The organism is Paenibacillus sp. Y5S-9, from assembly GCF_036894235.1.
Taxonomy (GTDB): domain Bacteria; phylum Bacillota; class Bacilli; order Paenibacillales; family Paenibacillaceae; genus Paenibacillus.
Window position 1 is genome coordinate 6,747,558 of sequence record NZ_CP145887.1, and the last position, 176,973, is coordinate 6,924,530.

General features: G+C 45.4%; 145 protein-coding genes and 1 tRNA gene (1 of these 146 cut by a window edge). 33 read left to right on the top strand and 113 right to left on the bottom strand.

Translation table 11 applies throughout. The annotated features are described in order from the left end of the window. Window positions 1-100, bottom strand: partial view of an endo-1,4-beta-xylanase gene (locus tag V6669_RS29625; protein ID WP_100526707.1) — the beginning only. The gene continues 863 nt to the left of window position 1, outside the view; 100 of the gene's 963 nt are visible here — the first part of the coding sequence; its start codon is at window positions 98-100; the stop codon falls past the left edge of the window. A gap of 260 nt (window positions 101-360) precedes the next feature. Here V6669_RS29625 and V6669_RS29630 point away from each other — a divergent pair, with 260 nt between their 5' ends. Next, the gene (locus V6669_RS29630) at window positions 361-2,643 is read left to right on the top strand and encodes a 5'-nucleotidase C-terminal domain-containing protein (RefSeq protein ID WP_338589436.1); all 2,283 of its coding nucleotides are present in this window, start codon (window positions 361-363) and stop codon (window positions 2,641-2,643) included. 170 nt (window positions 2,644-2,813) lie between these two features. Here V6669_RS29630 and V6669_RS29635 read toward each other — a convergent pair whose 3' ends face one another. Continuing rightward, window positions 2,814-3,752, bottom strand: coding sequence for a macrolide 2'-phosphotransferase (locus V6669_RS29635; protein ID WP_338589438.1), 939 nt, complete (start codon window positions 3,750-3,752; stop codon window positions 2,814-2,816). A gap of 432 nt (window positions 3,753-4,184) precedes the next feature. On the opposite strand from V6669_RS29635, the gene V6669_RS29640 reads away from it, so the two are divergent. Then, window positions 4,185-4,541, top strand: a complete 357-nt coding sequence (locus tag V6669_RS29640) for a hypothetical protein (protein WP_338589440.1) — start codon at window positions 4,185-4,187, stop codon at window positions 4,539-4,541. A gap of 223 nt (window positions 4,542-4,764) precedes the next feature. Further along, entirely contained in the window at window positions 4,765-6,210 is a 1,446-nt protein-coding gene (locus V6669_RS29645) for a DEAD/DEAH box helicase (RefSeq protein WP_338589442.1), read from the top strand. A 267-nt stretch (window positions 6,211-6,477) separates the two neighbouring features. Here V6669_RS29645 and V6669_RS29650 read toward each other — a convergent pair whose 3' ends face one another. Both V6669_RS29650 and V6669_RS29655 read right to left on the bottom strand, forming a co-directional pair. Continuing rightward, on the bottom strand, window positions 6,478-6,717 hold the full coding sequence (locus tag V6669_RS29650; RefSeq protein WP_062836614.1) for a hypothetical protein: 240 nt from the start codon (window positions 6,715-6,717) through the stop codon (window positions 6,478-6,480). A gap of 454 nt (window positions 6,718-7,171) precedes the next feature. Beyond that, window positions 7,172-8,584 (bottom strand): DKNYY domain-containing protein, encoded by a 1,413-nt coding sequence (locus tag V6669_RS29655; RefSeq protein ID WP_338589445.1) that lies wholly within the window; start codon window positions 8,582-8,584, stop codon window positions 7,172-7,174. 245 nt (window positions 8,585-8,829) lie between these two features. Between V6669_RS29655 and V6669_RS29660 the strand changes: the two genes are divergently transcribed. Then, entirely contained in the window at window positions 8,830-10,698 is a 1,869-nt protein-coding gene (locus V6669_RS29660) for an AbfB domain-containing protein (protein WP_338589447.1), read from the top strand. Window positions 10,699-10,839: 141 nt separating this feature from the next. Here V6669_RS29660 and V6669_RS29665 read toward each other — a convergent pair whose 3' ends face one another. Then, the gene (locus tag V6669_RS29665) at window positions 10,840-11,448 is read right to left on the bottom strand and encodes a flavin reductase family protein (protein WP_338589448.1); all 609 of its coding nucleotides are present in this window, start codon (window positions 11,446-11,448) and stop codon (window positions 10,840-10,842) included. Between the two features lie 153 nt (window positions 11,449-11,601). On the opposite strand from V6669_RS29665, the gene V6669_RS29670 reads away from it, so the two are divergent. Then, a complete protein-coding gene (locus tag V6669_RS29670; RefSeq protein WP_338595088.1) occupies window positions 11,602-11,958 on the top strand; it encodes a helix-turn-helix domain-containing protein in 357 nt (118 codons plus the stop codon). Between the two features lie 70 nt (window positions 11,959-12,028). Here V6669_RS29670 and V6669_RS29675 read toward each other — a convergent pair whose 3' ends face one another. The 5 genes from V6669_RS29675 to V6669_RS29695 all read right to left on the bottom strand — a co-directional run bounded on the left by V6669_RS29675 (window position 12,029) and on the right by V6669_RS29695 (window position 24,641). Beyond that, window positions 12,029-19,135, bottom strand: a complete 7,107-nt coding sequence (locus V6669_RS29675; RefSeq protein ID WP_338589450.1) for an InlB B-repeat-containing protein — start codon at window positions 19,133-19,135, stop codon at window positions 12,029-12,031. 601 nt (window positions 19,136-19,736) lie between these two features. Then, a complete protein-coding gene (gene minD / locus V6669_RS29680; protein WP_338589452.1) occupies window positions 19,737-20,525 on the bottom strand; it encodes a septum site-determining protein MinD in 789 nt (262 codons plus the stop codon). A 418-nt stretch (window positions 20,526-20,943) separates the two neighbouring features. After that, on the bottom strand, window positions 20,944-21,627 hold the full coding sequence (locus V6669_RS29685; protein WP_338589454.1) for a response regulator transcription factor: 684 nt from the start codon (window positions 21,625-21,627) through the stop codon (window positions 20,944-20,946). Between the two features lie 4 nt (window positions 21,628-21,631). Continuing rightward, window positions 21,632-23,782, bottom strand: coding sequence for an ATP-binding protein (locus V6669_RS29690; RefSeq protein WP_338589456.1), 2,151 nt, complete (start codon window positions 23,780-23,782; stop codon window positions 21,632-21,634). 265 nt (window positions 23,783-24,047) lie between these two features. Then, on the bottom strand, window positions 24,048-24,641 hold the full coding sequence (locus tag V6669_RS29695; protein WP_338589457.1) for a hypothetical protein: 594 nt from the start codon (window positions 24,639-24,641) through the stop codon (window positions 24,048-24,050). 268 nt (window positions 24,642-24,909) lie between these two features. Here V6669_RS29695 and V6669_RS29700 point away from each other — a divergent pair, with 268 nt between their 5' ends. After that, window positions 24,910-25,770: a GNAT family N-acetyltransferase gene (locus V6669_RS29700; protein ID WP_338589459.1), complete on the top strand. Its 861-nt coding sequence runs from the start codon at window positions 24,910-24,912 to the stop codon at window positions 25,768-25,770. 80 nt (window positions 25,771-25,850) lie between these two features. Here V6669_RS29700 and V6669_RS29705 read toward each other — a convergent pair whose 3' ends face one another. The 4 genes from V6669_RS29705 to V6669_RS29720 all read right to left on the bottom strand — a co-directional run bounded on the left by V6669_RS29705 (window position 25,851) and on the right by V6669_RS29720 (window position 29,021). Further along, window positions 25,851-26,399: a hypothetical protein gene (locus V6669_RS29705; protein ID WP_338589461.1), complete on the bottom strand. Its 549-nt coding sequence runs from the start codon at window positions 26,397-26,399 to the stop codon at window positions 25,851-25,853. A gap of 185 nt (window positions 26,400-26,584) precedes the next feature. Further along, complete coding sequence (locus V6669_RS29710; protein WP_338589463.1) at window positions 26,585-26,854, bottom strand: CD3324 family protein; 270 nt, start codon at window positions 26,852-26,854, stop codon at window positions 26,585-26,587. 271 nt (window positions 26,855-27,125) lie between these two features. Beyond that, window positions 27,126-28,052, bottom strand: a complete 927-nt coding sequence (locus V6669_RS29715) for an oxidoreductase (RefSeq protein ID WP_338589464.1) — start codon at window positions 28,050-28,052, stop codon at window positions 27,126-27,128. Window positions 28,053-28,112: 60 nt separating this feature from the next. Beyond that, window positions 28,113-29,021, bottom strand: a complete 909-nt coding sequence (locus V6669_RS29720) for a YafY family protein (RefSeq protein WP_338589466.1) — start codon at window positions 29,019-29,021, stop codon at window positions 28,113-28,115. Between the two features lie 69 nt (window positions 29,022-29,090). On the opposite strand from V6669_RS29720, the gene V6669_RS29725 reads away from it, so the two are divergent. After that, a complete protein-coding gene (locus V6669_RS29725; protein ID WP_338589468.1) occupies window positions 29,091-29,657 on the top strand; it encodes a dihydrofolate reductase family protein in 567 nt (188 codons plus the stop codon). 314 nt (window positions 29,658-29,971) lie between these two features. Here V6669_RS29725 and V6669_RS29730 read toward each other — a convergent pair whose 3' ends face one another. The 8 genes from V6669_RS29730 to V6669_RS29765 all read right to left on the bottom strand — a co-directional run bounded on the left by V6669_RS29730 (window position 29,972) and on the right by V6669_RS29765 (window position 40,505). After that, window positions 29,972-31,102, bottom strand: coding sequence for an SGNH/GDSL hydrolase family protein (locus V6669_RS29730; protein ID WP_338589470.1), 1,131 nt, complete (start codon window positions 31,100-31,102; stop codon window positions 29,972-29,974). A 216-nt stretch (window positions 31,103-31,318) separates the two neighbouring features. After that, entirely contained in the window at window positions 31,319-32,041 is a 723-nt protein-coding gene (locus tag V6669_RS29735) for an amino acid ABC transporter ATP-binding protein (protein ID WP_338589472.1), read from the bottom strand. Continuing rightward, window positions 32,038-32,694 (bottom strand): amino acid ABC transporter permease, encoded by a 657-nt coding sequence (locus V6669_RS29740; protein WP_074092820.1) that lies wholly within the window; start codon window positions 32,692-32,694, stop codon window positions 32,038-32,040. Before V6669_RS29740 ends, V6669_RS29735 begins: the two co-directional genes overlap by 4 nt. Before the next feature lie 17 nt (window positions 32,695-32,711). Beyond that, window positions 32,712-33,509, bottom strand: a complete 798-nt coding sequence (locus V6669_RS29745) for a transporter substrate-binding domain-containing protein (RefSeq protein WP_338589475.1) — start codon at window positions 33,507-33,509, stop codon at window positions 32,712-32,714. A 343-nt stretch (window positions 33,510-33,852) separates the two neighbouring features. After that, window positions 33,853-34,746 (bottom strand): response regulator, encoded by an 894-nt coding sequence (locus V6669_RS29750; protein WP_338589477.1) that lies wholly within the window; start codon window positions 34,744-34,746, stop codon window positions 33,853-33,855. Beyond that, on the bottom strand, window positions 34,718-36,037 hold the full coding sequence (locus tag V6669_RS29755; protein ID WP_338589479.1) for an ATP-binding protein: 1,320 nt from the start codon (window positions 36,035-36,037) through the stop codon (window positions 34,718-34,720). Before V6669_RS29755 ends, V6669_RS29750 begins: the two co-directional genes overlap by 29 nt. A 167-nt stretch (window positions 36,038-36,204) precedes the next feature. Then, window positions 36,205-39,345 (bottom strand): ATP-binding protein, encoded by a 3,141-nt coding sequence (locus tag V6669_RS29760; RefSeq protein WP_338589481.1) that lies wholly within the window; start codon window positions 39,343-39,345, stop codon window positions 36,205-36,207. After that, window positions 39,342-40,505: a response regulator gene (locus tag V6669_RS29765; protein WP_338589483.1), complete on the bottom strand. Its 1,164-nt coding sequence runs from the start codon at window positions 40,503-40,505 to the stop codon at window positions 39,342-39,344. Before V6669_RS29765 ends, V6669_RS29760 begins: the two co-directional genes overlap by 4 nt. Before the next feature lie 175 nt (window positions 40,506-40,680). Here V6669_RS29765 and V6669_RS29770 point away from each other — a divergent pair, with 175 nt between their 5' ends. Together V6669_RS29770 and V6669_RS29775 are read left to right on the top strand one after the other, a co-directional pair. After that, window positions 40,681-41,178 (top strand): DinB family protein, encoded by a 498-nt coding sequence (locus tag V6669_RS29770; RefSeq protein ID WP_338589485.1) that lies wholly within the window; start codon window positions 40,681-40,683, stop codon window positions 41,176-41,178. A 247-nt stretch (window positions 41,179-41,425) separates the two neighbouring features. Beyond that, window positions 41,426-42,496 carry an SDR family oxidoreductase gene (locus V6669_RS29775; RefSeq protein WP_338589487.1) on the top strand — a complete coding sequence of 357 codons (1,071 nt, stop codon included), beginning with the start codon at window positions 41,426-41,428 and terminating at the stop codon, window positions 42,494-42,496. 56 nt (window positions 42,497-42,552) lie between these two features. Here the strand turns inward: V6669_RS29775 and V6669_RS29780 are convergent, their stop codons facing one another. The 6 genes from V6669_RS29780 to V6669_RS29805 all read right to left on the bottom strand — a co-directional run bounded on the left by V6669_RS29780 (window position 42,553) and on the right by V6669_RS29805 (window position 50,131). Further along, window positions 42,553-42,930 carry a helix-turn-helix domain-containing protein gene (locus V6669_RS29780; protein WP_338589489.1) on the bottom strand — a complete coding sequence of 126 codons (378 nt, stop codon included), beginning with the start codon at window positions 42,928-42,930 and terminating at the stop codon, window positions 42,553-42,555. A 54-nt stretch (window positions 42,931-42,984) separates the two neighbouring features. Next, the gene (locus V6669_RS29785; protein WP_338589491.1) at window positions 42,985-43,929 is read right to left on the bottom strand and encodes an SMI1/KNR4 family protein; all 945 of its coding nucleotides are present in this window, start codon (window positions 43,927-43,929) and stop codon (window positions 42,985-42,987) included. Between the two features lie 214 nt (window positions 43,930-44,143). Further along, window positions 44,144-45,769 (bottom strand): rhamnogalacturonan lyase B N-terminal domain-containing protein, encoded by a 1,626-nt coding sequence (locus V6669_RS29790; RefSeq protein ID WP_338589493.1) that lies wholly within the window; start codon window positions 45,767-45,769, stop codon window positions 44,144-44,146. A 350-nt stretch (window positions 45,770-46,119) separates the two neighbouring features. After that, a complete protein-coding gene (locus tag V6669_RS29795; RefSeq protein WP_338589495.1) occupies window positions 46,120-46,992 on the bottom strand; it encodes an AraC family transcriptional regulator in 873 nt (290 codons plus the stop codon). A gap of 167 nt (window positions 46,993-47,159) precedes the next feature. Beyond that, on the bottom strand, window positions 47,160-49,268 hold the full coding sequence (locus tag V6669_RS29800) for a cytoplasmic protein (RefSeq protein WP_338589497.1): 2,109 nt from the start codon (window positions 49,266-49,268) through the stop codon (window positions 47,160-47,162). A 269-nt stretch (window positions 49,269-49,537) separates the two neighbouring features. Next, window positions 49,538-50,131: a cysteine hydrolase gene (locus tag V6669_RS29805; RefSeq protein ID WP_338589499.1), complete on the bottom strand. Its 594-nt coding sequence runs from the start codon at window positions 50,129-50,131 to the stop codon at window positions 49,538-49,540. Between the two features lie 166 nt (window positions 50,132-50,297). On the opposite strand from V6669_RS29805, the gene V6669_RS29810 reads away from it, so the two are divergent. Continuing rightward, entirely contained in the window at window positions 50,298-50,912 is a 615-nt protein-coding gene (locus V6669_RS29810; RefSeq protein ID WP_338589501.1) for a TetR/AcrR family transcriptional regulator, read from the top strand. Between the two features lie 107 nt (window positions 50,913-51,019). Here V6669_RS29810 and V6669_RS29815 read toward each other — a convergent pair whose 3' ends face one another. Then, on the bottom strand, window positions 51,020-55,228 hold the full coding sequence (locus V6669_RS29815) for an S-layer homology domain-containing protein (RefSeq protein WP_338589503.1): 4,209 nt from the start codon (window positions 55,226-55,228) through the stop codon (window positions 51,020-51,022). Between the two features lie 154 nt (window positions 55,229-55,382). After that, entirely contained in the window at window positions 55,383-56,519 is a 1,137-nt protein-coding gene (locus tag V6669_RS29820) for a response regulator (RefSeq protein ID WP_338589505.1), read from the bottom strand. 136 nt (window positions 56,520-56,655) lie between these two features. On the opposite strand from V6669_RS29820, the gene V6669_RS29825 reads away from it, so the two are divergent. Beyond that, window positions 56,656-59,787, top strand: a complete 3,132-nt coding sequence (locus V6669_RS29825) for an ATP-binding protein (RefSeq protein WP_338589507.1) — start codon at window positions 56,656-56,658, stop codon at window positions 59,785-59,787. Window positions 59,788-60,027: 240 nt separating this feature from the next. Here the strand turns inward: V6669_RS29825 and V6669_RS29830 are convergent, their stop codons facing one another. The 6 genes from V6669_RS29830 to nikA all read right to left on the bottom strand — a co-directional run bounded on the left by V6669_RS29830 (window position 60,028) and on the right by nikA (window position 67,031). Continuing rightward, on the bottom strand, window positions 60,028-61,533 hold the full coding sequence (locus V6669_RS29830; protein ID WP_338589509.1) for a malate:quinone oxidoreductase: 1,506 nt from the start codon (window positions 61,531-61,533) through the stop codon (window positions 60,028-60,030). Between the two features lie 378 nt (window positions 61,534-61,911). After that, window positions 61,912-62,889: a dipeptide/oligopeptide/nickel ABC transporter ATP-binding protein gene (locus tag V6669_RS29835; RefSeq protein WP_338589511.1), complete on the bottom strand. Its 978-nt coding sequence runs from the start codon at window positions 62,887-62,889 to the stop codon at window positions 61,912-61,914. Further along, a complete protein-coding gene (locus V6669_RS29840; protein ID WP_036671813.1) occupies window positions 62,886-63,686 on the bottom strand; it encodes an ABC transporter ATP-binding protein in 801 nt (266 codons plus the stop codon). The genes V6669_RS29835 and V6669_RS29840 overlap by 4 nt, the downstream gene beginning before the upstream one ends. Next, complete coding sequence (nikC, locus tag V6669_RS29845) at window positions 63,683-64,537, bottom strand: nickel transporter permease (protein WP_307541075.1); 855 nt, start codon at window positions 64,535-64,537, stop codon at window positions 63,683-63,685. Before nikC ends, V6669_RS29840 begins: the two co-directional genes overlap by 4 nt. Then, window positions 64,534-65,481 (bottom strand): nickel ABC transporter permease, encoded by a 948-nt coding sequence (nikB, locus tag V6669_RS29850; protein ID WP_338589518.1) that lies wholly within the window; start codon window positions 65,479-65,481, stop codon window positions 64,534-64,536. The genes nikC and nikB overlap by 4 nt, the downstream gene beginning before the upstream one ends. After that, complete coding sequence (nikA, locus tag V6669_RS29855) at window positions 65,481-67,031, bottom strand: nickel ABC transporter substrate-binding protein (RefSeq protein WP_338589520.1); 1,551 nt, start codon at window positions 67,029-67,031, stop codon at window positions 65,481-65,483. The genes nikB and nikA overlap by 1 nt, the downstream gene beginning before the upstream one ends. 369 nt (window positions 67,032-67,400) lie before the next feature. Between nikA and V6669_RS29860 the strand changes: the two genes are divergently transcribed. Beyond that, window positions 67,401-67,826 carry a hypothetical protein gene (locus V6669_RS29860; RefSeq protein ID WP_338589522.1) on the top strand — a complete coding sequence of 142 codons (426 nt, stop codon included), beginning with the start codon at window positions 67,401-67,403 and terminating at the stop codon, window positions 67,824-67,826. 95 nt (window positions 67,827-67,921) lie between these two features. Here V6669_RS29860 and V6669_RS29865 read toward each other — a convergent pair whose 3' ends face one another. After that, window positions 67,922-68,467: a hypothetical protein gene (locus V6669_RS29865; protein WP_338589524.1), complete on the bottom strand. Its 546-nt coding sequence runs from the start codon at window positions 68,465-68,467 to the stop codon at window positions 67,922-67,924. A 192-nt stretch (window positions 68,468-68,659) separates the two neighbouring features. On the opposite strand from V6669_RS29865, the gene V6669_RS29870 reads away from it, so the two are divergent. Together V6669_RS29870 and V6669_RS29875 are read left to right on the top strand one after the other, a co-directional pair. Then, window positions 68,660-69,817 (top strand): WXG100 family type VII secretion target, encoded by a 1,158-nt coding sequence (locus tag V6669_RS29870; protein WP_338589525.1) that lies wholly within the window; start codon window positions 68,660-68,662, stop codon window positions 69,815-69,817. A gap of 15 nt (window positions 69,818-69,832) precedes the next feature. After that, on the top strand, window positions 69,833-70,291 hold the full coding sequence (locus tag V6669_RS29875) for a hypothetical protein (RefSeq protein ID WP_338589527.1): 459 nt from the start codon (window positions 69,833-69,835) through the stop codon (window positions 70,289-70,291). Between the two features lie 82 nt (window positions 70,292-70,373). On the opposite strand, the gene V6669_RS29880 is transcribed toward V6669_RS29875, so the two are convergent. Further along, complete coding sequence (locus V6669_RS29880) at window positions 70,374-71,099, bottom strand: NPCBM/NEW2 domain-containing protein (RefSeq protein ID WP_338589529.1); 726 nt, start codon at window positions 71,097-71,099, stop codon at window positions 70,374-70,376. Between the two features lie 116 nt (window positions 71,100-71,215). Next, window positions 71,216-72,019, bottom strand: a complete 804-nt coding sequence (locus tag V6669_RS29885) for a DNA-binding protein (RefSeq protein ID WP_338589531.1) — start codon at window positions 72,017-72,019, stop codon at window positions 71,216-71,218. Between the two features lie 219 nt (window positions 72,020-72,238). Between V6669_RS29885 and V6669_RS29890 the strand changes: the two genes are divergently transcribed. The 3 genes from V6669_RS29890 to V6669_RS29900 all read left to right on the top strand — a co-directional run bounded on the left by V6669_RS29890 (window position 72,239) and on the right by V6669_RS29900 (window position 74,918). Further along, on the top strand, window positions 72,239-72,583 hold the full coding sequence (locus V6669_RS29890; RefSeq protein WP_338589533.1) for a helix-turn-helix transcriptional regulator: 345 nt from the start codon (window positions 72,239-72,241) through the stop codon (window positions 72,581-72,583). Window positions 72,584-72,783: 200 nt separating this feature from the next. Next, entirely contained in the window at window positions 72,784-74,220 is a 1,437-nt protein-coding gene (dgt, locus tag V6669_RS29895; protein WP_338589535.1) for a dGTP triphosphohydrolase, read from the top strand. A gap of 11 nt (window positions 74,221-74,231) precedes the next feature. After that, entirely contained in the window at window positions 74,232-74,918 is a 687-nt protein-coding gene (locus tag V6669_RS29900; protein ID WP_338589537.1) for a hypothetical protein, read from the top strand. Between the two features lie 131 nt (window positions 74,919-75,049). Here V6669_RS29900 and V6669_RS29905 read toward each other — a convergent pair whose 3' ends face one another. The 8 genes from V6669_RS29905 to V6669_RS29940 form a co-directional block, all read right to left on the bottom strand. Continuing rightward, entirely contained in the window at window positions 75,050-75,781 is a 732-nt protein-coding gene (locus V6669_RS29905) for a TatD family hydrolase (protein WP_338589540.1), read from the bottom strand. Beyond that, window positions 75,768-76,979: a hypothetical protein gene (locus V6669_RS29910; RefSeq protein ID WP_338589542.1), complete on the bottom strand. Its 1,212-nt coding sequence runs from the start codon at window positions 76,977-76,979 to the stop codon at window positions 75,768-75,770. The genes V6669_RS29905 and V6669_RS29910 overlap by 14 nt, the downstream gene beginning before the upstream one ends. Beyond that, entirely contained in the window at window positions 76,979-77,614 is a 636-nt protein-coding gene (locus V6669_RS29915) for a hypothetical protein (RefSeq protein WP_338589544.1), read from the bottom strand. The genes V6669_RS29910 and V6669_RS29915 overlap by 1 nt, the downstream gene beginning before the upstream one ends. Window positions 77,615-78,158: 544 nt before the next feature. Continuing rightward, window positions 78,159-79,853, bottom strand: coding sequence for a diguanylate cyclase (locus V6669_RS29920; protein WP_338589546.1), 1,695 nt, complete (start codon window positions 79,851-79,853; stop codon window positions 78,159-78,161). A gap of 335 nt (window positions 79,854-80,188) precedes the next feature. After that, window positions 80,189-80,959: an AAC(3) family N-acetyltransferase gene (locus V6669_RS29925; RefSeq protein ID WP_338589548.1), complete on the bottom strand. Its 771-nt coding sequence runs from the start codon at window positions 80,957-80,959 to the stop codon at window positions 80,189-80,191. Window positions 80,960-81,107: 148 nt separating this feature from the next. After that, window positions 81,108-82,526, bottom strand: coding sequence for an L-arabinose isomerase (araA, locus tag V6669_RS29930; RefSeq protein WP_133386379.1), 1,419 nt, complete (start codon window positions 82,524-82,526; stop codon window positions 81,108-81,110). Window positions 82,527-82,801: 275 nt separating this feature from the next. Then, window positions 82,802-83,497: an L-ribulose-5-phosphate 4-epimerase gene (locus V6669_RS29935; RefSeq protein WP_047840995.1), complete on the bottom strand. Its 696-nt coding sequence runs from the start codon at window positions 83,495-83,497 to the stop codon at window positions 82,802-82,804. A gap of 213 nt (window positions 83,498-83,710) precedes the next feature. After that, on the bottom strand, window positions 83,711-85,336 hold the full coding sequence (locus V6669_RS29940) for an FGGY-family carbohydrate kinase (protein ID WP_338589554.1): 1,626 nt from the start codon (window positions 85,334-85,336) through the stop codon (window positions 83,711-83,713). Between the two features lie 434 nt (window positions 85,337-85,770). On the opposite strand from V6669_RS29940, the gene V6669_RS29945 reads away from it, so the two are divergent. Then, window positions 85,771-86,862 carry a GntR family transcriptional regulator gene (locus tag V6669_RS29945; RefSeq protein WP_338595090.1) on the top strand — a complete coding sequence of 364 codons (1,092 nt, stop codon included), beginning with the start codon at window positions 85,771-85,773 and terminating at the stop codon, window positions 86,860-86,862. Between the two features lie 149 nt (window positions 86,863-87,011). Here V6669_RS29945 and V6669_RS29950 read toward each other — a convergent pair whose 3' ends face one another. The 5 genes from V6669_RS29950 to V6669_RS29970 form a co-directional block, all read right to left on the bottom strand. Next, entirely contained in the window at window positions 87,012-87,776 is a 765-nt protein-coding gene (locus V6669_RS29950; RefSeq protein ID WP_338589556.1) for a leucine-rich repeat domain-containing protein, read from the bottom strand. Between the two features lie 419 nt (window positions 87,777-88,195). Continuing rightward, window positions 88,196-89,335, bottom strand: a complete 1,140-nt coding sequence (locus tag V6669_RS29955; protein ID WP_338589558.1) for a 5-methyltetrahydropteroyltriglutamate--homocysteine S-methyltransferase — start codon at window positions 89,333-89,335, stop codon at window positions 88,196-88,198. Window positions 89,336-89,527: 192 nt separating this feature from the next. Then, window positions 89,528-91,381: a hypothetical protein gene (locus V6669_RS29960; RefSeq protein ID WP_338589560.1), complete on the bottom strand. Its 1,854-nt coding sequence runs from the start codon at window positions 91,379-91,381 to the stop codon at window positions 89,528-89,530. A gap of 11 nt (window positions 91,382-91,392) precedes the next feature. After that, entirely contained in the window at window positions 91,393-93,684 is a 2,292-nt protein-coding gene (locus tag V6669_RS29965) for a glycosyltransferase family 2 protein (RefSeq protein ID WP_338589562.1), read from the bottom strand. Next, window positions 93,684-94,778, bottom strand: coding sequence for a bifunctional glycosyltransferase family 2/GtrA family protein (locus V6669_RS29970; RefSeq protein WP_338589564.1), 1,095 nt, complete (start codon window positions 94,776-94,778; stop codon window positions 93,684-93,686). The genes V6669_RS29965 and V6669_RS29970 overlap by 1 nt, the downstream gene beginning before the upstream one ends. Before the next feature lie 453 nt (window positions 94,779-95,231). Here V6669_RS29970 and V6669_RS29975 point away from each other — a divergent pair, with 453 nt between their 5' ends. Beyond that, window positions 95,232-95,954 (top strand): YheC/YheD family protein, encoded by a 723-nt coding sequence (locus V6669_RS29975; protein ID WP_338589566.1) that lies wholly within the window; start codon window positions 95,232-95,234, stop codon window positions 95,952-95,954. 84 nt (window positions 95,955-96,038) lie between these two features. Here V6669_RS29975 and V6669_RS29980 read toward each other — a convergent pair whose 3' ends face one another. From V6669_RS29980 to V6669_RS30015, 8 genes are all read right to left on the bottom strand, one after another. Further along, entirely contained in the window at window positions 96,039-96,380 is a 342-nt protein-coding gene (locus V6669_RS29980) for a hypothetical protein (protein WP_338589568.1), read from the bottom strand. Window positions 96,381-96,623: 243 nt separating this feature from the next. Continuing rightward, window positions 96,624-97,184: a DUF4303 domain-containing protein gene (locus V6669_RS29985; protein ID WP_338589570.1), complete on the bottom strand. Its 561-nt coding sequence runs from the start codon at window positions 97,182-97,184 to the stop codon at window positions 96,624-96,626. Between the two features lie 28 nt (window positions 97,185-97,212). Further along, window positions 97,213-97,491, bottom strand: a complete 279-nt coding sequence (locus V6669_RS29990; RefSeq protein ID WP_338589572.1) for a hypothetical protein — start codon at window positions 97,489-97,491, stop codon at window positions 97,213-97,215. 12 nt (window positions 97,492-97,503) lie between these two features. Further along, a complete protein-coding gene (locus tag V6669_RS29995) occupies window positions 97,504-98,121 on the bottom strand; it encodes a hypothetical protein (RefSeq protein ID WP_074092861.1) in 618 nt (205 codons plus the stop codon). 410 nt (window positions 98,122-98,531) lie between these two features. Further along, a complete protein-coding gene (locus V6669_RS30000) occupies window positions 98,532-99,077 on the bottom strand; it encodes a 50S ribosomal protein L25 (protein WP_074092862.1) in 546 nt (181 codons plus the stop codon). 365 nt (window positions 99,078-99,442) lie between these two features. Continuing rightward, complete coding sequence (locus V6669_RS30005; RefSeq protein ID WP_338589577.1) at window positions 99,443-100,561, bottom strand: GNAT family N-acetyltransferase; 1,119 nt, start codon at window positions 100,559-100,561, stop codon at window positions 99,443-99,445. 201 nt (window positions 100,562-100,762) lie between these two features. Further along, on the bottom strand, window positions 100,763-102,886 hold the full coding sequence (locus V6669_RS30010) for a 5'-nucleotidase C-terminal domain-containing protein (RefSeq protein ID WP_338589579.1): 2,124 nt from the start codon (window positions 102,884-102,886) through the stop codon (window positions 100,763-100,765). A gap of 262 nt (window positions 102,887-103,148) precedes the next feature. Beyond that, complete coding sequence (locus V6669_RS30015; protein ID WP_338589581.1) at window positions 103,149-105,524, bottom strand: Ig-like domain-containing protein; 2,376 nt, start codon at window positions 105,522-105,524, stop codon at window positions 103,149-103,151. 582 nt (window positions 105,525-106,106) lie between these two features. Between V6669_RS30015 and V6669_RS30020 the strand changes: the two genes are divergently transcribed. From V6669_RS30020 to V6669_RS30040, 5 genes are all read left to right on the top strand, one after another. Next, a complete protein-coding gene (locus V6669_RS30020) occupies window positions 106,107-106,733 on the top strand; it encodes a hypothetical protein (RefSeq protein WP_338589583.1) in 627 nt (208 codons plus the stop codon). Between the two features lie 156 nt (window positions 106,734-106,889). Continuing rightward, entirely contained in the window at window positions 106,890-107,435 is a 546-nt protein-coding gene (locus V6669_RS30025) for a DUF6199 family natural product biosynthesis protein (RefSeq protein WP_338589585.1), read from the top strand. 301 nt (window positions 107,436-107,736) lie between these two features. Beyond that, complete coding sequence (locus V6669_RS30030) at window positions 107,737-108,780, top strand: fibronectin type III domain-containing protein (RefSeq protein ID WP_338589587.1); 1,044 nt, start codon at window positions 107,737-107,739, stop codon at window positions 108,778-108,780. Window positions 108,781-109,263: 483 nt separating this feature from the next. Continuing rightward, window positions 109,264-110,214: a YndJ family transporter gene (locus V6669_RS30035; RefSeq protein WP_338589589.1), complete on the top strand. Its 951-nt coding sequence runs from the start codon at window positions 109,264-109,266 to the stop codon at window positions 110,212-110,214. Between the two features lie 102 nt (window positions 110,215-110,316). Beyond that, complete coding sequence (locus V6669_RS30040) at window positions 110,317-110,769, top strand: HEAT repeat domain-containing protein (protein ID WP_091035293.1); 453 nt, start codon at window positions 110,317-110,319, stop codon at window positions 110,767-110,769. A 180-nt stretch (window positions 110,770-110,949) separates the two neighbouring features. Here V6669_RS30040 and V6669_RS30045 read toward each other — a convergent pair whose 3' ends face one another. Beyond that, window positions 110,950-112,440: an aldehyde dehydrogenase family protein gene (locus V6669_RS30045; RefSeq protein WP_338589593.1), complete on the bottom strand. Its 1,491-nt coding sequence runs from the start codon at window positions 112,438-112,440 to the stop codon at window positions 110,950-110,952. 28 nt (window positions 112,441-112,468) lie between these two features. Beyond that, a complete protein-coding gene (locus V6669_RS30050) occupies window positions 112,469-113,554 on the bottom strand; it encodes a 5-methyltetrahydropteroyltriglutamate--homocysteine S-methyltransferase (RefSeq protein ID WP_338589594.1) in 1,086 nt (361 codons plus the stop codon). Between the two features lie 273 nt (window positions 113,555-113,827). On the opposite strand from V6669_RS30050, the gene V6669_RS30055 reads away from it, so the two are divergent. From V6669_RS30055 to V6669_RS30065, 3 genes are all read left to right on the top strand, one after another. Further along, window positions 113,828-115,852, top strand: coding sequence for a right-handed parallel beta-helix repeat-containing protein (locus V6669_RS30055; protein ID WP_338589597.1), 2,025 nt, complete (start codon window positions 113,828-113,830; stop codon window positions 115,850-115,852). 556 nt (window positions 115,853-116,408) lie between these two features. After that, complete coding sequence (locus tag V6669_RS30060; protein WP_338589599.1) at window positions 116,409-116,612, top strand: CPBP family intramembrane glutamic endopeptidase; 204 nt, start codon at window positions 116,409-116,411, stop codon at window positions 116,610-116,612. Between the two features lie 15 nt (window positions 116,613-116,627). Continuing rightward, window positions 116,628-116,804, top strand: coding sequence for a hypothetical protein (locus V6669_RS30065; protein WP_338589601.1), 177 nt, complete (start codon window positions 116,628-116,630; stop codon window positions 116,802-116,804). A 129-nt stretch (window positions 116,805-116,933) separates the two neighbouring features. Here V6669_RS30065 and V6669_RS30070 read toward each other — a convergent pair whose 3' ends face one another. The 8 genes from V6669_RS30070 to V6669_RS30105 form a co-directional block, all read right to left on the bottom strand. Next, window positions 116,934-117,560: a DUF2306 domain-containing protein gene (locus tag V6669_RS30070; protein WP_338589603.1), complete on the bottom strand. Its 627-nt coding sequence runs from the start codon at window positions 117,558-117,560 to the stop codon at window positions 116,934-116,936. 195 nt (window positions 117,561-117,755) lie between these two features. Further along, a complete protein-coding gene (locus V6669_RS30075) occupies window positions 117,756-118,715 on the bottom strand; it encodes an SDR family oxidoreductase (RefSeq protein ID WP_338589605.1) in 960 nt (319 codons plus the stop codon). A gap of 181 nt (window positions 118,716-118,896) precedes the next feature. Beyond that, entirely contained in the window at window positions 118,897-119,865 is a 969-nt protein-coding gene (locus V6669_RS30080; protein WP_338595092.1) for an AraC family transcriptional regulator, read from the bottom strand. Between the two features lie 190 nt (window positions 119,866-120,055). Further along, window positions 120,056-120,535 carry a 23S rRNA (pseudouridine(1915)-N(3))-methyltransferase RlmH gene (rlmH, locus tag V6669_RS30085; protein ID WP_017691463.1) on the bottom strand — a complete coding sequence of 160 codons (480 nt, stop codon included), beginning with the start codon at window positions 120,533-120,535 and terminating at the stop codon, window positions 120,056-120,058. Between the two features lie 675 nt (window positions 120,536-121,210). After that, window positions 121,211-121,378 (bottom strand): CxxH/CxxC protein, encoded by a 168-nt coding sequence (locus tag V6669_RS30090; protein ID WP_017691462.1) that lies wholly within the window; start codon window positions 121,376-121,378, stop codon window positions 121,211-121,213. Between the two features lie 206 nt (window positions 121,379-121,584). Further along, on the bottom strand, window positions 121,585-122,550 hold the full coding sequence (locus V6669_RS30095; protein ID WP_338589609.1) for an MBL fold metallo-hydrolase: 966 nt from the start codon (window positions 122,548-122,550) through the stop codon (window positions 121,585-121,587). Between the two features lie 372 nt (window positions 122,551-122,922). Beyond that, entirely contained in the window at window positions 122,923-123,444 is a 522-nt protein-coding gene (locus V6669_RS30100; RefSeq protein WP_338589611.1) for a hypothetical protein, read from the bottom strand. Between the two features lie 299 nt (window positions 123,445-123,743). After that, window positions 123,744-125,021, bottom strand: a complete 1,278-nt coding sequence (locus V6669_RS30105) for a trypsin-like peptidase domain-containing protein (RefSeq protein ID WP_338589613.1) — start codon at window positions 125,019-125,021, stop codon at window positions 123,744-123,746. A gap of 715 nt (window positions 125,022-125,736) precedes the next feature. On the opposite strand from V6669_RS30105, the gene V6669_RS30110 reads away from it, so the two are divergent. Continuing rightward, window positions 125,737-125,949: a hypothetical protein gene (locus V6669_RS30110; RefSeq protein WP_036611899.1), complete on the top strand. Its 213-nt coding sequence runs from the start codon at window positions 125,737-125,739 to the stop codon at window positions 125,947-125,949. Here V6669_RS30110 and V6669_RS30115 read toward each other — a convergent pair. The 27 genes from V6669_RS30115 to rpsF all read right to left on the bottom strand — a co-directional run bounded on the left by V6669_RS30115 (window position 125,918) and on the right by rpsF (window position 156,500). After that, a complete protein-coding gene (locus tag V6669_RS30115) occupies window positions 125,918-126,724 on the bottom strand; it encodes an MBL fold metallo-hydrolase (protein ID WP_036671861.1) in 807 nt (268 codons plus the stop codon). The two genes, V6669_RS30110 and V6669_RS30115, sit on opposite strands and share 32 nt — an antisense overlap. Window positions 126,725-126,730: 6 nt before the next feature. Continuing rightward, the gene (gene yycI / locus V6669_RS30120; RefSeq protein WP_036612041.1) at window positions 126,731-127,474 is read right to left on the bottom strand and encodes a two-component system regulatory protein YycI; all 744 of its coding nucleotides are present in this window, start codon (window positions 127,472-127,474) and stop codon (window positions 126,731-126,733) included. A 273-nt stretch (window positions 127,475-127,747) separates the two neighbouring features. Beyond that, a complete protein-coding gene (yycH, locus tag V6669_RS30125) occupies window positions 127,748-129,028 on the bottom strand; it encodes a two-component system activity regulator YycH (RefSeq protein WP_338589617.1) in 1,281 nt (426 codons plus the stop codon). Beyond that, window positions 129,012-130,862 carry a cell wall metabolism sensor histidine kinase WalK gene (gene walK / locus V6669_RS30130; RefSeq protein ID WP_036671863.1) on the bottom strand — a complete coding sequence of 617 codons (1,851 nt, stop codon included), beginning with the start codon at window positions 130,860-130,862 and terminating at the stop codon, window positions 129,012-129,014. Before walK ends, yycH begins: the two co-directional genes overlap by 17 nt. Further along, window positions 130,862-131,584, bottom strand: a complete 723-nt coding sequence (gene yycF / locus V6669_RS30135; protein ID WP_017691453.1) for a response regulator YycF — start codon at window positions 131,582-131,584, stop codon at window positions 130,862-130,864. Before yycF ends, walK begins: the two co-directional genes overlap by 1 nt. A gap of 438 nt (window positions 131,585-132,022) precedes the next feature. Continuing rightward, the gene (locus tag V6669_RS30140; protein WP_338589622.1) at window positions 132,023-133,555 is read right to left on the bottom strand and encodes a peptidoglycan DD-metalloendopeptidase family protein; all 1,533 of its coding nucleotides are present in this window, start codon (window positions 133,553-133,555) and stop codon (window positions 132,023-132,025) included. Between the two features lie 486 nt (window positions 133,556-134,041). Then, on the bottom strand, window positions 134,042-134,851 hold the full coding sequence (locus V6669_RS30145; protein ID WP_338595093.1) for a class I SAM-dependent methyltransferase: 810 nt from the start codon (window positions 134,849-134,851) through the stop codon (window positions 134,042-134,044). A gap of 290 nt (window positions 134,852-135,141) precedes the next feature. Next, window positions 135,142-135,909: a hypothetical protein gene (locus V6669_RS30150; protein WP_338589624.1), complete on the bottom strand. Its 768-nt coding sequence runs from the start codon at window positions 135,907-135,909 to the stop codon at window positions 135,142-135,144. A gap of 222 nt (window positions 135,910-136,131) precedes the next feature. Further along, window positions 136,132-137,418, bottom strand: a complete 1,287-nt coding sequence (locus V6669_RS30155) for an adenylosuccinate synthase (protein WP_036671866.1) — start codon at window positions 137,416-137,418, stop codon at window positions 136,132-136,134. A gap of 444 nt (window positions 137,419-137,862) precedes the next feature. After that, window positions 137,863-139,224, bottom strand: a complete 1,362-nt coding sequence (gene dnaB, locus V6669_RS30160; protein WP_036611922.1) for a replicative DNA helicase — start codon at window positions 139,222-139,224, stop codon at window positions 137,863-137,865. 1 nt (window position 139,225) lies between these two features. Further along, window positions 139,226-139,669: a 50S ribosomal protein L9 gene (gene rplI, locus V6669_RS30165; RefSeq protein ID WP_133386402.1), complete on the bottom strand. Its 444-nt coding sequence runs from the start codon at window positions 139,667-139,669 to the stop codon at window positions 139,226-139,228. Continuing rightward, entirely contained in the window at window positions 139,666-141,657 is a 1,992-nt protein-coding gene (locus V6669_RS30170) for a DHH family phosphoesterase (protein WP_036611927.1), read from the bottom strand. Before V6669_RS30170 ends, rplI begins: the two co-directional genes overlap by 4 nt. An 11-nt stretch (window positions 141,658-141,668) precedes the next feature. Continuing rightward, a complete protein-coding gene (locus V6669_RS30175) occupies window positions 141,669-142,580 on the bottom strand; it encodes a DUF2232 domain-containing protein (protein ID WP_036612044.1) in 912 nt (303 codons plus the stop codon). Between the two features lie 5 nt (window positions 142,581-142,585). Further along, window positions 142,586-142,888 (bottom strand): MazG-like family protein, encoded by a 303-nt coding sequence (locus tag V6669_RS30180; protein ID WP_036611930.1) that lies wholly within the window; start codon window positions 142,886-142,888, stop codon window positions 142,586-142,588. Between the two features lie 264 nt (window positions 142,889-143,152). Further along, window positions 143,153-143,578: a CBS domain-containing protein gene (locus V6669_RS30185; RefSeq protein WP_017691444.1), complete on the bottom strand. Its 426-nt coding sequence runs from the start codon at window positions 143,576-143,578 to the stop codon at window positions 143,153-143,155. 184 nt (window positions 143,579-143,762) lie between these two features. Continuing rightward, window positions 143,763-144,797: an LCP family protein gene (locus V6669_RS30190; RefSeq protein ID WP_091035261.1), complete on the bottom strand. Its 1,035-nt coding sequence runs from the start codon at window positions 144,795-144,797 to the stop codon at window positions 143,763-143,765. A 240-nt stretch (window positions 144,798-145,037) separates the two neighbouring features. Further along, window positions 145,038-146,627: an MFS transporter gene (locus V6669_RS30195; protein WP_338589634.1), complete on the bottom strand. Its 1,590-nt coding sequence runs from the start codon at window positions 146,625-146,627 to the stop codon at window positions 145,038-145,040. A 338-nt stretch (window positions 146,628-146,965) separates the two neighbouring features. Next, on the bottom strand, window positions 146,966-147,856 hold the full coding sequence (locus tag V6669_RS30200) for a D-alanyl-D-alanine carboxypeptidase family protein (protein WP_091035257.1): 891 nt from the start codon (window positions 147,854-147,856) through the stop codon (window positions 146,966-146,968). Window positions 147,857-148,107: 251 nt separating this feature from the next. Continuing rightward, window positions 148,108-149,934: an oligopeptide ABC transporter substrate-binding protein gene (locus V6669_RS30205; RefSeq protein ID WP_338589637.1), complete on the bottom strand. Its 1,827-nt coding sequence runs from the start codon at window positions 149,932-149,934 to the stop codon at window positions 148,108-148,110. A gap of 19 nt (window positions 149,935-149,953) precedes the next feature. Next, on the bottom strand, window positions 149,954-150,859 hold the full coding sequence (locus V6669_RS30210) for an ABC transporter permease (protein WP_036611941.1): 906 nt from the start codon (window positions 150,857-150,859) through the stop codon (window positions 149,954-149,956). A 29-nt stretch (window positions 150,860-150,888) separates the two neighbouring features. Then, entirely contained in the window at window positions 150,889-151,851 is a 963-nt protein-coding gene (opp4B, locus tag V6669_RS30215) for an oligopeptide ABC transporter permease (RefSeq protein ID WP_017691437.1), read from the bottom strand. A gap of 7 nt (window positions 151,852-151,858) precedes the next feature. Then, window positions 151,859-152,791 carry an ATP-binding cassette domain-containing protein gene (locus V6669_RS30220; protein ID WP_338589641.1) on the bottom strand — a complete coding sequence of 311 codons (933 nt, stop codon included), beginning with the start codon at window positions 152,789-152,791 and terminating at the stop codon, window positions 151,859-151,861. A gap of 14 nt (window positions 152,792-152,805) precedes the next feature. Then, a complete protein-coding gene (locus V6669_RS30225; RefSeq protein ID WP_026081379.1) occupies window positions 152,806-153,795 on the bottom strand; it encodes an ABC transporter ATP-binding protein in 990 nt (329 codons plus the stop codon). A gap of 726 nt (window positions 153,796-154,521) precedes the next feature. Next, window positions 154,522-155,115: a M15 family metallopeptidase gene (locus tag V6669_RS30230; RefSeq protein WP_338589645.1), complete on the bottom strand. Its 594-nt coding sequence runs from the start codon at window positions 155,113-155,115 to the stop codon at window positions 154,522-154,524. Window positions 155,116-155,343: 228 nt separating this feature from the next. Continuing rightward, a complete protein-coding gene (gene rpsR, locus V6669_RS30235) occupies window positions 155,344-155,616 on the bottom strand; it encodes a 30S ribosomal protein S18 (RefSeq protein WP_017691433.1) in 273 nt (90 codons plus the stop codon). Between the two features lie 56 nt (window positions 155,617-155,672). Further along, entirely contained in the window at window positions 155,673-156,158 is a 486-nt protein-coding gene (gene ssb, locus V6669_RS30240) for a single-stranded DNA-binding protein (RefSeq protein ID WP_017691432.1), read from the bottom strand. Window positions 156,159-156,206: 48 nt separating this feature from the next. After that, on the bottom strand, window positions 156,207-156,500 hold the full coding sequence (gene rpsF / locus V6669_RS30245; protein ID WP_036611944.1) for a 30S ribosomal protein S6: 294 nt from the start codon (window positions 156,498-156,500) through the stop codon (window positions 156,207-156,209). Between the two features lie 202 nt (window positions 156,501-156,702). On the opposite strand from rpsF, the gene V6669_RS30250 reads away from it, so the two are divergent. Then, window positions 156,703-156,897 (top strand): YjzC family protein, encoded by a 195-nt coding sequence (locus tag V6669_RS30250; RefSeq protein ID WP_036671877.1) that lies wholly within the window; start codon window positions 156,703-156,705, stop codon window positions 156,895-156,897. A gap of 429 nt (window positions 156,898-157,326) precedes the next feature. Here V6669_RS30250 and V6669_RS30255 read toward each other — a convergent pair. From V6669_RS30255 to V6669_RS30270, 4 genes are all read right to left on the bottom strand, one after another. After that, window positions 157,327-157,417: transfer RNA gene (locus V6669_RS30255), tRNA-Ser, on the bottom strand. 103 nt (window positions 157,418-157,520) lie between these two features. Further along, complete coding sequence (locus tag V6669_RS30260; RefSeq protein ID WP_036611950.1) at window positions 157,521-157,730, bottom strand: DUF951 domain-containing protein; 210 nt, start codon at window positions 157,728-157,730, stop codon at window positions 157,521-157,523. Beyond that, window positions 157,720-158,550, bottom strand: a complete 831-nt coding sequence (locus tag V6669_RS30265) for a mechanosensitive ion channel family protein (RefSeq protein ID WP_338595095.1) — start codon at window positions 158,548-158,550, stop codon at window positions 157,720-157,722. Before V6669_RS30265 ends, V6669_RS30260 begins: the two co-directional genes overlap by 11 nt. Window positions 158,551-158,675: 125 nt before the next feature. Next, window positions 158,676-158,939, bottom strand: a complete 264-nt coding sequence (locus V6669_RS30270) for a DUF3343 domain-containing protein (protein ID WP_017691427.1) — start codon at window positions 158,937-158,939, stop codon at window positions 158,676-158,678. Window positions 158,940-159,056: 117 nt separating this feature from the next. On the opposite strand from V6669_RS30270, the gene yyaC reads away from it, so the two are divergent. Beyond that, a complete protein-coding gene (gene yyaC / locus V6669_RS30275; RefSeq protein ID WP_036611957.1) occupies window positions 159,057-159,662 on the top strand; it encodes a spore protease YyaC in 606 nt (201 codons plus the stop codon). Here yyaC and V6669_RS30280 read toward each other — a convergent pair. From V6669_RS30280 to rpmH, 12 genes are all read right to left on the bottom strand, one after another. After that, window positions 159,637-160,137 carry a DUF4446 family protein gene (locus V6669_RS30280; protein WP_036671879.1) on the bottom strand — a complete coding sequence of 167 codons (501 nt, stop codon included), beginning with the start codon at window positions 160,135-160,137 and terminating at the stop codon, window positions 159,637-159,639. The two genes, yyaC and V6669_RS30280, sit on opposite strands and share 26 nt — an antisense overlap. Before the next feature lie 140 nt (window positions 160,138-160,277). Then, the gene (locus V6669_RS30285) at window positions 160,278-161,432 is read right to left on the bottom strand and encodes an aminotransferase class V-fold PLP-dependent enzyme (protein WP_338589653.1); all 1,155 of its coding nucleotides are present in this window, start codon (window positions 161,430-161,432) and stop codon (window positions 160,278-160,280) included. Between the two features lie 161 nt (window positions 161,433-161,593). Then, on the bottom strand, window positions 161,594-162,439 hold the full coding sequence (locus V6669_RS30290) for a ParB/RepB/Spo0J family partition protein (RefSeq protein WP_062836525.1): 846 nt from the start codon (window positions 162,437-162,439) through the stop codon (window positions 161,594-161,596). Further along, window positions 162,432-163,193 (bottom strand): AAA family ATPase, encoded by a 762-nt coding sequence (locus V6669_RS30295; RefSeq protein ID WP_024629525.1) that lies wholly within the window; start codon window positions 163,191-163,193, stop codon window positions 162,432-162,434. The genes V6669_RS30290 and V6669_RS30295 overlap by 8 nt, the downstream gene beginning before the upstream one ends. A gap of 190 nt (window positions 163,194-163,383) precedes the next feature. Further along, entirely contained in the window at window positions 163,384-164,202 is an 819-nt protein-coding gene (gene noc, locus V6669_RS30300; protein ID WP_091012196.1) for a nucleoid occlusion protein, read from the bottom strand. Between the two features lie 515 nt (window positions 164,203-164,717). Beyond that, window positions 164,718-165,440 (bottom strand): 16S rRNA (guanine(527)-N(7))-methyltransferase RsmG, encoded by a 723-nt coding sequence (rsmG, locus tag V6669_RS30305; protein ID WP_036611970.1) that lies wholly within the window; start codon window positions 165,438-165,440, stop codon window positions 164,718-164,720. Further along, window positions 165,440-167,329: a tRNA uridine-5-carboxymethylaminomethyl(34) synthesis enzyme MnmG gene (mnmG, locus tag V6669_RS30310; protein WP_091035227.1), complete on the bottom strand. Its 1,890-nt coding sequence runs from the start codon at window positions 167,327-167,329 to the stop codon at window positions 165,440-165,442. The genes rsmG and mnmG overlap by 1 nt, the downstream gene beginning before the upstream one ends. Window positions 167,330-167,551: 222 nt before the next feature. After that, window positions 167,552-168,928 carry a tRNA uridine-5-carboxymethylaminomethyl(34) synthesis GTPase MnmE gene (gene mnmE, locus V6669_RS30315; RefSeq protein WP_124118699.1) on the bottom strand — a complete coding sequence of 459 codons (1,377 nt, stop codon included), beginning with the start codon at window positions 168,926-168,928 and terminating at the stop codon, window positions 167,552-167,554. A gap of 211 nt (window positions 168,929-169,139) precedes the next feature. Further along, entirely contained in the window at window positions 169,140-169,841 is a 702-nt protein-coding gene (gene jag / locus V6669_RS30320; RefSeq protein ID WP_338589662.1) for an RNA-binding cell elongation regulator Jag/EloR, read from the bottom strand. After that, window positions 169,838-170,716 (bottom strand): YidC/Oxa1 family membrane protein insertase, encoded by an 879-nt coding sequence (locus V6669_RS30325; RefSeq protein WP_338589664.1) that lies wholly within the window; start codon window positions 170,714-170,716, stop codon window positions 169,838-169,840. Before V6669_RS30325 ends, jag begins: the two co-directional genes overlap by 4 nt. Window positions 170,717-170,790: 74 nt before the next feature. Continuing rightward, a complete protein-coding gene (rnpA, locus tag V6669_RS30330) occupies window positions 170,791-171,141 on the bottom strand; it encodes a ribonuclease P protein component (RefSeq protein ID WP_036611981.1) in 351 nt (116 codons plus the stop codon). 356 nt (window positions 171,142-171,497) lie between these two features. Then, window positions 171,498-171,632, bottom strand: coding sequence for a 50S ribosomal protein L34 (gene rpmH / locus V6669_RS30335; RefSeq protein WP_017691413.1), 135 nt, complete (start codon window positions 171,630-171,632; stop codon window positions 171,498-171,500). 612 nt (window positions 171,633-172,244) lie between these two features. Here rpmH and V6669_RS30340 point away from each other — a divergent pair. The 3 genes from V6669_RS30340 (at window position 172,245) to gntK (ending at window position 176,106) form a co-directional block, all read left to right on the top strand. After that, complete coding sequence (locus V6669_RS30340; RefSeq protein ID WP_338589669.1) at window positions 172,245-172,919, top strand: GntR family transcriptional regulator; 675 nt, start codon at window positions 172,245-172,247, stop codon at window positions 172,917-172,919. A 212-nt stretch (window positions 172,920-173,131) separates the two neighbouring features. Further along, window positions 173,132-174,493, top strand: a complete 1,362-nt coding sequence (locus V6669_RS30345; protein ID WP_338589671.1) for a gluconate:H+ symporter — start codon at window positions 173,132-173,134, stop codon at window positions 174,491-174,493. Window positions 174,494-174,558: 65 nt separating this feature from the next. Further along, entirely contained in the window at window positions 174,559-176,106 is a 1,548-nt protein-coding gene (gene gntK, locus V6669_RS30350; protein ID WP_338589673.1) for a gluconokinase, read from the top strand. The last annotated feature ends 867 nt before the right edge of the window (window positions 176,107-176,973 follow it).

Here is a 176,973-nt window from a genome sequence, read left to right on the forward strand (position 1 = left end):
TCGCCAGACCAGCGCTCACACTACCAACCGCAACAGAAGCAGCGAGAATCCCTACCAATGCCAGTGAGCCGACTGTTTTAAACCACTTAGACTTAATCAATGATTTTCCTCCTTAGTATTCATTTTTTGTTAAGCGCTTACAAAAATCATTTTACTGGATAATTTTGGTTTTTAACACCTGTCAAATTATAGTATTTTATTGTAAAAAAGTAGAATTAAGTTATTTTTCTGAATCTATTCATAGATTCACTCTCTTAAATCGAACAACCTCTTACATTGGAGTTTACATTCACCACATGTTTATCTAGTATGAAATGATACATATCTTTACATACACTAGATAACAAGGGAGATTACAACATGCGCAAAATTTCAACGAAACGTTTCGCCGGATGGCCTTTATCTTTCCTCTTATGTGCCTCCATTTTGTTCGCCCCTTTTGCTTCCACTCCGGTTCAGGCTGCTGAGGCAGACAAGGAGACCAAGATCACGTTGCTGGGTACATCGGATATACATGGTCGGTTTATGCCGTGGGACTATGCTCTGGACGGTCCAAACCCAACCGGTAGCATGACACAGCTCTACACCATTGTGAAAAAAGTCCGTGCTGAGAATCCCAACACGATTCTGCTCGATGCAGGCGACATGATTCAGGATAACTCGGCTGAGTTGTTCAATGATCAACCTCAATCTCCCATGATGGTTGCAATGAACGAGATGAAATATGACGCATGGGTTATGGGTAACCATGAGTTTAACTTTGGACTGGACGTACTGGAGAAAATCTCTTCCCAATTCAATGGACAGCCTCTCGTGGGTAACATTTTCAAAGAAAACGGCGACCGCTACATGCCTGCCTATACGATTATCGAGAGAGACGGAATCAAAGTGGGTGTTATCGGAATGAACACACCTATGATTACCGAGTTTGAGAAAGGTACAGATCACCTGGACGGCATCATCGTCAAAGATCCTGTGGAAGAGACCAAGAAGGCCATTGCTGAGCTGAAAGGCAAAGTTGATGTCATGGTTGGACTCATGCATATGGGATTGGATAACGAGAACGGAAACCCAGGCACCGGAGTGACAGATATCGCCAACGCCAACCCGGAGCTGGCTGCCATTTTTGCCGGACACATGCATACCTTGATTGAATCCCAAACGGTTAACGGTGTATTGATCTCCGAACCGAATAAATATGGCTCACATATTTCACGAATCGATCTGACATTTGAAAAAGACGGCGACAAAGTTGTGCTGAAAAGCAAGGAAGCTCAAGCTCTCGCTGTAAAAGCAGCAGACGGAACATATGAAGTCTCCGATCCTGCGCTGGAAGAGACTTTGCACCCATTCCACGAGTTCGCTCGTGCCGATGCCAATATTGAAGTGGCTGAACTGAAAGGAACGAATCTGGTCCCTGCTGATGAGATTAAGGGTATCCCTGCGGTGCAGATCCAGGAAACAGCTTTGTCTGACTTTTTCACCGAAGTGATGTTGCATTACAGTGATGCCGATGTGGTCGCGCACCAGATTGATAACGACAAGGCCAAGCTGGATGTAGGCCCGATCAAGAAAAAGGATATTGCGTTCAACTACCAATACACCTTCGGTGAAGTAACTGTATATGAAGTGACCGGACGCGATCTGATGGATTATATGGAGTGGTCTGCGGGGTACTTCAACTCCACACGCCGGGGTGATGTGACCGTCAGCTTTGATCCGAAACGACGTGCTTCCAAATACAGCACCGATGATTTCTTCGGCGGCGTAACGTATGAGATTGACCTGACCAAGCCATATGGCAGTCGGATTACGAATCTTAAGTACAGCAATGGATCCGTTGTCAAAGAAGACGATACGCTGAAGCTCGGTATGAATGCCTACCGGATGGAAGCCCTGATTGCCAAAGGCGGCGCGATGGAAGGACGTAAGTTCAAGCAGCTATGGTCCTCCAAGGATGCTTCGGCATTTGGTGAGATTCAGGGTACGATTCGCAACCTGTCCATCGCCTATCTGAAAGATGTCATGAAAGGTGTCTACGAACCGAAGATTCAGCACAACTGGAAAATCACTGGCGTAGACCTGACTGCACCAGAGCGTGCAGATGTGGTCGAGTTAATTAACGATGGCATTATGTCTGTGCCAACAACAGAAGATGGCAAGTACACCAACATTGCCTCCATTAACATTTTGGATACGGTGACTCAAGAAGAGATTGATGCTTTATCTGCCAAAGCAGGTGTGAGTGCAGCGCAATTCGCAGGCGTGAAAACCAAGGGAGCGTTCTATCAACAGCTGAACAAAACTCGCAAAACAGTAGGTAATGGTGAGGAAGAAACTACACCTGAGAAACCTACGACACCAACTGTACCAAAACCAACTCCAGGCACGTCGAAACCTGGCAAACCATCAACACCAAGCACGGGTAAACCGGGAACTATCACCAAAGGCAAGCAAGCCAAGGTTACTGCGGCTTACCTGAACGTACGCGCTGGCGCTTCATCCAAAGCCAAGGTCATTGCTTCCGTACCGAAAGGCACCCTGCTTGAGTTGATCAGCACAGACAAGTATGGCTGGGTAAAAGTGAAGCTGGATGGACGTGTAGCATTTGTATACGGGAAATACGTGAGTTTTTTGAAATAAATACAATCGTTACGCATCACGCTTAACGAAAAAGAAAAAGGGTGATTCTCCCATGAATATCATGGTGGAGATCGCCCTTTTCTAGGTTAACGAAGCGTTATGAGTATTGCTTCAACTGCTCTGTGGGAGTACGTACCATACCGGGTGAACGAATTATATACCTTCGATACTCAACCTCTCTTCACATCCCAGTTCGCAAGCATGCCTCTCGCCATCTCCATGTCCGACTCTTTTCCTGTAGTCATTGCAAACTTGGCAACAATTGCAGGATAGGCTGCCCACTGCTCCCGAATATGCTCCAGCATCTGGGGCCATGTTCTTCCCCCTGCCTTCTCATAACGACTCAAAAGCTCACGTAGCCCATCCTCCTGAAAGAGTGCATAGTAGATGACAAAATCCTTACCCGGATCTGCAATCTCCGCTTCCGTCCAATCAATAAGTCCAGCTACTCGCTGGGCATCATCGACAATAATATGCGGCGGATGCAGATCACCATGGATGAACGCCGAGTGCTGTGGCCAATAGCTATTTATAGAAAGCCATACCGTCCACCGTTCAACTAGCCTGGTTGGTACCGTAAAGTTCTGCTTAATCTCCTCTATATTGGCTGCAAATTCTTTGCGAGCTTCCATAGGTGTCTTGATCCGCACTCCACCTTTCTTCGCCTTGTCGGGATCGATGTTATGCAACGTGGCGAGAGTCGTAGCCAGTGAATCCAGGAATGTATCCGATAAGCTCTCCTGAGGGAATCGCCATACATACCCTCCCCCTGCGGGATCCACAACTGCGATCGGATCACCATCAAGTAAAGGATAAGCTATCAACTCTGGCGTGCAGATCCGCCAATCTGGTACTTGTGCGGGTATACTGCCTCGGACCACATCCAGAACCTTACGCTCATTCTCGGCTCGCTCCCATACGTCTCCACGCCGCGGCTGGCGCAGAACCCATCTGCGGCCTTCTTCATCCGTGGCAAATGCTACACGAAAATCCATACCCGACTCGTTGATCTCCAAGGATTCCTCAACGATAAGAAGTCCATTCTGTTCTGCTAAAGATAATAGTTCCTTTTCAATTGCCAAATTTTCATTCAAGTTCGGTTTTATCATATTAGGTACTCCCCTTTTCCTGGATAAAATAAAAAACACAGACATGTTCGCCTGTGCAGTTCATTTTGGATATTGGCATACCTGAATGCTCACAAAAAAAATAGTAGTACATCAAAGAACCACTTCACAGAGTGATTCTTTCACGACTAGCGGCATACGTGTAAAATGGCAAACCAATCCCGATGAGCTGCACACAGGCAGAAACAGCAAGCGTAAACAGACGTTTTTCGCCACACTATCTCAATCGGGAAAAATTTTGCACACGTATCCCTCCGTTCAGTAAGTTACCCATATGCTAACATATTCCAAATTCCAGTTCCAGACTGAATCGAATGATTTCAGTTCTTTTTTATTGATATACAGGAACTTCGTCACCTCAGGTAACGTCCATAGTTATAGATGCATTAAAATGGATGAGAGGTGAGTAACCCGATGTCCATTGTACGAAGATTATTCGTATTTCCGTTTATCTTGCTTCTGCTAACGCTCGGATGCGCAGATAAATCCGAGGAACAAGGGAAAGAGAAGCCACATGTGCGAGGAATTATTACGGATTTTGAGGAAGAAAGAGGTCAGGTACTCATCGAGAATAAAGAAGATGGCGGTGTTGATTCAGGACCGATTTGGATCTCGCTCAACAAGGACTCCGAACTCATCATCGAAGGAGAGACTGTCACCGTCTCTTTGGATGAGACACTCGTTGGTCGAAGTGCAGAGGTGTGGATCAATGGAGTTATTGCTCAATCTTACCCTCCCCAAACCAAGGCTGTAAAAATGGTCATTCATTAACACCAAGCAAAATACGCCGATACATTTCGTTTCACGTGGAACGTTATGATACAGATACGAACAGCAACGGGTGGTTGCTACTAAAATCGGAAATGATGAAAACAATTTACACACTTGAAGCATTTACTCCGTTAGCCTGCCTGCATATAGAGTATAATGAAGAGGTATACGATAAATGTACGGTGCAATAATTGTACAAAAACTAACGCAAAAGAGGTAAACGATGAGCGAGCAACAATTTAAAGATTATGGACTTGGTGAAGAGATCGTAAAAGCACTGGACAGTCTGGGCTATGAGACACCAACCGAGGTTCAAACCAAAGTTATTCCGGTAGCACTAGAGAATCAGGATCTTGTGGTCAAATCACAGACAGGTAGTGGTAAAACAGCTGCTTACGGCATTCCACTTTGCGAGCTGGTGGATTGGAATGAGAATAAGCCACAGGCTTTGATTCTTACACCAACCCGGGAACTGGCTTTGCAGGTTAACGAAGATATTACGAATATCGGCCGCTTTAAGCGTATTAAAGCAACCGCACTATACGGACAGTCCCCTTTTCATATCCAAAAAGCAGAGTTAAAACAAAGAACCCACGTGGCTGTTGGTACACCAGGTCGGGTACTGGATCATATCGAACGAGGCACGCTGCCACTCGAACGGATCGCGTATCTCGTCATTGACGAAGCCGATGAGATGCTGAACATGGGCTTTATTGAGACGGTACAGTCCATCATTCAGAAACTGCCGCAGGAGCGAGTAACGATGTTGTTCTCCGCGACATTCCCTGAAGATGTAGCCAAGCTGTCACGCAAATACATGAACAAACCGGTGGAGATCGAGATCAAGGCAAGTGGACTAACAACAGCCACGATTGAACATGCTGTGATTAACGTACCCGAGGTGAACAAAACCGCACTGCTTCAAGACTTGTTTATTGTGGAAAATCCGGATAGCTGCATTGTGTTCTGCCGTACGCAGGAGAATGTGGACAAACTGTTCCGGGTCATGGCTGACCTTGACTATCCAGCAGATCGAATCCATGGTGGCATGGAGCAGGATGAGCGGATTGAAGTAATGAACGCATTCCGACGGGGACAATTCCGTTATCTGATCGCGACCGATGTAGCCGCACGTGGTATCGATATCACAAATATTACTCATGTCATCAACTACGATATTCCTTTGGAAAAAGAGGGATATGTTCACCGCACAGGCCGTACGGGTCGCGCAGGCAAAACAGGTAAAGCCATTACGTTGATTACACCGAAAGATGGCAGACGTCTCGCCGAGATTGAATCCTATATTGGATTCGAAATCCCTGTCGTGAAGGCACCTTCCGAAGATGCTGTAGATCGCCGCAGAGAAGATTTTGAGAAGCGATTGAAGATTGTACCTGAACGCAAAAAGGACAAGCGCGAACAGTTGAACCAACAGATCATGAAGCTGAACTTTAACGGAGGCAAGAAGAAGAAACTTCGTGCCGTTGACTTTGTAGGTACCATCGCCAAGCTTGAAGGGGTAACCGCAGACGACATCGGGATCATTACGATTCTGGATAATGTGACGGATGTAGAAATCCTGAACGGCAAAGGCCCACTCGTACTAGAGCTCATGCAGAATACAACGATTAAAAAGATGCAGCTCAAGGTTCGTAAAGGCCATAAATAGATTGAGAACTAGCGTAGAATCATAGGGGTAGATTCGATTTAATTTCCTATATCTATCGCTATGGCCGCCTATACGCTTTAAAAAAAAGACAAGCAGACCTGATAACATGATGTTATGACAGGTCTGCTTGTTAGGCATGCCAACATCGCCCCTCTCTTCATTCCACCTTCCTCTGGAACCCGTTTGTTCATCTTCTAACCTCCAGAGAATATCCATTGCGTTCCACGTAGGTCTTAACACCAAATCTCCACCTGTCTGCTATGAGGGTTATCCTACACCATCACTTTCTAACAAGGAGTAAAAATTATCGCGGTCTTCATCATCGAATTTGCCAAGCGCCCGTACCCTAATAAATTCATGTCCACCAAACATGTCGATTTCCTCGCCGCAATTATTGTAGAGTGCGATCATATGTCCATCCCGATTCAGCTCCATATACCCGTAACAAGTTGCCTCTGGTGCTTCGCCGTTTAAGAGTAAAAATCTGATTTTATCCACGCTGTTCATGCAGATCTCCTTTCCTTATTTCTTATTAATGTTAAGAATATTTTACGTAACACCAGATAAATTGGAAAAAGCGATTTCACCCTGCATACCGGGATATACATTCCTATTGAGCAAGCATGAGGGGGGAACACTCGCTAAATCGTTCATTCTCACATTATCTCTTGACGTGATGCGATTTTGGGATTATTATAACGTGCCGGTTTATCAACAAGATAAATCAAATAAAAGGCTGACTTTTCGAGTGTGTTGGCACCGAATCATCAGCCTGTTGTGCAGATCATGAAAGATAAAGAATAATTTTATGTTATTGGTGATAAGAAATGGATGACTATAACAACGATAAAGTATGACATGATGCTAGACTAAGATCTCCGAGTAGGAGAGCTTGTTCGTTTCACCTTCGAGATGGTACTAGTGGCTGTACCACAAGTAAAAGCATTTCTATAAGGGTTTTTTACCTCTTCTTTTTCCGCACTGTGCCGCCTTCCACCGTATACCGGAATAGCGCATCTTCCGCGCCCCCGATATCATCCGTAACCTGAAACATCGCTGCATCTCCCGACTTATAGACACTTCCCGTCAGAAAGCTGAACACAACATGGTCATCTTTGCCCCAATATTGATTCAGCATGACAAATGTACTGCCGCTCACGCCCTTTACCGTGCGTTTGCCATTGGCATTATAGAGACCATTCTGATCCATTGCCCAACTCTGGGGATCGGCATCGAAGAGATGTGTAAAGCTGGCACGATCGATATGTTTATTTGGTTTACCCCATAGATATACATGATCGGCATCCACTGCCCAGCTCCCGGAAGGTGTTATTAACTCAAATGTCGATGCATCCGCCCCCTTAATCATTTGAAGCACATCGTCTGGATGACCAAAAGGCTGACTTGTCCGAACAACCTCGGCACGATACACATAATGCTGATCCTTGGAAAGTCCGAGATGCTCCGTCCCGGCAAACACTTCAAACTGCCGAGCATCTGCTTCGTCGACACGGTATCCGTTGTAATACACATGATTGCGGTCACGTCCAAAAGTTCCACCTAGTGGCTGAAACGTATTCGGGTCTGCTCCTTTTACAGTACGCCACTGAAAATAAACCCGTTCCCGGTCCCGTGCAAACTGCTCATCCAGCGGTTCAAAGGTAGATCTGTCCGCTCCACGGACAAGGTTAAATACCGCTTTTGCTTCTCGACGATACGTACCGCCCCATTCTGTTTTATAAAAAATAGACGATGCAGTCTCAACCCAATTACCTGTGATCTGTGTAGCGCCCTCTGCACTGTGGGCATAATGCGCATGCCACCAGCCATGTACGTCGGGATGATGTTCTTGCAGCCATGCCCTCACCTCATCCTTTTCCCCATTCGCATAACGAAGAGAGCTGGACAGATGGAACAGATGCTCCTTGTCGGTGCAATAGTCGTGATGAGCAATCACAGTATTCGTATCAATATCCTCAAAAAGATGAAAGTGCGTGCTACTCTTCACATATAAATAACGTTGGTCCTGAGCAAAGTAGGGCGTATCCGGCAACAGCCGGAAGCTGTTCGGATCGGAGTCAGGCACGGCCTGATCTTCCAGGTAGACGTACTGAGAGTCGCAGCAGTAATCTTCATCGATCACACGAAAACCTTCCGTATCCCGACTGAACAAACTCGCCTTGTTCTTGCGGGCATTGAACCACCATATCCCCTGACAATCTCGTAGGTAGGCGAAGGTCAGCCACCCCTTTGTATACGTAGAGATGACTTCAAAATCCTTAGCAGTAATGCCTCCCTTAATCGGAGTGTTCGTTCCATCCTCATCATTATGCAATTTCACCTGAAGGTCTTCATCTACAATAAACTTGTTCATGACGGTTCACCCTCCAACCATGATGTGAATTCAGTCTATCCTTATTTTAACGTGTGTTCCTGATCCTCTCTACATCATCGCACTTGATATTTAGGAACATTTCCTCCGCTCTCACCGCTCAGCCACGATGAAATGAAGGTTTGTTCAGCAATGGATGGATTGTTCACTTGAAAAAGAGTCTAGTCTAACTAAAATATAAATGAGAGCGCTATATTTAATGCGATATCTTACGGGAGGTGTATGTAATGGGTAACAGGAAAGCGGTCTGGTTTCTGGTCTTTGCACTCACGTTCACCCTATTTGGACTTCATCCTGAACGAACAAGCGCAGCAAGTGTCACGATAACCAATGGCACCGATTGGCTCGACACCGCAGGCAACCCCATCCATGCGAACAGTGGCAACATCCTGCAGGTAGGCTCGACGTATTATCTGTACGGTGAACATGCGGTGGGCGGCAGGTTCGACAGCGTGAACGTCTACACCTCCACCGATCTGAAGAACTGGACTTTCAGCAACGCCATCCTGACGAAAGATTCTGCAACCGAGCTGGCCTCCAGCAAAATTGAACGCCCCAAAGTCATCTATAACGCCTTCACTAACCAGTATGTGCTCTGGGCACACTATGAGAACGGTACGGACTACAACCTCGGGCGTGTAGCGGTCGCAACAAGCAATACCCCGAATGGCAAATTCACGTATGAAGGCAGCTTCCGCCCAATGAATTATGAATCCCGTGACATGACAGTCTTTGTTGATACAGATGGATCAGGTTATCTGGTTACTGCTTCACGCAAAAATGGCGGAGCCAATGATACGATGGCTATTTTCAAAATGAATGCAAGTTATACCGGAATACAATCCTTCGAGGGCTGGCTGTTCGAGAACGCCTATCGTGAAGCACCTGCTGTTGTGAAAAAAGGAAACCGCTACTACCTCTTCACCTCCCAAGCCGCTGGCTGGTATCCGAATCAGGGTGCTTATGCTACAGCAACTTCCATGACGGGCCCATGGACTGCGCTTACGCCATATGGCAATCCATCTGCCTTCGGTTCGCAGATTCATGATATTGCCACGATTACAGGTAGCAACACCACATCTTACATCTACATGGGGGATCGCTGGAATCCGATGAACCTAGGAGAGCACAAACATATCTGGCTGCCGCTAACCTTGAATGATTCGAACGGAACAGCATCACTGGAGTGGTATACAACATGGAATATCGATGCAGTAACGGGTGCAGTAACACCACCTGCTCTTGTCAACCATGCCCAAGGCAAAACAGCTACCGCTATCTCCACAGCCTCCGGATCGTCTGCATCCAACGTTAATGATGGCAACTACCAGACTTCATGGGTGGCTTCCTCCAATAGCTGGCCTGCATGGTGGCAGGTGGACTTCGGCACACCAAAGACGATCACCGAGATCGACACCTCCTGGTTTATGTATAAAGGTTCTGAAGGGTACTACAAATACAAAATTGAGATTAGCAACGATGGTGTTAATTACTCCACCTTGGATCGCACCAACAATCTGACCTATGGTTTCACCACGGATGCCGTGCATTTCACCGCCCGTTATGTACGGATCAATATGGTGAACGCCGTCTTGTGGAATAATCCGGGGAACTGGTACACCCCAACTCTGCACGAGGTCAAAATGTTGGGTCCTGCAACACCGGAAGCCACAGGTTACAGCCGGTTCAGTTCACACAATTATCCGGATCGATACATCCGTCATGCCAATTACACGGCTCGCGTGGATGCCAACGTCTCTCCTGCCCAGGACTCACAATTCCGCGTCGTACCGGGTCTTGCCAGCTCCACGGGAATATCACTGGAGTCCATCAACTTCCCGGGTTACTTTCTGAAGCGTAATGCCAGCAACAAAATTGTACTTGAAGCTTATGCCGACACCTCCGCCTATAAGGGAGATGCTACGTTCCTGAGCAGCCCTGGTTGGGCTGACAGCACCAAAGTATCCCTTCAATCGTACAGTCAGCCCGGATATTACATCCGGCATTATGATTACGTATTACAACTCGATGCCATCAATGCATCCAGCAGCTCAACGGTGAAGAGTGATGCCACGTTTGGGCGAACCAATTTCTAAGCCAATGAATTGGAAATGAGGATTAGACACCTACATCTACAATTCATATCTTGGGGGAGAACCGTTTTTTCAGGATTCAAAACTGAAAAAGCGGTTCTTTCTCTGCTGCACCATTCCAGATATAGATTACGTAACCCTATCTCAGACTGAGAATGGAGGTTTCATTAGAGCGTAATCGCCAGCCAAACTGGCTAGTGGCTGCCAGCTCTCGATCGCTATTTTATAATGACCGGCATATGCCTCTGCATTCACCCGTACATGCTCTACTTTTCCAAGAACCAGATGATCTGTACCCACTTCAATAATACGATCCAGTGTAAGTTCAAAAGCAATCGGAGATTCGAGCACGGAAGGTACATCCACATGTATACCCGGTTTGGGTGTAACGCCTGCCAGCTCAAACTCATTTTCGTCCGATGCCACATCCGCAGACGATCGCTGCATCGACTCCACCAGTGAAGCCGGAACCATATTGATGACGAATTCCCCCGTCTCTCGAATATTGAGAAGTGTATCCTTCACGGTACCTTGCCTCTCACCTACACCGGGTCCAATGGATAAGAGCAGCGTCGCCGGATTGCGTGAAGCAACGGTAAAAAAACTGAATGGAGCGAGGTTAAGCACACCCTCCTTACTTCGCGTAGAGACCCAAGCAATGGGCCGCGGCACCACGGAACCCGTCATTAATTTGTACATTTCGTTCACGGTGATATCACCTGTTGCAAACTCAAATACATTGTTTTTTGCCAATGACACTCGCTCCTTTTCCCCCTCCCAACAGAAGCTCCTTCGGTTTACAAAGCCCCATGGGAAACATATAGTTGGTATAAGAATATACACTTGTTCACCACAAAAAAAGTACGCACTTTGAAGTGCGTACCTGCATAAAGGAGCTTATTCGTGATGGATAATCCGGGTACAATCCCAGTGGAAACACTAACTCCCTTCAACTACACCCTGTCCATTATCGGTGGGAAGTGGAAGATGAAGATCATGTATCAACTTGCCTTTCATGGGGTCACACGTTACGGCGAACTCAAAAGACGTGTCCCCGGGATCACGTACAAGGTATTAACCTCTCAACTGAACGATTTGGAACATGAAGGTGTGATAAAACGAGTGGAGTATGATCAGACTCCGCCCAAAGTGGAGTATTCCTTAACCCCCCGAGGCAAGAGTCTAATGCCCATTCTGGAGGAAATCTGCAAGTGGGGTGTGCATAACGTGCCGGAGGCACAACCGTTGCATGAAATACAGTAAATCATATAATATATGCAGAAGAGCCTACTCCGATGGGAGTAGGCTCTTCTGCCAGTCTAATCTATCAAATTTATTTGAAATTTGGATCATACTTCATAATATTCATTTTACCTTGTTGCTTATAACTCACATAAATGTGGTCGGTACTGTCTATGAAAATATCTAGCTCAAGAGCGTCATCATTGGAGAATCCGGCAGACCCTACCGGTCTCCAATCCATGTTCTCGTATTTCATCACAGTCACCCTGTTGCCATTTGCAGCATCTCGATAAGCAACGTAAGGCGTGCCTTCGCTATCAAAAGCCATATCCATGCTTCCTTCTAAAGACGAACCTACCGAGAATCTGGGAGTGCTTACCTTCTCCCATTTCGCATCGTCTGACGGAATGGAGTGCGGATATTTCCACATTTCAACAACGTTGGAGCTGCTAAGATAGATCATATAAGGTACGCCAGACGGATCAAGCGCAGATGCAGCATCCATATTCGCAGATGATGGATATGAATATTGTTTCGGATCTAATAATTTCCAAAATTTATCCTGTCCAGATGAGCTATTTGGTAAGCTATATCCTAATGCCCCATGACCACTGGATAAACGAGATGGAGCAAACAAATACATGCCATTGTTTGGTAACGGTGCGAGGAATGCTCTTAGACCTGCGAATGCCTGTACCCTCGCTTCTTGTTTCCAATCACTACCTTTATAATACCTCCATGACATAAGCATTGATGGTTCTGAAACATTCCCCATCAAAACACCTCTAAACATCAGGAAAGGATTATCATCCTTATCAAAGGTAATGAAGAAGCTATCTTTAACTGTATCCACTTCTCTCCAGCTCTTTCCGTCATCCCAATAAAAATCAGGGTAAGCAGTTAATGGTCTCCACCACTTATGTTCATCATTGTAATTCTTAAAGCTTACTTTACCTGAGCTGTTCTTATAACCAACATAAATCTTGTCCTTACTGTCTATTCCGAGCGATATAGCTGAGCTCCCCAATCCTCCCGCTTTTTCAAGATCGCTTTGATTGCCGACGGGCTGCCACGTGCCTCCCTTATATTTCACCACAGATACTTCGTTATTGTCCTTTATATAAGCCATGTAAGGCGTCCCTTGACTGTCGAAGACGATATTGGACTTGCTATTCAATTCCAGCTCGTCACCCACTTGCAGCCACGATGTCCTCGTCCACTTGGCGAACAAGGTGATGTCTGCCGTCACCGGCGTCCTGAAGTCGTAGACGTTCTCCAGATCACGATCGCTGTACCAACCATCGAATCGGTAGCCCGCCCATTTCAGTGCAGCAGGCGCCACAGCTTTGTCGCCAGTAACCACCGTCTGACTACCTACTGCTGCCCCACCGTTACTTTCGAAGCTCACCGTGCGGCTATTAAATGTCCACTTCGCGTAAAGTGTGAGGTTACCCGTCACCGATGTCATGAAGCTATAGGCTTCATTCAGTCCAGCGTCGCTGTACCAACCGTTGAACGTATAACCGTCCCTCGTCGGTACGGCAGGCTCCATAGCATTGCCACCGTATTCCATATTCTGGCTATTAACCGATGATCCGCCGTTACTGTTGAAGGTGACCGTGTAGATCGCCGTCCATTTCGCATACAACGTGAGGTTAGCCATCACCGGTGTCGTAAAGTTGTAGGCTTCACTCAGTCCGGCGTTGCTGTACCAACCTTCAAATACATGCCCTGCACGCGTCGGCGGGTCAGGAACTATTGCTGTGTCACCTTCACTTACGGACTGACTGATCACCGAAGATCCGCTGTTACTGTTAAAGCTCACTGTGTAGCTGTTCTTGGTCCACTTCGCGTACAGCATCACATTCGCCATTACACCTTCCGTGAAACCATAAGGGATCGTCAATTCGCTATCGCTATACCAGCCAGAGAACGTATATCCTTCCAGCATCGGAGCGCCAGGAGCAGTAGCCACGGCACCTTCATTCACTGTCTGTTCTGTGACCGCCGATCCGCCGTTACTCTCGAAAGTTACAGTGTAAGTATTCGGTACATATAACGTCCACTTCGCGTACAATGTCAGGTCTCCCGTCACCACCATAGAAGTGAAATCATAGGCGTTCATTAGCTCTCTGTCGCTGTACCAGCCGCTAAACACATATCCTTCCCGCTCTGGGGTGACAGGGGCCATAGCCTTGGTTCCTTCATGCACTGTTTTGGCATCTACTACCGACCCTTCATTACTCTCGAAGCTTACCGTGTAAGGGATCAGCCACTTCGCATACAGTGTGATGTCCGCCGTCACCAGCGCATCGAAGCTGTAAGCGTTCGTCAACGTGCTATCGCTATACCAACCGCCGAATACATAACCAGCTTTCGTTGGTTCAATCGGCATATTAATTGTAGCACCATACCCTACAGTCTGGGCCGCTTCTTCGGACCCACCGTAAGTGTCGAAAGTTACGGTGTAGTTGTTAATTGCCCACTGCGCGGTAAACTGGACATCTTCCGCAGGCATCGTGGTTGGAGGCGTTGGCGACCATCCCATAAAGCTATATCCCTGCCTTGTCGGAGTGCCTAGACGGAGCAGTGTCGTCGCTCCAAATGGAATCTTATCCGTTGTATTTACTGCTCCAGAACCATTGTAATCAACCGTCATTTGGTATACATCTCGCTTATAATACACCTTCAGCGCCGTTTTGCCGTTGCTCGCAATTATATCCGTCAGTACCGAAATGCTGTCGTCTCGCACGAAGCCATCATAGGTTCTTGGCTTGACGTCCGTTAAATTCGCCTCGGTACCCGTAACTCCACGATACGATTCCGTATCTGCAACCGTATAGGTGTCACTTCCGATATTTTGCAGCAAGTATACGACCTGATAAGGCGTACCCTCTCTCCCCGTCCACTTCGCTGTATACGTAGTGTCCTCAATCGGCATCGCACTCGGAACTTCTGGCGACCAACCGGCAAACGTATATCCCTGCCTTGTCGGTACAGGTATACGAGTAGCGATGTTCTTGCCAACGGCTTCTGTTAGCGAGATTTGGGGCGCACCGGCATAACCCCCAGCGAAAGTCATCTTTCGATTCTCCGGATAGTAATTAACTCTTACGACTGTAGAGCCGTCGCCCTTGATTAATACGCCGCTCACCGTTCCGGTCGCATAGCCTTGCTCCTTAAACCTGTCGGAGCTGATTCGAATCTCCGTGTCCGTTGTTCCAGTCATATTTTCCGTATCCACAGGCGGAGCCTGTATCCTGCTGTTCGGGTCTAGCACATAATACTCAACGGTATACGGCGTATTCTTGTTCGCAATCCAGTGCGCGTACAGTTTCCGATCCTCCGCAGCCATTCGGCTTGGAATCGTTACCTTCGTGCCACCGGAAGCAGCCGTGTACCAGCCGTCAAAAGTATATCCCGGATATACCGGGGTGGTCACGCTGATCGCCGCGTTATACGGGGCAGCGACAATCTGGGTTACTCCCCCGTTCTGTGGATCCAGTTGTAGGACATAGTCACCCAATCTAGCGAGCCAGTTCAACGGAATCGTACGCTTGAGCGGTTCGGATGTGAACGACAGCGGTGCCCCCTTCCAGGTGATGACCAGATTGCCCTCACTCACCTGAATGTTCTTGTCCACCACTTCGATCTTCCCGTCAGCTTCGTTATATTTGAAATTCGCATTGTCCACTTGAATATCGAACTTCGAGGCATCATACGCTTGGGTATCGGTATCGCCTGTTGTCAAATCAAACGTATTCATCGTAAGCCATAACTCCGGTACAGGGATTGATGACGCAGAACCCGCCATGCTCACTTTGAGTGACTTATCCTGTGGATAGGCGAAGTCGTAGACGTTCTGTTCTTCTCCAATCGTATACAGCGGCCACTCTTCATTGACCAGCTCCACGCCGCCTGAGAGCGCTCCATCTCCTAATTGGGCGCCGAGTTCGACCTCCAAATAGATGCCGATCTCGACGAAGAGGGCCCCTAAAGACTTGGTGGTCTTCACCCCGCTAATATTTTTCAATTGATAATAGAAGTAGCCCCACAGATTCACATACACGCCGGGTTCTACGGCAAGTCCAACACTATTTAACTTGACGCTTCCAATCCCCGCTTTGACCTCCATATGAATACCGGCTCGCAACCCGATCGTCCCCATCACATAGAAGGTAAACTGGTAATCGCCGTCTCCCGGCAAGCTGACCGTATTGCTCGTACCACTGAAACTCAAAACACGTAAGGTCACAGAGTAGCGTTTGGCCATCTTATAGTAGAAATCTGCCCCGATCGTCAGGTTCACTTGAGCACTGACCACAAACTCCGCTTCAAATTTGACTTCCACAATACCTAAAGCCACGCGTACGCTGTTTTCAAAAAGCTCTTTCTTGATTAACGGAACCCACTCCGTGTCTTGCTCCAACATCTCTTGATACTTTTCCTTCAACGATTCCGCATCTACGGCAGTATCCTGCACACCCGCCATTACCGCTTTAATCTGTGTCGCAATGTCCTGAACCTTGCCCAATCTGCCAGCGTTCTTCTCGCCCACCCAGTCATTCAGTGCATCATTTAACTTATCGTGTTCAACGAGAGCTATCTCTGCCGTGATGTTCATCCCGGTATAGCTATAAGCATCCAGATTCGCCGTGATTACATAATCATCAATGACTGGGAAAATAGGAACATCGCCAAAAAAAGTCGATATTTTGTACCAATGCCATTTCGTATCCGAATTAACGCCAAGATTCAAGCTTATCTCTTGAACGAATGTACCGGTCATATGGATGACAAGATCGCTGTCTTCATTGATATTGACAACAATATCGGCACCCACTTGTAATGTAGCGCTTACGCCTGAGGTTCGGCCGTCAATATTCTTCAGCCTCGTGCCGAGTGAGGCAACAACGGTCAGATTCTCCACACTTACCCGGCTCCCTTTACCGGACGCTAGGGAGGACTGAGCCTTGATCTCCTGAATTTCCTTCGTCTCCATGGCGATGTCAGACAGATAATCCGCCGCTTCATTGACGAATCCGCTGTCTCTCGCTTGCTGCTCAATTTGCTCTTCGAGCTGCGCGATCTGCTCTTTTGACAATAACTCTTCCCCGTCAATCGCTTGCTTCTGATAGATGTTGAACGCACTCGTGACGTCCTCTACCGTAGCATCGGTATACGTAATGATATCCATCTCTGCCGCATGCGTAATCGACGTAATTCGCCCATAACCGACGGACTTAAAATCTTCTTTGGCGAATACACCTTCATAGAATCCGATAAAGTCGCCTACATCCACCGTAGTCAGCTCATCCAAGCCGAGTGGCTCATACAGGCTGTCGCTATAGTTCATCACGGTATGCTTAACCGTGATGGATTTGTTATTGGGTTCTCCATCCGTATCTGCTTCAACGCTCACCGGTAGCACATCTGGCTTGAGTAACACTTGTTTGGCATCTGCGTGATCATAGGTGTAGACACTTCCATCTATCGCCGTGATCTGGACATAGGCCACATCACCATCGTCTTCACCAGTCGTTTCGACTGTGCGCAGTTCGGGACTAACTCCCTCATAGATGGCTACGGTATCACCGACTTGAATCACCGTGCCAGTGCTTCCGGTGTACGTGAACGTTCCACTACTCGCATTCACTTCGGCGAGTGCATTCTCGCCGCCTACCGTCGTAGTAACGACTGAAATCGCGGGCGAATCGACATCTGCTCCATTTATCACCATATCCGTGACATCCGTGAACGGAATGTAGATCATGTTCGGATTGAGTGGAACATTCATGACTTCTTTTTTAGCAACGCTAAATACATAAATACTTGTCGTCGCGTCTTGGCCTTGGAAGGACAAACTGTCATCCGTCAACGTAAGTTGATATGTGTTACCTTCAACGAACTTGCCGTTTTCGGCTGCTGACGATACCGTGAAAACTCCGTTCCCGCCAGAGACGGTAACCCCTTCGAATTCGGGATTTGCCGTATCCACGAAGGTCATCCCCTCTTTGACCTGGGATTCCGTTAGACTGCCCGATGAATCCTGCACCTTAATGGTGAAGTTCGGCGCGACATCCAATACCGAATAGCTTGGTACGCTCTGTACGGCACGATCTATGCTATCGGTATACTTCGCATACAACTTTGTATCCGCGTTCAGGGTGCTGCCGCTTGCGAAGATGAGTGAAAGATCACTATCCGCAAACCACCCTTGGAATATATATCCTTCTTTTGTTGGAGCCGGCAGGTTATTTAGCGCTTGGCCTTTCCGCACTTTCTGCGCGTCAACTGGCGTACCTCCGTTGCTCTCAAACGTGAGCGTATACGCAGTGGAACCGGCGCCAGGGCTGCTTCCGTTGTCTCCAGGCGTTCCGCCACCGCTATTCCCGCCGGATGACGGCGTTGGTGTTGGCGTCGGTGTCACCGTTGGTGTTGGTGTTGGTGTTGGAGTAGGCGTCACTGGCGTTGGATTCTGATTTTTCCACGCCTCCACAACCGCGTTGTTGCGCATGAAGAGAACCGCTGCTTCCGCGCGAGTCGCTTGCGCACGCGGATTGAAGTTGCCCTTGGCGTCTCCGGTGAACACACCGGCTTGCCACAGCTTGACGACTGCATCAGCCGCCCAAGGCGATACATCCCCGAGATCGCCCGGCTCTGTCGTGACCGGATTCTCGGTCTGATAAGGGATCTGTTCGCTTTCGAAATACCGCAACGTCATCGTCGCCATTTGCTCCCGAGATACAGTGGCATTCGGCGAGTATTTTCCTCCGCCCGTACCGTCGGTAATTCCTTCCTTAACTGCCCATTCGACATATGGCGCATACCAGCTGCCCGCCTGCACATCAGCAAAGCTTGAAGTGGAGTACCCCCCCGCATCGACTCCGGCCATCCGTCCGAGTGCCGTCACATACATGGCACGTGTCATGGTCCCCTTAGGAGAGAAGCTACTCGCGTTCGTTCCGCTGAATATGCCCTTCTCCTGCACATGGACGACTGCATCGTGGAACCAGTCCGTCGGACTCACATCCTGGAACCCACTGGATGTGGTTACTTTGGTCTGCTGCATCGGCAGTTCAGCCGCTGCCGCCGATTGTGCTGGTAATATGGGCACGGCAGACACTATTAAGCTGATCACCAGCATCCACATCAGGACCTGCCGGCTCACCTTCCATCCCTGTCTTACTTTCTTCACGTTCATTCATCCCTTCTATGTATAGATCAAACTAAAAAAGACCGTCCAAAACCTGTTTCTAACCTAGCTAATCAACAAAGCCAGACTAATAGCGGAAACCATTGACCCAGATGGGGATCATTGGTTTCCTGCGAGTCAGTTCGCTCGGCACGTGGAGATCAAGCGGGGATAAAACTTTACATACAGAAATGGCATTGTCCTAGCTACGGCGTTCAGCACGTTCGGAACATCAACGTCAGCTCGAATATCCGACTGAAGAGATCCGACTGCTTTAAGGTACGATACTGCCAACTTACAAGTCGTTCATCGACCTTTCTTATCAGTCGAATTGTGACACCGACACTGGCAAATCATGTCGATTTTTCTCCTCGAATTCTATCATGCTAAATGAGCTGATTGTGAATTATAAAGAAAACTTTAAGTAAGCAACAACTCACAAGCGAGAGCATGATAGACACAAAAAAATAGCGGTGTAGGGAAGGTAACTCCTACACCGCTATTTTTTCAGGAATTCTTTAGCTAGTCTGTAATCCATTCCAGATGATTCGCGTCTAAACGATCTCTCATATACCAGAATCGACTACATTGAACTACTTTCCCCCTAGCTCAGTCTTTGAGGAAGCGAAAAAATACTTCTGTGCTTCTTGGATTTTAATGAAATAAAAGGCTCCTGCTGATTCTTCGCCACATTGTGGGCGATATGCCGGAAGCGCTGCCCGCTTTCGAACTCGGGATCAAGCGCAATCGGGATTCCTTTATGTACGGAACGTATAACTTCTACATCGGCATGAATCACGCCAATCACACCAATATTGAGAATACCGATGATATCCTCCATCTTTACCGTTGCCGAACGGGCTTCCTGTTCGTCGGCCATATTAATGATGAGCTGTGGAGAAGTCGGTATCCTATTTTCTAATAATCCGATTACGCGATCCGCGTCTTGAAGCGACGTACGATGCGGCGTAGTTACGACAATAGCTTCATCTGCTGCTAAAGCTGCATTCCAGAATCCATTTTCAATGCCTGCTGGCGAATCGATCAGCACATAATCATAACCCCGGGCTACTTGCTGCACGGCCTCGCCAAAAACTCGCGGATCATCGTGATGCACCGCGTCGTTACTACAGGAGATAAAGGACAAGGTACTGATTCGCTTATCTTTCACGATCACTTGATGTAAAGCACAACGGTCGGTCAGGAAATCGGAAATATGATAGATCACCCTATTGCTCAAACCAAGCGGAATATCCAGATTTCTCAATCCAAAATCAGCGTCGATCAGGCAAACGCTGCTCCCCGATAATGCAAGGGCAGTCCCGAGATTAGCCGTGACCGTTGTCTTGCCAACTCCACCTTTCCCTGATGTGATACATATAACTCGTGCCATCGGAGCCACTTCCTTCTTCAAGTACTAATGCGGGACAGCAACCATTTCTTCACGTATTATCGTTTAATCCGGCTTGAATGTAACGTCCTCGTAGCTAATAATCAGTTACAATTTGTTGAAATATGTCGTTATATCGACCACTGTGATTTTATCATGATGGATTATCCTACTTGAGAAACCTAAAGAAAACTTTAAATCCGTGCGTATTGGATCGTTTAATTCTTCGGAGAGATGGCACATCATTTTGACGAGGATGGAAAAGCGCAGATGGGTGTTGAAAAAATCAATACCCTGAGTCGAATACGAAGCTAGTGGAACGAACAAAAAATGGGAAAATAGCGTCAGGTACTGCTCCAACGCCATTTTCCCATTTATAATAGATTACCACCCTTACTGCTATATTCATGCTTGTGAAGTACTATTTAGAAACCAGCATATATCCGCTCCCCCGAACCGTAATGATTCGCTCGGGGTCGGCAGGGTCATACTCGATTTTTTTGCGTAAATTACTGATGTGTACAGCCACTGTTCTCGTATCCTCCAGACTTTCCATTCCCCATATGATTTGAAACAACGTATCGACACTGACGACACGATTCACGTTTTGTGCCATATAGGACAGCAGACTGAACTCTTTTTTCGATAAATAGATAGGTTTACTCCCCGTGTTGACGGACTGACTATAGAAATCCAGTGTCAGACCCGGTAACTCCAGCAATTGTTCCCTTTTGCCCGTCGACACTCTGCGAAGGTGAGCCTTAATCTTGGCCATGAGCACTCCAGGACTGAATGGCTTGGTCACATAATCGTCGCCACCATAGGATAATGCGCTAATTTTCACTTCATCTTCCTCCTGGCTGCTCAGAAACATAATCGGCGCACTGGTGAAATTACGCGCATTCCTGCACCAATCAATGCCGTTTTCATTAGCCAGCAATATATCCAGTACAATCAAATCTGGCTCGAACGATGCAAGCAGCTTCATGGCTTCTGTCCCGCTATGGCTGTAAGTGGAGATAAACCCCTCACGTTCGCAATACACCTGAACAATCTCGCATATATGAGGATCATCATCAACGATCATTATTTTGTGAGTGTCCATCCCATCATCCCCTTCCTTCATTGCCGATACAAGGAAGCGTTACATAGAAAGTTGCCCCCATCTTACCGTCGCTCTCCGCTCGAACTGTCCCTCCTTGTGCGAGTACGATTTCCCTGCAAATCGCTAGCCCTAGCCCACTGCCTTCTATTCCATTCCCCAAGCCCGGCCGATCGTATCTGTAATTACGTTCGAAGATTTGCTCAAGCTGATCCGGAGGAATACCCATGCCAGAATCCTGTATGCTAATGATCGCATGGGGAGTATGATTTACCTCTTCCACAGCTAGCGCAATACGCACCAGCCCTCCGCTGGAGGTGAACTTCATAGCGTTCGACACTAGGTTAAATAAAGCCTGCTCTACTCTTTTGGCATCCATCTCGACAACAGGCAAGTTCGATCGTTGATCCTCCGTATCTCCGATATCCAGTGTGAAATCTAATCCTCCGTCACGTACAACCAACTCATATTGTTCAAAAAAATCACGCAAGAAGGGAATGATCTTAACCAGCTCCTTTCGGTACGAGACTTGTCCGGTCTCCAAATGCGATAAGAAGGACAACTCCTCGATCATGCGGTTAATCCTTATCGTGTTCTCCCGGATATACTTCAGATATTGTTCATTGCGTTCCGGCTTGACCCTGTCCTGTATAGCTTCTACATACCCAAGCATGCTGGACAGCGGCATACGCAGATCATGCGTAATGTAGGCAAGAAGCTTCTTCCTCCCTTGCTCGGAGTGAAGCAACCGGTTATATGAAGTGCGGAGATCATCATGGGCTGTAGATAAGGCCCGTGTGCGCTCATCCACGGTCCGTTCCAAGCTAATATTCATTTCGATCAGCTTGTCGTTAGCATCCTGCAACTCACGTGAGATTCTCTCCTCATTGGATGCCGTCCTCGTAAATCTCGAAGAAAGCAGAATCATTTGTGCGATCGTAAATATCAATAAACCAAGCGGGGATGTATTTCCAATCAGCGACCATCCGTTATAATATAAAAAATCGTTGATCACCGTAATCAAAGTAACCACCGAAACCAGCAGGAAGATCAATGCTCCCTCCATACGTCGCAAAGCTACTTGAACCAGCCCGAACATCAGATAAACCATATGTAGAACAACCATCACACCGATGATCAGCAAAAAATGAGTATATATAAGTGCAGGGGTTACCATAACAAAGATACACGATGCCCCCGTTGCGACCCGGGTAGCAAATCGAAACCATCGCGACACATAATTCGGAAAAATACAATCAAAATACATGGTGATGATATATCCGCTGACGCAAAGAATCAGATACTCGATCTTGAACTGCAATTCCCAAGGGAAATGAGGTAGCCATTGTGTAAGGACAAGCTCGCCGTTGAGTGAGGATCGGATACTAAGTAGTACAGTGAACAGGCCAAAATAAAACGGGGCTCTGTCCTTGCGTCGCAGCATGAACAACAGCAGATTATACAAACCAATCACCAGTAAACTTGCCGTGATGAACATGTCGGCGGCAAGATTCAAATTGGTCTTGGTCGTCAGTACATCACTGCCACCCAGTTCGATGTATTTGGTAATACCACCCCGATTATGTTGGAAGTTGGCTACTTGTAGCACCAGCTCTAACGTATCATTTTCAGGCCGAACAAATAACAGCCTCGTTGCCAGATGTGGGGTCATGCTGTTCTTGTCCTGACCAACCGTACCAACTTGTGCTAGGAGCTCGCCATTCACCCATAATTTATACGCATGAAAAATGCTGGGCAGACGTAGAGCAAGACGCTCTTTTTGATCCTGCTCGCTTAATTGAATAACCAGTCGATAAGTCGCATAACCTGTCCCACCCAGCGTCTCTCCCTCTAACCGGTAGCCAGACCAAGAGCTCGGGATATTGATCCAGTAGTCCTGATTTCCTTCCCTTGCCGAACGAACCCTTATGTCCTCAGGCGACAGTAGCTCTTGCCAGTAGAACGCCCACTCCCCTGTTAACTGTTGCGGATTCGTACTGACCTGAACCTGCGTTAAATCCAGAATACCTTTTTCACTTTGGAACTTAGGAGAGTCCTGCTCAGAGAGGACGACATAGCCTGCAACCAAGCCAACAACAACAGCAGCAACGATATAAAGCCAGACCTTACGAGAACCGACTCGGAGAATCTCCCTCATGATGAACCCAACCCCATTCTACAAGAGCGCAATAAGTAAGTTGATCATCCAAATAATATCATCATTACAGGAAATTTACCCTGCAAATTTCTAGCAGGAGTTGATAGTTAACATCACGATGAGACCCTTTTGGCACGCACTTAGCTGGGCATGCCACCACAAAAAAAGTACGCATTTTAAAGTGCGTACTTATATGAAGGAGCTTATTCATAATGGATAATTCGAGCACAACCCCCATGTGCCGGAATCACAAACACTTCATGAACTATAAAGAACTATTAATGATCTCTGCGAATGCATCCCTGTTATACGTATCATCCTGAATGCGCCATTCTCCCTGATCTTGCAAAAAGGTGATATCGCCCGATAGCGGAATAGACTTGAACTCCTTGCCGTTCTCGTCTGTAAACTTCAGATCGAGCGTGTATTCCACAAGAATCCAGTCACTCTTGTTATCTTTGATCTTGGTTTGTATATTTTCAGGATGCAGCTTCGCTTGTTCGATGTGTGCAACCTGAAGAGGTAACACAATATATCGATTAGCCATGTAAGCCTCATAATTCCTGGAGGTCAGGAACGGCTTCATGGTCTCTCCTTTGGCCAATAACCCTTCCATCTCTAATGTATCCTCATAGTTCTTACCATCCACGGTGAGTTCTATTGTCTTATACTCCAGCGACATTTCGAGCGCTTGTTGCTGCTCCTCCGAAGTCGCCTTCTGGTCCCCCGTATGACTTGGCTGTTCCGTTGCTGGTGGAGTGACGGGTTCCGTGCTTTCCGCTGGTTCAGATGATGTACATCCCATTAACATGGCGGCGGAAAGAAATAATATCCCCATCACAGATGCCAACTTGCGCATGGTTAATCCCTCCCTTTCTCGTCAGTATTACTCTCAATTATCCCTTCAATAGGATATAATGTCCAGTTATTGGGCGCATCTGAACAGACACCCAGTGAATTACATCCATTGGGTGTCATCTTCATCATAGATTGTGTTATAGTCGTCGGGAAGTGATTTGGAGGAGATAATGATGATGATCAAAATTGCAACTGGACCAACTCTCGAAGGATAGCGCCTGCGGGTCCAATAACTGCGTGTTTCCTTCAACAATGAAGGTGTGAAAGCTATGTCAACTTATCAAGTCGTTCCCATGGTCTATAACTCCAAGGAACAGATTGAAGCAATTATTTTACTCGAACAACAATGTAAACAGCTCGATTCCATTCATCTGAAAGCAGACCTTGACCATATCAGTAAAAAAGACGGAGACCATGCACTCCTCTGTTATCGCGACGGTGAATTGGCAGGACTCCTCAGTTGGTATGCTTCTGACGTCGTAACCGGAAATATTAACGCCATCGTACATCCGCATTATCGTCGCCAAGGTGTGTTCAGCAGCCTACTGAAACGGGCCATCTTGGACATGAAACCACAGGGAATCAACCAACTCAGTTATCGCGTTCCTCAGGGTTTATCTCCGGGTGTTCTTACTGCCCAATCCCTTGGAGCCATTTATGATCGTGCCGAGTACTCGATGCAACTTGTGAATGAGGTCCTTTCGGTTGTGGAGCCACCTGAACTAACGTTGGCCGTGGCAGAAACCGAGGATATGGAGTTTATGGTCACTTGCTCCTCCCAAGCCTTTGGAGATTCGGAGGACTGGACACGCGAGTATTTTATGCAAACAAATGAACCCAGCCGAGTCACCTATATTGCGTGGCAGAATCAACTGCCTGTTGGGCTGGTACGGGTCAACTCCATTAATGCAACAACCGCATTTATTCATAACTTCTGTATCTTACCCGCTTATCAGGGACGGAAAATAGGACGCACTGTGCTTCATATTCTGGTGAATCTCCTAAAGAAACAAAGCTATACAGATATTCGCCTATCTGTTGTTACCGAGAACAAACGTGCTTTGAATCTGTACCGCAGTGTTGGTTTTGAAGTGAATTCCGAGTATCACTATTTCAACGGCAATCTATAAAAGGCAATGGAGAGAGAGCGTTTTCCGCAGAAGGAGACTCTCTCTCTTTTTTTATTAGATACAGGTCCGCACTTAATTTTTCAGAGTTGATTCGAGAATTGGAAAATCAATTTATAGCCATCGAACGTTTGCCCGTACATTTCCCGATAGTTACCTTCGGTATAATTAGCTACTGTTTTCCGCCAGAAAGATTGGCCAATCTTATTGTTCTCCGATGGATTGGTGAACAACTCCCAGTTTCCTCTAAACATTGCGAAGATACTCGATGCCGCGTGTTCAGCAACGCCTACACCTCGAAATGGCTGCATCAGAAAGAAGTCATGTACAAAAAAATCCGTGCCTTGTGAACAATATGGCGGAGTAGCCACAAACGCAAAACCTGCCGGTGTACCCTCCACAGTAATCAGGAACGGATAAAGACACTCCGGTTTTTCCCACCAGATGTTCTGTACATCATACTGATCCTGTAACGTTTTATAATCAGGACTTGGTTCGAAAATGCCATGTTCGTTCGGGGTATGCTCTCCACCCAGACCATAATGTCCGGACAGATCATGAAGGTATAGCGGGTACATATTTTTAATCACATACGCCTCGTCTTTATTCGTTAATTTCACTTCTATATTCATATTCACCAACCTTACCAGATGATTTAAGGAGTTAATTCATGAACTCTCACCGCATAACCTTGTACCGTCAAATGAATTGTACGCGTAATTAACAACCTCGAATATGTAAAAAAGCTTTAATAACCATTCTTTATTCTTACAGTAAAAAAGCCACATTCGATTGCTCGAACATGGCTTCTATCGTTTCATCCCTTTTTGCAATATACAATTTTCTTGATGCTATCGATGGATAAACAGTATTGGTCCACAAGCTGATCGATGGTTGTTCCCGCAGCAAAAAGCTGGCGGATCTCGTCGTTCCGCTCCCGGACAACTCTTCTGATGCCCGAGTTCTCGCCCCACTTCTTGTGGGCATCCTTGGGCCTCGGAATATAGACCAGGCCTCCGGGGATATGACGCTGTATTTCTTTGAGTAATTCTTCCGGAAAGATTGTATCCGCATTAATATATTTCACGTTGCTCCACTCCTTAAAAGTTAAAATCTTTAAGGCAGCAGAGTCGTACGATGAACGCATTGGATATGCACTATAATGATATGACGGAAGTGGATTTCAGGCTCTATGCAAACAACCGCCGTTGTTCATCACATGGACTCTGCATAGAGCGGGTCGTGAAACCTTTTATGAATCGAATCATGGTAGCCCCCCATTCAGTTAATCTTTTTCGTGCTGAAGAACTTTTAACTGTCCATTCCATAATAAGGTTTACTTTCCCTAATGGCAAAATCTACACGTCGAATCTGTAATATACCCCTGTTAATTCTTCTGATACGCTCCATAGCTTGTTTGAAATGTTAGCATCATATAATTTTTCGATGATCTTAGCGCTCTTGGGATAGCCCTTAGTTCCGCCCATACCACTGGGAGCAATATACTCCCCTCCCGTGATCGTCGGATCTGCTGCAGCATATAAGGTAGGTAATGCCCCCATATGTGCCGGTTGACTAATGATTTTCAAAAGACTGCGCATGAATATATTGGTCTGTTTCCCCGAACCGAAGGAAAATAGATTGGTATGCGAAATTCCTGGATGAGCGGCGATACTCATGGAATCAATATGGGCGGAATTAAATTTATTCTGCAGCTCTTTCGCAAACATCAGATTGGCTAGCTTACTTTGACTGTAGAACTTCATGGGATTATATCCTTTGGAGCCATCTAAATTATTAAAATCAATTGCACCATTATGAGCTGCCATACTACTTACAGTGACAACTCTCGATTTTGGAGTAGAGATCAATCGAGGCAATAGTAGACCCGTAAGCGCAAAATGGCCTAGATGATTACTACCAAACTGCAATTCAAAGCCATCCTTCGTCAACTGGAATGGAGGGTTCATAATTCCTGCATTATTAACCAGAATGGACAAAGAATCGTATTGCTCAAGAAAAGCGGCTGCGAACTTACGGATACTAGCTAAATCGCTAAGGTCGAGCTGCATAACGATCACCTCTCCAGCTACATGCACAGACGACTTTATTTTATTAGCTGCCTTTTCACCTTTTTCCAGATTACGAACTGCAAGGATAACTTTTGCGCCTTTTTCAGCTAACGCTAATGCCGTTTCATACCCTAACCCTCCGTTCGAACCTGTCACAATCACTACTTTATCGGATACAGTCGGGATGATGTCTTTAGTCCAAACTTCGCTCATTTGTCTACACACCTTTCTTATCTCTTCCTTGATACCCTAATATCCAGCGTTTGAAATCTTTTATCCCCCACCATACTGACTTAAACTCCGTTCCAGCATCCCTCTAACCTGCTGTTGCAGTTCGAGCGGAGACACCACCTTCACTTCCGGCCCATAGGAGAGTAACTTTCGCGCTGTAAAAGAGAACTCCTCGGGTGGAACAAGTCCGCGCCACTCATGGCCTTCAACCGACTTGAACAACACATCTGACGCAGCAATCCTTGCTCCAAATTCCGTGAAATGCAGCACCACTTCTACGCTTGCTCTATCTTCTTTGGCAGCTAGCCATGCCTTCAGACTGGGAACAGATTCATCCACCGATTCCATAACAGCCAACTGCTGCATGCGATCCACCCGATACAACAATACGCGATCCTTATTCCGGGCTGGCATGTACCAATGTCCCTGCTCATAGTAAATACCATATGGGAAGACCTGGACTTTTTTATGCCCATTGCGGGCATGATACATAAATTCAATTTCTCTCTTTTCTACCGCTGCACCCAATATCTCGGTTGTTAAAAGCTCGGAATGCCCACCGGGGTGCTGGACAAAGGTGATATGCTCCCTCATTCGCATAATCAGATCCTGTACATCCTCAGGCAAAGTAGAGAAATACTGTTCAGCCAGATGTCCACGCATTGATCCATATGGAAAATCCGGGACTTGCTGTAGATATTCCAGCATCATAAATAGTCCTAATGCCTCCTGCTGTGTCAGTTGAAGAGGTGGCAAAATCCGATTGGGCAACACCCGGTATCCGCCGTTCACGCCAACTTCTGTGTACAAGGGAAAACCCAGCGCCTGCAATGCATCCAGATCACGCTGGATCGTACGAACCGATACGTCAAACCGTTCTGCCAGTTCCCGGGCAGTGAACTTCTTTCTGGAATCCATCAGGCGCATGATCGCCAGTTTCCGATGATTCATTTATTCAACATCCTAACTACGTCAACTTTTGTCATAGTTAAAGTGTATCATACATTGTAGAAGGGAGCGATGAACATGTCTGATAACAAAACAATTTTGTACATTGCTATGAGTTTGGATGGATATATCGCAAGACTGGACGGTTCGGTAGATTGGTTATTTGATGTGGAGGGTGACGGAGGAGATAACGGATATGCTGCCTTTTATGAAACGATAGGTAGCGTTGTTATGGGACGTTATACGTATGAAGAGGTGCTCACACTTTCCGAAGATTTCCCCTATGCGGATCGGCCAACATATGTGCTTTCTCGCTCGGAACAGCCGTCCGCTCCGAATGTACAGTTTACAACCGAGACGGTAGATACCCTCATTCCTCGGTTAAAGCAGGATTCTGATGGAGACGTGTGGATTGTGGGTGGCGGCATATTGGTTCAAGCTGTGTTAGCCAAAAAATTACTGGATGAGATTGAAGTCGCCATCATTCCCAAAATTCTTGGTGAAGGCATCCCCTTATTCCCGATAGGTACTGTACCAAGTCAATTCAAAATGGTCCGAACTCAGACGCTCGGACAGATCATCTCGATTCGTTATGAGGTACAGAACAGCGGCACAGCGGACACACCACCAAATGTCTAGATAATGTATATAAGTTGAACTAATCATTTACATGATAACGGAGAGGACAGAAATAACCTGAAAAAGCGAAGCGTTCGCCTTTATCCCCGGATTTTCCCCTTTAAAAAAGGGAATGAAAAAAATCTGGGGATAACAGCGATTGGAAGGTTGTTCTGTCATCGTAGTGTCAGTGTAAATAATCTTTGTTCAACTTATATAGAAAAAGAGAAAGACCATTCTTGTGATAAAGGGACTCATACAGTGAGACACATCTAACCATTGGGGTACCGTTCATGAAAGAGTGGTCTTTCCATCACCATGTATCAAGTATCAAGTTATCCTATCAGTCCTCGTACATATTCCGCTAACACCTCTGCCGTCCTACGGTGAGATAACTCGCCAGGATGGGTACGCGCTCCTACCGTCTCTTCGGTTGTATCAGGAAGCTGGATGATTGAGACCTTGCGGTCTCCTGTCCCCTCCGTATACGCATCAACCGCACGGTAGATGGCAGGCATCATGGGAAAACCAAGCATGCCATAAGCCCATACGAGATGTGCCGCCGGATTGTTTTTCCGAAGTTTGAACAGGAACTGTTCCACCGCTTTCTCAAAAACAGCCAGATCCTCTTCATGATACGTACCGTCTTCGTTCAGCCGCTGCTTGTACACCTTGCCCGTGTCGGGGTCTTTCCACTCAGGTGACTGAAATGCACCCCCATCATTGCTGCCCAGATTCACGACCACCACGTCCGGCTGCCACGAACCAAAATCATGCTGATCTCCTGCGCCTAGCGCATCGTTACGTTCACCAGTAAGCAAGCCACAGACCTGTTCGTAATACTCGGGGATGTTCCCTTTTGGATTGTTATCCCAGCTTGTCAGCACACCCCAGCCACTTTGCGAGATGACCCGGTATTCTGCATTCAATGCCTCTGCTGTCATAAACGTATAATTATGTATGGCGCTGAACCACATCGGAATCCAATCTTCCTCCGCTTTTGCCCCAATCGCACCTTCGCCAGATGTAATGCTGTCACCGATAAACTCGATCTTGTACGGTTTTTCCTGCACAGGCAGGAACGCTCCATCCGATTTCACCGCATGAATCTGCAAGGCACAACCCGGGTCACCACTCATCGCTTGAACATCCTTAACGATCCGAACATTCTTCACCACATCCGCGTTCATACCCCGGAATACACAGACCCAGTACCTTCCCGCCGTTAACATCTGTCTAATCACCGGAACACCGTTGATCAAAATGCTGATCCATGACTCATACATATCATACTGCGACTCTACTTCAACCCATAGTTCGGAGCCCCGTACATTGAGTTCAACTGCACTCCCCGTCCAAAATAACGTCAACGGAGCCAACTCTCCAGTTGTTCTGCCATGCACTTTGAGATAAGGCAGTTCCGTTAACTCATAGATCTTTAACCCGGTATTCGCTTGTACACTCATCCTTTATTCCCCCTCAACGATTCATAAAAGTAGTTATTAAGCGCTTTCCTATGTATCGATAACATGTTCGTCGTGATCAATCCATCTTATTATGTATTACGCACAGCACCAAAAATCCCCTGCAAGCAAGCCATGTTCAAGTCCATCATATCAGATGTTCTGGAACGATCGTTCGCCCATAGGGGATTTTTTCAGTTCTTTTTTGTTCAAGTATCGTTATAAAACCTTACCCAGAAACGCCTTGGTCCGCTCATGCCGGGTATTCTGAAAGAGCTCTTCAGGCGTGCCTTCTTCTACAATATATCCGCCATCCATAAAGATCACCCGATCTGCCACCTCACGGGCAAAGCCCATCTCGTGTGTAACAACAATCATCGTAATTCCCTCATGAGCGAGGTCTTTCATGACTTGCAGCACTTCTCCAACCATCTCCGGGTCCAGTGCAGATGTAGGTTCATCGAACAACATCACACTTGGGTTCATGGCAAGTGCACGCGCAATGGCTACGCGCTGTTGTTGTCCACCTGACAACTGCTCGGGATAAGCATCCCTCTTCTGAGACAGCCCCACCTTGCCGAGCAGTTCCATTGATTTCTTCTCATTCTCGGCCTTATTTAGTTTCTTGATATGCTTCGGCGCGAGCATGATATTCTCCAGCACGGTCAGATGCGGGAAAAGGTTGAACTGTTGGAACACCATGCCCACATTGGTTCGTAACTGATCGATATCCGTCTTGGGTGAAGTGACCTCAATACCACCAATCGTCACCTTTCCAGACGTCACACCCTCTAGCAGATTGAGACAACGCAAGAAGGTACTTTTACCAGACCCGGAAGGCCCGATGACGCATACAACTTCTTTCTCCCGAATCGTTGTGGAGATATCCTTCAACACCTCATTGGCACCAAACTGCTTTTTCAGGTTCTGTACGGTAATCATCGGATCGCATACCTCCTCTCAATGAACCGGGAAGCCCGGGACAATAGAACAATAATGATCAGATAGAATATGCCCACCACACCCCAGATTTCGAATGCCCGGAAGTTGGAGGAAATAATAATCTCCCCGCTCTGCGTTAATTCTGCGATACCAATTGCAGACAGCAGCGATGTATCCTTAATTGTAATAATGAACTGGTTCACAAAGGTAGGAATCATGCGCCGGGTTGCTTGGGGTAACACAACCAGCCTCATCGTCTGGAAACGCGTTAAGCCCAGGGATCGTGCCGCCTCATGCTGCCCGTTGCTAATGGAATTAATCCCTGCCCGGAAGATCTCCGAGATGTAGGCTCCGGCATTCAGACTAATCGCAATAATCCCTGCGGTCATCGCCGGAATGCGCATATCCAGGAACACAGGCAGCCCGAAGTAGATGAAATATACCTGCACCAGAAGGGGTGTACCACGGATGATATCCACGTAAAGTGTAGCTACCAGCCGCAGCAATCGATTCAAAGAAGTACTCATCAGACCTGAGATCAAACCGATCACCATCGCAATGATTAGTGAGATCACGACTAGTTTTAACGTAACGACTGTACCCTCTAACAGAAGAGGCAGTGCGTCTATTATGACTTGTAAGGAGGAGTCCATCCGTACCACATTCCCTTCTATTTAGCCGTTGTTCCCAGATACTTGCCAACAATCTCGTCGTACTTTCCACTTTCCTGCAATTTTTTCAGTCCATCATTAATCTTCTTCTGCAACTCCGCATCACCTTTGGCAACAGCAATACCATAGAAGTCACCATTCAATCGGTCTCCAACGATTTTGAGTTTGGCGTTTGGATCGATGGCAATCTTATAGGAGATGACCGGGAAATCCTCCAGCGTAGCATCTGCGTTTTTGTTCGCGACTTCCTGATACATCGATGGGCTGTCATCAAAATATTTCACGGTTGCCCCATAGGTTTTCGCATATTCATCTGCGAGATTGGCACCTGAGGTTCCTTTTTTAATCGCAATAATTTTTCCTTTTAAATCTTCAGGACTTTGGATGTCCGCGTTATCTTCATGTACGATTAGGGACAGACCGGCCTGATAATACGGGTCCGAGAAGTCCACGACTTTTTTACGTTCGTCCGTAATGCTAATGCCTGCAATGGCTCCGTCCAACTGATTCGCCGTAATAGCCGGAATGATGCCTTTGAAGTCCATCGGTTTGATCTCTACTTCAAAGCCCTCTTCTTCCGCAATTGCGTTCATGAGGTCAATATCGATCCCTACATATTTGCCGTCCTTCTGGAACTCAAAAGGGGGATACGTTGCATCGGTACCAAATGTGTATTTCTCAACAGCTGAACCATTTGCCGATTGTGCATTGCTCTCTTCACCGGACTTTGCTGCACCGCAGGCACTAAGTGTTAGAGCAAGAACGGACGCCATTACAATGGATGCTACCTTTTTCATAGAAAAACCCCTTTTCCGAATTAGATTGGGATCGACCGAATCGACCGTTTGTATTTATACACGTATTGTAGTTCGCTCCCTACGCCAACTTACATGATCCTACATAAAATAATTACAACTCATGAAAATTAAATTAACATGTAATGTTTTATAATAGATAAACGCGCACAAATCGCTAATAAAAGATCCGATTTTAATTATTTATGTAAGGTTATATGACAATTAAGAAAGTGATAAACAAAAAAAACCGAGAATCCGTGAAGGTGTTACCTTCGGGAATCCGGCTTTTGGATAAGAGAAAGAATATCTCAGTTACTATTTAGTTATTTAGTTATTCAGTTGTTTAATTATTCATTTTTTCAATCGTCTCCATGTAGAACACATGCAGGAACTTTTTGATATTAACCTTGCCTTTGTCGCCTGCCTGATCTTCTTCCATCGCTCTCATCTTCATTCGAACATCCTGGAAGTCGAAGTAGAGGGGAGCATAATGTTCGAACTTGTGGTTGCTATAATCGGTGAGTCCAATCGAGGCCATGTTGGTTAGTGCGGCAATTACCGTTCTGCGAATGCGTTGTTCCATCGCTTTGCTCTCTTTTTCCACGTCTTTTGGCGTAAACTTGTACGTCTTGGCCACCGCTTCATACGACTCCTTCAGCGGCGGCCACTCCGCGACCTGCTTCTGGTCAATTGCATACTCCATAAGGGCCACAATATCCTTGCTTCCACTTTCTCCGATGATCCCGAGATCCATCAGAATGCTTCGTGCCGCATCTCGCACCGTACGACCTTGGGCAGGGGCCGGCGCTTCCACCAGATTCAATCGGGCCATCGACTGCTTGATCTCCAGTACGTAACGTTCATACTTCCACTGTTCATTCACTTTGCTGAGCACATGCTCCACTTCCACCCGATTAATCGGTTTATGAATGAAGAATTCAATGCCGTTCTGGTAGGCCGCTCCTACCATCTCCTTGTTCTCCACCTGAGAGATCATGATAAATTTCCCGGTATATCCGCTCTGCTTCAGCTTCGCCACCGTCTCAATTCCGTCCTGATCCGGCATCAGCAGATCAATCAGAACCACGTCGGGACGCTGATCCATGATCATGCGCGCCCCTTCTATACCGCCCTCTGCCATGCCTGCAAGCTCGCCGATTCCACAGGATTCAATGATATCATGCAGCATACTCCGGCTCACCACATCATCATCCACGATCATGATAGAAAGTGTCATCGACATCGGCCCCCTTGATTAGATTCATTTTGGGAATAGTTATAGCGAATGTTGTCCCTGTCTCTCCTTGAGGCGCCGACTCTACCTTAATTTGTCCCGCCAACGACTGAACGATATCACGTACATGGGACAGGCCAATGCCCGTCGCGGCAATGCCGACTTCATTGAACTTTGTTGTATAGCCCGGTTCGAAGATAACATCCCGTTTGGCTTCAGGTATACCTTTTCCAGTATCCATCACAACCAAATGCACGTCATCGTCCTGCTCATACACACGAATTCGGATCGTCCCGTCACGCTCAATCGCCTCTACCGCATTGGCAATCAGGTTATTCATTACCGTTAGAAGAGGAATGTAGTACGGAGACTCACAATCATACTGTTGCTCGATGTCGATCTCGACCTGCTTATGCAGCATTTCACTATATTTTCGATTTGCTTTACTGGCAAAGTTCAACACTTCGGATAAGCTCATGTTAACCGCTTTTTCGTTATCATACAGCTTCAGCAGACCCGCGAGAATGCGTTGTGAATCCTTCTTCACTTCATGAATCTGCTGAGCGATGCCCAGCGTGCGCTGACTGTATTGATTCATGTCGTGCTCTCGGAGATCGCGATATAGATCATAGCTGTCTGCCGTAATGCCTTCGATCGTATTCATCGCTTTCTTGAGGTAAAAAACCTCGCCATACAGACCCGAGTTCACACTCAGCATCTGCTCCATCCGCTTCTCCTGCTCTGCATGTAAAAGCCGCATCTGCCTCACCGCAAAGCTGTTATAGAGCCCAATCACAAAGTAACTTCGCAGACCGCCTACCACAAGCAGATACAACCATTCCTTCATATAAAAGATATTGGTCCCGCTTAACATTCCGCGAAGAAGAAGCTCAACAAGATTAGAGGAGAAATCGATACATGTGATTAACCCGCCGAGCAGAAGAGGCTGCATCTCATGGAATCGATGCTTGAACTTGCTAAGCCCATAGGCAAAGACCACATAATACACGCCTGCCCCCAGGTTGTCCCGCATGCTTTCCAGAATGGACACGGTCTGTACATGATTGATGAGATCTGCCGACTGAAACAGGAAACTTGCGATGCCTGTCAGGATTCCTGTCTTCACATAAGACAAGTGTGGCATGATCATCAGCAGAAATAAAAGGATGCTAACCCCCAGCCCGATTCGGAAGTAATCTTCCCGGAACGGATTTATCTTGAATTGCGCCCCTACCGCAGTGGCAAAGGCAATGGCCGTCATCTGTACATTCTCATTTTTGACCCAATTGCGCATCGATCTTTTCACCCACTATAACAACGTTTAGCGCGCAATGCGGAACCCGCGCTTCTAATGTTAAATATACTAACATATGAAAGATGCATTAGAAATAATTAAAATTAGGGAATGAACACGCAAGCAACACAAAAAGGCCGGAAGTCTTCACTTCTGCGGCCTTTTCCTTATATCTCGTCCGGAATATCAAATGATACCATCGTACCCTCACCCGGCTCACTTACGATTGATAATCCCTGCCCATACCGTTGCAACAATCTGCGGTTTGTATTCACAATGCCTATTCCGCCTTTTCCACCTGGCGTAGCATGTAACAGCTCTGCAACCTTCTCCGGTTCCATGCCTTTGCCATTATCCTTCACTTCAATACGGGTATAACCTTCATGGCGAGTGATGGACAAACATACTGTCCCACCCACATTTCGGCTTAATAACCCGTGTCTGACGGCATTTTCGATCAAGGGTTGAATCGATAACGGCGGGAGAAGTAACGGAAGGTCCGGCTCTACGTTTAATACCACCGACAATCGATCTTCAAATCGTGTTTTTTCAATAAAAAGATAAGCTTCCACGAGCTCCAGCTCGTATGATAATTTCACCAGTTCCCCTGTATTGAGATAGTTGAAGCTGATCCGTAAATAGGATGAAAAAGCTTCCCCAAGCTTCCGCATATGCTCTGTATCAATATCACTTAAAACCATAAGTGAATTCAGCGTATTGAACAGGAAGTGGGGCTGGATCTGAGCCTGCAAATAAGCAGCTTCCATGCGTAAGCGCTCCTGGATGGACTGATTTAACATGGTCAATGCACGTATTCGATATTTCAGCTCCAACGCATCTACAGGCTTCGTGACATAATCATTCGCCCCCGATGCAAAACCGGTATATATATCCGGTGGCTGGCTTCGCGCAGTCAACAATAACACCGGAAGCTCAGACATCGAGAATTGTTCCCTCACCTTCTGGGTTAACTCATATCCGGACATATTGGGCATCATCACATCCGTAATGAGCAGATCCCACTGGCGTGTGCCGAGCAGTTCCATCGCTTCCTGACCCGAACCTGCTGTAGTTATATCATATGGTTCCGTCGAAAGAATGCTGACCAGCACATCCAGATTCACCGGATCATCATCGACAGCCAGAATGGTGGCTTTCCCCTCTTTTAACAACGGAGCCATCTCTGCTGTCGCCAAGGCTTCCGCGTCCCCCATATCTGGGCGGGGTAACAGGAATCCGTTAGGTGCATCTTCCATCATCTCCGCGGCCTGTTCCCATATCAGGGGAAGTTGTGACTGAGCCTGATGGGTGGATTCATTCGCGAGCGGCAGATTGAAACTGAATACCGAACCCTTTCCGAGTTCCGAGTGAACCGTAAGTGTCCCGCCGTGCAATTCTACGAGCTCTTTGCAGATGTTCAATCCAAGTCCAATGCCTTGTCCATCGCTGATGCCATACGACCCTTGTTCATACGGAAGGAAAATGCGCATCCGCGTGTCCTCATCCATGCCAATACCCGTATCCGTCACATGAATCAGAGCATGTCCTTCACGAATGTCGGCACTTACGGAGATCGTTCCTTCCTCTGTATGTTTAAGCGCGTTATGCAGCAGGTTATACAAAATCTGAACGAGCCTTTCTTCATCAGCCATGACCAGTGGGAACGATTCCGGAATCTCCATATGAAGGCGGACTGGTTTTCGTTCTGCCATGAATTGCAGCATGGCGATAATGCCAGGAACAACCGACTGTATGGAAAGAGGCCCCTGACGTAACACAATGCGGTGCTCCTTCAGCCGGACTACATCCAGTAGATCACCAAGGAGATGCGACATCCGGCGACCGATCGTAATCAGCAACTCCATATCCTCCAGGCTCCGTTCATCCAGCCTGTTCTTCTCTCGGGTGACCACGTTGTGAGCGATGTTAATGATCCCGTGCAGTGGAGTCCGCAGTTCATGTGATGTATTCGCCAAGAACTGATCTTTAATTTTGTCGCCCTTCTGCAGCTCTGTATTCAGCTTCATATTCTCCTTGGCATTCCTGAAGTATTTCTTGAACCAATAGGCGGAGAAGCCGGTAATGGCAAAGATGATATCAATGGGATAATAGACGGTTGTCACATCTTTCGATGTCTCACTTGTACTCCACAACATGTTGGATATAATGCCTCCAGCGGTCAGGAGTAGGAAAACCATATCTCGATCAGCCTGTTTCCTAAAGAGCATGACACCTACAATGTACAGGAACCAGAGAGAAGAGACGAGAAAGAACACGTCGATAAAAGAGTAATAAACCATGGCATAGACAACGTGAATTGGCGCCGCCAGAATAACAGCAATATAAGCTATTGTCGTGACAATGCCTAATTGAAGGATCTTTGTTCGTGTATGTATCAAGGTCAATCTCTGGAACAACAGCAGAATACAAGCATTTTGCAGCAGCAGACAGATCAGACGAAGCTTGATCCCCCATGTATAGTTAATAGGGAGCCATAACATCAGAATGTTATCATGACCTACCATAACCACAATGCCCACAGATAGGGTTAATATAGCTGCGACGAGCAAGGCCCGCTCCTGGGGGTTGAACACAAACAGAATACAGGCATACATGCCATGAAGTAATAAAACGAGAAAAATGGCCATTTGAAAACCGATGGAATACCAACGTGCGTAATCAACCGCCGCCTGGGAACCGAAGCGAACGGGTTTGCCAATCCCGCCGATATACGGGCTATCATAATTGGCTACATGAATGAGTAATTCAATCTCTGTTGCGCCTTCATCTTCATAGGATGCCGTATAAGAGGTACTTCTTGGTTCATAGGTATCCGCATCCTCCGACACCTTCCCCATTCCGCCCACGACATTCCCATTGATTTCAATTTCAGATGAACTTCGGATGTTCCTGAACCAAAAGGTGACAGGGACCTGGAGCGGATCAGTCAGCACACGCAATCGATATGTGGCATATCCAAGTGAACTCTCCTGATCTGGGTTCTCAGCCTTCCAATCTCCCGGAACCTGGACCACATCCGCCGCATGTGCTCGTCCCTCATCCACAATATCCTTCCTGGTCAGTAATTCATTCGAATATAGTTCCCATTCTCCGTTCAGATACATTACTGGCACTTGTTCCAGATCAACACCTCGCAAATCAACTACACCATTCACAGCTTGATGATTGTCCAAGGCAGGGAAGAACTGCGACCAGACCCAGCGCATGCCGACCAATGCCACTAAAATGATCGACAGGATCAGAACATATTTGAAACGTCTTACGGGATTTGTATGTCGTACATTCATTGGTTACGTTGCCCTGACTTGATCAAACCGAGCTTCCAGTCCCTGTACCATTCGCGAACCTCTTCACTAATCGGTATCTCCAAATCTTGCTCCATTCTGGTGGTTAAGAGACGATACTGCTCCTCCACACCGAGATCGTTGTGCATTTCATCATATAACTTCATTAGAATAAAATAACTTTCTTCCTCATCCGGAAGCATATGCTGAATACGTCGTGTACTCTCAATTACTTTTTCCGCCAGCCCATGCTGCTGGTAATACAGACTTAGTTGTCTCATATGATACAGCCACAGATAGCGTAATCTTTCCCGCTCAGGTTCAGCCCACATGTATTCATAATTGCCAAGATAGGTACCCTTATATAGATGAAGCGCTTGCTCATAGGCATGAACGGTACTTGCGTTTACGACTTTCCATTGCCTGATTTCCCGTTCCCACTGCTCACTATCCAACTGAGCCTCACCCAGTTCGAGTCGATAGCCTGCCTCCAGGTGTCCACTCTGAATCGTGATCATATCCATGTTGCAAGTTTTCAGGGTTTGGCGGACATGATACATCGCAGTGTAAAGTTGGTGTGCCGTCTTCTCCTCTTCCATTCCCGGCCACAGAAGCTCCAGCAGAACACTGCGATGGATAACCTGGTTCCGGTGGTGAAGCAAGTATGCAAACAGCTCCTGCGCCTTGCTTGTACGCCATTTGGCAACCTGAATATCCTTTCCTGGAAGCTTAAACTGAATCTGATTAAAACATAAAATTAAAGGTACATTTGTATCCTTTGACCGCTGCTCCCGTTTTACGCTCAGTTTCTCCCGGACTCGGCTCACTGTCTGCTTCAATCGATCCTTTTGGATGGGCTTCATCACATAGTCCAAAGCCTGTAGTTCGAAAGCATGCACCGCATATTGATCGTAACTGGTCACAAATATAATTTCGATACCCGGTGTTGCCGCCTGAATCTGTCTTCCCAGATCCATACCATCCATCTCCGGCATATGAATATCCAGAAATACAACATCAGGACGGTGTTCCACAATACCTGCCACAGCCTCTGTTGGATTCATATATGTAGCGATAATTTCAATGCCGCTTACTTCTTTTTCTAGTGATTTTTGAAGGCCTATCAACGCTAGACGTTCGTCGTCAACCAATATCACTTTCACAGGAGCTTCCTCCTCGACCCTGAGGTCTTGAGATTTATTTTCACTATTATATCATAGGCATTTTAAGTATTTAGGGTTCTTGGTTATCCATTTTTAATTTTTAGCAATTTAATTGTATAATACTAAATAGAAGACGGGTTATCAGATCCAGTCTTGGAAGAGAGGAAGGTTCCATATGTCAGATGTTAATCAAAGCTTTGGGCAAGCCCTTGTCAAATCATTAGTGGGGGAACGCGGTCATATCCGTATCGCTCGTGCTCTGCCCGATATCGATGTCACACTTGCTGCTCGTACGCACGATGCCATGCCATATACGATCTATCAGTTGGTGAAGCATATGCATTATTGGCAGCAATTCATGCTCGAACACTTGGAAGGACACAAACCACAGCTCCCTGCTAACGTGAGTGAGAGCTGGCCTGAGGAGAAGGGTCCACAGGACGAAGCCACGTGGAAGGCAGATATTCAGGCATTCTTGGATGGGGTTGATCAAGCCGTAGCCATTGCAGAAAATGCACAATTAGATGATCCACTGCTCTATTTCCCGGGTGAAACTAAAGCAGGACTTCTGCGCAATATCGCATCCCATAACTCGTACCATCTGGGTGAGATTGTTCTGCTGCGTCGCTTCTACGGCGCATGGCCGCCTCCAGGTGGCGGATACCCGGCGTAAACCATATTTACAACAGATCTATTGAACGAATATACAGACACATCTAAGCTGTGAAAGGACGGTTGTTCCTTTTACAGCTTCTTGTGGTTATAGGCAAGTAACATCCATTGAAGTGCAATTATAACGCTCATATCCTGTACCAGGCTCATATATTACTTCAAAGTACGTATATGACTTTGAAGTGCGTACTTCTCATCCTTCTTTTTCTGACCCACAATATGAACAGAAGAAGAGAGGAGCATGTCCATTGAAAACCGAACAATTGGTTACCCGTTACACCGCGCTTGTCATCGGTGCTGGAGGTGTCATTGGAAGAAACCTTATTGATTATCTCATGACACTTCCCGAGTGGAATGTGATTGGTGTATCTCGCCGCGGAGGGGAGGATGCCCCTGGATTACGTTATATATCAGCTGATTTACTGAACGAAGCAGACACACAAGACAAACTAAGTCATTTAACGACGGTTACACATATTTTCTACGCCGCGTATCAGGATCGCCCAACTTGGGCCGAATTGGTACAGCCCAACCTGGCCATGCTCGTCAATGTGGTGAATACCATCGAACCGATCGCTCCAAATCTCCAACATATTAGCCTAATGCAAGGTTATAAAGTGTACGGCGCACATCTGGGGCCATTCAAAACACCTGCCAAAGAAACAGACGCATATCATATGCCCCCTGAATTCAATGTCAATCAGCAACAGTTTCTCGAGGATCGGCAACCCGGAAGCAGCTGGACCTGGTCAGCCCTGCGCCCTTCTGTTGTATGTGGATTTGCCCTGGGTAATCCAATGAACCTTGCCATGGTTATTGGCGTGTATGCGTCCATCTCCAAGGAGCTTGGCTTGCCATTACGATTTCCCGGGAAACCAGGAGCGTATCAATCGCTTCTTGAAATGACTGATGCGACATTACTGGCTCATGCAACCGTATGGGCAGCAACCGAACCTCGCTGTGCCAATCAGGCATTTAATATCACCAATGGCGATCTGTTTCGCTGGAATGAGCTATGGCCCAGAATCGCTGCATTTTTCGAATTGGAAACCGCACCTCCGCTCCCCCTCTCACTTGCAACAGTGATGGCAGATAAAGAAAATCTTTGGAATTCCATGATTGAAAAGTATGGTTTGGTAAACACCCCTTATGATGATGTCTCTTCCTGGGCATTTGGTGACTTTGTCTTCTCGTGGGATTACGATTTCTTCGCAGATGGTTCCAAAGCTCGCCGCTTCGGATTTCATGAATTCATTGACACGGAGGCCATGTTTATGGATATTTTCAGAAATCTACGTGATCGCAAGATCCTTCCGTAAAGCAAATAAAATGCATAATAAGCCGATTCCTGAATTCCAGAATCGGCTTATATAATTCACTCAACGTCAGTAGTAGTTGGCGGCTTAAACAGAATTTTTCCTCGATCACCATAAACATTCTCCACATGTATATCGCCCCACCTACACATCAGATGAAGAATCTCTTTAAGACTCCATCCATACTCTGTTAACTCATACTCCACTTTAGGAGGAACCTGGTGATGTGAAATACGGGCAATAACCCCGGCCTCCGTTAGTTCACCAAGTTGCTGAGTCAACACTTTCTGGGTGATCGCGGGGATCAGTTTCATCAGCTCACCATTACGTTTCTTACCAAAGGTAAGATGGAATAGAATAACAGGCTTCCACTTTCCCCCAATTACTTCAAGAAAAGCTTCAACTGCGGTGTTATATACTTTGAGCGGTTCCTCCATATCACCTTCTGTCTCCCTTCCACACAACAGTTTAAAGAGTCGCTGTCGAGTTTTTTAGACTTCTGGTGTCATCAGTCCTTGGATAAACGTCTCAAAGTTCGGTGCCAGCGGAATGATATCTTTGGGATTCTCCCTCTTCACATAAACGACCTCAGGTTCTCCATCATTACCGAATGAACGATAATCGAGCATGACAACCCCCGACTCCGAAGGAGATACCGCGATGACCACGCCAATCTCCGGATAACCTTCACGTTCAATCAAAGTCCAGCTGCCTTGTATACCCGCTAGCGTGCGAGGCTTCTCACGGCCAATACCCAGTATTCCTTCAATTTCAACATAATCCGTAGCTCCCGTATCTGTGTTCGCCACAGGGAAATAACGATTGTACGGAATACCACCATTATGTAGCTTCATCATCTCAATGTAGGAAGCCGGGAGTCGGAACACCAATTGCTCCTCCACAGAGTCAATGAGACCCTCACTTGGAGGATTGGACACATAGTGCTCCAGTGCCTGCTCACTATCGTTCCAGAATTCGCCGGATTCCGGTCTGGGAACCGCTTCAAAGGTCGCTACAACGTCAACGGGTACGCGGAATTCTTCAACAGTCTCTGAATCCGTTTCAACTTCAGGTTCAGACGGCTCCTCCATTTTGCTTCGAATCCATCCCAGAAACTCCAGCGTATCTTCATCCTCGGGGTCCAATTCATCCGCTCTTTCAAATGCCTGCAGCGCATGCGCATATTGCTCCAGATAATAATAAGCCAGTCCAATCCGATAATGCCAAAGCGGGTCGCCTGTGCCCTCTTTGGCAACCGTCAGGAATTGTTCAACCGCTTCTTCATACCGTTCCAGGTTATTTAGCGCTCGTCCCAAATGGTTAACCAGCTCATAATCCCTTTCTTCCACAGGAATTGCTTGAATTGCATCTACAATTTCCTGAAATTCATCTTCTTCATGCCACTCTTGCAATTGAACCAACAGATCGTCTCTCATTCTCTTTTCCTCCCCGTTCATTCACTCATGATTACGTATTGAAAATTATACCACTATCCGGATCACCATCTCCAGCAAAGCAAGATCCTTAGGGATATCATGAATCGATATCTTTCCATTTCGGATGACAAAGCTAAAAGAGGTAACCTGAACCCGGTTAAGAAAACCAGGCAGGCTACCTCCTTTATTCCTTCCACTATATTGAATTCTTAAATCAATTCAGCAACTCAACACAATCGTAGACCCAACCTGCACTTAACCAGTTCCCCAAGTCACTGGAACCACTGATCGGCGTAATTGTGATGGTATTGGAACCATTCACGAAGTAGGATGCTGGAACATTCCAGCTAAAGGTTGTGTTGTTGCCACGATACGTACCAATGGTGAAACTACGAGAATTGGGCTGTGAAGATGCGGCAGGATTAGTTAATGCATGTCCATTAACCGTTACACTAGGTCTGCCATTATTGTAGGCTGCGGTAATACCGATGTTGAGCGTATGAGAGGATGCCGCTTGAGATGCATTCAAATTAAACGTTATTGTGGTTGGAGAATTCTGACCACGGAACTGGATTGCCGGGAATCGATTGGTCGCGCTACCGGTAGCATAGGTGACAGGTCCCCAGCTTGGATTCCGACTATCGGATGGGTGACGAATCGGAATTGTCTGTCCATTCAGGAACTCCCGTGGCGTACCATCCCAGTTACCGATTCGCCAGATGTTAGAGGCTTTACTCGGGTCATTGTTGATCGTACGCGTATTCAGTGTCGTCGTTTGGCCTGCCGTGATATTAACCGTTTCCGTATATACCGCCAGTTCCCCTTTATAGGCTGTCATGGTGTATGTCCCCGGGATCATGCTGTATTTGGCAGCTGCCCCACTAGAAGAGGTACCCACCCAATACTGGGCGTTGCTATTGGCGAACCCAATTGTATATGCATAACCCGTATCCATCCCGGAGAGGCCATTAAGCACCACGTTCCCCCGACTGGATACCCAACCCTGCAGATTCAGACCAGACATCCAACTGAAGTCGGGTACACTTGGCGTACCTCCCGTTGTGAAGATCAAAGCGTACGGCCCATGCAGACCCAGGCGCCAATTCTCCGTCTGTGCATGTCCCGAGTTCATATAATTGTATACTTCTGTCTCTGTTCCACTTTGGAACTGGATGTCGCGGAAGAATGGACCACCAGAGCTTTTTTCCCGATTGCCGTAGGCCATAAATACACCGACGCCATTACCCGTAACTCCACGAACCGATAAATCTTTGGCCTGATCATTACCATAATATTTAGAGGCACTCTGACCGTTTGCGAAACCAAATACATCCTGACTCTCGATTGCGCCTGAGTTACCTCGATTATTGGAATTCGCCGGAACACCTGTCAACACACTACCATTACCGCGGAAAATGTATCGCAGCTCCCCGATCGAAGGTTGAGCCGTGATATGCGTTGCCATGTATATGATATTCTCGCCACCACGCGAAGCATAATAGTGAGTCAGTGTGCTTGTGGATACCGTGATTAACACGGTTGATCCTGAAGGAGAGGTATTCCACGTCACATTGGCGGAGGAACCCAAACCTGAACCGATGTGTGATCCTCTATTGCTGTTCAGTTCCGTACCATTCATTTTGGCTGAGATAATATCCCCATTGGTTTTGTTCACCACATAGACTAACCCTGAACCAGTGTTCACTTCAATTCTGGAGCCGTTATCGGTAACATTAATGGTTGCCGCGTGTCCGGTAGATGCAGGGTACACAGCAGCTGTTGCGATCATAACGACAATTAAAAACAAACCAAGCGCCTTTCTCCCTATACTTTTGGTCATGAGTAAATCCCTCCTTGGAATTCATTTAATAAAGCGCTTACATTACAATGTATAATAACTGACACTTCCGTCTCATATCGATATGTCTGCTATGTGAGCCTGTCCATAATCAATGGAATGTTATGTCTTCGTGCGTATAGAATAGAGTCAACACTTCATGTAAACCTGATCTCCACCCCCTTCTTAAATCACTCTCCTACATACAAGTATTCTTACAATTCCAATAAAATAATACCATTATATTACATATGTTTGCAATGAAAACGGCTCGTATATCCGATAGCAAATTCTGAAAACAAAAAACGCAGCTTCAAAAAGCTGCGCCCGCAGATACCAAGCTAGAGACATTATCATCTCTTCCGAATAGGTATCCATATCTCACTTCTATATTGCTCTACAGTAACATCCTTGTGCTCATTCCATAACATTTCCGGACCCTCACTCAGCTCATAGTCCGATGAAGGAAACCACTCTGCGTAGATCCGGCCCCACACCTCCTGAAGCGTACCAGGAAACGGACCGACGACAGTAAATACAGCCCACGTCGAAGCAGGGACCTCGAGCTGTTCCAGTCCTTCAGGCGTCTCTTTTGTCGTAGCTGCACCAATGTAATGATCCAGTTCTCCCTGTTCCGCCATCCGCCCCTCACTGAAATGGGCCGAAGCACTGATTAAGCCCAGAGGTTGGACGTTCGATGCCCCCTTGATCGTATCAATCAATTCCGTTGTAAGACTCTGGTACATCGCAGCGATATCCGGATTTACCCCTTGGAATACAATCGGCACCCTTTTACGAATACCCACGATTCGAAAATCCTCTTTGTCTTCAATGCGGTAGTTCATTTCGCTTCCTCCTTGAATGGTCAGTTGAAATGTCATCCGCGGGAAGGCTTTAAGGGACGGACCATGATTTCGCGCTTCGGAGGGTGTAGTGCCATGCATGCTTTGAAACGCCCTAGCGAAAGAATCCGGCGATGTATACCCGTATTTTAGTGCAATATCAATGATTTTGCTGTCACTGTGACTTAACTCCATAGCTGCAAGTGTCAAGCGGCGACGTCGAATATATTCCGAGAGCGTTACACCACTAAGAAAAGAGAACATACGTGTAAAATGATACTCCGAGCAGCAGGCAATCCGGGAAATCTCCTTCATGTCCACGACATCCATCAGATGCTCCTCAATATGATTCAAGGCTTCATTTAACCGCCTGAGCGTATCCATATCATCCCTCCCACGTTAATTCAAGCTTAGCAAAGTCACTCTCTTTGCATCCGACATTATCTGCACCATTCTGTAGGCCCTGTGCACCTAAACAGAGAAAAGAGTAGCATCAGCTACTCTTTTCTAACCTTGATACTCACATATCACCAGTATTCAAGTCAAACAGGTCAAACCAGATACTCCGCCATAATCTGCTCGATATCATAGGGTGTAACACCCCGATCGACCGAATAGATTGTATCCGCCTGATCTATTGTATCTACCAGTTCTCCTCTAGCTTTGGCATGGAGCATGAACAAGTCATGCAGATCGGGTTTGCGTAAATTCGTTAGCGCTTTACCCATCAGGACCATGCCTTTTTGATTACCTTCCACATTATTGTAGTAATCCGGATGGCTTGTCAGCGCCAGGTCTGTCCAGATGACGGTACGTTCAACCAGGTCCATAATGACAGGGATCGCAATCTGCGTATCCGCGGTAATATCGATTTTGTTCGCTACGGTGGACGGTTCGAAAATCTCGCCAGACCCCGGCTTCTTCCTCATCATCCAGCCTACAAAGCATTCGGGCAGATCACAATACGGATGACTGGTAAACGAAAGCAGTGTCGCCACCACATATCGTCCACCATAGGCCACGATGGATGGAAGATGCAGATCAATGAACTCACTTGCTCCGTTAGGTGCAGTCACGATATCTCCGCTATGGACTGCCTTATAGTTAGAGGATCGCAGATTCGTATAGGAAATATGCTCCACATAGTTCCAGTCCTTATCGTACATCACCGCAGACAAGTCAATGTCCACACGCCCTGTAGATTTGCCATCCACGTCCCCTTCTTTCCACCAGTTGAAGAAACGAATGGTATCACCCTCTGCCATCGGCACACGGCTTCCACGAACGATGGTATGCAGAGCCTTGCTCGCCGATCTCTGGGAAAAGGGGACCAGATAATCATGAAGCTGCGGATCTACATAGGTCTTCCCAAGCGGGGAAAGGGCAGCGAAGCGCTCTACCAGCACCCGCTCGCATAATTGCACGACATCCTGACACGTGGCTTCATCGATGTCTGGCAGCTCATTCGGAACAGCAAAGGCTTTGGCTACATTGCCTTTCGGGAAAAAGACACGCAGATCCTGCGGTTCATTACGCTGTGCAAAATACTGTCTCACCTGTAATAACACCGGAGTGGATACCTGTGCAGCCACATCACTAAATGCCAGCAATACATACGCTTCATCTTCGGTCATCCGCAGCAAGTGATCCAGTCTTCTCGCGAATTCACCTGGACGCTGTGACAACAGATCGATCAGACTCCAGACATTTCGATATTGGAAGGCAAGCTCCACACTTCCGTTGAAGGTCGAATACGGCTTATTATTACGCAAAATATCAAAGGCTTCTTCGCATCGCGGATACCGAAGCTTATATTCCGAAGGATGCAGAATTTCGCTGAGACGAATCCAGCGATCTTTATAACGCAGCATATCCTCCGTGATGGTGCCACATTGCTCCAATAATCCGAGCAGAAGGCGTCTCTCGCGGCGTTTGAATTTCCGGAAGGGAGAGGCCGCAGCAAGGCTGACATCACCATCCGACCAGGCAACCGCCAGACGCAGAACATCACTTGCCGTTTTGAAATATGGACCGATCTTGTCGATGTTCGCTTTTTCATGCTTCAACAGCGAAGCAACCACAAAGCCCACATTTTCTTTGAAGGGAATCTCAGCGGGTAATAGCGCATCCACGTCTTCCGGGTCTGCATGCTCCAATACCGTGTCGATATCCGCCTTGTCTGTTTCCGAGATGGAACCTTTTGCTTCAATGATCTGACGAATGAGCTTCTGGAATGCTTGCTGGTTTCCCAAACCAATGACTTTCAAGTCCGTCTTCTCCAGCAAAGGCATTCTTTCCACAGATGATTGATCCGGATAGACCACAGTCAGGTTGGTCAGATAATGAATAATCGCATTAAGATATAACTCGGCCTCATCCGCTTGCATCACCTGCATTGGGAATCCTGCATACATCGGTGTGTACTTCACATGTGCGCCAACCATCACTCTCAAATCAGCCACAAGTTGAATATATACTGTTTCAAACTGTTCCTTGGACAGCTGCCGCATCGCCTGCATTAACTCATCCGAGAAGGTGTATCCGAGTGCTTCAATATTTTTGAGGGCAGTCGCCAGATGTGTCTTCGGTAACTGTTGTTTCCCTTCGTTTAATTCGATAATGAGTTTGTTCGCTCTGCGCAAATAGATTGTATTGTTCATGATAAAAGAGTCCAGGAAAGCCACATCCCTATATAACGTGAAAGGTTAGGGTTAGAAGGAAGGAATGTGATAGCCTGGACGCCTCCTCTCTGAAATGAAGTCTTCAGGAGAGCTGCGACCCTATTTTCGCCAATGAAGTTAGAAGGAAGGATCGCAATAGCCTGAAGGCCAGCGGTTCGAAGTTTGTCACCCGAACCTCTGGTGAACCCATCATCTCAGATTCCACGATCTGCCAACAGGGCGAAAGTATTACGACATGGTAAGATGACCTAATTTGTACCGGATAACGAGTCCGCCCACTCGTCTACAGATCTAACCTCTGCTTGAAGAGGGAACACTTTTTCGGTCAGCACACGATGTACCTCAGGGTCGGCATCGATGCAGGCATCCGAGAGCACGGTGAGCGCATAGTCTTTATCCGCCGCCTCCCTCAGAGTCGATAGAACAACCCCACTTGTGGCAATTCCACTAAGAATGAGTGTGTCTATCTGGTGAGACCGAAGAATAACCTCCAGATCACTTCCGGCAAATGCGCTGACCCGAACTTTGGTCACAATAGGCTCGTCCGGCTGGGGTTGTACAGATTCATCAATCTGCACCGCAGCTTCCATGGCTGCTACCGCATCTGCTCCAGCTCCAGCCCGATCAGGAATTCCGCCGAACATTTTGTTGCGTGAACTAATCTCCGGATAACCTGGGCGGAATGCTACTCTTATGTAAATCACAGGAATTGCGTGACTGCGTGCAGTCTCAATCGCTTTTTGAAATGGCAGCAGGGCCTCTCGGTCCTTAACAAATTGGGACACGACACTCTTTTGCATATCCATGATCAGTAACGCACTGTTGTTTATTAAATGTGGCATGTTATCCTTCTCCTTTGGAATTGAGTTAAGAAATTCAGGATAGATACTATATTATTCTCCTGTAATAAACGGAGGAATGGTTCCGTTTAAAATTATACGGAGGTCATCCTCCGTTTGTCAACTAATCAACAGTGGGTTATATTTATGAAAGAGGTGTGATCCCATAATGTCCATAAAAAATAATCCTACTCCTGACGGTGAGGTTAAGGATACTGATTCCATCGTCACTCAGGTTCCAGAGAAGACACTGCGTGCAGATGCCAAGAAAAATCGGGACAAACTGCTCCGTGTTGCGCATGAAATTTTTAAAACGGAAGGCATTTCTGTCTCAATGGATGAGATTGCAAGGCGTGCCGGTGTTGGTATAGGCACGGTCTATCGCCATTTTCCAACGAAGGAAGATCTGTTCGAGGCCGTGATTGCTAGTCACAAGATGCGTCTCATGGAAGAGGCCGATCAATTGCTTCATCACGACGATCCAGGCGAAGCATTTTTTCAATATTTCACAACAATTATCAGTGAGGGAATTGCCAACAAAGCGATTACCGATGCTCTTGTTAGCAGTCTGACTATAGACACTGGCCGCTCAGAGATAGCGAACGAGTTCTGGCGTGGCATTACCCGACTGCTAGAGCGAGCGCAGCAACATGGCTCTGTCCGAGCGGATGCCAGCATTGAGGATATTAAAATCATGCTGATCGGTGTGCTTCAGGCCATCGGAGATCGAGGGATTTTCCCGGAACGCGTTGTGTCGATCCTATGTGATGGTCTGCGTAGATAATTGATTTGAGAACAGATCGGTGAGATTCCTTTTATACTTAAATTAAAATATGAAAAAGCCTTTGCCGACCCCCAATGTCAGCAAAGGCTTTTCATTTTAGATTGTGTTTATTGATCAATCAAGTTTGTTACTTTCAACATTCTTGCAATCAATGCAGTGACCTCAGCACGGGTCATCGTTGTCTTCGGACTCAGAACTTCTGGCCCGTTACCTTGGATGATCCCCGCTGCAATCAACTGGGCTACATCTTCCTTCGCCCAATTCGATACATCCGCTGCATCACTGTAACGTTCCAGTTCAGAGTTCATCTGATCCGGGCTGATTACCGCTTCCGGTTCGATCAGACGATACGCACGAGCAACCATGGCAAATCCCTGCTCGCGTGTAATTTCCTGATTACCGTAGAAGTTGCCATTATCGTAACCGCGAACGATACCAAATTCATTCGCAAGGGCTACCGCAGAGCGGAACCATGCCGAATCGTTAACATCAGGGAATAGATTCTGTGGTGCATCCTGACGCATTAAGCCAAGTCCAAGTACAACAATTTCGGCAAACTCAGAGCGGGTTACCTGACGGTTAGGTGAGAACGTATTATCTCCGTTACCTTTCAGATCTAATCTCGCAGCGATGTTGTTCACATCAGTTTTACCCCAATGGGATCTGGCATCTTCGAAATCCTGCGGGTTCCAGATGACCGAGTAACTTCCGCTGCTACGCAAGTCATTAATGAGCGCGTAGTAACGACTATCGACTTTGGTAACAACCGTTGGTACATGGAATATGCTACCGTCCGGGTTGATAATCACGCCTGTTGTAATTCGGTTCGGGTCGATGCCTTCTGGAAGCGCGATGTATTTCGGCGCGTATCCGTTCAGTTGCCCGGATCGAACCGTTTGTCCATCTTTCGTAAAGGTGAGGTCCAGATCGACCGGATTCACTAACAGCTCGTACCCTTCGATTGCAGCCTTGCTTTTGGCACTGTTGATCAAAGCGTCCGATGAGCGAGCAATGTCGACTTGTACAGCAACATCTTTCATGGCTACATTGCCCAGCTGTTTGGAGACACCATTCAGATCCATTTTACCGCCAGGTACTGGATAGATCGCCAGCGGATTGCTAATGTTCAGTTTGGAACCTTGATCTACTAATTGTTTTAGTGTTTCGAGGGTTAAACCGTCCACCTTCATATCACCATCATTCGGCGAATGAATCGCGAACTGTTGTCCTGTCCCTTGAGACATGATCACATTCAGCTTAGCTGGATCAACTTCAACCAACGTTTCTTTGTTGTCAGATGGCTTGGACGTAGCGAACGGCTGATGACTGCCATCCCGGGTGGTTTTCAAATTATCCTTCACGGGTGCCGGAGTTGGTGTCGGTACGGGCGCTGGTGTAGGTGCTGGTGTACTTCCACTGTTACCTCCCGTATTTCCGCCGCCATTGTTGCCTCCACCATTGTTACCATTGTCACTGGATGCTCTGTTCACGTTAATTTTATATTCCGTAACATGACCAAAGGAGTCTGTGACTTTAACAAGAATCGTATTTCCACCCACTTGGAGCGGTAGATTTTCACTTACACTACCACTTGTAACCTCATTCCATTCTCCATCTCCAACAGCTATTTCAATCTTGGCAAGTGGATCAAGTGCCGTTGGCGTGAGCTGGAATTGATATACGCTATTCGGAACAGAAATGGTGTAGGTATCTTTAGCCGGATCAAAGGCCGGAGACAAGCTTCCCACGGAAGGGATCAACGTTTGCAACGTAGATGCATCTGTACCAATTACCTTGGTAAGTCCCGTTCTAGCGTTAGTCAGATCCAAAAGTGCCTTGTCTACCTGCACTTGGGTAGCTGTCGGATCATTCAACACTCGCTCTGCTTCGTTCATCGCATCATCGAGAGTTTCCCAGCTCGCTGGTGTGTACGCTGACTCTTCCAGGCTTTCACCTGTAATTTCAGTTACTTTCGCTTGCAAAGCTGATTTATCTACAACGGGTACAGATGTTGTAGGGATTAGGCCCGTTCTTGCATCAGTCAGATCCTGAAGTGCCTTATCTACCTGCGCTTGAGTCGCAGTCAGATCATTCAACACTCGCTCTGCTTCGTTCATTGCATCATCCAGTGCTGTCCAGCTCGCTGGCGTATACGCTGACTCTTCTAGGCTTTCACCTGTAATTTCAGTTACTTTCGCTTGCAAAGCTGATTTATCTACAACGGGTACAGATGTTGTAGGGATTAGGCCCGTTCTTGCATCAGTCAGATCCTGAAGTGCCTTATCTACCTGCGCTTGAGTCGCAGTCAGATCATTCAACACTCGCTCTGCTTCGTTCATTGCATCATCGAGAGTTTCCCAGCTCGCTGGTGTGTACGCTGACTCTTCCAGGCTTTCACCTGTAATTTCAGTTACTTTCGCTTGCAGAGCTGATTTATCTACAACGGGTACAGATGTTGTAGGGATTAGGCCCGTTCTTGCATCAGTCAGATCCTGAAGTGCCTTATCTACCTGCGCTTGAGTCGCAGTCAGATCATTCAACACTCGCTCTGCTTCATTCATCGCATCATCGAGAGTTTCCCAGCTTGCTGGCGTATACTCAGATTCCTCTAGATCCTCGCCTGTAACTTCAGTTACTTTGGCTTGCAGCAAGGACTTGTCTACCTTTGTCACAGCATTTTCGCTAAAACTTTGAGCTGGGGCGCCGTTAGTCCCTTTTAGATTACCATCTTCAATATCGTAAGAAACGATCACTGATGCATTGGAAGGGATAATCTGACTCGTTTTTAACTTCAATGTCTTGCTGTTCGCCCCTTTTTCGAAACTGTCAATCGTGATTGATTGCCCATTGATCTCCAGCTTGAAGCCAGTTAAATTTGCTACATTCGAAAAATCCAGTTCCTTATCGAACGTTACAATAACCTCATCTTCTGTCACAGACACATTACTTACATTGGCGCTTGTGAATTTTGGTGCCCACGCACTGAACGTGAAATACTCTCCATCTTTCAATGCCGCCTTGGCTGTATAATGTGGAACTCCATTTACATCTTTGAGACTCAAATCATAGCCAGATGCTTCTGTAAAATCCTCATTGTCACTTACCAGTAATTGATAACCTGCTGGAACTGACACTGCCGGGATACCAATCTCCACTTCACCCACGTTATTCGTATTCTGCACTTTCCAAACTCTCTGCGCATGATACTGTCCCGGTTTATTAATAGGCTGATCATACGTCAATGACAGACCGTTATCCGCCCATACGAAATATTGCTGATCCGTCAAAATGCTGGAATTATCTGCATTTGTAGCAGTCAGCGTGTTAACACCTACGGCGACTTGTGGCACTCCAGCATTGATGCTTAGGCTTTGTTTTTGATTCAAGCCCTGTGCTTCATCTTTGCCGATTCCTGCAATATTGTGCTTATACTTGGAATCGACAGTCCACACTTCACTTCCGTTAGTTGAAAGATAAGGACTTGCTCCGTTGTTGAGCGTAATGCCATATTTAATGGCTAGATAAGACTCAATTTTTGAAGCATCCATAGCTGTCTGATTGTCATACAAAATAATCTCAGCAACATCAGCTACAAGACCACCCCAGTTATACGTCGCATTACCTCCGTTAGTAGCACCTATAACAGGAGTAAAGTTAATCTCTCCAAAGACCCCGTTCCGACTGAAGCTAGCTTCAACACCATCTACTCGTGCTGTATGATTATTATTACTTACGATATCAAAGTTCACGATCTGAGCTCTACTTCTATCCACCAGATTGAAATAGTCATAAACACCATCGACGCCATTACCTGAGGCAAAATTGTTTCCATATCCACCCATTATAATGACGCCATTGGTTCCTGTAGGAGTAGTCGCTCCGACAAGAGCTCCCCCGTTGTTATTCTTATAAACAGCGTAGCCAGATTGGAATTTAATTGGTTTGTCACCTACCAGCTTTACGGAGCTACTATAGTGGCCCCCACTTGTCGGGTTGTTAAATTTTACGCTGGGGTTAAAGTTAATTCCTCCCGGATTATAACTTGGTGCTGTCTTGCCAACAGGAATAACCAGGTCAAACCCTACATCGTTAGCTGATTGGTCCTTCCAATCGGTCAGTAAACCTTCCACCGTATCGGCATCCGAGTCTGCTTTCAGCCATAACACAGGTTCAAGACCCGTTCCTCCTGGAACAGGGCCGCTAGCTGCGCTTACTCTCTCTGAACCAATTGAAGAGATGAATGTGCTTAATAACAACATGCTAACTACGGACACTTTAAATCCTTTTTTCCACTTCTTACTGTACAAAAACGACATACTTATCCTCCCTCTTTTACATTTCGCGTAATATCGACCCTCATCGTGCTTATTCTACACAAAGCCTCTTACCAAACTCTTACCAAACCTTTCGCTAACAAATACAACAAAAAAACAGCCCTGCAAATGAAGCTGCAAGGCTGTGTATCTTCAATTAAATATTCGAATTTTTCCATTGTTGGTACCATAACTCAACTTCCAGGCCAGGACGTATGCCTGCCTCTTGTTCTAAAGCGATAACCAGCTGGTTATATTGAGCAACCACAGGATCTTTATTGCCTAATCGATCGTAGGTCTTCATTAAGGCCAGTCCGACTTCCTCCAATGATGGTTCGAATTGCTGTACCCGGTGATATACCGTGAGTGCTTCCGTATTCTGTTCCAGTTCAATGTAATATTGTGCGAGTTGCATGGCGTGGTTACGCCAGAGTGCATGCAATCGCTCGCGCTCCAACTCAGCCCATACATAATCGTCTTCACTATAATATTTGCCCTCATATTGATCTGAGGTCTGCCGATGTTCAGCTATTGTAGACGAAGATAACAGAGGCAATCGGGTAAGACGACTCTCCCATTCTTCAGCATCAATCCTGAATTCACCCGTTTCCAATAGATAACCAAACTGTTGATAGCGAATGACCATCTTGTCCTCGCCCATGAATTCGTTCATCATGCTACGTAAACGATGGATGCCACTATGCAGATTGGATATACCTCTCCGTTCATCCAACTCTGGCCACAACAGTTCAAGTAGCGTATCCCGCTTAATCGGTTTGTTCCGATGGTGGAGCAAATAGGCGAATAACTCTCTAATCTTGGTTGTTCTGAACTTCATATGTTTTGGCGGCTCATTTGGGTGCACTTGGACTTGGAGCATCCCCAGACAACGGATCAACATGGATGGCCCTTCTGCTATATTGAGACTTGCTGACACCGTTCGGCGTTGATACATTTTCATCGTTTTTTCCAAACGGTCACGCGTTACAGGCTTCATAATATAGTCCAGCACTTCAAGCCCATAGGCCGTCAGTGCATGTTCGTTATATGCAGTTGTGAAAATAACTTCTGTTCCAGGAGAAACCTCATGGATACGTTCGGTCGCCTCAATCCCGTTCATCCCCGGCATTTGAACGTCCATGAAGACGATTTCCGGCAGATGAAGTTTGATCTGATCTATGGCTTCCTGTGCCGTCAGAAAAGAGCCGATAACTTCGCAATCCTCTCTCTCTTGCAACAGTTTGTTCAACCTGCTCAGAGCGAGATATTCATCATCTACCAAAATCACTCTCATATGCACAACTCCTCTGGCTCACTGATCACCCTTTAATCTATAATTTTACCATAAATCCTGACGTGGGACCGCTATCATTTAAATATAGAATCTATGTTCCGGTATTCAAAAAAATGTTCATCTTTGGCAGGAGGGCATGCAGGGATTTGAAGTAAACTGTCGAAAACTAAAGTCTGCCATGAAACCAATAACCTATAAAAAGATACCCCGATATGTAGTGCTGTCGATTCTATTTCTAACTATTCTACTTGGCTTTCGCTGGATATGGTCCGAGACTTTCACTATACCCGCACATCCTGAACCCATTGAAGGCGTGTTGGACCTTCGAGGCTGGGACCTCGCCAACACTTCACCCACATCCCTGGACGGAGAATGGGAGTTTTATCCCCAAGCGTTAATCTCTAATCGTGACGCGAAAATAGCGGATAACCTATCCACACGGATTCAAGTTCCCGGTGACTGGCGTAATGCATTACCACAATCCTCATCGTCGTTCGGATACGGAACGTACCGTCTTCGTATACTTTTAGATCCATCTGTGGAGGAAGTCTCTCTCTGGGGCCAGAAAATCCAGACATCATCGATCATCGAGATGAACGGTACCATTGTTGCCGAATTCGGCCAACCTGCCACTCATGCCGAAGCCTATCGACCAGAAAGGACTGCATTTACGACTTCCTATGTGCTTGAGGGTTCTACCGAACTCAATCTTTTGGTGCAGACAGCCAATTTTGACGATCCTTATAGCGGAGGGATCACGCGCTCTCTCTATTTTGGTTCTCCAGAAGCCATTGGAAGTGAACGAGGACTATCCATTGACTTGCAAAAGATTACATTCGCCATACTGCTTTTGCACAGCCTATACGCTTTTGTGATGTTTCTGTTTATCCGAAAGGAACGAGCTCTGCTGACGTTCTCGATGCTGACACTGGTAGCTGCCCTAACGGTCGCTTCCGATCATGACAATCTGTTATTGAGTTGGATTCCACTCAACTTCACTTGGATCGTTAAGGCCAAAGCGTTGTCCTATCCGTTGTTCGCATTCTTTCTTTTACAGATGGCTAGAAGCTTCTCCTATAGTCTACAAGGGCGTAAACTGTTCCGTATCTATGCCAGCGTGCTTGGCGTTTACTGTTTATTTCTGCTCGTCGCACCAGTGACCCTGATCTATCATGTACTTGAGATTGGGCTCTCTGATTTCCTTTATCTGTTTGCCATCGGCTGGTCTGTCTACCTATTCTTCCGAATGGCAGCCGAGAAACGAAGCGACGCAAGCTTTTTGCTCTTTGCGGCTACTAGTAGCCTATCAAGCGTGTTATGGGGAATTGTGAACTCACATAGCGAAATTACCAACGTGTATTATCCGATCGATGTGATCGCGGCCATGTTTGGCTTCTCCGCCTATTGGTTTAGAAAATACTTCCGCAATTCAAGTGAGATCGAGAAGTTGTACGAACAACTCAAAGAAGAGGATCGCCAGAAGGATCAGTTTCTTGTGAATACGGCTCATGAATTGCGTACACCGCTGCACGGAATCATCAATATCGCCGAGAGTATCGCGGTTCGTGAACGTCGTAAATCAGGTGGGCAGCAGGCAGAAGACATGAAGCTGTTAGTTACCATCGGCCGACGCATGTCCCAACTGGTTGATGACCTCCTGGATGTCATTCGTTTGAAGGAAAAACGCATTACGCTCCAGAAGAAGCCTTTATCTCTTGCATCTGTCATTCCAGGCGTGATCGGTATGTTCCGATTCATGGCAGAGGGCAAGCCCATCCTTATGCAGGTGGATATTCCAGAATCACTGCCGTTGATTCAGGCCGATGAGAGAAGACTTGTTCAGGTGCTCTACAACCTGTTGCATAATGCACTGAAATTTACCGATGAGGGTAAGATTACCGTATCTGTCCGGGAACATGGAGAGAGCATTATAATTCAAGTCTCAGATACAGGTGTTGGTATAAGTGAAGAGATACAACAGCGAATATTCGAGGCGTATGAACAGGGAACCCAAGAGGCTCGTTTAAGCGGAGGAATCGGCCTCGGTCTCAATATTAGCAGGCAGCTCACCGAACTCCATGGCGGTCAGCTCAGCGTGCAATCCGTACCTGGGCAAGGATCCACCTTCCAGATCTCGCTTCCACGGGAAGACACCGCATCGCTATCGGACCAGACTGAGCAGCAATGGGACGCTCACAGCTTCGATGAAATTGCGATTGCAGAGCCACAGCAGCAGACCATATCTCAGGATAAGACTGCCGCCCGTATTCTTGCCGTCGATGATGATCCTGTAAACCTGCGAGTACTGATCTCCATGCTTGCGAATGAACCTTACCATATTCAACCTGCAGCCTCGGCGCTTGAAGCACTTGAATTGCTGGATAAGGAGCCTTGGGACTTACTAATTGCCGATGTCATGATGCCTCATATGTCCGGTTATGAACTGACCGAGAACGTACGCAAGCGTTATTCGGTATCGGAGCTTCCCATCCTGTTGTTGACGGCTCGTAACGAACCAGCTGATGTGTACGCCGGATTCATGGCCGGTGCAACGGACTATGTCACCAAGCCCGTGGATGCCGTTGAATTAAGGCATCGCATCGGGTCTCTGATCGTACTGAAACAATCTATTGATGAGCGACTGCGCATGGAGGCTGCTTACTTACAAGCACAGATTCAGCCCCATTTTCTTTTTAATACGCTCAATTCAATCATGGTTCTTAGTGAGATGGACACGGAGCGAATGCAGAAACTGGGCGATGCTTTTATCGAGTATCTTCAGACCAGCTTTCATTTTGTCAATTCGGAGAAAATGGTTGAGGTCACTCATGAGTTGGATCTCTCCCGCGCCTATCTCTACATTGAGAAAGAACGATTCATGCATCGGTTGAATGTCATCTGGGATATTCCCGATGATCTTGATCTATCCCTGCCGCCACTCACCATTCAACCGCTCATTGAGAATGCTGTTCGACATGGTATTCTCAGCAAAGTTGAGGGTGGAACCGTGCATATCCGAATCATCAACCAAACCAACGGTACCTTGATCGAAATCGAGGATGACGGTGTTGGGATGCAGCCCGAGCAGATCGAACGGGCACTGGCGTGGCCCAAGAAAGGTTCCGGCGGAACGGGAGGTATTGGATTAACCAATACACATCGCCGGTTAACCCAGATGTACGGACAAGGTTTGACCATCGTCAGCTCGCCGGGTCAAGGCACGAAAGTTTCCTTTGTCATCCCTTTGGACCGCAGCACAAGATTCTGAGCGATAAGATCGCTCTATGACTCTACAGCGGCATATTGTACGATCCGTATCCAGATGCTTAGGTGTAAGGTCTAGAGGAACGCGATGGTAGCGGACATGTTCATGTTCAATTCCAAATTCAAGCTCACGATCAAGTTCTGATATACGAAATAAACCTAAAAAAGAGAGCTAGGCACGGGTGTCGCCCCGGCTTAGCTCTCTTCTTTGGCTTGATTATTATCTAACACGATAAGCTAATGGTTATACGTGCATGACATGTTTTTCATCCGATAACCCCAGCGCCTTGGCTGTTGAAGAATGAACCTCTTTGAGAAGATCCAGGTTCTCCACAAGTGATATGCCATAGGATGGAATCATTTCCTTGATCTTAGGCTCCCATGCCTCCATATGCTGCGGGAAGCAACGCTGAAGAATCTCAAGCATGACCTGAACTGCCGTGGATGCACCCGGTGATGCACCTAGCAAAGCCGCAATTGTTCCATCTGCAGACGTGACCACTTCTGTACCGAATTGGAGCGTTCCTTTGCCACCTTGGACAGTATCCTTGATCACCTGCACACGCTGCCCCGCCAGAACCATATCCCAATCCTCACTCTTCGCACCCGGAACAAAGTCGCGCAATTCTGCCATACGTTGTTCTTTGGATAACATCAGTTGTTGGATCAAGTACTTGGTCAAAGAGATTTCTTTGACACCTGCTGCGAGCATCGTAAGCAGATTATGCATCTTAACAGACGTGATTAAGTCGGCATTGGAACCCGTCTTCAGGAACTTCGGCGAGAAGCCGGCAAACGGTCCGAATAACAGCGACTTCTTATTGTCGATAAATCGGGTATCCAGATGCGGAACGGACATGGGCGGAGCCCCTACCGAAGCCTTGCCGTATACCTTGGCATGATGCTGTTCCACGACTTTTTGATTTTTGCACACCATAAAGATCCCACTGACCGGGAATCCGCCGATATGTTTACCTTCCGGAATGCCCGTCTTCTGGAGTAAATGCAGACTTCCACCGCCCGCGCCGATAAAGACGAATTTTGCCTTATGGCGTTCGACTGTACCGCTCTTCAGGTTTTTCACGGTTAATTCCCATTGTCCATCGCTGGTACGTTTCATATTCTTCACGCTATGTTCGTAGTGGATACCCACGTGTTGTTCCTTCAAATGTTTGATCAGCATACGCGTTAAAGCACCAAAGTTAACGTCCGTACCGGTGTCAATTTTGGTCGCTGCAACAGGTTCATTACTTGTGCGATCTTTCATCATCAGCGGCATCCATTTCGCCAGCTCTTTCTTGTCATCCGAGAATTCCATGCCTGCGAACAACGGGTGATTCGACAAGGAGTCATAACGTCTTTTCAAAAACTGGACATTACTCTCTCCGTGCACATAACTCAAATGAGGAATCGGCATAATGAAGTCCCGCGGATTACGAATCAGACGGCTATTGACGAGATAGGACCAAAATTGCTTTGAGATCTGAAATTGTTCATTCACTTTAATCGCTTTGCTAATATCTACGGTTCCGTCTGGTCGTTCAACGGTATAGTTAAGTTCGCACAATGCAGCATGCCCGGTTCCGGCATTATTCCATTCGTTGGAGCTTTCCTCTCCTGCAGTGGCTAGCTTTTCGAAAACCTTAATATTCCAGTCTGGTGCCAATTCTTTTAGCAAAGTTCCCAAAGTTGCACTCATAATTCCGGCACCAATCAAGATAACATCTGTACTCGTTTGTCCCTGGCTCATGTCTACCGTCCTTATATCCTATATTTGCCAAAAGGATGTAAGCGTTATCGATTTGGCATTTGCAGCAAGCCCATTCTTGAACGGGGTCGCACCTTCTCTGAATGATTATAACCTTGATCTAGTGTATCAATAATATAGAGCAATTTAAATATGCAATTTCAAGATATTTGCTATTCCATCAGTATACGCTAGTTTACATCGGAACGTTAGCCCGGTTATAGGCCTGAAAGATATATTTGTTCAAAACAAAGAAAGGAACCCGGTTTTAGGGGGACTTGGGTGATCAAATGGATGCACTAAAAGCCGCTTTCGAATCTCTTCGTAAGGCGGCTTCATATATAAATTAACAATTACCACCCCCGGCGTCTCCGGGAGTACTCAGAAAATTGAAATTAGTTCCTTTGTATACGGATGGCGTTCTTCGGCGAACAACGCATCTGCACCAAAGCGGTCAACGATCTGACCTTCCCGCATAACGATGATGCGCTGGCTCATACGATGTACCGCGGCCAAGTCATGCGAGATGAACACGTATGAAAGACCAAGTGATGTCCGCAGATCGGTAAGCAATTGCAGAACTGCACCTTGCGAGATCACGTCCAGGCTGGCCGTAGGTTCATCCAGAACGACAACGTCCGGTTCAATGCCAATAGCACGTGCAATCGTGACGCGCTGACGCTGTCCACCACTTAGCTCATGGGGGTAACGTCCAGCCAAATCGCTTGGAAGCTCGACCGCTTCAAGCAGCTTTTGGACGTAAGCCTCCTTCGATGTGTAGGTAAAGTGGGATAGCTCGGCGTTCCGTCCAAGTTGTTCGTACGGGTCGATTAGCGAATCGACAATCTTGAGCTTTGGATTCAGTGCAGCCATCGGGTTCTGGAAAACAATCTGAATCTTCCGGCGATGAGGTCGCAACCGTCGGCCGCTCAGCCGCGCGATATCCTGTCCGTCCAGTGTAATCGAGCCCGTATCTGCATCTTCGATCCTCAGCAGACAGCGGGCAAGCGTACTCTTGCCACAGCCGCTCTCGCCAACCAGGCCAAGGCATTCACCGTGGTTCAGAGTGAAGGAAATATCGTTCACCGCCGGTCGGTCTGCACCTGCATACGTTCGGCTGAGATGTTCCACGTGAAGCACGGGGTTGCCGGAGAGGCTGGACGATGAAGCAGTCTTTGCAGCAGCGGTATCTAAATCAGCATCTATACCTCTATCCGTAGTATCTGTATCCGCAGGATCTATGACTGCATTGTCTATGTCTACATGGTTTACGTCTTTTGCAAAATCGTGGCTTCGCACACCAGATTCTTCTTCGGACTGCACGAGTCCACGACGTTCATCATTTGCAGTTGTCTTCATTCGGTTCCTGCCTCCTTCAATCCCGACTTCAGCGATCGGCTCAGGACGGGAGCCGCATCAATCAACTGGCGCGTATATTCATGCTGGGGATGGTCAAGTATGCGATGCTTCCCACCAGATTCGACGATCTGCCCTTCCTTCATGACAGCCAAACGGTTGGCATAGCGGCGTACATGGCGCCAGTCGTGTGTTATAAACAGAATGGCACATCCCGTCTCCGCTTGTTTGCGTGCCAGCAGTTCCAACACGCGATGCCCAGACACACTGTCCAGTGCCGTTGTCGCTTCGTCAGCGATCAGCAGACGAGGTGAGAGCATCAGTGACGTAGCAATTGAAGCCCGCTGAAGCTGTCCACCGCTCAATTGGAAAGGATAGCGGCGCAGCAATTCAGCACCAAGGCCAACCGATTCCAGCGCTTCCTCCGCTCGTTTCTTGCGGATGGCAGAAGACTTTTCCCCATGAACCTTCTGGTATTCATCAAAGTGCCCACCAATGCTGCGAAATGGCGTAAATGCTCCCTGATAGTCTTGAAAAATATACGAGATGCGGCTTCCCCGCAGGGCGCGCATCTCCTTTGGTTTCCGTTCGAGCAGGTTGCTGCCTTCGAACATGACTCGTCCCGACGCATGCAGGTTGGGCGGCAGCAGACGACCAATCGCTTGCGAGAGCAAGCTTTTGCCGCTACCGCTCTGTCCAACGAGTGCCATGAATTCACCTTCGCGAACAGCCAGAGAGACTTGATCTACAATCGTACGATCCCGACTGGAGATGCTCAGTTCCTCAATGGAGAGAATCATGGCTGCACCTCCTTCTTCACGTCAAACCGGTCTCGCAGATAGTCGCCCAGCATGTTGGCAAGCAATACTACAGAGACAATGGCGAGACCAGGGTAGATCATCAGCTCTGGCCGAGATTGGAAGTAAGGCCGGGAATCATTCAACATCGCCCCCCATTCAGGTGTTGGCGGCTGTGCGCCAAGGCCGATGTAGGACAATGATGAGATGAGTAGAATGATTTTGCCCAGATCAAGACTGGCTAACACGAGCACATGGCCTGCGATATGCGGAAGTAGATGCTTTCTCATAATGCGACCATCCGAAAGTCCGTTGGTCCGGGCGATGCGAATGTAATCCTTTTGGGACTCCGATAAAACCGTACTCCGAACAAGACGGGCATAGCTAACCCACTTTACAATTACAATCGCCAATACCAGATTGCCGATTCCCGCGCCGAGCAAGCCACTGAGCACAATTGCGACGATTGTATCAGGGAAAGCGAGAAAAGCATCAGCAATCCGCATGAACAGCTTATCGACCCAGCCACGTTTGTAACCCGCGATCAGTCCAAACGGAATACCGATAAGCAATGCAGCACCGAGTGCCAGCAAGCTATAACCCAGTGTTTGGCCGCCGCCAAGCAGCAGACGTGTCAGTACATCGCGGCCCAGGTGGTCGGTGCCGAACGGATGGAGAGCACTTGCGCCCTGCAATCGTCCGCGCAGATCGGTTAAGGTATGATCATGCTTCAAGTATAAAAAGGCATATAAGGAGGCCGCGATGACCAGCAGGGCAAACAGCAGACCAATGATCGCCTGCCAGCTATGTTTTTTAGATTTTGTAGGTGGAATGGGCAGGGGTATGGTTTTCATCGGTGGGCCTCCTTTTCCTTGAGTTTCATTTCAGGATTCAAATAACGGTACGACAGATCAACCGCCGTATTCACGAGAAATACCACGATAGCCATGATCAGAATGTAGCCCTGAATCAGTGGATAATCACGCTGGCGGATGGCGTCAACGACAAGCTTGCCAATACCCGGATAAGCGAACAACACTTCAATCACAACAACTCCGCCAATCAGGCTACCGAGACTGACACCGAATACCGTAATGACAGGCGGCAGACTGTGCCGAAACGCGTGAAGCATGAAGATCCGGCCTTCGGATAACCCTCTTGCCCGGGCGGAGCGAACGAACTCCTGGCTAAGAGAATCCAATAGGCTGGAACGCAAAAGACGCACATAAACGCTGGAGATGGCAAGTCCCAGCGTCAGAGATGGCAGAATAAGTGAAGCGAATCCATCCCGGCCCATGGTCGGCAGATTGCCAAAGCGTACGCCGAACATGTCGATCAGGATCAGACCCAGCCAGAAGCTCGGCACCGCCGCACCCACAATGGAGAGCATCCGGCTGCTGCGGTCAATCCAACTGCCACGATGGAGTGCTGATAGCGAGCCGAGCGGGATAGCTATAACAAGCATGACCAGCAGTGCGCCAATCGTCAGTTCAGCCGTAGCAGGCAGCGCACGCATCAGGGTCTGCATAACTGGCTGGCCTGTTGAATACGATACACCGAAGTCGAGACGAACAAAATCGAGCAACCAGTTGCCGAACTGGACAGGAAGCGAATCATTGAATCCCATCTCCTCGCGTATAGCTTCGACCTGCTCCTGACTAACAGACAGTTCGTCCACATTCAGGATCGTCAGCACGGGATCACCCGGAGCCAGACGAATGAACAGGAAGCTCACAAACATAATGAACAACAGAAAGATAAATACTTCAAGGAACTTCCGAAGCAAAATGCGAAACATTACATCACATCCAGCTTATTGGTAATCATGTAATATTCACTGCGAGTGGTAACCCAGTTCTTGATCTTCTTGCCGTTGTAGGCAACGATCGTACCTGGATGCAGCACGAATGAATTCAGCACGTTGTCATGCACATAGTTGGCTGCCTTCTCGGCAAGCTCTGCGCGCTTCTCCGGTGCAACTGTGAGATTCAGTTCGTCGATGAACTTGGTCAGCTCTGGATCTTCCGATCCGCTGAAGTTAAGAGCACCCTTCGGATGGTACGTTGCATTCAGGTAATATCCAGCATCGCCACGCGGGGCCGTCAAATTACTGTACGTCGCAATATCCCAGTCGCGGTTGGATGCCATATAATCTTCCGGCGTGTCAATCTGACGGATCTGCACGTCGATACCGATCTTCTTCGCGTCAGATTGGAACACTTGAGCAATCAGTGGCAGATCAGCACGGGCTGAATATGTCAGTAGGGTCAGCTGCAATGGTTTGCCATCCTTGGTCATCACGCCGTTTTGCTGCGTGTACCCTGCTTCGCCCAGATATTTTACAGCGACATCAGCTCCGGATTCCGTTGCTGTATCCGTATAGGTTGGTGCGAATGGCAGCGATGGCAGGAACGGTCCAATGGCCGGTTCCCCATAGCCGAGCAGGATCGTGTCCACGATACCCTGACGGTCAATCAGCGCGTCCAGCGCACGACGAACATTGAGGTCCTTCATACTCTCCCGCTGCATGTTCATCGTTAGTTGATGCACGCGGAATGTCGATGTGGACTCAACCTTCATGCCGTCCATCGCTTTGAGCGATTCGAGGCTTTCAACTTCAGGACGGTATACGATATCTACCTGCCCAGATTTGAGTGCTAGTGTACGGGCATTGGCATCTTCATTGAATGAGAACGTGATGGAATCTAGAGGCGATGCTCCGTCCCAATATTCATCATAGCGATCCAGTTGCAGCTTGCTGCCTGGGGTAAAAGAGGTCAACTTGAACGGGCCCGTACCAATAGGCTTGTTCACAATGTCCGGCTCACTCACGTCGATAATCGCCGTGTTGGGGTTCACCAGCTCGGAAGCGAACTCCGGGAACGGCTGAGTTGTGGTAATCTCTAATTTGTCGCCCTCGGCTTCAATCGTATCAATCTTCAGTGCGTTCTGGATCGCTACATTCTCTTCCAGCGCCCGCTCAAGGGATGCCTTAACGGATTCGCCTGTCATTGGCTTGCCGTTCTGGAAGGTCACATCATCCCGCAGGTCGATCGTCCAATGCTGCCCGTCTTCGCTCTCCCAGCTCTCAGCGAGCCATGGAGCAACCGTCAAGTTCTCTTCATCGAGACGCACCAAAGTCTCTGTAATGCCCGCGCGTAGCGGCACATAGCTGGAATCCACATGTGGATCTAGCGAACTGGTGGAGAAGTTATATAGGAAGTGAACATTTTTATTATCAGTGGATGGTTGCGCAGCGGGACTGGACTCAGATGATCCGCAGGCGCTCAACAGTCCAGCACTTAAGGCCAAGGAGACCAGCGCTAGCAGTGGCGTCTTTTTATTCAAGGTAATGCCCCTCTCTCTTAATCGTAATCATTATGATCTAAACAATGAGTATTATCATATCGTAATGATTACGTTTTGACAAGAGTTATATTGGTGTTGGAACGAGAAAAAATCCGACTCTCGGATGAGAGCGGATTCTTCATGTTTTTTGTTACATATGATGGCTTGATTAGTAGGTATTTTCTTTACGATCCGGGATTGTTTAGATGTAGAACCATGCAAGATTTTTCGAGTACTTACAACCCAGTTTTATAGTCTTCCAGCAAATGTGACCAGTAACCTCGATGTACTTTAAGGATTAAACAAAATAGAGTTTATGCGGAACATTTCAAATGCAAAATTCGTTTAGGGACTAAGAGGGGGAGTACGATGAGAAGATATTCACTTATCGCCTTAATGTTTGCTACAGTTATGGTCCTGATTCTTAGCGGCTGCCAAAGTTCTAATCAGCCCGATCAAGTCGGAGTAAGTAAAGTACCGAAGGAATTACACACCTTCTATCCTGGCGATATTACACAGGTTGATTCTATTGAAATGATGAGTGGCAGTGATGGTACTAAAAGAACAACTACAGATCAAGTGCTGATTCAGGAATGGATTGAAAAGGTAAGCGATTTAGAAATCGTACTTGATCCAGATCAAGAAGATTCAACAGGGGTTTTGTTCCATGTCACAATGTTTGAGCAGGGAAAAGAAGTGCTGTACATGACACCTACCAATATGAATCATCAGCGAATACAGCCACAGTTAGAATTGGCTGACCGAATGTCGGAACTTTATGATGCCATAGAATAAGAGTGTCATATAGCCTGTATTCAGAATGATTACATGCTGAAAAGTTTGATATAAATTTATCCTTCGTAATCAACATTTTTAGCAAAGTAGGTTCTCTATGAGGTCAGTCGCTTTACATCGGTTAACTTTTCCTGAAGTAGTTGAATACTCGTACTCTGCAGTATGTCAGGATTCAATTCAGTAACAAAATCCAGAAACTGATGCGCATTTTTCATAATTTCATCTGTAAAGGAAGCCACACTTACATTAACATCATTCCAAGTTGAGTATCTAAATTCCTCAAGTCGTTCAGTAATAAATAAGTCCAGAATAACTTCCCGATCAACATCTTCTACTAAACTAACTTGTAGTTCCACTCCCTGCTGTTTAAACTCCAGCCACAAATTAGCGCTATCAGGAATTCGATAAGCAACATATTGATGTATTCTAATCTTCTGGACTATAGTCAGTAAGTCCACAAACCATCTAATAAGTCTCTCATTACCAAATGGACAATCGTCAAAGAACATACCGTACTTACTTCCGTTAAAGTCCAATTCAATAATTCCCTCGATATCTTGTTTCGTTAGATCAAACTGCTTTGCAGACATTTGTTTAATTTCATCAAAGTTATCAATTGCTTTAAATGAAATATTGAACATATTTGAACACCCTAATCTATTAAAATAATAATTTTATATATATGTGTACTATACTGACTTGGGCACAAACAATATACCTACGTTTAAGGATTTCAGGAGAATGGGTACAAACAAATAGAACTATAGGTCCTCACAAACAGCATCTAACATGGATTAAAATATAGTACAGATCAAGAACTGAGGATTGAGACGATGACAAAGATACAGATCCCTGTGGATCAAATGACACACACGATTGGCGTGTTTAAGATAGGACACGGGCACTTGCAACAAACACTGACTAGATTAAACGGCCAACTCACTCCCCTACTCGGCGGTTTTGAAGGCGAGACAGCCGAACGCTTTGCCCACTTATACCGTTATGCAGAGAAAAACCTGAATACCACGCTGGAGTTGCTGCATACAATATCTCTTCGTTTGGAACAGATTCGGGAACGTTTTGTCGATACCGATTCTACTATGGTTAACATCTCTGCGTTACTACAGTATCAGGCCAATCCGGGCACACCTCGTACCAATGATCTTGTTTGCGGCCCTAACGATCCCCCTCCTAAACGTAGCGTTGAGGAACATGTGGATGCCTTTTTCAATCAGGCCGGAGAAAACATATTAGCGATTGGGGACTCTGCCCTGCAACTAGGTAAAGACCTTATCGAACATCCATTAGATACTGCGGGTAACTTCTTGTATGATAATACCATTGGTACCGTTACCGACATAGGGAGTGGAATCGCCTTTAGTTGGAACTATGCGTGGGATAACGGAGATACCCGAGAACAGGCAGAAAAGCATATTGCAGCTGAGTTCGATAAAATGAAGCAAGAAGGCGGAGCAGAGTACGCAGCAAATATCACAACTTCTATGCTCCTCGGAATCTTCGGTAGAAAAGTCGGGATCAAGTCCATTGATGGCAAACAGCATCACTCGCCCCATACCGATTCTGGTGGGGGAGATAATAGAAATAAAGAACTTGAGCGTGAGGCATCCAATGATAATTCAGCCTCTTATACAGGAACGCCTGCTGTACACCAAGAAATGTTGGATAAGTCTGCAAAGTACCGCGATGACCTTAACTATGACTGCTCAGAGATAGCGGAAGACTTAGCCAATGCAGCTAAGGGCAAAGGAGAGATAATCACACTACGTTCTTCAGAGAAGTATGGAAGTATAGAAGTCTACGAATATGGAGTGAAGGAAAAGTTTGACTACCATACCGTATATTCTGATGGAAAATATGTTTATGATCCCAGATATAGCGATAACCCTATACCTAAAGATGTTTATTTAAAAAATATAGGAACACAAAATGATGGTAACCTAAAGGTTTCAATTAAGAGTCTCGATGAATGAGGAGAGAGTTACGTAATGAACATTTACACTATGGATAAAAAAGATGTTGATTTGTCTAATTTAGTAGCATACAGTCTATCCAAACTATCTACTTACGAATGGGTAAGATACAATATGTATGCTGAAGAGGATATCTATAATAGAGTCCCTGGATTTCACTTCAGATTTCATAATGCAGGGGATTTGTATAACGAATTAACAGATTGTATAGATGCTTTTCAGGGAGAGTTACAATGGAAGTTGTATCTTGGCCTTGAGACTCGAAACCAAAATTACAGTTTGGAACCATTAGAAGCATATCAGGCAAGATTAACAGATGAATATAAGGAAAATCATAACCTAAAGGAGATATTAGACGAAAAATATAACGAAATATGCGAAAAAGGTATCCGTGATATACCATCTTTAAGTGATCATGTTGAAAACTGGTTTAATTTAGAGAATAAAAAGCCCATTCTCCCTGATCGTGACTAAGTATAGATCCGGATTAAAGCAAGGGCCTGTCTACGATCCTATATGATCACAGGCAGGCCTCTTCGCATTATTATAACAAATGTTACTTAATCAACTTAGCCTCACCAAGAACAATATTGATTTGCTCTCCATTGTTTAAAGAAGCTTCAAAGAAAACTTGGAGTTTTAGTACTCCCGTAACATCAATACTAATGTTTTCTGGCATGTCTCCACCTTTCATATCATCTTTTCTGAATATCTCTACACCGTCGCCCTTAACAATTAACGAACCAGAATTAATAGAATTACGTGTGTAGTCATCAATTCCGATATATCCCGTTAATTTTTTATAAGCACCATTTAGATTATAATCTATAGAAACCTTATCATCACTAGAACCACCCCAAGGTATATCTAGAATGGTGCCCACACCATGAAGATATTTTTGATTCGCTATAGTGAATTTCAAACCTTTAGGGTTTTCCCAATTCTTAAAATAAATTCTATCAACAATACCATCTATTCTAGCATAGGAAACTTCTTCTAAATACTTAAATGTACCAGCTTTTGCACCGAAAGAGGCTGTCTTACTTTTCCCGTCATACGTGAAGGATTCCCCCATAGTTTGGGCTGCCGTTTTGGCAGGTACGTACAAATTACCGTTATACACGATTGATTGGGTCGTGCTCTTATGTACTCCGTTGAACATCATCTTAACGTTCTCCATAACTACACTAATCTTAGTATTAGTTCCTGCAAAAGCTGTTGCTCCTGTTAATAATGAACCTATTAATACACCTATAACTAAACCTTTCACTTTGTCTTTCATGTCTTCTCTCCTTTTTGGGTATTCTTGAATTTTGATAAGCATTCCAATAATACCCAAAAAGGAAGCTGATGTATATAGTAATGTTGTTAGATGAGACAATAGCTTTATTCGTTCTTCTATACCATCCCCTCCAGCATAATCCGATAACGCCCAATCTGCTCCGCTGTCGCCTCTTCCCGCAATACTTCCAACAATGCCGTACACCTTATAACATACCGATCCATCCCTAGCTTATGCGCTAACCTGATTGCCTGCAAAATGAACTCCACGGCCTCCTGTGGTCTTCCCATCCACTGTTCATACAAAGCCCGCTGATAACAGTAATGATACATATCATCGTTGTTTGAAGAATCCTCCTCTCTGCTAACGCCCTGTATCAAATCCTCAAACACATGTAAAACCCGATCAATCCGCCATCTATGCCGTACCGCTGCTTCCGCAATCACTTTCAGACCCACCAACCATTCCTCCGGATGCTCAAGCAAAAAGTTCACAAACTCCTCCAGCAGCTGCACCTGCCCGGCTTCAATCTCAAGAGCATACCGATTCACCTGTGCCTTATGCCTGAATTCCTGCACCACCTGCATACCTACCTCATCCAGATCCTCCATCCATCCCAGTTCTGCATACTGTTCAATACATGCCCTCGCCTGATCTACCTGTCCCATCTTCTGATGAGCCATACCCCGCATGAGGTGACTGACCCCGTAATAGTAGACCAAGGGCCGAGCAATGTGTATATGTGGTGAAGGCATTCCCTTTGACTGATACTCCTGCCGCTCTTCATGGATGGACTCCACACATTGATATAACATGTCCGCCCTCTCGATTACCTTGTTCCAATTTTCAAAAGCCATAGCCATCTCCAACATTTCAACAATGATGTCCGGTTTGAGTGATTTTAGGATAGATTTTCGCAAAGGTGGTTCCTCCCTCTATATAGGTTACGTTAGGCTTTTAAACCAAGTCAGTTATGCCTTGCATAAAGTATCCTATTTATTTTCTTTTAGAAACTACAAAGAAGTAGTACAATAATTCTAATATAGTACTTAAACGCAGTTTTTTCAATATGTTTTACTGCCTTTATAACCCTGCTAATTACTTCAATACTCTCCTAACCTTTAGGAGAGGTGGTTAATATGACAACATTACGAAATTCGGTAGGAGAACGGATTAGAGCAATTCGTAAGGCGAAGGGTTTAACACAACAGCAACTTGCAGAACTCTCAGGATTGGATGATGCATATGTTGGTTCATTGGAAAGAGGAGAGCGCAATTTTTCAATTGATACGCTGGAGAAAATTGTTGTAGCTTTGAATGTACCTGCACAAGATTTAATAATGGATATTGATGATAACAAGGAAAGTATGCTCCGTCGTAATGCTTTAGATGAATATTCTGAAATAATTAACAATCTTAAAGCAACCGAGATCGTAATTGTTAAAAACATCCTAAAAGAATTGAGACGAGCTTTTGAGCACTAAAATTGTAATATTAAATTAAAAAAACGCTACCGAAGAAAACTCGATAGCATTTTTTTATTATTACCATCATTTTTTTCATGAATCTACAGGAAATAATTCTAAATAGATTTATTTTTACGAGAAAAAGGTTTTTTTACTATTTTCGAGAAGTTATATAGTGAATCTACAGACAATAAAGAACTAGAAAAGGAGTTATAGTTATGAGCAAAACAAAAATGAATTGGGATCAACTTCTTAGTGGAATAAGACTAAGGGATGGTAAAGTAAAAGATAGAACCTTACATAATGAATATGACTTAAGAAATGATTTTGATGATGACTACTCAAGACTTATCCATAGTTCCGCCGTTAGACGACTTCAAGATAAGGCGCAGGTTTTCCCACTAGATAATAGCGATTTTGTAAGAACAAGATTGACACATTCACACGAAGTATCAACCATAGGAAGATCGCTAGGGATAAGTATTGAAAGTTTACTTATTGCTGAGGAAAAATTAAGTATAGATCATAAAGGAAAACTCAGCTCTTTATTAGCTGTTGCTGGTCTTTTGCATGACTTAGGAAATCCACCTTATGGACACTTTGGAGAAGCTGCAATTCAAAAATTCTTTAAATTGTGGTTTGAAAACGAAGGAGCGAAGTTTAAAGAAAATTTAGGAGAGGAAAAATATGCTGATTTTGTAAATTTTGAAGGTAATGCACAAACCTTTAGATTAGCTTCTAAATTAAATAATCTTTTTGATGAATACGGCTTCAATTTATCAGTTGCTTCACTGGCAAGTATTTTAAAATACCCCCGCTCCTCAACTGAAGGAAATAAATCTGACAGTGATAGAAGAGATGATCAATTGGGAATTAGTTATAAGAAATTCGGTTATTTACAAGCTGAGGCAGAAAGATTTGATGCAGTAAAACTTCATACAAATATAGGTGAATCAAGACACCCTATTACATTCTTATTAGAAGCCGCAGATGATATTGCATATGCAGCTGCAGATATAGAGGATGGATGTAAAAAAAGAGTTCTTGATTACGAAATAATTAAGAAGACTCTTCAAGAATATCTTTCAGATGGAACAGAGGAAGAACAAGATTTGCTTTGTTCATTTGTTACCACTTACGAATATAATCTGAAGGAAGAACGTTCAGATAGATTAGATAACGCAGTACAAAATCTTAGAATTAAAGCTCAGGGTTTCATGATTAAGTCTGTTATTAAAGAATTTATATTAAAACATGATGATATTTTGAATGGTATCTATGACAAAGATATCATCATGGCTTCTGAAGCTCAAAATGTTCGTAAAGCAATGAAGAAACTCTCCTACATTATATTTGATAGTAAGGAAATAGTACTTCGAGAGTATGCTGGGGGAAAGGTAATTCAAGGACTTCTTGAAATGTTTGTAGAAGCTGTCCTCTCCGATAATCGAGATGACACAAGAACGGAGGAAGGAAAACTCTATTTATTGATCTCAGATAATTATAAAGATATAATGAAAAAATATTGTTTTGAGAGGGTAGGGGATCAACCAAGTATATATGACCGGTTGCTCCTGGTAACTGATTTTGTTTGTGGAATGACAGATTCTTATGCTCTCGAACTGTACAGGAGACTAAAAGGTATTACATTATAGGAGGAGTTCTTGTGATAAAGAACGAACTCATTTTTAATAATTCATTACAAAGAATTGATAAATTAAAGTGTGAGTCTAAAGAAATAGAGGATTTATTTGATTCTTTAAGTGAAATTGGAGACATTATTATTGTTGGTGGGGCCTTGCGAGACTTTGCTTTGGATGATGTTCCTCGTGATATTGATATTATTATTGATAGTGATTCACCCGAAGAATTCAATGATGCTTTAAAAGAATTTGATTGTTACAGAAATAGATTCGGAGGATATAAAGTTATTATTTCCAGTATTGAATTTGATATTTGGTCAATTAATGACAATTGGGCCTTCAAGGAAGGAATACACAATTCTAAATTTTCAAATATCTCAAAAGGTACTTTTTACAATTTTGATGCTATAGCCCTTAACCTCACTACACTTCAGTTAGATGCTGATATTTTTATTCAGACTCTTAATAATAAAATGCTGGACATTACTCTGGAAGAAGACTTTATTCCCTTGAACCCAACCCCAGAAGTCAATATAGTTCGAGCATTTAATATTCGAGAAGAGTGGGGTCTAAATTTCTCTAATAGAGTATCCAGGTATATATCAGAATGGTTTGAAACTACAACCAGTCCGTATGAGGTATTACAAAAAGCAGAACTAAAGCATTATGGAAGAACCACTGACCAAAATAAATACCGTTTAAGCTTATAATTTTTACAACCACAAATATGACAACAGAAAGCAGCTCTAACACATGTGTTAGAGCTGCTTTCTGTTGAGAGAAATTATCTAACAGATAATAAAATACATAGCCCTTAAAAGACATTTCTCTCTGATTAATATTATTGATACAAATCTTTTTCTATCAACAGACGTTTGAAATTTTTATATACTGTTTCTTCAAATGCAGGAACAACATCTTCGAAATCAGAGTAGATTGTTGGCAACATAGAAGGAATAATGATTTGTTTATTATACTTAGCAAATGGACCATCTGTTTCAAAAAGTAATCGGTTTAATGGCAATTTCTCAATTATCTTTTTTCCTCCTTTACTTACTAACATTCTAGGATTTAAAGAAAAATAATATCCCCTCTCATATATCTTTTCTAGAGTCGATAACTTACCACTATACCAGTGAAAAATTGCATGCTTAACCTTGTTTTTCTCAAGTATATCAAGTACCATATCTTCACTAAGTCTCGAATGGATCGTATATACTCTTCCTTTATTAAATTTTGGTGAAGTAATGTATTCAAAGGCATCGATCTGTCTATTTTTAATTTCAAGATGTTCGCCATTGTAATCTAAACCAACTTCCCCAATGTATTTAGTTTTATTAACCCATTTGTTGAATAAAACTTCATTAAAACTATATTTACTAGCAACCTGGGGATGATAGCCTATGCATAACCTCACATATTTAAAGTTTTGAAATGATTTATAATGCTTCTCGAAGAGTTCGGGTAAATTCGTTACAAACATTGTATAAATTTTCATAGACTCATACTGTTGTGCAACTAATTGAGGTTCCGGATAAAAATCAATATGAACATGTGTATCAATAAGGGTCATATTTCTCCATAAACCTTTCATATTCCTGAGCAAATGTGCCAAACATCATTTCATTGCTCATTCTAAAATTAGAATTTTCTTCATAATATTTTTTTCTTATTAGCACTTCTGTGAAAATTTTTTTACTCCTAATCAACTCATAATAATTTTTAAAATAGTTTAAATTACTCTCATAGTCTTTCCTATAAGCATCTTCTTTAATCATTTTGACCTTTAAGTTGTATGGGTGTTGGTAATTGACATCATATTTTTCATTATCATAAGCAGCAAGTGAAATCTTCCTTAAAAGACATGGAATACATATACCACACTGTCCGGAATGAGTCCTTTCAGGATGTGATCTTCCTTGACCACAAGTAAATGTATCCTTTATGACATTTTTAAATTCCCCATTCATATTGTCAACAATCTGACCCTTTGTATAAAACAAGAATGGGTGGTTGATATTTATTGCTATGTTCAATTCACCTAATAAAGACCTATACATATATATTGTTTTAGGATGTGTGGTCTTCGTTGTATACCTATTATTCAATTCGGGATTAAGCGAGAGTATTCCATTCTCGAATAAATATACATCACTTGCGGTATTAAAATAGGCTTTTGCTATAGCTAATGCCAAATATAATAAGGATCTCGTAGATTGAATATAAGTTCTTTTCTTAACAATTGGTTTTTCAACAAATACTATCTCAGTGGCACTATCAAAAATATGTCTATAAAATTTTGAAACTTCTACTTGTTTCGTTCTCTCCTCACTTTTGTTGATAAAACCTAAATAATCGCTTTTCACATTATTCTTATAATTAAAAAATGCACCAGCGAAAGAGTCTAGTCCACCAGAGAATAGGGTTACACTATTCATCGAAGTTCCAATTCCATTGATGAAAAAAGGATCAGCATGAGTACTATTATGCTCAAAATTTATTTTATATTGATCTTCTGAAACCCAATTGGCTATTTTCTCAACAAGCTCAGTAATGTTGGTTTGAGACCAAAGATTGTAATTGAAAACTGGGATATTTATCTTGATTGACCTCGGTTTATCATTATTTTTATGAGTCTCCACATCTTTAATATAAATAGATCCCATAACAGTCACAAGATCTATAATTAACGTTCCTTGATGTGAATAATTATAATTCACATCTTTAAGTAGGAATTCATAAATTTTAGATAAGGATATTTCTGGTTTCATTAAAATTCACCGAAACTTGCGTTAGTGGTTTGGATAGATATCTCATTTAAAACTTTCCTCAATGAGATTTTACGATCAATAAACTCATTAACTTTATCATAAACATTATTATTCATAATCCGGTCAGTCATATTTTTAACCATTTTTTGAATTAATTCATAATTAAGTTCATCATAAATATCTTTGATATTATCATTAAGTTCACCAAGTAGAATCTGATAAACTATTTCATAAAATAAAACTTGAGCAAACTCATATATCTCAAATTCATCAATCTCAAAAAACTTACACATAACTATTTTAAGAGATTTCTCTAATATTTTAGAATTTATTGTAGTGTCATTTTCGATCAAATCTAAAATCATTTCGAGAAACTCTTGTTGAGTTATGGAGTCTAGTAACAAATCTTCTTTTGATTTCCCCTTGAAACCCGAAGACTGTAATGACAAGAATTGTCTATGTATTATTCTTATAGAATTATCGATTATATCACTCTTATCAAATTTTTCATTAAGGATTTTTTCACTTAGAATTTTTTTACTAATCTCAGGTGCAGTTTCGTTTAAATTGGTCAAACTCTTATTTTTTAACATTTTTTTGATTTCACTTGACAACTTTCTTTTTGAAGTTCCCATACATAAATCCCCCATATATTATTCTTTCTTAATTTAAAAAAATATTTATTATCTCATTTTTAAAAAATACCTTTCATTAAAAAACACTATAATATATTGTTAAATGACGCGTAAGTATAGAATAGTCAGTGTTTCATCAGATTTAAAGTTGTAGGAATGAAATACTAGCGTGTTAACGTTAAGCATTTGTAATAGTCACTATTTTTAGACTGATGCAACACTAGTACAAATATTGCAATTTCAGGTTCGTAGAGCAATGCCTATGCCAAACTAGCTAACGTTGTTGCACAAACGTGACCAGTTTGTCTGGAATTTTCAATAATACAAAAGAAGGAAAAGAATATAATACTATCTCTATATTAACAATATCGCCTTATACTTTCCAGTTATTTTTAGTCCGATTGTAATTTATTTCACTTACATTTTAAACTATTTTTTTGTAATACTTTCATATAGGTAGGAGCATAAATAGATTTCTTAATGAAATCTATTTTATGCTCCTACGAGATACTTTAGTAATAAATACACACATTTTTTTCCCTTTTCAAACAACTCCCCGCTCAAACTCCGCAAACTCCACTCTGTTACGCCCATTCTGCTTCGCCTGATACAAGGCCTTATCCACCGCAGCGAATAACTGAGTCAAATACCCCTCCGGATTGTCGGGCACATGCACCACATCAAAATCCTCAAAGGACAGAATTCCAATACTAATCGTAATGGACACCTGCATAATCTCGTGATCCACCATGATGTGGTTGGACTCCACAGCTGTTCTTACGCGCTCCGCGATTTGATTTGCCAGATCATGCTCCGTATGCGGAAGGTAGATCATGAACTCTTCCCCGCCATAACGCGTCAGAATATCGGTACTGCGAATCGATTGTTTGACCGCCTCCGCCGTGCGGACGAGCACCTCATCCCCGATGACATGCCCATAGCGATCATTGATCGCTTTGAAGTAGTCGATATCGAGAAGCAGGAGAGAGAATGGTGTTTTGTATTGAATATTGGTAATGACCTCGTGATTCAGATGTTGGGTCAGATAACGACGGTTGTAACAGTTGGTTAAACTGTCCGTCAGCGCGAGTTCCTCCAGTTTACGATTGGCCTCGGATAACTCCTGACGGATCAAGTCTAGCGCCTGATTTCGCTCCTGTAGCGTTACGTTCTGGCGATTCATCTCTTTCACGTAGAAACGCTCCTGCGAGACATCCTGGAACGTGAGAATATGACCGATCGGCACAAGAGCCGAATCCACAATCGGAGACGATTGCAGGATAAAGTGCCGGATATTGTTGTCCCGCTCCACGATCACTTCAATCTGAGAGAGGGTATTTTCTTTTTTCTTATAATGATTCACGAACTCCCGACAGCTGCCCACAACTTGAACAGACTCCAGAAAGGCTTCCATATCAAAAGAATCCCCCACATGCAGATCCATAAAGGATCGAGAGGCTTTGTTCGCTTCAACAATGACTTCATTCTCATCCAGTACCAGGATCCCATATGGAATGGTATTGATCACGTCCTCATGCGCGATGGAGACCAGATCGAACACATTGTATCTTTTGATCACATAGACAAAGAACAGGTCCGACAGAAAGATCCCCAGCGAAGTCATGCCAGGAATGATCGGCAACCAGCGGGCTAGAACGACATTTAGGATCGCATCGATCGTTGCAAAAACAGCCAAGACAAAGATACCCCACAGGGTGATTCTCACCTGTTTTTTGATCATGGCAGACGTCTGCGAAGAATACACCGCCCGGAACAGGACGACGAGGGACGCCAAGAAATAGCTCACCAGAATACCCATTACAACCCAGAACCAAGGCCCGTAAGCCCGCTCGATGTATCCACCCTCCAGTGGGATGACGAACTCATTCCATGGATTTGCGACCACACCTATAGCCCCGATCACCGCAGGGACAAATAGTAGGAACGTTCCTTTTGCACTCAAACGCTCTGAATAGCCGGTAATAAAAATCGTCAGTAGAAGCCATCCGCTCCCAAGCAGGGAGACCGCGACGAATGATAACGTAACATAGAACAACTGCAGACCGGAATCGTCCGTGAGCGTACTCGCAAATTGGCAGAAAGGCCAGAGCATCATCAACCCGTGAAACAAAAAGTACACCTTATGTAAGTTCGTAATTCTAACCGTAGCAAACACATATACACCTACACCGAACAATAGGACAAATAAAAAGAGATCATACCATACTAATGGATTCACGAATCTTCTCCTTCTTAGATGCTACAATGACAACGTGGTTGTTCATGATTCTAAGTGATACGTATTTAAAACTTCAATAAACACCTATACAATATTGCTGCGCCAAACTTATTGGTTAATTTAACCATATCTTATCACACCACCATAAGGGTGAGTAGCCCATACACTGGAAGTCCGACCAACCTCTGATCGAAATGCTGATCTATTTCTGATGATTTATGAATGCTTTTGAAGGTTTGGAGTGCAAACAGGAGAGGAGATCATCTGCTCGGGAGATATTCAGATATCATCAAGTGATCGATATTGAGCCTTCCGGCTACCGGACGGCCCTTGTATCATTCGGTTACTGCATCCAGAGGGAGATTGTCCGTGAATAGGTCGGGGTTATCCTTCAGCATCTCCGTAATTACCTCTGCTGTCTTAGCCGCATCACACACTCTTACAACCGCATCACCGAGCTTTCCTTTACGCATCGCACCTTCGCGAACCAGTACCTCATCTACTTTCCAGAAATGCTCCGACCATGGCAACCCACAATGTCTGCGAGACGGTACTGAAATCTGGCTTCCATCTGGTAGAACCGTATAAAGCATCTCATGCTCGTCCGTCATTCTGCCAGGGATGTCGACCCACTCTTCGACCCCATGAATAAATGTATTCCGCTTCAAGTCAACGCCTACTAACAAGATCGTCGCTTTCCGATCAAGCAGTTTCCCCCATGCCGAACCTCTCGCACATGGCGTATCGAAGAGATGATCGTCCTTCGTAAACGCCTCTGCGTCCCGTCCCAGTGCCGCTACCGAGTGCGTCGGGTGCCACGAACGAACTACGCCCGGACGTTGACGAAACAGTTCAGGAAGAATGCCTACACAACAGGAAGAAGTTTCCACGTGGAACAATGGATTATCCGCATTAATGGTAGACCAGGTATGCGTGGGAAGCACCAACAATCCGTCTTTCATATAGTCGCTAAAGGCATCCAACACCGTGTCTGCTCCACCTTCAACCTCGCCAATACTTTTCATTGAAGAGTGAATGAGCAATGTGCCTTGCCTATCCATACCAAGCTGCTCAAGTTGCTGCATCAAGCTTTCTTTTGTATACATGTCTTTCCTCCTTCATTTCTTATCCCTTTTCGATGAAAAAGCAAATCCTTGCTCAGCTTCTCAGCATAACAAACAAAGGGCCGAGGGTTAACCCCCGGCCACAGAGAAAGAATTTGTATGAGTTCAGGCAGTAGCTACCACTCAACTTTTACTTAATAATAACGTACTCCAGATTCACCAGCTTCGCATACGTCACGATCTGATCTGTCGTCAGGTTTAAGGATACAACCGTATGGTGACCACCACCATTTTCGATCCATGCTTTTACCCCGTCCTGGAAGTTTGGCTTCACGCTCCACAGAACACGTGCTACCGGCAGGTTAGGCGCTGGAACAGTTGGCTCAAATGCGGATACTTCGTTGATTAACAGTTTGTAATGTGTACCGAAGTCTGCCATGGATACCACGACACCTTCGCCTGCTTTACCATCGAATACAAGACGAGCTGGATCTTCGCGATCGCCAATGCCCAGTGGGGACACGATGATTCTCGGTTTGGTGCTGGCAAGTGTCGGATCTACTTCAAGCATGTGAGATTGCAGGATCGCTTCCTGTCCAGTAGCCATCTCATATGTGTAGTCTTCCATGAAGCCTGTGTTCTCATTATGGGCCATGATTTTCAACAAGCGATCCAGCGCAGCCGTTTTCCAGTCACCTTCACCGGCAAATCCGTACCCTTGTGCCATCAGGCGTTGTACAGCCAGACCCGGAAGTTGTTTCATACCATGCAGATCTTCGAAGTTTGTAGTGAAGGCACTGTAACCACCTTCGTCCAGGAAACGTTTAATCGCAATTTCATAACTCGCTTGCACACGTACACTGGCTTCCCAAGCTTCCTTGCTGTTCGTGCCATAATCGAATTCGTAGAGGTCTCCATACTGAGCGATCAAATCATCGATTTCCTGCTCTGTTACAGCGTTCACGTATTGCACGAGGTCGCCAATGCCGAAGTAATCAACCGTCCATCCGAATTGGATCTGTGCTTCAACTTTATCACCTTCGGTTACGCCCACGTTGCGCATGTTATCGCCAAAACGAGCAACCTTAATGTTAAAGCTTTCATTATAAGCTACCGCTACGTCCATCCAGTCAGCAACCTGTTGTTGCACTTCTGGGCGCTCCCAGTAGCCAACAACGATTTTATTTTGTTTTCTCAGACGGGCATTAATGAAGCCATATTCGCGGTCACCGTGTGCCGCTTGGTTCAGGTTCATGAAGTCCATATCGATGGTTGCCCAAGGAATGCTTTCATTGAATTGGGTCGCCAAGTGCAGCAAAGGTTTTTGCAACAACTTCGTACCACGAATCCACATTTTCGCTGGGGAAAATGTATGCATCCATGTGATCACACCTGCTACTTCGTCACGATAGTTGACTTCCTTCATTGTGCTTGTAATTTTATCTGCGCTTACCGCCAGATCCTGCAATACGAGTGGGTACGGCAGTACTCCGCTTGCATTAAGAGCATCCGTGATTTTCTGTGCGTTGGCTTTTACTTCGCCCAGTGCTTCTTCTCCGTACAAGTGCTGTGAACCGACCACAAACCAGAATTCTTTTGCTGCTGACATATAATCATCCTCATTTCATTATTTTATAGTTGAACATTTGGATTTACACTAGAACACTGCGATTGCAGTACCATCTTCCGATCGCTGGTTATCCCCGGATTTTTTGATTCCCTTTTTGCAAAGGGAAAATCCTGTGATAAACGCGAGCGCTTCGCTTCTTCAGATTGGTTCTGCACTCTCCGTTATCGTGTAAAAGTTTTATACAACTTTGTTGGCAGTAGTAGCACAAGACCTATTCGATTGGATTAGTGTCATCCTATTGATACACAACCTAATTACTTCTGTCCGTAATACGCGTCTTTTCCGTGTTTTCGCAGATAGTGTTTATCCAAAATGCCTTGTGGTAGTTCTTTCGCGAAGTTATTTAACTGCCGCGCGTACAGGTTCATTTTGCACACTTCCTCCAGCACGACACTGTTCACCACCGCAGACTTGGCATCTTTCCCCCACGTAAACGGTGCATGCCCATGGAGCAACACTGCCGGAACCGCCATAACATCAATCCCACGCTGTTCAAACGTTTCAATAATGACGCGTCCTGTCTCTGCTTCGTATCCACGATCCACCTCGTCCTGGTTCAAGAACCGTGCACAAGGCACCGCACCATAGAACGTGTCCGCATGTGTGGTTCCCATAACAGGTACGTCCAGTCCGGCTTGCGCCCAGATGGTCGCCCACGTGGAATGTGTGTGCACAATGCCACCAATCTCCGAGTAATGCTTATATAGTACGGCATGTGTTGCGGTGTCCGAGGAAGGTCTCATCTCACCCTCCACCACATTACCGTCCAGATCAACCACAACCATATCGCTTGCTTTCATCACATCGTAGCTGACGCCACTTGGTTTGATAACGAACAGACCGCTTTCCCGATCGATTGCGCTGACGTTACCCCATGTGAATTTCACAAGTCCGTGCTTGGGCAGTTCCAGATTCGCCTGGAATACCTCTTCTTTCAGTTGTTCTAACATGTTATTCCCTCCCGTTCTCTAATAGTGCGTGTTCAAAAAGTCGGTTTTCAGTGCCGAGAAGATGGGATGAAGCTAGAAATGGAGTAGTGGAGCGTAGATAGAGCTACGTGAGCAACCGCAATGTTTCCGAAGGAAACATACTTCGTAAGCCCCTACTTATTTCGGCTGAATTCCATATTCGATGTTGATGATGCCACTAGGCATCCTTCGTAATCAAAAGCGGTCTTTTTGAACATCCTCTACCAGATGATCTACAGCTGATTGCTCAATTGTGAGTCCATTCCGGTAGCGTTCGATAAATGCTTCAAACCCTTTCACATCCGATGCATCCGGTGCCACTTCAACTCCCTCAACATCGCTAAAGACCTTCTGCTCCAGGAACACATCCAGGCTTTCCTCTTGATCCTTGTTAATCATGTACGAAGCCAGAAGTGCCATGCCCCATGCGCCGCCTTCACCAGCGGTAGACATTACCGATACCGGTACGTTCATCGCAGCAGCTACAATCCGTTGTCCGACGACAGGGGTCTTGAATAGGCCACCGTGAGCCAAAATACTATCAATGGCTACATTCTCTTCCTCCGTCAAAATATCCATACCCAGCTTGAGTGCACCAAAGGCACTGAACAGATGTGTCCGCATGAAGTTCGCCAGATTGAAGTTGCTTTCCGGGGAGCGGACGAACAAAGGACGGCCTTTCTCAAGTCCTGTAATGTTCTCACCTGAGTAGTAACCGTAGCTGAGCAAGCCACCACCATCAGGGTCTGCCTCCAAAGCCTTGTTAAACAACACGCTAAACAACTTGCCGTTATCCACTTCATATCCCATCGCTTGAGAGAATTCGCGGAACAATCCCACCCATGCGTTGATATCACTGGAACAGTTGTTGGCATGCACCATCCCTACTGGGCTACCATCTGGCGTGGTGACCATATCAATCTCGGGATACACTTTGGATAATTCCTTCTCCAGTACAATCATCGCAAATACGGATGTGCCCACGGAGATGTTCCCCGTACGTTTTCGCACGCTATTCGTTGCCACCATACCTGTTCCGGCATCGCCTTCTGGCGGACAGAGCGGAATGCCTGCTTGCAGATATTGCGAAGGGTCGAGCAACTTGGCTCCCGCTTCCGTCAATACACCTGCATTCTCACCAGCGAGATATACCTTGGGCAGAAGGTCCTCGACTTTCCACGGATAACCTTTGCCTGCGATCTGTTCGTCGAACTGTTGGATCATGGATGGGTGATAGTTATGTGTAGACTCGTCAATTGGGAAAATGCCTGAAGCATCGCCGATCCCAATCGCCTTATTGCCCGTCAGCAACCAGTGGATGTATCCAGCCAGGGTTGTCAGGTGATCGATCTGTGGCACATGCGCCTCTTCATTTAAGATTGCTTGGTACAAGTGAGCGATGCTCCAGCGTTCCGGAATATTGAATTGCAGAAGTTCCGTTAGCTCTCTTGCGGCTGCTCCCGTCGTAGCATTACGCCAGGTGCGGAACGGTACCAACAGTTCACCCGCGCTATCCAATGCGATATATCCGTGCATCATGGCCGAGAATCCGATAGAACCGACCGTTCGCAGCGTAATTCCGTATTTCTGTTCCACATCTTGCTTCATCTCACGATAAGCCGTTTGCAGGCCTGTGATGATATCCTCCTGGTTGTACGTCCAATATCCGTCTTTCAGAAGGTTCTCCCATTCATAACTGCCTGACGCGATGGTTTCAAAACGCTCGTCAATCAACACCGCCTTAATCCGCGTTGATCCAAATTCAATACCGAGCGAAGTAGAGCCCTTGGTAATGGCTTCTTTCAAGTCCAGTTGACTCATAATCACGTGTATCCCCTCTCCGGTCGCGATTTCACATCCCAAAGGATGCATATATAAGGTGAAGCTCTTACTTATGACAGTAGCTAATAATGAATTTTGTATAGGTGCGTTCCGTTGTGTTTTCAAAGAATGCGCTTTCCTTTTCTGACAGCCTTAGTATATTTTTTGTACGTACATTTGTCAATAATATATAATAGTTATACTTACAAAGGACACAAAATGTACTCTATTTGACCATTAAAAGGTCTTATATGGCTATAAAATGGCTATGTTGTAAGGTACACCTCCATCCATAAAGGCTGGATATGTACGGTTTATTTCGAAAAATGTTCGGTTTTATTTTCATCCCATCTGAATCATGCTAGAATATGTACGTACAACTATTTGAACAACAACATTGATATAGATGAGTAACGATGAAAGAAGTGGACTACGTGAAGCCAAAATACCAGGTCATCATTGATGATATTAAGAGTCATATCCTTTCGGGGACATATAGCATAGGCGAACAGATCCCAACCGAGTTGGCATTACAGGAAAGCTACACCGTAAGTCGCCAGACGGTGCGGAAGGCTATTTTGGAGTTATCTAATGAAGGGTTTTTACGAAGCGAAAAGGGGTCAGGCACTTACGTTAGCAATCAATATCGATCGCGGTCAGGCGGCAATACGTCGAAGAAAACGATCGGTGTGATCACGACATACATCTCGGATTATATCTTTCCGTCCATTATCCGCGGCATTGAGAGTCGTCTGAATGAGGACAACTACTCGTTACTGCTAGCCAGCACCAATAATGATGTGGCACAGGAGAAAAAAGCCCTCGAAATGATGCTCTCCTACGGCGTGGATGGCCTGATTGTCGAACCGACCAAAAGTAATCTGTATAATCCCAATATTGCGTACTACCTGTCATTCAAGGAGCAGGATGTGCCGTTTACGATGATTAATGCGTTCTATGAGGAGCTGGAGGTTCCGTTCTTCTGCCTGGATGATGTGCAATCCAGCTATCTTGCCACTCGGGAATTGATCGCCAAAGGCCATACCCAGATCGGCATTATTGCCAAAATGGATGATCTACAAGGCAAGTACCGGATGAAAGGGTACATCAAGGCGCTGGGTGAAGCGAAGTTACGGTTCCATCCTGAGCAAGTGCTTTCCTTTGATACCGCATCGAAACCAGAGTTATCCTCTAATGTAGCAACGTATCTGGACGAAAACAGGGATTCGCTCACCGCAATCGTCTGTTATAACGACGAGGTGGGACTGGAGGTCGTGCACGCCTGTAGGCAACTCGGCATCTCGATTCCGGATGAGTTATCCATCATTGGACAGGACAATTCGTACATCGCCAAGAACGCCAACATCAGGCTGACAACGCTAACCCACCCCCAAGAACAAATGGGCCGCGATGCTGCCGACTGGGTGATCAAGAATCTGCAAGGCAAAAAGGATCTGCCAACTAACACATACTATCAGCCGGTGCTGGTTGAGGGGGAGACGGTGAAGGAGATCGTAGTGGAATAATATTGTTGTGGGACGGGCGTTAAGTTGTTACCGAGCGTTTCTGTCCAACATACTTAAAGAAGGCCGTCAGAGTATCTGCGGCCTTCTTTGTTTTTGTTCAATATAATGAGGGATTAACCTTTTCGTACATATACATCTTCAAATAGAATTTACTTCGCCTGATCCGCTTCATCGCTTACCAAACTTACAATGACGCCTTTTTTCTTCAGATTCTCTACTACCTGGTCAGCACGCTCATTCAACGGATTGTTAGCCAAATATACCTCTGTCAGATGTGGGATGGTCTCGAGCACTGCAATATCCTCAATGAGGTTATCTTCTACATAAAGGTACTCCAAGGTCGGATGATTTTTTAAAGGAGTTAGATCCTGAATTTTATTATCATTCATAAGGACCCATTCCAACTTTAATTTCTGAAGAGGACTCAGATCGGTCACCTGATTACCGCTGGCGAATAGACTTTTCAGCTTATGCATATTTTTCAATGGAGTCAGACTTTTGATGTTGTTATCTTCCATAAATAAAGTTTGCAGATTTTTTAATCCTGAAAGTGGAGACAGATCTGTAATCTGGTTTCCATCCAAAGCTAAAAACTCTAATTTTTTTAATTTGGTGAGCGGTGTAATATTTTTCACGTTATGACCGGGTAGAACTAAATCCGTCAGATTCACGGCATGTTCAAGGCCTTGCAAGTTAGAAATCTTACTTTTTGTTTCCATAGCATATAGGGATTTTAATTTTTTCAAATCGGCAACCTTTATATCCTTCTTAGCCGACATCTTCAAATCTGTCCGAACAACTTTGGCCAAGACCGGGTCCTTAATAAGCGACGACGCAGCCAAAACGCTTGTTGCTGGTAGTAATACAAAAACCAAACAAAGTACGATTAACTTTTTTATGAATTGATTATGCATGTAGAATCTCCTTAATCATTTAATACTAGAAATATACCATGATTTGGAATGAAATACATGGATATTATCTTCATCCAAATTTAATAGAACCCCTATCGGTCTCATGGTAAGTGCCCTCATACTTTCCCACGATATTCTAGCAGATCATTAATCCCAGCCCTGTCCCATTTGTTTTCAATGAATAAAACGGAGTCCCCAGTGACTTTACCTCTTCCTCAGTCATGCCGCTTCCTGATCCGTTAATCTCATCTCTATCCCATTGCTTCACTCTCTTGGCTGTTATGGGCTCTGATCAAACATCCACTCAAAAGTGAGGACTACACCAAAAAGCCATACGGATGATGGTCCGTACGGCTCATTTAGCAGTTTTATTTATGCACAACACATGTGTGAATGATGAATGACACTGCGAACGAAGGTTACTTCCAGAGCTCTTCAGCAATTTCCTTAATGAAGGCAAGCTTGCGCCATTGCTGTTCCTCGGTCAGATGGTTGCCTTCTTCCGTGGAAGCGAAGCCGCATTGTGGGCTCAGGCAGATTCGATCCAGATCAACATATTGTGTAGCTTCCTCAATCCGTTTCAGGATATCTTCCTTGTTCTCCAACTCTCCGAATTTGGAAGAGAAGAGGCCAAGTACAACCTGCTGATTGTCCTTCAGGAAACGAAGTGGCTTGAAGTCACCAGCCCGTTCCGTATCAAACTCCAGATAGAATCCAGAGTAGTTATCGATGCTCAGTAGTGTCTGCGCAATCGGCTCATAACCGCCACCAACTCCTGCAAATGTCGAAACATAATTACCGCGGCAGACATGAGTGGTTACCACGAGGTCTTCCGGCAGGCCAGATACCACATCTTCGTTCAGTTTTGCGAGTTCGTTTGCGTACTCTTCCACATTAACGCCAATCTGCTCCATCACTGTGATGAACTGTTGGTCACATAATGCGCCCCACGTGCAATCATCAATCTGGATGCTGCGGCAGCCGGCTTCATAGAGAGCCAAGATGGACGCTTTGTACGCCCCGGCAATGTCCGAAAGAAGCTCTTGACGGTTCGGATAGATGGCCTGTGTGCTTTCCTTATTATCTGCCCGGTCCAATTCGAATAGGAACTGGGCTGCTGCTGGAATGGATTGACGGGCAACAACGTCTTCCCCAGCCGCTTCTTTTAAGAAGGCATAGTGCGCTACAAATGGATGACTAGTGTAGCTGATTTTGCCGCTCAGACGAGCTGTTTCCGGTCTGGATGTCGCACCGTTGAAACGATAGCCTTCCTCAATGATTGTCCGCTCTACACCATCCAGTCCCCAGAAGAAGTCCAGATGCCACCAAGAGCGGCGGAATTCGCCGTCCGTTACAGCCTGAAGGCCAACCTCTTTTTGTTTCTGTACAAGTTTCACAATCTCGGCATTCTCCACTTCATTCAACTGTTCCGTGGTAATTTCGCCGTTCTGGTATTTTAATCGGGCATCCTTCAACGCACTCGGGCGCAGGAAACTGCCCACAATATCATATCGAAATGGAGTGACTGTTCGTTGTTTAGGTTCTGTTTGTACGCTCATAGTTTAATCTCCCCGTTTATCATTATAGAATTAAATATAACATATCCGATCGGAATAACTGTTCTACGAAAGAGTTATAGCCCGCTATAGTTATTAGCTATAACGGGCTATATTTAAGCGGACTCTATATACAATCATGTATTCCATCTTACCTGAACGGATAACCTGAACAGGATCTCAACATCTATGATCTCAAGTCAATGTAAGAACGATCTGATCCCCGGCACGGGTGATTTTGTAGATCCCCTCTTGCATGTCGATGCCATAATGCTTTTTCAGCAACCACTTGGCATTGAGATCCGTCTCCACAACCACCAGATAGTCGTAACCACTCAGAAGGTTATCCATATTATCCTCATAGAACAACACAATCCCGTCCACATGAGGAGCATACAAGAAATACTTCCCTACATATTGCATGTAATAGTTCGTGACCTGTTGGTCCCTGTCTGAGGCGTAGAAGAGATATCTGTTATTATCCTCTTGTCCACCTGAGTACCACCGATCACCAGTAACCGCATTAATCTTGTAAGGGAGCGTTGTATCATAACTTTGGGCGATAGAGACAATACCATTGTATTCGGACAAAAGGATGGTGGCGGCAACCGCCATACACCCGATAATGCCTTTCTGATAATGACCTTTTGTCTCAACCGTCTTAAAGGATTGATAATCAGGCACTTCACCAATCCGATAGTGAAATGATCGCTCCAAGTCGATTGCAGCACACAATACCAGCCCACCGGCGAACAGCACCACGATACTCGATGCATAACGCTCAAAGCCCGCCAGGACAATGGCTTCATCCAGTGGCATGGAAAAGAGATACAACGCCAGAATACCTGCATAATACAGTAACAGTACAACGTCCAAAGCAATTAATGCTTTCCATAAGTTCCACTTCTTCTTGAGCACAACGATGGCAAATACAGATGCTGCGATTGCGATAAGCTGGAAAATAACAATGCCGATCACTGGCCGGGTCGTCAGATCCGTACTGGCCTTCAGGAAAGTCCACAGAATCTCCTGCATCTGCTCCGGCGTTTTGCCGGCCTGAATTCCCGAAGTAGCCACATCAAACTTGTTATCGATGCCTTGGAACACCGTTGCCATTCGCCAGCTCCAGCCGAAGTAGGGAATCAGCGTACCGCAGATCGTACCCACGACAGCGAGTGCTGTTTTCCAATCGAACTTTTGCTTATGTTTTAGCCATGTATACACTAAGAAAATCAGACCGATCGCAGCGAAAATAATACCCGTGCTTTTGATGATGGTCAGTAATCCCGCAAGCGGAAGAACAACAATACATGCCTTTTTGATCTCATTACGATATTGGTAGATCACCGCCAAGATCGCGAGCGCGTAGATCGGAAGCAAGAAGTCCACAAGCAGATTGGTGATCCGAATCGTAAGATTGAAAAAAGAAAGTGTAGATAACCCAAGTCCGAGAAAGGCGTACAGAAGAAAGCGTTTCCTCTCCGAAACAATGCCAAACATGGCATAAAAACAGGAAAAGATAAGCAACCCTTGTGCCAAGAGCATCACGGACTGGGAATGCCCCATGAAGCGACAGACATAATAAATAAATGACGAAGTCCCCAGCGGATAGTTTTTAAAATCAATCAGGTTGGAGGCTGGCGTCGGAAAGGCATCTGTACTCAGCATCTGCTTCAATACGATAGCCCAGTGGGAGAAATTATCGTAATGTGTTAACTGGTTCTGAAAGAGCAACAGCAAGAAAACAAAAGTCCCTGCCAGGAATGAAAATTGAAATATGGAAAAGGACATCCGTAATGAGGCCCCTCGGCGCAGCCTGAGAAACAACATTCCCCCATACAAAAGCAAACCTGCAATCAGGATGACAAGGCTGCCCGTAAAGAGCTGCCCTGCCAAACCACTCAGAAATACAAAGCAGGCAATCGATGAAAACACGAATACAGGGATGAATTCCCAACGTAGTGAAAGTGCCTTCCGTACAAATTGCATATAACCAAGAAAGGAGAATATCAATAAAACTCCCATCACAAAATGAAGCACAATGAGCATCTTTATCTCTCCTAACCCTCTCTGGTGGAACGATCGGAATGTGGCTGAATCAGATCTGTCAGCAATTGGTCGATCAGGCCCTTCTCCACAATATCATCGATATTCTCCACCGAGAGAAGCACTTCGCGCTCACGGGCTGTCGTTTTTCCCGTATGTTGCAAAATGACTTCAATATTACTCTTCGTATAAAAAGTAACGACCGCTTCTGCCGCAATATCACCATGGAAACCCGTCGCGGAAAAGAAACGATAATTGAAGCTGCGCAGCGTACAGCTAGCATCATTGGTGAAATGAACTGGAAGCTGAAGGGAAAGCCGCGGCATTTTTCGCTGATCCGATCTGGGTTGAACAATCCGTTTTTTCACATTGCGAAGCATATCGTCATAAGCCGTATCCCACAGATTCATCTGCTCTGGCAATGAGTGTTTACGGTCGTAGATGATTTGCATGTATTGGCGGTTATCATTCTCATCGACCGGCTGAACCGTTGCAGAATAACGCCAGCCCTCCCCATCCTGTTTCACATAAACGATGACTGCATCGAGGTTCGCCTCATATCGCTCGGTTTTGACGACCAGAGAGATGATCTTCTGCTCAGCCAAATAAATGGGATAAGGGACATAAAAGGCAATCCCTTGTTCGGATACATCCACCGTTTTCGCCTGATATCGCAGATTGTTGGCTTGGTCATGAATCGTGACATCCTCCTGCGCCCGAATCCGTTCCGTCTCCCGATACGCACGGCGGCCAATCATGAAGAACAGGGCGTAACACAGCGCAATCATGTTATGAATCAACCAGAAAATAATGATACTGCTGAAGAACAGCGCAATGCCGTACTTGCCATTGACATACCGAATCACGGCTGCAATGGAAAGCAACAGCAAGAAGATATGCGGAAGGGCATATATTAGAGCAGACATCCATTGTCGACCGCTTGCTCTGCTTTTGTTGGTAACCTTGAATTTTTTCTCACGAATACCCAGCGTCTCCAGGAGAACAGGCCAGATCAGATAAGGCATAAATATGGTATCGATAACCTGACTCCATCGCTGATTCCGAATATTACTGGACAGATATCGCATGGATACACTGTAGAAGAAATAAGAAGGAAGCCAGAATATTAAGATCTGCCAGAAGGTTGTGTTCACAATCTGGAAGTCGAATAACGCAAACAAAATAGGTGCCAAAATGAAAATCAACCGGTTAAAGAAAGACCACCAGTATAAGAAACTGCTTAAGTAGGTCACTCTCGTCCAGAAAGGAAGCTTCCCAGATATGGGTGCACGCGTATTCTGCAGGCTCTGAATAATCCCCCTTGCCCAGCGAATCCGCTGCTTAATCATGCTCTTCACTGTTGTTGTCGTCTGACCGGCAGCTTGAACCTCTTGAGTCGCATAGGTAATATAACCTTCCTGCTGCAAGCGGATGCTTGTCTCGAAGTCCTCGGTAATGGTATTCAGCGGAAAACCTCCGATGTCTTCCATGCCTTGCCGGGAAATGATCGTATTGCTTCCTGTATAGGCTACCGCATTGGAGGCATTACGCAGGATGTTCACTTCTCTGGAGAAGAAATCCTGTTCATTCGGAATGCCTTGCTCTGCATACAGGTTAAACTGGAATAGATCGGGATTGTAGAAACTCTGCGGGGTCTGTACCAGCCCAAGCTTGAACTTAGGGTCCATCTCGTCCTGCCTACGAGGACGCCATACCTCATTCTCCTTAATAAACGTGGAGAGCATGAAATAGGGTACCGTTTTCATCAAAAAGGTGTGCTGTGGAATCATATCCGCATCAAACGTTGCAATGAGCGGCGAAGAGCTTTTGCTCAGTGCATTGTTCAGATTACCAGACTTGGCATCCTTGTTTCCGGGGAACCCCAGATATCCCACGCCAAACTGTCTGGCAAGCTCCTCTACCTCTGGTCTTGCTCCATCGTCACAGAGATAGATATGAACCTTCTGCTTGTCCGGGTAATCCATGAACGTACAGGCATTAACGGTTTTATATAACAGATCAACAGGCTCATTATGCGTAGCAATAAATACATCCACATCCGGATAGTACTCCGGCGGAACGATTGGAAAGTCGAGCTGTGTACGTTCTTTTTGCATCTTTTGAAAGAATAATTCAAAGGTTGTCAGTACGGTGACCGTTTCAGCCACAATCAGTAGCATCCCAAAAATGACGTTCAATACGCCTTCACCCCATGGCAACGTAAAGAACGTACGCCATACCAAATAAATCGACATCAGGATCATCGTGATGACAAAAAAGATATTCTGCCTTTTTTCGTTTTGCACTACAGCTGCTTCCTCCTTGCTGCAAATACCCATCTTCGCTGCAATTGGAAACTGAGCAGGAACAGCAAGGCATCACAGACGAATTTCGCCAATTTCTCATCTACGAAGAGAACGGTATGGAATATATATACACCGGTACTGGAAAGCAAGATCACCACTCCGCATAACGTCAGATAGCGCCATAGACTTCCCTGGCTATCCTCTTTGCGAAATACAAAGTGTCTGTTCAGTACATAGTTGACCACAATGGAAATCACTCTCGCAATCACAGTTGCAAGCAGAATTCTTAGATAGTGTTGCTCACCCAACATGGGCCGCAACGCGTCGATCAAAAACCAGGCAATACCCAAATCAACAACAGAACTGGCCACCGATGATGAAATGAACCGCAGAAAATTGGAGAACAACACACCCATTACTCGGGTACTATCCTGGATTGCTTTAAAATGAGTGCCCGCATTGCCATTTTCATAAATGACTTGGATTGGCATGGTATGAATCGGTATGCCAGACTGAATGCACGAGATGAGCATCTGAAGCTCATATTCAAACCGAATACCGCGTACATCCTGCATAAACGCAAGTAACCCGGGACCGAATGCACGAAGCCCAGTCTGGGTATCTGACAGCTTTTTACCATACAGCATGGCAAAAATAAAGGAGGTCATCCGATTGCCTAACAGGGACTTTGGCGGTATGTTCCCCTCACTGAAGTTCCTTACCCCGAGCACCAACGAATCTGGATGAAGCCTTGCTTCTTGGGCTATACGGTAGACATCCTCAGCCGCGTGCTGTCCGTCTGAATCAGCAGTTACAACGAAGGAAGATGCATCGAATTGCTGAGCAATATACTGAAATCCGGTCTTGAGTGCTGCACCCTTCCCCTGATTTTCCGCATGTGTTAGCAGAGCACAACCATTCTCACGAAGCTCCTCAAAAATCGACTGGTAGGCCTCACCCGATCCGTCGTCCACAATAACAATATTGGTCAAGCCATACTCTCGCAATTGCCGTACATAGGTTGGAAGTCTCTCATCCGGTTCAAGTGATGGAATGAGGATGATCGCTTCGCCGTTTTGTTTACCTATAATCATCCTGATAAGCCTCGATTCGACATATTTCAACAATTTTTTTGAATATTGTGAGTATAACATCGAAAAGGCATACAGTAAACGAATAATCTGTATATATATTGGTAATAAAGTCGCACTTTTTTATAAGCTATTTAATAGGCAAAAAGTACTATAAGAGGGTTAGTCTAGTACTCCTCAAACCATTTCACATTTGGCTCTTGTTTCAGGACATGTACCAGCATGGCATGCCGTTATCCACGGTGGTAATAGAAGTGAGCCTGCGTATCCAGAAGCCACTCAAAGCATGAATGAACGCCTTCCCAGAATGCAGTCATTTTTCGCAAAAGTTCATCTTCTGTCTCCATCGACCGATTAGACATGCATCGACTTACAAATCTGGACGAATGGCCACTTATGCGGATCACGAATTTGAATTAGAATTACCGTAGACGATTGAAAAAGGCTGTGATTCCAATGTTATTCGAAAGAGACAAATGGTTGCAGTATGGCATTCTGCGCGATGAGCCCTCTCTCGCTGAACGTTTGCCAGAAACACAGTTGCTTGAGAAGGATACGCTAACGAAGATGCTTCTTCAGTATCCCAGCGTTGTACTGAAACCTCGTAATGGCAGTTACGGAAGGGGTATCCTGTTCATTAAACGAAGCGGTGTAAATGCTTATCGTATTCAAAATGAAAACAACACAGTCACCATGAGAGACAACGAGCAGTTACTGGAATGGTTCGAACAAACAATCAAAAGTGATGAATATATTGTCCAAAAGCGTCTGCAGCTTGCTCAAATTAAACACAGGCCGTTCGACATTCGGATCATGGTTCAGCGCAAAAAGGGTTCCTCGTCCACTTGGAACGTGACAGGTTCCTATGCTAAAGTCGCTGCACAAGGATACCAAGTCACCAATGTGAATAACCGCCCCATTCCAGTTCTTAAAGCACTGAGACTAGCTCGAATTGGAGATCGGCGCTTACTTGTCAGAGCGGAACAAGTTGCACGATTAGCTGCCAAACGATTGGGAGAGCATTACCCTATGCTTAGACAAGTTGGATTCGATATAGCCATCGACAAGAAACGGCGAATTTGGATTATCGAAGGCAATTATCAACCAGCCTTACGGCCTTTCCGACTTTTGAAAGATTCCTCGATGCACCGCAGAATATTATGGTACAAAGAACATTAAAGCAAAAGAAGACGACCAGCATGTTACTCATAGCCAGTCGTCTCTTCCTGTTTAGTACCTGTTTTTGATATTAACCCTCTTCGGTTATTTCCGGCATTTTCTAGTCGCACTTGTAACACGTGTCACTCGGAACTGATTTACCCCTACCTGTATAATGGCGAACTGGCTGTATGAAGTACCAGAAGAGGTATACGGTTCAGCCTCAATATTTCCACTCGGTGTTCTAACCGTCGCAGTGATTCTAGTTACCAGGCACACACCACGGCCGGAAGATCTCCAAGTCTCATCACGCTGAACACTATATCTATCGTTGCTACAAAAGATGGATGCATACTCCACTACTCCACTCGCATTAAACGAAGTCGAGTTATAGATCTGAACAGGGTCATAACCACCTCTAGGTGCTCCAGGTCTTCTATTTCCCATTCTCAAAACCTCCTTTTTTATTGATAATCTATTAGATGCAATTAAATAGTTTTGGTGAGGTATAAATGTGGACAAGGCAGAAAAAGTGTGTTTGTACAGTGGTCGCAAACAACAAAAAGAACCACCCTTTACTGTACAAAGGTGGTTCGAGAATTATAGAACTACTGTCACTATCATCTTATTGAGCCAATTGAGTCGAAACGGTACATCATAGACGGTCAAAACTCCCCATTGCAGATGCTTCTATTCTGCCGCCTCCGCCAACCATGCTTGCAACACCGGAGATTCCGCCCGATTCAAACGTAAAGCAATTTCGGTATTGATCTTATCCGGCGGCATGACTTCAACAAGGACACATACCGATTCTCGCAGTTGATTTAAGGCAAATATGCCTTCATCATCGAGCATTTTCATCGCCAGCTCCATAGCGCTCAACCTCACATCCAACTCCCGATTCCAATCATCATACTCCAGATCCGCAATGAAAGGACGCTCGTTATATCGTTGTTTGACATCGTCAAAGTGATCATCCTGAAAACAACAATAGGGCGAATCCGCATACGACCATTTGATGAGATCCGCAATCGTGGAGACCGGCGTATCACTTTCCTCTGCTTGCCTAGCCGACTCCAACGCCAAAGCTTCCCACGACCAGGCAGAGATGCTTGGCGCATGTCCTTCTCCAGTAGTGTATAACGTACAATAATAGTAACGTTCACCATTTTCAAAAAGAGTGCAAAAAGACGTTCTGGCGGCAGCAGCGATCTCTATGGCCAGTGTCTCTATTTCTTGCATTGGCTTCATGATTGGAGTTCCCCTTTCCATTCGTTGATCATTTGCCCCTTCGATATGAATTGGCTACTTGGACTAGATACCAGACACCCGCACCCACAAGGATAGCAAACACCAGATTGATGCAGCCGAACACGATGAGTGACTTTGCTTGGCCTGGACCGATCCGGAAAGCGGTAGCGAGCTGGAAGACAGCCGGTAGCAGAAATGCCAGCCATGAGATGGTTATAAGCTTCTCTGTTCTAAAGCTCCACCACACTGCGCAACATGAGGCAACTAGCAGTACCCAGGTACAGATAAGCTTTAGGGCGAACATCATTTCGTCCCCCTCCTATTTGCCATGAATCACAAGTCCATATTTACTGAATATCCACGATTGGCTCAAGTCGTGCATTGCATCATGGCTTATACGCACAGAGGGCTTTTGCTCCTTCATCGCATCTGCATCATGGGCTGAGAAGCGAAGGGGTTTGGTCATTTTTTTGATCGAGTCTCTTATTTCATCGAAAAGCGCATAGGTTAGCGGCTTATGGTCCCGGATATCCTCATATATATAGTACTTTCCTTTTTCATCTTCCAAATTAACTTGAAAACCTTTCGGAAATGAAAGCAAGATACACGGCAGTTCATCCTCTGCCCATTGTCCGTGATATGGAAAAGAAACCCCTTCATTTCTCACAAAAAATCCTGAACTTTCTTGATCCGATGCAATAGAAATAGAGTAAACAAAGAAGGGATGGATGTCATCTCTCTTTTCTCCTGCCACAAAATACTGATAGAACGTCTGATACTCCTCGTACACCTGATTATAATCATGCTCTGTTCGGGCAGCATTGGTACGATAGAATTGCGCTTGCCGATGCTCCAAAAGCTGCAAAAGGCTTTTAAACTCTTCAGGAGTGATGAAGAATCTCAGTTTATAGAATCCGCTATTCTTTAATTTGTCCATTTTTTTTCGCTCACCGCCCTGTTTAGAAATGTTATGCCATTGACCTTAGCAGTTCAGGTTTACCCACCGATCTTCCTCATCTCTATCTCTATCTCTATATTGAGCGTTAATTCATCCACATCTGTTCTTATATATCAACTTATATGTATCTTATTTCCATTATAGTGATTACCTTTCCTGAGTCTACCTACTTTACACCTGAATTTTGCGAATGAACTTTGAAAGGGTAGCGAAATATCAGGATCATTGCGCCTGTACGCGAGCAAAAGACATACGTAAGGTGAATTTTAGATTACCCGCTTTGTGAGGATGGGGGCACGCCAACATATCGTGATCAGCACAAATTAGCCGTACGGATGATCACCCGTACGGCTAATTTTGACTTATTCAGCTCTGCGAATTTGGAATTGTTAAGGTTTAACTACAGAGAGAAGAGACTCATTCCCCTCAGAGATCACCGTCACATCTGGAGCAAAGGTTGCATCACTTACATGTAGCGTTTCTCCAAGTTCCATAGTACTAATGTCAAATTCAATCGACGTTGGCAAGTGTCTCGGCAATGCCTCCACTTCAATAGAAGCTAATTGAACTTGCACGACACCGCCCTGTTTTGTGCCAATCGGTGTGCCGTTGAACTTGACAGGGATTTTCGTGCGCATGATCTCATTCGTCTGCACCTGTTGAAAATCCACATGAATCAAATCTCGTGTAACCGAATCACGTTGGAGGTCTTCCAACAATACGGTCAATGGGCCTTTCTCTTCAAACTGCAATTCGATAAAACCAGACGCTCCTTGCTTCAACCACTTTTGAAATTCTATTGTTGGAATATGAATCATCTCATTCTCCGTATTTCTGCCAAAAACAATACCTGGCAAACGCCCGGATTTACGTAGATCCTTAAGTCGAGAAGAATTTAATGGAATGCGGGTCTCCGCCTGAAAACTAGTAGTCATGCTATGTTCGCTCCTCTTTATTAAATGATATTTTCACATTTTTAATACTCATCCAACCATCCCCTGTTGGGGCTAAAGAGAGAAACATAGCATCACCACCTCCATATACGATCCAATTGATTTTAAAATACATTTAATGTAAGCTCCCATAATATACATGAAGGCACTCTACTCCGAAGAGTAGAATGCCTATGGGATGCCTCCACCCTATCATAGAAACATCCTTTTGTCGATATAACCCCATAATATGATCAAAAGTGTCTCTATCCTGTCCGCATCGTTGATCAGCATAGAAACCACCCGACGTGGAGTGGCCTTCATGTCCTCATCTCTAATTTATATATCCTTAATACTCGTTGGATTCGTCAGAATTTATCGATCTTGTACCAGAATATCGGGAGTGGAAACCACCCAATGGGCGCAGCAACTGCCATATAACGGCCATGTTGTGTAAGTAGAAGCGCCTGAGCCTGCTGCTTATCAAGGACAACGGCATCGGTCTTAGCAGATCGCTCGACAGTCACACCACTCGCATCCACTCGCGCAGTAATCGGCTGACCGTCCATAACTGCTGAGAATTCTCCCTCCACTATCCCTGTGGTTTTGAATTTGAGTGTCAGATATGCCTCCAATACATTGGCAAAGTCCAGAATATGATACATATCCGATGTCTCAATAACATAGTCTTCCGCAATGTTGCCAAGTGTCGTATTCAGCGGAATGTCATATTCCGGCGTAAATATAGATATACGATCCGATCTGCTATGTACCATATAAGCCTTAATCGTCCGCGAAATATCTGCCTCATTTTCCAACGCAAATTCAGATATTTCATCGCCTGTTTCATTTACAATTAGATACCCGATCAGTTTACCTTGATCCAGAACGCCCAGCGCCTTTTGATGGAGGCTGCTGAAAATAAGCGGCAATTGCTGCACTGTACGTTCAACATAAGCAAGCCGCGAGGTGTTGATGCTAAGTGCAAAGGACTCTGCTCCTTCAATCTCGAAGAACGGCCCGAAGGATATTCCTGTGTCGTTCACATGTTTTAAGCCATGGCGCACATTGGCCTCTCCCACAATATACTTGAGCTTTACACCACCAAGCGTGAAGCCAAAATACTCATATCTCTGCCGCTGACCATATAATACAACCATATCACACGTATTGCGCAGTTCCTCAAGCCACATGTCCATGAGCACCTTCATATGTCCTTCGCCACGCGCCCGTGGATGGACCGATACAGTACCCAAATAGCCGGTTCGCAGGGTATAGCCACATACCGTCAGAGGCTCTGGAAAAACAGCTACCTGCGCGCGCAGCCTACCTTCCTCATCTACAGCAACCTTATGCATGGCAGAAGAATCTACGTTCTTCCCATACCCTTTGGGTATCAGGGTTTCAAAATCCAAGTGAAAAGCATAGTTGGCTAAATCGATACATTCTTCACGCTCATCTGGAGTTGCCATTCTGTATTCAGTCATTTGCCCTATCCTTTCAACATCAATATTGATAAACAGCCTTCCAAAACATAATTCTAGGAGCATATTCAATATCCTGCCCAGCAACGTAGAAGAGGTCGACCACATGTAAGCATGAAAAAAACACATCCTTAATTGGGATATAGACTTCTCCCAATCGGATGTGTTTTCCTGTTCTCATATAAAGTTTGAATAAGTTCTAAATTATGAAGCTTTTGCTGCAACAGCTTTTTCAATCAATGCTTTTGCATCGTTAGTAGTAAGACCTTGTTTAGGTTGAAGTGATTTTTTATCTGTTCCAGCAAAAATACCTTTGTCAATCAATTTTGCCATAGGTTTAATTGCATAGGCAGACACCGATTTACCATCTTCGAAACTAGCAATAATCGTAGCAGCGTCTTTATCAGTCGCTTGATCTTTTACCAATTTAGCAAGAATGGTAGCAGCTTCTTCACGCGTGATATCCCGATCAGGATAGAAGTTTCCACCATAACCTTGGATGAATCCAGCATGCGTAGCTTCAGCAATCGCATCTGCATATGCAGCATTAGCCGCAACATCCTTGAATGCAGGTGCTGTCGCTACTTCGTTAAGTTTCAACATGTCGACCAGAGCACTTACAAATTCAGCACGAGAAATGACTTCTGTTGTTACAGGTGTTTCTGTTGGCTCGGTAGATGCAGCCAGGTTTGTGATACGTCCTTCATTTTTAGCTTCGATGCTACCGCCTTTATACGTATCTACGATGTACTGGTAGAATACATCCAGATCGATAGGACCTGCCAGGGATGATTTAGCATCCAGCAGCACTTTATAGTTATCTCCACCTGCAGCCATAAAGTTGTTAACTACAGCCGTATATGTTTTTGCAGGATCAATAGGTGTACCATCTTCAAGACTAAGACCAGTAACACGTTCTGCGACCGGCTTATTGAAATCTGCAGTGTATTTCAAACCAGAGATTTGAAGTGTTTTGGTATTAGGTGTACCGTCAGCGTTGGTACCCCATTGTTGTTGCAACAAAGTTTTAATTTGTTCGCCAGTCAGTTCCAGCTTCACTAGAGTGTTACCGAACGGTTGGATTTTGGCAAGATCAGCAAAGGTCACATCGCCTTGTGGCAGATCCGCACGAATACCGCCTGGATTCATAAATGCAAAGTCAGCAGCACTTGCCTTATCCCCAAAGTCTGCTTCACGCATTGAATCTGCAATGAGGTTTCCTAGAGGGGCTTCGTTATTATAAGCATCTGTACGGGTAACAGAACCATCCGTTGTACCTACTGGCTTCGTCAGCTCAGGATGCTTGTCCAATGATTTTTTAATAATAGCTAAAGATTCAGGGTCTTCTTTTACACCCTCTTGGAAAGTCGTTGTAACAGTCGCTGATTTTTCAGTTACATCCCCGGTAGCAGGGTCAATCATCAACTTGATATCTTCAAACGCCGTACCATAGGAATAAGCTTGAACGATCAACTTTCCATTCACTTCACCGTTAGCCAAAGCATGATTGTCACCTGCAACGATAACGTCAACAGGGGAATCCGCCGGTAAAGCTTTTGCCAGATCAGCTGCTTCTCCAGTAGTTACGCCTTCTTTGGTTGTTGCTGGATCATGTGCCAAAACAATGATCGTTTCTACACCTTGGTCTTGCAACTCTTTGGAATATTTATTAACGGCTTCCACTTCTTCTTCTGGGCTTAAGAAACGTACGCCAGCTGTCCCAGATGGAGATACTTTGGCAGGTGTGGATTTCGTGACTAGTCCGATAAATCCAATTTTGACTCCGCCCACTTCTTTAATCACATACGGCTTAATCAATGTTTTTCCTGTGGCAGTTTCAATCACGTTTGCATTGACGTAATCAAATTTTGCACCGGCATGCGTTACTTTTCCTTCTTTTGGATCAAGGCCACCAAAGATTTGTGCTTTCAAAGCAGCGACACCTTGGTCAAATTCATGATTCCCTAAGGACCCTACATCAAAGCCCATCATATTCATCCATTCCATGGTAGGCTCGTCACGATCCAAAGATGAGGCTGGAGCAGATGCACCAACAGAGTCTCCATTATGGAAGAGTAGGGAGTGTTCATATTTGGCTTGCGCTTCTTTGAGATAGGTTGCTAGAATTGGAGCCGTTCCTGCCTTCTTATCACCCACGATTGATGTGGTATCTAACTGGCCGTGGAAATCATTGATTCCAATCAAGTGTACTTCTACATCGTTACCTGCGGCAGAGACAGAACCCGCTGCGCCCAATAGTTGCGTGAGTAATAGTGCAGCAGTAGCTACACGCAGTGTGCTTTTACCCAAAACTTTTTTCCAAAACATGAATGAAAAAACCCCTCTCCAATTTTAGATCCTGAGATATTTTACCATAGTTCAATTCATGAAAATCATAAAATATATAAAATGTATGTAAAAAAGTTGGGAGATTGATAGAGGAGATGCATAGTTTCTACTAGCTAAAAATAAAGACACCCTACAGGGTGCCTTTATTTCCTTCATATAGTTGCTCAGAACACTCAACCGCAAGAGTATCTTTCACCCCAATTTCCTCTCTATAGAGGTAGAGATGTTTCTCTGTTAATTACTATTCTGCTTTGGTTTTATCTAACATGTTCATCAATATAACAACAGCCTCTGCTCTAGTGGTCGGTGATTTAGGTTTAAAATAATTGTTATCCATACCTTCGACAAGGCCATGTTCCTTCAGAGCTGCCACAGAGGTTTTTGCCCAAACAGGAATAGATTTCTCATCTGAAAAAGACGTTGCATCATTTCCTATAGTAGATACCTTGAGCGCATTCGCAACCATCACTACCATCTCGGCACGTGTTATATTGGCGTTTGGCCGGAACGTGTCATCCGGATAACCGCTAAGAATGCCTTCTTGCACGGCTTGCGAGACTGCCATTTTGGCCCAAGCTCCAATTTCGGTTTTATCTGAGAATGCCAGTTCCACTCCTGCTTTTTGTGAATTCAACGCACTCATCAGCATGACTGAGAACTCGGCACGTGTGACGTTTTTCCCCGGATTGAACGTTCCATCCGGATAACCGGTAATCATACCGCTGCTTAAGGCTTGTTTAATTCTTGCTTCTGCCCAGTGTCCCGAGATATCGCTAAAGCCAGATTCTGTCGTCGGTTCAGCTGGCTTATTCAAGATGGGCTTTCCGCTGGTTTTATCTACAACAAGGACAGCATACTTCGTAAAGTGATTGACCTCGACTATGATTTGGTTCCCTTTTATAATACCTCCGTCCACTTTCTCCCATGCCTTATTCACTTCATCATAATAAAATACAGCTGCCGAATGGTGACTCTCAAGACCTGATGAATCAAATGTAAATGTCATTTTTACCGGCTTGAGAAAGTTCTCTGTGAAATTCTTCAGAAGCTCAAATACCGGGCTGGCCAGAATCTCTTTATTTCTTAGCAGAGTTTCGGTATCAGATACTTTATCAATCGACAAAGTCAGTTCTTGAGGTGATCCTCCGGCTGGAATTGAGATTTGAATCTCCTTGCCCAAGCTAACAACGCCTGACTTACCCATCGGAATGGTTATTTTACCCGTTGTTGAAGTGACTGTATTGTCTATCGGAGCCATTGGTGCAGAAGGACTGCTCGGACTTGTTGTTTGTACAGGCTGTATAGTGAAAACGGAATACGGATTGGACTCCGTTATACCCTGTCCTGCATTACCGGCACCATTAGACACTCCATTATTCTGAAGGGTGATAACATTGAACGATTTGCTCACGTTCGCTTGAGGTGTTAACGTTGCTGTCCACGTCACACCCCCATCGGATGATTGAACAGCACTCAGTGTACCATTCGCAACCGTCAGATCCGCATTATCAAAACCCGACACAGCCTCTGAGAATGTGATCGTTACCACGGATGTTTTGCCACTGGTCAGCGTTGTATCAGCTACAACAATCGTTGCCGTTGGTTGGACAGTATAGACCGCATAATTATTCGAATCTGTCGTACCCGTGCCGGCATTGCCTGCAACATCATTGATGCCTGTATTATTAAGTGTAATGTTATTCGTTCCATTCGTGATACCGACAGTCGGCGTCAATATCGCGGTCCATGTAATGCCTCCATGGGAAGAACTAACGGCACCTAGCGTACCGTTTGCAACGGTCAGATCATCACTGGTAAAGCCTGTTACTGCTTCGGAAAACGTGAAGGTGACCTCTGATGTCTTCCCGACGGTAAGTGCAGCATCGGCTACGACAATCATTGCTGTGGGCCTTACTGTATCGATTGCGAAGTTATTTGAGTCTGTTGTTCCTATGCCTTCATTGCCGCCTTGATTCATCACACCCATATTGTCGAGTGTAATCTTGTTGATTGCAGCAGTCATGCCGACAGTTGGGGTTAGTTCTGCTGTATACGTAATATTGTCATCTGTAGCCAGATTGTGAATTGTTCCATTCGTCACCGCAAGGTCTGCGAGGGTAAAACCTGTCACGGCCTCAGAGAATGTGATCGTTACCTGTGATGTCTTACCAATGGTCAGTGTTGTATCGGCTACAACAATCGTTGCCTTTGGCCGGGCGGTATAGACCTCATAATTATTCGAGGTGGTTATACCTGCACCTACAGTACGGTCTTGATTCATCACACCCCCATTGTTGAGAGTAATGACGTTGGTTGCATCTGTAATGTCGAGGTCAGGTGTGAGAGTTGCGGTCCACGTAATGCCTCCATCCGAAGATGAAGGTGCAGTCAGTGTAGCGTTTGGAACCGTTAAGTCTCCATAATCCAACCCTTGTACCGCTTCCGAGAACGTAAAGGTTACCTTTGATGTGCTACCAATTTTCAGCAGCGTATTATCTATCGTGATTGTTGACGTTGGAGCCGCTGCATACACCTTATCCGATGGTTTTAAATACAACAGTCCTGTAATGAGAGACAAGACCAGAATGAAGCTCCCTATCCTTTTGCCAAAATTCATATGACCCTCCTCGTATCTTTCCTCTGGATGAAAAAATCATCTAAAACTCTTTTGAAATACTTCAAATTCAATCTAATCAATCATTCGACACATTCGTCCAAATTCCTATATCCACAAATAAAAATAAATCGTTTGCCACAACTGAACTACTAACTGTAAGTCGAGAGTGAGACTAGTTAAAAGTATTCATTTATGCCTTCCACTATCGAACAGATAGATGTTAATAGAAAATTATGTATTTTATCTTTTTAGTTGATATAATGGTATAAAAAGTCATATTCTTATTTTGGTCAAATGTATGGGCAGTTATAATAGCAACCTTCCGTGGACCTCCAGCTCCCTCAACTCTCGTTAACACATATCCATTTACATACGATGTATTCAGCAACTTATTGTCTATTAAAGGAGGTGACCCCGGAGAGCATTGTATGTCGATTTTCCCTATAACTACCACTGGGGGATGTGTTGATTGCTCTTTCACCACTCCTAACCGAACGCTGCGCAGAAATACGAAATAATTATAAGGACTTGTAGTTCTATGCATTTAGCTTCAACCATTAAAAAAACATAGGAGCGTGTCCAATGAACAGACAACTTTTCCCCAGATCTTTTCGAATTCTTATGGCTTGCTTGTTGATTCTTGCATTTGCCTTACCAACGACGGCTTCTGCTGGCTATCTCGGAGATAAGCTCACGATTGGCCAAAACATGGCAAAGGGTGACTATTTAACCTCCCAAGATGGTAGATTTTCAGCCATTTGGCAAAATGACGGGAACTTCGTTATCTATCAAAACGGTTCTTCTCTCTGGAGTAGCGGAACTAGTAACAGCGGTGCTCTCTCGTTCAAGTTTGAACCACAATACGGGAAACCTGTCATGTATAAATATGGCATGAAATATCAAGATGTTTACCAATATGGTTATCGTTTTGGTTTTAATCCGGCTACAGGTAAATTCGAATATTACACCGGTTGGGGATGGGATAAAGTTTTGGTGATCGATACTTCTGTACAGGTAGCTGCTTGGTCTCCCAATACCACCTCATGGATTCCGGGTCATCACGGAAGCAGCTTACCAAGTAACACAACAGGTGATACACTGATCATGCAAAGTGATGGGAATTTAGTTCTCTATAACACAACCCTGACCAATGATTATTATCCGAACAGTTGGATTCCTGTCTGGGCTTCCAATACGGGTGGGCGCTAAAATTAGAGGGAGAGCCGCGTGATTCGCGGCTCTTTTTTGTTTTTCAAGGAATTTGATAGATTGCTGATGTGTAGCAATGGATATCTACATACAAGAAACTTTAACAAGTATTTATCGTAGTAAATAGAATAATTAACATATACAGGATGTGATTGTTTGACAGGAATTATAGGTGTTGTAGTCTTAATCATAGGAATAATTACGGCGATTTGGCCTTACTTTGCTTGGTATGTTCGACTGGGATGGAAGTTTAAAGATGCGGAGCCAAGTGATTTAGCATTAAATGCTGGACGGATCTCAGGTATTGTCTTAGTGATAGTCGGTTTTATACTGATCGTTTCAAGTTGCTCCACAGGAAGCGGAGCGGACAGCAAATGGGCGGAACAATTTAAAGAGAAACTGAATGCAGGGCAAGTAAAAGAAATCAGTATTGGCATGATTAATCCCGAAATATTAAGCGAAGAAGAAAAAAATAAGGTTATCCAAATGATACAAGATGCAGAACTTAGACCTTTTGATGCAGGTGATGCTTTTGGATCGAACAATGCTGGAAAAATTACATTTATAGATGAAACGAGCCTAGACATCGTTATTTTCGGACCATCTGGAGGAATCGAATTGCATCCGAAGTTTACCGAGACGGAATTTGAGATAATGAGCGAAGAGTTAAAAAATTGGTTTCACACCAATTATAGTGATTAGTAGTGTCATTATAATATTCAAGAACCTCACCTATGTGAGGTTCTTTTTTTGTCATATACAGATGTGAATCGCAAATTGAGTAGTACTGTGGCATATCAAGGCAGCAAAATAACTATAGAAAACTTTCGTTAACGGTTCTCTTTCAGTCTATCGTAGCTAGCGGAGTTGCTTTATTTATAAATATGTTTTTAATCACAATCATCAAAATTTACATAATATCCCATGTTATGTTTAGACAATATTTTTTACGCAATATATTATACATCTATTAATAAAAAACACTAGTTTTGGAGGTATATCAATGTTTAAGGAAATAAAGGTTACATTAAGTTTCATAGCCCTATTTATTTTAGTTTCATCATTTTTCGGTTCAAGTGTATCGGCCGCAACAGTTGGTCAGCAATTATCGGTTGCTGAGTCGGGATGGCAAAGAATTGATGATGCTGACAAGAAAATATCGTATAATGGCGCTCAGTGGAAAGAAGAAACTGGTCCTAACTTTTTTGGTAATACGTTGCATCTCATCCCAAATAACCCTACGGATTCTTCTCAATCTGTAACATTCACATTTTATGGTACGCAATTAAGAATTATTGGTACAATGTATCAGGACTACACAACGAAATTAATTGTTACAATTGATGGAGTCGATTATTCTCCAGCTAATTCTTCTGGAACAGCGACACCAGTTAATAAAGCCCTCGTGTTCGGTGTGGAAAATTTAAAATCCGGTAAACATACTGTTCAAATAAAATCTACTGATACAAAACGTTGGGTTCTAGATGCTATTGATATTGATCAAACTGGTTATTTGATTAATCAAGGTATTGCTTCACCAACTCTGAGTGCACAGGCTCAGGTCGCTAAGGTTGATCTAAACTGGACTTCAGTCAGTAATGCAGATACGTATAACGTCAAACGCGCATTCACTTCTGGTGGCCCATTTGAAACGATTGCAACTGTAACTTCAACTACCTATACAGATATCGATGTTATCAATGGAACTACATACTATTACGAGATTACAGCCGTTAATGAAAATGGGGATAGCGCACCTTCTAACCAAGTTTCTGCTACGCCACAAGCTCCAATAGCGATAGAAAGAGCAATCTTTAAAATCACCTTTAATACAGGTCTAGAAAAAGAGTACGATCTCTCTATGACGGATGTAAATGCCTTCATTAAGTGGTATGAAGAAAAGGCATCCGGTACCGGACCTATCATGTTTGCAATCAATAAACTTCAAAATAACATTGGACAATTCAATAGTAGAAAAGACTATATCCTCTTTGATAAAATCATTACATTTGAAGTGAATGAATACACTCCAGTAACAAATAAATAATCATTCGAAAAAGCAGTGAGACTAATTATAGTCTCCTGCTTTTTTTGTTTTATGCGAAAGTGTACCAAGCACATATTTACTGAAAGGTAAGCTTTTTGACGTTACTTGTGATATGGTTCACCGTATCATTTTAGAGACAAAAGTCTTTAAAATGTCTGCAGACGGTGTTTTTCCAGTCCATCTCAAACGGGCTTGATAATACCAGAAGGCTCGCCTTTAAAAGCGGAAGGGCTATTTTTAAGATTTTTCTTGTACGAGCGATTCGGTGAACATAGCTTTCGTTTTCTTGGGGAAAATCATAGTACAGATCTGACTGATATCCCCCCATATCGATCCTTCTCGCAGTAAGATAAGCTTATTTTCATATATTGACAAATAAATATGTTAGACTACTAAAAGAAGAATTGCCGATCTATACTAAAGAACGCTACACAACTGGATGCAGGCAAGTATTACGATAAACGTAGGTTAGAAGGGAAAACCATGAATAGTTCCTTGAAGCAACTCATGAAATCACCCGTGTTTCCCGGTGGAATCATAACCATTCTGATATTTTATCTAGATTACTTTCAATTCGAACTTGTTGAAAAATTTCTGCTGTTTGCGGCTTTCGTTATTGTGCCTCTTGTAATTTTACTTTTGGACCATGACGCGAAGAATACATATCAACGAATGATGTATGCCGCTATGAAATGGCTTCAATTTCCCGCCGCGCTTCTTACCCTGGCCTCGGTAATGAGTAGTAAGATGTGGGGGTTAGAAAGTACGGAAATTCCAGGGATTCTGTCTCTTGGATGGCTACTGTTCACACTGCTGCTCGGCATCTATGGCTTGACCACTATTGTGATCGCTAAAGGAAAAGCAGCGGAAATAGCAATTGGTGCGGGGCTCGTTTATTTTTTCATCGGAGGCATTTGGTTTACCTTATATCAATATCAATTGAACCTCTTTCAAGCTAATCCTGCAACGCACGCGTTAAGCTCGGTTCACTTTCATTTCTCATCTGCAATCGTTCCAATTTTCATTGGTGAACTGGGACGCATCATGATGAAGAAAAGCTGGTATCCCTGGGTTGTTGCCATCGATATCATCGGACCCATCTTGATTGCGATTGGTATGATTTTCTCCAAGCCGATTGAATACATTGGTGTCGCTTTGTTCGCCTGTAATATTGTGGTTTACACCGCTTATCTCCTTACTTACTTGAGGAAAAACGCTTTGGATATTAAGGCAACCATCTTTTTAGGCCTTTCTTGCCTAGCCTTTTACACGGTGGTTGTCATTTCCATCTTCTATCCGTTACTGAAAAATATGTACTCATTAACCATACGCGATTTCATTCCCATTTACGGAGCTCTGCATGCGTTTGGTTTTGTCTTGTGTGGACTGATTGGTTGGGTGTTCATGGTAGACTTCGTTAAAGGAAAAGGCTAACCAATCGGCTTCATAGGAGTAGTTTAGTCAGGTTCGTGCTATAATAGTGTTTAATAACATTCATCATTCTGCCGAGATGGCGATGATTAAGGAGATTGAATTTTGACGAACAACCATGAAGTTGGAGCAGTGAACGAACTACCGGAGAACTTTGAAGAGCTCAAACGAGCGGCTAACCGGACGTCAAGCTGGAGAGACAGACTGAATGCGGTGAACGAATTGGGAAACTGGGATACAGCCCCTACCATTAAGTTACTTCAGCATGTTTTGAAAAATGATCAAGTGTTCCAGGTGCGTGAAGCCGCATATCACAAGCTGAAACAGTTGGATGAAGATGTACAAATGCCTGCCAAAAACAAAGGCGAGCTGTTTAAAGGTACTAACAAAATTTTGCTGCGGATCAAAAAAAGCCTTCCTGAAGGTCATACATTTGAGGAATTTAAGGAAAAACTGCAAAAGACACGTCTTGATCTCTATGATACTTACGAGGGCGACAAAGATGCTGAGTTCGACGCCTGGCTCCATGGAATTTGGGAGACACTAGGTAGAAGATAGCCGCCGTTCACCGTAAAATAGCTGAATACAAAGCCACTCCAAAAAATGGAGTGGCTTCTTTATTTCTTATTATTTTGATTGTCACCAGATTTCATCTCACTCTTTAGCACTTTGAAATAGCCTACATTTAATTTCACATGTACATTCCTCGTACGATGTCAAAGTTGTGTGCTATAAGATTTATTCTGGTATATAAGGAAGATCCAGTGTCTTCGGAACGTTGATGACATGTTTTTCTGTATAAGTGCGGATACCTTCGGCGCCGTATTCACGGCCAATACCAGATTGCTTAAAGCCACCGAAAGGGAACCGAACGTCAAGACCTTGAACAGCAGCTGTATTAATCATGGTCGTTCCCGCTTCGAGTTGGCGTGCGACGGAGATGGCATCCTCTTCTTTGCCCCACACAGAACTCGTCAATCCATATATGCTTTCATTGTGTAGATGAATAACCTGCTCTTCATCGTCAAATGGCAGAATCGGAACCGTAGGGCCAAACTGTTCCTCTACTACAATCGGATCATGAACATCGCAACCCAAAACCAGCGTAGGTTGTAGGTAGTAACCTTGGTCAAACAGCTTCTGATCCAGAATTTGCCCGAGAGGGATGACCTTAGCCCCGCGCTTTTGCGCATCTTCAACCAAACCAAGCACGTAATCTTTCTGCTTCAGGTTATTAACCGGACCTATCGTTGTATTTGAATCAAATGGATCACCAATTCGAATCCAGCGATTAGCCGCCTCTATATATTTTTCCACAAACTCATCATAAATAGAACGGTGTACATACACGCGTTTGGCGATCATACAGATCTGTCCTGTTGTCAAAAAATTAGAAATGACAATCCGGCGCATGGCTCGCTCATCATGTACATCAAAGCTTTCCAAGAAGATCGCCGCATCATTGCCGCCAAGCTCAAGTGTCATATCCTTAATCGTTTCCGAAGCTGCTTTGATAATATGCTTAGCTGTTGCGGTTCCACCTGTAAAGGCGATTTTAGTAACCAAAGGATTACTAGTCAGTTCAACGCCCACATCCGCATCACCATGAACCACATTGATAACACCAGCCGGGAACTCACTCGCAATAATCTCTGCTACCTTCGCTGCCGCCAGTGGTGCAAATGGGCTTGGTTTAAGCACAATCGTGTTGCCTGCAAGTAAGGCAGGAGCAATCTTAATGGTAGATAAAGCAATGGGATAGTTCCATGGACTAATCGCTGCCACCACACCAATTGGATCATAAGTAAGAATTGTTTTACCATTCTCATGCTCTTTGATCTCTTCCTGTAGAGCCGATCTGGCTTCATTACAAGCAAACTCCATCCACATTAACGAAACATAAATTTCACCGTGTGCATCATACAGGGGCTTGCCATGTTCTCTAGACAGCAAATGCACAATTTCATTCTCAGTAGCTCTAATCTTCTCTATTGCCTTGCGCATCCGAGTAATGCGTTCATCAATGGAGGTCTGCTTCCATGTTTTAAAAGCTACTGCCGCTGCTTCAATCGCTTCAACGGCTTGTTCTTTCGTAGTGACAGGGAAATAGCCTACGATCTCAGCGGGGTTTGTCGGGTTCTCTTTTGCTAACTGCGAAAGGGATTTTACATTTTGACCATTAATCAACGCTTCAACGATAATTGTCTCTTGGTCTGCTTGCGTCGTCATTTTGCATCCCCTCCGTTATTTAGATGGATTAATTCCAAACTTCTTCTGCAATTTCCTTCACATAACGAAGTTTACGCCATTGTTGTTCTTCCGTTAAAATATTGCCTTCTTCCGTGGAAGAAAAGCCGCATTGTGGGCTCAAACAAAGTTGCTCAAGTGGTACATAGGTTGCCGCCTCTGCAATCCGAGCTTTAATCTGTTCTTTATCCTCTAACTCGCCTGTTTTCGAAGTAAGTAAACCAAGCACGATTTTCAAATCTTTTCGATTCACATATTGTAAAGGCTCGAAGCCACCTGAGCGCTCATCATCAAATTCCAGGAATAATCCATCTACGTTTAAGCCACCAAAGATAACTTCAGAAGCGTACTCGTAACCACCCGTTGAGAAATAATTTGATTTATAGTTACCACGACAAATATGCATCGTCACAACTAAATCCGCCGGTTTATGAGCCAAAGTTTCGTTAATCATTCGCTGCATCGTTTTCAACTCTTCTGCCGGTTCCAGACCTTTAGCACGTAGCTTATCGTGACCAGCTTCTGAGAATAGGTCTGCCCAAGCTGTATCATCTAATTGCAGGTATCGACATCCTGCATCATAGAAGGCTTGAATGGCTTTTTGATACGCCGCAATCGTATCCTGAAGGAATTGCTCCCGGTCCGTATAGATATTGGCGCCATTTTCCAACCGATATAGAAGCATGTTGGGACTTGGAATGGTCTGTTTCGCCACTGCGTCACCTGCATGCTTTTTCAAAAACTCAAAATCCTCAACAAAGGGATGACTCGAGAAATCAACTTTACCCACAACACGAATCCCGCCCTTGCGAGTCTGCATGTTATGGAATTGAGGTCCATCGATTTCCTCATACAGCTCTACGCCATCCAAGCCGCCCAGAAAATCAAAATGCCACCAGCTTCTACGGAATTCACCATCCGTAACGGCAGACACACCATTCTCCTTCTGCTTTTCAATAATTCGAATAATCTCTTGATCTTCCACAGCTCTTAATTCTTCATATGTGATGTTGCCTGATTTATATTGTTCACGTGACTGACTTAAATCTGCAGGGCGTAGAAAGCTGCCTACATGATCATTACGAAATGGTATCATAACTATTTCTCCTTCTAACTTTTTAGTCTAATGAGTATAGCATGATGAAAAGGAATGCTTGTTATATGAAAAAAGCATGGCTGGTTATAGCTTTTAACAATATCTAAAGTTTCGAAAAACAAAAAAACCACAACCTCATAGGGTAATGATGTGGCTTACCTTATATCAGTATATCTTTAGCCCGACACTTGACTTCCTATCTCTCCCAATACATTTATTTTCTAGTATAATAACGAGATACAACAAACATTTTTAAATAGAAGGAGAGTTGTTATGGAATATCATGTATCCAACCATGGGAATGATCAAGGAAAAGGAACAGCAGATCAACCCCTTCGTACCATATCACGCGCTGCGGCTCATGCCATGGCTGGTGATACCGTTATTGTTCATGCGGGAGTATACAGGGAATGGGTTAACCCGGCGAATGGAGGAACAGCGGAGCATCGAATCGTATATCGATCCGCAGGAGACGGGGAAGTTGTGATTACAGGAGCTGAGCGGATTACCAACTGGAAGTCTGAAGGAGACCATGTTTGGAGCACAGAAGTGCTCAACTCTATCTTTTCCGTTCGTAATCCCTTTGAGGTGGAGCTCAGTGGAGACTGGTTGTTTGACGGGCCTTTCCCGGTTCATCTCGGCGATGTCTATTTGGATGGCAAATCATTATATGAGTGCAATAGTGTTGAAAGCGTTCACAATCCTGAAGTTTGGCCCGAAGCCAAATATCCCAAGGATTCATTGTTAAAATGGTATGCCGAGGTTGGTTCTACGACAACCAAAATCTGGGCCAATTTTGGAGAAAAAGATCCTCGTAAGGAAAATGTAGAAATTAATGTACGTCCTTATTGCTTCTGGCCTGAGAAACCGGGACTCAATTATATCACCGTAAGTGGCTTCACACTTAGTCAAGCCTCTCCTCAATGGGCACCGCCTACCGACTACCAGGAAGGTTTGATTGGACCTCACTGGAGCAAGGGCTGGATTATTGAAAACAATATAATCAGTGAATCCAAATGCGTTGGTATTAGCCTGGGTACCGAGATCGGCACAGGGCACACCAAGTCTTTGGAGAAGCATAGTAAAGGTGGTACTCAACGCGAGCAGGAGGTTATTTTACAAGCATTACGCTCCGGCTGGCATAAAGATAACATCGGCAGTCACACAGTTCGAGGTAATGTGATTCATGATTGTGAACAGGCTGGTATTGTGGGTCATATGGGAGCAGCCTTCAGCCGCATTTATCAAAACCGTATTTATAATATTCACCACAAACGACTCAGACACGGTGCCGAAGTTGCGGGAATTAAACTGCATGCTTCACTGGATACTCAAATTAGCGAAAATATAATGTATAGCTGTTACCGTGCGCTTTGGCTTGACTGGCAGGCACAGGGCACTCGCATCAGCCGTAATGTATTTTTTGACAATCTTTCGGAAGACCTTTTCGTTGAGGTTTGCCATGGTCCGTATATGGTCGATCACAATCTATTTCTCTCTCCGATGAATTTCAGAAATATGGCTCAGGGCGGGGCATTCACTCATAATTTATTTGCAGGCCGATTTGTAGTTCGTTCCGAGATTACCCGTATTACGCCATATCACTTCCCACACGAGACGGCCTTGGCGGGATACTCCAATATCACTGGGGGCGATGACAGGTACTACAACAATATCTTCTTGGGTGATAACGATCCTAATAAGGAGCCTGTGCCCATCACCTTTTTTGAGCATCTTCCACTTAAACCAAGGGATGAAGTTGGAGAGGATGGGAAGACGGTCATGGATGGTGTTCCGGACAATTCCATATGTTATCTGCATGCTGTGGGACTTGGCGGCTACGATCAACATCCTGATGTGAAAGATAAGAGATGGTGGGAATACACCAAAGAGGAGCTTCTTGAGCTTGGCGATGCCGCGAAGGATATCTTTATAGGCAATGCCGTTCTTCCAGTAGCTATGGGTGGCAATGTATTTCTTAACGATGCGGTTCCAAGTCGTCACGAATCGGATGGGAAGATCTATTCACAGAAGGGTATAAACGTTGAAATTGATCCTGCACTAGGCAAAGTGCACATTCAGATTCATGATCCCGAATTGCTTCGGGGAACCTCTGCAATGTTAGTTTCCACGGATCTGCTTGGAAAGACTTATCACGCCAACATGAAATTTGAGGAGCCGGACAGCACTCCATATCATTTTGACTCTGATTTCTTCGGAACAAAGAGACCCGATGCAGATGTTACACCTGGTCCGTTTGAGTTAAGCGAACAGGGTAAGATTGATTTTGAAATTTAAGTTTATGATTGAGGGTCCAGTCATTTCAGGTGATTGGATCTTTTTTGTGTGTAGAGCCTCTATTCTGCTATCGGGATAGAGGCTTTTAATTGGTGAACGATACTCTGTTTTCTTTCGGGTAATCTCTATTTTTATCAAGAGTATTCCGCTGTTACTTGTGGTACGGTTTAGCTTAACGGGGTTATCGGCGAAAAAAAACGAGAGGAACTGCTACACAGCGATCTGCTGATTCCGTTCAGCTATCGTACCTATAGTTGCTCACGCCAAATTTAATTGAATGTCGAACTTGAAGGTAAATACAGCAGAAAACCCCATAGTGGTAAAATATAGATATGAAGTATTGGGGGTGAGGTTATGTATGGCTACGTACAAAGATAACAGGAATTTTAACTTTCTATTACAACAGCTAGAATATCAGACACCTACAAAAAGACGTTCAATAATGAGGAAGAAGAAAGGAAGAAACTCATCCATTTTATAATTGATCGTCCCGGTCGCGTCGCAGAGAATCCCCCTCCGCTGCTCAGGGTACGATTATCTTCGGTTTCGTAGATTGATGCTTCAACCTATACAGAAATTATGGGGCAGCTGGATTGCACTTGCGGTAACCTCGCTTACCTTCGGGGCCTTCCATCTTGGCAATCCAGGAGCAACACTATGGAGCGCACTTGCCATCACTCTGGAAGCAGGGGTTCTGCTCGGAGCTGCATTCTTGTGGCGGCGTAATTTGTGGTTCGCCATGGGGCTGCATCTTGCTTAGAATGCACTTGAAGGTGTGCTTGGCATTCCTGTGTCCGGACTCCCTACGGCCGGGTTGTTTACGGTAAAGGCTGACAGCGCAGCATGGCTTACGGGGGGAGATTTTGACCTGGAGGGCTCTATTGTTACGGTGATCCTGGGAATTGTGATTGCCATTCCGATGCTGATCGGTGCTGCACAGAAACGGCCATGATTTGTTTCCCGCTATTTGGATGGAAAGTTGGAGCTTGAAAAGATTGTCCAGCTCATGAACTGATTCGATTAATTCTCATTGTACAGAAGGAGCGCATTTAGCGTTCCTTCTGTAGCTGGCAGTTGTGAATCATTGTTGCTGCCGCAACCTCATTCTGAAAATCACGGCTTCTATGACGAGCAGATTAGGTATCCAACAAACCCAAGCGACAACCCGAAACGCCGCCTCGAAATCGCCAAGCAGAAGATTCAGCGGCGCTAACCAGATTCGAAGCGTGACCGCTGCAAAAGTAAGTGCATAACTGCGAAGCATCCATACTTTATGAGCTTCGATGTCTTTCGCCATGATTTTTCTCGTTGCAATAAGCGTCGTCGCAACCCACAATACATCGAGCGACATGAACCCAAGCCCTGCAATCCAACCTCCCGTGGCAAAAAGGGATAAATACACACTCACGATTCCACTAACTGTAATCGAAAGAACATATCCATACCCCAATAGGCGATGCCAACGTTTCCTATCATTCGTTGGCTTCATAAATAGTTGAAAGGGTCCTATGATCAAGGCAAATATCGCGGTAACAATATGGATGTATAGTACATATATCCATGGTTTGAGTTCAAAATTCGGCTTTTGCAATTTGAAAGAGACAAGTCCTGCATCACTAGCTTTAAGCACGCCATACTGAACAATTGCGTATCCGGCAATCGAAAATGCAAGAATGAAAACGAGTGACCGAATCATCTTATTTCCCATTAGAATTATCCTCCTCCGTTGATGCACCGTGAAGCTGTTGTCCCTTTAAACTCTATAGTGGCTATAGAGTCAATACCGATCTTCTCGATTAAGGCATCGGCCAGAAAGGGACATACAAATTCAACGCTTGTCGTGGTCAAGTTTCCTGCCGTACTTTTGGTGCAAACGGATCTTCGCTTCCTCCCAGCTTTACAGTTAGAAATAATACCCCTTCCGAATATCATCTAAAAGGGTAGGATGTACTGGTTTCCATCCTACACGCTCCTGCGTCAACGCACTGGACGCCGGATTATCCGTTTTCGTGAAGGGTGCAAGCCATCCGAAATGTTGACCTGCTTCTTCAACCCCAATACCTTGGACCGGCAAGTTCAAATGGAGGCCCAAAGCCGTGGCGATCTCTTGAAATGGAATGCCCTCTTCGCTCACTGCATGAAACCGGGACCCTGCCGGAGCTTGTTCTAAGGCGAGTCTAAAAAGGCGCGCCGCATCCAGTAGATGCACGGATGGCCAACGGTTGTTACCGGAGCCTGTATAGGCGGAGAACCCCTTCTTGCGAGCGATGTTCACCAGATTTGGGAACAAGCCCGTCTTATCGCCTTCACCGTGTACGATCGGTGGGAGGCGTACAATCGAGGAACGTATCCCACGATTCGCCAAGTCTAGGGTGGTATGTTCTGAAATGATGCGTAATCCACCTTGCGATTGAGGATCCCCAGCGCTGGCCTCCGTTCCGAGACGGCCGGGAGTAAGCGTCATCGTAGGCATCGCGACGACAAGCGCCCGGTCACCGGCGGGTAAGGAGGTGCCAAGTGTCTCGATGGCTCGCCTATCGGTCTCAATTGCAGCCTTCATAAATCGCATCACTACATGACGAGGATTCCCTCCGAATAAAACCCTAAGCCGAGTTGGAAGGCCCGCATGCGAGAACTTGTGGAAGAAGGCCAAATGAATGACCCCGTCTACTGCAGCAGCCACTTTGCGCAAGCCTGCTAAATCCTCAATCGAACCGACTTGAACCTGGGCACCCAGTGCCGTAAGCCGTTTGCCGGCTTTTTCAGAACGGGCAAGACCAACCACTTGATGACCGGCATCCAGCAGTTCGCGAACGACCGCCCCTCCGATGAAGCCTGTCGCCCCTGTAACCAATACACGCATTTTCAGAAATCCCCTTTCCTATCGATAGGATGTTTACTCTTAGTATAGGGGATTGACTACTGCGGTCTTTGCCTTTTCCGTCCGAGTTTTTGCCTGATTCAACAGATTCCGCCGCTCAAAAATAAAAAATCCGCTAGGCTCTATGCCCGCGGAAATTTGAAAAGCCGTTTACATGTGCGTTTCACTTCAACTTTTGCTGGTCCTGACGCCACCTTGTGATATCTCTAGTTGGAGGACACCCAAAAAATCGGCTGTAATCGCGGCTAAATTGGGAATCGCTCAAATAGCCTACACGCCGGCTCGCCGTAGTTGCGTCAATGGAGCTGGATAACATTAGACGCCTCGCCTCTTGCAGGCGCAGCACCTTTTGATATTGCAGAGGGCTCATCGCAGTAGCCGATCTGAAATACTCGCGAAACGACGATTCGCTCATATGGACCAGCTCCGCCAAATCCGCTACTTTCCACGGCTGAGAAAAGTTATTTTGGAGCCAATCAATCGCTTTTGCAACCTGCTGCATGCCCGATTCCGCCAGAACAGTCTCGGCAACATAAACACCGATTGGGCTACGGAGGATGCGGATATAAATCTCGTCTTTCACCAATGGAGCCAGCATTTGAGCATCATCGGGAGAGGACAGGCAGGCCATCAATCTTGCAGCGGCGTTCATCATAGCCAAGTCTGCTTCGATGACATAGCACGCACTGCGATTGCGAACCTCCGGTAAACCATTAGGAAATACCATCGGCAGCAACGAAGCAATCCTTTGCGGATCGAGGTATAGACCTATCCCCAAGAACGGTATTTGGGGGCTGGCCTGCATGATTTTCATCGAAACAGGCAAGGCAACGGGGGCAATATACATTCGCGAAGCACTATACTCATAAGCATCCTTGCCTGCGGTAATTCGCTTTTTCCCTTGCGCTGCAATGCAGATTGCCGGCGAGAACATAGTGTGAACATCATCCGCCGCTTCTACTTGCGAATATCGGTTCACATAGAGACCATGGATCGGTGAAGCATAGGTCCCATCCTGCGAAGTATGCGTGTAAATCAAACTTGCCAACCGAGCTGCTTCACTATCTAGCGCTGAATTGGCATCATCTAATACAGATACATCCTCATATTTATAGTAATTGTCCATGTTCACAAGCAACTTCTTCCCCCTCAGATGTAACAGGATGATAGGCATGTTCATGATACCACAGGCGCATCCAGAAAGCTTAAGCATTAAAGTTAAATTAGCATGGATATCTCAAGTCTACCCTTCTGCAAGTCCGAGGGGATTCCCCGCTAGCACGAAGCGGACAGCATTTCTCGCTATCGCCTCCCAATGTGCTTTACTTATGATACGGTTCCCCCCGATTTATCTTCACCGCGCGATAAATCTGCTCCACCAACACCAGCCGCATAAGCTGATGCGGCAGGGTCATGCGCCCGAAGCTTAAGCGCTGCTTCGCGCGGCGCAACACCTCATCGGAGAGCCCGTGGCTTCCTCCGATGACAAACACGACATGGCTCGTCCCATACGTGCCGAGCTTGTCGATCTCCAATGCCAGCTCTTCGGAACTCCAGAGCTGGCCATCCAATGCGAGCGCGACAACATGCGCCTCGCTCTTCACATGTGCGAGGATGCGTTCGCCCTCGCGCTCTTTTACCGCCCGAACCTCAGCTTCGCTCAGGGTATCGGGCGCCTTTTCGTCTGCGACCTCGATCATCTGAAACTTGATGTACGGGGCGAGCCGCTTGGCATATTCCTGAATGCCCAGCGTTAAATACTTTTCCTTCAATTTGCCTACGCCAATAATCTGAATAAACATGAAATTCATTCCTCCTAAATTGTCTTGCCAGATATTCTATAAGTAAGATGCTTCATCGCATCGTTCGTTCCAACTGTATTATACCTATACTAAACATTTCTCCAAATTCTAACGAATTCCACACACCTTAATCAGCCCCATTTCGGCTCTTTTAAAATCTAACGAATCTGAAACACGCTATTTCGCATCAAACGAGCACTCCCCACCACTTTCGAGGCCATTTCAGCAATATAACGTGTCTACGATTCGTTAGATTTCAACCAGGCGGTGTTTGCCTCATATAAGGCGTCTCGAGTTCGTTAGAGCTACTCGGCCAGTCTACACCCACGTCACTACCCACATCGCTGTTACCCAACGGCACTTTCCCCCATGCCTCAGCGGCTTCCATTTCTATTACCTACAACTTGCACCTTTACTACAACCTAGCCCACTCCCAACTCGGAACTCGGCACCAACACCTACCTCAATCTTCCCTTACTCTCGCCTACTCCCACGTTAACCCCACAACCCTCGCCAACGCCACGCTGCCTAACAACCACTCATTCCCCCACAAAGACAAAAAGAGCGCTCATCACGCTCTCCTTGGTTTCTTGCTGTGATGTTCATACCGGATGGAAAGTCAGCCCGAAGCGCCACCTTAAGTCACGCCTCCAGCCGTCTAAGTCCTACAGTACGCTAAACGACGAGGAATTCCGCGTGCTGTTCGCACTCGGCGCATTTCGCAGGCGGGTCCCAGTCGGCAAATTCCGTCTCCTTCAGATCAACGATATCTGGAGCGTCCTCATACTCATCGACAAACATGTCGATGGCAATGTCCACGTGTTCTTTGCATACAACGTACATCCGTTAAGCATCCTTTCTGTAACCAGCTATGTTCCCGATTCACAACCGCGTATCCCATTACAGGATAGCCACTTCTCAGTTCTATCACACCTGCCGCCGAAAAGAAACCCCTACACGCCTAATGACAGCAAAAACATCCCTCCCACTTAACAGGATAAGGATGTTTGCCTTTTACTTATACCGTTTCTAGAAGTCCATCGTTCTACTTAAGGCCAAGAAATTTCGCCTTTAATTACCTGAGCGCTCGTCTCCAGATCGCCTGTATTCGTAAAGTCCGGATATGCTTTTTCCATGGCTGCAATCAGTTCTTTAGAATCTTTGGCTGTCTCTGCCTCTGCTTCAAATTTAGCAATATAATCACGAGTGAATGTAACACTCGATATATCCCCGGCACTGGTACCCAGGTAATGACCCGGAATCACTCGCTCTGGATTCAATGCAATAATTTGGTCCAGCAATTGGCGCCAGTAGTCACGGCTCTCTGGCGTTTGGTTATCTGCAATCCAGACGTGCGAATTTTCGTAGACAGGAACGCCACCCAGAACAGTTTTAATGGAAGGAATCCACAGGAATGTATGGGACGGATCGGAACCATCTAGACCGATAATCTCTACGGTTTCCCCATCTACGGTCAATTGAGCACCGTCAAGTACGTTCGGAACAATCTGTGCAGTTGGTGCATTTTCTTTTAGAATCGGATTCCAATATTCATTCTTCACTTGAATTGTTTCCTTGATTCCTTCCACCGTTGCTGGAGTCGCAACGATTTTTGCATCAGGGAACGCCTCACGGATTACCGATAGACCGAAGTAATAGTCCGGGTCCTTGTGGCTGATATATACGGTGGTCAGTTTTTTACCCGTATCTTTAATCATTTTGACCAATTGCTCGGCATCATTTTTTTGGAACTGCGCATCAACAAGCACGACTTCAGTTGGACCTTCAATCAGGTTTGATGAAACGCCAAAAATGCTGTTTTCCCCAGGATTATAGGTGATCACTTTCAGCTCCACCGCTGGTGTGTTTGTTTCCTCGCTCTTTGTATTTCCAGCACTAGCAGCATTTGAGTGTTCTGCATTTTCGGTTTTACTTGCTGTACCCGCACAAGCACTCAGAATTAACATGAAACATAGAGCGAGCATAACGCCCATTGATGATTTTTTAGTAAACATTGAATTGATCTCCTTCTCTTTAAGTCGCCGCCGTTCATCCATAACAATGCATCTAGCAGCCAATTCGTTGATTATTTATTCCGTCCTATAGTCTGGTTGTACAATTGCTTCGACTTAACCCCCCTTCAAATCATTATATGTAACTACTACAGTTACAACTTATATAATGTAATCATTATAGTTACAACTAACTGCGAATGTCAAGTTATTTATTCAAAAAATCTACTTCTAATAACTTTTCCGTTACTCACAAACTTTATAAAAACAACAAAAAAACCAACCAGAATTTTCTGATTGGCCCCATTTAACTTCCCTTAACCCTGCAGTACGCTTTATTCCAAAGATTCAGACTCTTCATGTCCAATACTAATTTCACTTCAATCCCGACTGCGCCTTCGTCAACAGTTTCCCGCCTTGAAAAGCAATAACAGCATTGGCACCATTGCCGGCTGTGCCTTTATAGTTGTACACCACCATATTCTCCGCTTCACTCAGCGCTTCACCTTCACCGCCAAGGATCTCGATGACATCTTCTACCGACATGCCAACCTCAAGCTTCTCATACTGGGCAAACGTAATCAGGACCCCATCGCCTTTCCCGGCCGATCCATTGTTTCCCGATGCTACAGGTGTTTGACCACCAGCCCCACCTGCAATCACATTTGTACTCAGTTCATTCAACTTGGTCTCCAGTGCTGCGATCTTTTGCTCCTGCTCAACGCTCTTGGCTCCCTGCTCCACCAGTTTCTTCTCAAGCCCTGCAATCTTCTCTTGCAGAGCACTTGTATCCACAGATGCTCCTGTTGTAGCTACCTCAGATCCACAGGCGGACAGCACAAACAGTGACAGCGCCAAGCTCGTTCCCCCAAGCATCGTTTTCCTCAAATGTTTCATCAAAAATACCCCTTCCATTCTGAAATAAAAATATGATCGACAAACAGATGTTATTGCATCAGCGACCGTCTCCAACATATTGACAACAGTTTACCACAGCCCTAGTCTTATGTATCTGCTCCTTTGGCTCCGGGTCTAACTGATCATGAGAATATAAAATGGTTGATCTACTCATTTACTGTCGAACGAGCACGTCCACCCATAACAACTAAAAAAGAGTGGTCAGTTGATCTGATCACTCTTCTAGCATTCCCTATTTCAATCCACGCAACAGTATAGGCTCGCTCGCTGAACTTCCCTTACTCCGGTTTATCCGTCAGCTTCACGGATACTTTCTCAGCTTTGCCATCCCGGTAGAAGGTCACTTCAATCGTATCCCCAATCTTCTTCTGATCGTACAGATACTTCCGCAGATCCAGCGTGGAGGTAATTTTTTGCCCATCAAATTCCGTAATGACATCATTCAGCTTCATGCCCGCATCAGATGCCGGACCGGATGCTTCCAGCACAACCACACCGCTGTCCACGTGAGATGGCAGCTTCAGATCTTTACGCTGCTCGTCATCCAGTGGTGCATAAGGGTTGCTCAGATCAACCGTGTACACGCCCAGGTATGGACGAGATACTTTGCCGTTCAGTAGCAGGGAATCTACCGTTTTCATCACTTCGTTCATCGGAATCGCGAAGCCGAGACCTTCAACACCCGTATCCGAGATCTTCATCGTGTTGATGCCAACCACTTTGCCGTTCAAGTCGACCAAAGCACCGCCGCTATTACCTTCATTAATCGCCGCATCCGTCTGAATTACGTTTTGTTCCCAGTCGTACACCCCGTCCTGATTAATCGATACAGGCAGAATACGATCCGTGTAACTGACAATACCGGATGTCAGCGTACCGCCCAGACCGAGCGGGTTCCCGATCGCCAGCACCGTTTGACCGCGCTGAAGTTTGCTGGAATCACCGATCTCCGCCACTGCACCCAGCCCTTTGTCTTCTGCGGATAGTACAGCAATGTCGCTCACACGGTCCTTACCGACCAGCTTCGCTTTATGTGTCTCCCCATCTACGGTCACAATCTCCAGATCACTCGCACCCTCCACTACGTGGTGGTTGGTCATGATGTAGGCCTTGCCATCTTCCTTCTTGAAAATGACCCCTGAGCCCAGCGCCGAATCTTCCATCGACAGACTGCTACCCGTTTTATGGTTCACAATGCTTACCACGGAAGGACGAACATGGGCTGCTGCTTGGATAATCCGGTCGTATGGATCAGCTGCCTGCGCTGTCTGTGCACCGCCTCCACCACCATTACCCGTAGCATTAGCCAACGGTAACGAAGCGGGCTGTGTAATGAAGCTAAACAGCATGACGGTCACGATGGAGCTGATCACCGAGCTAATCACAGCTACCTTCACTGTGGAACTGATTCCCGTACGCGATCTGCGCGGATTGCTCCAGCGGTCACGTCCACGTGCTCTGCCTCCAGGGCGGATGATCTGAAGTTTGCCTTTCTGTTCAGGTTCGGCGCGTCTTGATACTTTGGTTGAATAAAAATCGTCTCCAAACAATCCCATCGTGATCCTCTCCCCTTCGTTGTCACGCATCAAGACCCTGACTGCCGCCTAAGTTGTCGCATGTTCAACGATGGAGTTCTCACATACACCACTCCGCCAACAGACGAACCTTCCGATCGCTGTTACTCACAAATTTTTTTGATCCCCTCTTCCAAGGTGAAAATTTGTTCCTAAAGGCGAACACTCTGTTTCTTCAGGTTTCTTCTGTCGTCTTCGTTACGTGAAGACTCCAACGGTTTCCCATGCTTTTTTGCATTTTTATAAAATGGTCTTGCATATCGCCGCATCCCGGCATCAAATCAAGATACAGCGTCTATGTACAACAGAACGGACACGCCATTCTGTCAGTGACTCTATCAATCATGCTCTCGCATTCTATGACATGCCATTTCACACGCAAAACAGCCAAAATCACAATGCTCCTCATATACTAAACACGTCAAATCACAAAAAGTTGCATATTTACGAAAATTAAAGCAAATTTCCGCTATAACGCGCTTAACAATAAAGGTCCATAGTATCTATCACCACAAAATCCGGTCCGCTAAGCGCCATTTTGGCAAATTTGAAGAACTTTTTCACCCCTGCATAGTCACAGGTTCAGCATACACGTCTCATCACACAAATGTTAGCGGCAAAAAGAGGAATGTTTTCCATCAAGCCTGACTACAATAATAGTAAAAGACAATTCGAAGCTTCATAGAGGAGGATATATATGGATCGCACACGTACACTCACAGCCATGGATGAAGTTCATATGGCGGCCAAGCTGGCCGATCTCAAAGAAGAACACTATCGCAACACGCTTGCACTCAGTACCATCATCGAACTGCTTATTGATAAAGGCATTCTGACCCGCGAGGAAGTCGAGCGCAAAGCCGCCGAACTCGACAGCTTTATGGCTCACCCACCCTATCCCATGGCGTAGGACGGTCATAATACGTATCACAGAGTTTGAACTCATGATCCCGATAAAAACATCCACGGCTCTCCATCGCGTCGCGCACCGACATTTTTGCCAAGTCCATCATATTATGATCTCGGCTAAGATGTGCCAGATACGTGCGCTTGATGCGTCCGTTCATCAGTTCACTAAGCGCTGCCCCTGCCGCTTCGTTCGACAAATGCCCAATGTCGCTCAAAATCCGGCGCTTGGTGTTCCATGGATAACGCCCCATACGCAGCAATTCGACATCATGATTCGCCTCCAGCACCAGCACGTCAGAATCGGAGATCGCATCGCGAACCTTGTCGCTCATGTACCCGAGATCCGTTGCAACAGACAGCTTCTCCGTACCATCATCAAATGTGTACCCTACCGGCTCAGCTGCATCATGCGAGATCCCGAAGGATTCCACGCGCAGTGACCCAAAATCATGCTTTTCACCTGTCTCAAATACCCTCCGGTTTTCCTCTGGAATCGCCCCAACCGACTTCTCCAGTGCCGCCCACGTATTCAGATTCGCGTAGATTGGTAAATTATATTTCCGAGACATCGCGCCTAGTCCTTTAATGTGATCGGAATGTTCATGTGTAACCAGAATCCCGTCCAATTCTGCCCCAGAAATCTCCCTTTCCTGAAACAGTGCATCCAATCGCTTTGCACTAAGACCCGCGTCAATCATGAGAGATGTGCCCCCATGTTGTATGACTGTGGCATTACCTGTCGAACCGCTGGATAACACGGTAAAATATATCCCCATAACGCATTACTCCCCTGGTTTGTCTGTCTTGGGACTGAATACATCCCCACTGATGCCCTGCACGTACAACACTTCGCCACTTTCCAGCACGAACCGCCATGCCGGCATCGCTACCTGTATATCTGAATTGAACAACTGGCCGTAATAGCCCAGCTGAATATCTTTGACAATTGCATCATTTGGCAAAAAGTTCTCGATCAGCGTTCCCAGCGCCTTCGACGCCGGAAGCACCTGCTGATCGCTCTCCTCTGCGGTCGTAATCCGCACTGGAGTTTGACGGTAACCCGTTATTTTCTGGTCGCTGTAGAATAGCTCCAGACTCACATTAAAGAGCGGCCATTTGCCATCCACCAGTGGGTGAAGCACAAAAGCCCCATCCTCGGCCATCAGCTGATCCAGCCGGTATGTCCCGATCTGTGGAATCTCACGCTCTAATGCATCTTCCAGCTCACTCTGCGAGAAGATCAACTTGCTATCTACAGGCTGTTCCAGTTCCATATCCACGCCAGCCTTGTCCTCTTCAATGAACTCATAGGACAACTTCGGCAGCTTTGGCGTTTCATTTGGAATCGGAGCCAGCACCTGAATGCCCTTCTCTTCCATCGCCTGCTGTGTATTATCTGCCAGTGAGGTGAAGTCCAGATTGGCTCCGGCCGTCTCTCGCGCATCCATCCAGATCTGGTATCCCAGCACCAGATTGAGCAGCAGAAAGGCATAGATCAACACATTTTTCGCCCGTCCCCAATCCAAAACATTCCCCCCCTAACTTAGCTGCTTGCAATACTTTCTCAAGTTGCCTACACCTTCCACCGTAACTGGCCGTTTATAGCCTTTGAACTTAAAGCTATACGATAACGGAGAGGGCAGAAATAACCTGAAGAAGCGGAGCGTTCGCCTTTACCACCAGATTTCTCCCGTGTTAAAAGGGAATTCAAGAAATCTGGGGGTAACAGCGATCGGAAGGTTATTCTGCACGCGTAGTGATAAAGTACAGCTACTCTTTGGTTCAAAGACTATAACCTATCAAGATACGGTAGTTTCCTCACCATTTCCGAATCGAATCACCCAGACCGGGATCAGCTTCAGTCCATCCTCGATCGAAGAAGGACGATAAGCCGGATATACATCCACGACCTGACGATTCTCACCTGCGACCTTTTTAATAAGAGCCTTCAGCTTGTCTCCGCCAGGCAACTTGACCGATTTCTTCGTCTCTGCACCTTCGTTCAGGTATTCCAGCGATCGTTCATAGCTGGATACCGTCTCCTGCTGCATCTCCATGCTGATTGTGCCAAAGCGGAACTGCATGGAATCCATAATCGGGTAGCTGCCGTAATACTGCTGGAATTCAAGCCGTGTCTTGCTGTCGGCGGTCCCCAGCATCATGCGTGACCGGCCTTTCCAGCCGCCATGCTGATTCACAAAATCAACCGCAGACAGTGCATCCTTCGCGGGATCAATCTGTCCCGCAGGTGGTGCCGCCGGGTCGGTGTAACTGATCCAGCGTTGTTCCTGTTTCACCTGCAGACTACGTTTACTGTCCGTGTAGATCTCCGATCCATCTTTTTCCCGGATGTTCCGGGTCATGCTTGGATCGAAGAACAGACTGCGTTGCATCTGCTCAACCGTGAACTGACCTGTCGGCACATCGGCTTCAATCGTCTCCAAAGCTTCCGCCGGGATATAATACCCGCCATCCATCAGTGTATATGGCGTCCAGTTCGTACCAAAGTCAACATGCTGCTGCACGTCTTGTACTGTCAGGTCCGCCTGCGTTGCTTCGTACACCACGTCTCCCTTGGCGCTGAAGAACAGCGCATGGGCCTTCGTTTCATTTTTGGACGTATAGATCGAAATGCGGTTAATCGTCTCCCCTTGGAATAAGGAATCCGTCCCAAGCCTCATCACCCGCTGCAACAATGCGACGGGAATACCTTCTTTGAACGATAACTCAAACCCGGGGTTCTCCTTGCGAATCTGATCCCAGTTCACCGATTGTACACTCCGGCGCTGAAAATCATCGAACGCCCGCCCCTGTAACCTTGAATAGATCAACTGATAGAACGTATTGCCAGGGTAAAACACCGTATGTTTATCCTCGCCCAAATGAATAATCATCTGATCGGGGAAGATCAATTCTTCAATATTGCGTTCCTGACCCATATTTTCCGTCTTCACATAGTTCGTCTCTGACGTCACAATGGAATCCCCGCCTCCGGGCAAACGGTAGATCAGAAAATAACTCTGAACGAGACTGGCTACAACAAGGGCAGCAAGCACCAAGGATTTAATCCGTTCCTTCACGGTGCTCCCCCCCTTTCTCACGCATCGGCAACGTGAACGTTACTGTCGTGCCCACGTCTACCTCAGACTCCAGAGAGATGCTGCCATCATGTGCCTTCACAATTTCCCGGGCAATGGACAGTCCTAGCCCTGTGCCTCCCATACTGCGGGAACGAGCTTTGTCCACCCGATAAAACCGCTCAAAAATACGATCCAGATCACGCTGTGGGATACCCATTCCGGTATCCGATACCGAGATGGCAAGTGCATGTTCATCACTGCGTCTAGCAGCAATCGTAATGGTTCCACCTTCCAATGTATATTTCAGCGCATTGGACACGACATTATCCAGCACCTGATCAATCTGATCGCGATCCAGCGGGACAGCCGGAATATCATTCTCCACAGATAATACAGGCTGAATATCCTTCTGATGCATCTGGAACGAGAATCGATCCGTCACTTCCTCCAGCATTTCCAGGATGTCTGTTGGCTGTTTCCGTAGCAAAGCCTCTTTGGAATCAAGCCGCGATAAATGCAGCAGATCCGTAACCAGTCGTATCATTCGCTCCGTCTCGTTCTGAATAACACCCACGAAACGACCGGCAAGCTGCGGGTCTTCCAGTGCACCGTCATCCAGTGCTTCCGCGTAACTCTTGATCGTGGTCAGTGGTGTACGCAGTTCATGGGATACATTGGCTACGAATTCACGCCGGGATGCTTCAAGTTCTTCCTGCTCGGTAACATCCTGAAGTACGGCAATGGTACCCGTGATTCCCCGTTCACGCCGATGAACAGGTGTGAACGTCATCCGAATGACCACAGGTTCTTCTTGTCCTGCCGGTGCAATCTGCAGCAACGTTGAACCTGTGAAACCACTCGCGAGGGCTTCCGCATCCTCCGGATCAATGCCGAGTAATATGGCGAAGTGTCTTCCTTCAATATCCGCAGGATGCATACCCAGAATGCTGCTGGCACGACGGTTTACGAGAATGACTTTACCATACTCATCCGTAGCTACCACACCATCACTCATATTCGTCAGAATGGAAGTCAACTTCTCCTTCTCCTCTTCATTCAGTGAAAGTGCATCCCGAAGCCTGCTGGTCATATAGTTAAAAGCCCGACTGAGCTGACCAATCTCATCCGTGCCAAATACAGGTGTCTGCTGATCGAAGTTACCTTCTGCGACCGCTGTCGCTCTCCGAGTCACTTCCTTAATCGGCTGCGTTATCGTATGGGACAAGATCACGCCAAGTACCGCCGTTAACACCAAGGCAATCAGAATGCCGGAGATAAAGATTTTGTTGATTCCCTCCATCGTGGAATACAGCTCGTTCATGGATGCCGCGATGTAGACCGCGCCAATGATCTTGCCGCCGGACAGCACCGGCTTGGCGACGACTTTTTTGCGAACATTATCCTCGTCCACGATATATTCCTCATTGTCCCGAATGCCTTGCAGCGCACGGCTGACAACGGTTTGGGTATTTTTGCGCCCGACATAGTCCGAATGTGAACTTAGCGAGGTCGTCAGTACTTTGCCGCTGGCATCCAGCACCTGAATCTCGGCACCGTTAATGTTGAACAGGTTGTTCACCAGCACACGCAGATTTTCCGTTTTGTCCTCGCCGGCCTCTGCTTCTCCACCCGCCATCGTCTCCCCCACGAGAACCGACAGCATTTCCGCACGCGCCTGCAAGTCTTCCGTAAAGTTGCTCGTTAGTGAGTTCTTCATCGCGCTCACAAAATAAACCCCGATCAATTGCATCGCAATCAGAATCAGCAGTACATAGATAATGATCAATTTCGCCTGAATCGTTCGGAAGAACGAGAATCGCGCGAATCGTCCCATTATATCCCCACGCTTTTGGCACTGCGCACGAGATAACCGAGCCCGCGGCGTGTCAGAATCGTTTCCGGTTTGCTCGGATTCTCCTCAATCTTCTCACGCAGACGACGAATCGTTACATCCACGGTACGTACATCACCAAAATATTCATATCCCCACACCGCTTGCAGCAGATGTTCCCGTGTCATAACCTTGCCGGAATGCTTCGCCATATAATAGAGAAGTTCGTACTCACGGTGGGTCAGATCGAGCGGTTCCCCGCCTTTGTAAGCCGTATACATGTCCATATCAAAAGCCAGATCAAACAGCCGCATGACCTGCTTCTCTTCGTCTTCGTGCGCTTCTGCCGTAATCGCAAGTTTTTGCCGTCTGCGCATCTGTGCCTTCACCCGTGCAAGCAGCTCACGCGTACTAAATGGCTTCGTCACGTAATCATCCGCACCCAATTCGAGCCCGAGCACCTTGTCGATCTCGCCATCTTTGGCGGTAAGCATAATGATTGGCATCTCCAGATGAGCGCGCACCTCACGACAGACATCCATACCATCCTTGCCCGGGAGCATCAGATCCAGCAGCATCAGATCCGGTTTCTCGGATAACGCCAGTTCAACCGCACGAATGCCATCAAATGCACAGATGACCTCGTACCCCTCTTTTTCCAAATTAAACTTCAAAATGTCTGCGATGGGCTGTTCATCGTCCACCACCAAAATCTTCCCCTGCATCGGCTAAGTTCACCCCTATATCCTGCTTAATCCGCGTTAGCGTTTATATCTCTCTTCTATGTTTAGCTTGTACCAAGCCTGCTTGATTGGTTTCTCTAATATAAGTTGAACTAAAGAATATTTACTCTCATACTACGATGACAGAACAACCTTCCAATCGCTGTTATCCCCAGATTTTTTCGATTCCCTTTTCTCAAGGGAAAATCCGGGGATAAAGGCGAACGCTTCGCTTTTTCAGGTTTTTTCTGTCCTCTCCGTTATCGTAAAAATAATTAGTTCAACTTATATAGCTTGTTGTTTATATTCTCTAGTTTAACATACCTGAAGCACCGTCACATCCCGATCCGAGGGTTGGAAGGTCTTTCATCTGAAAATTTTTTACAGCAGCAAAAAACAAGGCCAGCATTATAGCCAACCTTGCTCTATTTAAGCTCTATATTAGTTCAGATACGTTAACGGATTTTCTACCGTTCCATTCTTAATAATCTCAAAATGCAGATGTGTTCCAGTCGAACGACCTGTGTTGCCCATAACGCCGATACTCTCGCCTTTTTCAACCACTTGTCCAACCTTAACGCCAATGCTGTTCAAATGCCCATACAGTGTTTCGTATCCGTTACGGTGGTTAATAATGATGACATTACCATAACCGCTTTTCTGTCCTGCAAACGTAATTACACCCTCATCAGACGCTTTCACATCGCGGTTACCTACCAGATCGACACCTTTGTGCTGGCGACCCCAGCGTTGTCCAAAGCTGCTGCTCATCGTTGCATTTGATACCGGCCAAGCAAATTCACCTGTGCCCTCACCAACAACTTTTGTTCCGCTAAGGACTACTTCAGTTACAGCTGCTTTAATCACTTCCTGACCAAGCCACTCTTCCTGAACCACTTCACCATTTTCTTTCGTTATACGGTACTGCATGCTTTTTAAGCCACTTTGTCCTGGGCGCACGACTTTAGTGGTACCAGCTTTCAACTCGGCACTTTTGCGCACTTCCACTTGCGGTTTGATCTCAATCTGCTCAACAACCTGCTCAACCGATTTAACGGTTACCGCCGGTTTCGGAACGGTCAAGGTCAGTTCGTCTCCGATTTGAAGCGACGTTTCCTTGATGCCCGGATTATGCTGGCGAATCTCGCTTTGTGTAATTTCATACTTGGCAGCGATCGAAGAGATCGTATCTCCTTCACGAACCACATAAGTTACAGGCGCGTCTTTACCAACGGTTAAAGCTTTAACCGCCTCGGACACATCCCATATTTTGTTTGGATCAGCCTTCACCACATCTGTCGCTACATCTTCCTTGATGCCTACCGACTTCAGGGTTGTGCTAGGTCCCTCATCTTTCTTCGAGGAGTTAGCCGATACCGACTTCGTCTTAAGCGAACTTCGCACAGCCGATGCCGATATGTATTTGCTCTGCACTTGTTCCAGGATTGCATCCGCTGTTGCCTGATCCTTCACAATACCAATGACTTCACCGTCTACCTTGAGCTCCACACCTTTGGCGTAGGCTGTCAGCATGTCACCCAGTTTGTCCAGCGTTTCGTCACTGTTCACTTCAGGCTTGTACGCTCTTACCGTTTCGGTTGTGATGCCATCCGTGTTCAGCACCATCTCTGCATCCGGATATTTATGTTGATATTCCTCAGTTTTGTCTGTAAATAGTTGTTGTAATTGTGCCTCATCTGCAATGGTACCAATCTCGCTACCTTTAACCATGACTTTATAGTACGGTACGGTGTTTGCAGTAACATATTGTTTGCCTGCGAACCCGAGCGATGCTGCGATGAATACACCACATACTGCTGTAATGATCCATTTGCGCGAGGCCAGAACGCGCTTCTTATTCACACTGAAGGTGGACATGCTCATGTTGTTTTTGTCTTCGGCCGTCCGGTGTTCCCCGGATTGTTCGTGTACCCGGTCTTTGCCCGGTTGGCGTATGCCTCTGAAACCTTTCATGATTCTCTCCTTTTCAGCACTTCTCAGTTCGCATTTCTGTCAAGACATCACCCATCGTGTCTGTCCCATGCTCGTTGATACTTGTATTGGGTGTCCGCAAAATCAGGACTTTAGCTGCGCTCGTAAAAGTGTCAAAATTTTAACCTTTTATCACACCCGTATACTTTAACACAGGTTTTACACTCATTTCAACTCTATACGTCACACCGCAAAGCCACGCCACGCTTGGTTTCCCTGAATTATCCATAAGATAGTACGGCTGGTCCATCACCCATTATGCCTCAACATCCGCTGTACTATGTACTTTTGTTCGCAAATTAAGACTAGGTTCTAAGACCCAGTGAAATATGCTTTATTTTTCATAAAAATACAAATAAAATCCCTCACCAGATCAACTCTGATAAGGGATTACGTAAACAACCTGATTGTGGTTTATCTTAAACTGGATTTCATCCCATGCCACAATAGAAATTAACTTTTATGTCTCTATTCTTTGACTGCAAGAATTACAAATCGCTTCTGCTGTACTTCCCAGAATCCATTGTGCTCCATCTCTATATGAATATCCATTAACGGCTCACGGAACTGTTCTACCTTGAAATCAGGTACTTGCCACGGGATGGTCTTTAGATAATAGACCAGTGCCCCTATATCATAGAAACGCTGCGCGGGAGTTGCTTCCCGTTGCTCCAGAATACGGAATCCACACTGTTCCAGCTGAAGAACAGCACGATCCAGCTCCCATCCAGCGTAATCCACGGGCATAGGAATGCCGAGCCGATCATTGATCTCCCTGCAATCTGACCAACCTACCTGTTGAGTTAGAAACAGTCCCCCTACCGATAGAATCCGCCTAACTTCCTGTTCATCATACGACTCATGGCGATTAAGAATCAGATCGAATTCCCCGTCTGCAAAAGGAAGTTGCGAATCATCCGTCACCGGAAGCACCTTCACACCTAACGGCTGTAAACGTTCCTCTGCAATCGGTATATTCGGAAGATAACCTTCCGTCGCACATGTGTATGGAGGAAGTGGAAGGAGTCTGGACAGCATTTCTCCTCCACCAGTCCCCATGTCGAGCATTCGTTCTGTCTGATTCATCAATCGGCGCGCCATCGTTCCATAGGACCAAGGCAACATTCCGCTCTGAAGTCGCTCACTCCCTGTTACATAGCTAAAATCCCAGCCACTAAACGGTTGATCCGCCTCTTGCAACCCTTGCTCGTATCGCTCATTCGTCGCCTCGGTGTACTTTTTTACGGACAGTTCTGAATTAGAATGATATAAGTTCATGTTCATGTTCAATAAAACCTCCAATTAGTGTATTCATATACACAAGTCCATCGGATCTCTTGAATGCACCCATGAACGGAGGTCCACGAATTGGACTGGAGGTTTCTGCAATGTTGCCTGAACGTTTTTATATGTTGTGTTCTTTCCCTTTATATTTCATACACTGTTCCCTCCTACAGGCATTTCCATTATTTATTTAAATAAATTATATTCAATCATCCTCGACAAGTCCATTACATTATGAATCAGGCGATACTCATCTAGGAGCACGCCCGCTTTCTCTGCCTATCTTATTCTGTTTGCAGTACTTCCATCAGGTTGTCGTACTCTTCACTAGTCAGGTACTTCGAGATCACCTGTTCAATCTCACGTAGTTCCTGTTCCGTTAGGCCACCTTCCATGGCGCCTGAGATCTGCTGCATTTCTTTCTGTGGCAGCTTGTTCATGAGCAGACTGAAGATTTTTTCTTTCTCCTCTGCTGGCAGCTTGTCCTTCGCTCCTGTAATGTCATCCGGTGATACAACAATGGCGTCATTACCTGAAGAAGCACCGCCGCTGGCCGCTCCGGTTCCATTGCCTGAAGCTGAACCACTACTCTGATCTGTTCCTGAGTCATTACCCGTGGCCGTATCCGTCCCATTGCCTGCACTTGTGCCTGAGTTTGACCCTACAGTCGTATCTGTACCTGAACCTTCCCCTGTGCCCTCGTTTGAGCCACTCCCTTGGGACGCATTGTTGCCTGCATCTACGCCAGATTGACCGCTCTCTGTCCCATTCCCCATAACTGAAACAGCATCTTCCGGAACCTGCTCTTCGTCCGCTCCTGTCGGCTGATCTGTCGTCTCATTTCCTGATCTGTTCCCCTCGCTGGTTTTACCACCCAAGGCACCTTGGAACATGGCGGTTAACCCCATAGGTTGACCTTCCCACTGAATATTGAAACTCGCAAGTAGCGACTTCGCATATGACTGTACAATTAATCCGGTCGTGAGCAGTGTCAGTGAACTGACCAGCACCACGGTTAGCAAGATTTTAACAAACCACACAAGCAACTTCATTCCGTTCTCTCCCTCCGATTATCCCACCCGTCTAACATGCGCATGTCGGGGTCTGTGACTCTACTGTTAACCAGTATTGACGGAAATCTCGGGATTATATCCGAAAAAAACACAAAAAACCTCCAGTCATCGCTATACAAGCAACAACTGGAGGCTTAACATGCCTAAGTCTGCAGACAATTTTACTTTATAATTCAAGAAACAATCTCTCTATTTCTTCGATTACTCGTAGATTGGAAGAACTTGATTTGTTTGCTCACGGTTACGACCAACGGAGAAGATGGCAATTGGAATGCCTGTCAGTTCGGAAACACGTTTTACATAATTCTGTGTGTTCACTGGCAGGTCTTCGAGTTTCTTCGCTCCAGTGATATCTTCGCTCCAGCCTGGCATCTCTTCGTATACTGCTTCACATTCTGCCAGCATTTTGAGGCTTGCCGGATAGTGTGTGATGACCTCGCCGCGGAATTTGTATCCTGTGCAGATTTTTACGGTTTCCAGACCTGTCATTACGTCCAGAGAGTTCAGGGACAGACCTGTAATTCCGCTGACACGACGCGCGTGGCGAACAACAACACTATCGAACCAACCTACACGACGTGGACGTCCAGTTACCGTACCGTACTCATGTCCAGTCTCACGGATTTGGTCGCCGATTGCATCATGCAATTCCGTAGGGAATGGGCCATCTCCTACACGGGTTGTGTAAGCTTTCGCTACCCCAATGACTTGCTGAATACGAGCCGGGCCTACGCCAGAACCGATACATACGCCACCTGCGGACGGATTGGATGATGTAACAAATGGATAAGTTCCTTGATCAAGGTCCAACATAACGCCTTGTGCACCTTCAAACAATACTTTTTTGTCCTCATCAATATATTCGTTCAGAACAACAGATGTATCACGTACATATGGACGCAGAATTTCAGCATATCCGAGGTAATCTTGCAGAATCTCTTCCACATCAACAGGCTGGCCGCCGTAGACTTGCTCGATGACACGATTCTTTTCTTTGACCAGATGACGCAGTTTCAGTTCGAAATCTTCAGCATCCAACAGGTCAACCATCCGAATACCAATACGAGCTGATTTGTCCATGTAACATGGGCCAATCCCTTTGCCAGTCGTACCGATTTTGTTCGGACCTTTGCTCTCTTCTTCCAGTGCATCCAATACCATGTGATATGGCAGGATGATATGTGCACGCTCACTGATGGACAGGTTCTTCGTTGTGAAATCATTGTCATGAATATAGTTAATTTCTTCGATGAGTGCCTTCGGGTTGATAACCATTCCGTTACCAATAACACACGCTTTATCCGTGTAGAAAATCCCTGATGGAATCATCGTCAGTTTATATTTTTTGTTATCAATCAGAATTGTATGACCCGCATTGTTACCACCTTGATAACGAGCCACCACATCAGCGCTCTCCGCCAAATAATCCGTGATTTTGCCTTTTCCTTCGTCTCCCCATTGCGTTCCCACTACAACTACCGTTGACATAGTTAACATTCCTCCGTGGGTGCCTTGCGCACCTTTGTATTGGTCTGTCCGTCCTCTATCCCGGCAGGCATGTTACGCAATAAACCGACTGAGAAGCGTGCTAACGGACAGTAAAAATGTCCTTCCGTTACATTCAAGGGAAGGTTTGCGCTGCTTTAACGCAGCAGTATTAGTGTACCAGTACCCTTTTTCAAAGTCAAATCAAATGGCGAACAATTAGATATAGTACAACTGTAATGTTCGGGATTTACCCACTATTTCAACATAAAAAACCGGAGACTACAGTCCAAGCTTGCTTGACTGCTATCACCGGTTCAAGGATACCCATTTCAATGTGAATCTATATCTGGTATTTATAAGAGATGTTTGAGTTCAGTTACTCTAATGGTTGATCTTCGGGACAGACGATTTTGCTTCTTGATCGAAGCTGTCAGCACCTGCCCGTTACATCGCGAAGGCGTCATTGTGCGCCCTCTCGTAATTGACGAATTTATTAAAGTTTTTCAGGAAGACCAGTTCTACCGTACCTACCGGACCGTTACGCTGTTTGGCGATAATGATCTCAATAATATTTTTCTTCTCGGTCTCCTGGTTGTAGTAGTCATCCCGGTACAGGAACGCTACGATGTCGGCATCTTGCTCGATCGAACCCGATTCCCGCAAGTCACTCATCATCGGACGTTTATCCTGACGTTGCTCTACACCCCGGCTCAGCTGGGACAAGGCAATAACCGGAACTTCCAGTTCCCGGCCAATCTGTTTCAGTGTACGTGAAATCTCGGATACCTCTTGTTGACGGTTCTCCCCTGCTTTACCACGTCCACTAATCAGTTGAAGATAGTCGATCAGGATCATGCCAAGGCCTTTCTCTTTCTTCAGGCGACGGCATTTGGCACGAATATCGGCTACGGTAATCCCTGGCGTATCATCTATAAAGATGTTGGCTTCTGACAAAGCTGCAATACCCATCGTCAGCTTCTGCCAGTCTTCATCACCCTTGAAATCACCCATACGCATCACGCTGGCATCCAGGTTGGCTTCCGCACAGATCATACGTTGCACCAGCTGGGCGGCTGACATCTCCAGACTGAAGATGGCTACCGTCTCCTGGGCCCGAATGGCTACGTTCTGAGCGATATTCAGGGCGAAGGCCGTCTTACCTACGGAAGGACGGGCTGCTACAATGATCAAGTCACTGCGCTGGAATCCGGCAGTCATCTTGTCCAGATCGATAAACCCGGACGGAATACCTGTCGTTGTACCCTTATTCTGATGAAGTGTTTCCACACGATCGAATACTTCCATCAGTACGTCCTGTATGGCTATAAAACCACTACTGGAGCGACGGTTGGAGATCTCCAGAATGCGACGTTCAGCTTCTCCGAGCATCGCTGCAACATCTTCGCCGCCTGTATATCCTTCGCTCACGATCTGTGTTGCCGTACGAATCAGGCGACGCAGCATCGATTTCTCTTCGATAATCTGAGCGTAATAGTCTACGTTCGCGGCTGTAGGTACACCATGGGCTAGCTTAGCCAGATAACTAACGCCGCCGATGTCCTCCAGCTCACCTTTATCCTTCAGAAGCGAAGTCAGTGTCACGAGGTCAATCGGTTGATTTCCCTCGCCAAGCTGGATCATCGCTTCAAAGATTAATTGATGGGGTTTATCATAGAAATCCTCGGTTTGCACCCGTTCCATCGCTGTAATCAGGGCCTCGCCCTGCAACAGGATTGCACCCAGCACGGCCTGTTCGGCTTCCAGGTTCTGCGGGGGAATCCGGTCGAATAACATTTCTCCGCCCATCTTACTCTTCCGTTACCTGTACCTTCAAGGTTGCCTTCACTTCAGGGTGAACCTTGACAGTTACTTGTGTTACGCCGAGTGTACGAATAGGCTCGTCCAGCTCAATTTTGCGTTTGTCTACTTTCAGACCCTTTTTAGACAAAGCTTCTGCGATCTGTTTGCTGGTAATGGCGCCGAACAGACGACCACCTTCGCCGGACTTGGCTTTCAGTTCAGTCACTTCTGCTTCCAGCTTTTTCGCAAGTGCCTCCGCTTCCGTTTTCTCTTCCTGCTTGATTCTTTCTTCAGCTGCCTTCTGGTTATCCAGTGTCTTCATGTTGCCGTCCGTTGCCAGACGTGCGATTCCCCGTGGCAATAGGAAGTTCTGTGCGTAGCCCTCAGATACTTCTTTCACTTGCCCTTTCTTGCCTTGACCCTTCATATCTTTTATAAAAATGACTTTCATTCGAACAGCCCCTCTTCCTTTTCGATTTCAGCCAGTACGTTCGTCAGCCGTTTTTCTGCCTCTCCAAGCGTTCCTTCAAGCTGCACGGCAGCATTCGTCAAATGTCCGCCACCGCCCAGTCGTTCCATGACAACCTGAACATTCATGCGCCCCAGCGATCTCGCGCTGATGCCAATCAGTCCATCCGGACGCTCACTAATCACAAATGAAGCGACCACGTCAGTCATGTTCAGCAATGTGTCCGCCACCTGGGCGATCATCATCTGTGAAATCTTGCTGCCAGGGTCTGTGACCGCCAGCGCAATGTTTCCATATACCATTTTAGCATGCTTTATGATTTCTGCCTTAGCAATATATTCTGACAGATCCTCTTTCATCAACCGCTGGATCATAATGGTGTCCGCACCGCTACGGCGCAAGAAGCCTGCCGCTTCGAACGTTCTGGACCCCGTGTGCAGTGCAAAATGCTTCGTATCCACCGTAATCCCGGCAAGTAGAGCCGTGGCTTCTAGCGGAGTGAATTGTACCTTGTCATGAATGTATTGCAAGAGTTCGGTTACCAATTCGGCAGCAGAAGACGCATAAGGTTCCAGATAGATCAACACTGCGTCATTGATGAACTCTTCGCCACGGCGATGGTGATCCACAACTACGACACGGGTAGCAGACTGTACCAGTTTCGGTTCCATGGTCATGGAGGCCTTATGGGTATCCACTACAACCAGCAACGTGTGCTCGGTCATCATCTGGGTTGCCTGTTCCGGTGATACAAATGCTTTGGACAACTTCTCATCCTTGTTCACTTGCTCCATCATGCGTTCAATCGATGGATTAATTCCATCCAGAACAATCCGTGCTTCCACATTGTACAGACTGGCCGCTTTCCACACTCCGATGGATGCGCCGATCGCGTCCATATCCGGAATTTTGTGCCCCATGATGAGCACCCGATCGCTCTCCTGCATGAGATCACGCAGCGCGTGTGCAATAACGCGGGCTCTTACCCGTGTCCGTTTCTCCACTGCGTTAGACTTACCGCCATAGAAAGACAGGCGTTGTCCGGACTTCACGGCAGCCTGATCACCACCACGTCCAAGCGCCATGTCCAGACTGGACTGTGCCAGTTCTCCCATCTCGCTGATGCTATCCGATCCAAACGCCAGTCCGACACTGAGTGTCATTGGCACTTTAAGATCAGCAGTCATCTCCCGAACTTCATCCAAAATGACAAATCGGCTCTGCTCCAGTTCCTGCAAAGACTTATGATTCAGCATTAATAGATAACGATCAGAGGACAGACGGCGCAGGTACACTTCGTACCGCTTGGCCCAAGACGTAATTTCGCTGGTCACTCGGGCAATCAGTGCTGTACGCTGCTGATCGTCCATACCTTGGGCAGCCTCGTCCAGATTATCCAGAACGAGAATTCCCAATGCAAGGCGTTCATTTTCATATTTATCACGAAGAATGGCTAACTCCGTAATCTCGTATACATATACATACCGCTCCTGCGGGTTATGAATAACTCCATAATGCCGATCATCCAACTGGAATTCGTCATGGAACTCCTTGGATGAATGTTCCTTTGTCCCATCCTTCTTCTCTTTAGGCTGAGGAAGTTTGGGAAACAAATTAAGTAGCGGATTACCCACCATTGTCTTCTCCTGGAACATCTCCGCGACAAAGCGGTTATGCCACTCTACCGTACGATCTTCGCTGTACAGCACAATTCCGAATGGAAGCATGCTGACCGCTTCCCCCTCCATCCGTTTGATCCGAATGGATAGGCCATTAATGTAGTCGTTAAGCTCACGGCGGAACGCGAGCTCCGCCTTAATCATGACGATTCCCAGCGCCGAAGCCAGTATCAGACTAATCAAACCAAGCGTCCAGTTATAAATGGTAACGAACATAACGAGCAACAGCAGCAGTATGAACGCCCATACGGTATAGTAGCCGTGCCAGCGTTTCTTCAGAAATTTAGGCATGACTCATCACCCTATCGTTTTGATTTCGATATTGCCTCACGAAGCGGGAACGCCAGATCGATAATTCCGATAATCCGAAGCGGACCAATGAAGAAGACCGCAGCCGCCAGGAAATATGGTATAACCGGATTCCATTTCTTTGTATGTGAGAGAAAGAAGAAGAAACCGATCGCTTGAATCATGAAGCCCAGATTGATTAACGGCGACAGATTCATGGCAATCATGGTCCAGTATGTTCCATCACTTTGTCTGGAGATCACTTCGATCAACAATGCGAGGAAATAATACCAGATTAACGCCCGCGGCATACGCCATTCTCTCGCTGGTGGAAGCTTCGATACCACCACACCCATCACATTCAGAATCGGACGAGCAATGGCGTGTGTAATGAAGGCCATTACCATCGACGTGACAACGAGAGCAAACGGAATCATAAGCTGCGTTTGTTTGGCAACATCCTCGGTCATCTCAGGTGTCCATGCAAACCCGTTGATCATCTGATTTGATGTATTGGTTAACGGTTCAATGGTCAATTTGACCACATCTTCAATATAACTGGACAGGTCGAATTGGAAAATGACACTGCCGACCAAGAGCAACAACAAGTATTCTGCCAACATCATGCCACTTCCCGCCATCAGGGCGAACAGGGCTGATTTGCGTGTTTTATACGCGTGACCCATAACGATCGCAGGCAGGGTAAAGATGAGCAGTAATAACAGATAGATGGGGTGGAACACGACCAAAATAACGGCTACGGGCACAAGATGCCATATAAATGATTTTAAAGATAATGAAGCATACAAAATAACTCCCGGAATCATCATAAAAAATATGGCAAGTACCGATAAAGGAGTTAACAGCGAAAGTAGCAAGAGCAGATAAACTGCGCTCCAAACAGCTGATTTAAAGCTAAATTTCAACAAATTCACCTCTTACGCATATGATCTTCTAGCGAGGAAATATCCTGGTACCAGTCTTCAAGCTGGTGACCTTCCTGTTTATGCTTTTTCAACTTCTCAACTAGCAGTGCATCCAGATCCTTGAAAGGAATACCGAGCCTGCGGCCCAATATGTAACTACTCATAATCAAACTGGCAAGACTGTCCCCGATTCGAGTTGTACTGCCTTCCCATAACGCCTTGAATAATCGGGATACCTGATCAAGCACTTCGGTTTTCAGCCATTCAATCACTTTAGCGCGTTTGGCTACATCCAGTTCTTTAGGCATTTGGCGAAAGTCACTCTCCCCCGAAAAAGCTTTATTCTCGATTATAGCATAAAAAGAGGGCCCGCAAAATTACCCCAAAAAGCGGAGAAGTTCTCCGAAACTGATGTCAGGTACTTATGCGGAGTCCTCCGTACATCCTATCGACCTATATATTTGTAAAAAACTTCGAATGCGCCCTTGGTTCAGGACTTCTTAAGTTTAACATGATACCGGACGGCTGTGATTATCCCTCATGACACAATAATGTTTAAATTCGTAACAGCCTTACTTAGCCTTGATCGATTCTTTGGCTACAATGCCCTCGCAGTACTCAATAATCTGACTCCGTCTGACAATACCAATGAACCGATCCATATCATCGACTACAGGGACAAAGTTCTGAACTTTAGCCAGATTAATCAGGTCCTCCATGTTGGCGTTAATGGATACAGGTTTAATATCCAAGCGAAGGGGAACATCCTTGAGCAAGAACTTTGAAGCGTTTTCAAATGAAATCTTTCCCTCGGCATTCTTCATATACCACAGTAAGTCGCCTTCGGTAACCGTACCAATATATTTGCCCTCTTTATTCAAAATGGGTACCGCCGTAAAACGATGATATTCCATCCGTTCCAACGTTTGCCGCAGCGTAGAATCCGACGTCACACACGTAACCTCTTGTTTGGGTAGCAAAAAAAATGCGATGTTCATACCCTTGTGTATCCTCCTTGTGAATTTCTTCGTTCAACTTATCTCGCTCAACTTATATTATACGGATCAGAACGCAGGATGTTCCAAAAGGATAATAGTTCTCACTACAAAGAAAAAAAACAGCAGCCCGCGAATAAACGTACTGCTGATTGTGGTCTACAACACATCATTGATATGGAATTGGTTATTCAATCTTTTGCCGGTCAGGGATCATTACTTCACCGGCTGGGGTCGATTGATCCATCCAGTTGTTAATCAGCTCTTTGGCATATTGGACATCTTTCTCGTCAGCCTGACCATAATAGATACCGTCTTTTTTCATCCCCTCACCCAGAATGGTGAAGCTTGAAATCTGCGGTTTCTCCTGAGTAAGCACCTGTTTAGCCAGATCAATAATGAAAGAAGCACGCATATCCGTCTGGAAGCTGTCTCCCATAATCTGAATCAATTCCGGAATTTTGGCGATTTGATTCAAATTCAGCATCTCATTCGCCATCGCGTTCAGGAAAATCTGCTGCCGCTTGGTACGATTAAAATCACTATCCTCACGGTATCTTACATAATACAATGCTTCCTGCCCGTCATAGATCGGCTTACCGCCTTCAATTGTGAATTGTACATGATCCGGATTCTTGTTCACAATGTCCTCATCGATTGGCAGTTTTACACCACCAAGCGCATCAACCACTTTTTTGATTCCGTCGAAGTTGATCGTTGCATAGTAACCCACATCAGCATCAAGAAATTTCTCCACGGTATTGATGGACATATTCTCCCCACCAAAAGCATAGGCATGCGCCAGCTTATCATAATCATCTACGCCGTCCTTGTTAGCATCCCGTCCCACAATCTGCACATACGTATCACGTGGAATGGATACCAGAAGCACGCGGGATTCCTTGGGACGTACTACAGCATAGATGACGGTATCGGAACGTCCACGCGTTTTCTCATAGGCGCGTTTATCCGAACCGAGCAGTAACACGGAGAATGGTTCCTTACGGTATACCGTTGGATCAGGTGTATTATTGCCTTCTTGCGGTACATAAGAACGGGATAACTGATCTTCTACCGAACCGGCGAGAAACAGATCAAATGCCGCTACAGCCAGTTGCTGACGGAACAAATAACCTCCGATTAACAAAACAACAAGCGAAACGAGCGTTATATATAGGCCTTTTCTTCTTTTCTTCTTCTTATCTTTAGTTCTGCTTTTCATCCATTGATTCCTTCTTCACTATCAAAATGATAATCCATAATACCAATTAAACGTCTGGGATGCCTTGTGACTCGGTGTTCACTGAAGTTTTCTCTCTCTGGAATCAAGACACCGCTTACGCTCGTTCTATTGTAATCATTGCGAGAGCAAGAAAAGTTACAATCCGGTTAAATTGAAAAGAACAGCGACTCCTTTTTAGTTTCAAAAGGTGCACTGTTCTCTTCATTTTCACACGCAATCCTATCCGTTTGTGGATACACTTTCCACATGATGGCTCTTCTCTTTTTGACGCAGACGTCCCGTTATAAGCGCAGCTACCAGCGTAAGCACACTGAATACCACCGCAGACCAGAAAAGGCCATTGTAACCCTGCCCTGTCGTTTGATGCACTGCCTGGAGCAACACATCACGGATACCTTCATCAGGAATCTGGGACAGGCCCTCTGTCAGACTGGAGACATCACTCCCTGATGCCCCTCCCGAGGCATATTGTTGTAGCATCTCGGGCGGCACCTGAATTCCTTTGTCAGCGAACCCTGCCTGAATGTTGGACCCCAGATTAATGAAAGAACGTGCCAGGAATCCGGCAAAAATGGTAGGTGCAATAGCCATCGCCATCTGGCGGAATAACGAGCTGGTCGCTACCGCGATGCCTTTGTTGTTCTCCCCCGCCTGTTCTGTGACAAGTACGTTAACTGGCGCACCCAGCATCATGCCGAAACCGATACCTACGAGTGTACTCGCGATGACAAATTGCCAGATATGCTCCACCCATAGCGGGAACAGCAGGAATCCAATCGCAGATAGCAGCCCCGCAACCGATAACGTCCAGATTGGCCCTTTGCGGTCAACGAGGTATCCACCTCCACCTGCCCCGATGCCGGATGCCAGCGCGAGCGGAGTGAACCAGTACCCGGAAGCCGTATTGGATACGCCAAGATATTGTTCAACAAAACCTGGAATAAAGATCACCGAGGCCAGAATGGCTCCGGAGAAAAAGGCAATCAACAGCGTCCAGCGAAAGGACGCAATGCCCAGAAGCTGTGTCGATACAACAGGTTCACGTTCAGATCCTTCCAGCCTTTTTTCCATGAAGTAAAAGAGCACCAGAATGATTACACCTGCCAAGAAAAAGCCGTAGAACATCGGTGATCCCAGGCTTTGAAGCATGTTCACACCGTCCAGATTGCTGAAGCTATACATTAAACTGAGTACACCCAACGTTAGGACAGCAATACCGCTCCAGTCCACTGCTGCACGATTCAGTTCCTGCTCTTCCTGAATGAATCGAATACCTGCTATGAATAGCAGAATAGCGATAGGTACATTGATCAGGAATAACCAATGCCAGTTGCCAGTAAGATCCAGTATAAAAGCACCGACATTGGGTCCCAAAATAGCGGCAACACCATTCATGCCTCCGAGCAGACCCAAAGCTGTACCCTGACGCTCCGCCGGGAACTTGCTTAATACGTATGAGCTGGCAATGATAAATATCCCCCCGCCGCCCAAGGCTTGAATGACACGAGCAATTAGAAAAAAGGTAAACGATGTGCTCAGCGCGACGAGCAGGGACCCGATCCCAAACAACGCCACTTCAATCAAAAATAGTTTCTTGCGACCATAACGGTCCGACAGTTTGCCGGCAATAGGAACACTCACTGCAAGCCCCAGCGTGTAGAGCGTAATCGTCCATGCCCCCCACGTTGGCGACACACCAAATGATGCATTTAAGGTGGTCAGTGAAGAGGTGATGATCCCGTTATCCAGCGCCGCCATAAATACCCCTATGGCAAACAGGATTAGCGGCCATTTCATTTGTTTTTGCATCACATGTTACCTCCCGATCAGATCGTAAATTCAGTATCGTACAGTTGGTTTGTTACATATATATTAAACCGAATCGAATAATAATGACTCACTGGTCATTTTAAAACAAAAGAAAACCATATGTCAATTTAATAATATGGTTGTAAGGATCAAATTTTTCCTCTTATTCGATAAAATAGAGCTGCCATAGGTTCAGTCGAACCTGCGGACAGCCCTCATATCTTATCTGACGTACTATGCTTACGTAATGCTTCAATAATCTGGTCTGACTCGGTTTGTTTGACACGTTGATCAATGGCGCCCTGAAGGTCTCTTTGATGATGCCTATGTACGCCCTTTCATTTCGAGCCTGAAAATCCATAGTTGAACAACTTCCGAGTCTCCACAAAACGCCCTTCACGAGTATCTGTTCCAAATACAACTGATATCAGTCTTTTGCCATCACGTTCAGCTGTCCCCACAAAATGATATCCGGAATCTTCATCATACCCGGTCTTTAATCCGTCATTCCCATCGTAAGCATACGGCCCACCAATAGAGGACAACATCCAGTTCGTGTTACTCATGTACATCCCTTTTTGGTGCATTGATACTTGCATTTGACTGGAGATTCTTAAAATCTCGGGATGGTTATTCAGCAGATATCGCGCAAGCTTGCATGCATCTATAGCCGTCATTAAGGTCTGCCCTTGTATATCCATCGGACGGTTAGGACCAAGCAGCTTTTCACTGAGGCCCGTTGAGTTCGTGAATTGTGTATCCTCAGAAAGTCCAATCTGAGTTGCCTTCTGATTCATCTGTTGAACGAACTTCTGCTCTGTACCACTGATATGTTCAGCCAAAGCAACAGTTGCATCATTGGCTGAATAGACAGCTACGATCTCAAACAACTCCTGAACGGTGAATTGCTCTCCCTGTTTCAGGGTCAATTGACTGCCCCCAACGGAGCTAGCATATAGACTCACATTCACAAGATCATTCCAGCTTATATCACCATTGATCACAGCCTCCATCACAAGTAATTCTGTCATCAACTTACTGACGCCTGCCGGAGCGATCTCCTCGGAGCCGTTAAAGTCCATTAAGATCTGTTCAGAGTTCATATCCATTAATACCGCAGATTCAGCTTTAATTCCCGGTTTGCCTACCAGCATGTCCGGTTTCACACCCAAATATATAATGAGCAGCAGAGCCAGCAGCATTCCTGCCCGTTTCCACCATTTTTTCATAAGATGATCACCTCTTACCTATATAGACGAAGTAAAGAGGCATTTTGTCTGCACTTTTTTGAAAAAAAGTTAAATTTTTTTTATTTTTTGGTTACAAAAAAAACATGAACCCCATACACCCATGCCAGAGTGTACAGAATCCATGTTTTTAAAGACACTTTTTTCAATTTCCCAGGAGAATTCTTCATTATAATCTAGCAACCGACTTCTTAAAGGACCCCAATCCTTACAGCTGCTAATTTAAGAATGTGTTACTCAGCTACAACTGCTTTGTCTGCATTAACTTGCAGGTCGCTCAGGTAAACGCCTGTTCCATCACCAATCGCATAGTTCATTACACGTTTGTTAACTGGTGCTACAACTGCACGATACAGTGTAGGGAATACAGGCACTTCATCTACCATGTATTGCTGCCATTGATTGTAGATCTCTTTACGCTTGTCTACATCGAATGCTTCAGCAGAGATACCTTGTGCGAGCAATTTGTCATTCTCTTCGCTGGAGAATCTGGAGAAGTTGTAGAGTGCATCACGACCATACAGACCAGATGGATCTACGTCAATACCAACGCCCCATGCTGCTTGATACACATCAATGTTTGGATCATCTTTACCTGTGTTACCTACTCGGTCATAGAAGCTGTTGAACTCAACCATTTCCAGGTTTACTTTCAAACCAATAGCTGCCCATGATTGAACATAATAACGAGCCAATGGTTCAGCTGTGTCGCCACCAGTCATGGATACAAAGTTGATTTCGAGTGGTGTTCCATCCGGATTCGTACGGAATTCACCATCCAGTTTGTAACCAGCTTCGTCGAGCAATGCTTTCGCTGCTTCTGGATCATATGCTACACCCGGATTGTTGGAATCATGGAATTCTGGGTGAGATGGTGGAATCAGGGTTGTTGCATTCCAACGCAGGCCATTATAGAAACGTTTACCTACTTGATCGTTATCTACAGCCATCCACATTGCTTTACGCAAGTTTTTGTCGCCCATTTTTGCTTCTGCATTGCTTACAACTTTTCCGTTCTCTTCATCCCACGTACCCAGTTTGAAACCGATGTACGTATAAGCACGATCGATTGCGCCCAGGAATTCTACGTTGGACAGGTTAGCATTGTCTTTATATTGATCTGTCGGGAATGCATCCACGAGGTCTACCCCGCCAGATTTCAGTTCTTGAACAACCGTAGTCGGGTTGATAACTTTCAGAGTCACTTTGTCCAGTTTCGGAGCTCCACGCCAGTAGTCTTCGTTCTTAACATAAGTTACAGACTCACCCGGAGTGATGACATCCACTTTAAATGGACCAAAACCAATTGGTTTTTCACGTACTTCTTTGGAAGAAGACATTTTTGCTACATCCATATCTCCGAAGATATGTTTAGCCAGTGGATACGTCCATACGCCACCTGTCAGCAGGGACGGAGTGGATTCTTTATACGTAATGCTGATTTGTTTGTCGCTCAGCACTTTAATACCAGAGATTGTTTTTGCTTTTCCAGCATGATACTCGTCCATACCTACTACACTAGTGAAGTTGGAGTCGTAACGAGGACCATCATAGCCTTTACTACCGATTACTTCATAAGCAAATTGCAGATCTTCAGCCGTTACCGGCTTGCCATCATGCCAGTTCACATTGTCACGAATGGTCAGTGTGAACGTTTTGCCATCTTCAGATGTCTCATACGTTGCCGCACCATCGTTGGTATACACATAGTCTTTATCCCAAGTCAGCAAGCCTTCATCGAACCATTGAAGAACCTGTACATCCGGGTTACCCGAATAGAAATTGTAGTTCAGTGTACCTTCAAAAGCAGTATCCGATACAAGTCCGAATGTAATCGATCCACCCTCGATCGCAGTACCCTCATTCGTTTTGACATTGTTGAAGTCTTCAATGGAGTAAACGCCCTCTTCATTAGCAGGTTTTTCCTCCGTTTTTCCCTCTTCTGTGTTGGAAGCTGGAGCTGGAGTAGCTGCTTCTTTCTCAGAGCACGCTGCGAGCACCAATACAAAGACCAACATCATCGTGAAAAATAGTCCCCGTGAAAATAATCCCTTTTTCATGAACCTTTCCTCCCTTTTTTTAACCTCTTCTTTGTCTTGCATCAGTCGCACGCTTTAGGGCTTGACCGACATTATTTATACTCAACATCAATACCAGAATCAGTACCGATGCGGGTAGCCATATCCACCATCTGGATTCCAGGGTTTGCGGATTACGTGCATAACTTACGAGTGTTCCAAGACTAGGCGTACTTTCCGGAAAACCAAATCCAAGGAAAGATAACCCTGATTCGAGGCCAATGTTGGCAGCGAGATTCAATGTCATCGTTACGATGATAATGGAGCTCAGATTTGGAAGAACCTGTGAGAGCATAATCTTCAGATGAGAAGAGCCCAATGTTTTTGAAGCTTTTACATAATCCAGTTCCCGTTCCTGTAATGCTTTGGAGCGAATCAATCTGGCGATACCCATCCAGAGAAATGCCGTCATGATTAGAGAGAACGAGATGATATTGTATTTCGGTACTGCGGTAACAAACGCGATAACAATCATCAACATCGGAAGGATCATGAAGAAATCAACAACACGCATAAACAGGTTGTCTATCATTCCACCGAAATAACCGGATAAAAGGCCAATTAAGATACCTATGAAGCCAGTCATTAACGTTACGATAATTCCAATGGTCAGGGAGTTACGTGTACCGATGACCAGCTGGCCAAATACATCGCGACCTCCATAGTCCGTTCCTAACCAATATTTCGCGGATGGTGGTTCATATAAGGCAAACAGATCCACGCGTACGATATCATCCTGATTCAGAATGAGAGACGTGCCATATACTAGCAACATGACCAAGCCCAAGAAAATGAGCGAGATTAGTGCCACCTTATCTCTGACAAGCTCCCTCCATAAAATACTCAAGCTGGAGGGGCTTTTATCAACCTTTTGTGAAGTTACAACTACCTCGTTGGCCTTGCTCATCTTGTTTTCACCCCGAAATCTTCAAGTTCTTACTTGATCCGTATACGTGGATCTACAATTCCTAGAATTATGTCAGACAGCAATGCCCCGAGAATGGAAGCTACGCCATACAACAATACGAGTGCAGTCACAACGCTGAAGTCACGCAATGAGATGGAACTCAGGAACAACTGCCCCATACCTGGATAACTGAATATACTTTCGATAAATACCGTACCTCCGATAAGCCCTGTAATCTCATATCCGAAGAATGCGGCGATAGGTAATAACGAGTTTCTCAAAATATGTCTGTTATAGATCCGGGACTCTGAAGCGCCTTTGGCTCTGGCAGTAATAACAAATTCCTTATGCTTGATATCAATGATTTCACTACGCAAATATTGAACCGTTGATACCGTAGTAATCAGTGCCATGGATAGTGCCGGCAATAATAGATGATAGAACTTACTCATTATGTAGCTGAATGTGCCTGGTGTAAGTCCTGGCGCAACGCTACCTCCTGTCGGGAACCAGCCGAAGTGAAATCCGAAGATCCATACCATCACCAGTGCGAAAATGAACAATGGTGCGGCAAAGCCCAGGTAGGTGTATCCCGTGATTAACCGATCAGACCAGGTATCGTTGTAACGACCACTGATGATACCCAGTGGAATAGCGATCAGGTAAGTCAGTACAAGTGTTGCCAGTGCAAGCCAGAATGTGTTTGCTACACGTTGACCGATCAGGTCCGTAACCGGCATTTTGAAACGGAAGGATTGTCCAAAGTCACCTTGGATGGCGTTTTTGATCCAGTCCCAATATTGCACGTACCAGGGATTATTCAATCCCAGTCTCTCTCTCTGGGCTTCCAATGCCTTGGGATCAACGCTTGGATCAAGCAATCCGGTTAGCGCGTCGCCCGGCATGGCCTTGGCCATCAGAAAGACCAAAAGACTTAGTAAAAAGATCTGAGGGATCATTATGATAATTCTGCGTACTATCGTTTTCCACATATGGCCTTCAACCTTTCTGAGGTAGAGCTACTCGGTGAGTATCGGAAATGGATTTGAGCGAGTATGCAAGCCCTTCCTCATCAAAGAAATTTCGGTATGAATGTTCATACTCGGATTTGACCTGTTGACGGAAGGCTACCATTTCCTCTCGTTTGGTTGGGTCCATATCCGGAATGGCTGCAATGAGACGTTTGGTATAGATGTGTTGCGGATTCTCAAAAATATCATTGGTTGTGCCCTGTTCCACATACCGACCTTTATACATAATTCCTATCTCATCACACATGTGACGGATGATGCCCAGATCGTGACTGATGAACAGATAGGTCAGATTTAATTCTTTTTGAATCTCCTGCATGAAGTTGAGTACCTGAGCCTGTACCGATACATCGAGTGCAGATACAGGTTCATCCGCGATAATTAGCTTCGGCTTCAGTGCAATAGCCCGTGCAATGCCAATCCGTTGACGCTGTCCGCCGGAGAATTCATGCGGATATTTATAGATTGATTCCGGACTCAAGCCAACCTTTTCAAGTAATTCTCTTACTTGTCTTTTCTCCTCAGTAGCTGTCAGACGCTCATAGTTACGAAACGGCTCAGCGATAATATCGATAACCCGCTTCTTTGGATTCAGTGATGAATATGGGTCTTGAAAAATCATTTGTACATCCCGTTGGAGCTGCCTGTTCTTACGTCGCTCCGTAGCCAGATTTTTGCCGTTAAAAAGAATCTTTCCGTCAGTAACATGGTTTAGCCCAATAATGGCTCTGCCTGTTGTTGTCTTTCCTGAACCTGATTCGCCAACCAGACCATAGGTCTGTCCTTGTTCAATGGAGAAGCTAACATCATCAACAGCCTTTACACTGCCAATTTCCCGTTTAAGCAATCCACCGCGAATCGGAAAGTGTATCTTAAGCCCTTCTACTTCGAGTAATGCCATTATGTTATTCCTCCTCAGCTTTGGTCAGGGAAATGAAAGTGCTGGTAACAGGTACACCTTACAAAGTGACCTGGTGCAATTTCATGCATCTGCGGGTTCTCTTCATGAGCCGATTCACTAATCCATGGAATTCGGGCTTTGAATCTGCACCCTTTGCGAGGAAGATTTTTGAGCGATGGTACAATACCTTGGATGACATGTAATTTGGATCCTTCTTCAGACAGGGTGGGAATCGAGTTCAACAGTGAGCGGGTATATGGATGCTTCGCATCGTTCATCAATGTGAAGATATCTGCGATCTCAACAATTTCGCCTGCATACATAACTGCAACGCGATCAGCCATCTCAGCTACGACACCCAGATCATGTGTAATCAGAATAATGCCTGCGTTAATTTCATTCTTCAGATCACGGATTAGCTCCAGAATCTGTAGTTGAATCGTAACGTCAAGCGCCGTCGTTGGTTCATCGGCTATGAGTAGTTCCGGTTTGTTGGCAATCGCAATGGCAATAACAATTCTCTGTCTCATACCACCAGATAATTCGTGGGGATACTGCTTGTATATTTGTTCGGGACGTGGAATCCCTACCTGATTCAATAAATGAATGACCTTTTCTCTCTTCTCTCTGGAAGACAGCTTGGACTGATGAAGTGTGAGAATCTCTTCAATCTGTTCACCAATAATCATTAGAGGATTTAGTGCGGACAATGGGTCCTGAAAAATCATACCCATTTCTTTGCCGCGTAGCTTGTTCAACTTGCTTGGGGAGATGTTGGCAATATCTTGTCCTTTATAGAGAATCTGGCCTTCGATTTTTGCTTTGTTATGCAAACCCATAAGAGAGAATGCAAAAGCACTTTTACCTGACCCAGATTCACCTACAATCGCCAACACTTCATTTTTCTTCACCGTAAGGTTAACGTGATCCACTGCTGCATAATAGTCATCTTCAATTCTGAATGATGTTGTTAGATTTCTGACTTCCAATAGCTCTGTATTCAAATCAATCACCCTAACCCCATAATTTCCGTAGATTGTATTCGTGTGTAGAGGAATGCATCCACTGTATATTTCCAAGTTCTTGAAGATAACGAACAATAGCTTATACAAAATACCAAATTGTTAGGAGAAACAAGTTTAAGAGACTTATATTTAGACCATTGGTCAATTAATGTTGATAATTCCTAGCGGAATTATATATCAAAATAATTAATGTAATCATACGTGTAATTTTAGCTAACGTCAATGCTTATTTTGAGATTTTTGGTATAAATGTTTTTTATACTACAGATTTGGATATTAGTAATACTTTAAAGGCATATAGCAGGGATTTTGAGAGGTGTTATCTTGTTTTTGGCTGGGAGGTGGACATAGGAATTGGTCAAAATAACATATACATAACATAGTGGTTACATCTAGTGTATGTGTATGTTTCAATTTGAGTAGATATTCTTAATTTTGCGTGAGGTAAATGTTACATATATTAGTAGTGATTATATCTCGATCTATAGCTGGATTTTATTTAATGGGAACCGTTATGCTTACAAATGAAATAATCTGTGCGATCAAAGTAAAAAATCTAGTTAATCTAGTATAGTTTTATTTATTTGCTAATGTAAAGACCAAATTGTCATCTTTTATCATTTATTTTACAAAAGAAAGAAAAAAGCCCTGCAAAATGCAGAGCTTATCTAATAATTATTCATTTAAATGTATATAAAATACTCTTTACTGAGAATCAGGAGGTCTTTTACCACGTTTTAACTCATTGATACTCAAGCCAAAATCCATCTGCAAGTGAGGATAGTCCGGAAAGTTTGCCCAGTCTCCACCCCAAGTGAAACCTAACTCTTTGGCGAGATCCACAACTTCCATCCAGTCTGCCTTGCCATTCCCGTTATCATCACGTTCCATATCCCACACCACATCACCGTCAGGCGTCCTCAGTGCAAAATCAATTGCTAATCCGTAGTTATGATATGACTCACCACCACGTGCATTAGTAACGATATTGCCTGCGCTTGAGCGTCCTTGGTTGAATAGTGCGTCTTGTTCCTCGGAACTTCGGTAGCCGTGGGTGATGATAATCTCTATTCCACGTCTGGCTGCCTTACGTACCAATAAACTCTCATTCTCTGCTACCACAGGATGTAGGCCGGTAATTGGCAGAGCTTCTTGGATTGTTGTAAAGGGCCACATGTTATCTATATCACCTTTTTGCTGTAACCATACATATATAATGGAAAGTAAAAGAGTAGCTATAATCCAGGTTTTCAGACTGCTCTTTTTTCTCTGTTTGCCTTTACGTTTTGATGTATTCATATCCACTCCTGGTGTTTATTCTGAAATAAACAGCTATTCCTGCTGCCTGAACCTTTTCAGTAGATTAGACTCTATTATAATTCATTTGAGCCTGGAATGCTTCTATCACCATAGTATTGAATTCTTCCATTTGTTAGAGTGGGTCTGTTATTTCTATTACTTCTATTGATATATACAAAAAAGCAGCCGGCTATAAGCCGACTGCTTCGTATGCAAGCTGAGTAAAAACTACTCAGTTGTGTATGGCAATAATGCGATTTGACGGGAGCGTTTGATTGCAATCGTCAGCATGCGTTGATATTTAGCGCTAGTACCTGTTACACGGCGTGGCAAAATTTTTCCACGTTCGCTGATAAATTTACGAAGCAAGTCCGTATCTTTATAATCGATGTGAGTAATTTTGTTAGCTGTGAAGAAGCACACTTTACGACGTTTATTACGGCCGCCACGACGTGCCGGTCTTTTATCGTTGTCTCCGCCTTCTCTTTGCTTGAAGCCCATGCTTTTCAGTCCTTTCCTATCATGTAACCCATATCTCCTAAGAGTATCAGTTCATGTTAAAATGGCAAATCATCATCCGATATATCAATCGGTTTTCCGTCATCGGAAAAAGGATCCTGATTGTTGCTACGCGAATTATTGTTATTGTTCGCGCGTCCGCCGCCTCCATAAGAAGGCTCTTCACGCATTGGTTGCCCACCGCCGCCACCGCTATTATCACGGTTAGCTGACTCCAAGAAACGGACATTATCGGCAATGACTTCGGTCACGTATACACGTTTTCCTTCGTTATTCTCGTAGTTCCGTACTTGAATGCGTCCTTCGACTGCAGCCAGGCGTCCTTTGCGCAAGTAGTTCGCACAGGTCTCGGCAAGCTGTCTCCAGGTTACGACCGGAATGAAATCGGCTTCCTTTTCTCCCCCTTGGCTTGTAAACGGTCTGTCCACTGCCAAAGTAAATTGCGTAACTGCCACTCCTGCTGGAGTGTAACGCAACTCAGGATCCCGGGTTAACCGGCCGATCAGAATGACACGGTTCAACAATGTAATCCCCTCCTTCAGAGCGTATTGGTGCGTTAATCACGAGTAGTCTTAAGCAGACTTAACGTCGTTGGTAATGAGATAACGAATTACTTCGTCAGAAATCTTCATGAGACGCTCAAGTTCAGTTACAACTGCTGGTTCAGCAGTGAAATGTACCAGAACATAAAAACCATCACGGAATTTCTTGATCTCATACGCAAGACGGCGTTTACCCATAACGTCGTGAGCTGTAACTTCACCACCGCCGTTGGAGATGATGCCTTGGAATTTATCGACTGTAGCTTGAACAACTTCTTGCTCAATGTCAGGACGAATAATGTACATCACTTCATATTTGCGCATAATTTTCACCTCCTTATGGACTCTGGCCCTCAATCTAGGTTGAGAGCAAGGAACGAGCACAAACTCGAACTATATTAATATAACAAATACCGAGTTAAAGTGCAAGCAAACGTTCCCTGTACATATTGGCACATGATCAGCCCGGCTATGGAGCACACTACAGAAGCAACAAAGTAACATAATCTGCAGAGGAGGTTTTATCATGGGTGAAAAAACCGAGTTTGAACCAGGAGACAAAGCCCCAAACGATGGAGAGTACACGGAAGTTGGGGAAAAAAGCTTTGTCACGGAAATTCAGAACCCTAAGCGGGTAACGCTGCAAAAAGGTGAAGCTTTTCCCGAAACAAGCAATCATAATCGCAAGTGGAAGAAGCTGACCAAAGCCCGCGTCCATTAATCACAATACTTTTTTTACGATCCATGTATATAAAACAGAATAAAGCACATAATACAATCAGGCGGTGCACGAGAGAGGTGTGGTTCCGTTGGACAACGAAGCCGATCATTTGCTGTTGGAGATTCATCACGTAATCTAAGAAGCAAGTGGTTATGTGTTGTAAGGCCCTTCGTCTGAAGCACGCGTATTGCTACGTGCAGTACACCAAGTTTCTGATTGTTACGACCGATTGTTTCCTAACAAACAAATGCACCGCCGGATAAAGAGCCCTTCGGGGCTCTTTATTTTTTGTTTTGGTCATTAATGATGCCTTTGATATGGCTACATGTTCAATAAAACGTTATACAAAAAAAAGACTTTCCTAATGGAAAGTCTTCTTATCGATCTTTTTATTAAGCTCAATGTGTATTGAGTAAGTTACAATTGAAGTGGCGGAAAGGGTGGGATTCGAACCCACGCACGCTGTGACACGCCTAACTGATTTCGAGTCAGCCCCCTTGGGCCTCTTGGGTACCTTTCCGCAGCAATATTGATTATAGCATGATCATTTACAGAACGCAATACTCCTACGGAGCCTACATGTAAACGTTATTACGCGTACTGCATACCGAATTATTGCAAGATCAGGATTCAGTGGAATCTTCGGCTGAACGCAATACCTTCTTCATGTTTTTCTCAAATTTCGCTCTTGGAATCAACACGCTATGTTTACATCCGACACACTTGATCCGAATATCCATACCCATACGAATGATCTCCATCTCATTGCTGCCACAGGGATGCTGCTTCTTCATCTGCACGATATCCCCAAGCTGGAAACTTTTACGCTCCACCTGTGCCATCCCCCTCATCTTTCTCCAAAGCTACTGCCTGTTCCAATGCTGCTTGATGACTCATCTCATGATACTCCAGCGTTTTCTTCACATCGCCCTGAATCTGACGTTCCACAGACGCACGAGAGTTAGGCATACATTCGGCTACAATTCGAACCACATACTCTGACGTAGACATCGACTGTATACCGAGTACATCCGGTACCTTCACAATATTTAGATCACGCTCTTCAATTCCAACCAAAGACTTCTTCACCAGGTGTACAGACTCATCGAGACTCAAGTCCGCCTTCATCGGAATATCCACTACAGCCAGCGAATTTGACATGGAGTAGTTCGTTACACTTGCAATCGCCCCGTTCGGGATAATGTGCACCTCGCCTTGCCAGCTGACCAGTTTGGTAGTTCTAAGTCCGATCACCTCAACCGTTCCCTTGTAGGTTCCCGTCTGAATAACATCCCCCACAGCGAATTGATCCTCCAATATAATGAAGAAACCCGTAATAACATCCTTGACCAAACCCTGTGCACCGAAACCAATGGCAAGCCCGAGCACACCGGCACTCGCGAGTAGCGGCCCAACTTGGATATTGATCTCAGATAACAGTAGCAGAATCATAATAAAATTACATGTTATGGAGGTCGCATTTTTCAACAGTTCCCCTACGGTTACGAATCTGCGCGGATTCACGCGAATCTTGCCTTCCTGCTTACGTTCCATGGAACGATCTATAATCCGATATACCACCTTAATGACAATACGGGTGATGATAAAAATAATGATAATCCGAATTGAGCTGAACATAATGTTAAGCCACATATCCGGATCTGCAATTTTGTTCCAGACTTTATCCGTCCAACGAAGGGCTTCACCGACGGCGGTTGCGGTACCATTAGCTATATTCCCTTGAGCAAATTGAAATGGCAACATCCATCATCTCTCCTCTACATCGGTATGTTATCATAGCTGTCTTCTGTTTTGAAATAGAGGCCTCGGATCTCTACGAACTCGTTACGAATGATCTTCTGCACTCGCTCCAGATCCTCTTTTGGAAACTGGATACATAACGCACAACCTGCTGTAATTTCTTTTGGCGTAGGGAACAAATCAATTTCTATCTCGGCAAACTCCAGCAGCATTTCAGCACGCAGTGCCTGCTGGGTTGAATCAAATGCAATCAGCATCCAATCGTTAATCCATTCGTCCATGTTCGTCTCCTTTCGCCATACGTCCAACCCTAGAGAAAAAGCTTGTCCTCGTGAAGTATAAAACGCTCTACCTTTCCATATACTGTTACTACTATTCCAAGGGAAAGGATAGATCCTATGAATCCTACTTCGCGTTCCTTTTCATCACAAGACATGACCAGTTTGAAAATCCCCCATACCGATCCAGGTATTCACTCGGCCATTACCCATCGTTTAATGTTCCATCTCTATAAAGCCCACTCTCTGCAAAATGTAGTGATTGTCTGCATCGGCACAGATCGCTCAACAGGCGACTGCCTTGGTCCTCTGGTCGGATCAGCCCTTTCCAAGTGGGACAGCCCTTTATTCCATCTATATGGTACCTTGGATGAACCAGTCCATGCGATGAACCTGCAAGATACACTCCACAACATACAGAAAACACACCATAACCCTTATGTGATTGGCATTGACGCCTGTCTCGGACAATCATCCAGTGTGGGATGCATTCAAGTTGTCAATGGTCCACTCAAGCCGGGTGCGGGGGTAAATAAAGAATTACCGCCGGTCGGCGATATCCATCTGACAGGTATCGTTAACGTCGGCGGCTTTATGGAATACTTTGTTCTACAGAACACACGGCTCAGTCTTGTTATGCGCATGTCCGAGATTATATCCAGCAGTCTGTACTCGGCCATTCGGGAATGGCATACACGTTCTACTCTGCTTGCTGTGCCAGAGTAATAGCTTCCTTTTCCTCTGGGGACAGAGTATACGTGGACTCTCCCCCTTTAAGAGGTTTGGCATATACGTAAGAACCGTCACGGTTATATATCCCCGTAAGGATCATGCCATCCTGGCTATCATTAATCATGGCCATTGAGAAGCTCAGATCACTGCCACGCTCTCCATAAGCATTGTATCTTTTCACGCCAACTTTACCTTGAATGCGGGTCAGCTTTTGCATGACAACTTGCAGCTGATTCGTTTGCAGTTTGTGTTCATCCTCAATGCTGTCCATCTGAATTTTCAGATTAATCAGCAACGATTCCAGGTCCTCTACTCCACTGCCAGCCATCATGGCTTCATATTTACGTTTAAACTTTCGTAACTTTGCCCCTTGAACAATACTCACAATCAGCAAGATCACCGTAAGTAATGCCATTCCGCCAATAATCCATAACAGCTGTTCCAGAATCAGCTCGTTTAATTCAGCCATGTAATTGCAACTACCCCTCTATATTTTTGATCAGATTAACGTCTGTCCTGTAATATTATCATTCATTATAAATCAACCCGATATCCATAAGCTTAATCAAGCAACCCAGTATCAAATGAGTTCATCATTTCAACTCTAATCTAGTCTGCCCCAGTCAATTCCAACACTGCCTTAACGAGTGCTTCCACATGTTCTCTAGTTGAATTGTATCCCACACTGGCCCTTACTGCTCCGGTAGCAGTTGTACCAGCAGATTCGTGTGCAAGTGGTGTGCAATGAAAACCGGAGCGAACCGCAATCCCATAATTCCGATCCAATCGGAAGGCGAGTTGTGCCGAATCATACCCATCTACAGTAAAAGATACTAATCCGGTGCGTGGCTGTCCAATCTCTGGACCAAGCATTCGAATGCCTTTAACGGAGGACAGCCCATCCATTATATGTTGGGTCAGTTCCCACTCATGTTGGTAGATGAACGCTGGTGTCATCTCAAGTACATGTTTCACACCCGCATTCAGCCCAGCAATCCCAACTGTATTCGGTGTCCCAGCTTCATACCGATCAGGACGCACCTTTGGCTGCTCCAAAGCTTCTGACTGACTTCCTGTTCCTCCATGAAGTAAAGGCTCTATATCGAGCTCTGGAGCAATGTACAAGCCCCCTGTACCCTGAGGACCAAGCAGTCCTTTATGCCCTGGAAAAGCCAACATATCAATGCCCAATTGTTGTACATTCACAGGCATAACCCCAGCACTCTGAGCCGCATCTACCAATAAGATCGCCCGATGTTTACGGCACAGGAGCGATATTTCTCCAATAGGAAGAATACTGCCAAGCAGATTGGAACTATGTGTACATACCACCAATCTGGTATTCGAACGAAACATACGTTCCATTTGCATCAGATCAATGGCTCCCGCAGCATTAACAGGTACATAATCAATCTCTACATTTCGGAGTCTTCGCATGTACTCCAGTGGTCGTCTGACTGAGTTATGTTCAGCCATGGTGGCAATCACATGGTCGCCCTCTCTAAGCGAGCCTTGAATAGCTAGATTTAGCGCTTCTGTCGTATTTGATCCGAATGCAATATCATTCGCATTTTTGATTCCAAAGATATTGGATATGGATTTTCTCGCCTCGAACAATACACGACTTGCCTGAACAGCCATACGGTGACTTCCTCTGCCAGGATTGGCTCCGGCAATCTCCAATGCATTCAACATCGCATCACCGACAGCAGGTGGTTTGGGCCAAGATGTTGCTGCATGATCTAGATAGATAACTCCCTCCACCTCACAACCACCTCTGTCCCATAAATTAATAATTCGTCTGCACATATTGCACATATAACCCTATAAACAAAGAATGACATATCGTTTCTCCATGGTACAGAGGCGATATGTCATGACATGAGTAAGCCCCGCATGTTGTTAATGAATCATAGACCCGACTGTTATTGTAACAATTCCAATAGCCGTTCCAGATCCTGTTGACTGTAGTAGTTGAGCTCAATTTTACCTTTATCTTTATTGTGCTTGATTTTCACTGTTGTTTTGAAACGTTCACGAAGAGATTCTTCCAATGTATCAATGAATGGATCTTTCTTTTTTAACTTCGATTTGGCTTTAGCCTCACCTGTTTTGGAACGATCCAATTGTTGAACAGCTTCCTCCAACTCACGTACACTCCATTGCTGATCAATGGTTTGTTTGGCAAGTTGCTTCACCATAACCTCGTCCTTCACACCCACGATCGCACGTGCATGTCCCATAGATAATGTTCCACGTGAAACATGGTCTTTTACTTCTTCGGGTAATGATAACAGACGTAAGAAGTTAGCAATGTGAGAACGTGATTTACCTACTTTTACAGACAACTCTTCCTGAGTCAACGCGAATTGATCCATTAACCCCTGATAAGCAACTGCAACTTCCATGGCGTTCAGATTCTCCCGCTGCAGGTTCTCAATCAACGCAATCTCCATTACCTGCTGATCACTGAAGTTACGGACTACAGCCGGTACGGTGGCATTACCACAATATTGCGAAGCTCTAAACCGTCGTTCTCCGGCAATAATCTCATAACCTCGTAACACCGGACGAACAATAATGGGTTGTATGACACCATGCTGACGAATGGACTCAGCCAGTTCATGTATTGCGCCCTCATCAAATACTTTACGTGGTTGATAGGGGTTAGCCCGCAGTTGACTAATCGGGATTTCTACGACTTTATCATCGTCATTAATTGAAAGCGAAGGAATGAGGGCATCAAGACCTTTTCCAAGCCGCTTACTCATAAGAAATCACTTCCTTTGCGAGCTCTAAATACACTTCCGCCCCTCTTGAACGAGGGTCATACGTGATAATGGATTGACCATGAGATGGTGCTTCACTAAGCCGTACATTACGCGGAATAATTGTTTGATATACTTTTTGTTGAAAATACTTTTTCACTTCTTCAATAACCTGAATTCCCAGATTGGTCCGCGCATCAAACATCGTCAGCAATACCCCTTCAATCTGCAAGGATGTATTCAGATGTTTCTGTACCAGACGAACCGTATTAAGCAACTGGCTTAATCCTTCAAGTGCATAATACTCACACTGAATCGGAATGATCACCGAATCGGAAGCAGTCAACGAATTGATCGTTAACATACCAAGGGATGGTGGACAATCGATCAGTATGTAATCATAGTTTTTTTTCACCATGGCGAGTGATTTTTTCAGGCGAACTTCCCGTGATATCGTGGACACCAATTCGATCTCGGCTCCGGCAAGCTGAATCGTTGCAGGTATGATATGAAGGCCTTCAATCTGAGTCTCCACAATCGCTTCTTGAGGAGGAACCTCATTGATAATGACATCATATATACAATTAGCCACATCTGCTTTATTGATTCCAACTCCGCTGGTTGTATTCCCCTGAGGGTCAATATCGACAAGCAATACTCTTTTCCCGAGTGAAGCCAGTCCTGCACCCAAGTTAACAGATGTCGTCGTTTTCCCCACACCGCCCTTTTGATTTGCTACGGCCATAATCTTAGACAATTACTTCACCTCAAATAAAATAGGAGTCTTTTCTTGTAGGTTGTGAGATATTGTTAACAAAAAGCAGGCGGCTATCGTCCACACAAACAACAACTACCGTTCCATCAATATACCGACCGTTCTTTATAAATGTCAGACCTAGCTTGCTTTATAGACATAAAAAGCGGCCCATTGCCGCCATAAGCTTCAATTATTTGCGTTTTGGAATATGGATAACGATCTCGTAATGATCCTCATGGTCTGCTTCTTTTGTTTTGATGTCCAGACCTGAGCCAGTTACCATATCAATGGATTGGCGAATCGTATTAAGTGCAAGTCTTACATCCTTGGTAAAGGAAACACGTCTAGATTTTTTAATCTTGGAAGATTCCTTGTAGAAGGCAACACGTGCCTCTGTCTGTTTCACATTCAATTCTTTTTCGATAATCTCACCGAGCAACTTCATCTGCAGTTCTTCCGTATCGAGAGAAAGTAATGCTCTTGCATGCCGTTCAGAAATTTTGCGTTCCATCAATGCGGCCTTAATGCCTTCTGGGAGCTGCAACAACCGAATCTTGTTAGCGATGGTTGACTGGCTTTTGCCGAGTCGTTGTGCCAGACTTTCCTGTGTCAGTTGATGCAAGTCGATCAGCTTCTGATAAGCGACAGCTTCTTCAATTGAAGTCAATCCTTCACGTTGCAAGTTCTCAATCAGTGCAATGGATGCGGCCTGAGAATCGTTGAACTCACGTACAATAGCCGGAATCGTATCCAAACCCAGTTTTCGAACTGCACGCCAGCGACGTTCCCCGGCAATAATCTCATATGATCCATTTCGCACGCGAACGACAATAGGCTGAATTACGCCATGTGTTTTGATCGTCTGCAACAACTCATCAATTTTATCATCATCAAAAATAGTACGGGGTTGATATGGGCTGCTCACAATTTCATTGACCGGAATCTGTTTGATCTCATCTCCGTTATTGCGCTCCGCCAAACCAAACAACTTCGAAAATTGTTCTTTCATTCCGCAGATTACCACCTAGTTTCGTAATAGCTCCCACAGTCTTTGCAGGTGCTTCTTATTCAATAAGCGACCTTTCACATGCATCGTTCTTGGAATAAGTTTTGCCTTTCATAACGCTTTCTGTCATGCAACATCGAACGCATATCCATCTATCTATACATATAATCTATGATCGCTGTGACCCAGGATCGGATACTTCTATTCTATCATCTTTTCTATCATAATCCTATGCTTACCTATTCTTTAAACTCTGCTAATTTTCCTGCTTTTTCTTTGTGAATATTGGAAATATGACGACTTGTACACATTCAATTAATGAATTTGTTCATGAGCTACTGTGCATGAAATTCATCATTACAGGTTCTTTAAGAGATATGTAATACGGAGTATCCGCAATGTTGATCGAGTCCTCCATTTCAGAAAACAAAAAAAAGAGAATGTTTCACGTGAAACATCCTCTTTATCTATGTCTAAAATTCTATTTTGTTTTGACTGAATTCAAAACCATCACGTAACTATATCAGCGGAGTCTTCATTGGAGTACCTGGTTTGCGCGGATACTTATATGGTGTTTTATCAAATTTCTGAATCAGAATGATATGACGCTCTGATTCTTCAACCGGCAGCTGGAATGGATGAACGGCCTTAACCCGTCCTTTCAGCTGATTGAAGCTGAACTCCGCTTCCTTCATTTCTTCACGCGGGTCTCCGCCCTTCATCGCAGCGAATATTCCACTTTTACGAACAAACGGAAGACAGAATTCATTCAGCACAGCCAGCTTGGCTACTGCACGCGCCGTAACGAGATCGTAGCTGTCACGATACCCTTCTTTGCGTCCAATCTCTTCAGCACGGCCATGTACCAACTCGACATCTGTCAGCCCAAGAATATCTACCACATGCTGTAGAAAGCCAATCCGTTTATTTAATGAATCAATGATCGTAAGCTTAATATGCGGGAAACAGATCTTTAGTGGCAATCCCGGAAAACCCGCTCCTGATCCAATGTCAGCAAGCTTATTCACTTTGGTCATGTCAGTATAAAAAGCCAGTGATACCGAATCATAGAAATGTTTTGTATACACTTGCTCCCGATCCGTTATGCCCGTCAGATTCATCTTTTCATTCCAGGATACCAGTTCCTGATAATACAGTTCGAATTGCTCCAATTGGAGTTCGCCCAGTTCTAATCCATGTTTCTTTAAGCGCCGCTGCAGTTGCTGTTGAATATCGTCCATTATTGTCCCCTTGCTGCGGTTACACGGTTATAATGCTCCAGGTAGACCAGCAGAATGGAGATGTCGGCAGGAGTAACTCCAGCAATACGAGAAGCCTGACCAATCGAGATTGGACGAATCGTAGCGAGCTTCTGTTTGGCTTCCATAGCAAGACCATGAATCTCATCATATACGATGGTGTCCGGAATTTTCTTTTTCTCCATCTTTTGCAAACGTTCCACGTGGATCAATTGTTTCTCAATATAACCCGCATATTTAATTTGTATTTCCACTTGTTCTTTCATATCTGCTGTCAGTTCTACCTCAGATGGTGAGAGCTGTTCAATCAGTTCATACCCCAGCTCCGGGCGACGCAGCAAGGTAAGCAACGTACTGCCATCCTGAATAGGTGTAGATCCGTACTCTTCCAGCTTGGCATTCACTTCAACCGGGCGAGCTTTAGCCACTTTCAGACGTGCAACTTCCTGCTCGACTTTCGCCTTTTTATCCAGGAATTTCGCATAACGCTCTTCAGGGATCAGGCCAATGTCATGTCCGATTTCCGTCAAACGCATATCTGCATTATCATGGCGAAGCAACAGACGATATTCAGCGCGTGAAGTCAACAGACGATATGGCTCATTAGTACCCTTCGTTACCAGATCATCAATCAGCACACCAATATAACCTTGGGAACGATCAAGCACAATCGGTTCTTTATCTTGTACTTTGCGTGCTGCATTAATACCAGCCATAACGCCTTGTCCAGCCGCTTCTTCGTAACCCGAAGTACCATTAATCTGACCTGCTGTGAACAGACCTGGCAGACGTTTGGTTTCAAGTGATGGCCACAATTGTGTAGGCACCATCGCATCGTATTCAATCGCATAACCGTTACGCATCATTTCCACTTTTTCCATACCCGGAATGGAGCGCAGAACCGCAAGTTGAACATCTTCTGGCAGACTTGTAGATAATCCCTGCACATAATACTCAGATGTGTTTTTGCCTTCCGGCTCCAAGAAAATCTGATGTTTCGGTTTGTCGCTGAACCGGACAATTTTATCCTCGATGGATGGACAATAACGCGGTCCAGTCCCTTCAATTACACCCGAAAACATCGGTGCACGATGCAGATTATCATTGATAATCTGATGTGTTTCCACAGATGTATACGTCAACCAGCAAGGCAGCTGCTCATTATCGGAAGATTCTGTTTCATAGGAAAAGAACTTCGGCTCATCGTCGCCAGGCTGAATTTCGGTTTTGCTAAAATCAATCGTATCCTTGTGCACACGTGGCGGTGTACCTGTTTTGAAACGAACCAGATCAAAGCCCAGTTCACGCAGATGCTCTGACAATTTAAGAGATGGTTGTTGATTGTTCGGTCCACTCTCATACATCAACTCACCCATGATCACTTTGCCGCGCAAGTATGTGCCTGTTGTCAGTACAACCGCTTTGGCCCGATACTCTGTTCCGGTCTGAGTCACAACGCCTACACATTTTCCGTCTTCAACGATCAGTCGATCTACCATACCCTGACGCATTGTCAGATTACGTTCATTCTCCATCGTTTCCTTCATTTTATGCTGGTAGGAGAATTTATCTGCTTGAGCACGAAGCGCGTGAACAGCAGGCCCTTTACCCGTGTTAAGCATCCGCATCTGAATAAAGGTTTTATCGATATTCCGTCCCATTTCTCCACCAAGTGCATCAATCTCGCGCACAACATGTCCTTTGGCCGGTCCCCCAATAGATGGGTTACAAGGCATAAAGGCCACCATGTCCAGATTGATCGTAATCATTAGTGTTTTGGACCCCATACGAGCTGCGGCCAGCGCGGATTCCACACCAGCATGTCCTGCACCAACGACGATTACATCATAACTGCCGCCATCAAAAGCCATTCCCGTTTACCTCCTTATTCCGCTGCATTTGGTGTAACTCACACAGACGGATCATGTTCTACAATAATGAAACTACTTCTAACCGTTCATCGGAACTTGCATTCCTATCTATATGAAACCAACACGTAATGGCTACAATATCATTCTATCCTTTGACAACAGGCAGAAATTGTACCTTTCCATCATACACTACGATTCAAGTCAATCCGCAGTATATTTTTTTTACTTTCCTAGACAGAACTGGGAGAAAATCTGATCAATTAATGCATCATGTGCCGTATCTCCAACAATCTCGCCCAAATGCTCCCACGCCAAACGAACATCAATCTGAATCATATCGATCGGAATGAACTGCTCTGCTGCTTCATAGGCATCCACGAGGGACTGCTTCGCTTTTTTGAGCAAAGCAATATGACGCACATTACTGACATAGGTCAGATCTGCGGACTCCAGTTTACCACTGAAGAATAGCGTAGAGATGGCATCTTCCAGTCGATCGACACCCAGATCATCTTTCACCGACATCGGTACAAGCCGTTCTTCCGGAATGTAACGAAGCAGCACGTCACGTTCTACCTGTGGCGTTAAGTCCATTTTATTCATAATGATTATCGATTGTCTACCGCGGATTTGTTCCAATAATTCAATCTCATCGGGATGAAGTGGCTCCGCAGCATTCACAACCATTAAGATCAGATCGGCTTCACTTACCGCAGAACGAGAGCGTTCTACCCCAATCTTCTCTACAACGTCCATCGTTTCCCGGATTCCTGCCGTATCCAGCAATTTCAGCGGGATATTATTGATCGTAATGAACTCTTCAATTACATCACGAGTTGTTCCTGGAATGTCCGTGACGATAGCTCGATTGTCTTGCGCAAGTGTATTCATCAATGAGGATTTACCCACGTTAGGTCGTCCAACGATTGCCGTCGTGATACCTTCTCGCAGGATCTTTCCTTGTTCTGCTGTAGTCAGCAATTTATCAATTTCAGTCATAACCTGACTGGACTTTTCTTTGATAAAATCAGACGTTAACGACTCCACATCATGCTCTGGATAATCGATATTTACTTCAATATGAGCCAGTGTTTCCACCAGTGTATATCGTAGATCACGCAGTTTGGAGGACAGCTTGCCTTCAACCTGTTTTAATGCAACCGAGAAAGCTCGATCCGATTTGGAACGAATAAGATCCATGACACCTTCCGCCTGAGACAGGTCAATCCGCCCATTAAGGAAAGCACGCTTCGTGAACTCACCGGGTTCAGCCAGACGAATATCAAGCTGTAGCAGCAGGTCCATGACCCGTTTTACGGATACCACACCGCCGTGCGCACTGATCTCCACCACATCTTCTGTTGTGAATGACCGAGGTGCTCGCATGACTGTTACCAGCACTTCCTCGATCTTCTCCCCATTAACGGGATCTATGATATGACCATAATGAACTGTGTGAGATGCCGCCTGAGTTAAAGGGGTTTTGCTGCGAAAAATCTTTTCCGTCTCCGACACTGCATCCGGGCCGCTGACCCGGATCACGGCGATACCCGCCTCTCCGACAGCTGTTGATATCGCTGTGATCGTATCACTGATCATGGTTATCTCTCCTTGCTCTATTTTAAAATTGCCGCCCCTCGTGGGACGCCATATCCATTTTCAAATCTATTAATGATATAACATATGACATGCCACTTATCGTATTAAGTTCACTCTTTACTTGTTCTACGCACCTTATCAAATTGCTTCTGTACGAAAAAAGCAATGGCTTCTGCACCGGGCAGGAAGCCATTGCGTCTTCAATTTCGTGTTATTTCGTCGTAATAACCACACGCCGATTAGGCTCCTCGCCCTTACTTAACGTCTTAATCTGCGGATGATTTTGCAGTTTTGCATGGATGACTTTCCGTTCGAGCGGAGGCATTGGTTCCAGTACAACTTCCTTACCAGTACGAATTGCTTGTCCAGCCAACCGTTCAGCCAGATCCTCCAGTGTCTTCCGCCGACGTTGACGGAAATTCTCCGCGTCGAGCACAATTCGAACGAAGCTTTCCGAATATCGGTTCGCTACAATGTTCGTTAGATACTGAAGCGCATCCAGCGTCTGTCCACGTCTGCCAATAATCATGCCCAGATCTTCGCCGGCAATATTGAAGATATGTCCATCCCGCTGTTTTTTGATATGCACTTCAACATCCAGTCCCATACCTGCTGCGACCTCTTTCAAGAAAGCAGCCGCTTCTTCATAGGGATTTTTAGCTGCGACATCCTCAAGTAATGCATCTACTTCAGTTTTGTATGCAGCTGGCTTGATCGGCTGTGGAACAACTTCCGGTGCAGGCAATAATTTCACTTCAACTTTGGCCGCCCTAACCCCGAACAAACCCAGGAATCCTTTTGACGGCTGCTCTAACACTTGTATCTCGACCTTGTCCCGACTTACGCCAAGCTCGGTCAATCCTTGGTTTACAGCATCTTCAACGGTTTTTCCTGACGTAATGACTTTGGTCATTTCGATTTTTTGGCCCCTTTCGACCCTTTTCCAGAGACGGTCGCTTTGCCACCGTTTTTGCGTTTAGCTCCATTTTTGGAAGAGCTATTCTGCTTCACGTTGACCTCAGCCACGATTTTATCATTATTCCGGTAAAGGAAATAGTTTTGCACGATCGTGTAGATGTTACTGTAGAACCAGTACAGCGGAAGTGCTGACGGGAACTGGTAGGACATCACGAAGATCAAAATTGGATATACCCAAAGCATAAACTGCATCGGACCAACTTGCTGTGCAGGGTTCATACGCATCATCATCCATGTTTGAATGAATGTTGTAATGGCAGCCAGCACTGGCAAAATAAACAGGTGATCCGGTTCCCCGAGCTGGAGCCACAAGAAATCATGTGTTCTCAGACTGGAGTTTCCGTAAATTGAGTTATAAAGTGCGATGTAAATCGGCATCTGAATGATAAGCGGCAGACAACCCGCCATCGGATTAACTTTATTCTCCTGAAACAACTTCATTGTTTCTTGCTGAACTTTCTCAGGTGTATCTTTAAACTTGGCTTGAATCTCCTTCAGCTGCGGCTGAATCGCCTGCATAGCTTTGGAGCTACGGACTTGTTTCATTGTTAATGGTAAAATCAATGTCCGCACAATAAGCACCATCACGAGGACGGCCAGTCCATATTCACCGTTAAACCAGTTGGCGAATGTATCCAGCGCCAGTGAGAACCAGTACACAACATTGCTTTGCCAGAATGAGCCACTATTCTTCAGATCTTCCGTAGTAACCCCGGCTCCTTGTGGAGTACATCCGGCGAGTACAGTGACCATTGCAATGACTGCAATGAGGAGAATCCACTTCCCCTTTGATGTCTTCAATCGCGACACTTCATAACCCCTCTCTTAACCATTCCATTCCACCGTAAATCATACCATAATTAGGAGGACAAATAAACCGAAGCTTACCGCTTGCTCGACTTCAAAAGAGAGCCCTTTCGCATCGCATGTAGCAGGCTTTTTTCCATTTCCTTATAGGGCATGTCCAGTGCACCTTTTCTGACGATAAAAATCAGATCCATCTGCGTGACGATCTCATGCTCATGATGACGAACAATTTCCTTGATCATGCGTCTCATCCGGTTGCGTACGACAGCGTTTCCGATTTTCTTGCTGCATGATACGCCGACCCGAAATTGTTCCGTATCTTTACGGCGACAGCCATACACCACGAATTGATGATTGGCAAACGATTTCCCATACCGGTATACGCGGCTAAAGTCCGCCCGGTTTCGTAGACGCAGTCTTTTATACACGGCGCTTCTCCTTGCTGTTCTCCACCATTGTTATTGACGGAGGCCTCATTACTGATTTAGTATAGGCTTTCTTGAATGACGGTAAACCGTCTTGGCGACAACTTCATTTGGGATGACTGTTTATCAGCTACTTGAACTGATCAGCATTCATCCGGGATGATTGTTGATTGGCCATTTAACCAAGCAAACATTCATCATTATATAAGGTAAGTTTTCGAAAAATGGAAAACTCACTCAACATACTTCATATGTGTTCAGCACTTTTTCGCAGACCATTCAGACCTGATCTGTAGCAGCATCCAGTCTGATTTGAGCTAATTAAGAAAAAAAAGACCACCTCGGTGGTCTTCAATGCATTAAGCACTCAGGTTTTTACGGCCTTTAAGGCGACGTGCGGCCAAAATTTTACGGCCGTTGCTCGTGCTCATTCTTTTCCGGAAACCATGAACTTTTTTACGTTTGCTAACGTTCGGTTTGAATGTAGGTCTCAATGTATTGCACCTCCTCACAAGGAAATACTTATGTGATGAATCACTTTCATCTTCACAGAAAACACCTTTATATATTTAACCATGACCACCTGGAAAAGTCAACTGCAAGGCGTAAGGCTTCTCCCTCTTTTATATACACTCTTCATCCCACCCAAAGTAATGGCCACAGTCCGTTCACTTCCATACCATGACCAAGCCCCGAAGAGAGTCCTGAAAGTTATCCCCAGACCCCGATCAGATCACCCTATTTCAGCATTTATAGTTATCCACACCCTCCAATACCCGCTATCTCCTTCATTACATCCTGTTTAAAGTTATTCACATGTGGATAATGATTATAGGCTATAAATATCGTCGAATTCTAATCAGGTTGTATCCGCTTCAATTAAGGTTTACAAGCTTTTGAGAAAGGTGTAGGATAAAAATCACATCTTGTATACAAGTATATGGATGAAGCTGATTTACTTACCCGCCTTTAGTAGTCCTTTGAAAAAAACATTAGCCGTTAGCTTGTAGCTACAGACTATGGATTGAACTGAATGTCCAGTCCGCAAAATAGTTATGCTATGATCAGTAATGAACTGATTACTTATTAATAGGAGCGTTAGCCATATGTTATTTCCTTCTTCCTGGCTTCAAGGAGCATCCCGTGGTGAAGCCATTGCCTGCGAATTAAGGCTGCGGATCATCAGTGGTACCCTTCGACCTGGAGAGATTTTGTCGGAAAATCGAATTGCGGCTGATTTTGACAGCAGTCGCTCACCTGTCCGTGAAGCCTTACGTACATTGTCCAATGAAGGACTTATCCGACTTGAACGTATGGGTGTCGTTGTCATTGGACTACGAATCAAGGATGTCGAAGAATTGTATGATGTACGTTTCCTGATTGAAAGTTTTGTGCAGCAGCGACTCGCAGGTGATGTTCCAGACTCATTAATCACCCAGTTGCGTAACGTGATCGACAAAATGCAACTTGCTGGACGACATCAGGACGCTGTCGAATTCGCCTACCAGGATCTCGTTTTCCATGAAACGATTATTGAAGCCGCTCAGCATTCCCGTATCTCACATCTATGGAAGAGTATTCGATATGTTGTGATGACCGTTATGCTGCTCACGACGCGCAGAGTATTCGTTCAAGGCGAACAGAAAGTAAGCGCTGTAATTGAGAAACACCGTTTGCTCGTTCAAGCACTGGAGTCTGGTGACAAAATGCTCATTCAGGCTGGAGTCCGCACGTATTTCCAAGATTCCGGTAAAACCCTGCACGAAAGCTTTGATTCCTAAAAGGAGCAAGGCGTTTGCAATCATATCCGCTGTGAGTGATTGCGGTTCAACTTGTCGACAAGTATACAAAACGCGATTTGTTTTCATTTTGGGCATGATAAAACTACATTTCTCGCCAACACCTCTTCTAATTAGTACCGGCACGAAAAAATTGTTGACGATAATCTCACTTGTAAGCGTTCTATATCAGAAATAAAGGAGCACATAACATCATGAGCACTCTTTTTGGACTATCCCACAACGCAACATTATTGGTTTGGACGTTAATTGCGATAGTTTTTCTGATCGTCTTGATCTCCAAGTATAAATGGAATCCTTTTATCACCCTGCTGTTGTCCGCATTAATGCTCGGTTTGCTTACAGGCATGAAACCTGCCGATGTGATCTCTTCCATTACCGGGGGACTTGGCGGCACACTTGGAACCATTGCAATTGTTATTGCTCTCGGTACGATGCTTGGTAAGATGATGGCCGAATCTGGCGGTGCCGAGCGCATTGCAACTACATTGGTTGATCGGTTCGGTGTGAAACGTGTGCACTGGGCCATGATGATTGTTGGATTTATCGTTGGTATTCCCGTTTTCTTTGAAGTCGGCGTGATTTTGATGATTCCCATCATTTTCACCGTTGCACGTAAAACCAATATGTCTCTGCTGCAGATTGGTATTCCCATTTTGGCCGGTTTATCGACTGTACACGGTTTGGTCCCACCCCACCCAGCGCCAATGATAGCGATTGAAGCTTACAGCGCGGATCTGGGTAAAACCATTTTGTACTCCCTTATTGTTGGTATTCCTACAGCGATTATTGCAGGTCCTTTGTTTGGTAAATTTATTGGCAAAAGAATACACACCGAACCGCCAGCTGAACTGGCTGAACAATTCGCAACCAAAACAAACAGCAACATGCCTGGGTTTGGTATCACCCTGTTTACCATATTGCTGCCGGTTATTCTGATGCTGATTGGTTCCATAGCCAGCATCATTGACCCAAATGCCACAAGCGGCTTCACCGTTTTCAGTGAATTTATCGGTCATGAGATCATTGCTCTGCTGATTTCAGTTGTATTTGCCCTCTTTTCACTCGGCTTTGCACGTGGATTCACCAAACACGATATTTCTCGCTTCACCAGTGAATGTCTGGCGCCTACGGCGACCATCATTCTCATTATTGGCGGAGGCGGTGCCTTCAAACAGGTATTGATCAATAGTGGTGTGGGCAACGCCATTGCGGATGTCGCTACCCATGCCAACATCAACGTGATCCTGTTTGCCTGGCTTGTCGCTGCGCTCATTCGTGTAGCTACCGGTTCAGCAACCGTAGCTATGACAACTGCTGCCGGCATTGTCGCTCCCGTGCTTGCACTCACACCAGGTACCAATATTGAGCTGGTTGTACTCGCCACAGGTGCAGGGTCACTCATCTTGTCCCATGTGAACGATGCGGGATTCTGGATGATCAAAGAATTCTTTAATATGAGCGTTTCCCAGACATTGAAAACGTGGACCGTTATGGAAACACTATTATCCGTGGTCGGACTGATCTTTATATTGCTGCTAAGTACAGTGGTATAAATGGAGTCTCTATAGTAGAAAAAAATTAAATCTCATCGCTTTCTGAAGAAAGAAGGATTAAATATATGAACAACTACATGATTGGGGTCGATATTGGTACAACCAGTACCAAATCCGTGTTATTTACCGAGCAAGGGTCCGTCATCAGTACTTCAACACAGGAATACCCTTTGTATACCCCTGCACCCGATGTTGCCGAGCAGGACCCCGAAGAGATTGTACAGGCGGCCCTCCGCTCTGTCCGAGGAGTCATGGATCAGAGCGGCGTTGCTGCCGAGCAGATCCTGTTTGTATCCTGCAGCTCGGCTATGCATAGTGTCATTGCCATGGGACAGGATAACAAACCCTTAACCCGTTGCATCACCTGGGCGGATAATCGAAGTGCAGCTTGGTCTGTCCAGCTGCAAGAGAATGGATTGGGCCATCGCATCTATCTGCGCACAGGTACACCGATCCATCCCATGTCACCGCTGACCAAATTAATGTGGCTACGCCACGATGAACCTGAACTTTTTGAGCGAACAGCCAAATTCATTTCGATTAAAGAATATCTGTTCTTCCGTCTATTCGGACAATATGTCGTCGACCATTCCATCGCTTCCTGCACGGGCTTGCTCAATCTGGAACAACTGGACTGGGACGCAGAAGCCCTTGAGATTGCAGGCATTACACCCGACCATCTCTCGAAGCTCGTACCTACAACACATATATTAGAAGGAATGAATCACGAATCGGCTGAAAAAATGGCTCTCTCCCCCTCTACGCCCTTTGTTATTGGCGCAAGTGACGGGGTTTTGTCCAATCTCGGCGTGAACGCTATTGAACCTGGTGTTGTCGCAGCAACCATCGGAACCAGTGGTGCTATTCGCACTGTCGTGGACCGTCCGGTTACCGACCCCAAAGGTCGGACCTTCTGTTACGCCCTCACAGAGAATCTTTGGGTCATTGGCGGACCTGTGAATAACGGTGGCATGTTATTTCGCTGGGTGCGGGATGAATTTGCAGCGTCTGAAGTGGAGACAGCGAAGCGACTTGGCATCAATTCCTATGATGTTCTAACCAAAATTGCCGAACGTGTCCGCCCGGGATCGGAAGGGCTTCTGTTCCACCCGTACCTATCGGGCGAACGCGCCCCATTGTGGAATCCAGATGCCCGTGGCTCCTTTTTTGGCTTAACACTCCATCATCAGAAAGAGCATATGATCCGCGCTGTTCTGGAAGGGGTCATTTTCAACCTATACACGGTACTGCTCGCCATGGAAGAACAGATTGGGCAACCTACCTCCATTCAAGCCACAGGTGGGTTTGCACGCTCTCCTCTCTGGCGCCAGATGATGTCTGATATCTTCAATCAGGAAGTGGTTGTACCCGAGAGCTTCGAAAGTTCCTGTCTGGGTGCCGTCGTGCTTGGTTTGTACGCTACTGGGCGGATCAAATCGCTTCATGCCGTTTCTTCCATGGTGGGTACAACACATCGACATACCCCTGTCAAAGAGAATGCTGTACTTTACCAGGAGCTGCTGCCCATCTTTATTCGGATCTCTCGCAAACTGGAGGAGGAATACGCAGATATCGCTGAATTCCAGCGTAAGATGTCCCTTCCCCGTCTCTAAATCATCAATCCATACCTCGTTTCTGCACCAAAAAAAGAGGGTGTGCCCTAAAACCAAAAATCGGTTTTAGGGCACACCCTCTTTTGCTATAAATTCATAAAATGTCGTTTGGATTCATATCATACATTCATACACTTCTACCTCAATATTTGAGTTTCGGCTTAGCTCTTCATTCCGGATAATTCATATACCACTTGTCTTAAAATGAATTCCTCTTTGTTCATTATCCATCTATATCGATGATCACAGATCGCCATCTCCTCAGAAACCAAATCACATTTCTTGTTTTACGATACGCCAAGTTGGATCTTTTCCGCCTTCCAGCCTTACGCTAAATGCATGGATTTTATCCTCTACCCTTTGGCCAAAAAACACGAGGGTGAGAGGTAACTCATTTCCGATCTCGATTACGCTCCATTTTCACTTCACGGTTATCCACAGACAGGTTATTCACAAACCAAGAATACTTTTACACACAATTTGGCATCATTTGACGGATAACCTGTGTATAAAACATTTTTGGTTTTTGGGTCTTTCTGTCGAAAATTAAACAGTTTATAAACAATATATTGTGTTGTGACTAAAAATTATACACAAGTTATTGAATTTGTGGATAAAATCACGCGATACGTTGAAATGCGGGGTTTCTTTTGCTATGATTGTATTACTTTTGGATGTGAATATGTGATCTGACCCATAATATTATCAACAGCCTGTGGATAAAGTTGTGAACAATTTTCCGTTGTTCATACTTTTTTTGTTTTCGACCTGCGGGGGTTTGGGGATAAATTCAACAATATATCTCGTATTTCGACACTGCATCATGGCTTAAGCCACACTTGGAACATGTAAAAGGAGTGACAGTCT

Excerpts from the sequence above, each read along its gene's own strand:
- V6669_RS30045 (WP_338589593.1), bottom strand. The coding sequence starts at position 112,440 with ATGACGACGCAAGCAGACCAAGAGACAATTATCGTTGAAGCGTTGATT.
- minD (WP_338589452.1), bottom strand. The coding sequence starts at position 20,525 with ATGGCACGAGTTATATGTATCACATCAGGGAAAGGTGGAGTTGGCAAG.
- V6669_RS29910 (WP_338589542.1), bottom strand. The coding sequence starts at position 76,979 with ATGAAACCAGAAATATCCTTATCTAAAATTTATGAATTCCTACTTAAA.
- V6669_RS30280 (WP_036671879.1), bottom strand. The coding sequence starts at position 160,137 with ATGGCTGAATTAAACGAGCTGATTCTGGAACAGCTGTTATGGATTATT.
- V6669_RS29960 (WP_338589560.1), bottom strand. The coding sequence starts at position 91,381 with ATGCTCATTGTGCTTCATTTTGTGATGGGAGTTTTATTGATATTCTCC.
- V6669_RS29835 (WP_338589511.1), bottom strand. The coding sequence starts at position 62,889 with ATGAAGACAACTGCAAATGATGAACGTCGTGGACTCGTGCAGTCCGAA.
- V6669_RS29810 (WP_338589501.1), top strand. The coding sequence starts at position 50,298 with ATGTCCATAAAAAATAATCCTACTCCTGACGGTGAGGTTAAGGATACT.
- rplI (WP_133386402.1), bottom strand. The coding sequence starts at position 139,669 with ATGAAAGTCATTTTTATAAAAGATATGAAGGGTCAAGGCAAGAAAGGG.
- V6669_RS30250 (WP_036671877.1), top strand. The coding sequence starts at position 156,703 with ATGGGTGAAAAAACCGAGTTTGAACCAGGAGACAAAGCCCCAAACGAT.
- V6669_RS29640 (WP_338589440.1), top strand. The coding sequence starts at position 4,185 with ATGTCCATTGTACGAAGATTATTCGTATTTCCGTTTATCTTGCTTCTG.
- V6669_RS30035 (WP_338589589.1), top strand. The coding sequence starts at position 109,264 with ATGAATAGTTCCTTGAAGCAACTCATGAAATCACCCGTGTTTCCCGGT.
- V6669_RS29630 (WP_338589436.1), top strand. The coding sequence starts at position 361 with ATGCGCAAAATTTCAACGAAACGTTTCGCCGGATGGCCTTTATCTTTC.
- V6669_RS29670 (WP_338595088.1), top strand. The coding sequence starts at position 11,602 with ATGGATAATCCGGGTACAATCCCAGTGGAAACACTAACTCCCTTCAAC.
- V6669_RS30005 (WP_338589577.1), bottom strand. The coding sequence starts at position 100,561 with ATGACTGAATACAGAATGGCAACTCCAGATGAGCGTGAAGAATGTATC.
- V6669_RS29860 (WP_338589522.1), top strand. The coding sequence starts at position 67,401 with ATGAGAAGATATTCACTTATCGCCTTAATGTTTGCTACAGTTATGGTC.
- V6669_RS30070 (WP_338589603.1), bottom strand. The coding sequence starts at position 117,560 with ATGGGAAATAAGATGATTCGGTCACTCGTTTTCATTCTTGCATTTTCG.
- V6669_RS30110 (WP_036611899.1), top strand. The coding sequence starts at position 125,737 with ATGGATCGCACACGTACACTCACAGCCATGGATGAAGTTCATATGGCG.
- V6669_RS29825 (WP_338589507.1), top strand. The coding sequence starts at position 56,656 with ATGCAGGGATTTGAAGTAAACTGTCGAAAACTAAAGTCTGCCATGAAA.
- V6669_RS30145 (WP_338595093.1), bottom strand. The coding sequence starts at position 134,851 with ATGAACTTATATCATTCTAATTCAGAACTGTCCGTAAAAAAGTACACC.
- V6669_RS29790 (WP_338589493.1), bottom strand. The coding sequence starts at position 45,769 with ATGACCAAAAGTATAGGGAGAAAGGCGCTTGGTTTGTTTTTAATTGTC.
- V6669_RS30075 (WP_338589605.1), bottom strand. The coding sequence starts at position 118,715 with ATGCGTGTATTGGTTACAGGGGCGACAGGCTTCATCGGAGGGGCGGTC.
- V6669_RS29725 (WP_338589468.1), top strand. The coding sequence starts at position 29,091 with ATGAACATGTCTGATAACAAAACAATTTTGTACATTGCTATGAGTTTG.
- V6669_RS29955 (WP_338589558.1), bottom strand. The coding sequence starts at position 89,335 with ATGAGCGTACAAACAGAACCTAAACAACGAACAGTCACTCCATTTCGA.
- V6669_RS30100 (WP_338589611.1), bottom strand. The coding sequence starts at position 123,444 with ATGAAACATTTGAGGAAAACGATGCTTGGGGGAACGAGCTTGGCGCTG.
- V6669_RS29685 (WP_338589454.1), bottom strand. The coding sequence starts at position 21,627 with ATGGACACTCACAAAATAATGATCGTTGATGATGATCCTCATATATGC.
- walK (WP_036671863.1), bottom strand. The coding sequence starts at position 130,862 with ATGGGACGATTCGCGCGATTCTCGTTCTTCCGAACGATTCAGGCGAAA.
- V6669_RS30090 (WP_017691462.1), bottom strand. The coding sequence starts at position 121,378 with ATGTACGTTGTATGCAAAGAACACGTGGACATTGCCATCGACATGTTT.
- V6669_RS29720 (WP_338589466.1), bottom strand. The coding sequence starts at position 29,021 with ATGAATCATCGGAAACTGGCGATCATGCGCCTGATGGATTCCAGAAAG.
- V6669_RS30030 (WP_338589587.1), top strand. The coding sequence starts at position 107,737 with ATGTTTAAGGAAATAAAGGTTACATTAAGTTTCATAGCCCTATTTATT.
- araA (WP_133386379.1), bottom strand. The coding sequence starts at position 82,526 with ATGTCAGCAGCAAAAGAATTCTGGTTTGTGGTCGGTTCACAGCACTTG.
- V6669_RS29935 (WP_047840995.1), bottom strand. The coding sequence starts at position 83,497 with ATGTTAGAACAACTGAAAGAAGAGGTATTCCAGGCGAATCTGGAACTG.
- V6669_RS29805 (WP_338589499.1), bottom strand. The coding sequence starts at position 50,131 with ATGCCACATTTAATAAACAACAGTGCGTTACTGATCATGGATATGCAA.
- rlmH (WP_017691463.1), bottom strand. The coding sequence starts at position 120,535 with ATGTTTATTCAGATTATTGGCGTAGGCAAATTGAAGGAAAAGTATTTA.
- V6669_RS29750 (WP_338589477.1), bottom strand. The coding sequence starts at position 34,746 with ATGACACTTTCTATCATGATCGTGGATGATGATGTGGTGAGCCGGAGT.
- V6669_RS29635 (WP_338589438.1), bottom strand. The coding sequence starts at position 3,752 with ATGATAAAACCGAACTTGAATGAAAATTTGGCAATTGAAAAGGAACTA.
- V6669_RS29990 (WP_338589572.1), bottom strand. The coding sequence starts at position 97,491 with ATGATGTTCGCCCTAAAGCTTATCTGTACCTGGGTACTGCTAGTTGCC.
- V6669_RS29815 (WP_338589503.1), bottom strand. The coding sequence starts at position 55,228 with ATGTCGTTTTTGTACAGTAAGAAGTGGAAAAAAGGATTTAAAGTGTCC.
- V6669_RS30290 (WP_062836525.1), bottom strand. The coding sequence starts at position 162,439 with ATGAGTAAGCGGCTTGGAAAAGGTCTTGATGCCCTCATTCCTTCGCTT.
- rpsR (WP_017691433.1), bottom strand. The coding sequence starts at position 155,616 with ATGGGCTTCAAGCAAAGAGAAGGCGGAGACAACGATAAAAGACCGGCA.
- jag (WP_338589662.1), bottom strand. The coding sequence starts at position 169,841 with ATGACCAAAGTCATTACGTCAGGAAAAACCGTTGAAGATGCTGTAAAC.
- dnaB (WP_036611922.1), bottom strand. The coding sequence starts at position 139,224 with ATGGGCGGAGAAATGTTATTCGACCGGATTCCCCCGCAGAACCTGGAA.
- V6669_RS30200 (WP_091035257.1), bottom strand. The coding sequence starts at position 147,856 with ATGAAAAAATGGTGGAAACGGGCAGGAATGCTGCTGGCTCTGCTGCTC.
- nikB (WP_338589518.1), bottom strand. The coding sequence starts at position 65,481 with ATGTTTCGCATTTTGCTTCGGAAGTTCCTTGAAGTATTTATCTTTCTG.
- mnmG (WP_091035227.1), bottom strand. The coding sequence starts at position 167,329 with ATGGCTTTTGATGGCGGCAGTTATGATGTAATCGTCGTTGGTGCAGGA.
- V6669_RS29795 (WP_338589495.1), bottom strand. The coding sequence starts at position 46,992 with ATGGATACGCTCAGGCGGTTAAATGAAGCCTTGAATCATATTGAGGAG.
- V6669_RS29985 (WP_338589570.1), bottom strand. The coding sequence starts at position 97,184 with ATGAAGCCAATGCAAGAAATAGAGACACTGGCCATAGAGATCGCTGCT.
- V6669_RS30270 (WP_017691427.1), bottom strand. The coding sequence starts at position 158,939 with ATGGACGAATGGATTAACGATTGGATGCTGATTGCATTTGATTCAACC.
- V6669_RS30060 (WP_338589599.1), top strand. The coding sequence starts at position 116,409 with ATGCTTCAACCTATACAGAAATTATGGGGCAGCTGGATTGCACTTGCG.
- V6669_RS30150 (WP_338589624.1), bottom strand. The coding sequence starts at position 135,909 with ATGAAGTTGCTTGTGTGGTTTGTTAAAATCTTGCTAACCGTGGTGCTG.
- V6669_RS29650 (WP_062836614.1), bottom strand. The coding sequence starts at position 6,717 with ATGAACAGCGTGGATAAAATCAGATTTTTACTCTTAAACGGCGAAGCA.
- V6669_RS29690 (WP_338589456.1), bottom strand. The coding sequence starts at position 23,782 with ATGAGGGAGATTCTCCGAGTCGGTTCTCGTAAGGTCTGGCTTTATATC.
- V6669_RS29755 (WP_338589479.1), bottom strand. The coding sequence starts at position 36,037 with ATGCGCAATTGGGTCAAAAATGAGAATGTACAGATGACGGCCATTGCC.
- V6669_RS29655 (WP_338589445.1), bottom strand. The coding sequence starts at position 8,584 with ATGAACAAGTTTATTGTAGATGAAGACCTTCAGGTGAAATTGCATAAT.
- V6669_RS29995 (WP_074092861.1), bottom strand. The coding sequence starts at position 98,121 with ATGGACAAATTAAAGAATAGCGGATTCTATAAACTGAGATTCTTCATC.
- V6669_RS29890 (WP_338589533.1), top strand. The coding sequence starts at position 72,239 with ATGACAACATTACGAAATTCGGTAGGAGAACGGATTAGAGCAATTCGT.
- V6669_RS30230 (WP_338589645.1), bottom strand. The coding sequence starts at position 155,115 with ATGAATACATCAAAACGTAAAGGCAAACAGAGAAAAAAGAGCAGTCTG.
- V6669_RS30210 (WP_036611941.1), bottom strand. The coding sequence starts at position 150,859 with ATGAGCAAGGCCAACGAGGTAGTTGTAACTTCACAAAAGGTTGATAAA.
- V6669_RS29700 (WP_338589459.1), top strand. The coding sequence starts at position 24,910 with ATGTCAACTTATCAAGTCGTTCCCATGGTCTATAACTCCAAGGAACAG.
- V6669_RS30340 (WP_338589669.1), top strand. The coding sequence starts at position 172,245 with ATGTTATTTCCTTCTTCCTGGCTTCAAGGAGCATCCCGTGGTGAAGCC.
- V6669_RS30205 (WP_338589637.1), bottom strand. The coding sequence starts at position 149,934 with ATGAAAAAGGGATTATTTTCACGGGGACTATTTTTCACGATGATGTTG.
- V6669_RS29800 (WP_338589497.1), bottom strand. The coding sequence starts at position 49,268 with ATGAACAATACAATCTATTTGCGCAGAGCGAACAAACTCATTATCGAA.
- V6669_RS29940 (WP_338589554.1), bottom strand. The coding sequence starts at position 85,336 with ATGAGTCAACTGGACTTGAAAGAAGCCATTACCAAGGGCTCTACTTCG.
- V6669_RS30345 (WP_338589671.1), top strand. The coding sequence starts at position 173,132 with ATGAGCACTCTTTTTGGACTATCCCACAACGCAACATTATTGGTTTGG.
- gntK (WP_338589673.1), top strand. The coding sequence starts at position 174,559 with ATGAACAACTACATGATTGGGGTCGATATTGGTACAACCAGTACCAAA.
- V6669_RS29695 (WP_338589457.1), bottom strand. The coding sequence starts at position 24,641 with ATGCGCAAGTTGGCATCTGTGATGGGGATATTATTTCTTTCCGCCGCC.
- V6669_RS29925 (WP_338589548.1), bottom strand. The coding sequence starts at position 80,959 with ATGTATACAAAAGAAAGCTTGATGCAGCAACTTGAGCAGCTTGGTATG.
- V6669_RS29645 (WP_338589442.1), top strand. The coding sequence starts at position 4,765 with ATGAGCGAGCAACAATTTAAAGATTATGGACTTGGTGAAGAGATCGTA.
- V6669_RS29865 (WP_338589524.1), bottom strand. The coding sequence starts at position 68,467 with ATGTTCAATATTTCATTTAAAGCAATTGATAACTTTGATGAAATTAAA.
- opp4B (WP_017691437.1), bottom strand. The coding sequence starts at position 151,851 with ATGTGGAAAACGATAGTACGCAGAATTATCATAATGATCCCTCAGATC.
- V6669_RS30170 (WP_036611927.1), bottom strand. The coding sequence starts at position 141,657 with ATGCCTAAATTTCTGAAGAAACGCTGGCACGGCTACTATACCGTATGG.
- mnmE (WP_124118699.1), bottom strand. The coding sequence starts at position 168,928 with ATGATCAGTGATACGATCACAGCGATATCAACAGCTGTCGGAGAGGCG.
- V6669_RS29715 (WP_338589464.1), bottom strand. The coding sequence starts at position 28,052 with ATGAGCGAAGTTTGGACTAAAGACATCATCCCGACTGTATCCGATAAA.
- V6669_RS30015 (WP_338589581.1), bottom strand. The coding sequence starts at position 105,524 with ATGAATTTTGGCAAAAGGATAGGGAGCTTCATTCTGGTCTTGTCTCTC.
- V6669_RS30105 (WP_338589613.1), bottom strand. The coding sequence starts at position 125,021 with ATGGGATTGTTTGGAGACGATTTTTATTCAACCAAAGTATCAAGACGC.
- V6669_RS29770 (WP_338589485.1), top strand. The coding sequence starts at position 40,681 with ATGTCAGATGTTAATCAAAGCTTTGGGCAAGCCCTTGTCAAATCATTA.
- V6669_RS29880 (WP_338589529.1), bottom strand. The coding sequence starts at position 71,099 with ATGAAAGACAAAGTGAAAGGTTTAGTTATAGGTGTATTAATAGGTTCA.
- V6669_RS29705 (WP_338589461.1), bottom strand. The coding sequence starts at position 26,399 with ATGAATATAGAAGTGAAATTAACGAATAAAGACGAGGCGTATGTGATT.
- V6669_RS30220 (WP_338589641.1), bottom strand. The coding sequence starts at position 152,791 with ATGGCATTACTCGAAGTAGAAGGGCTTAAGATACACTTTCCGATTCGC.
- nikC (WP_307541075.1), bottom strand. The coding sequence starts at position 64,537 with ATGAAAACCATACCCCTGCCCATTCCACCTACAAAATCTAAAAAACAT.
- V6669_RS30010 (WP_338589579.1), bottom strand. The coding sequence starts at position 102,886 with ATGTTTTGGAAAAAAGTTTTGGGTAAAAGCACACTGCGTGTAGCTACT.
- V6669_RS29830 (WP_338589509.1), bottom strand. The coding sequence starts at position 61,533 with ATGAGCCAGGGACAAACGAGTACAGATGTTATCTTGATTGGTGCCGGA.
- V6669_RS30140 (WP_338589622.1), bottom strand. The coding sequence starts at position 133,555 with ATGAAAGGTTTCAGAGGCATACGCCAACCGGGCAAAGACCGGGTACAC.
- V6669_RS30195 (WP_338589634.1), bottom strand. The coding sequence starts at position 146,627 with ATGCAAAAACAAATGAAATGGCCGCTAATCCTGTTTGCCATAGGGGTA.
- V6669_RS29745 (WP_338589475.1), bottom strand. The coding sequence starts at position 33,509 with ATGAAAAAGGTAGCATCCATTGTAATGGCGTCCGTTCTTGCTCTAACA.
- rpsF (WP_036611944.1), bottom strand. The coding sequence starts at position 156,500 with ATGCGCAAATATGAAGTGATGTACATTATTCGTCCTGACATTGAGCAA.
- V6669_RS30020 (WP_338589583.1), top strand. The coding sequence starts at position 106,107 with ATGAACAGACAACTTTTCCCCAGATCTTTTCGAATTCTTATGGCTTGC.
- V6669_RS29660 (WP_338589447.1), top strand. The coding sequence starts at position 8,830 with ATGGGTAACAGGAAAGCGGTCTGGTTTCTGGTCTTTGCACTCACGTTC.
- V6669_RS29760 (WP_338589481.1), bottom strand. The coding sequence starts at position 39,345 with ATGAATGTACGACATACAAATCCCGTAAGACGTTTCAAATATGTTCTG.
- yyaC (WP_036611957.1), top strand. The coding sequence starts at position 159,057 with ATGAATCCTACTTCGCGTTCCTTTTCATCACAAGACATGACCAGTTTG.
- V6669_RS29820 (WP_338589505.1), bottom strand. The coding sequence starts at position 56,519 with ATGAGAGTGATTTTGGTAGATGATGAATATCTCGCTCTGAGCAGGTTG.
- V6669_RS29870 (WP_338589525.1), top strand. The coding sequence starts at position 68,660 with ATGACAAAGATACAGATCCCTGTGGATCAAATGACACACACGATTGGC.
- V6669_RS30050 (WP_338589594.1), bottom strand. The coding sequence starts at position 113,554 with ATGATACCATTTCGTAATGATCATGTAGGCAGCTTTCTACGCCCTGCA.
- V6669_RS29780 (WP_338589489.1), bottom strand. The coding sequence starts at position 42,930 with ATGGAGGAACCGCTCAAAGTATATAACACCGCAGTTGAAGCTTTTCTT.
- V6669_RS30000 (WP_074092862.1), bottom strand. The coding sequence starts at position 99,077 with ATGACTACTAGTTTTCAGGCGGAGACCCGCATTCCATTAAATTCTTCT.
- dgt (WP_338589535.1), top strand. The coding sequence starts at position 72,784 with ATGAGCAAAACAAAAATGAATTGGGATCAACTTCTTAGTGGAATAAGA.
- V6669_RS30095 (WP_338589609.1), bottom strand. The coding sequence starts at position 122,550 with ATGTTTACTAAAAAATCATCAATGGGCGTTATGCTCGCTCTATGTTTC.
- V6669_RS29915 (WP_338589544.1), bottom strand. The coding sequence starts at position 77,614 with ATGGGAACTTCAAAAAGAAAGTTGTCAAGTGAAATCAAAAAAATGTTA.
- noc (WP_091012196.1), bottom strand. The coding sequence starts at position 164,202 with ATGAAAGAACAATTTTCGAAGTTGTTTGGTTTGGCGGAGCGCAATAAC.
- V6669_RS29785 (WP_338589491.1), bottom strand. The coding sequence starts at position 43,929 with ATGAGAGACGATCTGTTGGTTCAATTGCAAGAGTGGCATGAAGAAGAT.
- V6669_RS30190 (WP_091035261.1), bottom strand. The coding sequence starts at position 144,797 with ATGAAAAGCAGAACTAAAGATAAGAAGAAGAAAAGAAGAAAAGGCCTA.
- V6669_RS29740 (WP_074092820.1), bottom strand. The coding sequence starts at position 32,694 with ATGGACTCCTCCTTACAAGTCATAATAGACGCACTGCCTCTTCTGTTA.
- V6669_RS30115 (WP_036671861.1), bottom strand. The coding sequence starts at position 126,724 with ATGGGGATATATTTTACCGTGTTATCCAGCGGTTCGACAGGTAATGCC.
- V6669_RS30180 (WP_036611930.1), bottom strand. The coding sequence starts at position 142,888 with ATGCCTAAAGAACTGGATGTAGCCAAACGCGCTAAAGTGATTGAATGG.
- V6669_RS29950 (WP_338589556.1), bottom strand. The coding sequence starts at position 87,776 with ATGCATAATCAATTCATAAAAAAGTTAATCGTACTTTGTTTGGTTTTT.
- V6669_RS29730 (WP_338589470.1), bottom strand. The coding sequence starts at position 31,102 with ATGAGTGTACAAGCGAATACCGGGTTAAAGATCTATGAGTTAACGGAA.
- V6669_RS29875 (WP_338589527.1), top strand. The coding sequence starts at position 69,833 with ATGAACATTTACACTATGGATAAAAAAGATGTTGATTTGTCTAATTTA.
- rsmG (WP_036611970.1), bottom strand. The coding sequence starts at position 165,440 with ATGGACGATATTCAACAGCAACTGCAGCGGCGCTTAAAGAAACATGGA.
- V6669_RS30055 (WP_338589597.1), top strand. The coding sequence starts at position 113,828 with ATGGAATATCATGTATCCAACCATGGGAATGATCAAGGAAAAGGAACA.
- V6669_RS29980 (WP_338589568.1), bottom strand. The coding sequence starts at position 96,380 with ATGGGAAATAGAAGACCTGGAGCACCTAGAGGTGGTTATGACCCTGTT.
- V6669_RS30155 (WP_036671866.1), bottom strand. The coding sequence starts at position 137,418 with ATGTCAACGGTAGTTGTAGTGGGAACGCAATGGGGAGACGAAGGAAAA.
- V6669_RS29905 (WP_338589540.1), bottom strand. The coding sequence starts at position 75,781 with ATGACCCTTATTGATACACATGTTCATATTGATTTTTATCCGGAACCT.
- V6669_RS29840 (WP_036671813.1), bottom strand. The coding sequence starts at position 63,686 with ATGATTCTCTCCATTGAGGAACTGAGCATCTCCAGTCGGGATCGTACG.
- V6669_RS30185 (WP_017691444.1), bottom strand. The coding sequence starts at position 143,578 with ATGAACATCGCATTTTTTTTGCTACCCAAACAAGAGGTTACGTGTGTG.
- V6669_RS29975 (WP_338589566.1), top strand. The coding sequence starts at position 95,232 with ATGTTATTCGAAAGAGACAAATGGTTGCAGTATGGCATTCTGCGCGAT.
- yycF (WP_017691453.1), bottom strand. The coding sequence starts at position 131,584 with ATGCAGGGGAAGATTTTGGTGGTGGACGATGAACAGCCCATCGCAGAC.
- V6669_RS29735 (WP_338589472.1), bottom strand. The coding sequence starts at position 32,041 with ATGATTACCGTACAGAACCTGAAAAAGCAGTTTGGTGCCAATGAGGTG.
- V6669_RS30265 (WP_338595095.1), bottom strand. The coding sequence starts at position 158,550 with ATGTGGCTTAACATTATGTTCAGCTCAATTCGGATTATCATTATTTTT.
- V6669_RS29970 (WP_338589564.1), bottom strand. The coding sequence starts at position 94,778 with ATGATTATAGGTAAACAAAACGGCGAAGCGATCATCCTCATTCCATCA.